The sequence below is a fragment of the Streptomyces sp. NPDC003027 genome (assembly GCF_053591435.1).
In genome coordinates this window covers 1-223,089 of sequence record NZ_JBSFTU010000004.1, presented here as the reverse complement: position 1 = coordinate 223,089, position 223,089 = coordinate 1, and the positions used below count along the sequence as shown (strand labels likewise).

At 71.9% G+C, this 223,089-nt stretch carries 193 protein-coding genes and 6 pseudogenes; 106 read left to right on the top strand and 93 right to left on the bottom strand.

Annotation, left to right across the window (positions count from 1 at the left end; all coding sequences use genetic code 11):
• The first annotated feature begins 117 nt into the window (after nt 1-117).
• On the top strand, nt 118-1,446 hold the full coding sequence (locus ACWDX6_RS05805; protein ID WP_451483689.1) for a class I SAM-dependent RNA methyltransferase: 1,329 nt from the start codon (nt 118-120) through the stop codon (nt 1,444-1,446).
• A 176-nt stretch (nt 1,447-1,622) separates the two neighbouring features.
• Nucleotides 1,623-2,748 (top strand): annotated as a pseudogene (locus ACWDX6_RS05800) (alkaline phosphatase PhoX); the annotation flags it as partial.
• 67 nt (nt 2,749-2,815) lie between these two features.
• Here the strand turns inward: ACWDX6_RS05800 and ACWDX6_RS05795 are convergent.
• From ACWDX6_RS05795 to ACWDX6_RS05760, 8 genes are read right to left on the bottom strand one after another with little or no spacing between them, the layout of a single operon-like run.
• Complete coding sequence (locus tag ACWDX6_RS05795) at nt 2,816-3,199, bottom strand: Fur family transcriptional regulator (protein ID WP_451483682.1); 384 nt, start codon at nt 3,197-3,199, stop codon at nt 2,816-2,818.
• Between the two features lie 41 nt (nt 3,200-3,240).
• Nucleotides 3,241-3,396 carry a hypothetical protein gene (locus ACWDX6_RS05790; protein ID WP_451483681.1) on the bottom strand — a complete coding sequence of 52 codons (156 nt, stop codon included), beginning with the start codon at nt 3,394-3,396 and terminating at the stop codon, nt 3,241-3,243.
• 16 nt (nt 3,397-3,412) lie between these two features.
• A complete protein-coding gene (locus ACWDX6_RS05785) occupies nt 3,413-4,192 on the bottom strand; it encodes a phytanoyl-CoA dioxygenase family protein (protein WP_451483680.1) in 780 nt (259 codons plus the stop codon).
• Between the two features lie 39 nt (nt 4,193-4,231).
• Nucleotides 4,232-4,483, bottom strand: coding sequence for a hypothetical protein (locus tag ACWDX6_RS05780; protein ID WP_451483679.1), 252 nt, complete (start codon nt 4,481-4,483; stop codon nt 4,232-4,234).
• Between the two features lie 51 nt (nt 4,484-4,534).
• A complete protein-coding gene (locus ACWDX6_RS05775) occupies nt 4,535-6,118 on the bottom strand; it encodes an ABC transporter ATP-binding protein (RefSeq protein ID WP_451483678.1) in 1,584 nt (527 codons plus the stop codon).
• On the bottom strand, nt 6,115-6,933 hold the full coding sequence (locus ACWDX6_RS05770; protein WP_451483677.1) for an ABC transporter permease: 819 nt from the start codon (nt 6,931-6,933) through the stop codon (nt 6,115-6,117). The genes ACWDX6_RS05775 and ACWDX6_RS05770 overlap by 4 nt, the downstream gene beginning before the upstream one ends.
• Complete coding sequence (locus ACWDX6_RS05765; protein WP_451483676.1) at nt 6,930-7,877, bottom strand: ABC transporter permease; 948 nt, start codon at nt 7,875-7,877, stop codon at nt 6,930-6,932. Before ACWDX6_RS05765 ends, ACWDX6_RS05770 begins: the two co-directional genes overlap by 4 nt.
• A gap of 2 nt (nt 7,878-7,879) precedes the next feature.
• Complete coding sequence (locus ACWDX6_RS05760) at nt 7,880-9,439, bottom strand: ABC transporter substrate-binding protein (RefSeq protein WP_451483675.1); 1,560 nt, start codon at nt 9,437-9,439, stop codon at nt 7,880-7,882.
• Nucleotides 9,440-9,738: 299 nt separating this feature from the next.
• On the opposite strand from ACWDX6_RS05760, the pseudogene ACWDX6_RS05755 reads away from it, so the two are divergent.
• Nucleotides 9,739-9,943, top strand: a pseudogene (locus ACWDX6_RS05755) (hypothetical protein); the annotation flags it as partial.
• 163 nt (nt 9,944-10,106) lie between these two features.
• Nucleotides 10,107-10,743: pseudogene (locus ACWDX6_RS05750) on the top strand (sigma factor).
• A 71-nt stretch (nt 10,744-10,814) separates the two neighbouring features.
• Here ACWDX6_RS05750 and ACWDX6_RS05745 read toward each other — a convergent pair.
• From ACWDX6_RS05745 to ACWDX6_RS05735, 3 genes are all read right to left on the bottom strand, one after another.
• On the bottom strand, nt 10,815-11,396 hold the full coding sequence (locus ACWDX6_RS05745) for a TerD family protein (protein ID WP_451483674.1): 582 nt from the start codon (nt 11,394-11,396) through the stop codon (nt 10,815-10,817).
• Nucleotides 11,397-11,445: 49 nt separating this feature from the next.
• Entirely contained in the window at nt 11,446-11,697 is a 252-nt protein-coding gene (gene tatA / locus ACWDX6_RS05740) for a twin-arginine translocase TatA/TatE family subunit (RefSeq protein WP_451483673.1), read from the bottom strand.
• Between the two features lie 81 nt (nt 11,698-11,778).
• Complete coding sequence (locus ACWDX6_RS05735) at nt 11,779-12,354, bottom strand: TerD family protein (protein WP_451483672.1); 576 nt, start codon at nt 12,352-12,354, stop codon at nt 11,779-11,781.
• 356 nt (nt 12,355-12,710) lie between these two features.
• On the opposite strand from ACWDX6_RS05735, the gene ACWDX6_RS05730 reads away from it, so the two are divergent.
• Nucleotides 12,711-13,115, top strand: coding sequence for a BlaI/MecI/CopY family transcriptional regulator (locus ACWDX6_RS05730; protein WP_451483671.1), 405 nt, complete (start codon nt 12,711-12,713; stop codon nt 13,113-13,115).
• A gap of 5 nt (nt 13,116-13,120) precedes the next feature.
• Complete coding sequence (locus ACWDX6_RS05725; protein ID WP_451483670.1) at nt 13,121-14,053, top strand: M56 family metallopeptidase; 933 nt, start codon at nt 13,121-13,123, stop codon at nt 14,051-14,053.
• A 335-nt stretch (nt 14,054-14,388) separates the two neighbouring features.
• On the opposite strand, the gene ACWDX6_RS05720 is transcribed toward ACWDX6_RS05725, so the two are convergent.
• Nucleotides 14,389-14,844, bottom strand: coding sequence for a tellurite resistance TerB family protein (locus ACWDX6_RS05720; protein WP_451483669.1), 456 nt, complete (start codon nt 14,842-14,844; stop codon nt 14,389-14,391).
• 106 nt (nt 14,845-14,950) lie between these two features.
• Nucleotides 14,951-15,931, bottom strand: a complete 981-nt coding sequence (locus tag ACWDX6_RS05715) for a sporulation protein (RefSeq protein WP_451483668.1) — start codon at nt 15,929-15,931, stop codon at nt 14,951-14,953.
• A 366-nt stretch (nt 15,932-16,297) separates the two neighbouring features.
• Between ACWDX6_RS05715 and ACWDX6_RS05710 the strand changes: the two genes are divergently transcribed.
• The 4 genes from ACWDX6_RS05710 to ACWDX6_RS05695 all read left to right on the top strand — a co-directional run bounded on the left by ACWDX6_RS05710 (nt 16,298) and on the right by ACWDX6_RS05695 (nt 21,126).
• The gene (locus ACWDX6_RS05710) at nt 16,298-17,647 is read left to right on the top strand and encodes a hemolysin family protein (RefSeq protein WP_451483688.1); all 1,350 of its coding nucleotides are present in this window, start codon (nt 16,298-16,300) and stop codon (nt 17,645-17,647) included.
• Nucleotides 17,644-18,681 (top strand): hemolysin family protein, encoded by a 1,038-nt coding sequence (locus ACWDX6_RS05705; protein ID WP_451483667.1) that lies wholly within the window; start codon nt 17,644-17,646, stop codon nt 18,679-18,681. Before ACWDX6_RS05710 ends, ACWDX6_RS05705 begins: the two co-directional genes overlap by 4 nt.
• 88 nt (nt 18,682-18,769) lie before the next feature.
• A complete protein-coding gene (locus ACWDX6_RS05700) occupies nt 18,770-20,107 on the top strand; it encodes a hemolysin family protein (RefSeq protein WP_451483666.1) in 1,338 nt (445 codons plus the stop codon).
• Nucleotides 20,104-21,126 carry a hemolysin family protein gene (locus ACWDX6_RS05695; protein ID WP_451483665.1) on the top strand — a complete coding sequence of 341 codons (1,023 nt, stop codon included), beginning with the start codon at nt 20,104-20,106 and terminating at the stop codon, nt 21,124-21,126. Before ACWDX6_RS05700 ends, ACWDX6_RS05695 begins: the two co-directional genes overlap by 4 nt.
• A gap of 191 nt (nt 21,127-21,317) precedes the next feature.
• On the opposite strand, the gene ACWDX6_RS05690 is transcribed toward ACWDX6_RS05695, so the two are convergent.
• The 5 genes and pseudogenes from ACWDX6_RS05690 to ACWDX6_RS05670 form a co-directional block, all read right to left on the bottom strand.
• Nucleotides 21,318-21,629: a hypothetical protein gene (locus tag ACWDX6_RS05690; protein WP_451483664.1), complete on the bottom strand. Its 312-nt coding sequence runs from the start codon at nt 21,627-21,629 to the stop codon at nt 21,318-21,320.
• Between the two features lie 10 nt (nt 21,630-21,639).
• Nucleotides 21,640-22,237 (bottom strand): annotated as a pseudogene (locus ACWDX6_RS05685) (SAM-dependent methyltransferase); the annotation flags it as partial.
• A 59-nt stretch (nt 22,238-22,296) separates the two neighbouring features.
• Nucleotides 22,297-23,994 (bottom strand): cellulase family glycosylhydrolase, encoded by a 1,698-nt coding sequence (locus ACWDX6_RS05680; RefSeq protein WP_451483663.1) that lies wholly within the window; start codon nt 23,992-23,994, stop codon nt 22,297-22,299.
• Between the two features lie 140 nt (nt 23,995-24,134).
• Nucleotides 24,135-25,610, bottom strand: coding sequence for a glycoside hydrolase family 43 protein (locus tag ACWDX6_RS05675; protein WP_451483662.1), 1,476 nt, complete (start codon nt 25,608-25,610; stop codon nt 24,135-24,137).
• Between the two features lie 746 nt (nt 25,611-26,356).
• Complete coding sequence (locus ACWDX6_RS05670) at nt 26,357-27,760, bottom strand: ABC-F family ATP-binding cassette domain-containing protein (protein ID WP_451483661.1); 1,404 nt, start codon at nt 27,758-27,760, stop codon at nt 26,357-26,359.
• Between the two features lie 524 nt (nt 27,761-28,284).
• Between ACWDX6_RS05670 and ACWDX6_RS05665 the strand changes: the two genes are divergently transcribed.
• The 3 genes from ACWDX6_RS05665 to ACWDX6_RS05655 all read left to right on the top strand — a co-directional run bounded on the left by ACWDX6_RS05665 (nt 28,285) and on the right by ACWDX6_RS05655 (nt 32,059).
• Complete coding sequence (locus ACWDX6_RS05665; RefSeq protein WP_451483660.1) at nt 28,285-28,968, top strand: helix-turn-helix transcriptional regulator; 684 nt, start codon at nt 28,285-28,287, stop codon at nt 28,966-28,968.
• A gap of 203 nt (nt 28,969-29,171) precedes the next feature.
• Nucleotides 29,172-29,915, top strand: coding sequence for a DUF4255 domain-containing protein (locus ACWDX6_RS05660; protein ID WP_451483659.1), 744 nt, complete (start codon nt 29,172-29,174; stop codon nt 29,913-29,915).
• Nucleotides 29,912-32,059, top strand: coding sequence for an ATP-binding protein (locus ACWDX6_RS05655; protein ID WP_451483658.1), 2,148 nt, complete (start codon nt 29,912-29,914; stop codon nt 32,057-32,059). The genes ACWDX6_RS05660 and ACWDX6_RS05655 overlap by 4 nt, the downstream gene beginning before the upstream one ends.
• A gap of 100 nt (nt 32,060-32,159) precedes the next feature.
• Here the strand turns inward: ACWDX6_RS05655 and ACWDX6_RS05650 are convergent, their stop codons facing one another.
• Nucleotides 32,160-33,536 (bottom strand): ricin-type beta-trefoil lectin domain protein, encoded by a 1,377-nt coding sequence (locus ACWDX6_RS05650; protein ID WP_451483657.1) that lies wholly within the window; start codon nt 33,534-33,536, stop codon nt 32,160-32,162.
• Nucleotides 33,537-33,720: 184 nt separating this feature from the next.
• A complete protein-coding gene (locus ACWDX6_RS05645) occupies nt 33,721-35,112 on the bottom strand; it encodes an eCIS core domain-containing protein (protein ID WP_451483656.1) in 1,392 nt (463 codons plus the stop codon).
• A gap of 245 nt (nt 35,113-35,357) precedes the next feature.
• Between ACWDX6_RS05645 and ACWDX6_RS05640 the strand changes: the two genes are divergently transcribed.
• From ACWDX6_RS05640 to ACWDX6_RS05565, 16 genes are all read left to right on the top strand, one after another.
• On the top strand, nt 35,358-36,953 hold the full coding sequence (locus ACWDX6_RS05640) for a phage tail sheath subtilisin-like domain-containing protein (RefSeq protein ID WP_451483655.1): 1,596 nt from the start codon (nt 35,358-35,360) through the stop codon (nt 36,951-36,953).
• A 119-nt stretch (nt 36,954-37,072) separates the two neighbouring features.
• Complete coding sequence (locus ACWDX6_RS05635) at nt 37,073-37,516, top strand: phage tail protein (RefSeq protein ID WP_403295033.1); 444 nt, start codon at nt 37,073-37,075, stop codon at nt 37,514-37,516.
• Nucleotides 37,516-38,058, top strand: coding sequence for a hypothetical protein (locus ACWDX6_RS05630; RefSeq protein WP_451483654.1), 543 nt, complete (start codon nt 37,516-37,518; stop codon nt 38,056-38,058). Before ACWDX6_RS05635 ends, ACWDX6_RS05630 begins: the two co-directional genes overlap by 1 nt.
• On the top strand, nt 38,055-38,213 hold the full coding sequence (locus ACWDX6_RS05625) for a DUF6760 family protein (RefSeq protein ID WP_403295030.1): 159 nt from the start codon (nt 38,055-38,057) through the stop codon (nt 38,211-38,213). Before ACWDX6_RS05630 ends, ACWDX6_RS05625 begins: the two co-directional genes overlap by 4 nt.
• A gap of 2,862 nt (nt 38,214-41,075) precedes the next feature.
• Nucleotides 41,076-41,435 carry a hypothetical protein gene (locus ACWDX6_RS05620; protein WP_451483653.1) on the top strand — a complete coding sequence of 120 codons (360 nt, stop codon included), beginning with the start codon at nt 41,076-41,078 and terminating at the stop codon, nt 41,433-41,435.
• 65 nt (nt 41,436-41,500) lie between these two features.
• Nucleotides 41,501-41,926, top strand: a complete 426-nt coding sequence (locus ACWDX6_RS05615) for a phage tail protein (RefSeq protein ID WP_451483652.1) — start codon at nt 41,501-41,503, stop codon at nt 41,924-41,926.
• Nucleotides 41,927-41,939: 13 nt separating this feature from the next.
• On the top strand, nt 41,940-42,680 hold the full coding sequence (locus ACWDX6_RS05610; protein ID WP_451483651.1) for a CIS tube protein: 741 nt from the start codon (nt 41,940-41,942) through the stop codon (nt 42,678-42,680).
• Nucleotides 42,680-44,584: a VgrG-related protein gene (locus ACWDX6_RS05605; protein ID WP_451483650.1), complete on the top strand. Its 1,905-nt coding sequence runs from the start codon at nt 42,680-42,682 to the stop codon at nt 44,582-44,584. Before ACWDX6_RS05610 ends, ACWDX6_RS05605 begins: the two co-directional genes overlap by 1 nt.
• Nucleotides 44,585-44,666: 82 nt before the next feature.
• The gene (locus ACWDX6_RS05600) at nt 44,667-45,107 is read left to right on the top strand and encodes a GPW/gp25 family protein (protein ID WP_315879314.1); all 441 of its coding nucleotides are present in this window, start codon (nt 44,667-44,669) and stop codon (nt 45,105-45,107) included.
• On the top strand, nt 45,107-47,065 hold the full coding sequence (locus ACWDX6_RS05595) for a putative baseplate assembly protein (RefSeq protein ID WP_451483649.1): 1,959 nt from the start codon (nt 45,107-45,109) through the stop codon (nt 47,063-47,065). The genes ACWDX6_RS05600 and ACWDX6_RS05595 overlap by 1 nt, the downstream gene beginning before the upstream one ends.
• Nucleotides 47,062-47,619: a phage tail protein gene (locus ACWDX6_RS05590; protein WP_451483648.1), complete on the top strand. Its 558-nt coding sequence runs from the start codon at nt 47,062-47,064 to the stop codon at nt 47,617-47,619. The genes ACWDX6_RS05595 and ACWDX6_RS05590 overlap by 4 nt, the downstream gene beginning before the upstream one ends.
• Nucleotides 47,616-48,830 (top strand): NADase-type glycan-binding domain-containing protein, encoded by a 1,215-nt coding sequence (locus tag ACWDX6_RS05585; RefSeq protein WP_451483647.1) that lies wholly within the window; start codon nt 47,616-47,618, stop codon nt 48,828-48,830. Before ACWDX6_RS05590 ends, ACWDX6_RS05585 begins: the two co-directional genes overlap by 4 nt.
• A gap of 232 nt (nt 48,831-49,062) precedes the next feature.
• Nucleotides 49,063-49,944 carry a helix-turn-helix domain-containing protein gene (locus ACWDX6_RS05580; RefSeq protein WP_451483646.1) on the top strand — a complete coding sequence of 294 codons (882 nt, stop codon included), beginning with the start codon at nt 49,063-49,065 and terminating at the stop codon, nt 49,942-49,944.
• A 456-nt stretch (nt 49,945-50,400) separates the two neighbouring features.
• The gene (locus ACWDX6_RS05575) at nt 50,401-51,711 is read left to right on the top strand and encodes an ice-binding family protein (RefSeq protein WP_451483645.1); all 1,311 of its coding nucleotides are present in this window, start codon (nt 50,401-50,403) and stop codon (nt 51,709-51,711) included.
• Between the two features lie 245 nt (nt 51,712-51,956).
• The gene (locus tag ACWDX6_RS05570; protein WP_451483644.1) at nt 51,957-52,568 is read left to right on the top strand and encodes a DUF5819 family protein; all 612 of its coding nucleotides are present in this window, start codon (nt 51,957-51,959) and stop codon (nt 52,566-52,568) included.
• On the top strand, nt 52,558-53,718 hold the full coding sequence (locus ACWDX6_RS05565) for an HTTM domain-containing protein (RefSeq protein ID WP_451483643.1): 1,161 nt from the start codon (nt 52,558-52,560) through the stop codon (nt 53,716-53,718). The genes ACWDX6_RS05570 and ACWDX6_RS05565 overlap by 11 nt, the downstream gene beginning before the upstream one ends.
• 121 nt (nt 53,719-53,839) lie before the next feature.
• On the opposite strand, the gene ACWDX6_RS05560 is transcribed toward ACWDX6_RS05565, so the two are convergent.
• The 4 genes from ACWDX6_RS05560 to ACWDX6_RS05545 all read right to left on the bottom strand — a co-directional run bounded on the left by ACWDX6_RS05560 (nt 53,840) and on the right by ACWDX6_RS05545 (nt 57,087).
• The gene (locus ACWDX6_RS05560) at nt 53,840-54,457 is read right to left on the bottom strand and encodes a TOPRIM nucleotidyl transferase/hydrolase domain-containing protein (protein ID WP_451483642.1); all 618 of its coding nucleotides are present in this window, start codon (nt 54,455-54,457) and stop codon (nt 53,840-53,842) included.
• 148 nt (nt 54,458-54,605) lie between these two features.
• Complete coding sequence (locus tag ACWDX6_RS05555; protein WP_451483641.1) at nt 54,606-55,391, bottom strand: ABC transporter permease; 786 nt, start codon at nt 55,389-55,391, stop codon at nt 54,606-54,608.
• Nucleotides 55,388-56,398 carry an ATP-binding cassette domain-containing protein gene (locus tag ACWDX6_RS05550; protein ID WP_451483640.1) on the bottom strand — a complete coding sequence of 337 codons (1,011 nt, stop codon included), beginning with the start codon at nt 56,396-56,398 and terminating at the stop codon, nt 55,388-55,390. Before ACWDX6_RS05550 ends, ACWDX6_RS05555 begins: the two co-directional genes overlap by 4 nt.
• A gap of 20 nt (nt 56,399-56,418) precedes the next feature.
• Nucleotides 56,419-57,087 carry a DUF4097 family beta strand repeat-containing protein gene (locus tag ACWDX6_RS05545; RefSeq protein WP_451483639.1) on the bottom strand — a complete coding sequence of 223 codons (669 nt, stop codon included), beginning with the start codon at nt 57,085-57,087 and terminating at the stop codon, nt 56,419-56,421.
• 225 nt (nt 57,088-57,312) lie between these two features.
• On the opposite strand from ACWDX6_RS05545, the gene ACWDX6_RS05540 reads away from it, so the two are divergent.
• Complete coding sequence (locus ACWDX6_RS05540; RefSeq protein ID WP_451483638.1) at nt 57,313-58,056, top strand: helix-turn-helix domain-containing protein; 744 nt, start codon at nt 57,313-57,315, stop codon at nt 58,054-58,056.
• Here the strand turns inward: ACWDX6_RS05540 and ACWDX6_RS05535 are convergent.
• Together ACWDX6_RS05535 and ACWDX6_RS05530 are read right to left on the bottom strand one after the other, a co-directional pair.
• On the bottom strand, nt 58,010-58,990 hold the full coding sequence (locus ACWDX6_RS05535) for a DMT family transporter (protein ID WP_451483637.1): 981 nt from the start codon (nt 58,988-58,990) through the stop codon (nt 58,010-58,012). The two genes, ACWDX6_RS05540 and ACWDX6_RS05535, sit on opposite strands and share 47 nt — an antisense overlap.
• A complete protein-coding gene (locus ACWDX6_RS05530; RefSeq protein WP_451483636.1) occupies nt 58,987-59,592 on the bottom strand; it encodes a TetR/AcrR family transcriptional regulator in 606 nt (201 codons plus the stop codon). The genes ACWDX6_RS05535 and ACWDX6_RS05530 overlap by 4 nt, the downstream gene beginning before the upstream one ends.
• A 243-nt stretch (nt 59,593-59,835) precedes the next feature.
• Here ACWDX6_RS05530 and ACWDX6_RS05525 point away from each other — a divergent pair, with 243 nt between their 5' ends.
• Both ACWDX6_RS05525 and ACWDX6_RS05520 read left to right on the top strand, forming a co-directional pair.
• The gene (locus ACWDX6_RS05525; RefSeq protein WP_451483635.1) at nt 59,836-60,939 is read left to right on the top strand and encodes an ABC transporter substrate-binding protein; all 1,104 of its coding nucleotides are present in this window, start codon (nt 59,836-59,838) and stop codon (nt 60,937-60,939) included.
• A gap of 130 nt (nt 60,940-61,069) precedes the next feature.
• Nucleotides 61,070-61,267, top strand: coding sequence for a hypothetical protein (locus ACWDX6_RS05520; RefSeq protein WP_451483634.1), 198 nt, complete (start codon nt 61,070-61,072; stop codon nt 61,265-61,267).
• 227 nt (nt 61,268-61,494) lie between these two features.
• Here ACWDX6_RS05520 and ACWDX6_RS05515 read toward each other — a convergent pair whose 3' ends face one another.
• Together ACWDX6_RS05515 and ACWDX6_RS05510 are read right to left on the bottom strand one after the other, a co-directional pair.
• Nucleotides 61,495-62,178 carry an esterase/lipase family protein gene (locus ACWDX6_RS05515; protein WP_451483633.1) on the bottom strand — a complete coding sequence of 228 codons (684 nt, stop codon included), beginning with the start codon at nt 62,176-62,178 and terminating at the stop codon, nt 61,495-61,497.
• Nucleotides 62,179-62,908: 730 nt separating this feature from the next.
• Nucleotides 62,909-63,577, bottom strand: a complete 669-nt coding sequence (locus ACWDX6_RS05510; RefSeq protein WP_451483632.1) for a class I SAM-dependent methyltransferase — start codon at nt 63,575-63,577, stop codon at nt 62,909-62,911.
• 215 nt (nt 63,578-63,792) lie between these two features.
• Here ACWDX6_RS05510 and ACWDX6_RS05505 point away from each other — a divergent pair, with 215 nt between their 5' ends.
• From ACWDX6_RS05505 to ACWDX6_RS05490, 4 genes are all read left to right on the top strand, one after another.
• Nucleotides 63,793-64,221, top strand: a complete 429-nt coding sequence (locus ACWDX6_RS05505; protein WP_451483631.1) for a cell division protein SepF — start codon at nt 63,793-63,795, stop codon at nt 64,219-64,221.
• A gap of 54 nt (nt 64,222-64,275) precedes the next feature.
• Nucleotides 64,276-65,652, top strand: coding sequence for an AAA family ATPase (locus ACWDX6_RS05500; protein ID WP_451483630.1), 1,377 nt, complete (start codon nt 64,276-64,278; stop codon nt 65,650-65,652).
• Nucleotides 65,649-66,029 carry a nucleotide pyrophosphohydrolase gene (locus tag ACWDX6_RS05495; protein ID WP_451483629.1) on the top strand — a complete coding sequence of 127 codons (381 nt, stop codon included), beginning with the start codon at nt 65,649-65,651 and terminating at the stop codon, nt 66,027-66,029. The genes ACWDX6_RS05500 and ACWDX6_RS05495 overlap by 4 nt, the downstream gene beginning before the upstream one ends.
• Nucleotides 66,030-66,154: 125 nt before the next feature.
• Nucleotides 66,155-66,652: a DUF6099 family protein gene (locus ACWDX6_RS05490; protein ID WP_451483628.1), complete on the top strand. Its 498-nt coding sequence runs from the start codon at nt 66,155-66,157 to the stop codon at nt 66,650-66,652.
• Between the two features lie 105 nt (nt 66,653-66,757).
• Here the strand turns inward: ACWDX6_RS05490 and ACWDX6_RS05485 are convergent, their stop codons facing one another.
• A complete protein-coding gene (locus ACWDX6_RS05485; RefSeq protein WP_451483690.1) occupies nt 66,758-67,078 on the bottom strand; it encodes a hypothetical protein in 321 nt (106 codons plus the stop codon).
• 246 nt (nt 67,079-67,324) lie between these two features.
• Between ACWDX6_RS05485 and ACWDX6_RS05480 the strand changes: the two genes are divergently transcribed.
• Together ACWDX6_RS05480 and mmuM are read left to right on the top strand one after the other, a co-directional pair.
• Entirely contained in the window at nt 67,325-68,248 is a 924-nt protein-coding gene (locus tag ACWDX6_RS05480) for an LLM class F420-dependent oxidoreductase (RefSeq protein ID WP_451483627.1), read from the top strand.
• A gap of 15 nt (nt 68,249-68,263) precedes the next feature.
• Nucleotides 68,264-69,187, top strand: coding sequence for a homocysteine S-methyltransferase (gene mmuM, locus ACWDX6_RS05475; protein ID WP_451483626.1), 924 nt, complete (start codon nt 68,264-68,266; stop codon nt 69,185-69,187).
• Between the two features lie 249 nt (nt 69,188-69,436).
• Here mmuM and ACWDX6_RS05470 read toward each other — a convergent pair whose 3' ends face one another.
• The gene (locus ACWDX6_RS05470; RefSeq protein ID WP_451483625.1) at nt 69,437-70,180 is read right to left on the bottom strand and encodes a class I SAM-dependent methyltransferase; all 744 of its coding nucleotides are present in this window, start codon (nt 70,178-70,180) and stop codon (nt 69,437-69,439) included.
• A gap of 246 nt (nt 70,181-70,426) precedes the next feature.
• On the opposite strand from ACWDX6_RS05470, the gene ACWDX6_RS05465 reads away from it, so the two are divergent.
• The 4 genes from ACWDX6_RS05465 (at nt 70,427) to argF (ending at nt 76,952) form a co-directional block, all read left to right on the top strand.
• Complete coding sequence (locus tag ACWDX6_RS05465) at nt 70,427-71,893, top strand: 3' terminal RNA ribose 2'-O-methyltransferase Hen1 (RefSeq protein ID WP_451483624.1); 1,467 nt, start codon at nt 70,427-70,429, stop codon at nt 71,891-71,893.
• Nucleotides 71,890-74,430 carry a polynucleotide kinase-phosphatase gene (locus ACWDX6_RS05460; RefSeq protein WP_451483623.1) on the top strand — a complete coding sequence of 847 codons (2,541 nt, stop codon included), beginning with the start codon at nt 71,890-71,892 and terminating at the stop codon, nt 74,428-74,430. Before ACWDX6_RS05465 ends, ACWDX6_RS05460 begins: the two co-directional genes overlap by 4 nt.
• 111 nt (nt 74,431-74,541) lie before the next feature.
• Nucleotides 74,542-75,774, top strand: coding sequence for an arginine deiminase (locus ACWDX6_RS05455; protein ID WP_451483622.1), 1,233 nt, complete (start codon nt 74,542-74,544; stop codon nt 75,772-75,774).
• A gap of 167 nt (nt 75,775-75,941) precedes the next feature.
• Complete coding sequence (gene argF, locus ACWDX6_RS05450) at nt 75,942-76,952, top strand: ornithine carbamoyltransferase (protein WP_451483621.1); 1,011 nt, start codon at nt 75,942-75,944, stop codon at nt 76,950-76,952.
• A gap of 81 nt (nt 76,953-77,033) precedes the next feature.
• Here argF and ACWDX6_RS05445 read toward each other — a convergent pair whose 3' ends face one another.
• A complete protein-coding gene (locus ACWDX6_RS05445; protein ID WP_451483620.1) occupies nt 77,034-77,546 on the bottom strand; it encodes an ATP-binding protein in 513 nt (170 codons plus the stop codon).
• Nucleotides 77,547-77,854: 308 nt separating this feature from the next.
• Here ACWDX6_RS05445 and ACWDX6_RS05440 point away from each other — a divergent pair, with 308 nt between their 5' ends.
• Both ACWDX6_RS05440 and ACWDX6_RS05435 read left to right on the top strand, forming a co-directional pair.
• A complete protein-coding gene (locus ACWDX6_RS05440) occupies nt 77,855-78,682 on the top strand; it encodes an enoyl-CoA hydratase family protein (protein WP_451483619.1) in 828 nt (275 codons plus the stop codon).
• A 2-nt stretch (nt 78,683-78,684) separates the two neighbouring features.
• Entirely contained in the window at nt 78,685-81,219 is a 2,535-nt protein-coding gene (locus ACWDX6_RS05435; RefSeq protein WP_451483618.1) for a bifunctional salicylyl-CoA 5-hydroxylase/oxidoreductase, read from the top strand.
• A gap of 150 nt (nt 81,220-81,369) precedes the next feature.
• Here ACWDX6_RS05435 and ACWDX6_RS05430 read toward each other — a convergent pair whose 3' ends face one another.
• Nucleotides 81,370-82,194, bottom strand: a complete 825-nt coding sequence (locus tag ACWDX6_RS05430) for a PaaX family transcriptional regulator (RefSeq protein WP_451483617.1) — start codon at nt 82,192-82,194, stop codon at nt 81,370-81,372.
• Nucleotides 82,195-82,378: 184 nt separating this feature from the next.
• Nucleotides 82,379-84,055, bottom strand: a complete 1,677-nt coding sequence (locus ACWDX6_RS05425; protein ID WP_451483616.1) for an AMP-binding protein — start codon at nt 84,053-84,055, stop codon at nt 82,379-82,381.
• A 297-nt stretch (nt 84,056-84,352) separates the two neighbouring features.
• Here ACWDX6_RS05425 and ACWDX6_RS05420 point away from each other — a divergent pair, with 297 nt between their 5' ends.
• The 4 genes from ACWDX6_RS05420 (at nt 84,353) to ACWDX6_RS05405 (ending at nt 88,921) form a co-directional block, all read left to right on the top strand.
• Nucleotides 84,353-85,465: an acyl-CoA dehydrogenase family protein gene (locus ACWDX6_RS05420; RefSeq protein ID WP_451483615.1), complete on the top strand. Its 1,113-nt coding sequence runs from the start codon at nt 84,353-84,355 to the stop codon at nt 85,463-85,465.
• A gap of 79 nt (nt 85,466-85,544) precedes the next feature.
• The gene (locus ACWDX6_RS05415; protein WP_451483614.1) at nt 85,545-85,946 is read left to right on the top strand and encodes a RidA family protein; all 402 of its coding nucleotides are present in this window, start codon (nt 85,545-85,547) and stop codon (nt 85,944-85,946) included.
• Between the two features lie 231 nt (nt 85,947-86,177).
• Nucleotides 86,178-87,731 (top strand): MFS transporter, encoded by a 1,554-nt coding sequence (locus ACWDX6_RS05410; RefSeq protein WP_451483613.1) that lies wholly within the window; start codon nt 86,178-86,180, stop codon nt 87,729-87,731.
• Between the two features lie 143 nt (nt 87,732-87,874).
• Nucleotides 87,875-88,921, top strand: coding sequence for a PucR family transcriptional regulator (locus ACWDX6_RS05405; RefSeq protein ID WP_451483612.1), 1,047 nt, complete (start codon nt 87,875-87,877; stop codon nt 88,919-88,921).
• A gap of 398 nt (nt 88,922-89,319) precedes the next feature.
• Here ACWDX6_RS05405 and ACWDX6_RS05400 read toward each other — a convergent pair whose 3' ends face one another.
• Complete coding sequence (locus ACWDX6_RS05400; protein WP_403294851.1) at nt 89,320-90,849, bottom strand: helix-turn-helix domain-containing protein; 1,530 nt, start codon at nt 90,847-90,849, stop codon at nt 89,320-89,322.
• Nucleotides 90,850-90,899: 50 nt separating this feature from the next.
• On the bottom strand, nt 90,900-91,256 hold the full coding sequence (locus ACWDX6_RS05395) for a VOC family protein (RefSeq protein ID WP_451483611.1): 357 nt from the start codon (nt 91,254-91,256) through the stop codon (nt 90,900-90,902).
• A 364-nt stretch (nt 91,257-91,620) separates the two neighbouring features.
• On the opposite strand from ACWDX6_RS05395, the gene ACWDX6_RS05390 reads away from it, so the two are divergent.
• Nucleotides 91,621-94,455, top strand: a complete 2,835-nt coding sequence (locus ACWDX6_RS05390) for an aconitate hydratase (protein ID WP_451483610.1) — start codon at nt 91,621-91,623, stop codon at nt 94,453-94,455.
• Nucleotides 94,456-94,520: 65 nt separating this feature from the next.
• Here the strand turns inward: ACWDX6_RS05390 and ACWDX6_RS05385 are convergent, their stop codons facing one another.
• Nucleotides 94,521-98,366, bottom strand: a complete 3,846-nt coding sequence (locus tag ACWDX6_RS05385) for a GH92 family glycosyl hydrolase (protein WP_451483609.1) — start codon at nt 98,364-98,366, stop codon at nt 94,521-94,523.
• 337 nt (nt 98,367-98,703) lie between these two features.
• Here ACWDX6_RS05385 and ngcE point away from each other — a divergent pair, with 337 nt between their 5' ends.
• The 9 genes from ngcE (at nt 98,704) to ACWDX6_RS05340 (ending at nt 110,906) form a co-directional block, all read left to right on the top strand.
• A complete protein-coding gene (gene ngcE, locus ACWDX6_RS05380) occupies nt 98,704-100,149 on the top strand; it encodes an N-acetylglucosamine/diacetylchitobiose ABC transporter substrate-binding protein (RefSeq protein ID WP_451483608.1) in 1,446 nt (481 codons plus the stop codon).
• A 115-nt stretch (nt 100,150-100,264) separates the two neighbouring features.
• Nucleotides 100,265-101,194, top strand: coding sequence for a carbohydrate ABC transporter permease (locus ACWDX6_RS05375; protein ID WP_451483607.1), 930 nt, complete (start codon nt 100,265-100,267; stop codon nt 101,192-101,194).
• Nucleotides 101,195-102,145, top strand: a complete 951-nt coding sequence (locus tag ACWDX6_RS05370; RefSeq protein ID WP_451483606.1) for a carbohydrate ABC transporter permease — start codon at nt 101,195-101,197, stop codon at nt 102,143-102,145. It abuts the gene before it with no gap.
• A 209-nt stretch (nt 102,146-102,354) separates the two neighbouring features.
• Nucleotides 102,355-103,566: an ROK family transcriptional regulator gene (locus ACWDX6_RS05365; RefSeq protein WP_451483605.1), complete on the top strand. Its 1,212-nt coding sequence runs from the start codon at nt 102,355-102,357 to the stop codon at nt 103,564-103,566.
• A gap of 122 nt (nt 103,567-103,688) precedes the next feature.
• Nucleotides 103,689-104,801 carry a substrate-binding domain-containing protein gene (locus tag ACWDX6_RS05360; RefSeq protein WP_451483604.1) on the top strand — a complete coding sequence of 371 codons (1,113 nt, stop codon included), beginning with the start codon at nt 103,689-103,691 and terminating at the stop codon, nt 104,799-104,801.
• 176 nt (nt 104,802-104,977) lie between these two features.
• Nucleotides 104,978-105,784 carry an ATP-binding cassette domain-containing protein gene (locus ACWDX6_RS05355; RefSeq protein ID WP_451483603.1) on the top strand — a complete coding sequence of 269 codons (807 nt, stop codon included), beginning with the start codon at nt 104,978-104,980 and terminating at the stop codon, nt 105,782-105,784.
• The gene (locus tag ACWDX6_RS05350; RefSeq protein ID WP_451483602.1) at nt 105,781-107,124 is read left to right on the top strand and encodes a sugar ABC transporter permease; all 1,344 of its coding nucleotides are present in this window, start codon (nt 105,781-105,783) and stop codon (nt 107,122-107,124) included. The genes ACWDX6_RS05355 and ACWDX6_RS05350 overlap by 4 nt, the downstream gene beginning before the upstream one ends.
• A 197-nt stretch (nt 107,125-107,321) precedes the next feature.
• Nucleotides 107,322-109,241, top strand: coding sequence for a 1-deoxy-D-xylulose-5-phosphate synthase (gene dxs / locus ACWDX6_RS05345; RefSeq protein ID WP_451483601.1), 1,920 nt, complete (start codon nt 107,322-107,324; stop codon nt 109,239-109,241).
• Nucleotides 109,242-109,427: 186 nt separating this feature from the next.
• Nucleotides 109,428-110,906, top strand: a complete 1,479-nt coding sequence (locus ACWDX6_RS05340) for an amino acid permease (protein WP_451483687.1) — start codon at nt 109,428-109,430, stop codon at nt 110,904-110,906.
• 165 nt (nt 110,907-111,071) lie between these two features.
• On the opposite strand, the gene ACWDX6_RS05335 is transcribed toward ACWDX6_RS05340, so the two are convergent.
• The 6 genes from ACWDX6_RS05335 to ACWDX6_RS05310 all read right to left on the bottom strand — a co-directional run bounded on the left by ACWDX6_RS05335 (nt 111,072) and on the right by ACWDX6_RS05310 (nt 118,826).
• The gene (locus tag ACWDX6_RS05335) at nt 111,072-112,142 is read right to left on the bottom strand and encodes an LCP family protein (RefSeq protein WP_451483600.1); all 1,071 of its coding nucleotides are present in this window, start codon (nt 112,140-112,142) and stop codon (nt 111,072-111,074) included.
• A 137-nt stretch (nt 112,143-112,279) separates the two neighbouring features.
• The gene (locus tag ACWDX6_RS05330; RefSeq protein WP_451483599.1) at nt 112,280-114,409 is read right to left on the bottom strand and encodes a 3-hydroxyacyl-CoA dehydrogenase NAD-binding domain-containing protein; all 2,130 of its coding nucleotides are present in this window, start codon (nt 114,407-114,409) and stop codon (nt 112,280-112,282) included.
• Nucleotides 114,406-115,620 (bottom strand): thiolase family protein, encoded by a 1,215-nt coding sequence (locus tag ACWDX6_RS05325; RefSeq protein ID WP_451483598.1) that lies wholly within the window; start codon nt 115,618-115,620, stop codon nt 114,406-114,408. Before ACWDX6_RS05325 ends, ACWDX6_RS05330 begins: the two co-directional genes overlap by 4 nt.
• A 208-nt stretch (nt 115,621-115,828) precedes the next feature.
• Nucleotides 115,829-117,112, bottom strand: coding sequence for a ribonuclease D (locus ACWDX6_RS05320; RefSeq protein ID WP_451483597.1), 1,284 nt, complete (start codon nt 117,110-117,112; stop codon nt 115,829-115,831).
• 95 nt (nt 117,113-117,207) lie between these two features.
• Nucleotides 117,208-117,873 carry a response regulator transcription factor gene (locus tag ACWDX6_RS05315; protein WP_015037008.1) on the bottom strand — a complete coding sequence of 222 codons (666 nt, stop codon included), beginning with the start codon at nt 117,871-117,873 and terminating at the stop codon, nt 117,208-117,210.
• A gap of 248 nt (nt 117,874-118,121) precedes the next feature.
• Nucleotides 118,122-118,826, bottom strand: a complete 705-nt coding sequence (locus ACWDX6_RS05310) for a DUF3000 domain-containing protein (protein ID WP_451483596.1) — start codon at nt 118,824-118,826, stop codon at nt 118,122-118,124.
• Nucleotides 118,827-118,917: 91 nt separating this feature from the next.
• Between ACWDX6_RS05310 and hemE the strand changes: the two genes are divergently transcribed.
• Entirely contained in the window at nt 118,918-119,994 is a 1,077-nt protein-coding gene (gene hemE / locus ACWDX6_RS05305; protein WP_451483595.1) for a uroporphyrinogen decarboxylase, read from the top strand.
• A 61-nt stretch (nt 119,995-120,055) separates the two neighbouring features.
• On the opposite strand, the gene ACWDX6_RS05300 is transcribed toward hemE, so the two are convergent.
• The 3 genes from ACWDX6_RS05300 to ACWDX6_RS05290 all read right to left on the bottom strand — a co-directional run bounded on the left by ACWDX6_RS05300 (nt 120,056) and on the right by ACWDX6_RS05290 (nt 123,148).
• Nucleotides 120,056-120,595: a hypothetical protein gene (locus ACWDX6_RS05300; RefSeq protein WP_451483594.1), complete on the bottom strand. Its 540-nt coding sequence runs from the start codon at nt 120,593-120,595 to the stop codon at nt 120,056-120,058.
• Nucleotides 120,596-120,748: 153 nt separating this feature from the next.
• Entirely contained in the window at nt 120,749-122,131 is a 1,383-nt protein-coding gene (locus tag ACWDX6_RS05295) for an FAD-dependent oxidoreductase (protein WP_451483593.1), read from the bottom strand.
• 27 nt (nt 122,132-122,158) lie between these two features.
• The gene (locus ACWDX6_RS05290; protein ID WP_451483592.1) at nt 122,159-123,148 is read right to left on the bottom strand and encodes a DUF4349 domain-containing protein; all 990 of its coding nucleotides are present in this window, start codon (nt 123,146-123,148) and stop codon (nt 122,159-122,161) included.
• 138 nt (nt 123,149-123,286) lie between these two features.
• Between ACWDX6_RS05290 and hemG the strand changes: the two genes are divergently transcribed.
• Both hemG and hemQ read left to right on the top strand, forming a co-directional pair.
• Nucleotides 123,287-124,894: a protoporphyrinogen oxidase gene (hemG, locus tag ACWDX6_RS05285; protein WP_451483591.1), complete on the top strand. Its 1,608-nt coding sequence runs from the start codon at nt 123,287-123,289 to the stop codon at nt 124,892-124,894.
• A 17-nt stretch (nt 124,895-124,911) separates the two neighbouring features.
• Nucleotides 124,912-125,625, top strand: a complete 714-nt coding sequence (gene hemQ / locus ACWDX6_RS05280; protein WP_403294826.1) for a hydrogen peroxide-dependent heme synthase — start codon at nt 124,912-124,914, stop codon at nt 125,623-125,625.
• 35 nt (nt 125,626-125,660) lie between these two features.
• Here the strand turns inward: hemQ and ACWDX6_RS05275 are convergent, their stop codons facing one another.
• The 5 genes from ACWDX6_RS05275 to ACWDX6_RS05255 all read right to left on the bottom strand — a co-directional run bounded on the left by ACWDX6_RS05275 (nt 125,661) and on the right by ACWDX6_RS05255 (nt 131,416).
• On the bottom strand, nt 125,661-127,343 hold the full coding sequence (locus ACWDX6_RS05275; RefSeq protein ID WP_451483590.1) for an alpha/beta hydrolase: 1,683 nt from the start codon (nt 127,341-127,343) through the stop codon (nt 125,661-125,663).
• Between the two features lie 141 nt (nt 127,344-127,484).
• A complete protein-coding gene (locus ACWDX6_RS05270) occupies nt 127,485-128,522 on the bottom strand; it encodes a TIGR04222 domain-containing membrane protein (protein ID WP_451483589.1) in 1,038 nt (345 codons plus the stop codon).
• Between the two features lie 7 nt (nt 128,523-128,529).
• Nucleotides 128,530-130,032, bottom strand: coding sequence for a DUF692 domain-containing protein (locus ACWDX6_RS05265; protein ID WP_451483588.1), 1,503 nt, complete (start codon nt 130,030-130,032; stop codon nt 128,530-128,532).
• Nucleotides 130,033-130,135: 103 nt separating this feature from the next.
• On the bottom strand, nt 130,136-130,885 hold the full coding sequence (locus tag ACWDX6_RS05260; protein ID WP_451483587.1) for a DUF4142 domain-containing protein: 750 nt from the start codon (nt 130,883-130,885) through the stop codon (nt 130,136-130,138).
• 159 nt (nt 130,886-131,044) lie between these two features.
• Entirely contained in the window at nt 131,045-131,416 is a 372-nt protein-coding gene (locus tag ACWDX6_RS05255) for a MerR family transcriptional regulator (RefSeq protein WP_451483586.1), read from the bottom strand.
• A 160-nt stretch (nt 131,417-131,576) separates the two neighbouring features.
• Here ACWDX6_RS05255 and ACWDX6_RS05250 point away from each other — a divergent pair, with 160 nt between their 5' ends.
• A complete protein-coding gene (locus ACWDX6_RS05250; RefSeq protein ID WP_451483585.1) occupies nt 131,577-132,377 on the top strand; it encodes an aminotransferase class IV family protein in 801 nt (266 codons plus the stop codon).
• Here the strand turns inward: ACWDX6_RS05250 and ACWDX6_RS05245 are convergent.
• Nucleotides 132,347-133,141 (bottom strand): peptidyl-tRNA hydrolase, encoded by a 795-nt coding sequence (locus ACWDX6_RS05245; protein ID WP_451483686.1) that lies wholly within the window; start codon nt 133,139-133,141, stop codon nt 132,347-132,349. The genes ACWDX6_RS05250 and ACWDX6_RS05245 overlap by 31 nt on opposite strands.
• 39 nt (nt 133,142-133,180) lie before the next feature.
• Between ACWDX6_RS05245 and ACWDX6_RS05240 the strand changes: the two genes are divergently transcribed.
• From ACWDX6_RS05240 to ACWDX6_RS05225, 4 genes are read left to right on the top strand one after another with little or no spacing between them, the layout of a single operon-like run.
• Complete coding sequence (locus ACWDX6_RS05240) at nt 133,181-133,858, top strand: AIM24 family protein (protein WP_451483584.1); 678 nt, start codon at nt 133,181-133,183, stop codon at nt 133,856-133,858.
• A gap of 29 nt (nt 133,859-133,887) precedes the next feature.
• Entirely contained in the window at nt 133,888-134,847 is a 960-nt protein-coding gene (locus tag ACWDX6_RS05235) for an ATP-binding cassette domain-containing protein (RefSeq protein ID WP_451483583.1), read from the top strand.
• On the top strand, nt 134,844-135,494 hold the full coding sequence (locus ACWDX6_RS05230) for an ABC transporter (protein ID WP_451483582.1): 651 nt from the start codon (nt 134,844-134,846) through the stop codon (nt 135,492-135,494). Before ACWDX6_RS05235 ends, ACWDX6_RS05230 begins: the two co-directional genes overlap by 4 nt.
• A gap of 14 nt (nt 135,495-135,508) precedes the next feature.
• The gene (locus ACWDX6_RS05225) at nt 135,509-135,721 is read left to right on the top strand and encodes a hypothetical protein (RefSeq protein WP_451483581.1); all 213 of its coding nucleotides are present in this window, start codon (nt 135,509-135,511) and stop codon (nt 135,719-135,721) included.
• A 116-nt stretch (nt 135,722-135,837) separates the two neighbouring features.
• Here ACWDX6_RS05225 and ACWDX6_RS05220 read toward each other — a convergent pair whose 3' ends face one another.
• The 5 genes from ACWDX6_RS05220 to zapE all read right to left on the bottom strand — a co-directional run bounded on the left by ACWDX6_RS05220 (nt 135,838) and on the right by zapE (nt 140,646).
• Nucleotides 135,838-136,299 carry a GNAT family N-acetyltransferase gene (locus ACWDX6_RS05220; RefSeq protein WP_451483685.1) on the bottom strand — a complete coding sequence of 154 codons (462 nt, stop codon included), beginning with the start codon at nt 136,297-136,299 and terminating at the stop codon, nt 135,838-135,840.
• A 167-nt stretch (nt 136,300-136,466) separates the two neighbouring features.
• Nucleotides 136,467-137,312, bottom strand: coding sequence for a polysaccharide deacetylase family protein (locus tag ACWDX6_RS05215; protein WP_451483684.1), 846 nt, complete (start codon nt 137,310-137,312; stop codon nt 136,467-136,469).
• Between the two features lie 146 nt (nt 137,313-137,458).
• Nucleotides 137,459-138,844 carry an alkaline phosphatase PhoX gene (locus ACWDX6_RS05210; RefSeq protein WP_451483580.1) on the bottom strand — a complete coding sequence of 462 codons (1,386 nt, stop codon included), beginning with the start codon at nt 138,842-138,844 and terminating at the stop codon, nt 137,459-137,461.
• A 235-nt stretch (nt 138,845-139,079) separates the two neighbouring features.
• Nucleotides 139,080-139,508: an OsmC family protein gene (locus tag ACWDX6_RS05205; RefSeq protein ID WP_451483579.1), complete on the bottom strand. Its 429-nt coding sequence runs from the start codon at nt 139,506-139,508 to the stop codon at nt 139,080-139,082.
• A 34-nt stretch (nt 139,509-139,542) separates the two neighbouring features.
• A complete protein-coding gene (zapE, locus tag ACWDX6_RS05200) occupies nt 139,543-140,646 on the bottom strand; it encodes a cell division protein ZapE (RefSeq protein ID WP_451483578.1) in 1,104 nt (367 codons plus the stop codon).
• A gap of 36 nt (nt 140,647-140,682) precedes the next feature.
• On the opposite strand from zapE, the gene ACWDX6_RS05195 reads away from it, so the two are divergent.
• The 4 genes from ACWDX6_RS05195 (at nt 140,683) to msrB (ending at nt 144,122) form a co-directional block, all read left to right on the top strand.
• Complete coding sequence (locus tag ACWDX6_RS05195) at nt 140,683-141,456, top strand: pyrimidine reductase family protein (RefSeq protein WP_451483577.1); 774 nt, start codon at nt 140,683-140,685, stop codon at nt 141,454-141,456.
• Between the two features lie 106 nt (nt 141,457-141,562).
• Complete coding sequence (locus tag ACWDX6_RS05190; protein WP_451483576.1) at nt 141,563-142,048, top strand: indole-3-glycerol phosphate synthase; 486 nt, start codon at nt 141,563-141,565, stop codon at nt 142,046-142,048.
• A 249-nt stretch (nt 142,049-142,297) separates the two neighbouring features.
• Nucleotides 142,298-143,704, top strand: a complete 1,407-nt coding sequence (gene murC, locus ACWDX6_RS05185; RefSeq protein ID WP_451483575.1) for a UDP-N-acetylmuramate--L-alanine ligase — start codon at nt 142,298-142,300, stop codon at nt 143,702-143,704.
• Between the two features lie 10 nt (nt 143,705-143,714).
• A complete protein-coding gene (msrB, locus tag ACWDX6_RS05180; RefSeq protein WP_451483574.1) occupies nt 143,715-144,122 on the top strand; it encodes a peptide-methionine (R)-S-oxide reductase MsrB in 408 nt (135 codons plus the stop codon).
• On the opposite strand, the gene ACWDX6_RS05175 is transcribed toward msrB, so the two are convergent.
• The 4 genes from ACWDX6_RS05175 to ACWDX6_RS05160 form a co-directional block, all read right to left on the bottom strand.
• Nucleotides 144,082-144,474 (bottom strand): hypothetical protein, encoded by a 393-nt coding sequence (locus tag ACWDX6_RS05175; protein ID WP_451483573.1) that lies wholly within the window; start codon nt 144,472-144,474, stop codon nt 144,082-144,084. The two genes, msrB and ACWDX6_RS05175, sit on opposite strands and share 41 nt — an antisense overlap.
• A 6-nt stretch (nt 144,475-144,480) precedes the next feature.
• Nucleotides 144,481-144,936: a hypothetical protein gene (locus ACWDX6_RS05170; protein WP_451483572.1), complete on the bottom strand. Its 456-nt coding sequence runs from the start codon at nt 144,934-144,936 to the stop codon at nt 144,481-144,483.
• Nucleotides 144,937-145,061: 125 nt separating this feature from the next.
• Nucleotides 145,062-145,307 (bottom strand): DUF397 domain-containing protein, encoded by a 246-nt coding sequence (locus ACWDX6_RS05165; protein WP_451483571.1) that lies wholly within the window; start codon nt 145,305-145,307, stop codon nt 145,062-145,064.
• Nucleotides 145,304-146,137 carry a helix-turn-helix domain-containing protein gene (locus tag ACWDX6_RS05160; RefSeq protein ID WP_451483570.1) on the bottom strand — a complete coding sequence of 278 codons (834 nt, stop codon included), beginning with the start codon at nt 146,135-146,137 and terminating at the stop codon, nt 145,304-145,306. The genes ACWDX6_RS05165 and ACWDX6_RS05160 overlap by 4 nt, the downstream gene beginning before the upstream one ends.
• Before the next feature lie 145 nt (nt 146,138-146,282).
• On the opposite strand from ACWDX6_RS05160, the gene ACWDX6_RS05155 reads away from it, so the two are divergent.
• Nucleotides 146,283-146,744, top strand: a complete 462-nt coding sequence (locus tag ACWDX6_RS05155) for an ATP-binding protein (protein WP_451483569.1) — start codon at nt 146,283-146,285, stop codon at nt 146,742-146,744.
• A gap of 43 nt (nt 146,745-146,787) precedes the next feature.
• Nucleotides 146,788-147,422: pseudogene (locus tag ACWDX6_RS05150) on the top strand (nucleoside/nucleotide kinase family protein).
• On the opposite strand, the gene ACWDX6_RS05145 reads toward ACWDX6_RS05150, so the two are convergent.
• Nucleotides 147,419-148,177, bottom strand: a complete 759-nt coding sequence (locus ACWDX6_RS05145) for a CTP synthase C-terminal region-related (seleno)protein (RefSeq protein ID WP_451483568.1) — start codon at nt 148,175-148,177, stop codon at nt 147,419-147,421. The pseudogene ACWDX6_RS05150 and the gene ACWDX6_RS05145 sit on opposite strands and share 4 nt — an antisense overlap.
• Nucleotides 148,178-148,254: 77 nt before the next feature.
• On the opposite strand from ACWDX6_RS05145, the gene ACWDX6_RS05140 reads away from it, so the two are divergent.
• From ACWDX6_RS05140 to ACWDX6_RS05130, 3 genes are all read left to right on the top strand, one after another.
• Complete coding sequence (locus ACWDX6_RS05140) at nt 148,255-149,127, top strand: LysR family transcriptional regulator (RefSeq protein ID WP_451483567.1); 873 nt, start codon at nt 148,255-148,257, stop codon at nt 149,125-149,127.
• Nucleotides 149,128-149,204: 77 nt separating this feature from the next.
• On the top strand, nt 149,205-150,176 hold the full coding sequence (locus ACWDX6_RS05135; protein WP_451483566.1) for a hypothetical protein: 972 nt from the start codon (nt 149,205-149,207) through the stop codon (nt 150,174-150,176).
• Between the two features lie 56 nt (nt 150,177-150,232).
• Nucleotides 150,233-151,366: a M24 family metallopeptidase gene (locus ACWDX6_RS05130; RefSeq protein ID WP_451483565.1), complete on the top strand. Its 1,134-nt coding sequence runs from the start codon at nt 150,233-150,235 to the stop codon at nt 151,364-151,366.
• A gap of 55 nt (nt 151,367-151,421) precedes the next feature.
• Here ACWDX6_RS05130 and treZ read toward each other — a convergent pair whose 3' ends face one another.
• Both treZ and ACWDX6_RS05120 read right to left on the bottom strand, forming a co-directional pair.
• Nucleotides 151,422-153,173 carry a malto-oligosyltrehalose trehalohydrolase gene (gene treZ / locus ACWDX6_RS05125; RefSeq protein ID WP_451483564.1) on the bottom strand — a complete coding sequence of 584 codons (1,752 nt, stop codon included), beginning with the start codon at nt 153,171-153,173 and terminating at the stop codon, nt 151,422-151,424.
• A 51-nt stretch (nt 153,174-153,224) separates the two neighbouring features.
• Nucleotides 153,225-154,181 carry a GNAT family N-acetyltransferase gene (locus ACWDX6_RS05120; RefSeq protein WP_451483563.1) on the bottom strand — a complete coding sequence of 319 codons (957 nt, stop codon included), beginning with the start codon at nt 154,179-154,181 and terminating at the stop codon, nt 153,225-153,227.
• A gap of 188 nt (nt 154,182-154,369) precedes the next feature.
• On the opposite strand from ACWDX6_RS05120, the gene ACWDX6_RS05115 reads away from it, so the two are divergent.
• Complete coding sequence (locus ACWDX6_RS05115) at nt 154,370-154,918, top strand: FHA domain-containing protein (RefSeq protein ID WP_451483562.1); 549 nt, start codon at nt 154,370-154,372, stop codon at nt 154,916-154,918.
• A gap of 250 nt (nt 154,919-155,168) precedes the next feature.
• Here the strand turns inward: ACWDX6_RS05115 and ACWDX6_RS05110 are convergent, their stop codons facing one another.
• The gene (locus ACWDX6_RS05110) at nt 155,169-157,979 is read right to left on the bottom strand and encodes an FG-GAP-like repeat-containing protein (protein ID WP_451483561.1); all 2,811 of its coding nucleotides are present in this window, start codon (nt 157,977-157,979) and stop codon (nt 155,169-155,171) included.
• 237 nt (nt 157,980-158,216) lie between these two features.
• On the opposite strand from ACWDX6_RS05110, the gene ACWDX6_RS05105 reads away from it, so the two are divergent.
• Complete coding sequence (locus ACWDX6_RS05105) at nt 158,217-159,269, top strand: cytochrome P450 (RefSeq protein WP_451483560.1); 1,053 nt, start codon at nt 158,217-158,219, stop codon at nt 159,267-159,269.
• A gap of 74 nt (nt 159,270-159,343) precedes the next feature.
• Here the strand turns inward: ACWDX6_RS05105 and treY are convergent, their stop codons facing one another.
• A complete protein-coding gene (treY, locus tag ACWDX6_RS05100; protein ID WP_451483559.1) occupies nt 159,344-161,677 on the bottom strand; it encodes a malto-oligosyltrehalose synthase in 2,334 nt (777 codons plus the stop codon).
• 81 nt (nt 161,678-161,758) lie between these two features.
• On the opposite strand from treY, the gene ACWDX6_RS05095 reads away from it, so the two are divergent.
• Nucleotides 161,759-163,123 (top strand): MFS transporter, encoded by a 1,365-nt coding sequence (locus ACWDX6_RS05095; protein ID WP_451483558.1) that lies wholly within the window; start codon nt 161,759-161,761, stop codon nt 163,121-163,123.
• Here ACWDX6_RS05095 and glgX read toward each other — a convergent pair.
• The gene (gene glgX / locus ACWDX6_RS05090; protein ID WP_451483557.1) at nt 163,120-165,240 is read right to left on the bottom strand and encodes a glycogen debranching protein GlgX; all 2,121 of its coding nucleotides are present in this window, start codon (nt 165,238-165,240) and stop codon (nt 163,120-163,122) included. The two genes, ACWDX6_RS05095 and glgX, sit on opposite strands and share 4 nt — an antisense overlap.
• Before the next feature lie 147 nt (nt 165,241-165,387).
• On the opposite strand from glgX, the gene ACWDX6_RS05085 reads away from it, so the two are divergent.
• The 4 genes from ACWDX6_RS05085 (at nt 165,388) to ACWDX6_RS05070 (ending at nt 169,836) form a co-directional block, all read left to right on the top strand.
• Nucleotides 165,388-166,233, top strand: coding sequence for a Tat pathway signal sequence domain protein (locus ACWDX6_RS05085; protein ID WP_451483556.1), 846 nt, complete (start codon nt 165,388-165,390; stop codon nt 166,231-166,233).
• A gap of 126 nt (nt 166,234-166,359) precedes the next feature.
• The gene (locus ACWDX6_RS05080; RefSeq protein WP_451483555.1) at nt 166,360-167,667 is read left to right on the top strand and encodes a copper amine oxidase; all 1,308 of its coding nucleotides are present in this window, start codon (nt 166,360-166,362) and stop codon (nt 167,665-167,667) included.
• Nucleotides 167,668-167,775: 108 nt separating this feature from the next.
• Nucleotides 167,776-169,035 (top strand): SAV2148 family HEPN domain-containing protein, encoded by a 1,260-nt coding sequence (locus ACWDX6_RS05075; RefSeq protein WP_451483554.1) that lies wholly within the window; start codon nt 167,776-167,778, stop codon nt 169,033-169,035.
• A 78-nt stretch (nt 169,036-169,113) separates the two neighbouring features.
• Nucleotides 169,114-169,836, top strand: a complete 723-nt coding sequence (locus ACWDX6_RS05070; protein WP_451483553.1) for an exonuclease domain-containing protein — start codon at nt 169,114-169,116, stop codon at nt 169,834-169,836.
• 69 nt (nt 169,837-169,905) lie between these two features.
• Here the strand turns inward: ACWDX6_RS05070 and ACWDX6_RS05065 are convergent, their stop codons facing one another.
• A complete protein-coding gene (locus ACWDX6_RS05065; RefSeq protein ID WP_451483552.1) occupies nt 169,906-170,769 on the bottom strand; it encodes a phosphotransferase enzyme family protein in 864 nt (287 codons plus the stop codon).
• 199 nt (nt 170,770-170,968) lie between these two features.
• Between ACWDX6_RS05065 and ACWDX6_RS05060 the strand changes: the two genes are divergently transcribed.
• The 6 genes from ACWDX6_RS05060 (at nt 170,969) to ACWDX6_RS05035 (ending at nt 177,332) form a co-directional block, all read left to right on the top strand.
• Nucleotides 170,969-171,898: a carbohydrate ABC transporter permease gene (locus ACWDX6_RS05060; RefSeq protein ID WP_451483551.1), complete on the top strand. Its 930-nt coding sequence runs from the start codon at nt 170,969-170,971 to the stop codon at nt 171,896-171,898.
• Entirely contained in the window at nt 171,895-172,737 is an 843-nt protein-coding gene (locus ACWDX6_RS05055) for a carbohydrate ABC transporter permease (RefSeq protein ID WP_451483550.1), read from the top strand. Before ACWDX6_RS05060 ends, ACWDX6_RS05055 begins: the two co-directional genes overlap by 4 nt.
• Nucleotides 172,737-174,035 (top strand): ABC transporter substrate-binding protein, encoded by a 1,299-nt coding sequence (locus tag ACWDX6_RS05050; RefSeq protein WP_451483549.1) that lies wholly within the window; start codon nt 172,737-172,739, stop codon nt 174,033-174,035. The genes ACWDX6_RS05055 and ACWDX6_RS05050 overlap by 1 nt, the downstream gene beginning before the upstream one ends.
• A gap of 52 nt (nt 174,036-174,087) precedes the next feature.
• A complete protein-coding gene (mgt, locus tag ACWDX6_RS05045) occupies nt 174,088-175,281 on the top strand; it encodes a macrolide-inactivating glycosyltransferase (protein WP_451483548.1) in 1,194 nt (397 codons plus the stop codon).
• Between the two features lie 221 nt (nt 175,282-175,502).
• Complete coding sequence (locus ACWDX6_RS05040) at nt 175,503-176,705, top strand: S8 family peptidase (protein WP_451483547.1); 1,203 nt, start codon at nt 175,503-175,505, stop codon at nt 176,703-176,705.
• 72 nt (nt 176,706-176,777) lie between these two features.
• Complete coding sequence (locus ACWDX6_RS05035; RefSeq protein WP_451483546.1) at nt 176,778-177,332, top strand: DUF1697 domain-containing protein; 555 nt, start codon at nt 176,778-176,780, stop codon at nt 177,330-177,332.
• A 21-nt stretch (nt 177,333-177,353) separates the two neighbouring features.
• On the opposite strand, the gene ACWDX6_RS05030 is transcribed toward ACWDX6_RS05035, so the two are convergent.
• From ACWDX6_RS05030 to ACWDX6_RS04955, 16 genes and pseudogenes are all read right to left on the bottom strand, one after another.
• Nucleotides 177,354-178,091: a sirohydrochlorin chelatase gene (locus ACWDX6_RS05030; protein ID WP_451483545.1), complete on the bottom strand. Its 738-nt coding sequence runs from the start codon at nt 178,089-178,091 to the stop codon at nt 177,354-177,356.
• A gap of 8 nt (nt 178,092-178,099) precedes the next feature.
• Nucleotides 178,100-178,978 carry an ABC transporter permease gene (locus ACWDX6_RS05025; protein ID WP_451483544.1) on the bottom strand — a complete coding sequence of 293 codons (879 nt, stop codon included), beginning with the start codon at nt 178,976-178,978 and terminating at the stop codon, nt 178,100-178,102.
• The gene (locus ACWDX6_RS05020) at nt 178,965-179,759 is read right to left on the bottom strand and encodes an ABC transporter ATP-binding protein (RefSeq protein WP_451483543.1); all 795 of its coding nucleotides are present in this window, start codon (nt 179,757-179,759) and stop codon (nt 178,965-178,967) included. The genes ACWDX6_RS05025 and ACWDX6_RS05020 overlap by 14 nt, the downstream gene beginning before the upstream one ends.
• Nucleotides 179,760-179,793: 34 nt before the next feature.
• Nucleotides 179,794-180,897: an aliphatic sulfonate ABC transporter substrate-binding protein gene (locus ACWDX6_RS05015; protein WP_451483542.1), complete on the bottom strand. Its 1,104-nt coding sequence runs from the start codon at nt 180,895-180,897 to the stop codon at nt 179,794-179,796.
• Nucleotides 180,898-181,097: 200 nt separating this feature from the next.
• The gene (locus ACWDX6_RS05010; protein WP_451483541.1) at nt 181,098-182,450 is read right to left on the bottom strand and encodes a sulfate adenylyltransferase subunit 1; all 1,353 of its coding nucleotides are present in this window, start codon (nt 182,448-182,450) and stop codon (nt 181,098-181,100) included.
• Nucleotides 182,451-182,452: 2 nt separating this feature from the next.
• On the bottom strand, nt 182,453-183,388 hold the full coding sequence (gene cysD, locus ACWDX6_RS05005) for a sulfate adenylyltransferase subunit CysD (protein ID WP_451483540.1): 936 nt from the start codon (nt 183,386-183,388) through the stop codon (nt 182,453-182,455).
• Nucleotides 183,385-183,951 carry an adenylyl-sulfate kinase gene (gene cysC / locus ACWDX6_RS05000; protein WP_403294773.1) on the bottom strand — a complete coding sequence of 189 codons (567 nt, stop codon included), beginning with the start codon at nt 183,949-183,951 and terminating at the stop codon, nt 183,385-183,387. Before cysC ends, cysD begins: the two co-directional genes overlap by 4 nt.
• On the bottom strand, nt 183,951-184,661 hold the full coding sequence (locus ACWDX6_RS04995; protein ID WP_451483539.1) for a phosphoadenylyl-sulfate reductase: 711 nt from the start codon (nt 184,659-184,661) through the stop codon (nt 183,951-183,953). Before ACWDX6_RS04995 ends, cysC begins: the two co-directional genes overlap by 1 nt.
• Nucleotides 184,658-184,837, bottom strand: coding sequence for a hypothetical protein (locus ACWDX6_RS04990; RefSeq protein WP_451483538.1), 180 nt, complete (start codon nt 184,835-184,837; stop codon nt 184,658-184,660). The genes ACWDX6_RS04995 and ACWDX6_RS04990 overlap by 4 nt, the downstream gene beginning before the upstream one ends.
• A 28-nt stretch (nt 184,838-184,865) precedes the next feature.
• Entirely contained in the window at nt 184,866-186,563 is a 1,698-nt protein-coding gene (locus ACWDX6_RS04985; protein WP_451483537.1) for a nitrite/sulfite reductase, read from the bottom strand.
• 125 nt (nt 186,564-186,688) lie between these two features.
• Entirely contained in the window at nt 186,689-186,772 is an 84-nt protein-coding gene (locus ACWDX6_RS04980) for a putative leader peptide (protein ID WP_317453974.1), read from the bottom strand.
• 136 nt (nt 186,773-186,908) lie between these two features.
• Nucleotides 186,909-187,478 carry a GNAT family N-acetyltransferase gene (locus tag ACWDX6_RS04975; protein ID WP_451483536.1) on the bottom strand — a complete coding sequence of 190 codons (570 nt, stop codon included), beginning with the start codon at nt 187,476-187,478 and terminating at the stop codon, nt 186,909-186,911.
• On the bottom strand, nt 187,475-187,795 hold the full coding sequence (locus ACWDX6_RS04970) for a hypothetical protein (RefSeq protein ID WP_451483535.1): 321 nt from the start codon (nt 187,793-187,795) through the stop codon (nt 187,475-187,477). The genes ACWDX6_RS04975 and ACWDX6_RS04970 overlap by 4 nt, the downstream gene beginning before the upstream one ends.
• Nucleotides 187,796-187,895: 100 nt before the next feature.
• A pseudogene (locus tag ACWDX6_RS04965) lies at nt 187,896-188,147 on the bottom strand (substrate-binding domain-containing protein); the annotation flags it as partial.
• 210 nt (nt 188,148-188,357) lie between these two features.
• The gene (locus ACWDX6_RS04960) at nt 188,358-189,650 is read right to left on the bottom strand and encodes a GAF domain-containing protein (RefSeq protein WP_451483534.1); all 1,293 of its coding nucleotides are present in this window, start codon (nt 189,648-189,650) and stop codon (nt 188,358-188,360) included.
• Between the two features lie 232 nt (nt 189,651-189,882).
• Nucleotides 189,883-191,520, bottom strand: coding sequence for an acyl-CoA dehydrogenase family protein (locus tag ACWDX6_RS04955; protein WP_451483533.1), 1,638 nt, complete (start codon nt 191,518-191,520; stop codon nt 189,883-189,885).
• 17 nt (nt 191,521-191,537) lie between these two features.
• On the opposite strand from ACWDX6_RS04955, the gene ACWDX6_RS04950 reads away from it, so the two are divergent.
• From ACWDX6_RS04950 to ACWDX6_RS04940, 3 genes are all read left to right on the top strand, one after another.
• Nucleotides 191,538-192,659, top strand: coding sequence for a YihY/virulence factor BrkB family protein (locus tag ACWDX6_RS04950; protein ID WP_451483532.1), 1,122 nt, complete (start codon nt 191,538-191,540; stop codon nt 192,657-192,659).
• A 272-nt stretch (nt 192,660-192,931) separates the two neighbouring features.
• Complete coding sequence (rsgA, locus tag ACWDX6_RS04945) at nt 192,932-194,050, top strand: ribosome small subunit-dependent GTPase A (protein WP_451483531.1); 1,119 nt, start codon at nt 192,932-192,934, stop codon at nt 194,048-194,050.
• A gap of 136 nt (nt 194,051-194,186) precedes the next feature.
• Nucleotides 194,187-195,575, top strand: coding sequence for a bifunctional transcriptional activator/DNA repair enzyme AdaA (locus tag ACWDX6_RS04940; protein WP_451483683.1), 1,389 nt, complete (start codon nt 194,187-194,189; stop codon nt 195,573-195,575).
• A 31-nt stretch (nt 195,576-195,606) separates the two neighbouring features.
• Here the strand turns inward: ACWDX6_RS04940 and ACWDX6_RS04935 are convergent, their stop codons facing one another.
• A complete protein-coding gene (locus tag ACWDX6_RS04935; RefSeq protein ID WP_451483530.1) occupies nt 195,607-196,089 on the bottom strand; it encodes a DUF456 domain-containing protein in 483 nt (160 codons plus the stop codon).
• 140 nt (nt 196,090-196,229) lie between these two features.
• Entirely contained in the window at nt 196,230-197,213 is a 984-nt protein-coding gene (locus tag ACWDX6_RS04930; RefSeq protein ID WP_451483529.1) for a helix-turn-helix domain-containing protein, read from the bottom strand.
• Nucleotides 197,214-197,675: 462 nt separating this feature from the next.
• Here ACWDX6_RS04930 and ACWDX6_RS04925 point away from each other — a divergent pair, with 462 nt between their 5' ends.
• The 4 genes from ACWDX6_RS04925 (at nt 197,676) to ACWDX6_RS04910 (ending at nt 201,836) form a co-directional block, all read left to right on the top strand.
• Entirely contained in the window at nt 197,676-198,047 is a 372-nt protein-coding gene (locus ACWDX6_RS04925; protein ID WP_451483528.1) for a hypothetical protein, read from the top strand.
• 118 nt (nt 198,048-198,165) lie between these two features.
• Nucleotides 198,166-199,593, top strand: a complete 1,428-nt coding sequence (locus tag ACWDX6_RS04920; protein WP_451483527.1) for a protein phosphatase 2C domain-containing protein — start codon at nt 198,166-198,168, stop codon at nt 199,591-199,593.
• Between the two features lie 27 nt (nt 199,594-199,620).
• Nucleotides 199,621-201,363, top strand: coding sequence for a pyruvate dehydrogenase (locus tag ACWDX6_RS04915; RefSeq protein ID WP_451483526.1), 1,743 nt, complete (start codon nt 199,621-199,623; stop codon nt 201,361-201,363).
• A gap of 65 nt (nt 201,364-201,428) precedes the next feature.
• Nucleotides 201,429-201,836: an ATP-binding protein gene (locus tag ACWDX6_RS04910; RefSeq protein ID WP_451483525.1), complete on the top strand. Its 408-nt coding sequence runs from the start codon at nt 201,429-201,431 to the stop codon at nt 201,834-201,836.
• A gap of 35 nt (nt 201,837-201,871) precedes the next feature.
• On the opposite strand, the gene ACWDX6_RS04905 is transcribed toward ACWDX6_RS04910, so the two are convergent.
• Complete coding sequence (locus tag ACWDX6_RS04905; RefSeq protein ID WP_451483524.1) at nt 201,872-202,930, bottom strand: DUF2637 domain-containing protein; 1,059 nt, start codon at nt 202,928-202,930, stop codon at nt 201,872-201,874.
• Between the two features lie 205 nt (nt 202,931-203,135).
• Entirely contained in the window at nt 203,136-203,993 is an 858-nt protein-coding gene (locus ACWDX6_RS04900; RefSeq protein ID WP_451483523.1) for a (2Fe-2S)-binding protein, read from the bottom strand.
• 184 nt (nt 203,994-204,177) lie between these two features.
• Between ACWDX6_RS04900 and ACWDX6_RS04895 the strand changes: the two genes are divergently transcribed.
• On the top strand, nt 204,178-204,924 hold the full coding sequence (locus ACWDX6_RS04895; protein WP_451483522.1) for a GntR family transcriptional regulator: 747 nt from the start codon (nt 204,178-204,180) through the stop codon (nt 204,922-204,924).
• Between the two features lie 117 nt (nt 204,925-205,041).
• Nucleotides 205,042-206,784: a WD40 repeat domain-containing protein gene (locus ACWDX6_RS04890; RefSeq protein ID WP_451483521.1), complete on the top strand. Its 1,743-nt coding sequence runs from the start codon at nt 205,042-205,044 to the stop codon at nt 206,782-206,784.
• A gap of 41 nt (nt 206,785-206,825) precedes the next feature.
• On the opposite strand, the gene ACWDX6_RS04885 is transcribed toward ACWDX6_RS04890, so the two are convergent.
• Nucleotides 206,826-207,614 (bottom strand): hypothetical protein, encoded by a 789-nt coding sequence (locus tag ACWDX6_RS04885; protein ID WP_451483520.1) that lies wholly within the window; start codon nt 207,612-207,614, stop codon nt 206,826-206,828.
• 335 nt (nt 207,615-207,949) lie between these two features.
• Complete coding sequence (locus ACWDX6_RS04880; RefSeq protein WP_451483519.1) at nt 207,950-209,647, bottom strand: PucR family transcriptional regulator; 1,698 nt, start codon at nt 209,645-209,647, stop codon at nt 207,950-207,952.
• A 325-nt stretch (nt 209,648-209,972) separates the two neighbouring features.
• Between ACWDX6_RS04880 and ACWDX6_RS04875 the strand changes: the two genes are divergently transcribed.
• The 5 genes from ACWDX6_RS04875 to ACWDX6_RS04855 all read left to right on the top strand — a co-directional run bounded on the left by ACWDX6_RS04875 (nt 209,973) and on the right by ACWDX6_RS04855 (nt 216,737).
• On the top strand, nt 209,973-210,866 hold the full coding sequence (locus tag ACWDX6_RS04875; RefSeq protein ID WP_451483518.1) for an FAD binding domain-containing protein: 894 nt from the start codon (nt 209,973-209,975) through the stop codon (nt 210,864-210,866).
• Between the two features lie 2 nt (nt 210,867-210,868).
• A complete protein-coding gene (locus ACWDX6_RS04870; RefSeq protein ID WP_451483517.1) occupies nt 210,869-211,465 on the top strand; it encodes a (2Fe-2S)-binding protein in 597 nt (198 codons plus the stop codon).
• A 1-nt stretch (nt 211,466) separates the two neighbouring features.
• A complete protein-coding gene (pucD, locus tag ACWDX6_RS04865) occupies nt 211,467-213,872 on the top strand; it encodes a xanthine dehydrogenase subunit D (protein WP_403294737.1) in 2,406 nt (801 codons plus the stop codon).
• Nucleotides 213,873-214,083: 211 nt separating this feature from the next.
• Complete coding sequence (locus tag ACWDX6_RS04860; RefSeq protein WP_451483516.1) at nt 214,084-215,559, top strand: NCS2 family permease; 1,476 nt, start codon at nt 214,084-214,086, stop codon at nt 215,557-215,559.
• A gap of 41 nt (nt 215,560-215,600) precedes the next feature.
• Complete coding sequence (locus ACWDX6_RS04855) at nt 215,601-216,737, top strand: XdhC family protein (RefSeq protein ID WP_451483515.1); 1,137 nt, start codon at nt 215,601-215,603, stop codon at nt 216,735-216,737.
• 293 nt (nt 216,738-217,030) lie between these two features.
• On the opposite strand, the gene ACWDX6_RS04850 is transcribed toward ACWDX6_RS04855, so the two are convergent.
• Entirely contained in the window at nt 217,031-217,633 is a 603-nt protein-coding gene (locus ACWDX6_RS04850) for a TetR/AcrR family transcriptional regulator (protein WP_451483514.1), read from the bottom strand.
• A 113-nt stretch (nt 217,634-217,746) separates the two neighbouring features.
• On the opposite strand from ACWDX6_RS04850, the gene ACWDX6_RS04845 reads away from it, so the two are divergent.
• The 4 genes from ACWDX6_RS04845 to ACWDX6_RS04830 all read left to right on the top strand — a co-directional run bounded on the left by ACWDX6_RS04845 (nt 217,747) and on the right by ACWDX6_RS04830 (nt 221,111).
• Nucleotides 217,747-218,892: an acyl-CoA dehydrogenase family protein gene (locus ACWDX6_RS04845; protein ID WP_451483513.1), complete on the top strand. Its 1,146-nt coding sequence runs from the start codon at nt 217,747-217,749 to the stop codon at nt 218,890-218,892.
• 56 nt (nt 218,893-218,948) lie between these two features.
• Nucleotides 218,949-219,710, top strand: a complete 762-nt coding sequence (locus ACWDX6_RS04840; protein WP_451483512.1) for an SDR family NAD(P)-dependent oxidoreductase — start codon at nt 218,949-218,951, stop codon at nt 219,708-219,710.
• 99 nt (nt 219,711-219,809) lie between these two features.
• Nucleotides 219,810-220,532 carry a TetR/AcrR family transcriptional regulator gene (locus ACWDX6_RS04835; RefSeq protein ID WP_451483511.1) on the top strand — a complete coding sequence of 241 codons (723 nt, stop codon included), beginning with the start codon at nt 219,810-219,812 and terminating at the stop codon, nt 220,530-220,532.
• Between the two features lie 195 nt (nt 220,533-220,727).
• The gene (locus tag ACWDX6_RS04830) at nt 220,728-221,111 is read left to right on the top strand and encodes a Zn-ribbon domain-containing OB-fold protein (protein WP_451483510.1); all 384 of its coding nucleotides are present in this window, start codon (nt 220,728-220,730) and stop codon (nt 221,109-221,111) included.
• A 79-nt stretch (nt 221,112-221,190) separates the two neighbouring features.
• Here ACWDX6_RS04830 and ACWDX6_RS04825 read toward each other — a convergent pair whose 3' ends face one another.
• The 3 genes from ACWDX6_RS04825 to ACWDX6_RS04815 all read right to left on the bottom strand — a co-directional run.
• Entirely contained in the window at nt 221,191-222,147 is a 957-nt protein-coding gene (locus ACWDX6_RS04825) for an electron transfer flavoprotein subunit alpha/FixB family protein (protein ID WP_451483509.1), read from the bottom strand.
• 33 nt (nt 222,148-222,180) lie between these two features.
• Nucleotides 222,181-222,966, bottom strand: a complete 786-nt coding sequence (locus ACWDX6_RS04820; protein WP_451483508.1) for an electron transfer flavoprotein subunit beta/FixA family protein — start codon at nt 222,964-222,966, stop codon at nt 222,181-222,183.
• Nucleotides 222,967-222,994: 28 nt separating this feature from the next.
• A partial coding sequence (locus ACWDX6_RS04815) for an acyl-CoA dehydrogenase family protein (RefSeq protein WP_132919430.1) occupies nt 222,995-223,089 on the bottom strand: 95 nt, incomplete at its 5' end.

Here is a 223,089-nt window from a genome sequence, read left to right as displayed (position 1 = left end):
ACCGCCACGCTCCTGCCCTGGTGGCAGCCGAGCACGCCTCCGACCGCCAAGTCCCCCGTCACGGACGAGCTGCCGCTACGGCAGCCCACCTCTCTCTTTCTCTGGAGTCACCCCGTCATGCAGAACGCACCTGTTTCTTCGTTGGTCGGGGAAGAGTACGAGGTCGAGGTCGGCCCCGTGGCACACGGCGGCCACTGCATCGCGCGGACGGAGGCGGGCCGGGTCCTCTTCGTCCGGCACGCGCTGCCCGGCGAGCGGGTCGTCGCCCGGGTCACCGAGGGCGAGGAGACCTCCCGCTTCCTGCGCGCCGACGCCGTCACGATCGTGGAGGCGTCCAAGGACCGGGTGGAGGCCCCGTGTCCCTTCGCGGGCCCCGGCAAGTGCGGCGGCTGCGACTGGCAGCACGCCAAGCCGGGCGCCCAGCGCCGCCTGAAGGGCGAGGTGATCGCCGAGCAGCTGAAGCGGCTGGCCGGGCTCACCCCCGAGGAGGCCGGCTGGGACGGCACCGTCATGCCGGCCGAGGGCGACAAGCTCCCGGCGGGCGAGGTCCCGCAGTGGCGCACCCGCGTCCAGTACGCCGTCGACGCCGAGGGCCACGCGGGTCTGCGCCGCCACCGCTCGCACGAGGTCGAGGTGATCGACCACTGCATGATCGCGGCCGAGGGCGTCTCGGAGCTGGGCATCGAGAAGCGCACCTGGGAGGGGATGGCCTCGATCGAGGCGATCGCCGCCTCGGGTTCGGGCGACCGCCAGGTGGTCCTCACCCCGCGACCGGGCGCCCGCCTGCCGATCGTCGAGCTCGACAAGCCGGTCTCCGTCCTGCGCGTCGACGAGAAGGACGGCGGGGTGCACCGGGTCCACGGCCGCCCCTTCGTCCGTGAGCGCGCCGACGACCGCACGTACCGCGTCGGCAACGGCGGTTTCTGGCAGGTCCACCCGAAGGCCGCGCAGACGCTCGTCCTCGCCGTCATGCAGGGCCTGATGCCCCGCAAGGGCGACACCGCCCTCGACCTCTACTGCGGCGTCGGCCTCTTCGCCGGCGCGATCGCCGACCGGGTCGGCGACCAGGGCGCGGTCCTCGGCATCGAGTCCGGCAAGCGCGCCGTCGAGGACGCCCGCCACAACCTCCAGGACTACGACCGCGTCCGCATCGAACAGGGCAAGGTCGAGAGCGTCCTGCCGCGCACCCGCATCACCGAGGTCGACCTGATCGTCCTGGACCCGCCCCGCGCGGGCGCCGGCAAGCAGACGGTCAAGCACCTGTCGGGCCTGGGCGCCCGCCGCATCGCTTACGTGGCATGCGACCCGGCGGCCCTGGCACGGGACATCGCGTACTTCCGCGAGGGCGGCTACCGGGTACGGACACTGCGGGCGTTCGACCTGTTTCCGATGACGCACCATGTGGAGTGCGTGGCGATCCTGGAGCCGGTGAAGAAGGACGCCTGACCTGCGGTTTTGTCAGTGCGCATTATGTGCGGTGTGGGCGTTACGGCGATATCTTGACGCTGAGATGACGCTCATTTGACGCTCGTTCTGATGGGTTGTCAGGCGCGCTGAAGTGCTGCTCAGCGGCAGGTCGGGCCGCGTATCCGTCGTTGGTGGAAGCCTGTTGACCGGCTACTCGTGCCGCCGCCCTCGGCGTCGGCGCGGCAGCCTTCTCCGGTTCTCTCCGGCGGCAGGCCGCCGCCTGCCCCGCCCTCCCCGGCACCACCTCGTACGGCGCCCTCCAGTCGGCCGACGCCAACGGGATCATGCTCCCGGCAGGCTTCACCAGCCGGGTCATCGCCCGCTCCACCCAGACCGTGTCCGGGACCGGCTACACCTGGCACAAGGCCCCCGACGGCGGCGCCTGTTTCGCCGACGGTTCGGGCTGGATCTACGTCTCCAACGCCGAGGTCGGCAGTGCCGGCGGCGGTGCGAGCGCGGTGAAGTTCAACAGCAGCGGCACCGTCACCGGCGCGTACAGCATCCTGTCCGGCACCAACGGCAACTGCGCGGGCGGCGCGACCCCGTGGAACACCTGGCTGTCGTGCGAGGAGGTCGACACGGGTTAACGTCCACGAGACCGACCCCTGGGGCACGAACCCGGCCGTGCGCCGCGCCGCGATGGGCCGTTTCAACCACGAGGCCGCCGCCGACCCCGTACGCAAGGTCATCCATCTGACCGAGGACAAGAGCGACGGGTGCCTCTACCGCTTCGTGCCCACCACGTGGGGCGTCCTCTCCAGCGGCGCCTTCCAGGTGCTCAAGGAGGAGTCCGGCGTCCTGTCTTGGGCCAACGTGCCCGACCCCGACGGCTCGCCCACCGCCACTCGCTACCAGGTCTCCGGTGCCAAGGTCTTCAACGGCGGCGAGGGCTGCCACTACCGCGCCGACATCTGCTACTTCACCACCAAGGGCGACAACCGCGTCTGGGCGTACGACGCCTCCGCCAACACCCTCGCGGTCGTGTACGACGACAACGTCTCCGGCGCCCCGCTCACCGGCGTGGACAACGTGACCGCCGCAAGCGTCGGCGACCTGTACGTCGCCGAGGACGGCGGCAACATGGAGATCTGCATCATCACGCCCGATGACATCGTCGCCTCGTTCCTTCGCATCACCGGCCAGTCCTCCTCCGAGATCTGCGGCCCCGCCTTCAACTCCTCGGGCAACCGCCTGTACTTCTCCTCCCAGCGCGGCACATCCGGCTCCAGCAGCGGCGGCATCACCTACGAGGTGACCGGCCCCTTCCGTACCACCTTGTGAGGGCGGTCGGCCCGTGAACGCGTCGGTCCCCAAGAACCGAGCGGGATCTTGGGGACCGACCGCGCGCCTAGCCGGCGGTGGAGCGGCAGCGGGCGCACACCCCCGTGAGCTCCAGGGTGTGCTCGACCTCGGCGAACCCGGTCGACTGGGTCACCTGGGCGACCCAGTGCTCGACCGCGTCAGTGTCGAGTTGCTGGCCACGGCGACAGCAGCGGCAGATCAGGTAGTGGCGGTGCTCGACGGCCGGCCGGTGCCGGTAGAGGCGTTCGCCGACCTCGTCGCGTACGACGTCGGCGCCGCCGGCCCGCTCCAGGCCCTGCAAGGTGCGGTGGACGGTGGTGAGTCCGACCCGGACGCCCGCCTCGGCCATCGACGCGTGCAACTGCTGGGCGGACACGAAGTCGGCGCGTTCGGTGAGCGCCTGGACGACAGCGGCACGCTGACGTGTCATGCGTTCGCCCACTTTCGCCACTCCCGTCACGACGGACTCCCTCATGCCTCCGCTGCGGGGGTGGAGCGCGCGGCCACGCGGGCGAAGACGAGCGCCACGAGGGTCAGACCGCCCAGCGCCGCGGCCGTGCCCGGGTATCCGCCGAGGGCGAGACCGACGCCGCCGAGGCCCGCCCCCAGGAACACGCCGAAACTCATCCCGGCCGCGTTGAGGCTAGGGAAGGTCGGCCAGGAGCTCTGACCGGTACGGCAGCTCCGCGAGCGTCGGGCGCCCGGCGGGCTGGAAGCACAGCAGCAGGGAGCGCCGGTCACGGGAGGACGTGTTGGGCCCCGAGCGGTGCACGATGAGGCCGGGGAACATCAGGACGGAGCCGGCCGGAGCCTCGATGGTCACCGCCCCGCTGACATCGGTGCGCGCGGCGTCGACCAGCAGCCCGGTCGGCTCGGCCCGGTCGCGCGGGGCGGGGCCCGCCAGGTGGCTTCCCGGGACGATGGTCAAGGCGCCGTTGTCGGCCGTCACATCGTCGAGGTAGATCATCGCGGTGGCGATGTCCCGGGCGGCCGGGCCCGCGCAGCAGTACCAGTACGGGTAGTCCTGGTGCCAGTGGTACGCGGAACCGACGCCCGCCCTCTTGAAGTTGAGCTTCGAGGTGAACGGCCCCAGCCGGTCGGCGTCCAGCAGCCGGCGCATGGGCCCGGTGAGCCGTTCGTCGGCCCACAGGGCGTCCAAGGCGGGGTCCAGGTGCGTGACCGGTGAGAGGCTGCGCACCGCGGGCGGGCGGGCGTCCGGCTCCCAGTGGACGGTCGTGCCGTCCACCGTTTCCAGCCGGTGCCCGTCCGGCCACACGGTGACCTCGGTCTTCCCCTCCAGGGCGTGCCTGGTCACCCGGCCGAGAGCGGACTCCGCGGCCTGGCTCAGAGCCGCTGTCTCGGCTGGGGTGAACAGCCGCGGAAGCAGTACGTAACCGCGGGTGAGCTCGTCGTCGGGGACCATGGCACGGCACCTTTCGGGTGGGGACGGGGGCGCGGAGGGTCAGGCCGCGCCGGGGACCAGGAGGGGTTCGTCGCGCAGCAGTGCGCTGTTGTGGGGCGGCCAGTCCAAGACGCCGGGCGGCAACTGGAACGTCCAGCCGTTGTACGTGTACGTGCGCTGAGTGTGGATGTCGGACTTGGAGCTGTTGATGGCGAGGATCTCGTCCCGGGGCAGCGTGTCGGGCAGCGATTCGAGCAGGACCCAGGCGTCGTGCTGTGACGTGGCGGCGCCGGCTGCGGTCGGGTCGCTCATGTGTCCTCCGTGGTCAGGTATTGATGGGTGAAGTCGTGGGGAGTCGGGGCGTCAGGCACTGGACGCGGACGGGGCGGTAGCCCGGTCGGTGGCTGCCAGGGCCGTACCGAGGTCCATGGCGCGCACCAACTGGCGGGTGATGGTGGCCCGGGGAGCGTCGAGAATCTGTTCGGGCGCGCCGGTCTCGACGACGTGGCCGCCGTCGATGACGACGATGTGGTGGGCGACCGCGGCGAGCAGCTCCAGATCGTGACTCACCCAGAGCAGCGCCGTGCCGTGTTGCTCGCGGAGCCGGGCGAGTTCGGCGAGGACCGCTTCGGTGGCGTCGGCGTCCAGGGCGGTGGTGATCTCGTCGCAGACCAGTACGTCCGGGGCGGCGAGTGCGGCGCGGGCGAGTGCGGCGCGTTGCAGTTCGCCGCCGGACAGGCCGCCGGGGCGCCGCTCGACGGTGGCCGCGTCCAGTCCGAGCCGGCCCAGCAGGTCCAGGGCCTCGCGCCGCGCCTCCCCCGCGTCCCGGCCCCGCAGCCGTACGGCGGTACGGGCGACCTGCTCGGCCACTGGACGCCGCTCGTCGAAGGAGCTGCGTACCTCCTGCCAGACGTACTGCACCCGCCGCTTCTGATCCGGGCTGCGGCGGCGGAGCACCGGCAGCGGGGTGCCGTCCAGGAGGACCGTGCCGCGGTGGCGTTCGTGCAGTCCGGCGACGCAGCGCGCCAGGGTGGTCTTGCCGCTGCCGGACAGGCCGGCCACGCCGACGCAGGCCCCGGCGGGCAGTTGGAGGTCGACGCCGTGCAGGACGGGGCCTCGGCCCCGGCTGTGGAGGTGGGCGGAGAGGTTTCGTACGTCCAGCACCGGTGCGCCGTCCGGCTCGGTGGGCGTGTGGCGTGCGGCGGTAACCCGGCGGCGGGCGGGCAGGGCGTCATCCGGGCTGCCCTGTGCGGTCACCCGTCCGCGCCGGAGCACGACCACGTGGTCGGCGAGGGCACGCACGAGGTCGTGGTCGTGGCTGAGCAGCAGGATGGCCAGCCCGGTGCGGGCGAGCGCGGCCAGCTCCCCGGCCAGCCGCATCCGGGTCACCGTGTCGAGCCCGGTGCTGGGCTCGTCGAGCACGAGGACCCGTGGCCGGCACACCAGGGTCTGGGCGAGCGCGACGCGCTGGCGCTGGCCGCCGGAGAACTGGTGCGGGAAGCGCCGCTCGGTGTCCCGCCCAGTGGGCAGTTGCGCGGCTTGGAGCGCGTCGGCGGCAAGGACCCGAGCCGGGTCGGCCGGGTGGTGCAGCCGGGCGAGTTCGGTGAGGACGGCGCCGGTGCGGCGGGCCGGGTTGAGGGCGCTGCCCGGATGCTGGGGCATGTACGCGACTAGGCGTCCGCGCAGGCCGGTGGCCGCCTCCTCGGTGATCCCGTCCCCGTCGACGACCGTGACGGACCCGGCCTCCACCCGCCCGCCGAGGCGCACGCCGGGGCCGCACTCGCCCAGAAGCGCCAGGGCGGCCGTGGTCTTGCCGCTGCCGGAGGGGCCGACGAGCGCGGTGACGTGACCCTCGTACAGGTCGAAGTCGACCGTGTCGAGAAGCGCGGTGCCCCCGGCTCGCGCGGTGAGCCCTCGTACCGTGACCAAGGGCGTCTTCGAGGTCATCGCACGGCCTCCTGCGTACGGCGGGAGCGGGCCAGCAGGCGGTCGGCGAGCAGGTTGAGCCCCACGGTGAACATGACGAGCATCGCGGCGGGTGCCAGCACGGCCCACGGCTGGAGCAGCAGCGCCTCGCGGCTGCGGGAGATGCTCACCGCCCAGTCGGGCGCGGTCGGGTCCAGGCCGAGGCCGAGGAAGTTCGCCGAGCCGACGAGGAAGACCGCGAGGGTGATGCGGGTGCCGATGTCGGCGGCGACGGGGGAGAGCACCGAGCGTGCCACGTGGTCGAGTTGGATACGGGCCCGGGACTCGCCCTGCACGCGCAGCGCCTCGGTGACGGGGCCGCTCGCCGCGTCCAGGGCGGCGGCCCGCACCAGGCGGGCCACGGGCGGGACGTTGACGGCCGCGACGGCGAGGGCGATGGCGGCGGGGGAGCCGCGCCAGCCCACCGCCACCACGCTGATCACCAGCAGGGTGGGCAGCGGGAGCAGCACGTCGAGGGGGCGGATCAGCAGCTCGTCGGCCCAGCGGCGGCGGGCGGAGGCCGCCAGCAGGCCCACGGCACCGCCCACCAGGTAGGCGACCGCGACCGCGCCGAGCGCCATGCCGAGCGCGCTTCGTCCGCCGTGCAGGAGCAGAGCGAGCACGTCGCGCCCCAACCCGTCCGTGCCGAAGGGGTGTTCGCCGCCACTGGCCGCATAAGGGGCGAACACTCCGGGCCGGGCCGGCTCGGCGAACCACGGGCCCAGCAGGGCGATGCCCAGCGGCAGCGCGAGCAGCGCCACGCCGACCGGCGCCGTCGGCAGTTTCACGCTCTTCACCGGAGCACCTCCATCCGTGGTACGAGTCGATGGGAGACGAGATCGGCCGCCAGGCTGAACAGCAGGGCCGCGGCGGCGACCACCAGGGCCAGGCCTTGGACCGTGGGTACGTCCCGTGCCTCGACCGCGTCGACGAGCGCGGTCGCCACGCCGGGGATCGCGAAGACCGCCTCGACGATCAGCACGCCGCCGACCAGGTTGTCGCCCACCCGGGCCAGCTCCTGGACGCCGGGCACGGCCGCGTTGGGTAGGACGTGCCGCATCAGCAGGGCCCGGCGCGGCACGCCCAGGCGCCGCGCCTGGGTGACGTAGTCGGCCTTGAGGACCGTCACCATGCCCGCCCGCACCTGCCGGGACAGCAGGCAGATCATGCGGGCCGCCACCACCCCGACCGGCAGGACCAGCAGCGCGGGCTGCCCGATCAGGTCGGCCGCGCCCACCCCTACCCAGGTCGCGGGCAGCCAGCCGAGCCGGAGGGAGAGACCGGCCACGAGCAGCAGCGCCAGGACGAAGTCGGGGACGGCGTTCAAGGCGAGCGTCACCGAGGTGACCGCCCGGTCCAGGCGGCCGCCCTCCCGCAGCCCGGAGACGATGCCGAGCAGCACCGCGAGGGGGACGACCACCGCGAGGGTCACTACGGCGAGCACCAGGGTGATGCCGGCCGACTCGGCCAGGATGTCCAGCACCGGGCCGCCGCTGACCAGCGACGTGCCCAGGTCACCGGTGAGTACACCCCCGGCCCAGTCCGTGAAGCGTTCCAGGGCCGGCCGATCCAGCTGGAGCTGCTCGCGCAGCGCCGCCACCTGCTCCGGTGTGGCGTCCTCGTTGTTGCGGACGTCGGCCGCGTCACCGGGCAGCAGCGACGTCAGCAGGAACACCAGCACTGTGAGCAGGACCAGTTGTACGGCTCCGAGGGCGAGGCGTTGCAGGGCGTACCCACGCATCGTCAGGCCAGCCACACCTTGTCGAAGCGGGCGGAGTCGAGGGTGTTGGGCGGGGCCTCCTTGACGCCGCGTACGCGCGAGGAGACCGCGTTCAGCCAGTCCGGGTGGCCCCAGATGAGCAGGCCGCCCTCATCGTGGAGGGTGCGCTGCAACTGGCTGTAGAGCTCGGTGCGTTCGCCCTCGTCGGTGGTGGACTGGGCCTTGGCGAAGGTGGCGTCGAAGTCCTTGCGGCGCCAGCCGGAGGCGTTGAACGCCGACTTCGTCAGGAGCCGGTCGTTGATGTAGGTGGGGATCGTCATGGCACCCGACCGGTGGCTGCCCATCACCCCCTTGGTCAACTGGTCCTTGAAGTACGTCTCCGAGGAACCGGTGGTGACCTTGATCCGCAGGCCCGCGTCGGCGGCCTGCTCGGCGAAGAGGGTCGCCGCCTCCACGAAGCCGTTGGCCACCGAGGAGGTGTAGATGGACAGCGTCTTGTTCAGCACGCCGGCCTTCTTCAGCAGGGCGCGTGCCTCCGCGACGTCACGCGTGCGCTGCGGGATGTCCTCGGGGTAGTACTGGTAGCCCTTGCCGAACATGTCGTTGCCGACGACGCCCTGGCCCGCCAGGACGACCTCGACCAGCTTCTCCCGGTCGGCCAGCAGCTTGAACGCCCGGGTGACATCGGGGTTGTCGAAGGGCTCCTGGTCGCACTTCATGACGATGGCGTGGGCCGTGCTGCCCTTGGCGGCGACGATCCGGACGGACTTGTCGGCGGCGGCGGTACGGGCGAAGGTCGGCGTCATCTCGTAGCCGTACTCCGCCTCGCCTCCCCGCAGGGCGTTGCCGCGCGCGTCGGCGTCGGCGGACAGGATGCGCAGCTCGTCGACGTACGCCCCGCCGTCCCAGTGGTCGTCGAACCGCTCGGCGACGAACGACCGGCCGGCCCGGAAGGACTTCAGCCGGAACGCGCCGGTGCCGACGGGCTTGGCCGGGTCGCTGTAGCGGGCACTGACGATGGCGGTGCCCAGCGTGCCCAGGAGCGCGGGCAGTTCGGCGCTCGGCCGACCGAGCGCGATCTCGACCGTGTTCTTGCCGATACCCCGGCTCTTCTTCAGATCGATGACCGACAGCAGGCCCTGCGCGAAGTGGTTGGTGGCCTTGGGGTCGAGAATGCGGCCGAAGCTGAACAGCACGTCCTCGGGCGTGAGCTTCTTCCCGTCGTGGAAGAGCGCCTCCCGGAGGGTGAAGCGCCACACGGTCGCGTCGGCGTTGGGCTCCCACTTCTCGGCGAGCCGGGGGACCGGCGCCATGTTGGCGTCCAGGTCCACGAGCCGGTCGAACAGCGCCTTGGTGCGCGCCATGTCGATGGCGAGGGCCTCGGCGTGCGGGTCGATGGTCTCCTGCTCGCCGCCGCCCGTGAACAGGGCACGGAACTGGCCGCCGCGCTTGGGCGCCGCCTTCCCGTCGGCCGCGGGACCGCTCCCGGCGCCGGATCCACAACCGGTGAGGGCCAGGGCTCCGGCCGTACCGGCGGCACCGGCCAGGGCGAGGAACTCTCGGCGGTTCCGGAATGTCGACATGCTGCTCCCAGATCACTTGGCGTAGACCGCGTGCACGGAGATCCCGGGGCAGGAGGCGCAACGGGGCCGTGGCGCCGAAAGCCTTACTGAAATGAAAATGATTGTCAATACGGACTGATGGGCAGTGGGCCAGCGGCCCGGGTCCGGTCGGCGCTCGCAGGCGGGAACCAGCGCTCTCCTCCCTCCGACTCATGTCGGAGAACGAAGGAGGTGGGATGGACGGTCTGGATGTGCAGCTGCGCGGAGTCGACTGCCGGCACGGGCGGGTGGATGCGGGTCACGCTGCCGCTGGCGGCCGCCTGTGGCTCGCGCACGGCGAGCGGGCGGCCTTCCGGATCCTCCGCGCCTGCGCCGGCTGGCTCGTCGCCCCGCTCCACCTGCCACTGCGGCTGCCCACACCGCCGCACCGTCCGCGCGTCCGGTCGCTGCCGCGAATTCCCGGTCCGCGCGCCATACCGCCTGCTCCCTGCCTGTGCCCTCACCTTCCGGGGTCCGCCCAGGGGACCGCTGTCAGCCGACAGCCGGCTCCCCGAAGCCTCGCGCTTCGGGCACCGACCGCGCACGACGCACCGCGCGGCCGTGCGACATCACCGGACCCGCCCGACCGAGACTCAGCAGGCGGGCCCGGACCGGAACTCCGAGAAGGGCACCAGGCGATGACCCCTGCCTGCTCCCGTCCACACCGCGATGTACCAGCAGAGAGCGGCACGACGACGCGTCGATAACGTCATGGGCGCTCGCCGCCCGCAGCGGCGACCCCGAGGCGGTCGACCGTTTCGTACGGGCTTTGCAGCGCGACGTACGGCGGTACGTCATCTACCTCAGCTCCGACCCGCAGGCGGCCGACGATCTGACCCAGGAGACGTTCCTGAGAGCGTTGGGCAGTCTGCACCGCTTCGAGGGCCGTTCCTCAGCTCGCACCTGGCCGCTCTCCATCGCACGGCGCACGGTGGTCGACAGCCTCCTCCGATACGCCGCCGCGCGCCCCCGGCTTGGCCCAGGGGGGCGACACCCCCGGCTTAGACGACGGCGTCGCACTCGCCGAACTGCTCGCCCTGCTTCCCGACGAACGCCGTGAAGCCTTCGTCCTCACCCAGCTGCTGGGCTTGCCGTACGCCGAAGCCGCCCTCGCCAGCGGCTGCCCGGTCGGCACGGTCCGATCCCGCGTCGCCCGCGCCCGTACGGCACTGATCGAGCTGCTGTACGACGCCGAAGACGTCGGTGTACCCCGGGAGCGACCGACTCCGCCGCCACGGCGAGCGCCGGTCCGGACCGCCCAGCCCCTGTTGAGTTCCGTCGCCTGAGCCCGAGGACGCCGGGCGCGGCGGGGACGGCGGCATGCTCAGGGGAGTCGACCGCCGTCCCGCTGCCCGGATTACAAGTGGGCGGCGATGGACGGCATGAGGTCCTGGAAGGTGCGGCCATCGGCCGGGGTGCCGATGGCCGCCATCTTCCAGCCGTTGCCGTCTCGGTGGACCTTGGCCATGATCTGGGCGGTGTGGCGGCCGCCGCCCGTGAGGGTGTAGCGCGCCATTTCCTGGCCGTTGGTCTCGTCGAGCAGACGGCAGAAGGCGTTGTCGACCTCTTCGAAGGTCTGGCCGGTGAAGGAGTTCACCGTGAAGACGATCTGGTCGACGTGTACGGGGACGCGTTGCAGGTCCACGATGATCGACTCGTCGTCGCCGCCCTGGCCCGCGCCGCCGACGCGGTTGTCGCCGGTGTGGCGGACGGAGCCGTCGTCGCTGACAAGGTGCTGGAAGAAGACGACGTCCACGGGCTGCTTGGCGGCGAAGAGCACGGCGGAGGCGTCCAGGTCGATCTCGCGGGCGGTCATCCGGGCGAGGAAGCCCTTGCGCGGCGCGGCCTTCCAGCCCAGGCCCATCCGTACGACGCTCAGCGCGCCGCCGTCGGACTTGCTGAGGCTGATCTGCTGTCCCTTGGACAGGTTCACGGACATGAGGTGCCCTCTTCGTTCGTTCGGGGTGTGAATGATCCGGTTGCGCGCGTCAGCTTCGTAGGGAGCCGTTGCCCGCTGCGCCTCCCGGAGGCGTGGCGGTGCCGTCGGCGGGCTCGGCCTTGATGACGCGCGGGGTCGGCTGTTGCCCGGGGGGCGATTCCTGGTCCTTCATCGCTTTGGCTTCGCTCTTGAGGATGCGCGCCGCCTTGCCGGCGTTGCGGGCAAGTTCGGGGAGTTTCTTGGCGCCGAAGAAGATGAGGACGACGATCAGGAGTATCGCGAGCTCGCTGAGTCCGAACACCGGTATCCGCTCTCTCGAAGTGGCCTTGGGGCAGTGGGCGGTTCGGGGCGCGGTGCGACCCGTGCCCTTGGAAGCGGTGGGTCAGACGTTGACGCCGAAGTCGGTGGCGATGCCGGCCAGCCCGCTGGCGTACCCCTGGCCGACCGCGCGGAACTTCCACTCCGTGCCGTGCCGGTACAGCTCGCCGAAGATCATCGCGGTCTCGGTCGCGGCGTCCTCGGACAGGTCGTAGCGGGCGATCTCCGTGCCGCCGGCCTGGTTGACCACGCGGATGAAGGCGTTGCGAACCTGACCGAAGCTGTGACCGCGGCTCTCGGCGTCGTGGATGGACACCGGGAAGACGATCTTCGTCACGTCGGCGGGGACGGCGGCCAGCTCGACCTTGATGACCTCGTCGTCGCCTTCGCCCTCGCCGGTGAGGTTGTCGCCGGTGTGCTCAACGGAGCCGTCCGGGCTGGTGAGGTTGTTGAAGAAGACGAAGTGCTGGTCGGAGAGCACCTTGCCCGAGTCGTTGACCAGCAGGGCGCTGGCATCCAGGTCGTAGTCGGTGCCGGTGGTCGTGCGTACGTCCCACCCCAGGCCGACCAGTACGGCGGTCAGGCCCGGGGCCTCCTTGCTGAGTGAGACGTTGCCGCCCTTGGCGAGGCTGACACCCATGTCGCATCCCTTCCCGTGTACGAGACCCGGGCCACCGTCCGCAGCCCAGGTGGAGCCCCTCAAATCTACAGCAGTGTAGAAATCTGTGGGCGCTTCGCCGGTGAGCCTGCCCGGAACCCGTCCCCCCCCACCCTGCCGGCCGCGCTCCATGGCCTGCCCGACGGTCTGTGCCGCCGGGCGCACGAACCTACAACGGGGTAGAAGATGGCTCGTGAAGGGCGGCGGCGCGGGCTGCTCGGTGCATATGGCTGCCACGCCAACCCGCACCGAACTCGGACCGACAGGCAGCCCACGACTCAGTACGATGAACCGCTCCTGCGGCAGATCCGCGGGGCCGAACGGCGGAGGGAGATGGCGTGACGGACCGGAACCAGGGCGGTGCCGCTCAGCAACCTCGCCGACGCGGCCAGGGCGAGCTCGAAGGCCAGGTGCTCGCCGCGCTGCGCGAGGCCCCGGGGCCGGTGAACGCCGGGTGGGTGCAGGAGCGGCTTGGTGGCGATCTCGCCTACACCACGGTGATCACGATCCTGACCCGTCTGCACGCCAAGGGCGCGGTCGCCCGCGAACGGGCGGGCCGCTCCTTCGAGTGGACGCCGACCGCGGACGAGGCGGGGCTGGCCGCCCTGCGCATGCGGAAGGTACTGGACGCGGAGGCGGACCGGGAGGCCGTCCTGGCGAGCTTCGTCACCGCACTGCCCCCGGGCGACGAGCAGTTGCTGCGGGACCTGCTGGCGCAGGCGGCCGACGAAGGGGAAGACTGACGGCCATGGGGGTCTTCGTCTTCCTGCCGCTCGTCCTGCCCTTGAGCGCATGGCCGATCGCCCGGCTCGCCGAACAGCACCTGCATCCTCGCGCGGCCACGTGGCTGCTGACGGCGGTCGCCGGAGTGCTCGCCGTGTGCAGCACGTTGTGCCTGGCGCTGCTCATGGTGGTCGGCACCGCGCAACTTCCTGGCAACCCGCTGCCCGACGGCTGGTCGGACCCCGAGGTGCGTGAGGCGGTGCCGTACGACGAAGTGGCGGGCAAGGTCGCCATCCCCGCGCTCATCGTCGTCCTCGCTTCGTGTACGAGGGCGGCTTGGCGCCACCACCGGGTACGCCGCCGCGCCACGCACGCCCTCGCGGCGCTGCCGGCCAGGTCGGTGGCCGTGCTGCCCGACCGTGCGCCGTACGCCTATGCCCTCCCCGGCAGGCGTGGCGGCCGTGTGGTGGCCACCACCGGAATGCTGGAGGGACTGACCGCCTCCGAGCGCCGGGCCCTGTTCGCCCACGAAAGGGCTCACCTGTCGGGTCGTCACCACCGTTTCCTGCTCGCGGTGCAGCTCGCGGCGCGGGCCAATCCGTTCCTTCGGCCGCTGCGTACCGCCGTGACCTACACCGCGGAGCGGTGGGCCGACGAGGAGGCGGCAGCGGCAGTCGGCAGTCGGCGCGTGGTGGCCCGGGCGATCGGCAAGGCGGCGCTCGTCTCGCGTGGTGCGCCGATCGCGACGCTGGCGGGATTCGCGGTGGCGGGCCCGGTGCCGCGCCGGGTGGCGGCTCTGCTGGAGCCCGCTCCGGCCGAGCGGGTCTGGCCGCCCGCCTCCACGACGGTGGGCCTCGCTGCCTGGGGTGCGGCCGCCGGGGCCACGGTGTCGGCGCTGTCGTCGGCGAACTCGGCCGTCACTCTCTTCTTCATCCTGAAGGCGGCGACCCCGCTTTGAGCCGGGTTGCCGACGGCATCGGGGATATCCGCAGACCGCCTTCCCGCCCCTCACCGGGCGGGAAGGCGGTCTGCGTCGCAGAGCTCAGATCGTTCGTGTGATGCCGCGTCCGCTGCCGCCGGCGCAGGCGGGATGGGCCGTTCGATGCCCGTGGTGTCCGTGACACCTGGGGTATGACGACGTGCCGCGGGACCCCGCCTCCACGGAAACCCGGCGGGACCAGTCGGCTGAAAAGGCCCAGGCGGCGACGATCACGATCGCGCCGACGATGCTGCTGGAAAGCTCCAAGGCCGTACCGTCCCGAGAGTGGCCGCTGAGGGACCGGCGGCTATGGGTCAGAGGTCGAACTCGTGCGGGGGTAGGTCGAGGGCGAAGCAGGCTTCGCGTACGACAGCCTGCTCGGTCTTGTCGAAGTCGCCGTCGGCGCCGCCGATGACGATGCCGATCTGGATGACGGCGCGGGCCTCGGCGGGCTTCTTCTTCGCCTTGGCGATCTCCTGCATGACGCTGACCTTGCCGAAGTCGAAGTCGGCGGCGAGCTTGTTCAGGTTGTCGTCGAAGCGCCGCTGGAGGTCTGTCGCGTCGAAGTTCTGCAGTACCTCGTTGGTGGCGATGAGCTGGGCGACGCGCTGGCGTTCGGTCGGGTCGACGGTGCCGTCGGCAGCGGCGACCAAGGCGCACATCGCCATCGACGCGTCGCGGAACGCGCCGCTCTTGAGGTCGTTCTTCTTCGCCATGAGCTGGGTCTGCATCGTCGATGCGGACTCCTTGAGGCGGTCCCACAAGGCCATGAGAACTCCATCTGGGTCGGGCGGTCCGGGCCGTACGGGGGTAGGCCGGCCCGGACCGCCGCTTTTTCTACATTGATGTAGAAGCTATCAGGTGGTCAAGAGAGCCTCAGCCCTCTTCGCCCTCCTCGTCCCCTTCGAAGAAATCCCCGACTTCGTCGACGACTTCAGCGGCGACCATGCCGCCGACCACACCGACGGCGACCCCGGCCGCGCCGGCCGCGACGACGGTGCCCATACCGGGGCCGGACCGGTGACCGTGCCCGTCACTGTGGTGGACGTCGCCGTGCCCGTGCGGCGCATGCGTGCCGTAGGAGGAGCGCTGCTCGACGAGCCGGCGTACCCAGCCGTCGACTTCGGCGTTCCAGTCGGTGCGGGTCACGCTGTCGTGGCTGACGGTGAAGCGGGTGAGGGCGTCGTGGCCGCCGGAGAAGAGACCGCCTCGCTTGTCCGCCTCCAGAACCACCTCCATGCCGCCGGGTGCGGCGAGGAAGGTCACCTCGATCTCGTTGACCGCGTGCGCGTACTGCGCAGACGGGGTGATCTCGATCTCCTGGTAGAACGGCAGCTGCTGCTCCGTGCCGCCGATGTGGCCGTACTCCAGGTCGGCGGACTTGAAGCCGAAGCCGAGCTGCCCGAACGCCTCCAGGATCGACTCCTGTACGGGCAGCGGGCCGACCGTCAGCGGGTCGAGGTCGCCCTTGTCCTTGGCGCCGGCGACGCCGAGCTCCGTGCGCACGCCCAGCGCGATGCCTAGCTCCTGGCCGTACAGCTCGGTGATCGGGGTCTCCCACGGCAGTGTCACCGCGAACGTGATGCTGCGCTCCTCGCCCTCGGCGAGGCGGAAGCCGCCGGCCACCACGTACCGCTCGAAGGCGATGGCGCCTTCGTGCTCGCCGTCCTCGGTCTCGGCCTCCACGCGGGCGACCAGTTCCAGGGTGATGTGCTCGATGTCGAAGTCCGCGTTGCCGCCCTTGAGCCGGACCTCACCGGTGAGGCTTCCGCCGGGAAGCACGGGACCGGGGCCGAGAACCGTGTCGACGGCGGGGCCGCCGACGCCGATCGAGCCGAGCAGCCGTTTGAACACCATCGTGGCGTTCACTCCTTCTTCATGCGTGGGATCTTTGTTGCCTGGCGGGTGTGCAGTGCGGCCGGAGCCGACCAGCATCTACAGGCATGTAGAAGCATAGGGTTGGTCAACCTCGGGATGAGGAAGCGTCGCGTTGCTCGGTACGACTTCCTGACACCCTCACGCCCTCTTGCGTGGATGACCGGCAGCACGGCGCCGCTTTCGTTTGCCATTCCTTTACAGTGGGTGTAGAAACACGACGCTTCTGGACCCACTGTCTTCCCCGCGTATGAGAAGGAGCTACGGACCCGCGATGGGTGAACCTCCCAGTACCAGCCGTGCCATTCCCCGCCCGCAGACCATGAGCCGGTGGACGGGGGTGACACGGTGACCGAAGTCCTGCTCCTCCTGCTTGCCCTGGCTCTGACCCTGGCATGCGCGCTGTTCGTGGCGGCGGAGTTCTCGCTGACCACCGTCGAGCGCGGCGAATTGGAGCGCGCCGCCGAGGCGGGCGAGCGCGGTGCCGACGGGGCGCTGAAGGCCGTACGGAAGCTGACCTTCCAGCTCTCCGGCGCCCAGCTGGGCATTACCGTCACGTCGCTGGTGATCGGCATGCTGGCCGAGCCGTCCTTGGCCGCGCTCTTGCGTGGGCCCCTGGAAACGATCGGGCTCGGGGCCGCCGCTTCCTCCGTCGCCACGGTGCTCGGTGTCGCCGTCTCCACCGTCGTCCTGATGGTGGTCGGTGAGCTGGTCCCGAAGAACTGGGCGATCTCGCATCCGCTGGCGGTCGCGAAGGTGGTGGCGGGGCCGCAGCGCGGCTTCACGGCTGCCTTCGGGCCCTTCATCCGGCACCTCAACAGCACCGCGAACCGGTTCGTACGCCGCTTCGGCCTGGAACCGGCCGAGGAGCTGGCGTCCGCCCGCACCCCGGAGGAGCTGGTGGCGCTCGCTGAGCACTCAGCGCGTGAGGGCGCGCTGGAGGAGGACTCGGCCGAGCTGTTCGTCCGCACCCTGCATTTGAGCGAGCTGACGGCTGAGAACGTGATGACCCCGCGCGTGGACGTCCTCGCGCTGGAGGCCAACGCGACCGCCGCCGACGCGGCCAACCTCACCCTGGCCACCGGCCTGTCCCGCTTCCCCGTCTACCGCCACAGCCTGGACCAGGTCGTCGGCACCGTCCACATCCGCGATGTGCTCGCCGTGCCCGAGCCGGACAGGGCGACGACCCCGGTCACGGCCCTCGCCACGCCGCCGCTGCTGGTGCCCGACAGCCTCCCGGCCGACCGGCTGCTGGAACGGATGCGCGCCGAGCGGACCATGGCCGTCGTCATCGACGAGTACGGCGGCACGGCGGGCATCGCGACCGTCGAGGACATCGTCGAGGAGGTCGTCGGCGAGGTGCGCGACGAGCACGACCCGCTGGAAGCCCCCGACCTGCTGCCCGCGCCCGCCACCGAGGACGGCCGCGCCTCGTGGAAGGCGGACGGCAGCGTACGGATAGACCAGCTCGCCGCGATAGGGCTGATCGCCCCGGAGGGCCCGTACGAGACGGTGGCCGGCCTGATCGCCACCCGCCTGGCCCGCATCCCCGTCCCGGGCGACATCGTGGACGTGGCCGGCTGGCGACTGGACGTCCTGGACGTCGAACACCACCGGGCCGACCGCGTGCACATCACCGCACCCGCCCCCCTTCCCCGCCAGGAGCGCGAGCAGCAGGAGCTGGAGGCGGCCCGATGACCACCGTGCAGCTCCTCATCGGAGCCCTCACCCTGCTGACCAACGCGTTCTTCGTGGCGGCCGAGTTCGCCCTGATCTCCGTACGCCGCAGCCAGATCGAACCCGCAGCCCGTGCAGGTAACACCCGGGCCAAGATCACGCTGTGGGGCCTGGAGCACATCTCCCAGATGATGGCCACCGCCCAGCTCGGCATCACCGCCTCCTCGCTGGTCCTCGGCGCGGTCGCCGAACCCGCCATCGCCCATCTGCTGGAGCCGGGCTTCGAGGCGGCCCACGTGCCGCATGGGTTCGTCCATCCCGTGGCCTTCGTGATCGCGCTCGCCGCGGCCACGTACGCGCACATGCTGATCGGCGAGATGGTCCCCAAGAACATCGCACTGGCCGCACCCGCCAAGACAGCGCTGCTGCTCGGCCCGCCGCTGGTGGCCCTCACCCGCGCCCTGCGCCCGCTGGTGTTCTCCATCAACGCCTTCGCCAACGTCCTCCTGCGGCTGATGAAGGTGGAACCGAAGGACGAGGTCGAATCCGTCTTCACCGACGACGAGCTCGCCCGCATGGTCGAGGACTCCAGCCAGGCCGGCCTTCTCTCGCCGGCCGACAGCGAGCGGCTGCGCGACGCCCTGGAACTGGGCACACGGCCGGTCGGCGAGATCGTGGTACCCGCGGGGAAGATGCGCACCGTCCCGCACACGATCACCCCGGCCGGGCTGGAGCATGTCGCAGTCGCCGCCAAGTTCTCCCGCTTCCCGGTCACCAGCCCCTCCGGAGCCGTCCTCGGCTACCTGCACATCAAGGACACCCTCGGTGTCGCAGAGCGCGACAAGCCGTTCCCGCGCAGCGCGCTGCACCCTGTCACCCGGGTCCGTATCGACACCCCGCTGGACGACACGCTCACCGCGCTGCGCGCCGCCGGCAGCCACTTGGCCGCCGTGACCGGCGAGAGAGGCGCGGTCATCGGGTACGTGACCATGGAAGACGTACTCGAAGAACTGGTCGGCCCGGCGGCACCCCACGCGTCCACGGTGTCGTCCTGATGTATCCATCCCTTAAGGAGCGTTCCTTGTCCGCCAGACCGACGGTTCCGTCGGCGAACAGCCCCCGACCGCGCCAAGGTGGTCTCCGTTGAGCGCCGTCCTCGGCCTGCTGGCCGTGCTGGTCCTGACCGCCGGCACCGGCTACTTCGTCGCCCAGGAGTTCGCCTACGTCGCCGCCGACCGCCTCGCGCTCGCCCGCGAGGCCGAAGCGGGCGACAAGCGCGCCGCCCGTGCCCTGAAGGTGCTGGAACGGCTTTCCTTCATGCTGTCGGGCGCGCAGCTGGGCATCACCGTCACCGGTCTGGTGGTCGGCTTCCTCGCCGAGCCCTCCGTCTCCGCGCTGCTCAAGCCCGTACTGAACGGCCTCGGGCTACCTGACGGCGCCGTGTCCGCGATCTCGGTCGTGCTCGCCTTCGTCCTGGCCACCGTGGTCCAGATGGTGCTCGGGGAGCTGGCCCCGAAGAACCTCGCGCTGGCCGTGCCCGAGCGTCTGGCCAAGTCCCTGGCCTCCTCGACCCTGGTCTACCTGAAGATCGTCGGCCCGGTCGTCCACGTCTTCGACGGCGCCGCCAACAAGCTGCTGCGCAAGGTCGGCATCGAACCGGTCGAGGAGCTGCACCACGGCGCCACCCTCGAAGAGCTCAGCCACCTGATCGGCGAGTCCCACGAGAAGGGACACCTGCCGACGGACACCGCCGAACTGCTCGACCACGCCCTGGAATTCTCCGAGCGCACCCTGGACGAGGTCATGGTGCCCCGCGCGGACGCCGTCTTCGTACGCAAGGATGCCACCGCCGCCGAGGCCGTCGAGTTGATCGCCAAGTACGGCCATTCGAACTACCCGGTCCTCGGCGACCACCCAGACGACGTCGCCGGAGTCCTCGGCGTACGGGACCTGATGCGGCTGCCCGCCGACCGCTTCGAGGACACCAGCGCCGGGCAGGCGGCCCGCCGCCCGCTGCTGCTCCCCGACACCCTGCCGCTGCCGGACGCGGTGGCGCAGATGCGCGAGCGCGACGACGAGTTCGCGGTCGTCCTCGACGAGCACGGTGGTGTGGCCGGGATCGTCACGTACGAGGACATCGCCGAGGAACTGGTCGGTGACATCGCCGACGAGACCGACACCGTCGTCGAACTCGCCGTTCCCGACGGCAGCGGCTGGCTCGTCGACGCCGGGCGCCGCCTGGACGAGGTCGAGGACGCGACCGGTATCGCGCTGCCCGAGGAAGAGGACTACGACACCGTGGCCGGCCTGATCATCGACCGCCTCGGCCGCTTTCCGGCGGTCGGTGACCGCCTCACCGTCGACGGGATCGACATCCGGGTCCTGAAGCTGGACCGGCACGTTCCCGAGCGCGTACGCATCGAGCAGGCCGAGCCGGTCCAGCCGCCGGCCGGCCCGACGGCCGAGGAGGCGCAGGCATGAGTTTCCCGCTGGCCGTCTTCGTCACCGTCCTGCTGCTGATCGGCAGCGGCTTCTTCGTCGCCGCCGAGTTCGCTCTGGTCGCCGCCAAGCGCCACCGCATGGAGAAGGCCGCCGCCGAGGGGCAGCGCGGTGCCAAGGCCGCACTCGCCGGCATGCGCGAGCTGTCCCTGATGCTCGCCGGCGCCCAGCTCGGCATCACCATCTGCACCCTGGGCCTGGGCTCCATCTCCAAGCCCGCCATCTCCCACCAGGTCGACCCTCTCCTGGTGAAGCTCGGCCTGCCCAGCGGCCTCAGCTACGGCATCGCCTTCGCCTTCGCCATGATCGTCGTCGTCTTCCTGCACATGGTCCTCGGTGAAATGGCACCCAAGTCCTGGGCCATCGCCCACCCCGAGCGCTCCGCGATGCTGCTCACCCCGCCCTTCCGCGCCGTGGTCAAGACCGTACGGCCGCTGATCTGGCTCCTCAACAAGGTCAGCAACGCCCTGGTACGGCTCTGCCGCGTCCACCCGCGCGACGAACTGGCCGCTGTCCACAACCGCGAACAGCTCACCCACCTGGTCGCCGAGTCCGAGCGCCTCGGCCTGATCAACAAGACCGACTTCGAGCTGATCACCCGCTCCCTCACCGAGCCGCAGACCCCGGTCGCCGAGCTCCAGACCCCGGCGGGCGACATCATCACCGTCCCCGCCGACGCGGACCTGGACGCGATCCTGACCAAGGCCACCGCAGCCGACCGGTCCCGCCTCCTGGTCCGCGACGGCGAGACGATCCTCGGCTCGCTCCACGCCCGTGACGCCCTGGTCGCCCGCACCCGCGGTCGCACTGTCACCGCACGCCGACTGGCCCGACCGGTGCCTGAGCTGAAGGGCACCGACAGCGTCTCCCACGCGGTCGAGCAACTGCGCCACCACCGGGCATCGCTCGCCCTCATCCGCGACGAGGGCGGGCGGCTCACCGGACTGATCAGCCTGGACGACCTGATCGCTCGCCTTATGGGGCTCCGGGCTGCCTCCTGATGAACGAGACGGCAGGGGCGTCTGGGCATGGCTCGGGCGCCCGGCGCCACTTTGTGGTGACTGGGAGTTCCATGGGAGCAGGCGCTGGAGCGTCCAAGTAGGTCACGAGCGTCGGCAGGTCGACCTCCTGGTGGGCGGCCCATGACACCTCGATACACCCGCTCGTGGCTGCCCACCTCCACTGCCGCGGATCAGCGGACCCGGGTCTCCTCCAGCGGGGCGGCGTAAAGACCCTGCCCGGTGTCGGGGAGGTGCGGGGTGTGGTTGACGAGGCGGGCGGAGTTGCCGACAACGGCGATGCTGCTGGTGTTGTGAAGGAGGGCGGCGACGACCGGGTTGATGGATCCGCCCGCGCCGGCGAGCAGGCCGGCGAGGTTGACGCCGATGGCCAGGCCGTAATTCTGCCGTACGACGCGCAGGGTGTGGCGGCTGAGCTCCACGACGGCGGCGACCTGGCGCAGGTCGTTGCCGGCGAGGGCGATGTCGGCGGTCTCCAGGGCCACGTGGTGAGCTCACAGAGCCGAAGTAGGCGCCCGGCCCCATGGTGACGCCGGTCGCGACCTCGTGCCGCGGTCCGCGCAACGCCCTCCAGACCCGCCGTCGGGGCTGCGGTGCCGTGCTCGAAGCGGAGCGTCAGCTCACCGTCGAGGAGGCCGGTGACCGGGATAGCGCGGGCCTGCTGCCCTTGGTCACGGACGAAGCCGCAGTACGTGAAGTGCCGGGCCTCCAGCACCTGCCCGCGCCGCTCGAAGGTGACCGCGCGGGTGTAGCCGCCGATCTCCAGCGGCAGGACCAGGCGCCCGCCCTCGGCCAGCTGCTCCCGCCAGGCCGGGGTGATGTCCCAGCAGCTGTAGGTGATCATGCTGCCGTCGAAGCCGCCGCGCGGCACGAGGTGTGCGGGTGCGCCGAGGGCCGCGTCGGCCTCGACGGCGGTGACGCGCCCGCTGCCGGCCTCCGTAAGGAACCGGCGGGTGCGGCGCACGACCCACGGGTCGATGTCGACGGTCACAACCCGCCCCTCGGGGCCGACGACGTGGGCGATCAGCTCGGCGTTGTAGCCGCCGGAGCCCGCCTCGAACACGATCGCACCCGGCGTCAGGCACAAGTTCTCTCCCGGCTGCCGGGAGCGGGACGTCGGACCCGGCGGCCGGGACGATGGCGGGCGGGGAGTCAGACGGTGGAGCCGGTCACCGACGTACCGTTCTTGACCACCTGATAAGTGATCTTGGTGCCGCTGTAGAAGTGGAACGTGAGCGTCACCGGTGCGCTGTCACGCAGCGAGGTGAGGAACTTCTCGGTGAGGGTGATGGTGTTGCCCGCGTAGTCGGGGGTGAAGGAGATGTTGAACTCCTGGAACGCCGTCCAGTCGGCGGGCCCGGCGTTGGTGCCGTCGCCGTACTTGGCCTCCATGGTGGCGAGGTGGTCCCCGCGGAACCGGGTGGGGACGGTGAGCCCGGAGGTGGTGCCCGACGCGCCGGTCTGCTGCGGAGCGTCGTACGTCGTCACATGGAGCTTCCAGGGCCGGCCCTGCGAGAACCTGGCCTGGAGCGTGGCGTTGTCGCCGTACGAGCGGTCTGCGACCAGGCGGGTCAGTGCGGCGGCCTTCAGGGTGAGCCTGTCACCGGAGACCGTGTAGTCCGAGCCCGCGACGAGACGCCGGTCACCGTGCCAGAGACCCTGGAACCCCAGGCCGTTGCGGTTCAGCGTGAGCGACTGGTCCGTGATCCGACCGGACTTGGGGACGAAGAGGCGGTCGAAGGAGGTCGAGCCCGACCGGGTGGTCCAGCCCGTCCTGATCAGGTCGAAGAGCTCCTGGTCCCGCCACTGGAGGGTGTCGCGGTTCAGGTACGAGAACGGGTCCCACAGGGCGGTGGTGATGCCGTACCTGCGGGCCGCGTAGCCCACATGCTCGTAGTACTTCAGCGCCTCGCCCCGCTCGACGCGGGAGGGGTGGAAGTGATTGGGATAGTCGAGCAGACCGTACTCGCCGACGTAGAGCGGGATGCCCCTGGCGACGAAGGTCTGGTGCATGGTGGCGAAGGTGTCGTCCAGGTGCTTCCGCGCGGTGGCGTCGTAGTGGGTGCCGCCCGCGATGTTCACGCTGAACGGGTACCAGCTGTAGAAGTGCACCTGCGCGATGAGCTGATCGTCGTTGAGCGAGGCGATCGTCGTGTACAGGTCGTCCATGAACGCCTTGTCGGGGCTGCCCGCCGGCGTGGTCAGGCTCAGCAGGCGGTTCGCGTTCGCGCCGCCGGAGGCACGGACCACGGAGTGGAACGAGGTCTGAAGCTCCCTCAGGTACCGGAACTTCTGCGCGTCCGTGGCACCGGCGAAGCTCGGCTCGTTGATGCCCTCGAAGACCAGGGTGCGCGGTGCGTCACGGAAGGTCGTGGAGATCTGGGACCAGGTGGAGACGAAGCGGGCCATCACGTTGTCGTGGTCGCTCGTGATCTTCTCGACCCACTGCCATGAGTCGTGGTGGACGTTGAGCACGACGTACAGTCCGCTGTCCAGCGCCCAGTCGACGAGCTGCTTGACGCGGGCCATGTAGGTGGCGTCGATGGTGTACGGCGCGGTGGCGGACTGGCGTGCGCTCCAGGTCACCGGGATGCGGACGCTGCGGAACCCTTCCGCGGCGATCTTCTCGAATGTCGCCTTCCTGGTCTGCCCGTTGCCCCACGAGTCCTCGTCGGGTATGGCGTCCAGGGTGTTGCCCAGGTTCCAGCTGGGCTGCATCGCGGCGACGGCGGACGTGGCGTTCGCGGGTACGCGCGGCACCAGCTGGGCGGCGTCGGCCGTCGGAGCGGTGAGCCCGGCGCCGAGCAGCAGGCCGGCGGTGGCGGCCAGGGCGAGCAGTACGTTCGCCATGCGTCTCGGGAGTCGCCTCGCGGCTTGATACGAGTGGGTCATGTCCCTCGGGTCCCTTTCGGTCGCGGGATGGGCGTGGGGGTGCCCCGCCTGCGGGACGTGCGTACAGGCGGAAGTCCAGGGGTTTCCCAGACGCCGGGTCAGGCCGTCGCCTCGTACGCGAACCAGTCGGCGTGCACGGTGCCCCGGGCCGCGTACAGGCCGATGACGCGGCCCGTGAATCCGCCGGCCACCTCGGTCGACAGATAGCGGCCGTCGAGCGTGGCGAGTACGGCGAAGGTCCCGTCCGGCTGTTCCACGCCGAGGGTGACGACGTCGGGTCCGGTGCGCGCGTCGTGCGGCTCGGGCGGCGGCGTGATCCGTACGGACAGAACGGTCGGCCCCGCAGGCACCGGCAGCGTGGCGACGACGGCGCGGACCGAACCGACCCGGGAGATGGCCCGTACCTGGGTGCCGTCCGCCTCGATGCTGTAGTGGTGCCGTTCGTCGAGGCGTACGGCGAGACCGCCGACGCCCCGCGTCGCGTCGACCGACGCGGAGGCCCGGCAGGTGACGTGCTGTTGGCGGCGGCCGACGAAGACGGCGTCCGGCTCGTCGAGGGACGTACCGCGGGCCCGCAGAGTCAGCCGGCCCGGGCGGTCCTCGGTCGTGCAGTGCTCGGGGGACCGGTCGCGTACGGAGATCCAGGACGGGTGGAGCTCGGGGAGGTCGAAGTCGTCGCGGAACGGCGCGTCGGCGGCGATGCCGGTGCCGGCGGGGGAGACGATCTCGCCGACCACCGGCCAGCCGTCGTCGGTCCAGGTGACCGGTGCGAGGAACGTCTCGCGGCCCCTCACGTGCCAGCCGGGGGTGCCGCCGTGCGGCCGGACGCCGAGGAACACCATCCACCACGAACCGTCCGCGGCCTGCACCAGATCCCCGTGACCGGTGTTCTGCACGGGGTGGTCCGTGCCGCGGTGGGTGAGGAGAGGGTTGTGCGGGCAGGGCTCGAAGGGGCCGTTCGGGCCGGGCCCGCGGGCGATGGAGACGCCGTGGCCGCGCTCGGTGCCGCCCTCCGCGATGAGCAGGTACCAGTACGCGCCGATGCGGTAGAGGTGCGGTGCCTCGGGGGCCTTGGCGCCCGGCGCCCCGGACCACAGCCTGCGCTCCGCACCGAGCGTGCGCCCTGTGTACGGGTCGATCGCGACCTGTCCCACTCCCGCGAACGTGCACCAGCAGGTGCCGTCCTCGTCCCAGGCCAGGTCCGGGTCGATGCCGGGGACGCCGGGCAGCCGCACGGGATCGGACCAGGGGCCGGCCGGGTCGGTCGTGGTGACCAGCAGATTGCCGCCGCCCTCGGAGCAGTTGGTGACGATCAGCCAGAAGCGGCCGTCGTGGTGGCGCAGCGTCGGTGCGTAGATCCCCCCGGAGGACGGCATGCCGACGGGCAGACGCAGCTGTTCCGGCCGGTCGAGGACGTTGCCGATCTGGGTCCAGTGCAGCAGGTCACGGCTGTGGAAGAGCGGGATGCCGGGGAAGTACTCGAAACTGGAGCAGGCAAGGTAGTAGTCGTCGCCCACGCGGCAGACGCTGGGATCGGGGTGGAAACCCGGGACGACGGGCTGATCGGACACCATGGGGCCCTTCATCGATGGTTCGGGGTGCGGACGGGGCTGCGGGCCAGCCCTTGACGGCGCCGGTGAGGACACCCGTGCGGACGTGCTTCCGGAGGAACGGGCAGCGATCAGCAGCGGCACCAGCGTCAGGAGGACGACGGCCGTCTGCGGCGAGTGGGCAGCACTGCGGACCACATATCCGCCACTCGCCCGCGCCGTCCAAGCGCGCCGCGTCCATCAGCTCGTTGGAGTTGCCACCGGTGTTCCGCGCGCCCCCGCCCCCGCAGTCGGCAGCAGCGGCCCCGCCGCGGCGACCGCGGCGGCCGACGCTGCCGCGCCGACGAACCTCCTGCGGTTGAACTCGTGAGTCATGGGGGTGGCCCTTTCGCCTCGGACGGCACTCGGGATCGCACACACATCGCGCTCGGTGGCGCCCTAGCTATCGAAGCGCTTCACTTAGAGCAGAAGTTAACGAGGTGTTTCGTTCGAAACAAGGGGTTCAGCACAGAGAGACTTTTCTTGGGCGGGGGGCGTGGACACTCCGTGATGAGGGGTGTCAGCGTCGATGTGTCCACCCAAAGCTCTTGCATCCATCGCTTATTGGGGTTGCCGCCCGTGAGCCTTGTTCTCCCGCTCGCTGCCGACCGGGCCCCCTCCGCGATCCCGCCCTACCGCTGTCGAAGCGCTTCGAAAACCTGGTCGGCGGCGCCGTCGCCCGGCCGGGGTGCGGAGCGAACCACGCTGTCCGGCCGGGCGAGGGCGAGGGGTCAGGCGAGGGCGGCCAGGTCCCGGTAGTCCTCGCTCCACAGGTCCTCGTCCGCGTCCGGCAGCAGCAGGACCCGGTCGGGGCGCAGGGCGTCGATGGCGTCCTCGTCGTGGGTGACCATCACGATCGCTCCCGGGTAGGAGCCGACGGCGGCCAGGACCTCGTCGCGGGAGGCGGGGTCCAGGTTGTTGGTCGGCTCGTCCAGCAGCAGCACGTTCGCGCCGGAGTGGACCAGCCCGGCCAGAGCCAGGCGGGTCTTCTCCCCGCCGGAGAGCACGTCGGCCCGCTTGTCGGCGTCGTCCCCGGAGAAGAGGAACGCGCCCAGCACGCGACGGACCTCACCGTCGCTCAGGTGCGGGGCCGCTGCGGCCAGGTTCTGGCGGACCGTGCGCTCAGGGGCCAGGGTGTCGTGCTCCTGGGCGAAGTAGCCCAGGAGCAGCCCGTGTCCGTGCACCACGCGGCCGGAGTCCGGCCGCTCCTGGCCGGCGAGGAGGCGCAGCAAGGTGGTCTTGCCGGCGCCGTTGAGGCCGAGGACGACCAGGCGGCTGCCCCGGTCCACGGCCAGGTCCACGCCCTCGGCCTGTGCGTGCAGGGCCGCGGCCTTGCGTTCCGCGCCGGCCCGCTCGCGGGCACGGCGGCGCTCATCGGCTGCCCGCTGGGCGAGGTAGCCGCTCCAGCCGGTGTTGTGCGGGTCGATCGAGGCGCGGGTGGCGTCCAGGTGGAACACCCGGTTGACCACGTCGGCCAGCAGTGCGGTGTCGTGGCTGATGACCACCAGGCCGCCGGTGTGGCCCTGGAGGAAGGTGCGCAGCCAGGCGACCGAGTCGGCGTCCAGGTGATTGGTCGGCTCGTCCAGCAGCAAGGTGTGGTCCGGTCCGGCGAACAGGATGCGGGCCAGTTCGACGCGGCGCCGCTGCCCGCCGGAGAGCGCGCCCACCGGCTCACCCAGCACCCGTTCGGGCAGTCCCAGACCGGCGGCCACCCGGGCCGCCTCGGCCGCGGCGGCGTAGCCACCACCGATCTGGAAGGCGGCCTCGGCGCGGGCGTAGGCGTTCATCGCCCGCTCCAGCGCGGCGGGCCCGTCGGCGCCGGCCATCGCGGCCTCCGCCGTACGCAGCCGGTGCAGCGCCCGGTCCAGGCCGCGGGCGGACAGGATCCGGTCGGTGACCGTGACAGCGGGGTCGGCGGCGCGGGAGTCCTGTGCCAGGAACCCGACGCCACCGGTGCGGGTGATGGTGCCGACGGCGGGCCTGACCTTCCCGGCCAGGGCGGTCATGAGGGTGGTCTTGCCGGCGCCGTTGCGGCCGACCAGGCCGATGCGGTCGCCGGGGGAGACGGTGAAGGAAATGTCGGAGAGCAGCAGGCGGGCGCCCGCGCGCAACTCCACACCGCGAACGGTAATCATGGGATGACGCTCCGAGAAAACAAGAGGACACACTTCTGGCGTGGAAGCGGGTCCTGCTGCTAGGAGACTCGGGGCGTAGACACGCGTCCACGGTAAGCGACGCCCCCTGAGCGGCGCATCCGCTTTCCCTCTGGGCCGGGTCGTCGGCCGTGTCCGGTTCGTCGACGGGGATCGACATTCGGTCGACCCGGGCTGGGAGCGCTCTCAGGGTGGGGGGTGGCTCCCGCGGCGTGGGGGTCGTCTCCGTGGTCCGGTGCGGGAAGGGCGTGCGAACCCCTCTGAGCAGCGGAAACGCTTCGGGGGAGGACCCGGCGTACACACCCTGCGCCTCTGGTGCCCGGCCGTCCGTCGGGCCGAAGGTCCGTCACCTTTCGGACACTTCGCCGCCGCCACGACGCGGAGGCGGCGTATTCGCGCGTCTGGGGGCCTCGGTCCGACCCTACGATTGTGCAGACCATTGATGGGCACACGTATCCGATTTGTGCCTGCGATTGGCGGCCCCGCCTCGGCGCGGCATTGCCGATATGGGGGGAATTCGAGTGCGTAGTTCATTACGGACCGTGGAGGACGGCGGGGCGGCCCCGGGGCGGCGGATACCGGTCGTCGTCCACACCGCGGATCCCATCTCCCGGGCGGGCGCGGTCAGTCAGCTGCGCCAGCACCCGGCGGTCGAGCTCCGGGAGGGAACGGAGGTCAGGCCGGGGACCGTGGCGGTCCTGATCGGAGAGACACCGGACGAGCCCCTGCTCGCCCAGCTGCGCAGACTGGTCCGCAGCGAAGGCGCCCGCGCCGTCCTGGTCGTGAGCGCGGTCCGCGAGGCCGAACTCCTCGACGTCATCGAGTGCGGGGTCGGCGCCGTCGTGTGGCGCCATGAAGCGACCGCGCACCGGCTGCTACAGGCCGTGCTCGCCGCCGCCCGCGGTGACGGCGACCTCCCCGCCGACCTCCTCGGCCGTCTCATGAGCCAGGTCGGTACGCTCCAGCGCTCCGCGGCGGGCCACCCCGGCACTCCCGCCTCGGGCCTCGTGGCACGTGAGGTCGATGTCCTGCGGCTGGTCGCGGAAGGCCTGGACACCGGCGAGATCGCGGGCAAGCTCTCCTACTCCGAGCGCACCGTCAAGAACGTCATGCACGGGCTGACCACCCGTCTGCATCTTCGCAACCGCGCCCACGCCGTGGCCTACGCCTTGCGGGAGGGCTACATCTGACCGCGCGGGCAGACCCGCTGGCGGACCCGCTGGCGGACCCGGGGGCAGACCGCGCGGGCAGACCCAGGGGCAGCCGCAGGGGTCCGCGCGGCCCCGTGACGCCGCCCCTTCGCCTTCCCCGGAGCGCCTGCGGTGGCGGGTGCGGAGCGGTGAAGAATCTCAGCACGGGGACTGTACGTACACGCAAGGCGGGAGCGCGTTCTGTGATCCATGAGGTGGACGACGTCCTCAAGAGGATGCTCACCGGCGGCGCCCTCGCCGGTTCCGGCATCGACGTCTCCCTGGAGGCCCCGACCCGTGACTGGGCCGCCCGGCGCAACGCCCCCGCCGTCAACGCCTACTTGTACGACATCCGCGAGGACGTCGCCCGCCGCCAGCGCGGCACGGTGCCGGTCACGGACGAACGCGGAGCGGTCCTCAAACGGCGCCAGCCGCCCCGCTGGTTCCGGCTGTCGTACCTCGTCACCGCCTGGACGAAGCAGCCCCAGGACGAGCACCGCCTCCTGTCGGCCGTGCTGGCGACCCTGCTGCCCCGCGAGATCCTGCCTCCCGAGGAACTGCCCGGCTCGCTCGGCGCGTTGGGACTGTCCGTACCCCTCACCGTCGCCGGGATCCAGAGCGAGGCCCGGTCGACGGCCGAGATATGGTCCGCGCTCGGCGGCGAACTCAAGCCGTCCCTGGACGTGGTGGTGACCGCCCCCTTCCCGGCCTTCCCCGAGTACGACGCCGGGCCGCCGGTCACCGAGGGCGCGGCGGTGCGGGTACGCGGGATCGACGGCACCCTGGAAGGATCGCCGGAGCGGCGGCACCGACCGCCGACGTCCGGTGTCGGCACCCCTGGTGCCGACACCGGTCTTCCGGACTCCGGCCGCCCGGACGCACGTCCTCCGGACGACGGCGGTCTTCCGGACTCCGGGCGTGCGAGCGGGGAGAGGCGGCGGCGATGACGACGTACGCCTCCACCCACCCCGCCGGATCGGCGCCGGACGACCCCGCCCCCGACCCGGAGCCGGACCCGACCGCCGCGCTCCTGGCCCGCCTGGCCCGGCTGCGCGAGCGGGTCGCCCGGCTGGTCGAACTCCGCGGCGCCGACGATCCCACGGCCGCGGACCCGCTGCGCGGCCTGTACCTGTCCGAGGAGGCCGTACGTCATGTACTGGCCTCCGCCGTGCGACGACACGGCCCGGGGGAGGACGCCCACGACGCCTCCGCCGACGCCTCCGCCGACGCCTCCGCCTCGGACCGGCTGGCCGGGCTCACCGCACGGCTCGGACTGGCGGAGCCGGAGACGGAGCTGCTGCTCATCGCCCTCGCGCCCGATCTCGACCGGGACTTCGAGCCGCTGTACGCCTACCTCAACGACGACGTCAGCAGGCGCCGGGCCACCACCGGGCTCGCCCTCGACCTCTGCGGCCTCCCCGCACACCTGCCCCGGGCGCGGGCCCTTCTCCACCCGGCGGCGCCGCTGTCCGCCCTCGGACTGGTCGAGGTCGAGGAGCCCGAACGGCCCTTCCTGAGCCGGTCCCTGCGCGTCCCCGACCGGGTCGTCGCCCATCTCCTCGGCGACGACACCCCGGACGCCGCGCTCGCCGGCCGCGTACGCCCGCTCGCTGCACCCCTCGGCCCGTACGACGAGGAGTTCACCCGCAGCCTCGCCCACCGGCTGGCCGCCGGTCCGCTCACCGTCCATCTGCGCGAACACCGGGAGGGCGACGGGCTCACCTGGGCCGCGGCGGCGCTGGCGGCGGCCGGTCTCGACGCCCTGCATTACACGCCGACCGCCCTCACCGCCCCGGGCCCAACCCCCGCCCCCGGCCCAACCCCCGTCCCCGGCCCAACCCCCGTCCCCGGCCCGACCCCCGTCCCCGGCTCCGACACGGAGCCCTTTGCCGCGCTGCTGCGCGAGGCCCGGCTGCGGGGCCTCGCGCTCGTCGTGTCGCCGCTGCCGGACGAGGCCGGGCCGCTGTTCAGAGCGCTGGCCACGGACGACGTACCGGTGCTGTTCACCGGCACCGGCCCGTACGACCCCGAGTGGTGCGACCGCGACCCGCTGGTCCTCGACGCGCCGAGGCTCCCGGCGGGCGCCGCGGAGGTGTGGGCGGCGGCGCTCGGCGACGCGGCGAGGGCTGCCGGGTTCGATCTGGCGGCCACGGTCGCGCCGTACCGCCTCGGTGCGGACCGGGTCACCCGGGCCGCAAGCGCCGCCCTGGACCTCGCCGCGTTCGACGGCACACCGCTGACCGCCACCCATGTCCGGCTGGCCGCCCGTCGGCAGTCCGCGTCCGGGCTCGAGCGGCACGCCCGCCGTATCCGGCCGGACGTCGGCTGGGAGGACCTCGTCCTGCCCGAGCGGCCCCGCGCCCAGCTGCGGGAACTCGCCCTGCGCGCCCGCCACCGCGACCGGGTCCTCGGAGACTGGCGGCTCAGCGCCGGAGGCGGCCGGGGGCGCGGCGTGGTGGGGCTCTTCGCCGGCGAGTCCGGCACCGGCAAGACGCTCTCCGCCGAGGTCGTCGCCGCCGAACTCGGCCTCGACCTCTACGTGGTCCAGCTGTCGTCCATCGTGGACAAGTACGTGGGCGAGACCGAGAAGAACCTGGAACGGATCTTCACGGAGGCCGACCGGACCGACGCCGTACTCCTCTTCGACGAGGCCGACTCCGTCTTCGGCAAGCGCTCCGAGGTCAAGGACGCGCACGACCGCTACGCCAACATGGAGAGCGCCTACCTCCTCCAGCGGCTGGAGTCCTTCGACGGCATCGCCGTGCTCACCACCAATCTGCGGGCCAACATCGACGAGGCGTTCACCCGGCGCCTGGACCTTGTGATCGACTTCCCGTTCCCCGACGCGGAGCAGCGGCTGGCCCTGTGGCGGCACGCCCTCGCCCGCGTGCCCTGTGCGGACGGCACCGACGCCGGGGTGTGCGCGCGCGACTTCGAGCTGGCCGGGGGGTCGATCCGCAGCGCCGTCGTCACCGCGGCGTACGCCGCGGCGGGCCGTGGCGAACCGGTCACCGCGGCCGACCTGCTGGAGGGCGCCCGCCGCGAGTACCGCAAGGCGGGGCGCCTGGTGCCGGGCGAGGGCGGCTGGTAGCCGGCCCGGCGTCCGGCCCTCACTCGGTGCCCCGGCCCTCACCCGGCGCCCGGCCCTCACTCGGCCCGGCCCCACCCGGCCCGGAGGGGCGTGTCCCGGTCTACTCCACGCGCCACTTCTGGTTCGGCGTCCCGGCGCACGTCCACAGCAGGAGCCTCGTTCCGTTGGCTGTGCCGTGGTCGTCGGCGTCCACGCACTTGTTCGCCTGCGGGTTCACGAGGTCGCCGGCGCCGCTCAGCACGAACTGCTGGGCCGGGTTGCCGCTGCACCGGGCGAGCTGGATGGCCGCCCCGTCGTCGCGGGAACCGTGCGCGACGTCCATGCACAGGCCGAGCGCCCGGACCGTACCGTCGCCCTGGAAGTCCCACTTCTGGTTGGCGCCGCCCATACAGTCCCAGAGGTGGAGCTTGGTGCCGTCGCGGCCGATGCCGTCCTGCGCGTTCGGCACGTCGACGCAGCGGTTCGAACCCTGACCGATGATCAGGGAACCGACCGCGGCCGGCTGCTCCGGGGGCGGGGGTGCGCCGCCCGAACCGCCATCGGTGCCTCCACCCGATGCCGAGCCCGATGTGTCCGGTTCCCCGCCCGCGTCCTGGCTCGGCGGCGGGGCATCCTCCTCGGCAGGCTCCGGCGGGGCGGGTTCCTCCGCCGCCGGAGAGCTCGCGGCCGGGGCCGACGGGGTGGGGCTCGGCAGCAGGGAGGCGCCGGCCTCCACCGGCTTCTCCAGCGCGGCGCTGCGTACCTCGGGCTTGTAGGCGATCCAGAGCATCACGAAGGTGATGGCGAGTGCCAGGAGGATGCCGAGGAAGGTGGCGAGCCAGCCGGGGAGGAACCCGCGTTGGACATAGGTTCCTTCGACGTCCAGGGGCGTCACTCCGGACCGCTGCACGGCCAGCGTGTACGGCCGCTGCTGTTTCGAGCCGAACCAGATGATCTCGCGGGGCTTGAGCGTCGTGTTCACGAACGCGGCGCGGCCGGGCTCGATCTGCACGTGGGAGGGGTGGATCTCGTACGAGAGGTCGTCGCCGTTGTCGCTGCCGCTGACGGACGCGGTCAGCTTCGTGTTGCCGAGGTTGTCGATGGCCAGCTTCGGCCGCCCCCGCAGCCGCCCCTTCACGGTCGGCGGCACCAACTCCGCGCGTACCTCCGTGAACGGCGTGACCGTCAGGTTGCCCTCCGGGACGGTCGTGGCCTCCGGGTGCTCGGTCGGCGTGACGCGTACGGCATACGGATGCGGTCCGGCCGCCGCGTCGGGCGTGCGCGGCGGCGAGAACGTCAGTTCCACCGTGCCCGTGGTGCCGGGGTAGAGGCGCAGGGTCCGCGGCTCCACCGCCGTCCAGAGGGCGACGTCGCCGACGGGCTCGAAGCGGTACTCGTCGACGATGTCCCCGGTGTTGCGCAACCGCAGTCGTACGGTCGTCGTGCCACCGGGGTCCACCGTGGCCGACGCGGGTTCCAGAGAAGTCCAAAGGCTCACGTTCGGACGCTAGCCGCGAGGCCGACGCCGGGGCAGAGCCGCAGGGGTACGGTCGCTGCCCGCAGGGGCAGCGCGCGATGCCCCGCCTCGGCGCACGTGCCCACTACGGGGAAGCGTGCAAGCGGCGGGAGTGGCGGGAACGGCTGGACGGTGCCGGCTGGACGGGGCCGGTGGCTGCCGGGGGCTACGGGGCGAACAGCTTGTTGAAGTACATCCTGGCGACCCGCGTCTTGATCTTCTCGCGCATCGGTGCCTTCGCCATCCCCTTGCCCTCGATCGCGTCGTACTTCTCGTCCTTGAGCTCCTCGACGATCGCGTCCAGCAGCCGCTTCTGCGCACCCTCGGGGTCGACGCCCTGCCGGCCGAGGTAGTCGTTGAGCGCCTTCCACGGGTTGCCCAGGTTGATCCCCTGCGCCGAGGCCGCCTCCCTGATCGAGGAGGCCGTGGTGTTGTCGTCGGTCATGTAGGCGGTGCGCATCTCGCCCGTGAGACGGTTCTCGTTCACCAGCACGTTGTGGTACTCGACCAGCGCCCGCCGGCCACCGGACATGTCGACGTCGAACCCCCTTTCGTGCTGCTGGAGATGGCCCATCTCGTGCCGGATGGTCTGCGCGACGGTGAAGCCGGAGGACGGATTGCTGTTCGCGGCGATGATGCCGTGTGCGGGGAAGTACCCGCCGCCGCCGGCGCCCGCGACCACCTCGGAGGCGGACTGCGCCGGATCGCCGCCGTTCAGGGCGTGGATGCTGAGCTGACCCTCCTCGGGGGTCAGGCCGACGCAGTGGCCCGGCGGGTAGTCGGCGAACGGGGTGTCCGCCCGGATGCCGTCCGGCACCTCCACGATCTTCACGGTCCCGGTGATGCCGAGCACCTCCCGGGCGCTGTCGATCACTTCCATGTCCAGGGCGCGCTGCACGGGAGCGGGCCCGCCCGCTTCCGCCGCCCTTCCGCCGCCCCCTCCGCCCTCGGCGGTGGCACGGGCGCGCTGCACGGGCGGCGCCCCGCTCATCACCCGCCGGGCCGTGTCCTCCGCCTGCCGCTCCGCCCAGTCGGACGGGTCGGAGACCTTCAGGCCCGAGCCGTTGTCGGTGCCGGGGACGGAGCCCTGGCTCTGCTGGCGGTAGTGGTCCAGCTCGTGGGCGAGGGTGTGCTTGTCCTGGCCGTCCCAGACCACGTGGGAGCCCGAGGTGTACGCCTTGGCGCCGATCTCCGTCGCGGACCGCTGGGCGACCGCGTCGGTGTGGACACGTACGCCGCTGAAGTCGTCGCCGCCGAACCGGGCCTCCATCTCGCTCCTCAGCGGCCCGTCCAGCGGTCGGCCGGGGGAGCGCAGCACCTCGTGCACGGCCGAGCGCTGGACCGCTGGGTCCCGCGCCGCGGAGTCCTGTGCCGCGGACCCGTGCCCGCAGCGCGCGTCGTGCTCGTGGCGCTCCTCGGCGACGGCCCGTGCGACGGCCGCGTTGCCCGCCGCCCGCTGGAGCGCCAGGAGCTGGAGCGCGGGTGTGGTCAACGGCGCCTTCGGGCGGGTCCCGCCCCGGTCACCGGCCTGGTCGGCCCGCTGTTCGTGTGCGCGCACGGTGCTCTCCTCGCTGGTTGGCATCCCAGCGTTACCCGTTCACGGCGGCCCGCGGGAGAGCCTTGAGGGCAGTCCCGGGGGCAGGCTCACGGGTGGTGCGGTCCGAGCGTAGGCGCCCAGGTGCGGTGAAGTGCCCCTGCGGGCAACGGCGGTGCCCCCGAGCAGGTACCGCAGGACGTTTCCGGTGGCACGCCGCGCGCGCGAGGGTGGAAGCCGTCCTGTCGCGTACCCGAGGAGAGCAGAGCATGCCGTCCTACCTGTCGCCCGGCGTGTACGTCGAGGAGGTGGCCAGTGGCTCGCGCCCCATCGAAGGGGTGGGCACCTCGGTAGCGGCCTTCGTGGGGCTCGCGCCCACCGGTCCGCTGAACGCACCGACCCTGGTGACCAACTGGACCCAGTACGTCGCGGCCTTCGGTGACTTCACCGACGGGTACTACCTCGCGCACAGCGTCTACGGCTTCTTCAACAACGGCGGCACGGCCGCCTACGTCGTACGCGTCGGCGGCGCACCCGGGGGAGCGTCCGACGGCGGCCCGGCCGCCGCGAACGGCGCCCAGGTGACCGGCTCCGCCGCGCCGGCCGCACTGCCGCCGGGGGAGCCCCGGCAGCTCGGCACCTTCACCGTCAGCGCTGTCGCACCCGGCTCGCTGAGCGTCGAGGTCGCCGACCCGGAGGGCGACGGTCCGGCCGAACGGTTCAAGCTGATCGTGAAGGACGGCGACACGGTCGCCGAGACCTTCGACGTGACGGCGAAGAAGGGCGGGCGCAGCTACGTCGTCACGCAGGTCAAGGAGCGCTCCCGGCTCATCGCCGTGCAGGAGGCGGCGCCCGCCGCGCAGCTCGCACGGCCCGACAACCAGACCGTGGCGCTGGCGGCCCCGGCCCCCGCCCCGGCCGCCCCCGCCGCCCCCTCCGGCGCGGCCGCCGCGCACCCGGGTCCCGCCGAGTACCTCGGCGACTCGTCCGACCGCACCGGTTTCGGCGGCCTGGAGGCGGTCGACGAGGTGTCGATGGTCGCCGTGCCCGACCTGATGGCCGCCTACCAGCGTGGCGCGATCGACCTGGAGGCTGTGAAGGCGGTCCAGCTGGGACTGATCGCGCACTGCGAACTGATGGGCGACCGGGTCGCCGTCATCGACCCGCCGCCCGGCCTGAACGCCCGCGAGATCCGGGTCTGGCGCCAGGAGACAGCTGGTTACGACTCCAAGTACGCCGCCCTCTACTACCCCTGGATCAAGGCCTTCGACCCGGCCACCGGCCAGACCCGGACGATCCCGCCGAGCGGCCACATCGCGGGCGTCTGGGCGCGCAACGACGCCGAGCGGGGCGTGCACAAGGCCCCCGCGAACGAGGTCGTCCGCGGCGCGGTTGACCTGGAGATCCAGATCACCCGCGGCGAGCAGGACCTGCTCAACCCCATCGGGATCAACTGCATCCGGGCCTTCCCGGGCCGCGGCATCCGCGTCTGGGGTGCGCGCACCCTCTCCTCCGACCCGGCCTGGCGCTATCTGAACGTGCGGCGGTACTTCAACTACCTGGAGGAGTCGATCCTGATCGGCACCCAGTGGGTGGTGTTCGAGCCGAACGACCACGCGCTGTGGGCCCGGATCCGCCGCAACGTCTCGGCCTTCCTGGTCAACGAGTGGCGCAACGGCGCCCTCTTCGGCGCCCGGCCGGAGGAGGCGTACTACGTCAAGTGCGACGAGGAGTCCAACCCGCCGGAGTCGGTCGACCTCGGGCGGGTCATCTGCGAGATCGGTATCGCGCCGGTCAAGCCCGCCGAGTTCGTGATCTTCCGACTGGCCCAGTTCTCCAGCGGCAGCGGCGAGCTGGAGGAGTAGTCCTCCTCCCCTCCACCCCGCCGTACGAGTCGAGCCCAAGATCGGCGGCCCAAGATCGGTCGGCCCCAGATCGGCCGGCCCCAGATCGGCCATGAGCCCTTGAGAAGGACAGAGAACAGATGAGTCTCCAGCCGGGTGACGCCCTCACCTCACATAATTTCGGCCTTCAGATCGACGGCGTGATGGTCGAGTACCTCGCCGAGGTCAGCGGCCTCAGCCTCGAACAGGACGTCATCGAGTACCAGCAGGTCTCCGCGCAGGGCAAGCCGGTCACGAAGAAGTTGCCCGGTGTGAAGAAGGCCGGCACGTGCACCGTCGTGCGCGGTATGACGCAGTCGGCGGCCTTCAACCAGTGGATCACCGAGTCGGTGAACGGCGCGATGGCCACGGCGCGGAAGAACGCCACCATCATGGTGATGGACTATCAGAACAACCCGGTCAAGCGGTACAACATGCGCAACGCCTGGTGCAGCAAGATCGACACCAGCACCGTGAAGGCCGGAGAGGCCTCCGCGCTGACCGAGACCGTGACCATCACGTTCGAAGAACTGGTCATCGAGTAATGCGGCGTACTGCTCCCAGGGCGGGTGCGGGCGCGGGCGCGGGTGTGAGTCCGGGTGCGGGTGCTGATGCGGGCGTGGGTCCGGGCGCGGCGCTCGCGGACGGCCGGCCCGGGACCGGGACGGAGCCAGAGCGGCAGAACGCTGCCCCGGCTCCCGCCCCGGCGGCCGAGCGGCTGCTCACGGAGTTCGCGTTCGAGCTGCCACGCGGCTACGTCGACGAGTCCGGCACCGTGCACCGCCACGGGGTCATGCGCCTCGCCACCGCCCGGGACGAGCTGGTGCCGCTGCGCGACATGCGCGTGCAGGAGAACCCGGCCTACCTGTCGGTGGTCCTGCTCGGCCGGGTGATCACGCGGCTCGGCACGCTGCCGCTGGTGCACGACGGGGTGGTGGAGAACATGTTCGCCTCCGACCTGGCGTTCCTGCAGGACTTCTACCGCCAGATCAACGCCGAGGGCCACACCAGGGCGGGTGTCACCTGCCCCCACTGCGAGCAGCCGTTCGAGGTCGAACTCGGCGGGAGCCGCCTGGGGGAATCGTGACGTACGCGACCGACCGTCTCCACGAGGAGATCGCGTACATCGCCTACCACTTCCACTGGAGCCAGGAGGAGATCCTGAACCTCGAACACCGCGACCGCCGCCGGTACGCCGAACAGATCGCGGGTCTCGTCACGCGCGCCTCGGCGAAGGGGTAGGGCGTGGGACTGATCAGCAGGATCAGGGACGGTGGCCGGCGGCGACGGGCGGCGGCGGAGGAAGCGAAGGAAGCTGAGGTCTCGCCGCAGTTCGGTGCGGGTATGGGTACGGGTGCCGGTGCGGACACCCGTGCCGGTGCCCGATCGGGTGTGGCCAGGACCGCCGGCTGGTCCGTGCTGCCGCCGATCCAGCGTGTGACCGGCGGCGCGTCGGCGGGGCCGGTCGCCGACGCCGGGTTCGGCGCCCGGCTCACGACCTGGCAGAGCCCGGCCTTCACCGGCCCGCTGTCGCACGCCGTGCTCGACGGGGCGCCGGGCGGGCTCGTCCACGGCGTACTCACGGCGGCGTCTCGGCCCGCTTCCGGACTCGAACTGCCGTCGCTCTCCCTGCCGGTGGCGGCACAGGAGGACGCGGACGGCACACCGTCCGTGCGGCCCTGGTCCCCGCCGGGCGTCACGGTCACCCCGCTCTCCCGCGCGGTCACGCGCCCGGCAGCCCCCGCCGTACAGCGCCGCACGCTGCCGGCCGCGTCGGGCGGGGGCCCGGTGGAGCGGACCGACTCCGGCGTCGGCTCCGGTGTCGGCTCCGGCGTGGGGTCGGGTGCTCCGGTACGGGACGGGGCGAACTCCGCGTCGGTGCGTGGAGCGGTGACGGGCCGGGGTGCCTCGGTGGCTGGGACGGGTCCGGGTGCGCCGACGGCTGTGACGGATCGGGATGCTTTGGCGTCTGGGGCGGGTCCGGGTGCCCCGGCGCCTGTGGCGAGTCCGGGCGGCCCGGTGGCTGCGACGGGTCCGGGTTCCCCGACGGCTGTGGCGGGTCCGGGTTCCCCGGCACCCGACGATGCGAGGCCCGCGTCGGCGACAGCACCGGCGAGCCGCGCGTCTCGCCCTCAGAGGGGCTCCGACGCCGGACCGGCGGCGGGAGCGGCACGTCGACGGCCTCTGCTCGGCGCGCCCCTGCCCGCCGCGCCGGCGGACGCGACGCCGCTCGCGGGCGGCCCACTGGCGGCACCGCAGGCCCAGGCCGAACCGATGCCGGCTGTCCAGCGCGCCTCCGTGGGTTCGGGCTCCGCACCTTCCCCTACGCGGCAGGTTTCCCCTCCCTCACGAGCCCTCGCCCCCGCCCGAGCGCTCACCCCCGCGCTGCCGCCCACGCCCCAGGCCCCCGCGCGACCCCCGCACTCGGCCCCGACGGCCGTACCACTGCGCCGAATCCCCCCGGCACAGGCCCGACCCGCGACGTCCGCCGCGGCTGAGTCCCCTCGCCCACCGCGTGGATCGGGGACGGCGGTGGGTCCGGTCTCGCAGTCGCCCCGTCCGGGTGCGGCCGTGCCGTCCGTGCCGGGGGCGGCGGTGGGTCCGGTGTCCCAGTCACCTCGGCCGGGTGCGGCCGTGCCGTCCGTGCCGGGGGCGGCGGTGGGTCCGGTCTCGCAGTCGCCTCGGCCGGGTGCGGCCGTGCCGTCCGTGGAACGTCGACCGGCCACATCGGGATTGCCGGTGAACTCCGGGCCGTCTCGGCCAGTTGCCGCCGTACCGTCCCTGGCGCGCGCGGTACCGGGTGCGGAGCCCCCGTCGCCTCGGCCGGGGGTGGCCGTACCGTCCGTTCAGCGCCGACCCGCAGGTGCGGGCGCGGGCGTGAGCCCCGTGTCCGAGCCGCTTCCCCCACGGCGACACGCGCCCTCCGCGCAGAGCCTCCCCGCTGTGGCGCCCGCCCCGCCCCCCGCAGGGCCGGGCGCCGGCGTGAACACATCCGAGGCGCCCGCCCTCTCGCGCCCTGGGTTCACCTCTCCCGCGCCGCCGCTCGACGCCGCGCCTGCCACACCTCCGACTGCTGGAGGCGACGGCCCCTCGGGCGCCGGTGCCGAGGCCGTACAGCGGCGTTCCGCCGGGCATCCCCGGCCGCGGCTCGGTCTCGGCGCCCCTGTGGCGCGGCGGCTCGTCGGCGATGAGTCGACGTCAACCGGCCCGAGTGCCGGGAGCGTCGGGAACGTTCCTCCGCCGCGTCGTAGGGCGACTGGTGACGCCGCCCCGGCCGCACCCGGGCGTCGTGCGTCGGACGCGCAGCGTGTCTCCGGCGTGGTGACGCACGCGGCCGACCCCGTGCCGCCGATCCAGCCCGGCCGCCCGGCCGCGCCCGGCCACGGCGACGTACTCGCACCGGCGGTGCAGCGTGCCGTGGTCAGCCCGCACGAGGCGCCGGGCCAGGCACTCGCCACCGCAGGGGACAACCCGGCCCCGCCCGCCGCAGCGCCCGCACAGGCTCCGGCACCCGGGCAATCCGCCGCCGCGCGCCCGGCTTTGGACTCCGGACCCGCCCCGGTGGTGCAGCGTGCCGCGACAGTGCCGCCCGTTCCCGCCGCCACCCCGGAGAGGGGACTGTTCCTGCCCCTCCACGAGCCGTCCGCCCAGGCGAGCACGGGCGTCGCCCCCACGCCCCCGCCGAGGCCGGGGCTCGCGCCCCCGCTGTCGTCCGGCCGCCCGGAGACGGGTGGGCCCGGGCCCGTACCGGCGGTGCGCCTCGCGCCCCCGCTCGCGTCCGGCCGACCGGTGCCGTTCGCCCCGGCCACGGCGGGCGGGAGTGTCATGGAGCCGGTTTCGGTGCAGCGCGCCTCGGCTGCCGTGCCCGGTCAGGCGAGCACGGGCGCCGCCGCATCTCCGCCGATGGCCGGGCTCGCGCCCCCGCTGCCGTCCGGCCGTCCGGCGCCGGGTAAGCCCGTGCCCGTACACGTTCCAGGGCCCACGCCCAGACCGGCGGTGCGCCTGACGCCCCCGGCCTTCGCCCCCGCACCCATACCCGGCCCCGTTCAGGCTCCATTCCCCACCCCGACCCCCGCGGCCCAGCGCGCCCCGAAAGCCGGGCCCGTGCGCGTCCACGCCCCCGACCACCCCCTGCCGCACGCCCCTCAACTCCCCATCCCGGCCCCCGCGCCCCCGTCCTTCCCGCCGACCGCCGCCGCACCTCCCTCCGTCCAGCGCACCCCCCACACGGAGCCCCCGCCTCCGTACTCCCCTCCCTCGCCGTCCACCCCCACCACCCCCATCCCCACCACCGGTGAACCCCCGCCCGCGTACACCCCCGTCGACTTCGACGCCCGCGCCCTCACCGGTGCTCAGGTCGACGAGCTGACCCATCGGCTCATCGGGCCGCTGACCCGGCTGCTGCGGACCGAGCTCCGGCTCGACCGGGAGCGGATCGGCAGGCTCCGCGACCCCCGCAACTGAGTCCCCCGACCCAGCCCCCGACCCAGCACCGACCCCCCAGCCACCGTCCCTGAAAGGCGCACCCGATGCCCAGCGATCTCGACCCGGGATCCACCATCTTCTTCACCCTCACCATCGACGGCGAAAGCCTCGGGTTCTTCAACGGGTGCGAGGGGCTCGCCTCCTCCGTGGAGATCGAGCAGCACCAAGAGGGCGGCAACAACGGGTTCGTCTGGCAGCTTCCGTCCCGGGTGACCTTCTCCACCATCCGGCTGACCCGGCCCCTCACCCCGGACACCGCCAAGGTCGCGGCCTGGATCTCCTCCGTCACCACCGGGGTCACCCGGCCGACCGCCCAGATAGCCGCCCTGCGCGCGGACGGGTCCGAGGTGGCCCGCTGGGGGCTCATCGACGTGCTGCCCGTCAACTGGCAGGGGCCGTCCCTGGACCCCGCCAACCCCGGTGTCGCCACCGAGGTCCTGGAGATCACGCACCACGGATTCACGGACTGAGGGGACGCGGCACATGGCAGGCAGGGCAGGCAAGGGCGGCAAGGGCGGCGCGGGCAAGAGTCTCGTACGGGCCACGCTGGCCATCCACGAGCCGCCGATCGGGCACAGCACCACACCCGGCGGGCTCATCAAGAACTTCAGCTTCGACTTCAACCCCTCCCAGCTCGCGCTGAGCCGTCGCGCACGGTGGAAGACGACCCCCACCGCCGCCGTGCGCGACGGCGCCCTGCCCGAGTTCATGGGGCCGGAGCCACGGGAGATGACGGTGGAGATCTTCCTCGACTCCTCGGACGACCCGAGCGGAAACTCGGTCCTCAAGAAGGTCGAGTCCCTCTTCTCCTGCTGCGAGGTGACCTCGAAGAGCATCGCCGCCAAGCAGCCGTCCACGCCCTGGGTGGTCTTCCAGTGGGGTGCGTTCTCCACCGCCCGCTTCACCGCGTACGTCTCCTCCGTGGACGCCACCTACTCCCTCTTCGGGACGACCGGCGTGCCGATCCGGGCCACCTGCCAGGTCAACCTGCACGAGATCCCCGGCAAGACCAAGGGACAGAACCCGACGTCGGGCGCGCTCACCGCCCAGCGGGTGCACCGCGTCGTGGCGGGCGACTCGCTGGAGTCGCTGGCCTGGCGGGAGTACGGCGACGCGACCGCCTGGCGGGCGATCGCCGAGGCCAACGGCATCGACGACCCGTCGCGGCTGCGGACCGGTGCGGAACTGGTGCTCCCCGCGGCCGAAGAGGTCGGTGGTCCCTGATGGTGCAGGCCTCCTTCTCCAACGTCATCCACCTCACCCTTGACGGTGCCCGGCTTCCCGACGAGTTCGCCAACGACCTCGTCGGTGCCTGGGTCGACCTCGGGGCCGGGGTGCCCGCCGCCTTCCGGCTCACCTTCCGGGACCCGCACGGGCTGCTCCTGGGCAGACTCAAGGTCCAGTTCGGTACGAAAGTGGTCCTGGCCCCCGTCTCCGCCGGGCAGGGCGCCGCCTCCCCGCTGCTGACCGGCGAGGTCACCGGCATGGAGACCGACTACGACGGCACGGGCACCTTCACCGTCGTCCGCGGCTACGACCCCGGGCACCGGCTGATGCGGCAGCGCCGGGTCGCCGCGTACCGCAACCAGACCGCCTCCGACATCGCCCGCAAGCTGGCCGGCCTGAGCGGCATTCCGGTCGGCAAGGTGCAGGCCACGAAGACGGTCTACGAGTTCATCAGCCAGGCCAACGTGACGGACTGGGACTTCCTGGCCCGGCTCGCCGACGAGAACGAGAGGGTGATGTCGCTCGACGGCAAGGGCATGTTCCAGTTCGTCCGGCCCGACCCGGCGTCCGGCGCGCCGCCGGCGAGCACCGACGGCGAGAAGAGCCCCTTCGTGCTGCACGCGGGGCAGGACGTGCTGCGCTGCCGGGCCGCGGTCACCGCCGCCGACCAGGTCGGCAAGGTCGAGTCCCGAGGCTGGGACGTCACGACGAAACGGAAGCTCACCGCCCTCGCGCCCGCCACGGCCAACGCGGCCGTCACCATCGGCACCACTCCCAAGCAGGCGGGGGCACGCTTCAAGGCGGCCACACTGGTCGAGACCGACACCCCCTACGACCGCCAATCGGAGGTCCGCTTCGCCGCCCAGGCGCTCGCCGACGACATCACCTCCTCCTTCGCGGAACTGGAGGTCACGGTGCGGGGCAACCCCAAGCTGCGCCCCGGTGTGCCGGTCACGCTCAGGGATGTGGGGGCCCCGTTCGAGGGCAAGTACACCGTCACCTCGGCACGGCACGTCTTCGGTGACGACAGCGAGTACGTGACGTGGGTGACCGTCAGCGGCCGGCAGTGGCGCTCCCTCTTCGGCCTCACCTCCGGCGGCGCGGCGGCCACCGCGCCCCGGCTGCCGAGCGTGGCGAACGCCCTGGTCACCGACGTACAGGACCCTCTCAAGCAGGGCCGGGTGAAGCTCCAGTTCCCGTGGCTGGACGACACGTACGTCAGCGACTGGACGCGCACCGTCCAGCTGGGCGGCAAGGGAGGCGGCGGGCTCTTCCCGCTGGACGTCGGCGACGAGGTGCTCGTCGCCTTCGACCGTGGCGCCCTGGATCATCCGTTCGTCGTCGGCGGCCTCTACAACGGCCGCGACCAGCCGACCGTCGTCAAGGACGTGCCGCTGCACGACGGGCTGAAGAAGCAGGCGATCCGGCACACCCTGTCCGACCGGCAGGGCAACCGTGTCGACCTGCTGAGCCAGCAGACGGGCGCTCGTAAGCAAGGCGTACGGATCGCGACCGGCAATGACCGGCTCACCATCCACCTCGACCGCACCAGGACCGAGATCACCGTCGACAGCAAGGGGTCCGTCAGCATCACCGGCTCCCGCTCGGTGTCGATCGAGGCCGGTACCGACCTCACCCTGAGCGCCCGCCGGGCCCTGACCATCAAGAGCGGCGGACCCCTCACCATCGAGGGCCGCGGCCTGGTCAACCTCAAGTCGCTCGGCGGCGCGGTCAACGTGGACGCGATGGGCGCGCTCAGCCTCAAGGCGGTCGGCGCCGCGACGGTCAGCGCGGGCGGGACCGTCCAGGTCAACTCCGTCGCCAACGTGGGCATCCGGGCCGCGACCCTGCTGCTTCAGGGCGTGGTTCTGGTCAACAACAAGCCGTATCCGCTGCCGTGACGGCCCGGAAGTCGTCCGGGAAGACACCCGGAGGGCCACCCCGCGAACCCCGAAAGCCACCCGGAAGGAGAGTGGTCCGCTGATGGCCGAGCAGTTCGTCGGATCCGGCTGGGCGTTCCCGCTGCGGATCGGCCCCACCGGAGCCATCGCCCTCGTCAGCGGGGAGCGGGAGATCGAGGAGGCGATCCGGCTCGTGCTGGCCACCGCGCCGGGCGAGCGGCCCATGCGCCCCGAATTCGGCTGCGCCATCCACGACCTGGTCTTCGCCCCGGTCAACGAGGCCACCGCGGGCCGTATCCAGCACGAGGTGTACGCGAGCCTCGACCGCTGGGAGCCCCGGATCGAGGTGAACGACGTCGAGGTGACGGCCGGCGCCGAGCAGGGCGTCCTCTACATCGACGTGCGCTACTCGATCCGCGGCACCAACAACCCGCGCAGCCTCGTCTTCCCCTTCTACGTCATCCCCTCCCACGGTGAGCCCGGCCCGGGCGATCCGGGCACCCTTCCGGAAAGCGACCACTGATGGCCCTGCCCTCCCCGAACCTCGACGACCGCCGGTTCCAGCAGTTCGTCGACGACGCCAAGCGCTACATCCAGCAGCGCGCCCCCGAGTGGACCGACCACAACGTGTCCGACCCCGGCGTCACCCTCGTGGAAACCCTCGCCCACATGGCCGACCAGATCGTCTACCGGCTCAACCGCGTACCCGAGAAGAACCACCTCGCCTTCCTGGATCTCGTCGGCATCTCGCTCTTCCCGCCCTCGGCCGCCCGCGCCGATGTCACCTTCTGGCTCTCCGCCCCCCAGGAGGAGACGGTCGTCCTGCCGGCCGGCACCGAGACCGCCACACTGCGCACCGAGAGCGAGGAGGCCGTCGTCTTCGCCACGGAGCGGCAACTCGACATCGCCTGCTGTGAGTTGACTCATGTGGTGGTGCAGAACAGCGGTGCCGCCGTCGAGGAGCGGACCACGGACCTGACCGAGGGCAAGGACATCCGGTGCTTCGCCGAGGCCCCGCGGGCCGGTGACTGCCTGCTGCTCGGACTCAGCGCCGCGGTGCCGCACTGCGCGGTGGCGCTGGAACTCGACAGCCGGGTCGACGGCGTCGGCGTCGACCCGCGGCAGCCGCCGCTGGTGTGGGAGGCGTGGACCGAGGACGGCTGGGCGGAGTGCGAGGTCGACCGGGACGGCACCGGCGGCCTCAACCGGCCGGGCGAGGTCGTGCTCCACGTCCCCGGCGGTCACGCGCTCTCCCGTACCGGCGGCCGCCAGGCCGGCTGGCTGCGCTGCCGGGTCACCGAACCACTGCCCGGCCAGCCGTTCTACACCACGTCACCGACCGTACGCTCCGCCGAGACCTTCACCGTCGGGGGCACCACCCGCGCCGTACACGCCGAGACGGTCCACGACGAGGCGCTCGGCGAGTCCACCGGCCTGCCGGGCCAGCGGCTGCGCCTCGCCCACGCGCCCGTCGTCGGCGACGACCCGCCGCTGCGCCTCCAGACCGCCGAGCACGACGGCTGGGCCGACTGGACGGTCGTGCCGCACTTCGCCGCCTCCGGACCGGAGGACCGCCACATCACCCTGGACGCCGCCACCGGGGAGATCGCCTTCGGACCCGCCGTACGGGAACCCGACGGCACCCTGCGGCAGTTCGGCGCGGCGCCCCCCAAGGGCGCCGTCGTCCGGGCACGCCGCTACCGCACCGGCGGAGGGCGGGCCGGGAACGTCGCCCGCGGCGCCGTGCGCGTGCTGCGCAGCTCCGTCCCGTACGTGTCCGAGGTCGTCAACCGGGAGGCGGCGCGCGGCGGGGTCGACGGCGAGACGGTCGATGAGGCCAAGGTCCGCGCCCCCATCACCCTGCGGGCGCAGGAACGCGCCGTGACACTGCGCGACTACGAGGAACTGGCCCGCCGGGCCGCTCCGGAGACGGCCCGCATCACCTGCCTGGAGGGTGACGAGGGCGAGTACGGCGCCTATGCCGTACGGGTCCTGGTGGTGCCGCAGGCCGTGCCGGACCCGGGCGGGCGGCTGCGCTTCGAGCAACTCGTGCCCGGCAAGGACCTGTTGAACCGGATCACCCGGCATCTCGACGAACGACGCCTCATCGGGACCCGGCTGGCCGTCGGCCCGCCCTTCTACCAGGGCGTCACGGTCGTCGCCACCGTGCACGCCTTCCGCGGGGTCGACACGGACCGCGTACGCCGCCAGGTCCACGACGCGCTCTACCGCCACCTCGACCCGCTCACCGGGGGCGCCGACGGCAAGGGGTGGCCCTTCGGCCGCCCGGTCCAGTCCGGCGAGGTCTTCGCCGTGCTCCAGCGGGTCCCCGGGGTCGAACTCGTCGACGAGGTCCGGCTCCATGCCGCCGACCCGCTGACCGGGAAGCGCGGCGAGGCGACGGACCGTATCGACCTCGAAGCGCCGTCGCTGGTCTTCTCCTTCGACCACCGGGTCCGCGTGATCGGGGACGGCGCGTGAGAGGCTCCGTCGACGGACTGGCGTCCTCCGCGCCGATCGGCGCGATGCTGCCCGCCGTCTTCGCCGACGACGACCTGGCCCAGCGCTTCGTCGCCGGACTCGACGAGGTCATCGCGCCGATCCTCGGCGTCCTCGACTGCCTGGACGCCTACTTCACCCCGGCCCTCGCCCCGGTCGACTTCACCCAGTGGCTGGGTGGCTGGGTCGGCGCCGAGACCGACGGTACGGAGCCGGAGGCGCGGCTGCGCGCGGCCGTCGCCGCCGCCGCGTACCTGCACCGCGTACGAGGCACCCGCCGCGGCCTTTCCGAGGCGATCCGGCTCGCCTTCGGGGTGGAACCCGAGATCAGCGAGAGCGGGGCCGCCGACTGGCACGCCCGCCCCCTCGGCCCCGTCCCCGGCGAACGCCGCCCACGGCTCCACGTCACCCTGCGGCTGCCCGATCCGACCCCGGCGGACGAGCACCGGCTCGACGCCCTGGTGGCGGCCGCCCGCCCCGCCCACATGCCCTACACGGTCCAGGTGACCGTCTCCGAAAGGAACCCCGAGAGATGACCAGGCGAACCACCGGGGCCGCGAACTGCGCCGAGTGCGGGACCCGGGCGGAACCCGGCCAGTCCTTCTGCGACTCCTGCGGCGCGGTGCTGGGCTGGACGTCCGAAGAGCCGGAACGGCCCGCCCCCGCCGGTGTGGAACAGGAATCGCAGGGCCCGGAACCGCGGGACCCGGAACGAACGGAAGCACCGCGGGCGTCCACCGCGCCCCGGCCCGCGGAGGCGTCGACCGGCGAGCGGACCGCCCCCGTACCGGCCCAGGCGGACGACACCGCCCCCACCCGGCCGCTTCCCGAGACCGCGCCCGACGACACCGTCGCCCGGGCCAGGTCCCTGCTCGTACCGGTCGCCGAGCCCGGACCCCGGCCCGCCGCGGGGCCGTCCGTCGAACCCGTACTGCCGGGCCGCCCGGTCGCGAACCGCCCGCAGGTACGGGCCCCCGGCCAGGAGGGGGGCATCGAGAGCGGCGTGCCCTGCCCCTGGTGCGCCACCCCCAACCGGCCCGACCGGCACTTCTGCGGCCGCTGCGCCATGCCGATGTCTCCTGCCACCGAGGCGCCGGGCCGGTCCCACCGGCCGTGGTGGCGGCGGCTGTTCGGCCCCGGCACGGGAGAGGCGCCCTGGGCCGGTGACCGGCCACGGCTGCGGCGCGGCTTCGGGCGCGTGATGAACGTGGTGGTGGGCGTGCTGGTGCTGGCCCTGCTGATCACCGCAGGAGTGAACACGGAACGGACCGTGCACGCGGTCCGGGACCACTTCGCCAAGCGTGCCCCGGTCGGACCGGACGGCTTCAAGGCCTCGCGGTCCTTCCCCGGCCACGCGCCGCAGCTCGCCTTCGACAAGCTGAACAACACCTGGTGGGGGCCGGGAGTGACCCAGTCCGGAGACGGCGAATGGATCGAAGCCCGCTTCGACCGCCCCACGCGCCTCCTGGACCTCGTGATCACCCCGGGTGTCTCCATCCGCCCCGACCAGCTCTCGGGCTCGGCCCTGCCGCACCGCGTCGACGCCGTGGTCACCACCGCCGACGGCAGGACCGTCACCCGTGTCCTCACCCTCGACCAAGGCGCCGGTGGCCAGCGCCGCGCGTTCCGGGTGGGCGAGGTCACGGCCGTACGGTTCGTCCTGCGCTCGGCCCATGGAGCCGCCGCCGACAAACAGGTCGCCATCGCCGAGGTCGAGTTCTTCGGCCCGTCGAACAACCGGTCGTAGGCGCGGACACCAACCTTTCCCGTCGTCCGGCCCGCCACGGCGTGACACGAGCCGACCGCGACCGCTCGCCGCGTGCGCCCTGGTCCGCGAAGACATCGCCGCACGGCAAATTACGTCGTCACAATCCGTTTTCCCGACGCGCCACAACGTCGGCACGGCGAGTGATCATCAGCGGCTGCCCGTGCCAATCTGCACACGAACGTAGTGGCTTGGAGCAGGAGGTACACCGCCCGTGGCGGCGAACAACAACCCCACCGTCACGGGACGACGACTGGGGGCGGAGCTGCGCCGGCTCCGCAAGGACAGCGGCCTGACCGGCACACAGGTGGCGGCGCGACTGCTGATCTCCCAGGCCAAGGTCAGCCACATGGAGACCGGCCGCCGTGCCGTCAGCCCCCGCGACGTCCGCGACCTGTGCAAGCTCTACGGTGTCACCGACCAGCAGGTCGTCGACTCCTTGACGGAACTGGCCAGGGAGTCGAGCCGGCAGGGCTGGTGGCACGCCTACGGCGCCATCCCCCACAGCGTCTACGTCGACTTGGAGGCGGACGCCGCCTCCATCCATACCTACGACCCCATGGTGATCCCCGGCCTGCTGCAGACTCCCGCCTACGCGGCCGCGGTCATCGAGGAAACGATCCCCCTGGTCACGATCGACCAGGCCGCCGCGCGGCTGAAGGTGCGGCTGCGCCGTCAGCACCGGATCTACGACCCCGCCCGCAGTCTCCGCCTGTGGGCCGTCCTGGACGAATCAGCCCTGCGGCGCGTCGTCGGAAGCCGGGAGATCATGCGCGAGCAGCTGGAACACCTGCACGCGTTGAGCACCGAGCCACACATCACCGTGCAGGTCCTCCCGCTCGCGGCCGGCGCCCATCCGGGACTGACAGGACAGTTCTCCCTCCTGCGGCTCCCCGACCGCCTCGAAGCAGTGGTGTACCTGGAGAGGTTCACCAGCGGCCACTGCCTGGAGAAGCCGTCCGACGTACGGCAGTACAGCGTCGCGCACGCCCACCTGCAGGCCCAGGCCCTCGCCCCGGACCACAGCCGGCGCCTCATCGCCGAGGTCATCAAGGCCTACTCGTCATGCGCGCCGGGGCGATGCACCGGGGCGTGACCCACCCTCGGAACGGCGCTCCCCGGTGGGCGTGATGGGGTTCCGGTCCTGCGGTCCCTCGGCGGCGAGCCGTTCATCGCCCCCACTTCCCGGACGCGTCCGCGGTCGCCGACGGAGCGGGCGCCACGCCCATCTTGCCGCACTTCCTGATTTCACCCGCCCGGTCGTACAGCCGCATTCACATCGGGGGCTGGATTACGGGACAGGTGTGCGGTCCTGTTTCGTGTGAGCTAATCGGAATCCGCTGTCCGGGGATTTTCCGGAGATCCGCGACATAAGGCTGCATATTTTCATTGCGCTCGACGCCGATGAATCCGTTTATATTAATCCCCCCTTGCCGGCCCCCATGAACATTGGCGTGAAAATTTTCCTGCGTAATATGCGGCGACAGCTACCAGGCTTCCGGGTGATCGGTAGGGCCCGGTATGCCACGGCCCCCACAGAAATGACCTCTTGATGAAGCTGAAAAAGATTCAAGCGGCTCAGCGCCGCATTCTGTCCGGCGGGGTGGCCTCAGCCATCGCCGCAACGGTCGCCGCCGCGATGGTCGCCGTCATGCCGACGCAGGCGATGGCCATCGCGACTCCCGTACCTCTGGGCACGGCCGCCAGTTACTCCGTTCTGGCAGGTCAGGGAGTCACCAACACCGGCCCCACCGTGCTCGACCACAACCTGGGGACGCACCCGAACCCGGCCATCACCGGATTCCCCCCGGGGCAGGTGGGCGGCGCGGTGCACGCCGCGGATGCCGCGGCCGCCCAGGCCAAGAGCGATCTGGTCGTGGCGTACAACAACGCGGCCGGCCAATTGGAGGGCCAGGCGCCGGACTTCCCGCTCGCGGCAGGGATCGGCGGGGGGCAGGAGCTGCTTCCCGGCGTCCACCGGGCCACGTCCAGTGTCGGGCTCACGGGCGACCTGATCCTGAACGCCGGGGGAGACCCCAACGCGGTCTGGGTGTTCCAGATCCCCGCGGCTCTGACGACGGCATCCGGCAGCCGGATCCTCCTCACGAACGGCGCTTCGCCGTGCAACGTGTACTGGCAGATCGGTAGTTCGGCGACCCTCGGCACCACTTCCACCTTTGTGGGCACGATCATGGCTCTGACCTCGATCTTCGTGAATCAGGGGGCGAACATCGAGGGCCGGGCGCTGGCCCGTAACGGCGAGGTGACGCTCGACAACAACCGCATCTTCCTCGGTGGGTGCTCCACTGGCGGTACGACTGCCGGTACGACGGCCGGCACGACCGCCGGCACGACCGCCGGTACGACCACCGGAGCGACCGCGGGAACCACCACGGGTGCGACCGCCGGAGCGACGACGGGCACGACCGTGGGTCTCATCGGTGGCGGTCTCCTCGGCGGGCCGACCGTCGGCCTCGTGACAGGCGGCACTTCGGGGAACGTCACCACGGGCAACACCGCCGGCAACACCGCGGGCAACACCGCCGGGAACAGCGCGGGCAACACCGCCGGGAACACCACCGGCGGGGACACGTCGGGCATCACCGCCGGGAACACCGCCGGCGCGATCGGCGGCAAGCCCGGCGGTCCGGACCACGGCGGGAAGCCGGACCACGGCGGCAAGCCCGGCGGTCCGGACCACGGCGGCAAGCCGGACCACGGCGGCAAGCCCGGCGGTCCGGGCGATGGGCACGACGGGGGTCCTGCTAAGCCTGGCTACGGCGACCACGAGCAGTCCGGCGGGCACTTCGGCTACGCCGACAAGCCCGCGGGCCAGGAGGGTCCGGAGGGCCACGAGGGCTAGACGGCACGTTGCTCGTAGCCCGTTCACCGGCTGACGGCGCACGGCGGAATCCTCAGCGGATCCGCCGTGCGCCGGCGGTGAGGGGCGCGGAGCCCTCAGACGCGAGTTGAACACGTACGAGAAAGACAGGGTGGGCGGTGTCGAGCGGAAACGAATCCATGGCCGTGAAGGAAGGTCGGCACTCCGAAGCGGATCCGGCCGCCCCGCCGCGTCATGACGGAGCGGTCGCACCCGGCAGGGGTCCCGTGGGCGCCCGGGCCCTGAAAGGGGGGCTGTACGCCGCCGTCGTCCTGTGTCTGACGACGACCCTGGTCCATGTCGTCATGGTCTTCCTTCACGTGGCCCCCTCCAACCCGGTGTCGCAGCGGTACGGCCCCCAGGTCAACGGATGGGTGTACCCCCTCTTCGAACAGAATTGGCGACTCTTCGCCCCGGATCCGGACGCCTTCAATCGGAAAGTCCTGGCGAGAACATCACATACCCGGGCCGACGGATCGGTGCAGGTGAGCCCATGGTTCGACCTGGCTGCCGTGGACAATTCCGCCGTGGAGCACAACGTATTTCCGAGCCACACGGCTCAGAACCTTTTGCGTCGTGCCTGGAGCACCTATGTCGATACGCACGGAGGAAGCGACACGGCGGGCTCGGAACGGGCCGTGATGGTGCAGAAGTACCTGAGCAACATCGCCGCGGAACGCGTCGCCGCCCTCAACGGCGGTGGCCCATTCGACTTCATTCAGCTTCGGGTCGTCACACTGCCCATCGCCGTGCCCGGCACCGCCGACGCGAACCACCCGCCGGTGCCCACCGAGAACCGGCTCCTGCCCTGGTGGAAGGTGACCCCCCATGGGAAATGAACAGATCCCCCGGCTCCCCTCCCCGGCAGCCGCTTCCGACCGGGCCGAGGGCCGGGAGACATCACTCGCCGGTACCGCCCGCCGACGGCTCCTCGACCGGATCAGCGCTCTGGGGGTACTTGTCACCGACCGGCCGGTGTCCCTGTACGCCGCCTCGGTTCTGCGTATCGGCTACGGGATGCTCTACCTGGTCTTCCTGTTGCGCGAGTTCCCGCACCGTGACGAGATCTGGGGCCCCGGCTCCCCCTGGACACCCGCGCTGGCACAGCAGCTCTTCGACCAGACCGGCTGGACCAGCGTCCTGATCCTGTCCGACAACCGTGTCTACTTCGAGCTCTGCTACGCGCTGGCCCTCGTCACCTCCGCACTGTTCATGCTGGGCTGGCGGACCCGCGTCATGTCCGTCCTCTTCGCCGTCGTGGTGACCTCGTTCCACGCGAGGGCGATCTTCATGACGGACGGGGGCGACAACCTGGTCCTGCTGATGTCCCTCTACCTCGTCCTCACCGCGTGCGGTCGCCGCTGGTCCCTGGACGCACGTCGAGAGCGGCTCAAGAAGGCTCGTGCGGGCACCGCGCCGGAACCGGTGAGGAGCGTCTACGCACAACAACTCCGGGACGCGCGTGTCACCTTGGCCACGGTGATGCACAACTGCGGCATCTTCGTCATCGCGGCACAAGTCTGCTTCCTCTACGGGTCAGCCGGCCTCTACAAGATCCAGGGCCCTACCTGGGGCGGGGGTACCGCTCTCCACTACGCGCTGAACCTCGAACTCTTCCAGCCCTGGCCGGCACTCTCCCACCTCGTGGACGCGTATCCGATGGTGATCGCGATCGCCGGCTACGTGACCGTGCTGGCGCAGGTCGCCTTCCCGTTCGTGCTCTTCGGCAGGCTCAAGTATCCCGTTCTGGCCGTGCTGCTCGGCATGCACATCGGTATCGCCGTCCTCATGGGGCTGCCGCTCTTCTCCGGCGCGATGATCATCGCGGACGCGGTGTTCCTCCCCGACCGCTTCTACACCTTCCTGTCTCACCTGTGGCGACGCGCAACACACCGCACCGGGACGCGGCAGCCGGCACCCGTCCCAGCGTCGGGATCACGATCCGTACCCGCGCAGGTCAGGCCAGAGGTACACGAGACGCGACGGTGAAGGACGCGGGCCGTGGGGCCCGGCCTGCTCGTACCGGACCGCGCCCAGCCCGAGCGGCCGGCGCGGTCCGACGCCTCTCTGCTCGGCGCCGGTGTCGGGGCCGTGGAGCCGGGGCCGTCGGTCACACGCTCAGGAGGAGAGCGTCGAGCGGTTCCGGTACCTGTTCCGGGTCCAGCGCCTCGACGAGGAGGTGGCCGTAGCGGATCTTGCGTCCCTTCTTCGTACCGAGGAAGCGTCTCAACTGCTGGTGCCGGGGCCGTCCGTGCTGCGCGGGCTGGTGCAGGAAGGTCTGCCAGGCGCGGAGGTCGCCTTCGGCCTGGACGATCTCCTCGACCTTCGCCGTGCCCAGCGCGCGGATGAGTTCGTCCTCCAGGTCCGCCACGCACACGAAGAAGTCCCGGTGCTGCGCCCTTGCCCGCTTCAGGCCGCGGTCGTAGAAGCGCTGTTCGCGCTCGTCGCACAGTCCCGCCAGGCGCAGGCCGAGGCCGGGCGGCCCGAGGATGCCGGCGTAGCGGCCGATGCTCATCGCGCCGCCCATCGACACGGCGCACACCCCCTCGGCGGCGAGGTCCCGGCCGCGGCGGGCGGCCAGCGTCTCCACGGCCGCGAGGTCACTCGGCCCTTCCAGGAGCACCGCCGTCCGCACCCCCAGTCGCAGAGCCAGATCGCTCGCCGGCCCGCCGGGACCGCCGTTCGCCCAGCCACTGACCGCGTCGCGGAACGCCCGTAGGTCTGCCATGGGGCGAGTCTGCCTCCTCGCTCTTCGCACGGCGCGGGATTTTCCGGCGGCCCGGCCGCACGGACGGGCGGCGTACGCCGACGGGTGTCGGTGTACGCCGCCCCGGGGTGGGACGCGTCGCGGGCGCTGACCCGCGTTGTCATGGCGGTTACTTCGGGTCGCCGTTGAACTTCGAGGTCGACCAGAGGTAGCCGAGGACGGCGAGACCCAGGCACCAGGCGACGGCGAGCCAACCGGTGTGGCCGATCCCGGTGCCGAGCAGCAGGCCGCGCAGCGTCTCGATGGCGGGCGTGAACGGCTGGTACTCGGCGATCGGCTGGAACCAGCCCGGCATCGCGTCGACCGGGACGAAGGCGCTGGAGATCAGCGGCAGGAAGATCAGGGGCATCGCGTTGTTGCTGGCGGCCTCGGCGTTCGGGCTGATCAGGCCCATGCCGACGGCGATCCAGGTGAGCGCCATGGCGAAGAGTACGAGCAGTCCGAACGCCGCTACCCACTCCAGGAGGGTGGCATCGGTGGAGCGGAAGCCGATGGCCACGGCGACGGCGCCGACCAGGACCACGCTGATGACGGACTGCAGCACGCTGCCGACGACGTGGCCGACGAGCACGGAACCGCGGTGGATCGCCATGGTGCGGAAGCGGGCGATGATGCCCTCGGTCATGTCGTTGGAGACGGAGACCGCGGTCCCGATCGTGGTGCTGCCGATGGTCATCAGCAGCAGGCCCGGGACGAGATACGCGATGTAGTCGGAGCGGTCCCCGCCGCCGATCCCCGCGCTCATGGTGCCGCCGAAGATGTAGACGAAGAGCAGCAGCAGCATGATCGGCGTGAGCAGCAGGTTCAGGGTGAGGGACGGATAGCGCCGGGCGTGCAGGAGGTTGCGCCGCAGCATCGTGGAGGAGTCGCGTACGGCGAGGGCGAGGGAGCTCATCGGGCGTTCTCCTTGGGCCGGTCGGGTCGGTTCGGCTGGTCGCTCCGGCTGGGCCGGCCGGGCTTGGTGTGGTGGCGGGGGATGCCGGCGCCGCCGGTCAGGGCGAAGAAGACGTCGTCGAGGTCGGGGGTGTGCACGGTCAGCTCGTCCGCCTCGACACCGGCCGAGTCCAGCCGGTCGAGGAGGGAACGCAGCTCGCGCTGGCTGCCGTCGCTCGGGAGCCGCAGCGTGAGGGATTCCTCGTTCCGGGAGGATTCGCGCAGCATGGAGGCGGCGCTCCGGTACGCGGCCGGATCGGTGAAGCGGAGCCGGACGTGTCCGCCGGGGATGAGCCGCTTCAGTTCCTCGGCGGTGCCCTGGGCGGCGATCCTGCCGTCGTTGAGCACGGCGATGCGGTCGGCGAGTTCGTCGGCCTCCTCCAGGTACTGGGTGGTGAGGAAGACGGTGACGCCGTCGGAGACGAGTTCGCGGATGATCTGCCACATGTTGTGCCGGGAGCGCGGGTCGAGGCCGGTGGTCGGCTCGTCGAGGAAGATGATGCGCGGGTCGCCGACCAGGGTCATGGCGATGTCGAGGCGGCGCTTCATGCCGCCGGAGTAGGTGGAGACGGGCTTCTTCGCGGCCTCGGTGAGGTCGAAGCGTTCGAGCAGCCCGGCGGTGACCCGCCGCCCCTCGCGCTTGGAGAGGTGGTGCAGGTCCGCCATCAGGAGCATGTTCTCCTCGCCGGTGATCAGGCCGTCGACCGCGGAGAACTGTCCGGTGACGCCGATCGCGGCACGCACGGCCTGCGGGTCGGTGGCGAGGTCGTGGCCGCCGACGCGGATCACCCCGTCGTCGGCGCCGATCAGGGTGGAGAGGATCTTGACGGCGGTGGTCTTGCCGGCGCCGTTCGGGCCGAGCAGGGAGAAGACCGTTCCTTCGGGGACGGACAGATCGACGCCGTCGAGCACGAGCTTGTCGCCGTAGGACTTGCGCAGCCCGTTCGCCGCGATGGCCAGGTCGTCCATGGGGATGCTCCGTTTCGAGGTCAGAGGCTGCGGGCGGTGATGTCGCCGTGGGAGGTGGTCGCGCGGATGTGCAGGTCGGCGGCGCCGTCGGTGTTCCTGAGCGCGTTGTGGATCCGGCCGTAGCCGGTGCCGGCGTCCAGGGAGGCGGACACTCCATGGGCCGCGCCGATGGAGACGTCGCCCATCTGGGTGGTCAGCACGACCGTGCCGCCCGCCGCCTCGGCGATCTTGATGTCGCCCTTCTGGGTGCTGATCTCCGCGGGGCCGCCCAGCCGGCCGACCACGACGTCCCCAGCGAGCGCGGTGAGGCGGACGCTCGTGGCTTCGTCGATCTTGACGGTGCCGCTCGCGCCGTCGAAGGCGACGTCGCCGAGCCGCCCGACGCCCCGGAATTCGGCGCAGGACGAGGTCCCCTCGATGCGCGAGCCGGCCGGCAGCCGGACGGTCACCTCGATCGAACCGGAGGGGCCGAAGCACTGGTTCTTCGCCGCCGGGGCGTCGATCCGCAGGACGCCGTCGCGGTAGTCGACGGTGGCCTGCTCGGCGGCCTTGACGTCGCGGCTCCTGGCGGGGTCGGCGGGGCGGACCTCGACGGTGGCGTCGGTCCGGTCGGCGGCGATGATCTGGACGCGGCCGGCGGGGATGTCGACGAGGGCGGCGACCGGGGTGGGCGTGTCGAACTTCTGCATGGTGTTCTCCTGCGCTCGTTGGTGTTTCCGACATCGCAAAAGCTACGTTGCGTTCGAGTATGTGGCAACGCATTCATTGCAGTCGTTTCACATCAGTGCAGGTAGAAGCCGGGAAATCGTTGCAACGATCCAGATTTAACGCAACACTCAGAGGACAGAGCGTTGCATTGGTTGGAGAGTGAAAGCTACAGTGGGGGCATCAGGGAAGCGTGAAGGGAGATCACGGTGCCGGGAGGCAGACTCACCCAGCAGGAACGTCAGCAGATCGCGCTGGGGCTGGCCGACGGGCTCGCGTACGCGGAGATCGCCAGACGCCTCGACCGCCCGACCTCGACCATCACACGCGAGGTCATGCGCAACGGCGGCCCCCTCGCCTACCGCGCCGACCTGGCCCACCGCGCCACCGAACGCCGCGCCCACCGGCGCAGGCAGGCCGCGCCCCGAGGGCGGCAGGCCCCGGCGCAGGCCCACGGACGCGACGCCGAAGCCGTACGCGAGTACGAGGAGACGTTCACCACCCTGTTCATGCAACAGGGCCTGCCCAAGATGACGGCCCGGGTGCTGACCTGCCTCTTCACCACCGACGCGGGCAGCCTCACCGCGGCCGAACTCGTCCAGCGCCTCCAGGTGAGCCCGGCGTCCGTATCCAAGGCGATCGCGTTCCTCGAAAGCCAGGGTCTCGTCCGCCGGGAACGCGACGAACGCCGCCGCGATCGCTACGTCGTCGACAACGACGTCTGGTATCAGTCGACGATGGCCGCCGCCCGGTCCAGCGCCCAGCTCGCCGAGACCGCACGGCAAGGCGTCGGCATCCTCGGCCCCGACACCCCGGCCGCCGTCCGCCTCGAGAACATCGCCCGCTTCACCGAATTCATTGGCGAGAGCATCGCCCGCGCCGCCGAGCAGGCGCGCGACGTTCTCTTCACGAAGCCGGGGACGACCTCGGACGGCGCCAGAGAACCGAGTTGAGGGCGCTCGGAGCGGTGAGGACGGCGAGGCAGGCGATGACGAGCGCGATGCCTGTCCAGCCGGCGGCGGGGAGACGTTCGCCGACGATCAGGACGGCGAGTACGGCGGCGACGGCCGGTTCGAGCAGGGACAGCGTGGTCGCGGTGCTGGCGGGTACGCGTGCGAGTCCCCAGCCGAACAGGACGTAACCGGCGAACATGGGGACCAGCGCCATGTAGCTGCCGACCGCAGCGTTGGGCCAGGAGTCGAGGAGCGGGGCGCCCGTGGCCAGCAGAACGGGCAGCAGGAGCAGTCCGCCCAGCCCGAAGGCCGCGCCCATCGCCGCGCGCGAGGGGATCCGCCGGGTCATGAGCCGGTGCGCGGCCCAGGAGTACAGGGCGTAGGTCACGGCGGCGACGAGGCCGAGCCCCACGCCCAGGAGCGTCGTGGCCACGGACGCCGATCCCGTGCCGTCGGCGGCGCGGGAGGCTTCGGCGGCGTGGGCGGCTTCGGCCACGCACAGCAGGACGGTGCCGAGCAGGCCGAGTGCGGCCGCGAGCGTCCAGCGGCGCGTGAGCCGACGGCCGTCCACGACGCGTTCGATCAGGGCCGAGGCCAGCGGAGCGGTACCGATCGACACGACGGTGCCCACGGCCACGCCGGCCAGGTGCATGGAGCTGTAGAACGCCAGGGGATAGACCGCCACCGACCCTGCGCCGAGCAGCACCGTGCCGCGCTGGTCGCGCAGTCGAGGCGCGTGGCGGACGATCTGCGGGGCGGCGACGAGGGCCTGGAGCAGACCGCCCAGCCCCATGGCGACCGCACCGATGGCGAGCGGACCGACATCCGGGGCGAACGTGGCGGCCGTGCCGGTCGTGCCCCACAGAACGGAGGCCGCCAGCACGCACAGCGCCCCTGCCGTCGCGGACCGGGGGTGTCCGGCGGGCCGCCTCACAACCGGTCCAGCAGGGCCGCCGCCAGGGAGCGGGCGTGCTGGAGCCGGTCGCCGTCGCCTTCCAGGCCTGCCCGGGCCATCGCGCCCTCCAGAAGGAAGGCGAGGTGCTCGGCCATGGCGTCCGCCTCGCCGGGACGCCCGGGCAGCAGCTGCTCCAGATGACCGGCGATCAGCCGCTCGACCTCCTCCTTGTGGACGCGGACCACGGCCCTGCCTTCGTCCCCGGCCGGAAGCTCGGCGGCGGCGTTGAGGAGGCCGCAGCCGCGGAAGCCGTGCTCGTACGCGAACGCGGCATGGTCGGCGTACGCGTCGAACACCGCCAGGACCCCGTCGCGCGGGCCCCGCGCCTGCTCCAGCCGTGCCCGGTACAGCCCCAGCCACTCCTCGTGCCGGGCGTCGAGGTAGGCCCGGACCAGATCGGCCTTGGAGGAGAAGTTGTTGTAGAGGCTCATCTTCGCCACACCGGCCTCGGAGGTGATCGTGTCGATGCCGGTCGCCGCCACCCCGTCGGCATAGAAGCGGCGAGCCGCCGCCGCCAGCAGCCGCTCACGGGCGGGGCGCCGCCGCCCGCTGCCCGTCGTACGCCCGTCACTCACGCTCATCACGCCCAAACTAGGTAGGTAGGTCTACCTATAGTACGGGAGAGGCAAGACGCGAGGGCGGTAGCGAGCGCACGCATAATCGGTTGCCGGTGGGCGACGGTGCCGGATGCAATGTCCGGCATGCTCAGCGAGGCGCGGTCGGCATGCTCAGCCACGCGCGGTCCGTCCGGCGCGGTCGGCCAGGCACGGCCCGCCACGGTGAGATGACAGGAACGCGAATCACCACAGAGGAGACGCCGACGCATGAGTACGCCACCCGCGGTGGAGCGGTCCGACGGAGCATCCGTCCGGATCGGCGCCCTCGTTCCGCTCACTCGGCCCGGGTGGGTCGAGGCGGGCCGACACCTGCTCGCCGGACTCGAGTCGGCCGTTCGCGACGTCAATGACGCCGGCGGGATCGGCGGACGGCCGGTCGAACTGGTGGTCCGCGACACCGCGGCTGATCCACGGAGGGCCGCGGCGGCCGTGGACGAATTGGCCCGCCTCGGCGTGGCTGCCCTGGCGGGGGAGTACCACAGCGTCGTCGCCCGCGCCGCCGCCATGAGGGCCGACGCGCTCGGACTGCCGTACCTCTGCTCGTCCGCGGTTCTCGACGCGCTCACCGAGGAGCCGACGGAATGGGTCGCGCGCCTTCCCCCGGCGCAGTCGCACGGCTGGCGGCTCTACGCGGACTTCCTCCTCGGCGCGGGCCACAGCCGCATCGCCGTGGCGACCGAGCCGAGCGTCTACTGGGCGTCAGGGACCCGCATCCTCCGGGACCACCTCGCTCCCCGCGGCGGCACCGTCGTCGAACTCGACGCGCGCGCCCTCGACCCCACGGCCGTCTGCGACGCACTGGTCGGCAACCGGGCGACAGCCCTCCTTCTCCTGGTCGGCTTCCCGGAACCGGCCGTGCCGATCGTCAGGTCCGTCCGCCGCGACCCGCGCCTCGCCGAGATCCTGATCGGTGCTCCGGCCGGACAGCCGGAGTTCGCCGACTGGGCGACGTCGCTGGGCGACGACGGTGTCGCGGTCCCGTTCCTGCGCTATCTTCCCGAGCGCCTGAGTCCCGTGGGCGTACGGGTGGAGGCGGCCCTCCGTGACCGGCTGGCCGAGGCGCCCTCCTTCGTCGCGTTCGAGGGCTACGACACGGTCGCGGTCCTCGCCGACATGCTGCGTTCTCACGGGGCGCACCGGGCGCGCATCGCCGCATCCTGGCCGCGCGTGGCGGTGGAAGGAACGCGCGGGCGGATCCAGTTCTCCCGCACGCCGGGCATCAGCGTGTGGCAAGGGGCCCGGACCCCGATCCAAGTCGTCGACCGGGACCCGGCGGCACCCGATCGGTTTCGGATACTTCACACCGGCTGAGAACACGCCGGAGCTCCGGCGCGTCGCTCCGTCCCGCGCGGGGTCGCGTGCGGGTCGGGGGCGGTGATGTCGTACCCCGGAGGGATTCCGCCGCCGGGACCGGCTCGACGAGGCGGCCTCGCTCGTCGCCATGTGCCGGGCCGAGGCAGGCGCGTACCAGGACCCGGAGCAGGCGGCCGAACTGGACCGTATCGACGCGCTCATCGCGCTCGGCCAGGGAGAGGAAGCGGCCTGCGCCGAGCTGTTCAGGTCCGCCCTCGCGGGATACACCGGCATCCGAGCCGTCTACGAGATCGCCGCGACCTGCCGCCTCTTCGGCACGCCCTGATGGCCTGGGGCCGGGTGCAGGAAGCCGCCGAGGTCTACCGGCAGGGCCTCACGGCGCTCGAACATCCCTGACCGGCGAAACGGCTCGCGGGGACGGTCCTCGGGAGCCGGTGAGGAAGCGGTCGTCGCGAACGGCCCCGCAGCGCCGGCCGCTTACCGGCCGGTGCCGCGAGGGCCGTCGTCGTCCCGCTCACGTTCAGTCGACTGCGGAGCGCCTGGGGAGGCCGGTCAGTCGACGAACGACTTGACCTGGCCGTAGACGGTGGGGTCGGTCCGCAGTTCGCTGTGGCTGAGGCACGCGGTCTGGGTGTTGGTCGCTCCGGAGAGGGGGACGCTGCTGTCCGGGTTGATGACGCTGTCGCAGGGCGACCACCAGGTGGCGTACCGGGAGGCGCCCGGCGTCTCGTCACCGGAGTTCAGGGCGGTCAGGAAGCTGGACCCGGGGCGCATCTCCGTACAGGAGGCGCCGCCGCAGAAGTAGGCCATGTCGGTGCCGTGGTTGGGACCGCCGAGGGAGATCCAGGCGTCGACCTTGGCGGCGCCGCCGAGGTTCTTCGTGTAGTAGCGGGACGAGAGTCCGCCCATGGAGTGGGTGACGACGTCGACCTTGTGGGCCCCGGTCGCCGCCAGTACGCGGTCGATCTCCGCGGCGAGCTGGGAGGCGGTGGTGGCGTTGGACTGGCCGGTGTTGTACGTCCACTGGTCGAGGTGGCCGGCCGGCCAGCCGTCGGCCTTGAAGCGGCCGGCCATGGTGTCCCAGGTGGAGCCGCTGGAGTTCCAGCCGTGGACGAAGACGATGGGGTCGGGTGCCGCTGCGGCCGGTTCGGCCCCGGAGGCGGGGGCCTGGAGCGCCAGGGCGCCGAGAAGGCCGGTGGCGAGTGAGGAGACCAGAAGGGGGCGAAGAGTGCGCATGGTGTCCTTCCGTGGGGAGTCGGGGACCGGTGTGGCCCCTGGTGTGGCGTGTCCCGGTCGTGGAGCAGGGCGGCCGACCGGGCGGGGATCGTCAGGAGGCGGAGCGGTACGGGACGTGCTCGCCGCCGGAGCGGTGCGCGCGGTCCGAGTTCTTGATCAACCGTGGGACGGCGGTCGCGGTTACGGCTGATGGCGTGTTCGAGCACCTCGCCGACCGGGTGACGGTGGCGGCTGGACGTATGTGAGGGGTACGGCTCGAAGGTGCGGCCGGCGGCCGGGGACGCGATGTCGGTGAGGGAGCGGCGAACCGCGCTGCCCCGCCCTGAGCACTACTGCCGGGGTGAGGGACGCGGACGGCGTGTGGGGGGTCGCATCGGCGGGGCACCAGACCTTTCGTAGACCGGCTCGCGGTGCGTACGGACCGTGCGGCCGAGGCCTCTCCTCGGGTGGGGAGGCAGGCATGGCCGCACGCTGTGCGGTGGGTCGGGTGGTGCGCGGGGCTGCCCGGGAGCGACGCCCGGCGGTGGAGCCGCTCCCGCGTGGCACCTTCAGCAACAACGGTTTCGGAAGGTGTTACCCCGCTTCGCCGAGTGTCCTGGCCCTCCGAGCGGACCGTCAAGTGAGCTGTCTGCGAAGGGTTATGGAGCTGGGGTGAGGATTCGTGGGCAGCCTCCCCACGGGGGGCCGGGCCTCAGTCGGCCGGGCCCGGTGCCGCTTCGGACACCTGGTCTCAGCCGGGACGCTTCGCCATGACGACCACACCCGGACCGGTGTGCTCGTCCGCGGGGAGCCGGAGTTCGGCGACCGGGTGCAGTCCGGCCTGCTCGATCAGCGCCACGAGTTGTTCCGGCCGCCATTTGTGGGTCGTCCAGCGAACGGGTACACCGCCGTAGGCCTCGGTGCGTACCGCGTCCTCGTCTCCGACGTGTGTCGCGGTGATGAAGTGCCCGCCCGGCTTCAACGCCCGCGCGAACAGGGCGAGAACCTGAGGGAGCACGTCACGGGGGAGGTTGAACAGCGACCACCACCCGAGCACACCGCCGAGGGACGCCTCGCCGAGGTCGAGGTCGGTGGCGGAAGCGACACTGAAGCGACAACGCGGATGGAGGCGGCGCGCGTTCTCGATCATCCGGGGCGAGAGGTCCACTCCGGACACGTCGAGCCCGCGCTCGGCGAGGTACGCGGTCACCGTTCCGGGCCCACAGCCGACGTCGAGGACGGGCCCCAGGCCGGTCACGGTGTCGGCGAAGGCGTCGATCGACGCCTTGAGCCATGGATGGCGGCGAATGTCGCCGATTCCCGTCGTCACCACCATATGGGCATAGTTGTCGGCCACCCGGTCATACGACTCACGTACCACGTCGAGATCGGCCGGGCGGTCGAGAGGGTGTGCGCGCATCGGCCAACGATAGGACAGCTGGTCGGAGTTGGGACCGGTGGGGTGGGGGTCGATGGACTCGGGACCGGGGAGTCGGGACCGGTGTGCCGGTGGACGCCGAGCCCTTGACCGTGGCCCGGTCGTACCCGAAAAGGTGGGGACGGGGTTCTCGTACGTGGCCGACTCGTGACGTGTCGCTGTTGGGCCGAACGAGTGAGGGAGGCGAGGATGGGTGCATGAGTAGGTACGAGAGGTACGACGTCACCGACGAGCAGTGGGAGGGCCTCGCGCAGGTCGTGCCCCTGCGGGGACGGGACGAGTGGCCGTCGAGGGTCGATCACCGGACGCTTCCCGAGCAGTACGAGGCCGCCGAGCAGCGGCGCATGATCGTGTTGCGGGTGCAGGTCTTCGCCGACGCCCGCGAGGTGGCCGAATACCTCATCGCCCAGATTCCCGTCCTGCTGGACCTGACCGGGGCCGACGCCGATGTCGCCAAGCGGATCCTCGACTTCAGCAGCGGTGTCGTCTTCGGCCTCGGCAGCGGGATGCACCGGGTCGACCGCAACGTCTTCCTGCTGGCGCCCGCCGGTACCGAGGTCGAGGGCGCGGCCGACGCGACATCGGAGGACGAGGAGGGGGTCGGCGCCGCCGTCCCCCGATCGTAGGAAGGTCGGACGGCGTAACGGTTCGTCATACGACCGGCTGCGTACGGTCCGATCATGGACTTCACCGGCGGCCTTACGCCCGATTCCGCTGCTCACGCCCCAGCCACCGCCCCGACGACCGACCCGTCCACCGCCCGTACGGCGGCCACTCCCAGGGGCGCTTCCCGCGCCACTTCCACCAGCGTTGACGCCGGCACCGACGCCGGTCCCACCGGCGTTCCCGGGGCCGCGCCTGACACGCCTCGGCACGTCATCGCCGGCTCCGGGCGGAGGCCCGCCCGCCCCGTCGTCACCGAACTCCGCCTCTCCGCCTTCGCCTCCCACCGCGCAGCCGTCTACCCCCTGGGGCCCGTGACGCTGTTCACGGGGGCGAGCGGAAGCGGCAAGTCCAGTGCCCTGCGCGCCTACGAGGCGCTGGCCAGGCTGGGGGCGGGCGACGACCTCGGCTCCGTGTTCCCCGACGCGGCCGACTGCGTGCCCGAACGCGCCAGGCCGGACGCGGAGGGGCGCCGGGGGTTCCGGATCGGCTGCACCGTCGACGGTCCGGCCGGCCCCGTGGAACTCGACGTCGCCGTCCAGGCCGAGCCCCGGCTCCGCCTCGTCGGCGAACGGCTGACCTGCCGCGGCCGCACGCTGCTCACCTCGGCGCTCCGCGACCCCGGTCGCAGCAGCGTGCAGGCCGAATGGCACACGGCCGGGGCTACCCCCGTCACCCGCGCGCCGTTCCCGGACGATCTCCTGGGCACCGCCCTGCTGCCGCTGCGGGTGGCCGGCAAGACGAAGGGGCAGCTCGAAGTCCTGGCCGCCGCCGAACAGGTGGTGGTCGCGCTGCGGTCCGTCTTCCCCTGCGACCCTCAGCCGCATCGGATGCGGGCCCCGGTGCCGGTCGGGGAGGGGCGACTGCGGCGCGGCTGCGAGAACCTCGCCGAGGTCCTGCACCGTACGCGTACCGGCTGCCCGCGCCGCCATGCCCGGCTGGCCGCGGTCGCGGGCGCCGGGTGCGTCGGCCCGGTCACGGGGCTCGGTGTCGAGGAGTTGCCCGACGCCATGGTGAGGGCGGTACTGGAGAGGGCGGCGCGAGCCGCGGGGCCGGAGGGCCCCGGGGGAGCCCGGGTGCCCGCCGCCACTCCGCTGGGCAGGCTCGGCGACGGCGAACTGCGCTATCTGGCGCTGGCCCTCGTCCTGCTCACCGGCCCCGGTGTGCTCGCCATGGACCAACTCGCCGAAGTGCCGGACGCGATGAAGACGCTGACCGTTGTCGCGGACGGTCTCGACCGGGGGCTCGACCGGCGTCAGCTCCGCGAACTGCTCGGCCTCGCCGCCGCGATCTGCGCGGACGGCCACATCCGGGTCGTCGGCGCGATGGGGGAGGCGGCCGCGGCGACCGCACGGGAGACGCCCGGGGTGTCAGTGGTAGACCTTGAGCCGTGAGTGAACTGGACGTAGCGGGATTGCAGCGGAGGCTGGCCGAGTTCGCCGCCTCCCGGGAGTGGCAGCCGTACCACACGCCGAAGAACCTGGCGGCGGCGCTCAGCGTCGAGGCGGCCGAACTGCTGGAGATCTTCCAGTGGTTGACGCCCCAGGAGGCGGACCGGGTGATGGAGGACCCGGACACGGCCCACCGGGTCGCCGACGAGGTCGCCGACGTACTGGCGTATCTGCTCCAGTTCTGCGGGGTCCTCGGCATCGACCCCCTCGTGGCGTTGTCGGCGAAGATCGACCGGAACGAACTGCGCTTCCCGGTCGGCAGACCGCCGGGCCGGGCCGCGCGCACCCCCGAGAACAAGGATCGTCACTCTTCGGAGTGATCCGCTTCGCCTCGTCGAGCTTCCTGTCCACAGATTTCCGAATTCCTCTGGCGTTTTGGCTCAGCCGCCTTCACTCTGGGTAATGAAGGAGTGAGCAGTAAGTCATACGAACGGGGGCGGCGTCTATGGAAGCGGAGCGACTCATCGCGGCCGGCAGGCACGCACTGGCGCAGAGTGGAACGGCGTTGGACATCGTGGCGGAGGCCTGGCAGGCGCAGGCCCTCGCCCAGGCGATAGGGAGTCATCTCGCGCTCTGCGGGCCGCTGGAGCTGCGGAGCGAGGCGAACGGGCTGAGCGAGATCGGCGCGGCGCGCGGAGGGGTCGACCATCCCGTGCTGCGGACGGGTGGCCCGAGGGCGGCTCAGCTGACGGAAGTCGGGGACCCGCGTGCGGCGTTGACCTCGTTGGGGTCTCTCCTCGGGGAAGTGGGAATCGCCCTGGTCGGGGTGGCCTGCGCCACGGATGAGGAGGGTCTGTACTGGCAGTGCATCGAGGCGATCGACGCGGCCGACGAAGCGAACGACCGGGTCCGGGGGATGCTGCGCCGACTGGCGGTACGGGAGCGGGACCGGCCGCCCGATGCCGCCTGGGGCCGAGCGGGCCCGGTGGCGGGCCCGCCGTGAACGTGTCGGTGCGCGTCGTGAACGCGTCGGTCCACGTTCTGACGGCGAGCGTCGGGCGCACGGGCATCGCGCGCGTGCGCCGAGTGTGAGCGGCCCGGGGCGCCGTCAGGCGGAGAGACCCCCGAGCCCCCCCCGCACCCCACCGGGGTCGTCCGCAGGGTGGTCGGAGCCGCGAGACGCCTGGGTCTCCTGCGCCTTCTGCACCTTCTGCGTCTGCTGGGTCTTCTGGGCCTGCTCGGTCTCCTGGCAGCCCGGTGAGGACTGGAGGTCGGCGTCGAGCCGCGAGAGATCGGCGGTCAGCGCCGCCATCAGCTCCTCCATCTGCTGGAGCAGACCTTTCGGGGCGCCGACGCCCTTCTGTCCGGGCACGGACTGCTGCACCGGCTGGTCGTGCGTCGCCCGTTCCGGCGCGGCTTCCTGGGACATGGCGGCCTCCTCGGCCCAGGCCCCTCCGACAGCGAGAGGCCACTCGTGAGAACGACGCACCGGCAGCGGCCGCCGGCACATGGGCCGGGCGGTCCGGCTCCGCCCGAGCAACGACCGGGCCGGACCACGGTCACTGGCTCGGGGGGACGCGGCCCGCCGGAGAGGCGGATATTCACTCGACAGGGACGGTGCGGCCCGGGTGCTGACGAAAGGGTTGACAGCTGCCCGGCAGTGCAGGATGGAGGCATGGATCTTCGCATCTTCACCGAGCCCCAGCAGGGGGCCGACTACGACACCCTTCTCAAGGTCGCCAAGGCCACCGAGGACCTGGGCTTCGACGCCTTCTTCCGCTCGGACCACTACGTCAGCATGGGCTCAGGGGACGGCCTGCCCGGGCCGACGGACGCGTGGATCACCCTGGCGGGACTGGCCCGCGAGACCCGCCGGATCCGCCTCGGCACCCTGATGACCGCCGGCACCTTCCGTCTCCCGGGTGTCCTCGCCATTCAGGTCGCCCAGGTCGACCAGATGTCCGGCGGGCGTGTCGAACTGGGCCTCGGGGCCGGCTGGTTCGAGGAGGAGCACCGGGCGTACGGAATCCCGTTCCCCAAGGAGAAGTTCGCCCGGCTCGAGGAGCAGCTGGCGATCGTCAACGGGCTGTGGGGCACCGAGATCGGCAAGACGTTCACCTTCGAGGGGGAGTTCTACCAGCTCACCGACTCACCCGCGCTGCCCAAGCCGGCCCAGGCCAAGGTGCCGGTGCTCATCGGCGGGCACGGCGCGTCCCGTACCCCGCGCCTGGCCGCGCGGTACGCCGACGAGTTCAACATCCCCTTCGCCTCGCTCGAGGACAGTGAGCGGCAGTTCGGCCGCGTCCGGGCGGCCGCCGAGGCCGTCGGCCGCCGCGCCGACGACCTGGTGTACTCCAACGCCCTGGTGGTCTGTGTCGGCAAGGGCGACGCCGAAGTGGCGCGCCGGGCGGCGGCCATCGGCCGGGAGGTGGACGAACTGAAGGCGAACGGCCTGGCCGGTTCGCCTGCCGAGGTCGTCGACAAGATCGGCCGGTACGGAGCGATCGGGGCGTCCCGGATCTATCTCCAGGTCCTCGACCTGGACGACCTGGACCACCTGGAGCTGATCGCGGCCCAGGTGCAGTCGCAGCTGGGCTGAGAGCGAGGACACGCCATGACATCCACACCGTCCCCCACCCGTTCCTTGGCCGAGGCGCTCGGCGAGGAGGTGCTCGTCCTCGACGGAGGGCTCTCCAACCAGCTCCAGGCGCAGGGCTGCGACCTCTCCGACGAGCTGTGGTCGGCCCGGCTGCTCGTCGACGGCCCCGAGCAGATCGAGGCCGCGCACGCGGCGTACGCGCGGGCGGGTGCCCGGGTGCTGATCACCTCCAGCTATCAGGCCGCCTTCGAGGGCTTCGCCCGCCGGGGCCTGGACCGTGCGGAGGCGGAGCGGCTGTTCGCGCGGAGCGTGGAGCTGGCGCGGGCGGCGGCGCAGGGGGCCGCGCGGCAGGTGTGGGTCGCCGGTTCCGTGGGACCGTACGGGGCGGTGCTCGCCGACGGCAGCGAGTACCGGGGCCGGTACGGACTCACGGTGCGGGAGCTCGAACGGTTCCACCGGCCCCGGATCGAGGCGATCGTGGCGGCGGGACCGGACGTGCTGGCACTGGAGACGGTGCCCGACGCCGAGGAGGCGGAAGCGCTGCTGCGGGCCGTCGAGGGATGCGGGGTGCCGGTGTGGCTCTCGTACACGATCGCGGGTGACCGGACGCGCGCAGGGCAGGGGCTGGAGGAGGCGTTCTCGCTCGCGGTCGGCAACGACCAGGTGATCGCGGTCGGTGTCAACTGCTGCGAGCCGGGTGACGCCGCCGGGGCCGTGGAGGTCGCCGCCGGGACGACCGGGAAGCCGGTGGTCGTCTATCCCAACAGCGGCGAGGAGTGGGACGCGCGGGCGCGGGCCTGGCGCGGGGCCGTCAGTTTCGACCCCGGCAGGGTGCGGGACTGGCGGACGGCCGGGGCCCGGCTCATCGGCGGCTGCTGCCGTGTCGGCCCCGACGGGATCGCCGCCCTCGCGGAGGCGCTCGCGCCCCCGAACGGTTAGGAAGCGTCCGGAAACGCATCGCCGTCCGCCCGGCAGGCGTCGCAGACCACGCGAGACTTTCCGGGCGCGCACCCGGCGCGAACCCGGGCGCGCACCCGGACGGGACCCGGGCGCGAACCCGGGGCCCGTCCGGCGGATCAGGGCCGGACAGGCCCTCGGGAGTGCGGGAGATGCGGTCACGTCGCCTGCCGGATCATGGCTGGTGAGCGTGGTCCGGCGGTCGGGCCACCCGGGTGTTCCGGGAGGGCGTCAGGCGCGGCAGCGCAGCATCTCCAGCGGCGGGTGGTCGAGGAGGTCCGCCCAGAAGTCCGCGCCGAACTCGCGGATGCCGGCGTCGGACACCGTCAGCGGCACCCAGGTCAGCTCACTGAACCCGGTGGACCGCAGACACTCCTCGTAGACCTCGCGGCGCGGGGCCCCGCCGACGATGCTGATCGGCTCGGGGTCGAGGAGGGCCGTGACCCGCACGCGCGGGCCCGTCTCGACCTCCTCGCCCGTCGGCTCGCAGCGGAACCCGTACTTGTCCAGGGACAGGCAGTCGAATGCGTAGTCGGGCTTCTGGCAGAACACGAAGAACTCTCCGCCGGGGATCAGACTCCGGTGGATGTTGCGGCACATCCGCTTCATCGTCGCGATGTCCTCGGCGTAGTTGAGGCACTGCACTGCCAACGCGAGGTCGAAGCGCCGGTCGAGGGGCCGCAGCTCGGCCACGTCACCGACCTCGTACTGCACGCCCAGCGGGTCACGCTTCTCGATCTCCCGCGCGGCGGCGATCATCTCGACGGAGATGTCGATACCGAGGACGTCGGCGGCGCCGCGCCGCTTGAACTCCCTGCTGTAGAAGCCGGTGCCGCACGCCAGGTCGAGAATGTCCTTGCCGCTCACGTCCCCGACCATTCCCAGGAAGCTCGGCACCTCTCCGTAACGGATCAACGGCAGGGACTTGAACCCCTCGAACGCCTCACCGATCTTGTCGTACTGCTGCACGCTCACGTGCTTTCCTCCCCGAAGTCCAGCTGATCGTGGTCCGTGCGAGGAGTACACAGCCCACGAGTGGAGTCGGCTAAGGGATGGAAGACCCGAAATTATTCGCCGCCCGAGACCACAACTCCATAGAAACCTACAAGGGTTGACTCGTTTCGATCCTGGTGGATGGTCCAGCCTGCTCGCCGATCGGGCAGTGCTCGGTCGCCGGAAAATCCCTGGTCGTGGAGGGGTGGGAGGAGAATACTCGGTCAGGTGTTCCTGACGATCAGTACCACCGGCACCCCCGAACGTCCCGCGACCGATCTGGGCTTCCTGCTGCACAAGCATCCCGACAACGCGCAGACGTTCTCCACCTCGCACGGCACGGCGCACGTCCTCTACCCCGAGGCGTCCGTCGAGCGGTGCACCGCCGCGCTCCTCCTCGAGGTGGACCCCGTGGCGCTGGTGAGGCGCGGCAAGGGCAAGGGCCGGGGCGGCGCTCCCGACTCCGCGCTCGCGCAGTATGTGAACGACCGGCCCTACGCCGCGTCGTCGCTGCTCGCCGTCGCGCTCGCCACGGTCTTCAAGAGCGCGCTGCGCGGGACGTGCAAGGCGATGCCCGAACGGGCCGCCGAGCCGCTGCCGCTGCGCATCGAGGTTCCGGCGCTCCCGGCCCGTGGCGGTGCCCAGCTGGTCCGCGACCTCTTCGGGCCGCTCGGCTGGGACACGGTGGACGCCGAGCCGGTCGCGCTCGACAGCGTCTTCCCCGAGTGGGGCGACTCGCGCTATGTGCGGCTCACCCTCGAAGGGGAGCTGCGACTCGCCGAGGCCCTCAACCAGCTCTACGTCCTGCTGCCGGTGCTCGACGACGCCAAGCACTACTGGGTCGCGCCCGACGAGGTCGACAAGCTGCTGCGCGCCGGTGACGGCTGGCTCGCCGAACACCCCGAGCAGAAGCTGATCACCAGCCGTTATCTGTCCCGCCGCTGGGGCCTGACCCGGGAGGCGATGGAACGCCTGGAGCTGGTGCGGCTCGCCGAGAGCGACGGCCTGGACGTGGAAGACGTCGACAACGCCGTCGACGAGACCAGCGACACCGAGGAGCGGCCCGTGCCGCTCGCCGAGCAGCGGCGCGAGGCGATCCTCGCCGCGCTGCGGGCCGCCGACGCGACCCGCGTCCTCGACCTCGGCTGCGGCCAGGGCCAGTTGGTGCAGGCGCTCCTCAAGGACGTGCGCTTCACCGACATCGTGGGCGTCGACGTGTCCGTACGCGCGCTGACCGTCGCCGGACGGCGGCTCAGGCTGGAGCGGCTCGGTGAGCGGCAGGCCGGCCGGGTGAAGCTGATCCAGGGCTCCCTCGCGTACACCGACAAGCGGCTGACCGGCTACGACGCCGCGGTGCTCAGCGAGGTCATCGAGCATCTCGATCTGCCGCGGCTGCCCGCGCTCGAGTACGCGGTGTTCGGCTCGGCCCGCCCCCGCACGGTCCTCGTCACCACGCCCAACGTCGAGTACAACGTCCGCTGGGACTCCCTCCCGGCCGGGCATGTCCGGCACGGCGACCACCGTTTCGAGTGGACCCGTGAGGAGTTCCGGCGGTGGGCGGCGCGCGTCGCCGAACAGTACGGATACGGCGTCGGGTTCACCCCGATCGGCCCCGACGACCCCGAGGTCGGCCCGCCCACCCAGATGGCCGTCTTCACCCAGAACACCCCGACCGCGAAGGAGGGCACGGCATGACCGACACGGCCCGCAAGCTGCCCGTCACCGACCTGTCCCTCGTCGTCCTGATCGGTGCGAGCGGTTCCGGCAAGTCCACCTTCGCCCACCGCCACTTCAAGCCGACCGAGGTCATCTCCTCCGACTTCTGCCGCGGGCTCGTCGCGGACGACGAGAACGACCAGAGCGCCAGCCGGGACGCCTTCGACGTGCTGCACTACATCGCCGGCAAGCGCCTGGAGGCCGGCCGGCTGACCGTCGTCGACGCCACCAACGTGCAGCAGGAGGCTCGGCGCCAGCTGGTCCGGCTCGCCCGCGAGTACGACGTCCTGCCCATCGCGATCGTCCTCGACCTGCCGGAGCAGGTGTGCCAGGAACGCAACGCCGCCCGCCCCGACCGGGCGCACCTGCCCCGGCACGTCGTCCAGCGCCACCGCCGCGAACTGCGCCGCTCGCTGCGCGGCCTGGAGCGCGAGGGCTTCCGCAAGGTGCATGTGCTGCGCGGCGTCGAGGAGGTGGAGGCGGCCGAGGTCGTCCGGGAGAAGCGGTTCAACGACCTGCGGCACCTCACCGGACCCTTCGACATCATCGGTGACATCCACGGCTGCCGCTCCGAGCTGGAGACCCTCCTCGCCAAGCTGGGCTACGTCGACGGCCACCACCCCGAGGGCCGTACGGCGGTCTTCGTCGGCGACCTCGTCGACCGGGGCCCCGACAGCCCGGGCGTCCTGCGCCGCGTGATGGGCATGGTGGAGGCCGGCGACGCGCTCTGCGTGCCGGGGAACCACGAGAACAAGCTCGGCCGCTGGCTCAAGGGGCGCAAGGTCCAGGAGACCCACGGCCTTGCCGAGACCATCGAGCAGCTGGGGCACGAGAGCGAGGAGTTCCGCGCGGAGGTGAGCCGGTTCATCGACGGGCTCGTCAGCCACTACGTCCTCGACGAGGGCAGGCTGGTGGTCTGCCACGCCGGTCTGCCGGAGAAGTACCACGGCCGGACCTCCGGCCGGGTGCGTTCCCACGCGCTGTACGGCGACACCACCGGCGAGACCGACGAGTTCGGGCTGCCGGTGCGCTACCCGTGGGCGGAGGAGTACCGGGGCCGGGCGACCGTGGTCTACGGCCACACGCCCGTACCGAACACCACCTGGATCAACAACACCATCTGCCTCGACACCGGAGCCGTCTTCGGCGGGAAGATGACCGCGCTGCGCTGGCCGGAGCGCGAACTCGTCGACGTACCGGCGGAGAAGGTCTGGTACGAGCCGGCCCGGCCGCTGGCGACCGAAGCGCCCGGCGGGCACCAGGGACGGCCGCTGGACCTCGCCGACGTGCACGGGCGCCGGGTCGTGGAGACCCGTCGGATGGGCAATGTCGGGGTGCGGGAGGAGAACGCGGCGGCGGCCCTGGAGGTCATGAGCCGGTTCGCGATCGACCCGCGCCTGCTCGTCCATCTGCCGCCGACGATGGCGCCGACGGCGACCTCGAAGGCCGAAGGCTATCTGGAGCACCCGGCCGAGGCGTTCCAGCAGTACGCGTCCGACGGCGTCGAGCGGGTCGTGTGCGAGGAGAAGCACATGGGCTCGCGGGCGGTGGCCCTCGTCTGCCGTGACGCGCACGCGGCGCGGGAGCGGTTCGGCGCGGAGGGCGCGACGGGTTCGCTGCACACCCGTACGGGACGGCCGTTCTTCGACGATCCCGACGTCACCGAGCAGGTACTGAAGCGGTTGCGGACGGCGATCACGGCCGCCGGGCTGTGGGAGGAGCTGGACACCGACTGGGTGCTGCTCGACGGCGAGCTGATGCCGTGGTCGCTGAAGTCCGCCGGGCTGCTGCGCTCGCAGTACGCGGCGGTCGGCGCCGCCTCCGGGGCCGTCTTCCCCGACGCGCTCGGCGCGCTGGAGCGGGCGGCGGCGCGGGGCGTGGGCGGCGGTGTCGACGCGCTCCTCGCCAGGCAGCGGGAACGGGCGGCGGACGCGGCCGCGTTCACGGAGGCCTACCGGCGCTACTGCTGGCCGACGGAGGGGCTGGAGGGTGTGCGGTTCGCGCCGTTCCAGGTCCTCGCGGCCCGGGGCCGTTCACTGGCGGCCGTGCCGCACGACGAGCAGCTCGCATGGCTGGACCGGCTGGTCGAACACGATCCGACGAAGCTGCTTCAGGCCACCCGCCGGCTGGTCGTCGACACGGGCGACGAGGCGTCGGTGCGGGCCGGTGTCGACTGGTGGCTGGAGCTGACGGCGGCCGGCGGCGAGGGCATGGTCGTCAAGCCGCTGGCGGCGCTCGTCAAGGGCGCCGACGGCCGGCTCGTCCAGCCCGGCGTGAAGGTCCGCGGCCGCGAGTACCTGCGGATCATCTACGGTCCGGAGTACACGCGCCCGGAGAACCTGGAGCGCCTGCGGGGCCGCTTCCTCGGCCACAAGCGCTCACTGGCCCTGCGGGAGTACGCCCTCGGCCTGGAGGCGCTGGACCGGCTGGCGGAGGGGGAGCCGCTGTGGCGGGTGCACGAGGCGGTCTTCGCCGTGCTCGCCCTGGAGTCGGAGCCGGTGGACCCACGGTTGTGAGAGGACCGGGGGCCGGGGGCGGTGCCCCCGGCCCCGGCCCCATCCCCGGTGAGGGGTGTCATCTCGTCGCGGAGGACGGCGCTCGGCGCTCCGCTCCGTCAGGATGGTCGCATGGGATTCCATGTCGACTCCGAGACCGGGCGGCTGCGCCGCGTCATACTTCACCGGCCCGATCTGGAACTGAAGCGGCTCACACCCACCAACAAGGACGCTCTGCTCTTCGACGACGTCCTCTGGGTACGCCGGGCGCGGCAGGAGCACGACGGTTTCGCGGACGTGCTGCGGGACCGCGGCGTCGCGGTCCATCTCTTCGGCGACCTGCTGCGCGAGTCCCTGGAGCTGCCCGCCGCCCGCGCGCTGGTCCTCGACCGGGTCTTCCACGAGAAGGAGTACGGGCCGCTCGCCGCCGACCACCTGCGGGCCGCCTTCGACTCCCTCGACGCCGCCGCGCTCGCCGAGGCGCTGGTCGGCGGGATGACCAAGCGGGAGTTCCTGGCCTCGCACCGGGAGCCGACCTCCGTGCGGTTCCATGTGATGGATCTGGACGACTTCGTCCTCAGGCCGCTGCCGAACCATCTCTTCACCCGGGACACCTCCGCCTGGATCTACGACGGCGTCTCCATCAACGCCATGCGGTGGCCCGCCCGCCAGCGCGAGACGGTCCACTTCGAGGCGATCTACAAGCACCACCCGCTCTTCACGGGCTCGGAAGCCGGGCCCTTCCACCACTGGTCGGAAGGGCAGTCGGACTATCCGTCGACGATCGAGGGCGGGGACGTCCTCGTCATCGGCAACGGTGCCGTCCTGATCGGGATGAGCGAGCGGACCACCCCGCAGGCGGTGGAGATGCTGGCACGCGGCCTCTTCTCGGCCGGGTCGGCGCGGACGATCATCGCGCTCGACATGCCGAAGCGACGCGCGTTCATGCACCTCGACACGGTGATGACGATGGTCGACCACGACACCTTCACGCAGTACGCGGGGCTCGGCATGCTCCGTTCGTACACGATCGAGCCGGGCGACGCCGGACAGTCGCTCCGGGTGACCGACCACCCGCCGGAGCACATGCACAGCGCGATCGCGGCGGCGCTCGGGCTCCAGGACATCCGCGTCCTGACGGCGACCCAGGACGTCCACGCGGCGGAGCGCGAGCAGTGGGACGACGGCTGCAACGTCCTCGCCGTGGAGCCCGGAGTGGTGGTGGCGTACGAGCGGAACGTCACCACCAACACGCATCTGCGCAAGCAGGGCATCGAAGTGATCGAGATCCCGGGCAGCGAGCTGGGCCGGGGCAGGGGCGGTCCACGCTGCATGAGCTGCCCGGTGGAGCGCGACGCGGTCTGACGGTCCCCTACGCCTCTTCGTGCGTCCGACAGCGGGGTCGAAGCCACCGCACGACGGGGCTTCAGTGGCCCGCATCACCGTATAGGAATACTGATCTGCGTATAGACTTCCATGGTTATCTGTTCGTTGTCCGTCGCCTCTCACCCCCGCGAATACAGGAGCGCCCCATGGCCACTGACCTCATCGGCCGCCACTTCCTCAAGGAGCTGGACTTCACCGCCGAGGAGTTCCGCGGTCTGATCGACCTGGCCGCCGAGCTCAAGGCGGCCAAGAAGGCCGGTACCGAGGTCCAGCGGCTGCGCGGCAAGAACATCGCGCTCATCTTCGAGAAGACCTCGACGAGGACCCGCTGCGCCTTCGAGGTCGCCGCCGCCGACCAGGGCGCCTCCACCACCTACCTCGACCCGGCCGGTTCGCAGATCGGGCACAAGGAGTCGGTCAAGGACACCGCCCGCGTGCTCGGCCGGATGTTCGACGGCATCGAGTACCGGGGCGACAGTCAGGCGAGCGTGGAGGAGCTCGCCGCCTTCGCCGGGGTCCCCGTCTTCAACGGTCTGACGGACGACTGGCACCCGACCCAGATGCTCGCCGACGTGCTCACCATGACCGAGCACACGGACAAGCCCCTGGAGGAGCTGGCCTTCGCCTACCTCGGTGACGCCCGCTTCAACATGGGCAACTCGTACCTCATCACGGGCGCCCTGCTCGGGATGGACGTCCGGATCGTGGCGCCCGAGTCCTACTGGCCGGCCAAGGAGATCGTCGCCCGCGCCCGCGAGCTCGCCGAGACGAGCGGCGCCGTGATCACCCTCACCGACGACGTCGCCGAGGGCGTGCGCGGCGCGGACTTCGTCGCCACCGACGTCTGGGTCTCCATGGGGGAGCCCAAGGAGGTCTGGGACGAGCGGATCGCGGCCCTCTCCCCGTACTCCGTCACCATGGACGTGCTGCGCGCCACCGCCAATCCGGACGTGAAGTTCCTGCACTGCCTGCCCGCCTTCCACGATCTGGGTACGGCCGTCGGACGGGACATCCACGCCCGCCACGGCCTGACCGAGCTCGAGGTCTCCGACGAGGTCTTCGAGTCCGCCCACTCCGTCGTCTTCGACGAGGCCGAGAACCGGATGCACACCATCAAGGCCGTCCTCGTCGCCACGATGGCGGGATCCGCCGCGTAGGACCTTCCGGGCGGCAAGCTATTTCGGGCGGCGGGTGTTTCGGGGCGGAGGGGCGTGCGGTCGGGGGCGGGGGCGTGCGGCTTACGCCTCGCGGGGGCGGCGCTGCCGCGGCACCGCGGGAAGCGTGAACCAGACCGCCTTGCCCCGCGCGGTCGGGCGGTGGCCGTAGTCGCTGCTGAGGGCGCGGATCAGCAGCAGCCCGCGGCCGTGCTCCTGCCAGGGGTCCGGTTCCTCGCCGGGGCCCGGACAGACCAGCTCTCCGGGGCTCGGCGGACGACGGTCGTGCACCTCGACCTGGCAGCCGCCCGGCCCCGTCTCCACGACCAGGTCGATGGGGTCACCGCCGTCGGTGTGCTCGACGGCGTTGGCGACGAGTTCCGCTGTCAGGAGCTCCGCGGTGTCGCTGTCGGCGGGTGTGTCGAGCTTCGCCAGCGCGGTACGGATCAGCGCGCGGGCGATCGGCACGGCCGCGGTGGTGTGCGGCAGCCGGGCGCGCCAGGAGGCGGGGCCGGGGCCAGGGACTTCGAACACGGGAGGTCCGTTCGGGCTCGGATGCGGCGAGAGCAGAGCGGCAGCGGCGGGGCGGGGCCGCATAGGGCATGGATCCTACAACGTCCTATTTTCAACCTTACGAAGTGGTACAAGGGCGAACAGGGCCGGAGGGCTGCGGCTCGGGCGGACCTGTGTCGGTCCGCCCGGGACCTTTGCCGGTGCCGGTGCCGGTGCCGGTGTCGGGCCGGGTGCCGGGTGCCGGGTGGCTTCGCGGAAGCGGGCGGTGGGGGCGGTGGGGGGGGCGGGCTCGACGCGAGGCTTATCGCGCTCTCGTGACGACGGTCACGTACCGGTGATAAGCTGCCCTCAGGTGATGCCGTGTACACGCACGCTGAGGGAGGCCGTCCCGCATGAGCCCCTTTACCGGCTCCGCGCCCCGCACCGAGCAATGGCGGCATCTGCGCCTGGATGTCGACGACGGTGTCGCCACCGTCACCCTCGCCCGCCCCGAGAAACTCAACGCGCTCACTTTCGGCGCCTACGCCGATCTGCGCGATCTCCTCGCCGAACTCTCCCGGGAACGTGCCGTACGGGCGCTCGTCCTCGGCGGGGAAGGGCGAGGTTTCTGCTCGGGTGGCGATGTGGACGAGATCATCGGAGCGACGCTCTCCATGGACACGGCCCAGCTCCTCGACTTCAACCGGATGACGGGCCAGGTCGTCCGCGCGATCCGCGAATGCCCCTTCCCGGTGATCGCGGCCGTCCACGGCGTCGCGGCGGGCGCGGGCGCTGTCCTCGCCCTCGCCGCCGACTTCCGGATCGCCGACCCCAGCGCCCGCTTCTCCTTCCTCTTCACCCGCGTCGGGCTCTCCGGCGGCGACATGGGCGCGGCGTACCTGCTGCCCCGGGTCGTGGGCCTCGGCCACGCGACCCGGCTGCTCATGCTCGGCGATCCCGTCCGCGCGCCCGAGGCCGAACGGATCGGCCTGCTCAGCGAGGTCACGGAGGAGGGCGGCGCCGATTCCCGGGCCGCCGAACTCGCCCGTCGCCTCGCCGACGGGCCGGCCCTGGCCCACGCCCAGACGAAGGCCCTGCTCACGGCCGAGCTGGACATGCCCCTCGCCGCCTCCGTCGAACTCGACGCGGCCACCCAGGCGCTGCTCATGAACGGTGAGGACTACGCCGAGTTCCACGCGGCCTTCACCGAGAAGCGCCCGCCGAAGTGGCAAGGACGCTGACCATGTCAGCCCCCACCCCGCCGCCGACCCCCCGGCCCACGCCCGCCCCCACCCCGCCGCCGACCCCCCGGCCCACGCCCGCCCCCACCCCGGCGCCGCCCCCTCGGCCCACGCCCGCCCCCGCGCGACACGACACCGGCCCGCCCCCCACCTCTGCGGCCGCAGGCCCCGGCGGCCCCGCGCCCGGCGGCCCGGACCGCCCGCTCCGTATCGCCGTCATCGGTGGCGGGCCCGGCGGGCTCTACGCCGCCGCGCTCCTCAAGCGGCTCGACCCTGCCCGTGAGATCACCGTCTGGGAGCGCAACGCCCCCGACGACACCTTCGGCTTCGGCGTCGTCCTCTCCGACGAGACCCTCGGCGGCATCGAACACGCCGACCCCGCCGTCTACCGGGCCCTGCAGGACGAGTTCGTCCGGTGGGACGACATCGACATCGCCCACCGCGGGCACCTCCTCACCTCCTCCGGCCACGGCTTCGCCGCGCTCGGCCGCCGCCGGCTCCTGGAGATCCTGCACGCGCGCTGCGCCGAACTCGGCGTACGCCTCCGGTTCCGCACCCAGGCCCCTCCCGCCGCCGAGCTCGCCGCCGACCACGACCTGGTCATCGCCGCCGACGGCGTCCACAGCGCGACCCGCGACGCCCACGCGGACGTCTTCCGGCCCCGGCTCACCACCCATCGCTGCCGCTACATCTGGCTCGCCGCCGACTTCGCCTTCGACGCCTTCCGCTTCGAGATCGCCGAAACCGAGTACGGCGTGATGCAGCTCCACGGCTACCCGTACTCCCGCCCCGCGCCCGACCACCACCCGGCGACGATCTCCCCCGGACCTCCGCAAGCCTCCTCCGGCGCTTCCACCGTCATCGTCGAGATGCGCGAGGAGGTCTGGCGGGCCGCCGGGTTCGACGAGCTCGACGAGGCGGAGTCCGTCGCCCGCTGCGCCAAGATCTTCGCCGAGACGCTCGGCGGCCGGGCCCTGCGCTCCAACAACTCCTCGTGGACCGCCTTCCGAACCGTCGTCAACGCGCGCTGGGCCCACGGCAACACCGTCCTGCTCGGCGACGCCGCCCACACCGCGCACTTCTCCATCGGCTCAGGCACCAAACTCGCCGTCGAGGACGCCCTCGCGCTCGCCGCCTGCGTCGAGGAACAGCCCACCCTGACGGAGGCGCTCGCCGCATACGAGAGCGAGCGCCGGCCGGTCGTGGAGTCCACCCAGCGCGCGGCCGCGGCCAGCCTGCGCTGGTTCGAGGAGGTGGACCGGTACCTCGACCAGCCGCCCCGCCGATTCGCCTTCAACCTGCTCACCCGCAGCCGCCGCGTCACCCACGACAACCTGCGACTGCGCGACCCCGGATTCACCGACTCCGTCGAGCGCGAGTTCGGCTGCCCGCCCGGCACCCCGCCGATGTTCACGCCTCTCCGGCTGCGCGGACTGACCCTGCGCAACCGCGTCGTCGTCTCACCCATGGATCTCTACGTCGCCGAGGACGGCGTCCCCGGCGACTTCCACCTCGTCCACCTCGGAGCCAGGGCCCTCGGCGGTGCCGGGCTCGTCATGACCGAGATGGTCTGCGTCAGCGCGCCGGGCCGTATCACTCCCGCCTGCACCGGCCTCTGGACCGACGAGCAGGCCGACGCCTGGCGCCGGATCACCGACTTCGTGCACACGGCGTCGCCGGGCACCGCGCTCGGCGTCCAGCTCGGCCACTCCGGCCGCAAGGGCTCCACCCGCCGGATGTGGGAGGGCATCGACCAGCCGCTCCCCGAGGGCAACTGGCCTCTGACGGCCGCGTCCCCGCTCCCGTACCGCCCCGGGGTCAACCAGATCCCGCACGCGCTGGACCGGGCCGGGATGAGAGCCGTACGGGAGGAGTTCACGGCGGCCGCCCGGCGGGCGGCACGGTGCGACTTCGACCTGCTCGAACTCCACTGCGGCCACGGCTATCTGCTCTCCGGCTTCCTCTCCCCGCTGACCAACATCCGGGACGACGCCTACGGAGGCCCGCTCGCGAACCGGCTGCGCTTCCCTCTCGAAGTCTTCGACGCCGTACGGGAGGTGTGGCCGCAGGAGCGTCCGATGACGGTCCGGATCTCCGCCACCGACTGGGCGGACGGCGGCACGACCGACGAGGACGCGGTCGGCATCGCCCGGGCCTTCGCCGACCACGGAGCCGACGCGATCGACGTCTCGACCGGCCAGGTCGTCCCCGACCAGCGGCCCGAGTACGGGCGTTCCTACCAGACCCCGTACGCCGACCGGATCCGCAGCGCCGTCGGGGTCCCGGTCATCGCCGTCGGCGCGATCTCCTCCTGGGACGACGTCAACTCCCTGCTCCTGGCCGGCCGCGCCGACCTGTGCGCGCTCGCCCGCCCGCACCTGTACGACCCGCACTGGACCCTGCACGCGGCCGTCGAACAGGACTACCAGGGCCCGGCGGCACCCTGGCCGGACCCGTACCGCGCGGGCAGCCGCAAACCCCCGACCGGACGCACCGACGCTCCGAAACCCCGGCTCAGCCTGCTCCCTCGCCCCTGACACGGGCGTCGCCCTCGGTCACCGGGACGGCGACAGACGGCGAGACGGCGAGACGCGCGCCGGTCAGCCGGGGGACCGGCCAGCGTCCTTCCGGCTGCCGTCCTTCCGGCCGCCGTCCTGCCTCATCCGGCGGCTTTCATCCGGCCGCTTTCATCCGGCCGCGCTCTTGGCCACGAACTCCGCCCCCAGATCCCGCAGCAGCTCGTGCAGCGCCGCGAACACCTCCGCCGAGCGGCCCCCCGGCCAGTCCTCCGGCAGCAGCTCGGGCGGAAGGCCGGGGTCGGCGTACGGGAGGCGGCGCCAGGAGTCGAGCGCGAGGAGGTAGTCCCGGTAGGCGTCCTCCGGGGTCCCCGGGGAGGCTTTCCAGGCCCGCAGGACCGGCTCGTGGGCGGCCAGGAACTCCTCGTGCAGCCGGGCGATCGACGCCAGGTCCCACCAGCGGGCCACCGCCTCCGCCGTCGCCGTGTACCCCAGGTGCTCGCCGCGGAAGAGGTCCACGTACGGCGAGAGCTCCAGCCGCTCCAGGGTGTGCCGGGTCTCCTCGTGCAGCCGGGCCGGGGCGATCCAGACGCCCGGCGCCGCCGTGCCGAAACCCAGCCGGGCCAGCCGGGAGCGGAGCAGATGGCGCTTGTGGCGCTCGGCCTCGGGGACCGAGAAGACGGCGAGGACCCAGCCCTCGGACAGCTCGGGCTCCGTACGGGAGTAGATCCGGCGGTCACCGTCGTCCAGGAGCTGGCGCGCGTCGTCCGACAGGGCGTATCCGGCCGCGCCGTCCGCCGTCCGCCGCGGCAGCAGCAGCCCGCGACGCTTCAGACGTGACACGGACGACCGCACCGACGGCGCGTCCACCCCCAGCACCGCGAGGAGCCGGATGAGCTCGGCCACCGGGATCGGCGCCCCGTCGCGGGCGGGGCCGCGGGCGTACGCGCCGTACAGCGAGACGATCAGGGACCGGGGAGTGTGCTGCTCGACCACGTGATCACTCTAGGTCGTGTCCGGAAAGTCTCGCCTGGTGCGCGGCGCCCCGCACGCACGCTCGCCGCGTTGTCGTCGGTCGCCATGGCTCCGCCATTGTCTCCCTCCTCCGCCTTGCGATCGCACGCACCGGACACCGCGCACCCCGCCCTGCGGGCGGACGACGATACTTTCCGGACGCTCCCTAGGGGGTGGCCGCGGGGTCCTGATCGCGTGCGTCCGCGCCCGGCCCGGTCGCCGTCTCCTCGGCGCGTAGCCGGAAGCGCTGGAGTTTCCCCGTCGCCGTCCGCGGCAGGGCGTCCAGGAAGACGATCTTCCGAGGGCATTTGTACGGCACGAGGCGGGCTTGGACGAAGGCGCGCAGCGCGGCCGCCGTCTCCGCGTCGCGCGGTACACCGCCGCGTACCACCGTGTACGCGACCACGATCTGGCCGCGCAGCTCGTCCGGATGGCCGACCACCGCCGCCTCCACCACGTCCGGGTGGGCGAGGAGCGCCTCCTCGACCTGGGGGCCGGCGATGTTGTAGCCGGCCGAGATGATCATGTCGTCTGCGCGGGCCACGTACCGGAAGTAGCCGTCCGCGTCGCGTACGTAGGTGTCACCGGTGACGTTCCACCCGTCGAGGACGTACTCGCCCTGGCGGGGATCGGCAAGATACCGGCAGCCCACCGGGCCGCGCACCGCGAGCAGGCCCTCCTCGCCGTCCGGCACCTCGGCGCCCGTGCGATCCACCACTCGCGCCTGCCAGCCAGGAACCGGCCGTCCGGTCGTGCCCGGCCGGATGTCGCCGTCCGCCGCGGAGATGAAGATGTGGAGCAGCTCGGTCGCGCCGATGCCGTTGATCAGCTTCAGGCCGGTGCGCGCGTGCCAGGCCTCCCAGGTGGCGGCCGGCAGATTCTCGCCGGCGGACACGCACCGGCGCAGCGAGGCGGTGGTTTCGCGGGCCTGCCCGTCCAGCTCGTCGAGCATCAGCCGGTACGCGGTCGGTGCCGTGAACAGCACCGACACCCGGTGTTCGGCGACGGCCGCGAGGAGCTGGGCGGGGCCGGCCTGTTCCAGGAGGAGGGCGCTCGCCCCGGCCCGCAGCGGGAAGACGACGAGGCCGCCGAGGCCGAAGGTGAAGCCGAGCGGCGGGGAGCCGGCGAAGACGTCGTCCGGTTCCGGGCGCAGGAGGTGGGTGGAGAAGGTGTCGGCGACGGCCAGCACGTCGCGGTGGAAGTGCATGCACCCCTTGGGCCGTCCGGTGGTGCCGGACGTGAAGGCGATCAGGGCCACGTCGTCGGCGGCCGTGTCCACGGCCTCGTAGACGGCCGGCTTGCCGAGGGCGAGCGAGAGCAGGTCGTCGGGGGAGTCCCCGCCGTACGCGGTGATCCGCAGGCCGGGGACTTCCGCCTTGACCAGGTCGTCGACCGACCGGATGTCGCAGAGCGCGTGGGTGCACCTGGCCATCTCGCACATCACGGCGAGTTCCCGGGCCCGTTGTTGGGCCAGGACGGTGACGGCGATCGCGCCCGCCTTCATCACGGCGAGCCAGCACGCGGCCAGCCAGGGGGTCGTGGGGCCGCGCAGGAGCACCCGGTGGCCGGGCCGTACTCCCATGTCGGATGTCAGGACATGAGCGATGCGGTTCACCCGCTCGTGAAGTTGTCCATATGTCCAGACATGACCCTCGCCGTCCCGGAACGCCGGTCGTCCCGCGCCGAATCGTTCCACCGTACGGTCGAGCAGTTCCGCCCCGCAGTTGAGCCGCTCCGGGTAGCGCAGGCCGGGCAGATCGAAGAGCAACTGCGGCCACTGGTCGGCGGGCGGCAGATGGTCGCGCGCGAAGGTGTCGTGGTGGGCCGAGGGGGTCAGCTCCATGAGTTCGTCCCCTTGTCGTGGTGGGGTCGCTCATCGAGCGTATCGTGATGGTGACGACAGTCAACGGTGCGCGATAGAACGGTGAGCGGTCACGCGGCGCGGCATCCAGCCGCGCACGGTGACGGACGGCGTCCGACGGCGATGAGCACGAGGGTACGAAGGTCACGAAGGTTACGAAGGCCATCAAGGCCACGAACGGCGACGACCACGACCGGCACGAACGGCGAGGCCCACGAACGGCGAACGGCCACGAAGAGCGAACGGCCCGAACGGCGACGACGGAGGCAGGGAGTCCGAATGTCCGCATTCTCGCTCGATCCCGCGCAGACCGCCCGGTGTGCGGAGCTCCGCGCCCTCGCGGCCGAACACCTGCGGCCCCTCGCCGACAAGGGCGAACCCGGCCGCGTCAACCGCCCCCTCGTCGCGGCGCTCGGTGAACTCGGCCTCCTCGCCCGGCTCTTCCGGGCGGGAGCCCTCGACCTCTGCCTGATGCGCGAGTCCCTCGCGCACTCCTGCACCGAGGCCGAGACCGCGCTCGCCCTCCAAGGGCTCGGTGCCTACCCCGTCGCCGCCGCCGGCACCCCCGAGCAGCGCGACCGCTGGCTCCCGGAGGTGATGGCCGGACGGGCCGTCGCCGCCTTCGCGCTGAGCGAGCCGGACGCCGGATCCGACGCCGCCGCCCTCGCCCTCGAAGCCCGCCCCGACGGCTCCGGAGGCTGGCTGCTGCACGGCGAGAAACGGTGGATCTCCAACGCCCCCGAGGCCGACTTCGCGACCGTCTTCGCCCGGACCACCCCGGACGCCGGCGCTCGCGGCGTCACGGCCTTCCTCGTCCCCGCCGACCGGCCCGGTCTGACCGGAAGCCCCCTGGACATGCTCTCCCCGCACGCCATCGGCACCCTCGTCTTCGACGGGGTCCCCGTCGGCCGGGCCGATGTCCTCGGCGAGGTCGACCGCGGCTTCCGGGTCGCCATGAACACCCTCAACCTCTTCCGCCCCAGCGTCGGCGCCTTCGCCGTCGGCATGGCCCAGGCGGCCCTGGACGCCACCCTGGCGCACACCGCCGCCCGCCCCGCCTTCGGCGGGGTCCTGCGCGACCTCCAGGCCGTCGCCCACCAGGTCGCCGAGATGGCCACCCGTACCGAGGCCGCCCGGCTGCTCGTCTACGCGGCGGCGGCGGCGTACGACGCGGGGGCGGAGGATGTGCCCAAACGCGCGGCCATGGCGAAACTGCTCGCCACCGAGACCGCGCAGTACGTCGTCGACGCCGCCGTCCAGCTCCACGGCGCGCGGGCCCTGCAACGCGGCCATCTGCTCGAACACCTGTACCGCGAGGTGCGTGCGCCGCGCATCTACGAAGGAGCCACGGAGGTCCAGCGCACGATCATCGCGAAGGAGCTGTACGGATGACGCAGGAACGGGCGGCGAAGGAACGGACCCTGACCGCAACACGGACCGCGACCGCGCGAATGGCGAAGGAGCTCTACGGATGACGCCTCTGCACCGGCACAACCCGGCCGAACTCTCCCCGCCCACCGGCTTCTCCCACGCCGTCACCGCCACCGGCACCCGCCTCGTCTTCCTCGCCGGTCAGACCAGCCTCGACCGCGACGGCAAGGTGGTCGGCGAGACCCTGCCCGAGCAGTTCGAGACCGCGCTCACCAACCTCCTCGCCGCCCTCCGCCACGCCGGCGGCTCGCCCGCCGACCTGGCGCGCGTCACCGTGTACGCCACCGACGTCTCCGACTACCGCCGCCACGCCCATGAACTCGGGCGGATCTGGCGGCGGCTGGCCGGCCGCGACTATCCGGCGATGGCCGTGATCGGCGTCGTACGGCTGTGGGACGAACAGGCGCGGGTGGAGCTGGACGGTTTCGCCGTACTGGAATGACCTGACCTGACCTGACCTGACCTGACCTGACCGGGACGGAACCGCCTCGTGCGACGCGGCGGACGCCGCCAAGCGGCCGAGTGGCCACGGGAGTTCGGCGTCGCAAGCCCGTCGGACGCCGGTACTCCCAGGACCGCTTGATCGATTGGTCTCCCGCCGAAGGCGGGCTTAGGGTCGAAAGGTGGACTGACCGGCCCACGGCTCCCTCACCACGCGAGGGCGCGATGCGCCATGAGTAACCCCGAGCCGACGACGCCAGCACCAACCGCCGCCCCCAAGCGCCGGGGCGACGGCAACGGGATCGCTCTCCTGGTCATCGCCTCCTGCCAGCTGATGGTCGTCCTCGACATCACGATCGTGAACATCGCGCTGCCGCAGATCCAGCGCTCCCTGGAGTTCTCCACGACCACCCTGTCCTGGGTGGTCAACGCCTACACCCTGACCTTCGGCGGTCTGCTGCTGCTCGGCGGGCGGGCCGGTGACATCCTGGGCCGCCGCCGAGTCTTCGTCTTCGGCGTGCTGCTCTTCGGACTCGCCTCCCTGCTCGGCGGCCTGGCCCAGAACTCGGGGCAGCTCCTGGCCGCCCGCGCCCTGCAGGGTGTCGGCGGCGCCATCGCCTCCCCGACCTCGCTCGCCCTGATCTCCACGACCTTCACCGAAGGCCCGGCACGCAACCGTGCGTTCGGCGTGTTCGCGGCCGTCTCGGCAGGCGGCGGCGCGATCGGTCTGCTCGCCGGCGGTGTGCTGGTCGAATGGCTCGACTGGCGGTGGGTCCTCTTCGTCAACGTCCCGATCGCCGTGCTCATCGCGTTCGCCGCGCCCCGCCACATCAAGGAGTCCGAGCGGCACGCGGGCCACTTCGACCTCGCCGGAGCACTCACCGCCACCCTCGGCATGGTGGCGCTGGTGTACGGGTTCATCCGCGCCGCCCAGGAGGGCTGGCGCGACCCGCTCACCCTCGCCTCCTTCGGGGCCGCGATCGTGCTGCTGGGCGTGTTCATCCTGGTGGAACGGCGATCCCGGCAGCCGATCACGCCGCTGCGCATGTTCGCCGACCGCAACCGGGCGGGCACGTACGCCATCATGCTCTGCCTGGCCGCCGCCATGTTCGGCATGTTCTTCTTCCTGACCCTCTTCGTGCAGAACGTCCTGGACTTCAGCCCCCTGGAGGCCGGGCTGGCCTTCCTGCCGGTCAGCGCCGTGATCGCGGTCGGTGCGGGGCTCGCCTCGCAGCTTCTGCCGAGGTTCGGACCGAAACCCTTCATGGTGCTCGGTTCGCTGCTCGCCGCGGCCGGCCTGTCCTGGCTGACCCTCACCGATGTCCACTCGACCTATCTGGGCAGCATCCTGGGACCGATGCTGGTCTTCAGCCTCGGCATGGGCATGATGTTCATCTCGCTGACCCTGATGGCGCTCTCCAACGTGGAGGCGGCGGAGACGGGCGCCGCGTCCGGCCTGCTCAACGTCACCCAGCAGGTGGGAGGCTCGCTGGGCCTGTCGATCCTCGTCACGGCCTTCGGCACGGCCAGCCGCAACGAGGCGGAGAAGCAGGTGCCCGCCTTCCTCTCCCGGGCGAACCCCCTGGAGAAGGCCGAGTTCGCCCGCACGGGCCGGCTGCCACCGCCCTGGGGACACGAGGTGCTGGCCTCGGGTGTCTCCCTCGCGTTCATCCTCGCGGCGGCCTTCACCGTCGTCGCCGCCCTCATCGCGCTCTTCGCCATCCAGGTACGCCCCTCGGACATCGAACGCCTCAAAGGCGGGGTAGGGCCCCCGGGCGCGGGCTGACCCGGCCGCACGGCTCTGCCCCGGACCCCGCCGCACGACGCCGGCCTGCGGCGATGTGTCAGCCTTGACCCCGGCACGCCACGGAACGACACCGTGGCGCCGGCAACGGGCGGGACGGGGGAGGGGCCGTGACGGAGCGGGAGATGTCCGAGGGGTACCTGGAGGGGTACGCCGAGATCCTGACGGGCGCCTGCGCCACGGGCAGAAGACTGACGCGCGACGAGCTCGACGCGCTGCGGGGCCGGGGCGAACGGGCCGCCGAGGACGGCTTCGGCCTGCGCGCCCTGGTACGGGCGCACCTCTCCGCCGCCCAGGAGCTTCAGCGCGCGCTGCCGCGCTCCGCAGCCGACCGCCTCCTCGCCACGGTCACCCAGGCCGTCGACGCCTTCGCGGAAGGCCACGAGCGCGCTCAGCGCCTGGCCGTCCGTCAGGAGGAGGCGGCCAGACGCGAGTTCATCGACGACCTGCTGTACGGTCGCAGCGACCTGGGCCGCCTCGCCGAGCGTGCCGAACGCTTCGGCCTGCTGCTCTCCCACGCGCACGCGGTGGCCGTTGCGCAGGGCCCGGAGCCGTACGGCGACGGATACGCGGTCACCCGCGGTGTCGAGTCCGCCCTCGTGGCGCGCTTCGGGCACCGCCGCATCCTGCTCACGACGAAGGACGGCCGGCTGATCTGCGTGGCGCCCGCGGACGAGCCCGATGTGCTCACCTTCTTCGCGAAGCAGGCGTACGCGGCGACCGACGGCGGCCAGGTCGCCGTAGGCCGCCCGCACTCGGGGCCCGGAGGGGTCGTCCACTCGTACGAGGAGGCCCTCAACGCCCTCGACCTGGCCAGCCGCATCGACCTGCCCGGCCCGGTCCTGTACGCCGCCGACCTCCTCGTCTACCCCGTTCTCACCCGTGACCGCCAGGCCATGGCCGATCTGGTCCTCAGCGTCCTCGGCCCGCTCCAGCAGGCCCGCGGCGGCGCCCAGCCGCTCATCGACACGCTCACCGCGTACTTCGACACCGGCTGCGTCGCCGCCGAGGCGGCCCGGCGACTGCGTCTGAGCGTCCGGGCGATGACGTACCGCCTGGACCGCATCCACCGCCTGACGGGCGCGGACCCCGGCGACCCGGTCCACCGCTACACCCTCCAGACGGCAGTCATCGGCGCCCGCCTCCTGGGCTGGCCGGACCAGGACCTCTGACCGGCGCACCGCGATCCGGGCAGGTAACCAACCCAGCCCGGGTACCGCCCGACTCGGCTGGCGGCCGTCACGGCGTGCCGACGTGAGCACCTCCGGACGGCAGCAGTCCCACCGAGCACTGCCACCTGTACGTCCGCGACGGCAACCTCGTGGTGGAGGTGGCCCTGGGCGGCGACGAACACCCGGCGTCGAGCTGCGAGTCGGAGGCCGCGGAGATCGCCCGCGCCGCGATCACGGCCATGCCGCGCTGACCCGCAGCAGACACCGCCGGGTACGTGAAAGGGGCGACCTTCAGCCGACGGTCACCACATCTGCTGCCGAAGCCCGGGCGACCAGGCCGCATCCGGCTGCGGGGGACAGCAGCCGGGCTTGCGCGCAAGCCCGGCGAGATCCTTCCGTCAGATGTCCCGGAAGATCTCGATCTGCGCCCCCACCGAGTTCAGGCGCTCCGCCAGGTCCTCGTACCCCCGGTTGATCACGTACACGTTCCGCAGGACCGACGTCCCCTCCGCCGCCATCATCGCCAGCAGCACCACCACTGCCGGGCGCAGGGCCGGCGGGCACATCATCTCCGCCGCGCGCCAGCGGGTCGGGCCCTCGACCAGGACGCGGTGGGGGTCGAGGAGCTGGAGGCGGCCGCCGAGGCGGTTGAGGTCCGTGAGGTAGATCGCGCGGTTGTCGTAGACCCAGTCGTGGATCAGGGTCTTGCCCTGCGCGGTCGCCGCGATCGCCGCGAAGAACGGGACGTTGTCGATGTTCAGGCCCGGGAACGGCATGGGGTGGATCTTGTCGATCGGCGCCTCCAGCTTGGAGGGCCGGACCGTCAGGTCGACCAGGCGGGTGCGGCCGTTGTCGGCCGGGTACTCCGCCGAGCGGTCGTGGTCGAGGCCCATCTCCTCCAGGACCGCGAGCTCGATCTCCATGAACTCGATCGGCACCCGACGGATCGTCAGCTCCGACTCGGTGACGACGGCCGCGGCCAGCAGGCTCATCGCCTCGACCGGGTCCTCCGAGGGGGAGTAGTCGACGTCCACGTCGATCTGGGGCACCCCGTGCACGGTCAGCGTGGTCGTGCCGATGCCCTCCACCCGTACGCCCAGGGCTTCCAGGAAGAAGCACAGGTCCTGGACCATGTAGTTGGAGGAGGCGTTGCGGATGACGGTGACGCCGTCGTGGCGGGCGGCGGCCAGGAGCGCGTTCTCGGTCACCGTGTCACCGCGCTCGGTCAGCACGATCGGGCGGTCAGGGACCACCGACGGCTCGACCTGGGCGTGGTAGAGCCCCTCCGTCGCGGTGATGTCCAGACCGAAGCGGCGCAGCGCGATCATGTGCGGCTCGATGGTGCGCGTACCGAGGTCGCAGCCGCCCGCGTACGGCAGCTTGAAGCGGTCGAGGCGGTGCAGCAGCGGGCCGAGGAACATGATGATCGAGCGGGTGCGGATCGCGGCCTCGGCGTCGATCGCCTCCATGTCGAGCTCGGCCGGCGGGACGATCTCCAGGTCGACGCCTTCGTTGATCCAACGGGTGCGTACGCCGATGGAGTTGAGGACCTCCAGGAGCCGGAAGACCTCCTCGATCCGGGCGACGCGGCGCAGGACCGTGCGGCCCTTGTTGAGGAGCGAGGCGCAGAGCAGCGCGACACACGCGTTCTTGCTCGTCTTGACGTCGATGGCGCCGGAGAGCCGGCGGCGGCCGACGACCCGCAGATGCATGGGGCCGGCGTAACCCAGGGACACGATCTCGCTGTCGAGCGCTTCGCCGATGCGGGCGATCATCTCAAGGCTGATGTTCTGGTTGCCGCGTTCGATGCGGTTGACGGCGCTCTGGCTGGTGGCCAGGGCTTCGGCGAGCTGGGTCTGCGTCCAGCCGCGGTGCTGGCGGGCGTCACGGATGAGCTTGCCGATGCGTACGAGGTAGTCGTCTGCCATGCCGTCACGTTATCTCAGATATGAGATGAGACTGGTGTGGGGGTGAGCCATCAGGGTGACGGGGTGTGCGCAACGGGGTGACGCGGTTCATAGAGGGGCAGTTCGGCGCCGCTCGGCAGCCGGATGGCGGCGAGCAGGCCCCAGCCCTGGTCGGTGATGGGCCGTGAGATCTCGGTCCCGCGGTCCTCGAGCGTGGTCAGCGTGCCGGTGATGTCGTCGCACATCAGATAGAACTCGTGCTTCGGCTCGGCGGGGGAGGGGTGGACGGCGACCTCGGCCGGCGGGAGCCTGAAGATGAGCCAGCCCTCGCCCGCGTCGACGTGGTCGAACTCGAGCACGTCCCTGAGGAACGCGCGATCCGCGTCCGCGTCGGAGGTGTAGAGGATCACATGCGCGCCGCTGAACATGGACCGATCCTCGCCCCCGGCTCCGCGCGCGGCAATCGCTCCGCGGCCGTACGGGGGTCCTCCGTCCGGCGCCCGCCCCCCCGACGACCCGGGAGCCCGCCACCCCTCCGTGACCCGGGAGCCCGCCGCCCCGGCCCGAGCCGGTCCGTCCCGCCCATGCTTCGCGCGCCCGAGGGCACGCCGAGCATGACCCCGCGGCGGTCATGTACTAGAGTTATCTCGACATCGAGATATCTGCCGAAAGACGCACCGCAGCCGCGCCAGCCGGTAAGGGTTACCTAACTAAGTCTTACCTTAGCGGACCGGCGAGGAGCCATCGCGGCAGGATGCGGTCAGAACGCGCACATTGATGAAGGAGACTGTCGTGTCGGCGAACAGCTTCGACGCCCGCAGCACGCTGCGCGTGGGCGACGAGTCGTACGAGATCTTCAAGCTGGACAAGGTCGAGGGCTCTGCGCGCCTCCCCTACAGCCTGAAGGTGCTCCTGGAGAACCTGCTCCGCACCGAGGACGGCGCGAACATCACCGCCGACCACATCCGTGCGCTCGGCAACTGGGACTCGCAGGCGCAGCCCAGCCAGGAGATCCAGTTCACGCCGGCCCGCGTGATCATGCAGGACTTCACCGGTGTGCCCTGCGTCGTCGACCTCGCCACCATGCGTGAGGCCGTCAAGGAGCTCGGCGGCGACCCGGCGAAGATCAACCCGCTCGCCCCGGCCGAGCTGGTCATCGACCACTCCGTCATCGCCGACAAGTTCGGCACGAAGGAAGCCTTCGGCCAGAACGTCGAGCTGGAGTACGGCCGCAACAAGGAGCGCTACCAGTTCCTGCGCTGGGGCCAGACCGCCTTCGACGAGTTCAAGGTCGTCCCGCCCGGCACCGGCATCGTCCACCAGGTCAACATCGAGCACCTGGCCCGTACCGTCATGGTCCGGGGCGGCCAGGCGTACCCCGACACCCTCGTCGGCACCGACTCCCACACCACCATGGTCAACGGCCTCGGTGTGCTCGGCTGGGGCGTCGGCGGCATCGAGGCCGAGGCCGCGATGCTCGGCCAGCCGGTCTCCATGCTCATCCCGCGCGTCGTCGGCTTCAAGCTGACCGGCGAGCTCCCGGCCGGCACCACCGCCACCGACCTCGTGCTCACGATCACCGAGATGCTGCGCAAGCACGGCGTCGTCGGCAAGTTCGTCGAGTTCTACGGCGAGGGTGTGGCGGCGACGAGCCTCGCCAACCGCGCCACCATCGGCAACATGTCGCCCGAGTTCGGCTCCACCGCCGCGATCTTCCCGATCGACGGCGAGACCCTGAACTACCTCAAGCTCACCGGCCGCTCCGAGCAGCAGGTCGCGCTCGTCGAGGCGTACGCCAAGGAGCAGGGCCTCTGGCTGGACCCGTCCGCCGAGCCCGACTTCTCCGAGAAGCTGGAGCTCGACCTCTCCACGGTCGTCCCCTCCATCGCCGGCCCCAAGCGCCCGCAGGACCGCATCGTCCTCGCCAACGCCGCCGAGCAGTTCAAGCGCGACGTCCTCAACTACGTCGAGGCGGGTGTGACCGGCGGCGACGACCGCAAGCCGGGCGTCCCGCAGCAGGAGAAGCCGCACGGCGTGGCCTCCCCGGTCGACGAGGCGAGCGCCGAGTCGTTCCCCGCCAGTGACGCCCCCGCCTACGGCCACGACGACAACGGCGCCGGCGCCCCGCAGCACGACGAGGCCACGGGCGAGACCGTGCCGTCCAACCCGGTCACCGTCACGGCCCCCGACGGCTCGACGTACGAGATCGACCATGGCGCCGTCACCGTCGCCGCGATCACCTCCTGCACCAACACCTCGAACCCGTACGTCATGGTCGCCGCCGCGCTCGTCGCGAAGAAGGCCGTGGAGAAGGGCCTGACCCGCAAGCCGTGGGTGAAGACGACCCTGGCGCCGGGTTCAAAGGTTGTCACCGACTACTTCGACAAGGCGGGCCTGACCCCGTACCTCGACAAGGTCGGCTTCAACCTCGTCGGTTACGGCTGCACCACCTGCATCGGCAACTCCGGCCCGCTGCCGGAGGAGGTCTCCAAGGCCGTCAACGAGCACGACCTGGCGGTCACGTCGGTGCTCTCCGGCAACCGCAACTTCGAGGGCCGGATCAACCCCGACGTCAAGATGAACTACCTGGCCTCCCCGCCGCTGGTCGTCGCGTACGCCCTGGCGGGATCCATGAAGGTGGACATCACCAAGGACGCGCTCGGCATCGACACCGAGGGCAAGCCGGTCTACCTGGCCGACATCTGGCCCTCGGAGGCCGAGGTCAACGACGTCGTCGCCAACGCCATCGGCGAGGACATGTTCAACAAGTCCTACCAGGACGTCTTCGCGGGCGACGCCCAGTGGCAGGCGCTGCCGATCCCGACCGGCAACACCTTCGAGTGGGACCCGCAGTCCACCTACGTCCGCAAGCCCCCGTACTTCGAGGGCATGACGATGGAGACCACCCCGGTCACCGACATCACCGGCGCGCGCGTCCTGGCCAAGCTGGGTGACTCGGTCACCACCGACCACATCTCCCCGGCCGGTGCCATCAAGGCCGACACCCCGGCCGGCAAGTACCTCACCGAGCACGGTGTGGAGCGTCGTGACTTCAACTCCTACGGCTCGCGCCGAGGCAACCACGAGGTCATGATCCGCGGCACGTTCGCCAACATCCGCCTGCGCAACCAGATCGCGCCGGGCACCGAGGGCGGCTACACCCGCGACTTCACGAAGGACGGCGCCCCGGTGTCGTTCATCTACGACGCCTCGCGCAACTACATCGAGCAGGGCATCCCGCTCGTCGTGCTCGCCGGCAAGGAGTACGGCTCCGGCTCGTCCCGCGACTGGGCCGCCAAGGGCACCGCGCTCCTCGGCGTCAAGGCCGTCATCGCCGAGTCGTACGAGCGCATCCACCGCTCGAACCTCATCGGCATGGGCGTCCTGCCGCTCCAGTTCCCGGAGGGCGCCTCGGCGGCCTCCCTCGGCCTGACCGGCGAGGAGACCTTCTCCTTCACCGGCGTCACCGAGCTGAACGAGGGCCGCACCCCGCGCACGGTCAAGGTCACCACCGACACCGGTGTCGAGTTCGACGCGGTCGTCCGCATCGACACCCCCGGCGAGGCGGACTACTACCGCAACGGCGGCATCATGCAGTACGTGCTGCGGAACCTCATCCGCGGCTAGGAGCAGAGCAGAGGAAGGGCCCGCACCCCGGAGCTCCGGGGTGCGGGCCCTTCCGCGTGCGCGCACTACCCCAGCAGCTCCACCTCCGCCAGCTCCGCGCCCGCGCCGGCCGCCACCAGGCGGTACTTCGCGTACGTGCCCGGTGCGGCGACCGTGAAGGCCCGCGTCTGACGGTCCCAGGTGAAGGACTCGCCCGTCCGCCGGTCCAGATCCGTCCAGGCGGCACCGTCCGCCGAGCCCTGGAGGACCCAGCCCGCCGGCGCCTCGTCCCGTACGGACGAGGTCAGCGTGTACTGGACCGCGCGGACCGGCTTCGCCACCGGCAGCTCCACGGAGGCGGCGGGGCCCGCCGTGGCCGAGGTGTCGTCGAAGAGCGCCCCGGTCCCGCTGATCGCGTCCGTGCGCGGCGCGGGCACCTTGTCGTCCCGGGTGATCGAGACCGGTCCCGCGCCGGCGCCCGTGCCCCACGCCGACGGCCTCGGGCCCATCTCGAACTTCAGTGTGCCGCCCCGGGCGAGGAGGCTGTGCGGCAGCGCCGTGGAGTTCCAGCGCTCACCGTCGACCTTCACCCCCTGGACGTAGATGTTCCGCGCGCTGTTCCGGGGCGCCTCGACGACCAGCGTGCGTCCGTTGTCCAGGCGCAGGGTCACCTTCTTGAACAGGGGCGAGCCGATCGCGTACTCCCCGCTGCCCATCACCAGCGGATAGAAGCCGAGCGCGGAGAAGAGGTACCAGGCGGACTGCTCGCCGTTGTCCTCGTCGCCGTGGTAGCCCTGGCCGATCTCACTGCCGGTGTAGAGCCGGGAGAGCACCTCGCGGACCTTCTCCTGCGTCTTCCAGGGCTGCCCGGCCGCGTTGTACATGTACGGCACGTGGTGGGCGACCTGGTTGGAGTGGCCGTACATGCCCATCCGGACGTCCCGTGCCTCGGTCATCTCGTGGATGACGCTGCCGTAGGAGCCGACGAACTCCGGGCTCGCCGTCTCCGGGGTGGAGAAGTACGCGTCCAGCTTCCCGGCGAGGCCGGAGCGGCCGCCGTAGAGGTTCGCCAGGCCGCGCGAGTCCTGCGGGGCCGTGAAGGCATAGCCCCAGCCGTTGGTCTCGGTGTAGTCGTGGCCCCAGATCCTCGGGTCGTACCGGTCGGAGGGCACCCGCCACGCGCCCTTGAGGTCGCGGCCCTGGAAGAAGCCGGCCTTCGCGTCGAAGAGGGAGACGTACTTCTGCGCCCGGGAGAGGAAGTAGGCGGCCTCCTCCTGGTACCGCTTCTTCCCGGTCTTCTTGTGCAGCGCCTCGGCCATCTTCGCGATGCCGTAGTCGTTGAGACAGCCCTCCAGGGACCAGGACAGCCCCTCGTGGGTCTCGGTCGAGGCGTATCCGAGGAAGGGGGAGGTCTCCATGCCCTTGCGGCCGACGCCACGGCTCGGCGGGACGACGGTCGCGTTCTTCAGCGCGGCCTCGTACGCCGCCTCGGCGTCGAAGTCCACGCCCTTGACGTAGGCGTCGGCGAACGCCACGTCGGAGGAGGTGCCGGTCATCAGGTCGGCGTAGCCGGGGGAGGACCAGCGGGAGATCCAGCCGCCGTCCTTGTACTGCTGCACGAAGCCGTCGACCAGCTCACCGGCCTTGTCCGGGGTGAGGAACGCGTAGGCGGGCCAGGTCGTGCGATAGGTGTCCCAGAAGCCGTTGTTGACGTACACCTTGCCGTCGACGATCTTCGCGCCGGTACGGGTCGGGGTGTCGGGGCCGGCCATGGGGGAGAAGGGGCTGGCGTACTGGTGCTTGGAACCCACCTTCTCGAAACCGGAGTTGGGGTAGAGGTAGAGCCGGTACAGGCTGGAGTAGAGGGTGACGAGCTGGTCGTGGGTGGCCCCCTCGACCTCCACCCGGCCGAGGATCGCGTCCCAGGCGTCCTGCGCCCGCTCCCTCACCGTCTCGAAGCCGGTGCCGGCCGGGATCTCGTCCGCGAGGTTCGCCTTCGCCTGGTCGACGGAGATCAGCGAGGTGGCGAGGCGCAGGGTCACGGTACGGTCCGCGCCAGGGTCGAAGCGGAGATGGCCCTTCACGCCCTGCGCGGCGGAGGCGGTGACCGGCGCGTCGAAGACGCCGTAGACGAACATCCGGGTCGCACCGGTCGACAGGCCGCTCTTCACGTCGGAGTACCCGGTGAAGGAGCCGGTCGCCGCGTCGAGCGTCAGCCCGCCCTCCTCGGTGACGTTGTCGAAGACGACGCTCGCGTCCTGGCCCGGGTAGGTGAAGCGCATCATCGCCGCGTGGTCGGTCGGGGCCATCTCGGCCTTCAGGCCGTTCTCGAAGGTGACGCCGTAATAGTGCGGCCTGGCCGTCTCCTTCTCGTGGCGGAAGGCCAGAGCCCGCTTGGCCCGGTCGATCTCCGGCGGGCCGGCGGCGGCGGACGGCATCACCTGGAAGGTCTGGCGGTCGCCCATCCAGGGGCTCGGCTCATGGCTCGCGGCGAACGCCTGCACCGTGGGCAGATTGTCGGCGTTGTTGCCGCGCGCGTACTCGTACAGCCAACTCTTGGAGGCGGAATTGGTCACCGGCGTCCAGAAGTTGAAGCCATGGGGGACAGCGGTGGCGGGGAAGGTGTTGCCGCGCGAGAAGGAGCCGCTGGAGTTGGTGCCACGGGTCGTGGAGGCGTAGTCGGAGAGCCGGTCGAGCTGCTGCTCCGGAGCCTTCGGCCGCAGTCGGACGTCGTCGATCCAGCCCTGGAACTTCGCGGGCCCCTGGGGGGAGTCGTACGCCAGCAGGATCCGGTCCACGGTCTTGCCGGCCGCGACCGCGCCGATCCGCGCGCTCACCTGGTTCCACTGGTTGACGTAGAGCCGCTTGGCAGCGCCCTGGCCCTGCGGTGTGAGGAGTCCGCCGTGGGAGTCGGTGGCCCGCAGCTGACTCAGATAGGTGCCGTCGGTGAAGGCCAGATCCACGGAGACGTGCGTGGCCGGGTAGTTCAGGTCCGTCTCCGGGAGGGAGGGGAAGACCCGGTAGGACAGCTCGGTGTTCCGGACGACGGCCGTGTGCACGTCGAAGACCTTGTTGTACGAGTAGGCCCGGCCGTCCGCCTTGTGCGTACCGGCGTACCGCAGCGCCCGCTTGCCGGTGAACCCGGCGTTCGCCTTGGCGGTGGGGGAGCCGCCGGGTCCCCGGTCGACATGGCTGCGCATCTCCGGCGGGACGGGGGTGGAGGTGTCCCCGTTCGAGAACTGAACGTCGGCGAGCTGGGTGAGACCGGCGCCGGCGTTCTTGGTGATCTCGAGCCGGTAGTGGGCGTAGGCCGTGTCACCGGTGAAGTCGTACGTCTTCGTCTCGAAGCGCTTGGCGAAGCTCTGGCCGGCCCGGGTGTCGAGGACCTTCCACTCCTTGCCGTCCGCCGAGCCCTTCAGGGTCCAGTCGCGCGGGTCGCGTTCGGCGGCGTCGTTGGCCGACGTCATGGCGTAGGTGACGACCTTGACCGGCTCGGCCAGGTCGAACTCGATCCAGGCGGTCGGCTCGAAGACCAGCCACTTGGTTCCCGGCTGGAGGTCGACCAGGTTCTCCTTGGTCTCGCCCGCGCTCGCGTGCTCGCCGCTGGCGCGCAGCTCCACCACCTTGTCGGTGACATTGCCGGGGATGCCACTGGCGAAGCCGCCGTCCACCCCCGAGGTCCTCTTCGAGCCGTCAGGGCCGACGTCGACGGTGTCGCGCCAGGTCGGCTGGGTCTCGTCCGGCTCGAAGGAGGTCGTGAACTCCCGCGCCGGCGCTTCGGGTCGAGCCGGGAGGGCGAAGGAGGCGGAGGGCGCAGCCGTCACGATCAGCGCGGCGGCCGCGAGAAGGGCGGCCGCCCGGGTGTGCGGATACACGCGCCTGCCGCTGTGCGTGGGTCGAGGTCTCGGTCCGGGGCGAAGTCGGGCCTGCATTCGGTGTCGTCACTCCCGCCGCTCGTTAGACAACGTTGTCAATAGAAACGCGCAGGCTCCAGTAGGGGTCCAAGTGGTGCCAGGTGTCAAGGGTGTTAACGGAAACCCGCGGGATGAAACGGTGCAGATGCGGCGCGGCTATCCCCGAGGTCTCAACTCGGGAAAGACTGCCGCTCAAACCCGCTTTCGATCTTGCTCAGCGGAAGGAAAGTGGACTATACCTGTCGGCGCACGACCCAAGCTGCATTCGAATGCGGTGGCGGGGCCCTTCGCCTGCGGCGAGAGTACGGGCGACCGGTACACCGCCTGAGTCCTGAATGAAGGCGAGGACTTGAGCATGGGATCCACCTCCGCGCACAACAACGAGGGCCTCGGCCGCCGCGACCTGATCAAGCGCTCCGCCGCTCTCGGTCTGATCTCGGTGCCGACGATGAGTTTCCTGTCGGCCTGCGCCTCCGGTGGCGGCGGCAGCAACGACAAGGTCGAGAAGGGGACCACGTCGGCGAAGAACCCGCTCGGCGTGAACGAGTCGGCTCCCCTGGACTTCGTGCTCTTCGACGGCGGCTTCGGCCAGCAGTACGCCAAGGACGCGGTGAAGGTCTACGAGACCAACTACCCCGAGGCGAAGGTCAAGTTCACCGCCACCCAGAAGATCACCACCGAGCTCCAGCCGCGCTTCAACGGCGGCAACCCGCCCGACCTGATCGACAACTCGGGTGCCGAGCAGATGGACATGGGCGTGCTCGTCGGCAAGAAGCAGCTGGCCGACCTCACCCCGCTGCTCGACGCCGCCTCCCTCGACGACCCGGACAAGAAGGTCCGCGACACCCTGCGCCCGGGCATCGTGGAGATGGGCCAGTTCGACGGCGACCCGGTCTGGGTCCTCTACTACGCCTACACGGTCTACGGCGTCTGGTACTCGCAGAAGCTGCTCGACTCGCTCGACGCGAAGTACCCCGAGACCTGGGACGAGATGCTCGCCGTCTGCGAGAAGGCCAAGAAGAAGGGCATCGCGGGCTGGACGTACGCGGGCAAACACCCGTACTACATCCCCTTCTCGCTCTACCCGATGATCGGCAAGGTCGGCGGCCGCGAGGTCCTTGACGCGATCGACAACCTGGAGCCCAAGGCCTGGGAGCACCCCGCCGTCAAGACGTGCTTCGAGGCGTACTACGAGCTCTACAAGAAGGGCTACATCCTCCAGGGCACCCCCGGGCTCGACCACATCCAGTCGCAGACCGCCTGGACCGAGGGCAAGGCGCTCTTCATCCCCAACGGTTCATGGGTGGAGAACGAGGCCGCGAAGACCATGCCCGCGGACTTCGATCTCGCCGTCTCCGCGCCGACGGGTATCGACGCCTCCGACAAGATGCCCTTCGGCACGATGTGGGCCTCCGGCGGTGAGCCCTTCATCGTCCCGGCCAAGGCGAAGAACGTCGAGGGCGGCATGGAGCAGCTGCGCATCATGCTCAGCGAAGCCTCCTCCAGGAACTTCACCAAGTCCGTGAAGTCGCTCACCGCGTACAACGGCGGTACCGACGGCATCGAGCTGACCCCGGGTCTGAAGTCGGGTGTCGCGGCGCTCGAGAAGGCCGGTCAGAACGTCGTCAACCCGCGCCTCCAGGACTGGTACGTGGCGCTGCAGAAGGAGAAGATCGGCGTCGCCGGCCTCGGCGAGATGATGGCGGGCCGCGCGACCCCCGCCGAGACGATCAAGAAGATCCAGAAGTACGCCGACGAGGCGGCCAAGGACACCTCCATCAAGCACTACAAGCACCAGTGAGCTGTGCCGGGGCCCCTTCCCGCCGACCGGGAGCGGGCCCCGGCTCCCTGCGTACGGCACTCGGGCCACGCACGGCACCAGCGGCTTCTCCGCGGGAAGATCGGGGTCGGTAGGAATGCAACACGGCAAGTACCGTTTCATCGTGGGGTTTCTGGCGGCCCCCCTGGCCATGTACGCGCTGTTCGTCATATGGCCCTTCATCCAGTCCATCTATTACTCGTTCACGGACTGGAGCGGCCTCAGCCCCGATTTCCAGATGGTCGGGTTCGACAACTACAGCAGAATGCTGGACGACGACATCTTCTGGAAATCGCTGCAGCACAGTCTGACCTTCGCGGTCGTGCTGCCGCTGGTGACGGTCGGGCTGGCGCTCTTCTTCGCGTTCATGCTGAATGTCGGCGGTCGGCGTCGCAAGGGAGCGGCCATCGCCGGTGTGCGCGGTTCCTCCTTCTACAAGATCGTCTATTTCTTCCCGCAGGTGCTGTCCATCGCGATCGTCGCGCTGCTCTTCCAGTTCGCCTACAACCCCAACAGCGGCGCCATCAACTCCGTACTCAAGGGAGTGGGGCTCGGCGGCGTCCAGCCGAACTGGCTCGGCGACCCCGACCTCGCCCTCATCTGCGTGATGGTCGTCCTGGTCTGGTCCACCGTCGGCTTCTTCGTCGTCCTCTTCTCGGCGGGCATGGCCTCCATCCCCAAGGACTTCTACGAGGCGGCGCTGCTCGACGGCGCGAACCGGATCACCACCTTCTTCAAGATCACCCTGCCGCTGCTCTGGGACACCGTGCAGTCCGGCTGGATCTACATGGGCATCCTGGCGCTCGGCGCGGAGTCCTTCGCCGTCGTGCAGATCATGACGGTGGGCCCCAACGGCGGTGGCCCCGACTACTCCACCATCGTCATGCCGCTGTACGTCTACCAGAAGGCCTTCCGGGACGGCCAGGCCGCCTACGCCACCACGATCGGCGTCGCGCTGCTCGTCGTCACGCTGGCCTTCGCGGCGGTCGTGATGCGGTTCGGCCGGCGCGAGCGGCTGGAGTACTAGATGAAGACCACCGACACCCCGTCCACCGGCACCGGCGACCTTCCCGGGCCGCGGGAGGCCGCCGGCGCGTCGCCGCGGAAGACCGCGGGCCCGGCGAACCCCGAGCCCCGCAAGGAGGGCAAGGGCGAAGGCACGACCCTCAACGTCTTCTCCCACGGCATCCTGATCCTCTGGGCGGTCATGGTGGTCATGCCGCTGCTGTGGGCGGTCATGACCTCCTTCAAGACCGACCGGGCGATCTTCACCTCCCCGTGGGCCCTCCCCGACAAGCTGCACTTCGAGAACTGGGCACGAGCCTGGACCGAGGCGCACATGAGCGACTACTTCCTCAACACCGTCCTCGTCGTGGGAGGTTCGCTCATCGGCACGCTGCTCTTCGGGTCGATGGCCGCCTATGTGCTCGCCCGCTTCGAGTTCCCCGGCAACCGCTTCATCTACTTCCTCTTCATCGGCGGGATGAGCTTCCCGATCATCCTCGCCCTGGTGCCGCTCTTCTACGTGCTGCAGAACATGGCCCTGCTCAACACGCTGCACGGCCTGATCCTGGTCTACATCGCGTACTCGCTGCCGTTCACCGTCTTCTTCCTGACGGCCTTCTTCCGCACCCTGCCGACCTCGGTGGCGGAGGCGGCCTTCATGGACGGCGCCTCGCACACCCGGACCTTCTTCCAGGTGATGCTGCCGATGGCCAAGCCCGGCCTGATCAGCGTCGGCATCTTCAACTTCCTGGGCCAGTGGAACCAGTACCTGCTGCCCACCGTGCTCAACACCGACCCCGAGAAGAAGGTGCTCTCCCAGGGCCTGGTGCAGCTCGCGGTCAGCCAGGGCTACAAGGGCGACTGGTCGGGGCTCTTCGCCGGACTGGTCATGGCCATGCTCCCGGTGCTCGCCGCGTACATCATCTTCCAGCGGCAGGTGGTGGCCGGTCTCACAGCCGGCGCGGTCAAGTAGGAACCGCTCGTCACAGGCCCCGGCGGGCGCTCCCGCCGGGGCCTCGCGCATGCCCGGAGGAGGGCTCCGGCCACTCGGCTCATCCGAGCCCCGCCCCGCTCAAGGTCTTGACGGGGAACACCCCGAACAGCTCATCTTAGAGTTCACAAGTTGGAGAAGGAGCCGGGGTCTCATTGGCGCGGCCCCGGCAGGCGGGAGTGGATGAGTCGATGGAGACTCCGGGGTCGCAGACATCTCTGCACAGGGCCAACCTCGAACGGGTCGTGCGCGCGGTGCGCATGGCCGGCTCGCTCACCCAGGCGGAGATCGCCCGTGCGACCGGCCTGTCGGCCGCCACGGTGTCCAACATCGTGCGGGAGTTGAAGGACGGCGGAACCGTCGAGGTCACCCCCACCTCCGCGGGCGGCCGGCGGGCCCGCAGCGTCTCGCTCTCCGGTGACGCGGGGATCGTCATCGGCGTCGACTTCGGCCACACCCACCTCCGGGTCGCCGTCGGCAACCTCGCCCACCAGGTCCTCGCCGAGGAGGCCGAGCCGCTCGACGTGGACGCCTCCTCCGCCGAGGGCTTCGACCGGGCGGAGACGCTGGTCAAGCGGCTGATCGCGGCCACCGGCATCGGTCAGGACAAGGTCGTCGGCGTCGGCCTCGGCGTGCCCGGGCCGATCGACGTCTCCTCGGGCACCCTCGGCTCCACCTCGATCCTCCCGGGCTGGACCGGCATCAACCCCGCCGACGAGCTCTCCGGCCGCCTCGGCGTGCCCGTGTACGTGGACAACGACGCCAACCTCGGCGCGCTCGGCGAGCTCGTCTGGGGCAGCGGCCGGGGGGTCAAGGACCTGGCCTACATCAAGGTCGCCAGCGGTGTCGGCGCCGGCCTGGTCATCGACGGGCGGGTGTACCGCGGCCCCGGCGGCACCGCCGGCGAGATCGGGCACATCACGCTCGACGAGTCGGGCCCGGTCTGCCGCTGCGGCAACCGCGGCTGCCTGGAGACCTTCACCGCCGCCCGCTACGTCCTGCCGCTGCTCCAGCCCGGCCACGGGCCCGATCTGACCATGGAGCGGGTCGTCCAGCTGGCCCGCGAGGGCGATCCCGGCTGCCGCCGGGTGGTCGCCGACGTCGGCCGCCACATCGGCAGCGGCATCGCCAACCTGTGCAACCTGCTCAACCCCAGCAGGGTGGTCCTCGGCGGCGACCTCGCGGAGGCCGGCGAGCTGGTCATCGGCCCGATCCGCGACTCGGTCTCGCGGTACGCCATCCCCAGCGCCGCCCGACAGCTCTCCCTCGCCCCCGGAGCCCTCGGCGGCCGCGCCGAGGTGCTCGGCGCGCTCGCTCTCGTACTGAGCGAAATGGGCGATTCGACCCTGTTGGAGAGTGCCCTTCCCTCAGCCGCTCCGGTCTCCACTCCTGCCTTCACTTAGAAAACGGATGGCACCGTTGTCATCTCGTTAAGGATTTACTCCTTGACGTCGACGTTGCGGCCGAGTTGACTTCCAGCCACCTCGGCCGCAACGTCGCGGCCTCGTCAGGGAGGCAACCCCACATGAACGCAATGATGCGTCGCGTCGTCATAGGCACGGCCGCGGTATCCATGGCCCTCTCCGTCGCCGCCTGTGGCAAGGCGGGCGACACCGGCTCGGGTTCGGGCGGCACCAGCGGGAACGGCGGAGACGGCAAGACCATCGGTCTGCTGCTGCCGGAGAACAAGACCACGCGTTACGAGACCTTCGACCGCCCGATCATCGAGGCGAAGATCAAGGCCCTCTGCTCGGACTGCGAGGTCAAGTACAACAACGCCGCGCAGGACACCGAGACGCAGAAGAAGCAGTTCGACGCGCTCGTCACGCAGGGCGTGAAGGTCATCATCCTGGACTCGGTCGACTACAAGGCCACCAAGTCCTGGGTCCAGCACGCCAAGGAGCAGGGCGTCTCCGTCGTCGCGTACGACCGCCTGGCCGAGGGCCCCATCTCCGCCTACGTTTCGTACGACAACGAGAAGATCGGCCGCCTGCAGGGCGAGGCCCTGATCGAGGCCCTCGGCGACAAGGCCAAGGACGCCAACGTCGTCATGATCAACGGCTCGCCGACCGACCCGAACGCCCCGCTGTTCAAGAAGGGCGCCCACAGCGTCCTCGACACCGGCGTCAAGAAGGTCGTCTACGAGCAGGACATCCCCGACTGGTCCCCGGACGAGGCCAACAAGAAGATGGGCGCCGCCATCGACTCCCTGGGCAAGAACGGCTTCCAGGGCGTCTACTCCGCCAACGACGGCATGGCCGGCGGCATCATCACCGCCCTGTCCAAGCAGGGCATCAAGGTCCCGGTCGGCGGCCAGGACGCCGAGCTCGCCGGTCTCCAGCGCATCCTGAAGGGCGACCAGGCCTTCACGATCTACAAGCAGATCAAGCCCGAGGCCGAGACCACCGCCGAGATCGCCGTCCGCCTGCTCAAGGGCGAGAAGATCGACGACCTGGTTCCCGCCAAGGTCACCAGCCTGACCGGTGAGTTCAAGGACATCCCGGCGAAGCTGTACGACGCGCAGGTCGTGACCAAGGAGAACATCGGCTCCACGATCATCGCCGACGGCGTCTACGAGGCCGGGGCCCTCTGCGTCGGCGAGTACAAGGCGGCCTGCGAGGCGGCGGGCATCAAGTAACCCCACCGCCGGCACGCCCCCCGGAGGCCCGCACAGCGCCTCCGGAGGGACCCGGTCCGGTCCGGCGCACCCCGCCCCGTTCAACGCCCCGCAAGCGGGGGCGGGGCGCCGGACTCCCTCGCACCCCTCATGTGCTCCCCTGCACCACCATCCCCGCCGGTCAGGCGGCGAAGGAGATGATTCACGTGTCCGCTACGCCCGTGCTGGCGTTGCGCGGGGTCTCCAAGCGGTTCGGCGCCGTCCAGGTGCTCACCGATGTCGAACTGGAGATCCATGCCGGAGAGGTCGTCGCCCTCGTGGGCGACAACGGCGCCGGCAAGTCGACCCTCGTCAAGACGATCTCGGGTGTCCACCCGATCGACGAGGGCACCATCGAGTGGAACGGCCGGCCCGTCCACATCACCAGGCCGAACGACGCCCAGGCCCTCGGTGTCGCCACCGTCTACCAGGACCTGGCGCTCTGCGACAACCTCGACGTCGTCGCCAACCTCTTCCTCGGCAGCGAGCTGCGCTCCGCGTCCGTCCTCGACGAGATCGCGATGGAGAAGCGCGCCAAGGAGCTTCTGGACACCCTGTCCATCCGCATCCCCTCGGTCCGCATCCCCGTCGCGGCGCTCTCCGGCGGTCAGCGCCAGGTCGTCGCCATCGCCCGCGCCCTCATCGGCGACCCCAAGATCGTGATCCTGGACGAGCCGACCGCCGCCCTCGGCGTCGAGCAGACGGCACAGGTGCTCGACCTGGTGGAGCGGCTGCGCGAGCGCGGCCACGGCGTCATCCTCATCAGCCACAACATGGCCGATGTGCGCGCCGTCGCGGACCGGGTCGCGGTCCTGCGCCTGGGCCGCAACAACGGCGACTTCAAGGTCGCCGACACCAGCCACGAGACGATCATCGCCGCCATCACCGGAGCCACGGACAACGCCGTGACCCGTCGGCAGGCCCGTACGGCCTCGGCCACGGCCACGAAGGAGGACGCGAAGTGAGCGACCTCGCCAAGACCCCCGAGCCCACGACGGCCGACGAGGCCACCACGGCCCCGGAGGCCACCACGGCCCCGGAGGCCACCGCGGCCCCGGCCGCCTCCGCCGCCCCCATCCCCGCCGTCGACCCGCGCCTGCTGGTCCGAGAGGAGGGCCTCAAGGGCTACTGGACCGAGTTCAGCCGCAAGATCCGCGGCGGCGAACTCGGCTCCCTGCCCGTCGTCCTGGGCCTGATCGTCATCGCGATCGTCTTCCAGGTCCAGAACGGCAACTTCCTCTCCGCGAGCTCCGTCGCCAACATCGCGGTCTACTCCTCCGGCCTCGGCATCATGGCCGTCGGCATCGTCTTCGTCCTCATCCTGGGCGAGATCGACCTGTCGATGGGGTCCGTCGCCGGCGTCGGCGCGGCCGTCTGGGCCGTGCTCAACGTCACCAACGGCGTGAACGACCTGCTGTCGGTCGTCCTCGCCGTGGCCTCCGGCCTCCTCATCGGCCTGCTGCACGGCTTCTTCTTCGCCAAGATCGGCGTCCCGGCCTTCGTGGTCACCCTCGCCGGCTTCCTCGGCTGGAGCGGTCTGCAGATCTGGCTGATGGGCCAGGAGGGCTCGATCAACGCCCCCTCCGGCTCCATCGTGGAGAACCTCACCGCGTACTACTTCGAGGACAAGGCCGCCGCGTACGGCCTCGCCCTCGTGGCGGTCCTCGCCTACGCCGGCTCGCTGCTCCTGGACGCCAAGCGCCGCAAGGCCGCCGCCCTGCCGTCCCGCCCCGTCAGCGAGATCGTGCTGCGCACGGCCGTCGTCGCGATCCTCTGTTTCGTCGTCGCCTACGTCCTGAACGAGCCCCAGGGCGCCCGCGGCCTGCCGCTGGCCCTGGTCCTCTTCGTGGCCGTCCTGGTGATCGCCGACTTCGTCGCCCGCCGCACCCTGTTCGGCCGCAAGGTCTTCGCGGTCGGCGGCAACGCCGAGGCCGCCCGCCGCGCCGGCATCGACGTCGACCGGATCCGGATCGTCGTCTTCGGCGTCTCCGGCATGCTCGCCGCCTTCGGAGGCCTCTTCGTGGCGAGCCTCTCCGGCGGCGCGACCAAGAGCCTCGGCAGCGGCAACACGCTGATGCTGGTCATCGCGGCCGCCGTCATCGGCGGCACCAGCCTCTTCGGCGGCCGCGGCAAGGTCTGGTCGGCGCTCCTGGGCATGATCGTCATCCAGTCGATCCAGCAGGGCCTGAACATGATCGGCATGGCCAACGAGATCCAGTACATGATCACCGGCGCGGTGCTCCTCGCCGCCGTCGTGATCGACTCGGTCTCCCGCCGTACGCAGAAGACCGCGGGCCGAGCGTAACCCTCACCACAGTGCCCGGCGCCGGAGAACCGGCGCCGGGCACTGCTGCGTCTGGCCCTGTACAACGCCCGTACGCCCACCGGTGTGTCCGCCGCACGAGTGACGCGGAACCAGCCGCCCGATGACGACGGCCACCGGCGGAACATTAGACTCGACAAATCGGCAAGCTCGACCAGCTCAATGGCAAGGAGGCACGGGTGGCATTGCTGACCCGTATCAGGGGACCGCGCGATCTGGACCGGCTCTCCCCGGAGCAGCTGGAGCAGCTGGCGGAGGAGATCCGGACGTTTCTCGTGGACGCCGTCTCCAAGACCGGCGGTCACCTGGGGCCCAACCTCGGCGTGGTCGAGCTGACCATCGCCCTGCACCGCGTCTTCGACTCCCCGAAGGACAAGGTCCTCTTCGACACCGGCCACCAGAGCTACGTCCACAAGCTGCTCACCGGCCGCCAGGACTTCTCCCGGCTCAAGATGAAGGGCGGCCTGTCCGGCTACCCCTCGCAGGCCGAGTCCGAGCACGACGTCATCGAGAACTCGCACGCCTCCACCGTCCTCGGCTGGGCCGACGGCCTGGCCAAGGCCAACGAGGTCCTCAAGAAGGACGACCACGTCGTCGCCGTCATCGGCGACGGTGCCCTCACGGGCGGCATGGCCTGGGAGGCGCTGAACAACATCGCCGCCGCCAAGGACCGCCCGCTCGTCATCGTCGTCAACGACAACGAACGGTCCTACGCGCCGACGATCGGCGGGCTCGCCAACCACCTGGCCACCCTGCGGACGACCGACGGCTACGAGCGCTTCCTCGCCCGCGGCAAGGACATCCTGGAGCGCACCCCGGTCGTCGGCAGGCCGCTCTACGAGACGCTGCACGGCGCCAAGAAGGGCCTGAAGGACTTCATCGCCCCGCAGGGCATGTTCGAGGACCTCGGCCTGAAGTACGTCGGCCCCATCGACGGCCACGACATCGAGGCCCTGGAGTCCGCCCTCACGCGCGCCAAGCGCTTCGGCGGCCCGGTCATCGTCCACTGCCTCACCGAGAAGGGCCGCGGCTACCAGCCCGCCCTGGCGGACGAGGCCGACCGCTTCCACGCCGTCGGCAAGATCCACCCCGACACCGGCCTGCCGATCGCCTCCTCCGGCGCCGACTGGACCTCGGTCTTCGGCGAGGAGATGGTCAAGCTCGGCAAGGAGCGCGAGGACATCGTCGCGATCACCGCGGCCATGCTCCAGCCCGTCGGCCTCGACAAGTTCGCCAAGGCCTTCCCCGAGCGGGTGTACGACGTCGGCATCGCCGAGCAGCACGCCGCCGTCTCGGCCGCCGGCCTCGCCACCGGCGGACTCCACCCGGTCTTCGCCGTCTACGCCACCTTCCTCAACCGCGCCTTCGACCAGGTCCTGATGGACGTGGCCCTGCACAAGTGCGGCGTCACCTTCGTCCTGGACCGCGCGGGTGTCACCGGCACCGACGGCGCCTCCCACAACGGCATGTGGGACATGTCGATCCTCCAGGTCGTCCCCGGCCTGCGGCTCGCCGCCCCGCGCGACGCCGACCAGGTCCGGGCCCAGCTGCGCGAGGCCGTCGAGGTCACCGACGCCCCGACCGTCGTCCGCTTCTCCAAGGGCGCCGTCGGCCCCGCCGTACCGGCCCTGCGCCGCATCGGCGGCATGGACGTGCTCCGCGAGCCCGGCAGCGACCGTCCGGACGTCCTCCTCGTCTCCGTCGGCGCGCTGGCGCCGATGTGCCTGGAGATCGCCGGCCTGCTCGACGCGCAGGGCATCTCCACCACCGTCGTCGACCCGCGCTGGGTCAAGCCGGTCGACGAGGCGATGGCCCCGCTCGCTGAGCAGCACCGGGTCGTCGTCACGGTCGAGGACAACAGCCGGGTCGGCGGTGTCGGCTCCGCCGTCGCCCAGGCGCTGCGCGACGCGGGCGTGGACGTACCGCTGCGCGACTTCGGCATTCCGCCGCGCTTCCTCGACCACGCCTCCCGCAAGGAGGTCATGGCCGAGATCGGGCTCACCGCCCCGGACATCGCCCGCCAGGTCACGGGACTCGTCTCGCGCCTGGACGGACGCTACGAGCACAGCGCGGAGGCGGTCGAGCCCGCCCGCGACTGACCCGCCACGGAGCATCGCATTGGGCCGGTCGGACCACCTCAGGGGTGGCCGGCCGGTCCTTTCGTGTGAAAGCCGCTCTCCTGGACGCGCGCCGCCACCCCCGCCTCTCGATCATGGGGCTGTGACCGACGGCACGGAGGTACGACGGTGAGCACGGACCAGCAGCCGCCACAGGCGCGCTCCGGCATGTTCCGGACCAAGACGGTCGAGCAGTCGATCCGCGACACGGAAGAGCCCGAGCACGCGCTCAAGAAATCACTCTCGGCCTGGGACCTGACCGTCTTCGGCGTCGGAGTCATCATCGGCACCGGCATCTTCGTGCTCACCGGCAAGGTGGCCAAGGAGAACGCGGGCCCCGCCACCGCGCTCGCCTTCGTCGCCGCCGGCATCGTCTGCGCGCTCGCCGCCCTGTGCTACGCCGAGTTCGCCTCGACGGTCCCCGTCGCCGGATCGGCGTACACCTTCGCGTACGCCTCCATGGGCGAACTGCCCGCCTGGATCATCGGCTGGGACCTCGTCCTGGAGTTCGCGCTCGGCACGGCGGTGGTCGCGGTCGGCTGGTCCGGGTACGTCCGGTCCCTGATGGACAACATCGGCTGGCATCTACCCGCGGCCCTCGAAGGGCCGGACGCCGCCGGCGGCACCTTCGACATCCTGGCCTTCCTGCTGGTCCTCGTGCTGACCGTGATCCTGGTCCTCGGGATGAAGCTCTCGGCCCGGATCACCGCGCTCGTCGTGGCCATCAAGGTCACGGTCGTCATGATCGTGATCATCGCGGGTCTCTTCTTCATCGTGGGCGACAACTACGACCCGTTCATCCCCCCGGCCGTGAGCCCGGCCGACGGCGCGTCCGGCTGGGACTCCCCGCTGGTCGAGCTGATCTTCGGCTACGAGCCCACCAACTTCGGGGTGATGGGCATCTTCACCGCCGCCTCCGTCGTCTTCTTCGCCTTCATCGGCTTCGACGTGGTCGCCACCGCCGCCGAGGAGACCAAGCTCCCGCAGCGCGACATGCCCCGCGGCATCCTCGGCTCGCTGTTCATCTGCACCGTGCTTTACGTCGCCGTCGCGCTGGTCGTGACCGGTATGCAGCACTACACCCAGCTGTCGGTGAGCGCCCCGCTCGCGGACGCGTTCAAGGCCACCGGGCACCCCTTCTACGCCGGCGTGATCAGCTTCGGCGCGGCCGTCGGTCTCACCACCGTCTGCCTCATCCTGCTGCTCGGCCAGACGCGCGTGTTCTTCGCGATGAGCCGTGACGGACTGCTGCCGCGGTTCTTCTCCGTTACCCACCACCGCTTCAGGACCCCGTACCGCCCCACCATCCTGCTCGGCGTGATCATCGCGATCGTCGCGGGCTTCACCAGCATCAACGAGCTGGCGACCCTGGTGAACATCGGCACCCTCTTCGCCTTCGTGATCGTGGCCGCCGGTGTGATCGTGCTGCGCCGCAGCCGCCCCGACCTGCCCCGCGCGTTCCGCGCCCCGTGGGTGCCGGTGCTCCCGATCGTCTCCATCGCCGCGTCGTTCTGGCTGATGCTCAACCTGCCCGGCGAGACCTGGTTCCGCTTCGCCGTCTGGATGGCGATCGGCATCGTCGTCTACTTCCTGTACGGACGCGGCCACAGCCGCCTCGGCAAGGCCGGCCCGAACGCGACGTACTAGCCCGGTACCGACCCTCCGGGTGGGCGCGTGGGCCCACGCGGCGGGCCCCCTGCTCACCCACCGCCGCCGCACTTCCCGGTCGGCCGTGACCACCGGGCACGGCCGGCCGGCCGCGTCACCGGCCGGTTCGACGATCAGAAGAGGCGGATCCGTCCGTCCAGGATGTCAGCCACCGGTGGCCGGGGACTTCTTCGCCGACTCCGGGATGGGCAGGTCCGCGCGGATCGCCTGCCACAGCCGGGAGGCGTTCGGCTCCGCGGCGACGACCCGGTTCGGGTCCTGCTTGTCGTACGCCACCGGCAGCATGATCGTCTCCATGGCAGCCGGGTCGACACCGTTCATCGAGCGGGCGAACTCGCTCAGCGCGGTCAGCGAAGCCAGTTCCGAGTCGGTGGTGAGCGCCTTGGTGGCGGAGTCGGCGATCTTGTAGGTCTTGGCCGGGCTGCTGAGCAGGTCCTGCTTCTTCACCTCGGTGAGCAGGGCCATCAGGAACTTCTGCTGGTTCCCGATGCGGCCGAGGTCGCTGCCGTCCTTGACGCCGTACCGGGTCCGTACGTACGCGAGGGACTGCGTGCCGTTCAGCCGCTGCGGACCGGCCGCGAGGTCCAGCCCGCCCGGGCCGTTCTCGATGGGCTCGTCGAGGTGGACGGTGACCCCGCCGATCGCGTCGACGAGGTCCTTGAAGCCGGCGAAGTCGATCTCCATGTAGTGGTCGAGCCGGACGCCCGACATCGTCTCGACCGTCTTCACGACACACGCCGGACCGTACTGCGCGTACACCGAGTTGAACATCACCCGCTGCGCGGACGGGGCCGTACCGCCGTCGGACTTCCGGCACACGGGCCGGGTGACGAGCGTGTCGCGCGGGATGCTGATCGCGGTGGCCCGGGTCCGGCCCTCGGGTATGTGCACCACCAGCGCGGTGTCCGAGCGGGCCCCGGCCACCGTGCCGCCGTCCAGCGCCCCGTTGGCGCCCGCCCGCGAGTCCGAGCCGAGCACCAGCAGGTTCTGCCCGGTGGTCGGCCGTCGCGGCGGACGGTCGTCACCGAGCGCCTTGTCCAGGTCGACGCCCCTGATGTTGCCGTCGATGCGGGAGTAGCTCCAGTACCCGGTGGAGCCCGCGCCCACCACGGCGATCAGCAGGGTCCACAGCAGAGCACGCCGGACGCGCTGCCCGCGCGTGCGGGCTCCGCGCCGGGAGGCGCGCCCACGGGGCGAGGTCGATATCTCCGTCATGGGTTCGCACTATAGACAGGCTTTCGACTCCCGTCGGGAGAAGGCGAATTCGGGCCGCCCGGGATGCCCGGGACGGACGGCGGCCCCGGCACCGTGAACAGGTGCCGGGGCCGCCGGATCCGCGTGCCGTGCCGGGGTTACGCCGGGACGCTCGCCACGCCCTGGGCGAGGAAGCGCTTGCCGTTCACCCGCTCGGAGACGCCCTCACGGTCCAGGTACGGCGTGATGCCGCCCAGGTGGAAGGGCCAGCCCGCGCCCGTGATCAGGCAGAGGTCGATGTCCTGCGCCTCGGCGACGACACCCTCCTCCAGCATCAGGCCGATCTCCTGCGCCACCGCGTCCAGGACGCGGTCGCGGACCTGCTCCTCCGTCAGGACGACGTCGCCCTGCTTGAGGAGCGCGGCGACCTCGGGGTCCAGCTCCGGCTTGCCGGAGTCGTAGACGTAGAAGCCGCGCTTGCCCGCCTTGACGACGGCGGCGAGGTTCGGGGAGACCTTGAAGCGGTCCGGGAACGCCTTGTTGAGCGTCTCCGAGACGTGCAGACCGATGGCCGGGCCGACGAGCTCCAGGAGGACCAGCGGCGACATCGGCAGGCCGAGCGGCTCGATGGCCTTTTCGGCCGTCTCGACCGGGGTGCCCTCGTCGATGACGTTCTGGATCTCGCCCATGAAGCGGGTCAGGATGCGGTTCACGACGAACGCCGGGGCGTCCTTGGTGAGGACCGCGGTCTTCTTCAGCTTCTTCGCCACGCCGAAGGCGGTGGCGAGCGAGGCGTCGTCCGTCTTCTCGCCGCGCACGATCTCCAGGAGCGGGAGGATCGCGACCGGGTTGAAGAAGTGGAAGCCGACCACGCGCTCCGGGTGCTGGAGCTTGGAGGCCATCTCCGAGACGGAGAGCGAGGAGGTGTTGGTGGCGAGGATCGCGTGCGCCGGGGCGACCGCCTCGACCTCCGCGAACACCTTCTGCTTGACGCTCATCTCCTCGAACACGGCCTCGATGATGAAGTCCGCGTCCGCGAAGCCCTCGGCCTTGTCCAGGACACCGGAGACCAGGCCCTTGAGACGGTTGGCCTTGTCCTGGTTGATCCGGCCCTTGCCGAGCAGCTTCTCGATCTCGGCGTGGACGTAGCCCACACCCTTGTCGACGCGCTCCTGGTCGATGTCGGTCAGCACGACCGGCACCTCGAGGCGGCGCAGGAAGAGCAGGGCCAGCTGCGAGGCCATCAGACCGGCGCCGACGACGCCGACCTTGGTGACCGGGCGGGCCAGGGACTTGTCCGGGGCACCGGCCGGGCGCTTGGCCCGCTTCTGCACCAGGTTGAAGGCGTAGATGCCGGAGCGCAGCTCGCCGCCCATGATCAGGTCCGCGAGGGCCTGGTCCTCGGCGTCGAAGCCCTTCTGCAGGTCGCCGTCCTTGGCCGCCGCGATGATGTCCAGGGCGCGGTACGCCGCCGGGGCGGCGCCGTGCACCTTGGAGTCGGCGATGAACCGGCCCTTGGCGACGGCCGCGTCCCAGCCCTCGCCGCGGTCGATCTCGGGACGCTCGACCGTGACGGTCCCGTTGAGGACGGAGGCCGTCCAGATCAGCGACTGCTCCAGGAAGTCGGCGCCCTCGAAGATCGCGTCGGCGATGCCGAGCTCGAAGACCTGCGCGCCCTTGAGCTGGCGGTTCTGGTTCAGCGAGTTCTCGATGATGACCGAGACGGCCTTGTCGGCACCGATCAGGTTCGGCAGGATCGCGCAGCCGCCCCAGCCCGGGACCAGACCGAGGAAGACCTCGGGCAGCGAGAAGGCCGGCAGGGCCTTGGAGACGGTGCGGTAGGTGCAGTGCAGACCGACCTCGACACCGCCGCCCATCGCCGCGCCGTTGTAGTACGCGAAGGTCGGCACGGCGAGCGACGACAGACGCTTGAAGACGTCGTGGCCGCCCTTGCCGATGGCGAGCGCGTCCTCGTGCCGCTTCAGCAGTTCGACGCCCTTGAGGTCGGCGCCGACGGCGAAGATGAACGGCTTGCCGGTGAGGCCGACGCCGACGATCTCACCGTTCGCGGCCTCGGCCTCGACCTGGTCGATGGCGGTGTTGAGGTTCGCCAGCGACTGCGGGCCGAAGGTGGTCGGCTTGGTGTGGTCGAAGCCGTTGTCCAGCGTGATCAGCGCGAACCGGCCCGCGCCCGCGGGCAGTTCGAAGTGCCGTACGTGGGCACTGGTGACGACCTCGTCCGGGAACAGCTCGGCCGCACCCTTCAAAAGCTCTGCGGTGGTGCTCACTTGCCCTCCCAGTGGGGGTTCTCCCAGATGACGGTGGCGCCCATGCCGAAGCCGACGCACATCGTGGTGAGGCCGTAACGGACCTGCGGGTTCTCCTCGAACTGGCGAGCCAGCTGCGTCATGAGACGGACGCCGGAGGAGGCGAGCGGGTGACCGTAGGCGATCGCGCCGCCGTACTGGTTGACGCGGGCGTCGTCGTCGGCGATGCCGTAGTGCTCCAGGAAGGCGAGGACCTGGACCGCGAAGGCCTCGTTGATCTCGAAGAGGTTGATGTCCTCGATCGAGAGGCCGGCCTTGGCGAGGGCCTTCTCGGTCGCCGGGATCGGGCCGTAGCCCATGACCTCCGGCTCGACGCCGGCGAAGGCGTACGAGACGAGGCGCATCTTGACCGGGAGGCCGTTCTCGCGGGCGAAGTCCTCGGAGGCGATGATCGAGGCGGTGGCGCCGTCGTTGAGACCGGCCGCGTTACCGGCGGTGACGTTGCCGTGGACGCGGAACGGCGTCTTGAGGTTTGCCAGCGACTCCAGGGTGGTGCCCGGGCGCATCGGCTCGTCGGCGGTGACCAGACCCCAGCCGGTCTCGCCGGCCTCCGGGCTGGTGCGGCGCACCGAGACGGGCACCAGGTCCTGCTGGATCTTGCCGTCGGCGTACGCCTTGGCGGCCTTCTCCTGCGAGCGCACGGCGTACTCGTCGGCGCGCCGCTTGGTGATGCTCGGGTAGCGGTCGTGCAGGTTCTCGGCGGTCATGCCCATGAACAGGGCGGACTCGTCGACCAGCTTCTCGCTCACGAAGCGCGGGTTCGGGTCGACGCCCTCGCCCATCGGGTGACGGCCCATGTGCTCGACGCCACCGGCGATGACGGCGTCGTACGCGCCGAAGGCGATCGAACCGGCGACGCTGGTCACGGCGGTCAGCGCGCCGGCGCACATGCGGTCGATGGAGTAGCCCGGGACGGACTGCGGCAGGCCGGCGAGGATGCCGGCGGTGCGGCCGAGGGTCAGACCCTGGTCACCGATCTGCGTGGTCGCCGCGATGGCGACCTCGTCGATCTTCGCGGGGTCGAGGCCGGGGTTGCGGCGCAGCAGCTCCCGGATGGCCTTCACGACGAGGTCGTCGGCGCGGGTCTCGTGGTAGATGCCCTTCGGGCCCGCCTTGCCGAACGGGGTGCGGACGCCGTCGACGAAGACGACGTCCCTGACGGTACGAGGCACGATGGCTCTCCTCCAGGTGCGGGATGGCACTGCACTGCTGCCGCGCACGCCTAAGCGCGCGCTTGCTCCCCCATGCTACTTGCGGGTAACCATGCTGCCCAGCCCCTGGGGGTGGAGCGGCGAAGGTCACACCGGAACGGGGGTACGCGAAAGCCCCCGGCAGGGGGCACCAGGGGCTTCTCTCCGCGGGCGGAACACCGGGGCCTTCCTACGCCGTCGCCGACAGCGCCGTCAGCAGGAGCGGGGTCACCAGCTCCACCTGCCAGGGGCGGGCGCCGTAGCCGGTGAGGGCGGCGGCGACCGTGTCGGGGGTGGCCGGGGCCGGCGGTTCCCAGCAGAGGCGGCGGACCGTGTCCGGGGCGATCAGGTTCTCCTGCGGAAGGTTCAGCTCCTCCGCCAGGGCCGAGACCGACGCACGGGCCGCCGACAGACGCGCCGCGGCCGCCGGGTCCTTGTCCGCCCAGGCGCGCGGCGGCGGCGGGCCGGCGACCTGCTGGCCGGGCTGCGGAAGCTCGTGGTCCGGGAGTGCCTTCGCCCGCTCCACGGCGGCCTGCCACTGCTCCAGCTGGCGGCGGCCCATGCGGTGGCCGAAGCCCGGCAGCGCGGCGAGGGCCGCGACGTTCGGCGGCACCGACAGGGCGGCCTCCACGATCGCGGCGTCGCTCAGCACCTTGCCGGGGGAGACGTCCCGCCGCTGGGCGATCCGGTCCCGGGCCGTCCACAGCTCGCGCACCACCGCCATCTGGCGACGGCGCCGCACCTTGTGCATGCCGGACGTGCGCCGCCAGGGGTCGACGCGCGGCGGGGCGGGCGGCGCCGAGGCGATCGCGTCGAACTCCTGCCGGGCCCAGTCCAGCTTGCCCTGCCGGTCGAGCTCCTTCTCCAGCGCGTCCCGCAGGTCGACGAGCAGCTCGACGTCCAGCGCGGCGTACCGGAGCCAGGGCTCGGGCAGCGGGCGGGTGGACCAGTCCACCGCGGAGTGGCCCTTCTCCAGGGCGTAGCCGAGGACGGACTCGACCATCGCACCGAGTCCGACCCGGGGGAAGCCCGCGAGCCGGCCGGCCAGCTCGGTGTCGAAGAGACGCGTGGGCACCATGCCTATGTCACGCAGGCAGGGCAGGTCCTGGGTGGCGGCGTGCAGGATCCACTCGGTCCCGGCGAGCGCCTCGCCGAGACCGGAGAGGTCGGGGCAGCCCACCGGGTCGATGAGCGCGCTGCCCGCGCCCTCGCGGCGCAGCTGGACGAGGTAGGCGCGCTGGCCGTAGCGGTAGCCGGAGGCGCGCTCGGCGTCGACGGCGACCGGGCCGCGGCCGGCGGCGAAGGCGGCGATCACGTCGGCCAGGGCCTCGTCGGTCGCCACCACGGGCGGGATGCCCTCGCGGGGCTCCAGCAAGGGGATCGGCAGCCCGTTCGCAGGGACGTCGTCGTCCGGAGGGGCGCCCCCGGTGGTTCGCAGTGCTGTGTCTGCTGCGGTCTCTTGGGCGTCGGTCACCTGTCAAGGGTATCTGCGAACGGCAAGCGCCTGTCGACGGAACGTTCCGTCGACAGGCGCTGATCTTGCCTCGACCGCTCGGGGAGCGGTTCCGTTCAGTGGATGATGCCGGTGCGCAGGGCCACCGCGACCATGCCGGCGCGGTCGCCGGTGCCCAGCTTGCGGGCGATCCGGGCGAGGTGGCTCTTCACGGTCAGCGCGGACAGGCCCATCGAGACGCCGATGGCCTTGTTCGACTGGCCCTCGGCGACCAGCCGGAGCACCTCGACCTCGCGGCCGGAGAGCTCGCGGTAGCCACCCGGGTGGCTCGGGGCACCCGGGGGGCGGCGGTGGCCGAGGCGGGCGGCCGCGGCGCCGATGGGGGCGGCGCCGGGGCGGGTGGGATGCCCGATGTTCGTACGCGTACCGGTGACGACATAGCCCTTGACGCCGCCGGCCAGGGCGTTGCGTACGGCGCCGATGTCGTCGGCCGCGGAGAGGGCGAGGCCGTTGGGCCAGCCCGCGGCGCGGGTCTCGGACAGGAGCGTGAGGCCGCTGCCGTCGGGGAGGTGGACGTCGGCCACACAGATGTCGCGGGGGTTGCCCACGCGGGGGCGGGCCTCGGCGATGGACGACGCCTCGATGACGTCTCGTACTCCAAGGGCCCACAGGTGGCGGGTGACGGTGGAGCGGACGCGCGGGTCGGCCACGACGACCATGGCGGTCGGCTTGTTGGGTCGGTAGGCGACCAGGCTTGCGGGCTGCTCGAGGAGAACGGACACACGGCCTCCTGGGGAGATGCGGGACGGAGCCGGCTCGGGGAAGAAGCCGGGGGCGACCCGGGCGGTGAAGGGGTCATTGACCTCTTCGGCAGCTGGGGCGCCCGCCTTTAGGGAAAGATCACGATTTGCTGAGTAACAATTCGGGCAATTCGGACGAGTGATCGATCATCTTACGAGTAAGCCTCCGTCCGGGGGACCTGCGGCAAACCCGTTCTAAGGGCCGGCTCGGCGCGCCGGGGCGCACGGACCTAGAGCTGCTGCGGCCCCCGGCGCTGGGGCAGTGAGACGACCCCCGCGCCCGACGTGGTGCCCGCCCCCGGATCGGGTGACGAGGGGGGCAGTCCCGCGATCTGGCAGAGCAGATCGCACCACGCCGCCAGATGCCCCCCGGTGTCCGGGACCCCGGCGAGACCCTCTCTCGGCGTCCACGACGCCCGGATCTCGATCTGGGTCGCCGGACGGCGGTCGGCGAGACCGCCGAAGTAGTGGGAGCCCGCCATGGTGACGGTGCCGCTCGCCTCCCCGTACGGCAGGCCGCGCGCCTCCAGCGCGCCGGTCAGCCAGGACCAGCAGACCTCCGGAAGAAGAGGGTCCGCGGCCATCTCCGGCTCCAGCTCCGCCCGTACCAGCGTCACCAGCCGGAACACGCCCTTCCAGGCGTCGTGCCCGGCCGGGTCGTGCAGCAGGACGAGCCGGCCGTCGGCCAGGTCCTCCTCGCCCTCGACGACGGCCGCCTCCAGCGCGTACGCGTACGGGGCGAGCCGCTGCGGCGGCCTGGTCGGATCGATTTCGATCTCCGGCCGCGGCCGGGCCGAGCGCAGTGCCTCGACCGCCCGCCGGAACGCGGGCGGCACCGGGTTCGCCTCCGTATCGTTCGAGGCGGTACCCGCCGTCTCGCCCGCCCCTTCGTCGCCGTCGGAATGATCGGAAAAATGTCCCTGAGCCGCAGCCATGCGGGGAAGAGTAGGCGGAACGGGGTCCTCGCGCAGGGAGGGACACCCGGCCCGGGCGGGCGGCTTCCGCGCACATGCGAAGATTCTGGGCGTGAGTGCCAACGACGCCCCCTCGGGCCACCAGACGAAGCAGCAGCCGCAGACGTACGACTCCCCGTTCCTGAGGGCGTGCCGGCGCGAGCCCGTGCCCCACACGCCCGTCTGGTTCATGCGGCAGGCCGGGCGCTCGCTGCCCGAGTACCTGAAGGTCCGCGAGGGCATCCCGATGCTCGAGTCCTGCATGCGGCCCGAGCTGGTCACCGAGATCACGCTGCAGCCCGTGCGCCGCCACAAGGTGGACGCGGCGATCTTCTTCAGCGACATCGTCGTCCCGCTCAAGGCCATCGGCGTCGACCTCGACATCAAGCCCGGCGTCGGCCCGGTCGTCGCCGAACCGATCCGTACCCGCGCCGACCTGGCCCGGCTGCGCGACCTGACGCCCGAGGACGTCTCGTACGTCACCGAGGCCATCGGCATGCTCACCGGCGAGCTGGGCTCCACCCCGCTCATCGGCTTCGCGGGCGCGCCTTTCACCCTCGCGAGCTACCTCGTGGAGGGCGGTCCGTCCCGCAACCACGAGCACACCAAGGCGCTGATGTACGGCGACCCCGAGCTCTGGGCCGAGCTGCTCGACCGTCTCGCCGACATCACCTCGGCCTTCCTCAAGGTCCAGATCGAGGCGGGCGCGTCCGCGGTCCAGCTCTTCGACTCCTGGGTGGGCGCGCTCGCCCCGGCCGACTACCGCCGCTCGGTGATGCCGGCCTCCACCAAGGTCTTCGACTCCGTCGCGTCCTACGGCGTGCCGCGCATCCACTTCGGGGTGGGTACGGGCGAGCTCCTCGGCCTCATGGGCGAGGCGGGCGCGGACGTCGTCGGCGCCGACTGGCGGGTCCCGCTGGACGAGGCCGCCCGCCGGGTCGGCCCGGGCAAGGCCCTCCAGGGCAACCTCGACCCCGCCGTGCTGTTCTCCTCGCGGGAGGCCGTGGAGGCCAAGACCGACGAGGTCCTGGCCGCCGCGAAGGGCCTGGAGGGGCATGTCTTCAACCTGGGCCACGGCGTGCTGCCGACGACCGACCCGGACGCGCTGACGCGTCTCGTGGAGTACGTCCACACCCGCACCGCCCGCTGATCCGGGAACCGGCGCGCCGTCGCCCCCGCCCGGTCACCGGGCGGGGGCGACGGCGCGGTGGCTAGAGCTCGCAGTTGGACGGCGTGTCGCCGACGACCCGGCAGAGGTCGAAACCGGTGCCCGCGTCGACGACGCCTCCCTTCGCGAGGACGCGCGAACTGTCGGTGCCGGCCTGAACGACGCCGAAGTTCGTGAGGATGCGCAGATAGTCGTTGCCCGCGTCGCCGTGGACCTTCGCGCCGGACGCGACGCCGCCCTCCACCTCGACGTAGTCGCCGCCGGGACCGGCGCCGACGGTGCCGCTGACCGTGCCGTCCTCCGTGACGTGGACATAGTCCGCGCCGTCGCCGGCGGAGACCGTGCCGCCGACGGGGCCGGTCAGGACGATCATGTCGGCGCCGCCGAGGCCGTTGACCGTGTCACCGGAGTCCACCGAGGCGCACTCGATGTAGTCGTTGCCGGCCGTCCCGGTCACGTTTCCGTCAGGGCTCGAAAGACCGTTGACCGTGCACACGGTCGCGGCGTGGGCGGGCGTGCTCAGGGCGAGCGGGGCGAGGACGAGGGAGGCGGCGCACAGTGCGCGCACGGTGTGTCTGATCATGTGATCGAGTTACCCATGGTGATCGAAGTGCCGCAACCCGTCACCATGGGTCACTACGCCGCTCGGGCCACCGCCGCTCGTACCCCTCCGCCACGCGGGTGAGCGCCAGTCGAGCGGCTTTCAGTGGCCGACAAGGCCGTACAACGCTCGTGATCAACCCACCTGACCCGCCGCGCGAACGGCGGCCAGCGCCTTCCGCGCCGCGACCAGGACCGGGTCCCACACCGGTGAGAAGGGCGGGGCGTAGCCGAGGTCCAGAGCCGTCATCCGCTCCACCGTCATCCCGGCCGTCAGCGCCACGGCCGCGATGTCCACCCGCTTCCCGGCGCCCTCCCGGCCCACGATCTGCACCCCGAGCAACCGGCCCGTACGGCGCTCGGCGAGCATCTTCACCGTCATCGGGGCCGCGCCCGGGTAGTAGCCCGCCCGGCTGGTCGACTCGACCGTCACCGTGACGTACGCCAGCCCGACCTCGCGGGCGTCCTTCTCCCGCAGGCCCGTCCGGGCGATCTCCAGCTCGCACACCTTCGACACGGCCGTGCCGACCACGCCCGGGAAGGTGGCGTAGTCGCCGCCCACGTTCGAGCCGATGACCTGACCGTGCTTGTTGGCGTGCGTCCCCAGGGCGATGTGGCGCTCGCGGCCCGACACCAGGTCGAAGACCTCGACGCAGTCGCCGCCCGCCCAGATGTTCTCGTGGCCCCGCACCCGCATCGCGAGATCGGTGCGCAGCCCGCCGTACGACCCCAGCGGCAGCCCGGCCGCCCGGGCGAGATCCGTCTCCGGCTCCACGCCCATGCCGAGGACCACCACGTCCGCCGGATACTCGGCGTCCTCCGTCGCCACCGCGCGGACCCGGCCGTCCCCACCCGTGAGGATCCCGGTGACGGCCGACGAGCCGACCGTCGTGATGCCCAGGCCGTCCAGCGCCTTGTGCACCAGCCGGCCCATGTCCGGATCCAGGGTCGACATCGGCTGCTCGCCCCGGTTCAGGACGGTCACCTCGTAACCCCTCTTCAGCAGCGCCTCGGCCATCTCCACGCCGATGTAGCCCGCCCCCACGACCACCGCCCGCCGGCCCTTCGCGAGCTCCAGCGAGTCGAGCAGCGCCTGCCCGTCGTCCAGGGTCTGCACCCCGTGCACGCCCGGAGCGTCGATACCCGGCAGAGGCGGCCGCACGGGACGGGCCCCGGTCGCGATCACCAGCTTGTCGAAGCCCGTCCACGCCTGGGCGCCCGACTCCAGGTCCCGGGTCCGCACGCGCTGCCCGGGCACGTCCACTTCCGTCACCTCGGTCCGCATCCGCAGATCGATGTCCCGTGCCCGGTGCTCCTCGGGGGTGCGCGCGATCAGCTCGTCGCGCTCGTCGACGTCACCGCCGACCCAGTACGGGATGCCGCAGGCCGAGAAGGAGGCGAAACGGCCGCGCTCGAAAGCGACGATCTCCAGCTCCCCGGGACCCCGCAGCCTGCGTGCCTGCGACGCGGCGGACATGCCCGCCGCGTCTCCACCGATGACCACCAGTCGTTCGCTCATACGAACACGCTACGTCGGGGCGGTCGTTCAGTCCTCCCGCTGCGCCGAGGGAGCGTCAGATCCCGGCGCCTGGGCCGCCGGCGCCCCGGCCTGCGGGTCCTGCCGGTACGCCCGCGGCCGCCAGGGCTCCCGGCGGCCACGGCGGGGCAGCCGCGGCCTGACCAGCCACCGCCACACCGCGTACAGGGCCGCCCCCAACGCCAGCCACGGCGCCAGCGCCGCCAGCACCACGCCGACCCAGGCCAGCGCCGTCACCAACGCGCTCCAGCCACCGGCGAGCGCGTCGAGGAAGCCCGGACGGTCGTCGTCCCGCTCCGCTCGTTCCGTCTCCTTCTCGGTGAGTTCGAGGGTGATCGTCGCCAGTGTCGTACGGTCCTTCAGCGAGGCCTGCTGGGCAAGCAGCGACTCCAGATCGGCCTGACGGCGGCTCAGCTCCCCTTCCAGGGTGACCACATCGCTCAGTCCGGTCGCCCGGTCCATCAGCTTGCGCACCCGCTCCACGCTGGCCCGCTGGGTGGCGATCCGGCTCTCGACGTCGACCACCTGCTCGGTGACGTCCTTCGCGTCCGCCGTGCGGGAGAGCAGCCTTCCGGTGCCCGCCAGCTCGCGCAGGACCGACTCGTACCGCTCCTGCGGCACCCGCAGGACCACCCGTGAGGCCACGTGCGTGCCGTCGACCCGCTCGGTCGACTCGTTGGAGACATGGCCACCCGCGGCCTCGGTGACCCGCCGGGCCGTCGCCAGCGCCTCTTCCGCGTCCCCGACCTCCACGGACAGCTCGGCGGTGCGGACGATGTGCTGCCGGGGCACGGCGGCGGGCTTCTCGGCCGCCGGCCCCTGGCCCTGGTCCCGCTCCTCGCCCGACGCGGGGGCCCGGTCGGCGGCGCCCTCGGGCCCCGGCGCCGCCTTGGCGTCGCTCAGGCTCCTCTTCGAGCCGGCGTCGTCCGACGCTCCGCAGCCGGCCAGTGCCAGAGAAGCCGTCAGCAGCGCCACGGCCGCTCTTCGCGCTCCACGCATGTGGGTCCCCCCGGAGGTGGTGACGAATGTTGCCCGTTTGACGTACCGGACGGGGCGCGGGTTGCCCCCGTGCGATAGCGAAGCGGTCACGTTCCGGCCTCGGAACGGGGCACGCGGCCGGTTTGAGAGAGTGGACCCATGAACGCGGACACCACGGGCAGGTCGCTGGGGCACGTCGTCGTCGTGGGGGGCGGTATCGCCGGACTCGCCGCCGCCCACCGCCTGGTCACGGCCGGCCTGCGGGTCACCCTCCTCGAAGGCGGCGACCGGCTCGGCGGCAAGCTGCTCGCCGGGGAGATCGCCGGCGCCCCCGTCGACCTCGGCGCCGAGTCGCTGCTCGCGCGCCGCCCCGAGGCGGTCGCCCTCGCGCGGGCCGTCGGTCTCGGCGACCGGCTCCAGGCGCCGGCCACCACCACCGCGTCCGTCTGGTCCCGCGGCCGGCTGGTCCCCATGCCCAAGGGCCATGTGATGGGCGTTCCGGCGGACGGCGCGTCGGTCCGCGGACTGCTGTCCGAGGAGGGCGTGCGGCGGGTCGGACAGGACCGCGACCTGCCCGCCACCGAGATCGGCGACGACATCGCCATCGGCGCGTACGTCGCCGAACGGATGGGCCACGAGGTCGTCGACCGGCTGGTCGAGCCGCTCCTCGGCGGCGTCTACGCCGGTGACGCCTACCGCATCTCGATGCGGGCCGCCGTCCCCAAGCTCTTCGACGCCGCCCGCGCCCACCCCACGCTCACCGCCGCCGTCCGGGCCGTGCAGCGGGCGGGCGCCGCCACCCCCTCCGACGCGGCCGGCGCCGGGACGGGCCTCGGCGGCTCCGCCTTCATGGGCATCCGGGGCGGCATCGGCAGTCTGCCCGGCGCGGTGGCCGACGCGATCCGCGCCGCGGGCGGCGAGATCCTGACCCACGCCCCGGTGACGGAGCTGCGCCGCGTCCCGGCGGGGGAGGGCGGAGCGTACGACGCCTCCACCGCCGCGGGCCTGGCCGCCGCCACCGTGGCCGGCGCCGCCGTGGCCTCCGCCTCCGCCACCGCGCGGCTCGCCGCCGCCACCGACGCCCGGGGCACCCGGTGGCGGATCGTCGCGGGCGGCCGCGTCCTCCACGCCGACGGCGTCGTCCTCGCCACCCCCGCCCGGCCCACCGCCGCACTGCTCGCCGAGGAGGCGCCGGCCGCCGCCGCGGAGCTCGACACCGTCGAGTACGCCTCGATGGCCCTGGTCACCCTCGCCTTCCGGCGTTCCGACGTCCAGGGCCTGCCCGGCTCCGGATTCCTCGTGCCGCCCGTCGACGGCCACACCATCAAGGCGTCCACCTTCTCCAGCCAGAAGTGGCAGTGGGTCGCCGACGCCGCGCCCGACCTCTTCGTGCTGCGCACCTCCGTCGGCCGCTACGGCGAGGAGGAGCAGGTCCACCGAGACGACACCGACCTCGTCGCGGCGTCGGCGAAGGACCTGGCCGCCGCCACCGGTCTCGCCGCCCGGCCCGTCGCCACCACCGTCACCCGCTGGATCGGCGGCCTGCCCCAGTACCCCGTCGGTCATCTCGCCCGCGTCGCCCGCGTCCGCGAGGCCGTCACCGGCCTTCCCGGACTGCGCCTCGCCGGAGCCGCCTACGACGGCGTCGGCGTCCCCGCCTGCATCGCCTCCGCCCACCGCGCCGCCGACGAGATCGCCGCGGAGATCACCGACGAGATCATCGCCACGTCGGAAACGGCGGACCCTGGTGCGGGGCACTGCCCGTGACGGGCGAGAATAGGCGTATGAGTGCGCCCGAAAAGATCCCGAACGCCGGTAAGAAGGCGAAGGACCTCAACGAGGTCATCCGCTACACCCTGTGGTCCGTGTTCAAGCTGCGCGACGTCCTGCCCGAGAACCGCGCCGGTTACGCGGACGAGGTCCAGGAGCTCTTCGACCAGCTCGCCGCCAAGGACATCACCGTCCGCGGCACGTACGACCTCTCCGGTCTGCGCGCCGACGCCGACGTGATGATCTGGTGGCACGCCGAGACGAGCGACGAGCTCCAGGAGGCGTACAACCTCTTCCGCCGCACCAAGCTGGGCCGCGCCCTGGAGCCGGTCTGGTCGAACATGGCGCTGCACCGCCCCGCCGAGTTCAACAAGTCGCACATCCCGGCCTTCCTGGCCGACGAGACGCCCCGCGACTACGTGAGCGTCTACCCCTTCGTCCGCTCCTACGACTGGTACCTGCTGCCGGACGAGGACCGCCGCCGGATGCTCGCGGACCACGGCAAGATGGCCCGCGGCTTCCCCGACGTCCGCGCCAACACGGTCGCCTCGTTCTCGCTCGGCGACTACGAGTGGCTGCTGGCGTTCGAGGCCGACGAGCTGTACCGGATCGTCGACCTCATGCGTCACCTGCGCGGCTCCGAGGCGCGGATGCACGTCCGCGAGGAGGTCCCGTTCTACACCGGCCGGCGCAAGAGCGTCGCCGAGCTGGTGGCGGGCCTGGCCTGACGGCCCGGCCCGCCGCGGGGAGCGTCCGGCTCCGATCAGCCGGACAGCCCCTGACGACCTGGTGACATCCCGGCGCCCAGCCGGGCCGTCACCCCCCGATCCGGAAGATCAGACGGTGCGCGGAACTCCGCCCGCCGCTCCAGCGACACCGGGTCCGGCTCCGGGTGCGGCGCGCACGACGCGCGCCGCACCGGCGTCTTCCCCGGCACCGCCCCGGTGAGCAGATACCTCTCCAGATGGCCGTTCACGCAGGCGTTCGGCCCGCCGCCGATGCCGTGCGTACCGGCGTCCCGCTCGGTCACCAGCGCCGACCCCCACAGCCTGCGCTGGAGCTCCAGCGCCCCCTCGTACGGCGTGGCCGCGTCCCGCTCGGCGGCCAGGATGAGCACCGGCGGCAGCACCCCCGCCCCCGTCCGCACGTCCAGCGGCTTCTGCCGCGGCGTCTTCCAGTACGCGCAGGGCAGGTTCGTCCAGACGTTGTCCCAGGTCTCGAACGGGGCCAGCTTCGCCAGCCGGGTGTTGTCCCGGTCCCAGACGGCGAAGTCCTCCGGCCAGGGCGCGTCGTTGCACTCCACCGCCGTGTACACGGCGCTTCCGTTGCCCGGGTCCCCGCCGCCCTGCCCCGACGGCTCCTGTGCCGGGGCGGCCTGTTCGATCAGCGGCTTCGGATCGCCCTTCAGATAGCGCGAGAGCGCGGCGGCCCGCGGCGCCCAGAAGCCGTCGTCGTACCCCGTCCCGAGCATCGCCGCGTGCAGCTGTCCCGGCCCCACCTTCCCGCCCGCCGGCCGCGCCGCGAGTTCGGCGCGCGCCTTCTCGTAGTTCCGGTTCACCTCGTCCGCCGTCGTGCCCAGGCCGTACACCTTGTCGTGCTTGGCGACCCAGGTGCGGAAGTCGGCCCAGCGGCGCTCGAAGGCGAGCGACTGGTCGAGGTTGTTGACGTACCAGATCTGCCGCGGATCGGGATGGACCGGCGCGTCGAACACCATCCGCCGCACCCGCTGCGGGAAGAGCGTCGCGTACAGGGCGCCGAAGTACGTGCCGTAGGAAGCGCCCATGTACGTCAGTTTCGGCTGGCCGAGCGCCGCGCGCAGCACCTCCAGGTCGCGGGCGTTGTTGAGCGAGTGGTAGTGCCGCAGCCCCGCGCCGGTGCGGGTCGCACAGCCCAGGGCGTAGGTCTTCGCACGGGCGATCCGCTCCTGCTTGAAGACCTCGGACGGCTCGGTGGGCGCGGGGGAGGGGCCCTTGGCGCGGTCGGCCGGATCCTGGCAGGACACCGGGGCGGAGCTGCCCGTCACACCGCGCGGGGCGTAGCCGACCAGGTCGTACGCGGCGGAGATCCGTTTCCACGCGGGCAGCTTCGCGACCAGCGGGAAGAACGTCGAGGACGCCCCGGGGCCGCCGGGATTGAAGACGAGCGCGCCCTGGCGGTCGGTGGCCGGGCCCGTGGCCTCGGTCCGGCTGACCGTGAGCCCGATCCGGGTGCCGTCCGGGTCGGCGTAGTCGAGCGGGACCCGGACGGTCCCGCACCGGACCGACGGGGGCAGCTTCTCGGCCGCCGGGCACGCGCCGAAGCGGATGCCCTCGGCGGCGGCTCTGCGGGCCGCCGCCAGGGTGCCCAGGGTCTCGGCGGGCGGAGTGTCCAGGGCCCCGGCCGGCGCGACGGCCAGGGACGTGAGGACCAGCGAACCGAGGGCTCCGTACAGCGCGAGCGATCTCATCGGCCCTACCCTTCGTACGCGCGGACAAGCGGGGACGAAGGGATCGTTGGCGGGCGGGGACGGGAAGTAAAGGACCGTCGGCCGGTGTCGGGGGCACATGCCCCCGACGCGCCCCCCGCGCGGTCCGGGCGCGGGTGCCGTTCAGCCGCTGGAACTCGATCCGCCGCAGCTCGAACCACTGCTGCTCGAACAGGAGCTCCCGCCGGAGCTGGAGCCGGAGCCGCCACCACTGGAACCGCCGCAGCTGGAACCTCCCCCTTCGCCGGAGCAGGACCCACCGGAGCAGCCGCCCCCGCCTCCCCCGCCCCCGCCCGCACCGCAGCCTCCGCCGCCGCTCTCGCCGCCGGCAGCGGCCGCGCACCACACCGTGACCAGCGCCGCCGAGTCGGAGCCGTGCGCGGGGATCCCACTGCCGCTCCGCGCCCGGGGGCCGTGGATGCGTGCCGCCGTCAGCAGCTGCTCCCGCAGCATCGGGTCCGGCACGGCGCGCAGCCCGTGCAGGGCCACCAGATGACCGGCGTCGGCGAGATGACCGTACGACCGACCGTACGAGGCGACGGCGCGGCGGCCGGCCGGGGTGACCCGGGCGGAGGCGATCGAACCGCACACCACGGCCGTGATCCCCGCCGCGAGCAGAGCGGGCAGCACCATGAGGATGAACGGGACCGGGAAGTCGTGGCCCTCCACGTTCGTGAGCTGGACGAACGTCAGGATGAACGAGACGGGCAGCAGCGCGAAGCAGGTGATGCCCACGGCGGCGCTCCAGCGGACGGCGGAACGGCGCACGGCGGGCGGCACGAGCAGCCCGCGCGCCGCCAGGCCGTCGCCGATCTCCTGGACGGCGGGGTGCCGCATCGCGACCAGGCGCAGGTGGTGCAGGGCGCCGTGCGGAGCGGCCGCGTGCTCCTGGAGGACGGCGCGCTCGACGTGGTCGTGGACGGTGGGACGCAGAACGGAGACGATGCCCGGTCCGCCGATGACGATCCGGCCGTCCGTCCGGAGCGCGGTGAGGGCGGCGTCGACGACCCTGGCCGGACCTCCGTTGAGGAAGGCCGCCTCATGGCGGTCGACGACCGGGATGCCGGGGCCGGTGCGGGTGCGGGTGCGGGACGCCTTGACGATCAGGAGGACCACGGCGGCGGCAGCGGCCACGTAGAACAGTACGGCGAGTGCGTTCATGTCCCGCTCACCTCCTGACGAGCACGGCGCGGGCGGCCCTGGCCAGGCGGGTCGCCCGGCCCGGCGGGCGGGAACCGGAGCGGTCCTGCCACCAGCGGGTGAGGCGACGGCGCGCCTCCGGGTCCTCGGGGCGGCCGGCGACGAGCAGGTGCTCGACGAAGTCGAGCGCGTCGCGGCGGTAACCGCCGGTCATGGGCCGGGATCTGGCGTACGCCAGGAACACCGGGCGGTAGCCGTCACCGAGGATCTCGGGGAGCTCGGGGGCCACCTTGGCGACCACCTCGGCGCGCTTGGCCGCGAGCGCCCGGCCCTGCACGCCGAGCCGCCGGATGTCGAACCCTTCGGGCGCGGGTGTCCCGGCGACCAGTGCCGACAACAGCGCGGCCTCCGCGACCGCCACCCGCCCCCGGGCACCGTCACGCGCCGCGTGGGGGTTCTGCTCCGGTGCGGGCGGTGCGACCGTCACCGGGGCGGCCGGCGGCTTCGGCATCGGGCCGCCGGAGGCCCGCGCGCCCGCGCCGATGAGCAGCGGGCGCTCATCGCGGGGCGCCGGGTCCACGGCGGCTCCTCGGCCGGACGCCGCCGCCTCCGCAGCGGCGTCGCGACCGGGCGTTCCCGGCTCCGGCGCGGCGGCTCCGCCACCGGGCGCCGTCTCCGCGGCGGCTCCGCGACGGGCCGCTCCCCTCTCCGCCGCGGCCAGCGTCGTGCGGATCGCCGTGAGTTCCGCCGCCAGTTCCTCCTCGGGCGGGAAGTGGTCGTCGCGCTCCAGCAGGACCCCCGGCGGGGAGATCCGGGAGGCCAGGTCGGCCAGGACGGCGAGGACCGCGGGCGGGACCGGGTGGGCGTGGGTGTCGTGCCAGACGCCGTCGCGCTCCACACCGCCCGCGACATGGACGTACGCGATCGCCTCGACCGGGAGTTCGGAGAGGGCCTTCGACGGGTCCTCGCCACGGTTGACGTGGTTGGTGTGGAGGTTGGCGACGTCGATCAGGAGCCGTACCCCCGTACGCTCCACCAGCTCCGTGAGGAACTGCCCCTCCGTCAGCTCCTCGCCCGGCCAGGAGATCAGCGCCGCGATGTTCTCCAGCGCGAGCGGCACCGGCAGCGCGTCCTGGGCGATCCGGACGTTCTCGCAGAGCACGTCGAGCGCGTCCCAGGTGCGGGGCACCGGCAGCAGGTGCCCGGCCTCCAGCAGCGGGGTCGCCGTGAGCGGGCCCCCGGCCCGTACGAACGCGATGTGCTCCGTCACCAGCGGCGCCCCCAGCGCCGTCGCCTTCGCCGCCAGCTCCGCGAGCCGCCCCGCGTCCGGCCGGTCCGCGCCGCCGAGCCCCAGCGAGACCCCGTGCGGGACGACCGTGACCCCGCGCGAGCGCAGCCGCGCCAGCGAGTCCGGGAGGTGTCCGGCGCAGAGGTTCTCCGCGACGACCTCCACCCAGTCGAGGCCGGGCAGTGCCTCCACCGCCCCCGCGATCTCCGGCCGCCAGCCGATGCCGATGCCGAGTTCCGTCATGTCCCCCTCCTTCAGTCCCTCACGTGATGGCCCCGCCGGATCCGTTCGAATCCGGCCGGGGGGACGTTCAGAGGTTGATTTGAGCTTCCCGACGGACCGCCCCCTAGGAGTGCGGGGTGACGATCCCCGCCTCCGGCACCGGGCGAGAGGTGAACGACTGGTCCGTCCCCGACGGGCGGGCCGGCGAGGGGACCGCCGGGGCCGGCACGACTCCCGGGCCGGTCGGGCTCGCCGTCTTCCGGCCCGCCGCCTCGTTCGCCAGCGCGTCGAAGTCGACCATCCCGGTGGCCTCCAGCATGGTGATGTGGTCGAGCACCGTCTGGTTCGCGTCGCTCGCCAACTGCCGTATCAGGGCGTTGCGCGTGGTGTGCCGGACCTCCGCGATCAGCGCGAACACCTTGCCGTGCGCGTTGCGCAGCAGGTTCGCGAACTTCCGCTCGTACTCCTCGCCGCGCGCGGCGGTCAGCTCCCGCAGCCAGGCCTGCTGCTGCTCGGTGGGCTGGTTGGGCAGCTCCACGCCCAGCTTCGCCGCCACGTCCCGGGCCCGCCGGTCCAGATCCGTGTGACCGACGACCAGATGGTCGCCGCAGTCCACGATGGCCTGGCTGGGGGCGCGTTCGATGGCCTGCTGGCCGGCCGGGAGCTCCCACAGGCCGGCGAGCCGCACCTTGACCAGCAGGTCCCGGTCCGTGGCGGAGAGCGGCCCCCACTGGGTGGCCACGGTGGAGGCGTTGAGATTGGCCTGGCCGGTGCCGGAGCGATCGGCGTAGGACCAGACAGGGAAGGCGAGGGCGCCGACCGTCGCGACCAGCGCCGCGATGATGAGTACCGTTCCGTTGACGCGTAGCGGCAAGGTGTCTCCCGAGCGTGCGTGCGGTGTCACCGCAGACTGAACCGTCAACCAGGCGGCTCTTCAACCCGCTTGGCGATATCGGGAGATACGCGGGGCGGGACGGGCGTGTTCAGTCCGGGACGGAACCGGGCATCTGCCCGACGCCTGGCGGAGCGCTCTTCAGCGGGTGGGGGCGACGGGTGACCGCTCCACGTAGCGGGCGAGCGTGTCGCGGGTGCGTCGGAGGTCGTCGATGTGCTCGTCCATGGCCGTCATCTGCCTCTGGAGGATGGCCCGCAGGTCGGCGCACCAGTCGAACTCGGGTGCGTCCTGCGCCTCACCCCGGACGCATGGCAGCACGGAACGGATCACCTCGGTGGACAGGCCCGCGTCCAGCAAGGCGCGCACGTGCCGCACGGTGACGACCGCGTCCTCGTCGTAGTCCCGGTAGCCGTTCGACTCGCGCCCGGCTTCCAGGAGGCCCTGCGCCTCGTAGTACCGCAACAACCGCGCCTTGACCCCGGTGCGCCGGGACAACTCGCCGATCAGCATCGTGTCCCGCCGTTCGTGCCCGAGCTTCGCATCGTGACCTTCACCTCTTGACCTTCGCCTCTTGACCTTCACATCGGTGTCAAGCCCTAACGTCGTCCCACCGAACGGGCATTCCTCACGGGTGTCCGACTCATGACCGACCGATGCTGAGGTGACGCAGGTGTCCTTCGTGGTGCAACGTAACGGCCTGACGGCGACCGCCGAGGAGCTGACGCCCCTCGCCTTCGCGGGCTATGCCCACTTCACCGCCCTGCAGGTCCGGGACGGCCGGGTCCGGGGGCTCGACCTCCACCTGGAACGGCTGCGATCCGCCTCCCTGGAGATGTTCGGGCGGGCACTGCCCGACGACCGGGTCCGTTCCCACCTGCGGGCGGCGTTGCGGGCCGGTCCGCCCGACCTCTCGCTGATCGCCACGGTGTACTCCCCGGCCGGCGAGTTCACCGTGGCCGGACCCGAGGTGGAGCCCGAGCTGCTGGTCCGTACGGGGCCCGCGGCGACCGGCCCCGAGGGCCCGCTCTCCCTGGCGGCGGTCGCGTACGAACGGGAACTGCCCGCCGTGAAGCATGTCGGCGAGGTGGCCAAGACGTACCGCCTCCGCCAGGCTGTCGAACAGGGCTGGGACGACGCGGCCTTCATCGACCGGCAGGGGCGGCTGAGCGAGGCCACGATCTGGAACCTGGCCTTCTGGGACGGCGACAGCGTGGTGTGGCCCGCCGCCGAGATGCTGACGGGTACCACGATGGGGATCGTCCGTCGCCAACTGGAACGCCTCGGTGTCCCCCAGCGCACCCGGGAGATCTCCCTCGACGACCTGCCCGCGCTGGCCGGAGCGGTCGTGATGAACTCCTGGACCCCCGGTGTCCCGGTCCACCGCATCGGCTCGGTCCCCCTGCCGGACGCCCCCCTCTTCCTGGAGCAGCTGCACCGGGCCTATGCGGCGGAACCCTCCGTGCCGCTGTGACGGTCCGGGCGGGCGCGCGGCGGGCGGGGGCCCGCCCCCTCGTCAAGAGGGCGGTAGCGATCGCTGCCCTCGGCCACGACCGTTTCCCCGGGGGCGATCTCCGTGAACCCGGCGTCCCGCACCACCGGCAGTCCGCTCGTGACCAGCTCGCCCCAGCGCGCCGGGTCCGCCGTCCGGACGGCCAGCGGGAAGCCCGCCTCCCGCCACGCCTTGCGGTCGGGTTCCGTCATCGCCCACCAGAGCAGCTGCGCGCCGTGCCCGGCCTGCGCCATCGTCTTGCCCGCCGACATCTCGACCCCGGGATTGAGCCACAGCCGCGCCGCCCCCGGCGGTGCCGCGCCGGGTTCGGCGGGGTCCTCCAGGTGGGTGCCCGAGACCTGGAGCCTGGCCAGCTCCTTGGGCCAGCCGTCCAGCGGGACCGGCGGGAACACCCGTACCTCTGCGGTGTCACCGCGCACGGTGATGCCCGGCAGCGCACCCGCGCGCCGCCACTCCGCGCCGCGCGCCCGGCGCACGACCTTGCGGATCCGGGCGTCCTGCCAGTCGTTCATGGCCCGCGCCCACTCCCCGTCGCCGTTCGCGCGTTCGTCGGCGAGGATCGCGAGGACCGCGCGGGCGGCCGTCTCCAGCGCGTCGGTACGGGCGGGGGGCTCGTCCCGCTCGATCCGGACGACGAGGGGGAGGACGAACTGGGGCTTGTCGTCCCGGGGATCGGTCTCTTTGCTGCTCACCCGGCAAGTCTGCCACTGCCGACGGAAAGCGATTCTTGTAGGAATGGGAGGTTCCGGGTCAGGATGCACCCCATGAAGAGCGATCTTTTCTCCGCCGAACACCTCGCCGAGGCCGCGACGTCGCCGGGGATGACCCTGCAGAACGCCAAGTCCGTCAAGTACGCGGTCGACGGGGAGATGCACGCACGGCAGGGGGCGATGATCGCCTTCCGCGGCGACCTGCAGTTCGAGCGCAAGGGCCAGGGCATCGGCGGCATGCTGAAGCGCGCCGTCACGGGCGAGGGCCTGGCGCTGATGGCCGTCCGCGGCCAGGGCGAGGCGTGGTTCGCGCACGAGGCGCAGAACTGCTTCATCGTCGAGATCGAGCAGAACGACGCGCTCACCGTGAACGGCCGCAACGTACTCTGCTTCGACTCGACCCTCTCGTACGAGATCAAGACCGTGAAGGGCGCCGGCATGACCGGAGGCGGCCTCTTCAACAGCGTCTTCTCCGGGTACGGCAAGATCGCCCTGGTCTGCGACGGCACCCCGATCGTCATCCCGGTCAGCGCGCGGACACCGGTCTTCGTCGACACCGACGCCGTCGTCGGCTGGAGCGAACAGCTGCACACCTCACTGCACCGCTCGCAGTCCTTCGGCTCGATGATGCGCGGCGGCTCGGGCGAGGCGGTCCAGCTCAAACTGGAGGGCGAGGGCTTCGTCATCGTCCGGCCGAGCGAGCTGACCCCGCAGAAGGCGTCGGCGAGCTGAAGCCGCCGGAACCCCTGACGCTGGAGCGCGTGGGGCGCCGTTACGGCTTGCGCGGACCGTGGGTCCTGCGCGGGGTGGACCTCACGCTGCCCGCCGGCGCCCTCGTCCGGATCACCGGCACCAACGGCACCGGCAAGTCGACGCTGCTGCGCCTGATCGCGGGCATCGACGCCCCCTCGGAGGGCCGGATTCGGGGACGGCCGCCGCGCACGGCGTACGTCCCCGAACGCTTCCCGGCCGCCCTGCCGTTCACCGCGCGCGGCTATCTCGTCCACCTCGGGCGCGTCCAGGGGCTCGGCCGGGCGCAGGCGGCGGCGAGGGCGGGGGAGTGGCTGGACCGGTTCACGGCGGGAGGCTTCGCGGACACCCCGCTCGCCGAACTCTCCAAGGGCACCAGCCAGAAGGTCGCCGTCGCCCAGGCACTGCTCGCGGAGCCGGGGGTGCTCGTCCTGGACGAGGCGTGGACCGGCCTGGACGCGGGGGCCCGGCGGGAACTCGACCACGCGGTCCGCGCCCGCGTCGCGGCCGGTGGGACGGTGGTCTTCGTCGACCACGACCCGCGCCGGCTCGCGGGGGAGGCCGACGCGGTCCACGCGGTGGAGGCGGGCGCGGTACGCCGGGCCGCCCAGGACGGGGAACCGCGGCGCGGACCGGCGCGGGGTTCCGTGCCGGGGGCGGTGCCCGGTTCCACGCCGGTGCCCGGCCTCGTTCCCGCGCCCGACTCCACGTCGGTGTCCCACCCGGGGCCGGTGCCGTGCTCCGGGCCGGGAGCGGCCGACGGCGAGCCGAGCCGGGTGCGGATCGTGGCCTCCGGCGGCGGAACGCTGCCCGAGGGGCTCCCGGGGGCGCCCGCGTACGCCCCCGGGCCCGACGCCACCACCGTCCTCACCGTCGACGCGGCGCACTCCGACGCGCTGCTCCGTGAGCTGCTGACCGCCCGCCCGGCCTGGCACATCCACCAGCTCAGTACCGAAGGCGTACGGGTATGACCGCACTGCTCCGCTACCACACCGCCCTGCTTCTGCGGTCCCAGCGCTGGCTCGCGCCCTTCCTCCTCTACGCCGCGTACCTCGCTGTGGGCGTCCGCGCGGGGGAGCCCGTGCTCGGCACCCTCGGCTACGCGACCGCCGGGCTGCTCCCCGTGACCGCGTGGGTCGTACGGATCTGCCTCGGCCAGGAGCCGGCCGCGGCCCGGAGCGTGGTGGCGGCCGCAGCGGGCCGGGAGCGGGCGCATCTCGCGGCGGTGCTGGCCGGCCTGGGGTGCGCGGCGCTCGTCGGCACGGTCGCCGCCCTCGGGGTGACCGCGATCAGCGACCTGCGCCGGGTCGACCCGTTCGCCGCCGGTGCCGCCGGGCTCCTCGCGACGGCCGTCTGCGTCCTGACCGGCACGGCCGTGGGCACCCTCTCCGCCCGGCCGTTCCTGTCCGCCCGTGGCCCTTCCCTCGCGGCCCTCGTCCTCGGCTCCCTGCTCGCCCTGGTGGCCGGCGGCTCCCCGGCGAAGGCCGTCATGACGGGCCTGGTCACCGGCGACCGCACCGCGACCGTCCCGCTGCCCTGGTTCGCCCTGGCCGGTGCCCTGCTGGTGGCGGCCGGTGCCGTGGCCCTGGCGTGCCGGACCACGGCCTGGCGGGAGTGAGTACCCTCGAAGACATGGACGCAAGGGACGCTGGGGACGTGAACACCCCTCACCGCGAGCCCACGAGCCACGCGACGGCGCCGGCCGCGGACACGGCGGCCGACGAGCCGTACGCCATGTGCGTGCTGTGCGGGGAGCCGACCGAGTACCCCGAGTCGACGAAGGGCATCACCCTCTGCCCGGTCTGCGAATGGCGCGAGGCGGAACGCACCGCCTGCTCCGGCTAGGGTCGGCGCCGTCACGGGCCGGAGCGAACGAGGCTCGTGATCCACGCGCCCAGGGGCGCGCGGCGGGTCCGGCCGTGGCGGACGACGCCCTCACCAGGGTCGTCGACGGCGCCGTGTCACGAGGCCGCGGCGTAACAGTGGACGGCGACCAGCTGGGACGGGCTCCAGCGTTGCTCGACCGTGGCCAGCCGTTCCCAGCCCAGCCGCTCGTACAGGGCGGCCGCGGCGGTATCGGACGCCACGACGTCGAGCACCGGGTGCAGGCCACGCCTCCGTGCCTCCTCCACGGCGCGGCCGATCAGCAGGGCGCCGATCCCGTGCCCCCTGGCCCGCGGGGCGACGAACAGCCGGCTGACCACCGCGGTCCGCTCCTCGCCCGTCCCGTTCCGCTCGCTCCACAGGCCGGGGGCCATGTCTCCTCGGCCGCTGCGGGACAAGCCGACATGGCCGACGACAGGGCCGCCGAGTCCGGCGACCCAGGCCCCCAGCAGGGAAGCGGGGGACAGCCACCCATCAGGCTGGTCCGGCCAGTTCACCGGGTAACCGTCATGGTGGTGGACCTCCGCGAGCACCCTCACACACTCCGCGAGGTCGTCGCCGGTCCTCCGTCGGACGCAGCCGGCCGGCCGCTCCCCAGCAGCCCCGAAGCTCTCGATGTTCACTCCGGCAGGGAAGCACAGGCTCCGGAGGGTCCACCAGTCACTTTCCCCACAGGCCCCGGCCCGCGGGCTCCCGCCTCGGGGTGTCAGGGGGTGGCCATCAGCTCGGAGACCTTGACGAAGCGGTAGCCCCTGGCCCGCAGCTCGGGGACGATCCGGCGGATCGCCTGTTCCGTGACGGGCGCCGCGCTGCGGGTGCAGTGCATGACCACGAGCGAGCCGGGCTTCACCCCGTCCAGGACCTGCCGGGCGACGGCGTCGCCGTCCTTGGCGAACGCGTCGCCGCTGACCACGTCCCACTGCACCGCCGTGACCCGGGCGGGTGCCAGGGCGTGCAGCGCCTCGTCGTCGTAGCAGCCGCCGGGAAAGCGGAAGTACGGCACGACATTGCGCGCCCCGGCCTTGCGGAAGGCGTCGAAGGCCCGCCGTACGTCGGCGGCCATGTCCTTCTTCGGCACCGTCGGAAGGCCGTAGCAGGGGGAGGCGAAGGAGTAGTGGCTGTAGGAGTGGTTGGCGATCTCGAATCGGGGGTCGTTGCCGATCGAGCGCGCCTGGTCGGGGTACTCCTCCGCCCAGCGGCCCGTCATGAAGACGGTGGAGTCGACCCCGAGCCGGCGCAGCGTCTCGATCAGCGCCGGGTTGTCGAACCGCTCCCCGGCGGCCGCGCGCGCTCCCTGGTCGGCCGTCATGTCGGCGTCGAAGGTGAGCGCCACGACCTTCTCCCGGCCCGTGGTCCGGTGCGTGTACACGGGTGTGAGCCCACCGGGCCCCGGCGCCATGGTGGGCGGCGCCTTGCGCACGGTCGCCGGCCCGGGGGCGGCGGAGGCGGAGGCCGTCGCCCGTGCGGTGGTGCCGGAGGTGGGAGTCGCCGTGCCGGCCGTACCCCCGCCGCAGCCGACGAGAACGGCACCCAATAGAGCAAGCGCCGACATTCTTCGTACAGAAATGGTCACTCAGGGAAATTAACTGATTATTCGGCAAACAACCGCTTCCGGCACTCGGAGGCGTCGAAGTCGCCCGTCGGGGCGGATGGTCCCCGGGTGGGGGCCGGGGCCATCCACCCCACTCCCTCAGCGGGTCAGCGCCATGGTCCGGTCACCGCGAACGTCGTGCCGGGGGTGTAGCAGTTGAGGTACATGGTCCGCCGGTCGGGGGAGAACGTGACGCCCGCGAACTCGCCCCACTCCGGGGCCTGCGGAGTGCCGATGTTCCGCGCGTTGCGGGCCACGGCGTACACCTCGCCGCGCCGGGTCACGCCGTAGACGTGCTGGGCGCCGTCGCCGTCCTCGCAGACCATCAGCCCGCCGCTGGGCGCCAGGCAGATGTTGTCCGGGGACTCGCCGGGCAGCTGGATGTCCGTGCTCGGCCCGAAGACGACGACCAGCGTGAGCCGGCGGTGGTCCGGCTCGTACTTCCACACCTGGCCGAAGTGGGTCGCCGCCGAGCCGTCCTTGGTGCGGGCGAAGCTGGAGACGAAGTACACCGAGCGTCCGCCCCAGTAGCAGCCCTCCAGCTTCTGCGCGTGCGTGATCCCCTTGGGGCCGAAGTCCTGGAGGCGGATGGGGGTCTCGGCCGCCTGCGGGTCAGGTACGGGGACCCACTCGACGCCGTCGAAGCTCGCGCCCGTCTCCTGGATCACGGAGAGGTCCGGGACTCCGGGGACGCGCATGGCCTCCAGCGCTCCGCCGGCGCGCAGCGAGCCGGTGCCGCCCAGCGGCTTGCGGGGGAGGAAGCGGTAGAAGAGCCCGAAGGGATGCTGGAAGGCGTCCTCCGTCTCGTACACGATCCCGCTGCGCGGATCGACGGCGATCGCCTCGTGCTGGAAACGGCCCATCGCGGTGAGGGGTACGGCTCCGGTGCGGTGGGGGTTCGCGCCGTCGACCTCGAAGATGAAGCCGTGGTCCTTGGTGTAGCCGTTGGTGCCGGCCTTGTCCTCGGTCTCCTCGCAGGTGAGCCAGGTGCCCCACGGGGTCGGCCCGCCCGCGCAGTTGACCGCGGTGCCGGCGATGGCGACGTACTCGTCGCGGACGTCGTCGCGGCCGTCGAGCTCCAGCGCCGTACAGCCGCCCTTGGCCGCGGGGTCGTAGGTCAGGCCCTCGACGGTCGGGACGCCGATGCGGCCGGTGGCCCGGTTCTCGTGGTTGCGGACGAGGTACACGCGACCGCGCCGGCCGGCGAAGGCGCCCATGCCGTCGTGGTTGCTGGGGACGAGCCCCTGCTCCGAGCGGAGCCGGTCGCCCTCCCGGGACAGGACCTTGTAGCGGAAGCCCCGGGGAAGATCGAGGAGCCCGGCCGGGTCGGGGACGAGGGGGCCGTAACCGGTCGTGTCGCCGGCGGCCGTGGCGCTGCCGGCGAAGAGTTCGGAGAGGGCGCCGGCGAAGGCTATGCCGGCGACGGACGCGCCGGTGCGGGAAAGTATCTGACGTCGTGTTGCGGACAGCTCTACGGACAGCTCTGGGGACATGAGGCGACCACTGCTTCCCGTTGGCGGACAGGATGTGACGTGGCACACGTGACGTGTGACCCGCATGTGTGTATCACGCACTGTGGTGACACGTGAACCATGCGGGCCACAACGGCCTCAAGTGACGAACGGCCAGACGTTGTTCAGCGGTCGGACCGTTCCCGCCGTGAGACGAGCTCGACGGTCGGACGAGCTCGACGGTCGGACGAGCTCGGCGGTCGGACGAGTCCGACGGTCAGACGAGTTCGGCGGTCAGCGTGATCGTCGTTCCCGTGAGCGCCTGGCTGACGGGGCAGTTCTTCTTGGCCTCCTCGGCCAGGGCCTTGAACTCGTCCGCGTCCAGGCCGGAGACCTCGCCGCGCACCGTCAGGTGGATGCCGGTGATGCCCTCGCCGGGCTGGAACGTGACGTCGGCCTTGGTCTCCAGCCGGGTCGGAGCGTTGCCGGCCTTGGCCAGGCCGTTGGAGAACGCCATGTTGAAGCAGGCGGAATGCGCGGCGGCGATCAGCTCCTCGGGGCTGGTCCTGCCGTTCGCCGCCTCGTCGGTGCGAGCCGGCCAGGACACCGGGTACGAGCCGAGGCCGGAGGAGTCGAGCGTGACGACCCCGCTGCCCTTGAGGAGGTCGCCCTCCCAGACGGCGTGCGCGGAACGGGTTGCGGCCATGGTGAATCCCTTTCGATCGGGTATGGACCCCAACCTACTGCCCCACCAGACCCTTTGCGTCGCGGGCGAGCGCGGTGAGCCGGGAGATCGCCCGGAAGTACTTCTTCCGGTACCCGCCCTTCAGCATCTCTTCACTGAACAGCCGGTCGAAGGGCAGCCCGGAGGCGAGCACCGGGACCTCCCGGTCGTACAGCCGGTCGGCGAGGACCACCAGCCGCAGCGCCGTCGACTGGTCCGGGACGGGGGACACGTCGGTGAGGCAGACCGCGCTCAGGCCGTCGGTGAGGGCGCCGTACCGGCTGGGGTGGACCTTGGCCAGGTGGTCGAGGAGGTGCGGGAAGTCGTCGAGCGAGGCGCCGGGGGTCGCGTACGCCGCCTTCGCCACCTGCTCGTCGGAGAACGGGGCGGGCGCCTCGGGCAGCCCGCGGTGGCGGTAGTCCTCACCGTCGATCCGCAGCGGCCGGAAGTGGGCGGACAGGCCCTGGATCTCGCGCAGGAAGTCGGCGGCGGCGAACCGGCCCTCGCCCAGCTTGCCCGGCAGCGTGTTGGAGGTGGCGGCCAGCGCCACACCCTCCTCGACGAGCCTGCTGAGCAGGGAGGAGACGAGAACGGTGTCGCCCGGGTCGTCCAGCTCGAATTCGTCGATGCACAGCAGCCGGTGCCCGCTGAGGGTCTTCACGGTCTGCTGGAAGCCGAGCGCGCCGACCAGGTTGGTCAGCTCCACGAAGGTGCCGAAGGCCTTGAGGGCGGGCTCGGCGGGAGTGGCGTGCCAGAGGGAGGCGAGCAGGTGGGTCTTGCCGACGCCGTAGCCGCCGTCCAGATAGACACCGCGCGGCCCGGCGGGGGCGGCGTTCCTCGGCGTCCTCGAGAACCAGCGGCCGAGGACCGGACGCTTGCCGGAGCCGCTGGCGTGGGCGCCGCCGAGCCCCTCGGCGAAGGAGCTCAGGGCCTTGACGGCGTCGGTCTGGCTCGGCTGGTTCGGGTCGGGGATGTACGTGTCGAAGCGCACGGAGTCGAACCGCGGCGGCGGCACCATCTCCGCGACGAGACGGTCGGCGGGGACATGCGGCTCTCGGGAGCAGAGCGAGAGCGGGGCCGCTTCGGTGGAAGCCGCTTCGGGGAGGGCAGGGGTCGACACAGTTCCCCACTGTAAGCGCCGTGTCAGACTGCGAGGATGCGACGCCTGTTCCCTGTGACGGACATGACAGCAGCCGATGCCACGGCCGGGGACCGGGAGTGGTCCCTCGACGAGCTCGCCGACGCCTATGCGTACCCCGAGGGCGACGGCGTGTGGCTGCGGGCCAACATGGTCTCCTCCCTCGACGGCGCCGGCCAGCACGACGGCCGGTCCCAGCCCCTCTCCTCCGACAGCGACATGCGGATCTTCGGGACGCTCCGCGGACTGGCCGACGTGGTGGTCGTGGGGGCGGAGACGGTACGTCTGGAGGGGTACCGCCCCGCCCGGGCCCGGGCGGCCTTCGCCGAGCGCCGCGCCGCCGCCGGGCAGGGGCCCGCGCCGGTGATCGCCGTGGTCACCGCCTCCCTGAACCTCGACTTCTCACTGCCGCTGTTCACCGAGCCGCTGGTACCGACCCTGATCCTGACCGGGGCGGCCGCCGCGCCCGAGCGGGTGAGCGCCGCCGGGACGGCGGGCGCGGAGGTGGTGATCGCGGGCGACGGGCCCGGGGTGGACCCGGCCCGCGCCGTGGCCGCGCTCGCCGAGCGCGGCCTGCGGCGGCAGCTGACCGAAGGAGGGCCGCGGCTGCTGGGCCAGTTCGTGGCGGCGGACGTGCTCGACGAGCTGTGTCTGACGGTCTCGCCGACGATGACGGCCGGGGACGCGCAGCGGATCGCGGGAGGCCCCTCGGTGGCCGTCCCCAAGCGCTTCGCCCTGGCGTCGTTGCTGGAGGAGGCCGGGTTCCTCTTCACCCGCTACCGTCGGATCTGACACGTACCGGAATTTGCCGTTCCGGTTAGCTTCCGCTGGGCACACTTACTCTCGCAGACCCCGTGCGGGCACGGGGAAGGATGGTTTCCGCAGAAGGGCTCCTGAGGTGTTCACAAGCGTTTTGATGATCGAGAAGCCCCTGACGTCCGTCGACGTGGAATTCGTCACCACCCTGCACGGCGACGAGGGGGTGTCCTTCATCGTGCTGATGCAGCCGCGCGGTGACCAGGCCGATGTCCTGCTGCGTGCCATCGACGACGTCGCCCTGGGCGACCTGAAGGAAGCCGCCCGCGAGGCGGACGAACCGGAGGGGAAGGCGGCCAGGCCCCTCGCGGAGCGGGCGCTGGAGCACTCCCTCCAGGCGCTTCGGAACGCCGGCTGCGAGGCGGTCGGCCAAGTGGTGGAGGACCATCCGATCGACAAGATGAAGGCCGTGGTGGAGGAATCGAACGCGGACGAGGTGATCGTGCTGACGGCCCCGCACTACGTGGAGGAGTTCTTCCACCGGGACTGGGCCTCCCGGGCGCGCCACAAGGTCGGCGTACCGGTCCTCAAGCTCTTCGCGCACAGCGAGGAGCCGGAGGAGGAGTGACCGGGCCCGCGGTGGGCCGCGCCACGGTGGACGCCAGGAGTGACCGGGCCCGCGGTGAGCCGCGCCATGGTGGACGCCAGGAGTGACGGGGCTCGCGGTGGGCTGCCCCGCGCGGGGCGCCCGGGAGTGACCCTCTCCGTGCAGGCCGCCCCGGCCAGCGCGCCCGCCTAGTGCGGGGCGCCCGGGGCGGCCCACGCGAGCCACTAGGCTGGGCACCTCCTGTACGCCGCACTCCGGGGAGAGATCCGCATGGCATCCGCCATCCCTGCCGCCGCCGTCCCTGCCACCATGGAGCGGCCGCACTTCATCGGCATCGGCGGTGCCGGAATGTCGGGCATCGCGAAGATCCTCGCCCAGCGCGGCGCGAAGGTCGCCGGCAGCGACGCCAAGGAGTCCGCGACCGCCGAGGCGCTGCGCGCGCTGGGCGTCACCGTCCATATCGGGCACGCCGCCGCCCACCTCGCAGACGACGCCTCCGCCGTCGTCGTCTCCAGCGCCATCCGCGCCGACAACCCCGAACTGGTCCGCGCCGCCGAGCTCGGCATCCCCGTCGTCCACCGCTCCGACGCCCTCGCCTCCCTCATGGACGGCCTGCGCGCGATCGCGGTCGCCGGTACGCACGGCAAGACCACGACCACCTCGATGCTGGCCGTCGCCCTGACCGAGCTGGGTCTTGACCCCTCGTACGCCATCGGCGGCGACCTCGCGGGCCCCGGCACCAACGCGCGCCACGGCGCGGGCGAGGTCTTCGTCGCCGAGGCCGACGAGAGCGACCGCAGCTTCCAGAAGTACGACCCCGAGGTCGCCATCGTCCTCAACGTCGAGCTGGACCACCACGCGAACTACGCGTCGATGGACGAGATCTACGAGTCCTTCGAGGCGTTCACCGCCAAGATCCGCCCCGGCGGCACCCTGGTCGTCGGCGAGCACTCCGGCGCCCGCGAACTGGCCGCCCGGGTCGCGGGCCGCGCGGGCCTGAACGTGGTCACGGTCGGCGAAGCCGAGGGTTCCGACGCCTGGATCCGCTCGATCACCCCGCACGGCATGACCAGCGAGGTCGTCGTCGTCCTCGACGGCACCGAGCACACCTTCACCGTCTCGGTCCCCGGCCGCCACTACGCCCACAACGCCGCCGCGGCCCTCGCCGCCGGCGCCCGCGTCAGCATCGACCCCGCCGAGCTGGCGCAGGCCCTCACCGCGTACACCGGTGTCGGCCGCCGCCTCCAGCTCAAGGGCGAGGCGGCGGGCGTCCAGGTCATCGACTCGTACGCGCACCACCCCACCGAGATGACCGCCGACCTGGAGGCCATGCGTGGCGCCGCCGGGGGCCGGCGCCTGCTGGTGGTCTTCCAGCCGCACCTCTTCTCCCGCACCCAGGAGCTGGGCAAGGAGATGGGCGACGCCCTGGCCCTCGCCGACGCCTCGGTCGTCCTCGACATCTACCCGGCCCGCGAGGACCCGATCCCCGGCATCACGAGCGACCTGATCATCACAGCGGCTCGCGCGGCGGGCGCCGATGTGACGGCCGTCCACGACAAGGGAGCCGTCCCGGACGTGATCGCGGGAATGGCCAAGCCCGGCGATCTCGTTCTGACCATGGGTGCGGGAGACGTCACGGACCTGGGCCCGCGGATCCTGGACCACCTGTCGAGCTGAGGAGCGAGTGATGTCGTACGACGTCGAGAAGCCGGACGAGCAGTGGCGCGCGGAGCTGACCCCGGCGGAGTACCAGGTACTGCGCCAGGCCGGCACGGAGCCGGCCTTCCGGGGTGAGTACACCGACACCACGACCAAGGGCGTCTACTCCTGCCGGGCGTGCGGCGCGGAGCTCTTCACCTCGACGGAGAAGTTCGAGTCCCACTGCGGATGGCCGTCCTTCTACGACCCCAAGGACTCCGACGCCGTCGAACTGATCGAGGACCGGTCCCACGGCATGGTCCGCACCGAGGTCCGCTGCGCCCGCTGCGGCTCGCACCTCGGCCACGTCTTCGAGGGCGAGGGCTACCCGACCCCGACGGACCAGCGCTACTGCATCAACTCGATCTCGCTGCGCCTGACACCGACCGAGGACTGACCTCGGGCGGTGGCCGCGCCGCCGTCAGAGCGCGGGGGCGAGAAGCGTCAGGCGCAGGATCGCGGCGCAGGCCAGGGCTGCGGGGATCGCGAACCACCATCTCCGCAGCCACTCGGCTTTCACGAACCACAGCGTCAGCCTCGGAGAGGGCGTCGGCGAGGCTCTTGCTCTCGCCGAGGCGCTTGACGTAGAGATCGCGGGCCTCACTCTGCCATTCCACCTTCGCCGCCTTGCGGAAGGCGTCGTCCGTGGACTCGATCAGCGTGTGGAGGCGGCGGAACTCCATGGCGTTGCGGTCGATGAGATGAGGGTTGGCGTCTTCGAGGAACGCGACGTCGGCGCGATAGGCCATCGCCGGTCACCTGTCCTTGGCGGGGACGTAGCGTCCGTGGTCGAGCAGGGAGTTCATACGGCCCTGGATGTCCTGATCGACCTTGGTGTAGTCGTTGCCCGAGGACTTGAGCCTGGTGGACAGGCTCGCGAGCAGTGCGACCATGTCGTTGTACTGATCCTTGGCGAACCGGGCGAAGGTGTCGACGTTCGCGGCGACATCGGCGTGGGCGCGAGGCACACGGGCCTGCGTCGCGTTCTCGCCGTCCATGCGGCCCTCGTAGAGCAGCCCCGCGATCTCCATCAGCAGATGCGAACTTCCGTTGATGGAAGCGGCGTTCGCGGAGAACCCCTCCCCGTTCGCCCCCGCCCCGCCGCCCCCATGGTCGCCGCCCCCGGGTGCCTTGTTGAGCCGCATCGGTGCGGAATTCAGCTTGGCTGCGGAAGCAGCTTTGAGCTGCCCCCATTCCTCGTCGAATGACACGTGTCCGTCTCCCCCGTGAGCGGCCTGGCGTCGCTGGCGCACCGCTGTGCGCCCTCTCCACGGTGCCACAAGCCCGACCCCGCAAGGGAGTTGACTCCGTGCGGGGGTCGGAGGGAGCCGAAGGGTCAGACCCGGGAGGCGTACGTGACGAAGTCGCCCCAGGCGGTGGGGGAGAGGGCGAGCTGGGGGCCCTCGGTGCGCTTGGAGTCGCGGACGTGGACCGTGGTGGGGCAGGTGGCGACCTCGACGCAATCGCCGCTGCCGCCGCTGCTGTAGCTGGACTTGTGCCAGGAGAGGGCGACTTCGACGCAGTCGCCGCTACCGCTGCTGCTGTAGCTGCTCTTGAACCAGGCCAGTTCTGTGGTGCTCATACCGCTCCTCGCATCTGCCGCAACAGGCTCAGGGAGTCTTCCAGCGTAAGAGCCTGTGAGCGCATCCTGGCATACCGTGTCTGGAGGATGCTGACGACTTTGCTGTCGGCGATGAACTGGCCGCTCTCCTGTCCCTCGCAGTAGGCGAACCACCTGTTGTCCGGGGTCTCCAGGAGCTGCATGGGCCCGTCGAGGCCCGCGTGGTGGCCCCGCGCCTTCGGCATGATCTGGATCTCGACGTTGCGGTGGGCGTCGAGTTCGAGGATGTGGTCGAGTTGCAGCCGCATGGTCTCCGCCCCGCCCGTCGGGCGTTCCAGCACATGCTGCTCCACGATGAAGCTGTACGCCGTGTTCGGCCGCTCCGTCAGCAGCCGTTTCCGTTCGAGCCGGGCCGCCAGCTGCGCCTCGATCTGGTCGTCCCCGAGCGGTGGGCGCTGCTCCCTGAACAGTTCCCGCGCGTACGCCTCCGTCTGCAGCAGCCCCGGGACCAGCCGGTTCTCGTACGTGTAGAGGTTCAGCGCGTCCAGCTCCAGCCGCGCCCAGTGGCGGAACCAGCTCGCGATGCCCGGCTGCCGGGAGACGTGCTTCGCCGCCGCCCGGATCACCCCGAACGCGTCGAGCGCCTCCTCCGCCCGGTCCACGAAGTCCGCCGGCGGGAACCGCCGGCCCTGTTCGATCGAGGCCACCGTCGGTACCGAGTACCGCACCAGTGGCGCGAAGTCCTCCTGCGTGATGCGGGCCCGTTTGCGGAAGGTCTTGACCACCTCTCCGAACGTCTTCAAGCTGTCCGATGTCTCCGGCTCTCCGCCGCCCGGAATCCCGTCCGTCATCCCGTACACCTCCCGTGCCCCGCACCCCAACCCGCCCATGGTCACGGCCCGTTACGGATACTGTCCACCCTCCGAACCCGTACGCTCACCCAGCGTACGGGTTTCTGACCTGGCAACCCGCCCGGCCAGGCGCCACATTGGGCCCATGACGTCCCCCCTGACCCGGGAAGAACCCGTCACCGTACGTGTGTTCACCCAGCGCTTCAGCTCCACTCCGCGCGGCGCCCGACTCGCCCGGCATCTCGCGCTGCACCAGCTCGACCGCTGGGGCGTTCCCCACGGCTCGACCGCCTCCGACACCGTCGCGCTGCTCGTCGCCGAGCTCGCCGCCAACGCCGTCACGCACGGCCGCGTGCCCGGGCGCGACTTCGAGCTGACGCTCTCGTACACGCCCGGGACGCTTCTCCGGGTCGATGTCGCCGACACCCGAACAGAGTGCCGTCCGCCGGGGCCCGGCGCGCCCGTCGTGGCACGGCCCCTCGACGACTCGGGGCGCGGGCTGCTGATCGTCGAAGCGCTGGCCTCGCGCTGGGCGGTGCTCGATCGCGTACCCGTCGGGAAGACCGTGCGGGCGGAGCTGGACCTTCGGGCGCCGGTGGCCGACTGAGCGGGTCCCGGCGGTTGTCCTACAAGCGGCGACCGGTGGGAAGATGCCCCGCATGGACGCCCAGCAGCTCGCCGAGCTCACCGACCGCGCGCGGCGGCTCGCCGTGCCCGGGGGCGGCGGATCCTGGGGATCGCGGGGCCGCCCGGGGCCGGGAAGTCCACGCTGGCCGCGCGGCTCGTCGCCCGGCTCGACGGGCTCGCCGTGCTCGTTCCGATGGACGGGTTCCATCTGGCCCAGGGGGAGCTCGACCGGCTGGGCCGCGCCGAGCGGAAGGGGGCACCGGACACCTTCGACGCCGCCGGGTACGCGGCCCTCCTCGCCCGCCTGAAAGCCCCCGAGCCCGGCACGACCGTCTACGCCCCCGCCTTCGACCGGGCCCTGGAAGAGCCCGTCGCCGGGGCGGTACCGGTCGCCCCCGACGTACCCCTCGTCGTCACGGAGGGGAACTACCTGCTGCACGACGAAGGGGCGTGGGCCTCCGTCCTGCCGCTCCTCGACGAAGCCTGGTTCCTGGACCTGGACGACCGGCGGCGGGTGACCCGGCTCGTCGAGCGCCATGTCCGTTTCGGGAAGGACCGGGACCACGCCGAGCGCTGGGTCCGTGACTCCGACGAGGCCAACGCCCGGCTCGTGGCCCGGGGCCGTGACCGCGCCCACCTCGTCGTGCGGATGACCTAACGCGCCCTGACCGTCGCCCTGACCGTCGCCCTGTCCGTCACGTCGTCCGTCGCCTTGTCCGCCGCCGCCCGCGCCAGGGCCCGCACGATCGGGTGCGGGCGCGTCCCGTCCCCGGCCAGCTCCGGCTGGAAGAGCGTGGCCATGAAGAAAGGGTGCCCGGGCAGCTCGGCGATCCTGACCTGCCCGTCCTCGTCCTCGCCCGTGAACCGCAGGCCATGCTCCCGCAGCGCCTCCAGATGGCGGCCGTCCGGGCCGTAGGCGCAGTGGTACCGCTCCGTCGTCCGTTCGGCACCGAGCACCGACTCGGCCAGCGAGCCCGGCGCGACCCGCACCGCCCCTTCGTGCCCGACCAGCGAACAGGCCAGCGGGGCGATCAGCAGATCGTCCGCGTCCGCGCCCGGGTCGTTCTCCGCGTGCGCGAGGCGGCCCAGACCGCAGACGTCGCGGGCGAACTCGAGGAGCGCGTGCTGGAACCCGCCGCAGGTGCCGAGGAACGGGATCCCGTCCTCACGCGCGGTGCGGATCGCCGCCAGCGCTCCCTCCTCGCTCACGTACGGGCTCCCCGGCAGCACCCACACCGCGTCGAAACCCTTCACCGCGCCGGGCGCCGTCGCGTCCTCGGTCGGGATCCAGTACGCGTCGAGGACCAGGCCGTCACGCTCCGCCAGCGCGTCGAGCAGCGCCGGGACACGGACATGGGACATCACATGAGGGGAACGGTCGCCGACCAGGGCGACCCGAGGGGTCTTCGTCATGCCCACCATGCTGCGCGGGCCCGGTCCTTCACGTCCAACGATGATTCGCGCACTCCCCATCGTGAACACTTATGGCCATGGACCCGCACCTCCTGCGTACGTACGTCACCGTCGCCCGGCTCGCCTCCTTCTCCGAGGCCGCCCGCGCACTCGGCTACACCCAGTCCGCCGTCTCCCAGCACATCGCCGCCCTGGAGAACGACCTCGGCGTGCCGCTCCTCGGCCGCCGCCCCGTCCTCCCCACCCCGGCCGGCGAACGGCTCCTCGAACACGCCACGTCCCTCCTCCTGCGGATCGACGCCGCCCGCGCCGATCTCACGCGGTTCACCGAGGCGCCCCGCCAGGAGCTGACCCTCGCAGCCTCCCCGCTCGCCCTGCGTCCGCGTACCCTCGCCGCCCTGCCCGCCGCGGGCGTGACCCTGCGGATCCTGCCCCGGGACGCGGTCCCGGCCGCCGTCGCCACCGGCGAGGCCGATCTCGGCCTGGCCGACGGACTCGCCGCCCCCAGCGACCCGTTGCGGCTCCCGGACGTCGCCCCGCTCACCGCCGTGCGGGTGGGCGAGGAGCCGCTCGCCGTCCTCCTGCCCGACGACCACCCCTTTGCCCGACGCACCGGACTGCGCCTCGCCGACCTCGCCGACGCCCGCTGGCTCGACGCCCCCGACTCCGGGTTCCCCCTCGACCGGTTGCGCGCCGCGCACGGCGGACCCGCCGGCCAGGGCTTCCGTACCGCGCTGCGTCAGGAGGGAACCGACGTCCGCACCCTCGCCGGCCTCGCCGCCGCCGGGCACGGCCTGACCCTGCTGCCCGCCTCCGCCGCCCACGGGCACCCCGGCACCGTCGCCGTGCCCCTGACCGCTCCCCGGCTCGTCCACCGCACCGAACTCCTCCACACCCGCACCCAACCGGACGGCCCGGCCGCCGAGTTGGCCCGCCGACTGCCCGCCTGATCGACAAGACACCCCCTAGGCTTGACCGGACGGCAACCGACCGCACGGAACGGCAACGGCAACGGAAGGCGGCGCACGTGGGTTTGTTCCGGCGAGGGCCCAGGCGGGACGGCGACGACGCCCCCAGGGACCCCGAGTTCACGTACTTCTCCGAGCGCGAGGCCGCCCTCTTCCGCGGCCAGGTCCGCGAGGCGTTCGCGGAGCTCGGGCTCGAAGTCGCCGTCTACGCCGACCTGGTGAGCGACGACAGCGGACGGCAGTTCGGGCTCGGCAACCTGGCGGCCGTCTGCCACAACGACCGGCGCGGGCCGCGCGCCTGGCCGGAGATCGTCCGCCGCCACGTCAGTCTCGTCCTGCGCACCTTGGACGGCCCCTCCGCGCTCGACACCCTCCTGCCCGAGCAGATCCGCGCCCAGCTCTACCCCCGGGTGGTCAGCGGAGAGGGCATCGACCCCGCGAGCTTCGGCTACGCCAGGACCGTCGCGCCGGGACTGTACGAGGTCCTCGCCCTCGACCTGCCCGAAAGCGTCATGATGCTCACCGACCAGGCCCTGGAGCCACTGGGCGACCTCCAGCACCTGCGCGACCGGGCGATGGGCAATCTGCGCGGACTGCCCGTCGAGGCGCACGAGACGGTACGGGACGCCGACGGCATGTGCTTCGAGGTGCTCCTCGGCGACTCCTTCTACACCGCGAGCCGCGTCCTCGACCTGGACGCGGTCGTCCAGCGCGTCACCGGCCGGCCGCTGACCGAGCACGGTGCCCTGGTCGCCATGCCGTTCCGCCACCAGCTCGCCTTCCACCCGATCCGCGACACCACGATCGTCGCCGCGCTCGGCGCGATGGCCTCCTTCGCCGCCTCCGGGTACGAGGACACCCCCGGTGCCATCAGCCCGTACGTCTTCTGGTGGCGCGGCGGCACGCTCACGCAGCTCAGCGAACGGGACGGGGACGGCGGCGACCTGCGCATCGTCGTCGGCGACGACTTCCAGGAGCTCCTGGAACAGCTCATCACCCAAGGCCCCGGCCCGGGCCAGGACAGGTGCTGAACGGTCGCGTCCGCTCGGAGCGCCGGGCAGGATGCTGTACGTCGAGGAGGAGCCCCATGTCCGTCACCGCGCCACCCGCCCCCTTCACCGCCGACGACTACCGCGCCCGGATGACCCGCGCCGCCGACGCGGCGGCCGACGCCGGACTCGCCGGCATCCTCGTCGCCCCGGGCCCGGACATGGTCCATCTGACCGGCTACCGGCCGACCGCGAGCACCGAACGGCTCACCGTCCTGGTCCTGGCCGCCGGCCGGGACCCCGTGCTCGTGGTGCCGACCCTGGAAGCGCCCGACGCCGCCAAGGCCCCGGGCGCCCCGGCGCTGACGCTCCGGGACTGGACCGACGGCAAGGACCCGTACGCCGTCACCGCTCCCCTCCTCGACGCCGAAGGCCGCTTCGCGGTCAGCGACAACGCCTGGGCCATGCACCTCCTCGGTCTCCAGCAGGCGCTGCCCTCCACCTCGTACGTCGCGCTCACCGAAGCGCTGCCGATGCTGCGGGCCGTCAAGGACGCCCGCGAACTGGAGCGGATCGCGGCCGCCGGCGCCGCCGCCGACCAGGCGTACGAAGAGATCCTCACCGTCCGCTTCGCCGGGCGCCGCGAGACCGACGTCGCCGCCGACCTCGCCGCGCTCCTCCTGCGGTTCGGCCACTCCCAGGTCGACTTCACCGTCGTCGGCTCCGGGCCCAACGGTGCCGACCCGCACCACGAGGCGGGGGAGCGGGTCATCGAGCGCGGCGACATGGTGGTCCTCGACTTCGGCGGCCTCAAGCACGGCTACGGCTCCGACACCACCCGTACGGTGCACGTCGGCGAACCGACCGCCGAGGAGCGGCGCGTCCACGACCTCGTCCGCGCGGCGCAGCAGGCCGGTTTCGAGGCCGTCCGGCCGGGCGTGGCCTGCCAGGAGGTGGACCGCGCGGCGCGCAGGGTGATCGCGGACGCGGGCTACGGCGAGTACTTCATCCACCGCACCGGCCACGGCATCGGCGTCACCACCCACGAGCCGCCGTACATGATCGAGGGCGAGGAGCGGCCGATCCTCCCCGGCATGTGCTTCTCCATCGAGCCGGGCGTCTATCTCCCGGGCCGCTTCGGCGTCCGTATCGAGGACATCGTGACGGCCACGGAGGAGGGCTCGGGGCGGCGCTTCAACAACACCTCGCGCGAGATGGCGATCGTGGAGTAGCGGCCGCGAGGCCGGTGACGCGACCCGCCGACGGGCCGCGTACGCACGGCCCGGCTCAGCCGTCGCTGAGGATCACCGCGGACTCCGCCGGCAGCCGCAGCGCCCCGTCCCGCCCCGGCGCCTCGACCGGCTCCCAGGCCGCGACGACCCGGTCGCGGCCGTTCGACCCGAGCGGGATCTCCGCCGGCTCCTTGCCCAGGTTGACCGCGACGCGCAGCACCCCGCGGCGGAACGCCAGCCAGCGGGCGTCCTCGTCGAAGGCCACCCGCACCGCCGCCAGATCGGGGTCGGTGAGGTCGGGCAGGGTGCGGCGGAGCGCGATCAGCTCGCGGTGCCAGGCGAGGATCCGGTTGTGCGGGGCCCGTTCGCGTTCCGAGCGGTCCAGGACCGACCGGTCCCGGGTCGCCGGATCCTGCGGGTCGGGGATGTCCTCCTCCGCCCAGCCGTGTTCCGCGAACTCCCGCCGCCGCCCGCGGCGTACCGCCTCGGCCAGCTCCGGATCGGTGTGATCGGTGAAGTACTGCCAGGGGCTGCTCGCGCCCCACTCCTCGCCCATGAAGAGCATGGGCACCGAGGGGCCGGTGAGGACCAGAGCCGCCGCACAGGCCAGCAGGCCGGGGGAGAGCGTCGCCGAGAGCCGGTCGCCGGTCGCCCGGTTGCCGATCTGGTCATGGGTCTGGGCGTAGCCGAGGAAGCGGTGGGCGGGCGTGCGGGCCCGGTCCACCGGCCGCCCGTGGCAGCGGCCCCGGAAACTCGAGTACGTACCGTCGTGGAAGAAGACGCGGGTGAGGGTCTTGGCGAGCGCGGCCAGCGGGGCGCGCGCGAAGTCGGCGTAGTAGCCCTGGGACTCCCCGGTCAGCGCCGTGTGCAGGGCGTGGTGGAAGTCGTCGTTCCACTGGGCGTGGACGCCGATGCCGCCCATGGTGCGCGGCGTGGTGGTGCGCGGATCGGCGAGGTCCGACTCGGCGATCAGGAAGTGCTGGCGGCCCTGCTCCCGTGCCAGCTCGTCCACGGCCTCCGACAGCTCCTCCAGGAACGTCAGCGCCCGGGTGTCCGCAAGGGCGTGCACGGCGTCGAGGCGGAGGCCGTCGATCCGGTAGTCCCGCAGCCAGGCCAGCGCGCTGCCGAGGAGATACGCGCGGACCTCGTCCGAGCCCGGCGCGTCCAGGTTCACGGCGGCGCCCCACGGCGTGTGGTGGGTGTCCGTGAAGTACGGCCCGAACGACGGCAGATGGTTGCCCGACGGGCCGAGATGGTTGTGGACCACGTCCAGGACCACACCCATCCCGAGCCCGTGCGCCGTGTCGACGAAGCGCTTGAGCGCCGCCGGTCCGCCGTACGGCTCGTGCACCGCCCACGGGGAGACGCCGTCGTACCCCCATCCCCACTTCCCCGGGAAGGGACACAGCGGCATCAGCTCCACATGGGTGATGCCGAGCCCCGCCAGCTCCCCGAGCCGCTCCGCCGCCGCGTCCAGGGTTCCGTCGCGGGTGAAGGTCCCGACGTGCAGCTCGTACAGGACTCCGGCGCGCAGCCGCAGGCGCGGAGGTTCGTTGAACCAGACGAACGCGTCGTGGTCGACGACCGCGCTGAGGCCGTCCGGTCCGTCGGGCTGGCGGCGGGAGCGCGGGTCGGGCAGCACCGGCCCGCCGTCGAGGGAGTAGCCGTAGCGGTCGCCGTCGGCGGCCGGTGCCACCCCCGTCCACCAGCCGGCCCGCTCGGCATCCCGCTCCAGCGGGTGCTCGGCGCCGTTCAGCTCCAGCGTCACCCGGTCACGGGCCTGTGGAGCCCACACCTCGAACAGCACTGGCCGATCCCCTCGTCGACGGACCAACGACTACCGGGACCATCCTGGCAGTCAGGAGTCGGTGGCGCCCGGCGCGTCCCACACGAAATTGATCGCCCGCTCGAAGGTGATGTAACCCGCCCGGGCGAACGCGTTCGCCATCGGGACGTTGGCCAGGTCCGTCGCCGCCCGGATACGCGGCACGTTCTCACCGGCCAGGATGCGGGTGCCCTCGCCCAGGATGTCGTCGATGTAGCCCTTGCCGCGGTGCGCGGGGAGCACACCGATGTAGGCGATGGTGTGGTGGTAGTTGTTCCGCGCCGCGATCACGAAGCCGACCGGCTCACCGGTCTGCGGAAGCCGGGCGACCCGCCACCACCCGCGGGGCGAGGTGTAGTGCGGGAACTCCTCGTCGTAGTGCTTCTCCGCCGCCTCGCGGGCCGAGAGGCCGGACGCCAGATCGGCCTGACCGTGGGCGTCGAGCGTTCCCTCCAGCACGGGGGTCATCAGCGCCACGAGGTCCTCGCGGTCCTTCACCGGACGGAACTCCAGGCGCCCCTTCGGCTCCGGTACGGGGGTCCCGGGCCGCCACTCCAGACGCAGCCGCTCGACCAGCGGCCGGGCTCCGGCGCGCTCCAGGACGCCGAACAGCGTTTCGAGCCGGTCGCGGGTCTCGGGGACCTCGTGCCAGTCCGGCGGCAGGAACCGGCCGTACTCGGGGCGCGGCGCGCCCGCCGGCACGACGGCCGCGGTCGCCGTCTCGAGCAGCCGCAGGCCGATGTCGGAGCGTTCCTCGGCGGGCAGCTCGGGATCGAGGTCGAAGAAGTCGAGGGCGAGCGGCTCGCCGCCCTCCTTCTTCGTCCACCAGGCGATCCTGGCCAGGACCCGGTCGCCGCGCAGGGCCACCCACATCCAGCCGGGTATGCGGCGGCCGGTGGCCAGGTCGTCCTCGAGTTCGTGGTCGAGGACGTAGCTGAGACGGCAGAACAGCTCCAGCTCCTCCGGCCCGGAGAGCGGGCGCACGGTCACGCCGTCGGTGGTGCGAGAAGGCGTGTGAGGAGTGGTGTGAGAAGCGGCGTGAGAAGACGCGGTCACGTCTGGTTTCCCCCTGGGAGTCGAGTGCGGGGACCGTAGCAGCGATCTCGGTGAGGGCGGTACGGCTTTGTCGTGCGGGACCGTTCTGGACACCTCGGGGCCCTCGGCCCGACAATCACGATGTGACGTCACCTTTCGAGTTCTCCACGCACTCCGCTCGGCTCTCCGACGCCGAGCGGGACCGTGCGCTGGTGCTGCTCCGGGAGGGTGCCGCGCAGGGCCGGCTCTCGCACGACACCTTCCTGTTCCGGATGGAGCGGGCGCTCGCCGCCCGCCGGCCCGACGAACTCGCCCTGCTGACCGCCGATCTGCGGACCGAGTCCACCTGGACCCGGCGTGTGGTGGGCGCGGTCGAGAAGATGTCCGCGTTCACGGCCAAGGTCGGGCGGGCCTGGCAGGCCGAGCGGCTGCCGAAGCTGCTGCTGCCCGCGCCCGGCCCGCACCCGCTGCGGATCGGCCGCGACCCGGCGAACGGCCTGAGGCTCAGCCACGAGACGGTCTCCCGACTGCACGCCGAACTCTCCCTCCAGGGCGGCCTCTGGGTGCTGCGCGACCTCGGTTCGACCAACGGCACGACCGTCAACGGGCGCCGGGTGACCGGAGCCGTGGTGGTCCGGGCCGGCGACCTGGTCGAGTTCGGCCAGATGTCGTTCCGGCTCTCCCTGCGCTGAACCCCCGGCGCTGCTCGGGGCGTTCCCCTACGGGTGGGGGTAACCCCCCTGCGGTGCGAATCCCGGTCCTGCTCGCCCGTGCCCGCCTTCGCGGGCGCGGTCGGCCGGGCACGGGAGGTGCCCCCACGCCTGCGTTGGCCGAAAGCCCAAGTAGCTCCGCTACGAGGGCTTCCGGCCGCCTTGCGATCGCACGCACCGGACGCCGCGGACCCCGCCCTCCGGGCGGACGGCGATACTTTCCGGACACTCCCTAGGGGGTTCCCCAGCCCAGGTCGACGGCGGTGCGGGCCCCGAGGCCGCCGGTTGCCGTGCCGGGGTAGAGGTGGGCGGTGCCGTCGTTCAGGATGGCCATGAGGTCGGGTAGGCCGTCGTCGGTGAGGTCGCCGGTGCCGGTCATGGCCTGGACGCCGCCCCAGCCGGTCGAGAGCTGGGCGCGGGGGCCGAGGCCGGTGTCGGTGCCGGGGTAGAGCCACAACTGGCCGTCGCTGTCGACCGCGAGGACGTCGGGTCGGCCGTCGGTGTTCAGGTCGCCGGCCCCTGTCAGGAGGCGGATGGTGTTCCAGCCCGTGCCGATCTGCCGGCGTGTGCCGAGGCCGCCGGGCTTGCCGGGGTAGAGGTGGGCGGTGCCGTCCTTCCAGACGGCCATGAGGTCGGGCAGGCCGTCGCCGGTGAGGTCGCCGGTGCCGGTCATGGCGCGCACATCACCCCAGCCGGTCGAGAGCTGGACGCGGGGGCCGAGCCCGCCCTCGGTGCCGGGGTACAGCCACAACTGGCCGCCGCTGTCGACCGCGAGCATGTCAGGTCGGGCGTCGGCGTTCAGGTCCCCGATGGCCGACAGCAGCGGCATCGAATCCCAGCCCGTCCCGATCGACGTGCGGATGCCGAGGGCGCTCACCGCACCGGGGTAGAGCCACAACTTCCCGTTCCCGTCGACCGCGAGGACGTCGGGACGGCCGTCGGTGTTCAGGTCGCCGGCCCCTGTCAGGAGGCGCGTCGTGTTCCAGCCGGTTCCGATCTGCCGGCGTGTGCCGAGGCCGCCGGTTGCCGTGCCGGGGTAGAGGTGGGCGGTGCCGTCGTTCAGGATGGCCATGAGGTCGGGCCGGCCGTCGTCGGTGAGGTCGCCGGTGCCGGTCATGGCCTGGACGCCGCCCCAGCCGGTCGAGAGCTGGGCGCGCGCGCCGAGGCCGGTGTCGGTGCCGGGGTAGAGCCACAACTGGCCGTCGCTGTCGACCGCGAGGACGTCGGGTCGGCCGTCGGTGTTCAGGTCGCCGGCCCCTGTCAGGAGGCGGATGGTGTTCCAGCCCGTGCCGATCTGCCGGCGTGTGCCGAGGCCGCCGGGCTTGCCGGGGTAGAGGTGGGCGGTGCCGTCCTTCCAGACGGCCATGAGGTCGGGCAGGCCGTCGCCGGTGAGGTCGCCGGTGCCGGTCATGGCGCGCACATCACCCCAGCCGGTCGAGAGCTGGACGCGGGGGCCGAGCCCGCCCTCGGTGCCGGGGTACAGCCACAACTGGCCGCCGCTGTCGACCGCGAGCATGTCAGGTCGGGCGTCGGCGTTCAGGTCCCCGATGCCCGACAGCAGCGGCATCGAATCCCAGCCCGTCCCGATCGACGTACGGATGCCGAGGGTGCTCACCGCACCGGGGTACAGAACCAGGTTCCCGTTCCCCGCACCGCCGGCCGTCGAGGCGTGCGGGCGGACGGCGAGCAGGTCGGGCCGGCCGTCGCCCGTGAGGTCGCCCCAGGTGCCGCTGAGGGACCGCAGCGGCAGCTCCGGCTTGGGCCAACGGATGTGGAACACCGTACGGTCGCCCGGAAACTCGTTGATCGTCCACAGCTCGTCGGTCGCGGGCCAGTAGGAGACGTTCTCGTTGTTGATGCCCGTACGGGTCCACAGGCGCACCGGCTCCCCGGGCCACGCGTGGTAGAGGCAGCTCGGGATGTTGCTTCCGCCCGCCACGAACTCCGGGCACGGGGCCGAGACGACGACCCGGCCCCGGTTCATGGCACCGCCCTGGGCGCCGCCGATCGTGGAGCGGAAGGCGTCCACCGGGCGGACGATCCCCGTCTGCCCCTCCGTCTTCGGCAGGCCGGTGTCGCGGTCGAGCGGCCACCGCACGATCTCTCCGGCATCGCCGAACGTCTGCTGCTCGCCGTCCTCCAGCGGGTTGCCCTCCGTGGTGACGAGGGCGGGTTCGCGACCGCTGTCGTCCAGGGAGACGCCCGTGAAACACGGAGGCATCGTGTCCTCCGGCGTGCTGTTGTACGTACCGCAGTTGCTCGGGTCCGCACGCAGGTTGTGGAAGCGGTCGACCTGGGGCAGCGCGTATTTGTGCCAGGCCGCGTAGTGCTTTCCGGCGGACGTACCGACCGTGCCCCCGCTCTCGTCCATCCGCCAGATCCTGGTGAGGTCGAAGACCGCCAGGCCGGCGCCGGTGGAGACGTAGAGGTAGTTCTTGTACCAGGTCACCGAGTGGGCGTGACCCGGCAGCGCCGCGAAGCCCGACGCGGTCGGCGTCACCAGCAGGGCGTGGCGGTAGCGCACCGCCGCGGGGTTGGTCACGTCGGCGAAGGTGACCCGCATCAGTTCGTCCGTGGCGTACGTCGGGTGTGCGTGGTCGCTGTGCCAGCTGGCGACGAGGACCCGGCGGCCGCCCGTGACACCCTCGTTCGCGGGGGATTCACCGGAGCCCGTGAGCCCCTGCGGCACGAACGCCATCTTGCTGTCGTCGCCCCACGTGTCGTCCCAGCAGAACCCCTGGGCGCCCGCGGCGTTGGTCGGATGGCACAGAGGCTTCGCAGCGGCGTTCAGATCGTAGGTCAGGATGTCCGACAGGCTGGCCTTCGGCATCCCGCCGACCTCGGCGGCGGTGATGTACTGCGCGAACCGGGTCTTCTGCTCCGGCGGCACAGGCCCGGACTCGGACTCGGTCGACGCCAGCTGCCGGCTCGGGTCCTCCCCCAGCTTGGTGATCGTGGCCGGGACCACCGATCCGTTCGGCACTGTGGCCGCGACGGCCGACTGCGGCACCAAGCCGACGGCCAGCAGCGCGGAGATCAGCACCCCTGCGACACGGGTGCTCCGCCCCCACCCCCTCATGTTCTCCCCCTACCGTTCACGCGACGTTGTATGCGACACGGAGCGCACTGTATCCCCCGGCACCGACAGCCCCGGCGAGTCACCCGTTCGGCCGTACGCGGACTGCGGCGGGCGTCGCGCGGTGGTGGGGTGGTGAGACGCGCGCGCCAGGACTGTTCCGGCCGCGGCAGCCACCCACAGCGGACCCACCGAGGGGGCGCGATGAGCGACAGGTCGAACCCGGCGATACGGCAGGACGGCTGGGCGAAGGTCCCGCCCATGGATCCCGCGCCCTCCCTCCCCGTCCGCGCCGCCGGGCGCGTCAGGGGCGAGGGACCCGCCGACACCGACCGTGTCCCCGCCCGCACCGTCGCCCCCAGCCCGCTCGACCCCGGCGCCACCCGGATCCCGCACCGCGTCCACCGCGTGCTGCGGGAGGAGTTCCCGCTCACCTTCGACCCGATGCTGCGGGCCTGGGTGCTCAGCCGGTACGCCGACGTCGCCGGCGCGCTCACCGACGCCCGGTTCACCCACGGCCACCGGCCCGGCGACCCGCCCTGCGCCCGCGGCCACGTCGACGTCGACGAGGCCGCGCTGCGGGCCGTCGCCGAACGCACCGCCCACCTCCTCGCCCGCCGTATCGCCGACCGGCGCCAGACCGATCTCGTCGCCGAGTACTGCCACTGGCTGCCCGCCGGAACCGTGGCCGCCGCCATCGGGGTGCCCTACCGCGACATGATGCGGCTGGTACGCGGCCGGGCCGCGTCCGCCCCGGCGGGCCGGTGCACCGCGCAGATCGCGATCCGCGAGAAGGCCCTGGCCTCCTTCCTCACCAACGTCCTGACCGACCCGGACCTGACCCACGCACTCCGCGACGCCCCCTCGGACCTGATCGCCCGTGCCTGGACCGAGTCGCTGCGCCGCGACCCGCCCGTGCAGATCGCCGTACGCCGAACCCGCGCCGAGGTACGGGTGAGCGGCGGCACCATCCCGGCGGGGGAGCCGGTCGCCCTCCTGATCGGCTCCGCCGGGCGCGACCCGGAACGCTTCCGCGTACCCGACCGCTACGACCCGCTGCGCGACGACCCCGGCCAGCTCACCTACGGCTCCGGCGCGTGCCCCGCCGTCCTGCTGGCCGGCTTCGAGGCGGAGTACGCCCTGCGGGCCCTGTTCGACGTGATGCCCCGTCTGCGGGTCGCCGACGGCTACCGCCCCGAGTACACGGGACTGATCACCCGCGGCCCCCGCAATCTCCTCGTCCGCCCCGGCGGCTGACCGCACCGCGGCGAGGGCGCAGAGCCGTGGCCCGGGGGCCGAGCCGCGCCCCGGGCGCCCCCGCCGGTCGTCGGTCACTCGCGCAGGCGGGCCAGCAAGGCCACCGGGCGCTCGTCGAAGAGTTCCGCGAGCTTGACCTCCGTGGCCGCGCCGCCCGTGAACTCGCGTACGCCGTCGAGCAGATCGGCCCAGCGGCCGTCCGGGAGCACCAGCTCGGTGTCCTGCCAGCCGCCCGCCTCCGCGAGCCGCAGCGGCAGGCGGGTGACCGCCGTGACCACCTCGCCCGCGCGGGCGAAGGCCAGGCAGTGTGCCGCCGCCGGGCCGGACGCGGTCAGCGGGGCGTAGCTCCCCGGCTCCCCGAAGACCTCCGGGCGTTCCCGCCGGAGCCGTAGCGCCGCCCGCACCACCGCCGTCTTGTCGTCGTCCTGGCCGACTGCGAACGGCTGCCGGTTGTCCGGGTCGACCAGCGCCCGGTACTCCCGCTCCGTCCCCTGGTACAGATCCGGGACCCCCGGCATCGTCAGATGCACCAGCGCCGCGCCGAGCATGTGCGCCCGGATGTGCGGCTCCAGGGCGAACGCCGCCTCCGACGCCGAGCGCAGCGGGATACGGCCGGGACCCGCCGCCACGAAGTCGGCGACCGCCCGCTCGTAGCCCTCGTCGGGCTCGGTCCAGCTGGTGTGCAGCCCCGCCTCCCGCACGGACTTCAGCACGGCCGGGCCGAGCCGCGCCGCGTCCGGCGTGCCGAAGCCGAACGCGGTCTGCCACGCCGTCCACGCCAGATGCGGATCGGGCGCCGGGATGCCGGCGACCTGGTCCAGCAACTCCGCCCACACAGCCGGGCACTGGGCGAGGACCGCGATGCCCGCCCGGACGTCCGCGCTGCGCTTGGTGTCGTGCGTGGTCAGCACCGTGCCGGTGGCCGGCCAGTCGCGGGCGAGCCGTGCGCAGTACGCGTGGAACTCCTCCGGCGCGACCGCCGGCCTGCCGGGCTCTCCGCCCACCTCGTTGGCCGAGAGGAGCGGTGTGTAGCGGTAGAAGGCCGTGTCCTCCACGGACTTGGCGCGCAGCGCCGAGGATGTCTGGGCGAACCTGGCCCGGAACGCGCGGTGTGCGGGCCCGTCCCCGAGCCGCCCGAGCGCCAGCTCCCGCACCGTGTCGACGGCCGCGGCCTCCTCCGCCACCGCGAAGGCCGCCTTCGCCCCCCGTGCCGCCTCGGGCGTCAGGACGTCCTCGCCGCCCGTCCGGTAGGCGCGGTAGACCGGGACCCGGACGAGCAGTTCACGGATCGCGGTCAGCAGCGCCCAGGGCGCGTGGTCCCGCAGCTCCGGGTCGGCGGCGCAGATCCGCCCCGCGATCCTGGTCAGCGCGGCCGTCTCCGCGGCCAGTTCATGGGTCACGACCTTGTACGCGGCCCGGCGCGCGGTCGCCTCCCAGCAGCCGCCCCTGTCCGAGGCGCGCCCGACGAACTCGCGGTACACGTCCCGCAGTTCGTCCGCACCGACCGGGTCCACGAAGACCCCGTCGACATACCGCAGGGCGTCGTAGCCGGTGGTGCCGCCGACCGGCCAGTCCGCCGGCAGCGGCTCCGTCCCGGTGAGGATCTTCTCGACCACCGTCCAGCACCGCCCGTCCGTCACCTCCTGGAGCCGCTCCAGATAGCCCTGGGGGTCGGCGAGCCCGTCCGGGTGGTCGATCCGCAGGCCCTCGACGACCCCGTCCCGTACCAGCTCCACGATCTTGGAGTGGGTCGCGTCGAAGACCTCGGGGTCCTCGACCCGGACCCCGATCAGATCCGAGATGGTGAAGAAGCGGCGGTAGTTGAGCTCGGTCCGGGCCAGCCGCCACCAGGCGAGGCGGTACCACTGGGCGTCGAGCAGCTCGGTGAGCGGCAGCCCCTCCGTGCCGTCCCGGAGCGGGAACTCCTGCTCGTCCAGGCGCAGGACCCCGTCCGTCACACGCATCCGCTCCCGTACCTCGGGGAGTCTGGCCGGCAGCACGGGAAGCAGGATCCGCCCGTCTCCCGCCTCCCAGTCGATGTCGAACCAGCGGGCGTAGGGCGAGTCCGGGCCCTCCCGGAGCACGTCGCGCAGGGCGTGGTTGTACCGGGGGGACGCCGCCATGTGGTTGGGCACGAGGTCGACGACCAGCCCCAGACCATGGGCGCGGGCGGTCGCGGCGAGGGAGCGCAGCCCCTCCTCGCCGCCGAGTTCGGCCCGGACGGCGCGATGGTCGGTGACGTCGTACCCGTGAGTGGAACCGGGCACGGCCTCCAGGACCGGTGAGAGATGGAGATGGGAGACACCGAGGCCGGCCAGATGAGGGACGGCACGCTCGGCGGACGCGAACGGGAAGTCCGGCTGGAGCTGCAGCCGGTAGGTGGCGGTGGGCGTGGGCGAGGGCGTCATGCGAACGTACGTACCCCGCTGGGCGGCTTCTGTGTCATCGCCCGATGCGTCCGTTCGTATGTATGGCGTTATTTTCTCGTGATGCTCAGGATGTACCGCGACACGATCTCCCTCCTCGGGCCCGTCCTGCCGGTCGTCTCCTTCCTGGGCCGGCTGCCCACCGCCATGTGCCAGCTCGGCAGCCTGCTCCTGGTCGCCGAGACGAGCGGCTCCCTGACGACGGCGGGGCTGGCGGGTGGCGCCCTCGCGGCCGGCCAGACGGTCGCGGGCCCGGTGCTCGGCCGGCTCGCCGACCGGCGTGGTCAGCGGGGGGTCGTCCTCGCCGCCTCCCTGGCCGACGCGGTCTGCGTCGCCGCTCTCGTGGTCGCGGCGCTCGCCCACGCGGCGACGGGCTGGCTGATGCTGCTCGGCGCGCTCGCGGGGGCGAGCGTGCCGCAGGTCGGGCCGCTGGCCCGGACCCGCTCGGTGGCGCTGGCCCGGCGGAGCGGCGCGGACGACCGGGCGGTGGGGACGGTGCTGTCCTTCGAAGGCACCCTCGACGAGGTCTCCTTCGTACTCGGCCCGGCCCTGGTCGGCCTCGCCGCGGCGCTCGCCCACCCGGCGGCCGCCCTGCTCCTCGCCGCCGCCCTCCTGGCGACCTGCGGCACGGCGTTCGCCCTGCACCCGTCGGCCCGGGAGGCCGAGGACCGCGGCGCCGGGAAGCCGGACGCCATCACCCGTACGGGTGCCGCCGAACGGGCGCGACTGCCCGGGGCCGCGTACGCCCTCCGGGTCACGATGGTGCTGCAGGGTGCCATGTTCGGGGCCTCGCAGGCCGGGATCACCGCGCTCACCGAGAAGCTCGGGGCACAGGCCCAGGCAGGTCTCGTCTACGCCGCCATGGGAGTGATGAGCGCGGCCGTCGGACTCTCGATGGCCGCGGTGCCCGCGCGGATCGGACTGTCGACCCGCTGGCGCGCGGCCACGGTCGCGCTCGTCGTCCTCTCCCTCCCGCTGCTCCTCGTCGACTCCCTGGGGGCGCTGTACGCGGTGGTGATCGTCCTCGGCGCCGCCTACGCGCCGCACCTCATCACCGTCTTCGGCCTCACCGAGCGGACCGTCCCGGCCGGCCGGCTGGCCGAGGCGATGGCGTACCTGACCAGCGGGGTCGTCGGCGGCCAGGCACTCGCCCTCGCGCTTTCCGGCCGTCTGGCGGAGCGCCACGGGGCGCCCGCCGCGTTCGCCGTGGCGGTCGTCGCGGCCGCGCTGTGCGCGGTGCTGTCCTGGACGGTCCGGTTCCGCTCCGACACCGGACCGCACGGAGCGGCCGACCGCGAGCAGCAGCGCCTGACCCGCGGCGGCCACGGAGACAGCTCCGCCGGCGAAGCCGCGGCCCCGGCCGGGACCGCGACTCCGCCGACGGCGGCCCGGGCCGAAGGACCCGGGCCGGAAGCCCCGGCGCGCTAGGCCGGTCGGCGCAGCACCGTGAGGCTGAGCGGCGCCAGTGTCACCCGTTCGCCCGCCGCCACCTTGGGGCCCTCCTGGGGCGGGATGCCCTCCGGGTGGGAGGTGTCGACCACGACACGCCAGGTCTGGCCGTGGTTGACCGGCACCTCGAACTCCAGCTCCTGCGAGGACGCGTTGAACATCAGCAGGAAGGAGTCGTCGGCGATCCGCTCACCCTGCGGCCCCGGCTCCGAGATCGCGTTGCCGTTGAGGAAGACCGACAGCGCCTGCGCGTGCGCCGCCTGCCAGTCCCGTGCGGTCATCTCCACGCCCTCCGGCGTGAACCAGGCGATGTCGGTCAGCTCGTCGTGCGTGCCCTCCACCGGCCGCCCGTGGAAGAAGCGGCGGCGCCGGAAGACCGGATGGTCGCGGCGCAGCCGCACCATCGCCCGGGTGAACTCCAGGAGCGTGCCCTCCTCCTCGGCCCCCGGCTCCGGCCAGCGCACCCACGACACCTCGTTGTCCTGGCAGTAGGCGTTGTTGTTGCCGCCCTGCGTCCGCCCGAACTCGTCGCCGTGGCTGAGCATCGGCACGCCCTGCGAGAGCATCAGCGTCGCCAGGAAGTTGCGCATCTGGCGGGCGCGCAGCTCCCTGATGCCGATGTCGTCCGTGTCGCCCTCGGCGCCGCAGTTCCAGGACCGGTTGTGGCTCTCCCCGTCCCGGTTGCCCTCGCCGTTCGCCTCGTTGTGCTTCCCGTCGTACGAGACGAGATCGCGCAGCGTGAAGCCGTCGTGGCAGGTCACGAAGTTCACCGAGGCCAGCGGGCGCCGGCCGTCGTCCTGGTAGAGGTCGGACGAGCCGGTCAGCCGGGAGGCGAACTCGGCGAGCGTCCGGGGCTCGCCCCGCCACAGATCCCGTACGCAGTCGCGGTACTTCCCGTTCCACTCCGTCCAGAGTGGCGGGAAGTTGCCCACCTGGTAGCCGCCCTCGCCCACGTCCCAGGGTTCGGCGATCAGCTTGACCTGGCTGACCACCGGGTCCTGCTGCACCAGGTCGAAGAAGGACGACAGCCGGTCCACCTCGTGGAACTGCCGGGCGAGGGTCGCCGCCAGGTCGAAGCGGAAGCCGTCGACATGCATCTCGGTGACCCAGTACCGCAACGAGTCCATGATCAGCTGGAGCACGTGCGGGGACCGCATGAGCAGCGAGTTCCCGGTCCCGGTGGTGTCGGTGTAGTACCGGGGGTCGTTCGAGAGCCGGTAGTACGAGGGGTTGTCCAGGCCCTTCAGGGAGAGCGTCGGGCCCAGGTGGTTGCCCTCGGCGGTGTGGTTGTAGACCACGTCGAGGATGACCTCGATCCCCGCCTGGTGCAGGGCCCGGACCGCCGACTTGAACTCCAGGACCTGCTGGCCCCGGTCGCCCCAGGAGGCGTAGGCGTTGTGCGGGGCGAAGAAACCGATGGTGTTGTAGCCCCAGTAGTTCGCCAGGCCCGCGTCCACCAGACGGTGGTCGTTGACGAACTGGTGCACGGGCATCAATTCCAGCGCCGTGACACCCAGTTCCTTGAGATGGCCGATCACCGAGGGATGTGCGAGGCCCGCGTACGTGCCGCGCAGCTCCTCCGGCAGCTCCGGGTGGAGCATTGTCAGGCCCTTCACATGCGCTTCGTAGATCACCGTGCGGTGATAGTCCGTGCGCGGACGCCGGTCGTCGCCCCAGTCGAAGTACGGGTTGACCACGACCGAGGTCATCGTGTGGGGCGCGGAGTCGAGGTCGTTGCGGGAGTCCGGCCGCCCGAAGTGGTAGCCGTACACCGCCTCGCCCCAGTCGATCGAGCCCGAGACCGCACGGGCGTACGGGTCGAGGAGCAGCTTGGCGGAGTTGCAGCGAAGCCCGCGCTCCGGCGCGTACGGACCGTGGACACGGAATCCGTACCGCTGGCCCGGCATCACACCCGGCAGATAGGCGTGGCGGACGAAGGCGTCCGTCTCGCGCAGCTCCACCGCGGTCTCCGAGCCGTCGTCATGGATCAGACACAACTCGATTCTGTCGGCGGCCTCCGAGAAGACCGCGAAGTTCGTTCCGGCGCCGTCGTAGGTGGCGCCCAGGGGATACGCCTGTCCCGGCCAGACCTGCATAGATAAGACTCTTCCATTCTGATCCGGGTGTGGGGGTGCACTCCGGCCAAATCCTGCCCGAAAGTCGGGCAACCTCCTAGGACTTCGGTCCGTCCTACCGGGTGACCGCTGTGAAATCGGGGAGAACTGCAGCAGAAGGGGGGAAGTGTGCACGAAATAGTGCGCCGCCATCTGGGGAAGGTGCTGGCGGGCGCGGCCATGGCGGTGACGGGGACCGCCGTCATGGTCGGTATCACCCTGCCGGGGACCGCGGGCGCCGACGACACGCCGAGGACCGGTGTCGCGGACGGCCGTGGTGCCTCGTCCGGCCCGGGCGAGGGCCCGGGGGCCGACGCCGGCGGCACGTCCGACGGAACCGCGCCGGAGCCCGCGAAGGTGGCCGCCGCGCCGCCCGAGGGGAAGAAGGGGGTGGGCACCGACCCGCTCACCGACGACGAGCTGAAGCGGGCCGAGGAGCTGGCGCTGACCCCGCCGGCCAGGGCCGCGCAGCGCGACGTCGAAGGGACCCGGGGACCACAGCACCTGGCCACCGAACTGGCCGACCCGCGTCCGGAGGAGGCCGACGACCCCGCCGCGCCACGCCGCGCCGAGGTGCGGTTCTACGACTACGAACGCGACGAGCTGATCACGCGTACCGTCAACCTGGCCACCGGGAAGGTGGAGAGCGCGGCCGCCCAGCGCGGGGTGCAGCCCTCGGCGCACCCGGAGGAGCTGCGCGAGGCGCTGGAACTCATCCTGAGGAGCCCGCTCGGCAACGGCGTCCGGGAGGACTACAAGGACGCCACGGGCAAGGCGCTGACCTCGGCGGACCAGCTCTGGTTCAACGGGGACGTCTACCGCCCCTACCGCGAGGCCGAGGTCCCCGCGGCGCTCACCGCCTGTGGTGAGCACCGGTGTGTCCGCCTGGTCACCAAGGTCCACAACGGTTCCTGGATCGACACGCGGAATCTGATCGTCGACCTCAGCGCCCGGACCGTCACCCGCGTCGGCTGACCGGCCCGTCCGGTCGTCCGGCCGTCCGGGAACGTCCGATCGCTCAGTCGCCCGGTCTCTCGCGCGGCCCGACCACCCGCGCATCCATCCGCCTTCCGCACTTCCGTACGAGGGAGTTCGTCCATCATGTCCACCCCGTCGCTCTCGCGCGCCCGCAGGCACGGCGCCGTGCTCGCCGCGGCCGCCCTGCTCGGCACCGCCACGGCCGCCGCCGGACCCGCGACCTCCGCCACCGCGGCACCCGCCGCGCCCACACCGCCCCGCGCCGACTGCTCCGCCGCGTACCGCATCGAGCAGAAGCTCGACGGCGGCACCACCTGGCGGATGTGCTGGCGCTACGACACCGACTCCGGGCTCGTCCTGGACAAGGTCACCTACCAGCCCAAGGGCGCGAGCGCCCCGATCCGGGTGCTCACCAGCGCCAAGCTCGCCCAGATCCATGTGCCGTACGACGACGGCAACGCCGAGTACGACGATCTCACCGGCGCCGGGTTCGGCTGGGGTCTGCAGAACCTGAAGCCGGCCGAGTGCCCCGGCGGCACGATCACCTCCGTGAAGGTGCCGGAGATGGGCAAGGTCGACGGCCTGTGCACCACGACCCGGGCGCGCGGGCACGCGTACCGGATGGCCAACGACGAGGGCACCAAGGTCTGGCAGGCCCAGGGCAAGGACCTGCTCGTCTACACCGTGAACAAGGTCGCCTGGTACGAGTACATCACCGAGTGGCGCTTCTCCTCCGACGGCACGATCGCGGCCAACGTCGGTGCCACCGGCAGCCTCTCGCCCGCCGACTACAGCGCCACCGACGGCCGCGGCTGGCCCATCGGCCCCGGCGCCCGCTCCTACGCCACCAGCCACGCCCACAACGTCTTCTGGCGGCTCGACTTCGGCCTCGACGGCAGCGTCAAGGACCGGATCGAGCAGTACGACTCCAAGGTCACCGCGCCCAGCGGCAACGGCGGCCCGACCGTGAGGACCACCCGCACCCCCGTCACCAAGGAGCTCGCCGGGGACGCGAAGAACATGCGCTGGTGGCGGGTGGTCAGCGCGACCGGCAAGAACAAGGACGGCCACCCCCGTTCGTACGAGATCGTGCCCGGCCCCTCGAACACCCATGCCGGCCGCGGCTTCACCAAGCACGACATCTACTTCACGCAGAGCCGTGCCTGCGAGCAGTTCGCCAGCAACAACATCCTCGACTGTGGCCGAAACGCGCCCGACAGCGTGGACAAGTGGGTCAACGGGGAGACGCTGACCGACCCCGCCGTCTGGGTCAACATCGGGTTCCACCACATCGCCCGGGACGAGGACCAGCAGCCGATGCCCGTCCACTGGCAGGGTTTCCAGCTCGCACCCAGGGATGTAACCGCTATGAATCCGCTCACTCCGCCCGATCTCGCCAACCAGAACGGCACACCGAATCAGGGGAGTTGAGCAAGGAGCCTGGCGATCCTGCTGCACCGCCTCCCGCTCCCGGAGTACCCTTCCTTGATCTTGTCGGACTGGTCAGACGGGCGTCCAGGAGCAGAAGGCGGTGCGCGGGTGAGCTCGGGAGGTCTGGAGCTGCCCCCAGGTGACACGGGTCACGAGGGGAGCTCCCCCGAACCCGGTGAGGTGCCGCCCGGAGCGGTCTCCGTCGCCAGGCCGATGGAGATCGGGGCGGAGCTCGACTGGGGCGCCGACGCCTGGAGCGAGGTGCGCACCCGGGCCCAGCGCGCCGGGCGGGCCTACATCTGGCTGAATCTCGTCGAGCAGCGGCTGCGGGCCGTGGTGGCGGCGGTCCTGCGACCCGTCTACGAGCCGGTGCACGGCGAGGACTGGGTGGTGGCCGCGGCCGGTCCGGCCGGCCAGGAGTGGGTGCAGCGGGCCGTCGCGGTCCGGGAGGTCTCGCGGCGCAAGGGATATCTCCTCGACCCGGCCGACGACAACGTTCTCAGCTTCCTCACGCTCCCGCAGCTGCGGGAGCTGATGGTGCAGCACTGGCCGTGCTTCGAGCCGTACTTCGACGACCGGCGCGAGGTGGAACTCGCGTTGGACGAACTGGAGGTGACGCGCAATGTCGTCTCCCGCAACCGGGCCCTGTCGCTGACGGTGCTCGCCCAGTCCGAGCGGGCCTCCGCCCGGCTCCTGGAGATCCTCGGGACCGGGGCCGGGGTGCCGTCGGCCGACCGGCTGCCGGTCGACGCCGTCGAGGACCTCGTCGGCGACCGGTACGCCGACGTGGTCTCCGTCCACCCCGACCGGGTCAGGCTCCAGCGGCAGCTGCCGGCCGAGGACCTCTTCGGCGGGGCCCGGCGCCTCGACGCCACCGGCATAGGCCTGAATCTCCTGGTGCAGAACTTCTCCGGGCGGCGGCTCGTCCGGCTGGCCGAGTCAGGCTGCCGGATACGGCTCCTCTTCCTCAACCCGGCCAGCAGCGCCGTCAAGCGGCGCGAGCGGGAACTCGGCCTGAAGAAGGGGGAGCTGAGCCGCTCGGTGGAGATGAACATCCTTCATATGCGGCGGGTCCGCTCCAAGCTGCGCGACCCCGGCGCCTTCCAGATCCACGTCTTCGACGAGACCCCGCGCTTCACCGCCTACCTCGTCGACGGCGACGGGCCGGACGGCGTCGGCGTCGTCCAGTCGTATCTGCGGCGGGCGCGGGGGATGGAGGCGCCGGTCCTCGTACTGCGCGGGGGTGGGCGGAACGTGGTGCGCTCGGGCCGGCAATCCGGGGACAACGGGGTCGGCGAACACGGGCTTTTCGAGACATACAGGGAGGAGTTCGAGTCGGTGTGGCTCGACTCCCGGCCCGTCTCGTGAGGTCGTCGCGGACGGCGTTGTCAGTGGCGCGTGCGAGGGTGTTCAGCACCACGGGGGAGATCACGTAAGGAGGACCCGATGGCTTGGCATGGGGAAGAGCTGGTCGGCTTCGACCTGGAGACGACGGGCACCGAACCGCTGGAGGCCCGGATCGTGACGGCCTCGGTCGTCGGCGTCCACGACGGACGGGTGGTACGGCAGCGCGACTGGCTCGCCGACCCCGGGATCCGCATCCCGGCGCAGGCGTCCGCGATCCACGGCATCAGCAGCGAGCGGGCGGCGGCCGAGGGGCGGCCGGTGCGCGAGGTCGCCGACGAGATCGCCGAGACGCTGACCGGCTACTGGGCCCAGGGCGTGCCGGTCGTGGCGTACAACGCGGCCTTCGACCTGACCCTGCTCTCCGCCGAACTGCGCCGCCACGGCCTTCCCTCGCTGAGCGAACGACTCGGCGGCGCCGCCACGGGTCCGGTCATCGACCCGTACACCATCGACCGGGCCGTCGACCGCTACCGCCGGGGGAAGCGGACCCTGGAAGCGGTCTGCGGCGAGTACGGCGTGGTCCTCGAAGCGGCCCACCAGGCGGCCGCCGACGCCCTGGCCGCCGTGCGGGTGGCCGTCGCGATAGCCGGCCGGCACCCGTCGGTCGCCGCGCTGAGCCCGGACGAGCTGCACGCACGCCAGATCGGCTGGTACCGCGACTGGGCCGAGGACTTCCAGGACTTCCTGCGCCGCAAGGGCAGCACGGACGCGGTCGTCGACCCGTCCTGGCCGCTGCGGGAGGCCGTGGTCGTGGCGGGCTGACCCGCACCGAAGCCGCGCGGGGTCGGAGGGACGCACCCGTACCCGGCGGCGGCCAGGGCCGGAACGTGGTCAGAACGGATACCAGCGCACCCCGGGGTCGCCGTCCCGCAGCGAGGCGACCCGCCGCTCGAACTCGGCCAGGGCCTTGGGGTTCGTCGGCGCGTGCTGGGCCACCCACGCGCAGCTCGCGGTCTCCCGGGCCCCGCGCAGCACCGCGCACCCCTCCCACTCCCGGACGTCCCAGCCGTACGCCTCGGTGAACGCGTCGTACGCGGCCGGGTCGAGCCCGTACCGGTCGCGGGAGAGGGCGAGCACCACGAGGTCGTGCTCGCGCAGATCGGAGGAGAAGGTCTCCAGGTCGACCACGACCGGCCCCTCCGGGCCGACATGGACGTTGCGGGGCAGCGCGTCACCGTGGATCGGGCCGGGAGGGAGGTGAGGGGTGAGCGCGGCCGCCGCGGGCGCGAAGGCGTCGCGCCGCGCGCGCAGATACGCCGCGTCGGCCGGGTCGATGGCGTCGCCCGCCAGCCGCAGCCAGCGCTCGACCCCGCCGAGCAGTTCACGGCGGGGGAGCGTGAACGAGGCGGGCTCGCCCAGGGCGTGGATCCGGCGGAGCAGCGGGGCCAGGTCGTGCGGCTCGGCGGGACGCACGGCCTCCGGCAGCCGGTGCCAGAGGGTGACCGGGTGGCCCTCCACCAGACGCGGCTTCGGCTCCGCCGCCCGTACCGCCGGTACGCCGGCTTCGGCGAGCCAGTCGGCGAGCGCCAGCTCCCGCTCGGCGCGGGCCAGCAGCTCCGCGTCCCGGCCGATCTTGATCACGAGATCGCCCGACGCGAAGACCGCGTTCTCGCCGAGCGCGAGCAGCGATGCCTCCGGCTCCCGGGCCGGCAGCTCCGCGGCGGCCAGGACCTCCCGTGCCCGCTCCTCGTCCATACGTCTCTCCGTCTCCGACCGATGGGGTCCGCCCGATGGGCTCCGACCGATGAGGTCCGCCCGGTGCTGTGCGAATCAGCCAAAGTCTCGCATCCACGCAGGTGGCCTTGACGGACCGACGGCTCGTCAGGACCATGACGGAGGCCAGTCCAACCTTGCATAAGCCGCACAAGCGGCATAAGGGGTCGAGCCTGTGGGTGTGGTGACCGCGACGAAGCGGTCCGGCGGACCGGCGACCGCCGGCAAGGAGCCCGGTCGCGGGGGGAGCCACGGTGCCTGGTTCCTCGTGCTCCCCGCGCTGATCCCGATCCTGATCCTCAGCGTCGGCCCCCTCCTCTACGGCATCGCGCTCGCCTTCACCGACGCCCAGTCGGGCCGCACCCAGCCCACGCGGTGGGTGGGTACCCTCAACTTCCAGGACCTGCTCCACGACACCCTCTTCTGGGACTCGTTCCGGATCGGCCTGCTGTGGGCCGTCGGCGTCACCGTCCCGCAGTTCCTGCTCGCCCTCGGCCTGGCGCTGCTGCTCAACCAGAACCTCCGCTTCCGCTGGCTGGCCAGGGCGCTCGCGATCATCCCCTGGGCGATGCCCGAGGTCGTCGTCGGCATCATGTGGCGGCTGGTCTACAACCCCGACGCCGGCATCCTCAACGAGACCGTCCGCGACCTGGGCCTCGGTGACGGACGCGACTGGCTCACCGGGCTCGCGACCGCGCTGCCGGCGGTCATCGTCGTCGGCATCTGGGCGGGCATGCCGCAGACGACGGTCGCCCTCCTCGCCGGACTCCAGAACACCCCGCACGAACTCCACGAGGCGGCCGCCCTCGACGGGGCGGGCGCCTGGCGCCGCTTCCGTACCGTCACCTGGCCCGCCCTCAGGCCCGTCGCCCTCGCCATCACCGCCCTCAACTTCATCTGGAACTTCAACTCCTTCGCCCTGGTCTACGTCCTGACCAACGGCGGACCCGGCGGCCGCACCCGGCTGCCCATGCTCTTCGCCTATGAAGAGGCCTTCCGCTACGGGCAGTTCGGCTACGCCGCCGCGATGGGCTGTGTGATGGTCGCCGTCATCTCCGTGCTCCTCGCCCTCTATCTCGTCGGACGGCTGAAGGGGGAACAGGACCGGTGAGCACGCTCCGCACCCGAGGGCCCGCGCGGATCGGCCAGTACGTCGCGCTCCTCGCGTATCTGGTCTTCCTCGCCTTCCCGTTCCTCTGGCTGATCTCCACCGCCTTCAAACCCGCCCCTGAGCTGGGCTCGCTCCACCCCACCTGGATCCCGAACGACCCGACGCTCGCCAACTTCCGGCAGGCCTTCGACGAACAGCCGCTGCTCCGCGCCGCCGGGAACAGCCTGGTGGCCGCCGTCTGCGCGGCCCTGATCGCCGTCGCCATCGCCACCCCGACGGCCTATGTGATGGCCCGCCACCGCGGCAGGCTCGCGACCGCGGCCACCGGCTGGGTCGTGGTCAGCCAGGCCTTCCCCTTCGTCCTGGTGATCATTCCGCTCTTCCTCGTCCTGAAGAACCTGCACCTGATCAACAGCGTCTTCGGCCTGGTCATGGTGTACGTCGTCTGGTCGCTGCCGTTCGCGCTGTGGATGCTCACCGGGTACGTCCGGGCCGTCCCGGCCGAGCTGGAGGAGGCCGCGGCCGTCGACGGCGCAGGCAGGCTCCGTACGCTCGTCTCGGTCACCGCCCCGCTGCTCGCCCCCGGCATCGTCGCCACCGCGCTCTTCGCCTTCGTCACCGCGTGGAACGAGTTCTTCTTCGCGCTCGTCCTGCTCAAGACCCCGGAGAAGCAGACCCTGCCGGTCGTCCTCACCCACTTCCTCGGCGCCGAGGGCGTCGCCGACCTCGGCCCCCTGGCCGCGGCGGCCTTCCTCGCCACCCTGCCCTCGCTCGTCGTCTTCGCGATCATCCAGAAACGGATCACCGGCGGGATGCTGACCGGGGCGGTGAAGTCCTGATGCGGGCACGGGCGTTCACCGCCGCGGCCGCCGCGCTCGTCGTGCTGCTCACCGGCTGCGCCTCGGACGGGGACGGTCGGGATGATGGGAGGATCCGGCTCCGCTTCCAGTCGCTGGCCTGGCAGCAGGAGTCGGTCGACGCCAACAAGGAGCTGGTGGCGGAGTGGAACGCCGCCCATCCCGACATCCAGGTCGACTACGTCCAGGGCAGCTGGGACTCCGTCCACGACCAGCTCCTGACCTCCTTCGAGGGCGGGGAGGCGCCGGACATCATCCACGACGCCTCCGACGACCTGGCCGACTTCGCCTACGGCGGCTATCTCGCCGATCTCACCCACCTCCTCCCCGAACGGCTGCGCGCCGACATCCCGGCGCACAGCTGGGAGACGACGACCTTCGGGGACGGGATCTACGGCGTGCCGTTCCTCCAGGAGCCGCGCCTGATCATGGCGAACAAGAAGATCCTCGAGTCCTCCGGTGCCCGGATCCCGACCCCCGACCGGCCCTGGAGCTGGGAGGAGTTCCGTCGGGTGACCAAGGAGCTGACGGCGACGATGGGCGAGGGGAGGTACGCGATCGCCTGGCCGCTGAAGGAGCCGGTCTCCGTCAGCCTCAACCTGGGCCTCTCGGCGGGGGGACAGCTCTTCCACCGGGGCGAGGACGGCAAGGTCGCCATCCGCTTCGGCGAGGCGGACGGCGTCGTGCCCGGCACCATCCACGACCAGGTCAACACCGACCTCAGCGCCTCGCGCTCCACGCTCGGCACGGGCGGCTCCGACGCCCTGCCCGGCTTCTTCGGCGGTAAGTACGCGATGGTCCCGCTGGGCTTCTCGTACCGGCAGCAGATCGCCCAGCAGGCGCCGAAGGGCTTCGAGTGGATCGTGCTGCCCGCGCCCGCCGGGAAGGACGGTCTCGCCCAGGGCGTCAGTCCGCAGACGCTCTCCATCGCCGAGGACAGCCCGTACAAGAAGGAGGCGGCGCGCTTCCTCGACTTCTTCCTCCAGCCGCGGAACATGGTCCGCCTCGCTCGGGGCGACTGGATGCTGCCGACCGGCACGGCCGCGCTCGCCGATCCCTCCCTGCACACCACGAAGGACGGCTGGGCCACCGGAGCGGCGGTGGCGCGCCATCTGCGCTCCGCTCCGGCGCAGTCGGTGCGGGGCTACGCCGAGTGGAAGGACAAGGTGGCGACCCCGGCCTTCCAGGAGTACTACAGCGGGGCGATCGACGCCGCCGAGCTGCGCAAACGCCTGGTGGAGGACGGCAATCTCGTGCTGGCCCGATACCAGCGGGACTGAGCGGGCCGAGCATTGGGTGGACGAGACGTCTCGTCTCGTTTAGGGTGGGGTCATGACCGCCACCCCACGCGCCCATATCGCCATGTTCTCCATCGCCGCCCACGGCCATGTGAACCCGAGCCTGGAGGTGATCCGCGAGCTCGTCGCCCGCGGGCACCGCGTCAGTTACGCGATCCCCGCCTCCTTCGCCGAGAAGGTCGCCGCCACCGGGGCCACCCCTGTCGTCTACGCGTCCACGCTTCCGACGGACGACGCCCCGGAGGCGTGGGGCACCGAACTGATCGACAACATCGAGCCGTTCCTGAACGACGCGATCCAGGCGCTGCCGCAGCTCGCCGAGGCGTTCGACGCGGACCGGCCGGATCTCGTCCTGCACGACATCACGGCGTACCCCGCGCCGGTCCTCGCCCACCGGTGGGGCGTGCCCACCGTCGGACTCTGGCCGAATCTCGTTCCCTGGGAGGGGTACGAGGAGGAGGTCGCCGAGCCCATGTTCGCCGAACTCAAGGCGTCCGAACGGGGCAAGGCCTACTACGCGCGCTTCGGGTCCTGGCTCGCCGAACACGGTGTCGACACCCCTCCCGACCGGCTCATCTCGCGACCGCGCAGGGCGCTCGTGCTCATCCCCGAGGCGCTCCAGCCGCACGCCGACCGGGTCGACACCTCCGTCTTCACCTTCGTCGGCGCCTGCCAGGGCGAGCGGGCGGACCAGGGGGAGTGGCGGCGGCCCGCCGGCGCCGCAAAGGTCGTCCTGGTCTCCCTCGGCTCCGCCTTCACCAGGCAGCCGGACTTCTACCGGGCGTGCGCCGAGGCGTTCGCGGACCTTCCCGACTGGCATGTCGTGCTGCAGATCGGCACGTTCGTCGATCCCGCCGATCTCGGCGAGCTGCCGGCCAACGTGGAAGTGCACTCCTGGGTGCCGCAGTTGGCCATCCTGAGGCAGGCCGACGCGTTCATCACGCACGCCGGGGCCGGAGGCAGTCAGGAGGGACTGGCCACCGCGACGCCGATGGTCGCGGTCCCGCAGGCCGTCGACCAGTTCGGCAACGCCGACATGCTCCAGTCCCTGGGGGTGGCCCGGCACCTGCCGATGGCGGAGGCGACGGCGGACCGGCTGCGCGAGGCCGTGCTCGCCCTCCTGGAGGACCCCCAAGTAGCCCTGCGAGCCCGGGAGATACAGGCGGCCATGGCGCGCGAAGGAGGGACGCGCCGCGCGGCGGATCTGATCGAGTCCGAACTGGCGTAGCGGCAGAGCGGCGAAGGCCCCCGGCAACCCGGGGGCCTTTTTCCCGGCCCGAGTTGAGAGAGATGACCGCTTTATTATTAAGAAACCTTGCTGAATAAGTCACAGCTGTGTGAAGGCCTTGATTTGCACTCGTCAATCGGTCAGGGTTTCGAACCAGCTACCGGAGATCTTCCTTCCCGTAGCCCAACCCCCCACAAATCCTGACGAGGAGCCCCCTCTTCATGGCAACACACAAGCGTGTCCGCAGGACGAAGCTCATCACCGTCGCCACCGCGATCGCGGCTGCGACCGGCGTCACCGTCCTCACCTCCCCGTTCGCCGGCGCGGCCCCCACGCCCGCCGAGGGAACGGTCTTCGGGCTCGGCGCCGAAGGCGCGGTCGCCGGAAGCTACATCGTTCTGCTGGACGAGAAGGCCGACAAGGGCGACCTGGCCGAGGAGTACGGCGGCACCCTGCGCCGCAGCTACGACTCCGCCGTCAACGGCTTCTCGGTCAACGGCCTCTCGGAGACCGAGGCCAAGCGCCTCGCCGCCGACCCGGCCGTCGCCAAGGTCGTCCAGAACAAGAAGTTCTCCATCAACGCCACCCAGACCGACCCGCCGTCCTGGGGTCTGGACCGGGTCGACCAGGCCGACACCGCCGGGGACGCGAAGTACACCTACCCCGACAGCGCCGGCGAGGGCGTCACCGCCTACGTCATCGACACCGGAGTCCGCGTCGGCCACAAGGACTTCGGCGGCCGCGCCACCGACGGCTTCGACGCCATCGACAACGACGAGACCGCCCAGGACGGCAACGGCCACGGCACCCATGTGGCCGGCACCATCGCCGGCTCCACCTACGGCGTCGCCAAGAAGGCCAAGATCGTCGCCGTCCGCGTCCTCGACGACAACGGCTCCGGCACCACCGAACAGGTCATCGCCGGCATCGACTGGGTCACCCGGAACCACCAGGGTCCCTCCGTCGCCAACATGAGCCTCGGCGGCGGCGCCGACCCGGCGCTCGACGAGGCCGTCAAGAAGGCCATCGCCTCGGGCGTCACCTTCGGCGTCGCGGCCGGCAACGAGTCCGCCGACGCCGGCGCCGGCTCCCCGTCCCGCGTCCAGGAGGCGATCACCGTCGCCTCCTCGACCAAGGACGACGAGCAGTCCGGCTTCTCCAACTTCGGCGCCGTCGTGGACCTCTACGCCCCCGGCTCGGACATCACCTCCGCCTGGAACGACAGCGACAGCGGCACGAAGACCATCTCCGGCACCTCCATGGCCACCCCGCACGTGGTCGGCGCCGCCGCCGTCTACCTCGCCGGGCACCCCGGTGCCACCCCGGACCAGATCGCCCAGGCGCTGGTCGGCGGAGCCACCGCGGACAAGATCAGCAACCCCGCCCAGGGCACCGCCAACAAGCTGCTCAAGATCGTCGAGTAGCGGCGCCCGACCCCTGACCGCGGCCGCCGCGCCCTCCCCCACGGGGCGCGGCGGCCGTCCTATCGTGTGACCATGACGACGACGTACGCCGCCCTGCTGCGCGGGATCAATGTGAGCGGTCACCGCAAAGTGCCCATGGCACAGCTCCGTTCACTCCTCGAAGAGCTCGGCCACCGCGATGTCCGCACCTATCTGCAGAGCGGGAACGCCGTCTTCACCACCGACGCCGACGACCTGAGCGAGGAGCAGCTCACCGAGGCCGTCGAGGACGCCATCGAGAAGCGGTTCGGCTTCCGCGTCGACTGCCTCGTCCGCGGCGCGGAGTACCTCGCCGCCGTCGCCGACGCCTGCCCCTTCCCCGCCGCCGAACTCGAAGGCAGACAGCTCCACGTCACGTACTACTCCCGGCCCGTCGGACCCGAGAGGTTCGCCGCCATCGACCAGGCCGCCTTCCTGCCCGAGGAGTTCCGGCTCGGCGACCGCGTCCTCTACCTCTACGCGCCCGACGGCCTCGGCCGCTCCAAACTGGCCGAAGCGGTCTCCCGGCCCTCCCTGCTCAAGGGCGTCGTCGCCACGACGCGCAACTGGAACACCGTGGCCAAGCTGGTGGAGATGACCCGGCACTGACCGGACCGCGCGACGTGCGCCTCAGCCGGCCGCCACCAGCGCCGTGTCGATCCGCGCCTCGTCGTACCGCTCGACCACCAGGCGGGCGAGCTCCGGAGAGGGGCCGAGGACGTCCGCCAGGACATCGGCCTCGGCCGCGCCCGCCGCGATCCGGTCGGGGAGCCGGCCCGGGGCGATGACGTAGGGGGCCACCGCGACCCGGCGGACGCCGTCGGCGCGCAGGGCGCGGACGGCGTCCTCGGTCCGGGGAAGGGATGCGGAGGCGAACGCAGGTCGCACGGAGCACCAACCGGTGCGCCGCAGCTCCCGCGCTGTCTCGGCGATCGCTGCGATCGCCTCCGGGTCGGAGGAGCCGGCCGAGGCCAGGACGACCCCGGTCGCGCTCTTGTCGGCGGGGCCGAGCCCCGCCTCGTACAGCCGCCGCTCCACCGCAGACACCAGCAGCGGGGACGGGCCGAGGACCGCCGCCTGCCGGATCCGCAGCGAGGCGGGGGCCTGCCGCAGCACGGCGGGGATGTCGGCCTTCGCGTGGAAGGCCCGGGTCAGCAGCAGCGGCAGCGCCACCACGTCCCGTATCCCTTCGGCGGCCAGGCCCTCCAGGGCGCCGGTCACCGAGGGGAGGTTGAAGTCCAGGAACGCCGTCTCCACGCGCAGCCCCGGCCGCAGCGACCGGGCGCGCCGCACCAGCGCGTGCACGGTCGCCGCGTGCCGCGGATCGCGGCTGCCGTGGGCGACGACGAGAAGGACCGGGCGGTTCATGATCGCGCTCAGCCCCTCGCCAGCAGACCGCGGCCGCGCAGCACCGCGCGCTCCAGCGGGCTGAAGATCAGGAGGTCGATGGCGATGCCCACGACGAGGATGAGGATGATGGCGAGGAAGATCCCCGGCATGTCGATGTTGTTGCGGCCGTTCTCCAGCAACTGGCCGAGGCCGAGACCCAGTTCCGGGGACGACGCGATGATCTCGGCGGCCATCAGGGAGCGCCAGGAGAAAGCCCAGCCCTGCTTCAGACCGGCCAGATAGCCCGGCAGCGCCGCCGGCATCACGATGTGCCAGGCCCCCCTGAGCCCCGTCGCGCCCAGCGTGCGCCCGGCCCGAAGGAACAGCGGCGGCACCTGGTCGACACCGGCCACCAGACCGTTGGCGATCGAGGGGACCGCGCCGAGCAGGATCACCGCGTACATCATCTGGTCGTTGAGGCCGATCCAGAGCACGGCGGGAGCGACCCAGGCCACCGAGGGCAGCGACTGGAGACCCGACAGGATCGGTCCGATCGCCGCCCGGACGAACCGCACCCGCGCGACGAGCAGACCCAGCGGCGTACCGATCGCCAGCGCCATCAGAAAGCCGAGCAGAGCCCGGGACACGCTGGTCCACAGGACGCCGAAGAGCGTCCCCTCCAGCCACATGGTGGTCAGGCTGTCCCAGACGGCGGACGGCGCGGGCAGCTTGTACGCGTCCGTGACCTCGGCGGTCACCAGGAGCTGCCAGACCGCCACGACCAGCACCACGGCCGTGACCGGCGGCAGCACCTTCTTCAGCAGGACCTCGCGGACGGGCGTACGGTCCACCCGCACCGCGTCGAGCGCGTCGAGGCCCGCCTCCAGACCGGCCAGATCGTCGGTCCTCGTCTCAGTGCTGGCCATGACGGCGGATCTCCCCACGCAGTTCTTCGGTGATCTCGACGGACAGTTCCGCCACGGCCGCGTCCTCGATGCGGCGCGGCTGCGGGATGTCGATGGCCCACTCCCGGGCGATCCGGCCGGGGCGGGACGACAGCAGCACCACCCGCTCGGCCAGCCGCACGGCCTCGCGCACGTTGTGGGTGACGAAGAGGACCGACAGCCGCGTCTCGCGCCAGATCCGGGTCAGCTCGTCGTGCAGCACGTCCCGGGTGATCGCGTCGAGCGCCGCGAACGGTTCGTCCATCAGCAGCAGATCACTGTCCTGGGCGAGCGCCCTGGCCAGCGCCACCCGCTGGCGCATACCGCCGGACAGCTCGTGCACCCGCTTGCCGTACGAACCCTTCAGCCGCACCAGCTCCAGGAGCCGCTCCGCCTCCGGACGCCGCTCGGACCTGGGGACCCCGCGCAGCCGCAGCGCCAGTTCGATGTTCTTCCCGGCGGTCAGCCAGGGGAACAGGGCGTGCTCCTGGAACATCAGGGCCGGCCGGCCGCCGGGGGTCTCGATCGACCCCGCGGACGGGCGGTCGAGCCCGGCGACCAGATTGAGCAGCGTGGACTTCCCGCAGCCGGAGGCCCCCAGGAGGGTGACGAACTCGCCCGGGGCGACATCGAGCGAGATGTCGTCGAGGACGAGCTGCTGCCCGGCGGGTCCGCCGAACGACTTCGAGACATGCTCGATCCGGGCGGCATGGGTCACCGCCACACGGTCCTCGGCCTTGGCGAGCGTCGCGGTCGTGGCCATGGTCGTCACCTCCTGGGGCTCAGCTGCGGACTTGTTACTTGACGCCGAGACCGGCGTCGGCGACCGCGGGCTGTCCCGTGGTCTTGAGGACCTTGTTGAGCGGTCCCAGGTCGTAGATGCCGCTCAGGTCGGGCTGCTTCAGCAGGCCGGCCTTCACCGCGTGGTCCGCCTGCGCCTGGAGCGTGGCGGCCAGCGGGTCGTCGGTGAACCGGATCGACGGCCAGGCGGCGTCGATGACCTTGTCGCCGAGCGGCTTCCCGGACAGCTCCTTCAGCCGGCGGTTGGCCGAGGCCTTCGCCTTGTCCGGGTTGGCGTTGATCCACGCGTTGGTCTTCACGGAACCGCGCAGCACCGCTTCGACGACGTCCGGGTGCTCGGCGAGGAACTTCTGCGACACGATGATGTTCGTGATCACGAACTTCTTGTCGGGCCACAGGTCGGACTCGTCGAGCAGCACCTTCGCGCCCTCGGTGACCAGCTTCGAGGCGGTCGGCTCCGGCACCCAGGCACCGTCGATGGAACCGGACGCGTAGGCGTTCGGGGTCACCTTGTTGTCCGTACGGACCACGGAGACGTCGCCCTTGCCGCTCTGGGCGTCGACCTTCCAGCCCTTCTCCGAGATCCAGTTGAGGAAGGCCACGTCCTGCGTGTTGCCGTGCTGGGGGGTGGCGATCCTCTTGCCCTTGACGTCGTCCAGGGTCTTGATCTTCGCCGGGTTGACCACCAGCTTCACCCCGCCGGAGGCCGAACCGCCGATGATCCGCAGGTTGCTGCCCTTGGACTTGACGTAGCCGTTGATCGCGGGCGAGGGGCCGATGAAGCCGATGTCGATCGAGCCGGCGTTGAGCGCCTCGACCTCCGAGGGACCGGCGTTGAAGGTCGACACCTCCAGCCGCGTTCCGCCCAGCTCCTTCTGGATGATGCCCTGCTCGTCGCCCACCAGGGCGGTGGCGTGGGTCAGGTTCGGGAAGTATCCGAGCCGGACCTTGTCCGCCGAAAGCTTCTCGCCCTCGGCGGCCACCTTCTTCTCGTCGTTCTTGGCCTGGGAGCCGTAGCCGCAGGAGGCGAGCGCGCCGATCAGCAGCGGCAGGGCGGCGGCGGCGAGTGAACGGCGCAGGGTGGTGCGGGAGGCAGGCACGGAGGTGGTCCCCTCAGGGTCTTCGAAGTCTTCTTCGGCTATGTCGGTCGGGGTGGAGCGGGTACAGCGGGCACGCGCCGGGTACGCGGCGCATCGGCGTCAGCACGCACATCGCGCGACACCTCCCCGGCCCGCGCCGAGGGCGCCGGAACCCACCCGGCCGCCCTCCTTGGCGAAGGTGGCGTAGACGTTCTTGATCATCAGAAGTCCCAGCCCTCGTCGTCGGCGGTGTCCGCGACGGCCACGGCCTTGGCCGCGGCGAAGGCCTCGCCCGCCATGCCGGCGGCGAGCGTGGTGCCGTCCGCGGGGTCGATCAGCAGGAAGGAGCCGGTGCGGCGGGAGTCCGCGTACGCGTCGAGCGCGAGCGGCTCGGCGGTACGGACCCTCACCCGGCCGATGTCGTTGGCGACCAGCTGCCCCGGCTCCGGGTGCTGGGAGAGGTCGTCCAGCGTGAGCCGGGACGGGATCTCCTTGACGATCGCCTTGACCGTACGGGTGGTGTGCTTCAGGAGCACCCGCTGTCCGACGGTCAGCGGCTGGTCGGCCACATGGCAGACCGTCGCCTCGACATCCTGGCTGGTCGCCGGGGCGTCACCGCTCGGCGCCAGCAGATCGCCGCGCGAGATGTCGATGTCGTCGGCGAGGCGGATGGTGACCGACTGCGGGGCCCAGGCGATGTCGACCGACTCGCCCAGCGCGTCGATCGCCGTGATCGTGGAGGTCCGGCCCGACGGCAGGACGGTGACCGGCTCGCCGACCCGGAAGGCACCGGCCGCGATCTGCCCGGCGTAACCCCGGTAGTCGGGGTGCTCGGCGGTCTGCGGACGGATGACGTACTGCACCGGGAAGCGCGCGTGGCAGGCCGTCAGGTCATGGCTGACCGGCACGGTCTCCAGGTGCTCCAGGACGGTGGGGCCGCCGTACCAGTCCATGTTGGCGGACGGCTCCACGACGTTGTCACCGGCCAGCGCCGAGATCGGGATCGCGGTGATCTCCGGGACGCCGAGCTCGGAGGCGTACGTCGTGAACTCCTCGGCGATCGCGGCGAAGACGGGCTCGGCGTAGTCGACGAGGTCCATCTTGTTGACGGCGAGGACGACGTGCGGCACGCGCAGCAGCGCGGCGACGGCGGCGTGCCGGCGGGTCTGCTCGACGACGCCGTTGCGGGCGTCGACCAGGACCACGGCCAGCTCGGCGGTGGAGGCGCCGGTGACCATGTTCCGGGTGTACTGCACGTGCCCGGGGGTGTCGGCGAGGATGAACCGGCGGCGGGCGGTGGCGAAGTAGCGGTAGGCCACGTCGATGGTGATGCCCTGCTCGCGCTCGGCGCGCAGGCCGTCGGTCAGCAGCGCCAGGTCCGGCGCCTCCTGGCCCCGCTTGAGGGAGGCGGCCTCGACGGCTTCCAGCTGGTCGGTGAGGACCGACTTGGAGTCGTGGAGGAGCCGGCCCACCAGGGTGGACTTGCCGTCGTCGACGGATCCGGCGGTGGCGAAGCGCAGCAGGGTGGTCGCCGAGACGTCGGCGAACTGCTCGGTCGTGCTCGTGCTCGTCATGGCTAGAAGTACCCTTCGCGCTTGCGGTCTTCCATCGCGGCCTCGGACATCTTGTCGTCGGCGCGGGTCGCGCCCCGCTCGGTGAGGCGGGAGGCGGCGATCTCGGCGATCACGGCGTCCAGCGTGGTCGCGTCGGAGTCGACGGCGCCCGTGCAGGACATGTCACCGACGGTGCGGTAGCGGATCAGCCGCTTCTCGACCGTCTCGGTGTCCTTGGGGCCGCCCCACTCACCGGCGGTCAGCCACATGCCGTTGCGGGCGAAGACCTCGCGCTCGTGGGCGAAGTAGATCTCCGGCAGCTCGATGCCCTCGCGGGCGATGTACTGCCAGACGTCCAGCTCGGTCCAGTTGGAGAGCGGGAAGACACGGACGTGCTCACCGGGGGCGTGCCGGCCGTTGTAGAGCTGCCACAGCTCCGGGCGCTGCCGGCGCGGGTCCCACTGGGAGAACTCGTCGCGCAGCGAGAACACCCGCTCCTTGGCGCGGGCCTTCTCCTCGTCGCGGCGTCCGCCGCCGAAGACGGCGTCGAAACGGTGCTGCTGGATCGCCTCGGTCAGCGGCACCGTCTGGAGCGGGTTGCGCGTCCCGTCGGGACGCTCCCGCAACTTCCCGGCGTCGATGTACTCCTGGACGGAGGCGACGTGCAGGCGCAGACCGTGCTTCTCCACCGTGCGGTCGCGGTACTCGATGACCTCGGGGAAGTTGTGCCCGGTGTCGACGTGCAGCAGCGTGAACGGCACCGGCGCCGGCGCGAAGGCCTTGAGCGCCAGGTGCAGCATGACGATGGAGTCCTTGCCACCGGAGAAGAGGATCACCGGCCGCTCGAACTCGCCCGCCACCTCGCGGAAGATGTGGACGGCCTCGGACTCGAGCGAGTCCAGGTGCGACAGCGCGAACGGGCTGTCGGTCGCTTCGTCGATGGTGACGGCGGTCGTCATGAGAGACCCCTCTCGGTGAGCAGCGCGTGGAGCTGGGCTGCCGACTCCTGCACGGTCTGGTTCTGGGACTCGATCCGCAGATCGGGGTTCCGCGGCTCGTCGTACGGGTCGTCGACCCCGGTCAGTCCGCTGATCTCGCCCGCGGCCTGCTTGGCGTACAGCCCCTTCACATCGCGTACGGAGCACACGTCCACCGGAGTGGCGACGTGCACCTCGATGTAGGGGGTGCCCTCCGACTGGTGCCGCTTGCGGACCGCCTCGCGGCTGTCCTCGTACGGGGCGATGACCGGGACCAGGACCTTCACGCCGTTCGACGCGAGCAGTTCGGCGACGAAGCCGATCCGCTGCACGTTGGTGTGCCGGTCCTCGCGGGTGAAGCCGAGGCCCGCGGAGAGGAACTCGCGGATCTCGTCGCCGTCGAGCACCTCGACGCGGTGGCCCTCGCCGCGCAGGCGGCCGGCCAGCTCGTACGCGATGGTGGTCTTGCCGGCGCTCGGCAGGCCCGTGAGCCAGATGGTGGCACCGGTCACGTGGTTCTCCTGGGAAGTCTCGATGGTGGTCATCAGCCGTGCAGCCCGCATTCCGTCTTGGCGCGCCCCGCCCAGCGGCCGGCGCGGGCGTCCTCGCCCTCCACGACCCGGCGGGTGCAGGGGGCGCAGCCGACGGAGGCGTAACCGTCCATCAGGAGCGGGTTGGTGAGCACGCCGTGCTCGGCGACGTAGGCGTCGACGTCGTCCTGCGTCCAGCGGGCGATGGGGGAGACCTTGACCTTCCGCCGCTTCTCGTCCCAGCCGACGACCGGGGTGTTCGCCCGGGTGGGGGACTCGTCGCGGCGCAGGCCGGTCGCCCACGCGCGGTAGGCGGTCAGGCCCTCCTCCAGCGGCTTGACCTTGCGCAGCGCGCAGCACAGGTCGGGATCGCGGTCGTGCAGCCTGGGGCCGTGCTCCGCGTCCTGCTCGGCGACGGTCTGCCGCGGCGTCAGGGTGATGACGTTGACGTCCATCACCGCGTCGACCGCGTCGCGGGTGCCGATGGTCTCGGGGAAGTGGTAGCCGGTGTCGAGGAAGACGACGTCCACGCCCGGCATGGCACGCGAGGCGAGGTGGGCGACGACCGCGTCCTCCATGGACGAGGTGACGCAGAAGGCGGGGCCGAAGGTGCCGGCCGCCCACTGGAGGATCTCCAGCGCGGAGGCGTCCTCCAGGTCGCGGCCGGCCTGCTCGGCGAGCGCCTTGAGGTCGGTGGACTCGGTGATGGCCTGAGTCGTCGTCATATCGGTTCCCCTCCAGTGGAGTCGCTCGAAGTGCCCGGGGCGAGGAGCCCCAGGAACTTCAGCTGGAAGGCTCGACTGCATGCCCGGCATTCCCAGGCGCCGTGTCCCTGCTCGTGCGGGAACAGGTCCTCGTCGCCGCAGTACGGGCAGAAGAACGGCGCGGCTCGCTCGCTCATACTGTGTCCCTCGTTTCGCTCGCGGCGCTCACGAGAGGGCTTCCTCGGACGCGCGCCCCGCCCAGGTGGCGAAGCGCTCGCCGTCCTCGCGCTGCTCCTGGAAGCGCGTGAGGACCCGCTCGACGTAGTCCGGCAGCTCGGCCGCGGTGACCTTCAGGCCGCGGACCTTGCGGCCGAAGCCCGCCTCCAGGCCGAGCGCGCCGCCCAGGTGGACCTGGTAGCCCTCGACCCGGTTGCCGTCGTCGTCCAGGACCAGCTGGCCCTTGAGACCGATGTCCGCCACCTGGATACGGGCGCAGGCGTTCGGGCAGCCGTTGATGTTGATGGTGATCGGCTCGTCGAACTCCGGGATGCGGCGCTCGAGTTCGTCGATGAGCGAGGCACCGCGCGCCTTGGTCTCGACGATCGCCAGCTTGCAGAACTCGATACCGGTGCAGGCCATCGTGCCGCGCCGGAACGGCGAGGGACTGACCCGCAGATCCATCGCCTCGAGAGCGGAGACGAGGGACTCGACCCGCGCCTCCTCGATGTCGAGGACGATCATCTTCTGCTCGGCAGTGGTGCGGAGCCGGCCCGAGCCGTGCGCCTCGGCGATCTCGGCGATCTTGGTCAGCGTGGCGCCGTCGACCCGGCCGACGCGCGGCGCGAACCCGACGTAGAACCGGCCGTCCTTCTGCCGGTGCACGCCGACGTGGTCGCGCCACTGGCCGGCGGGCTGGGCCGGAGCCGGGCCGTCGGTCAGCTTGCGCTCGAGGTACTCGTCCTCCAGGACCTGGCGGAACTTCTCCGGGCCCCAGTCGGCGACCAGGAACTTCAGGCGGGCGCGGGTGCGCAGCCGGCGGTAGCCGTAGTCGCGGAAGATCGAGATGACGCCTTCGTAGACGTCCGGGACCTCGTCGAGCGAGACCCAGGTGCCCAGGCGGACGCCCAGCTTGGGGTTGGTGGACAGGCCGCCGCCGACCCAGACGTCGAAGCCGGGGCCGTGCTCCGGGTGGTTCACGCCGACGAAGGCGATGTCGTTGATCTCGTGCGCCACGTCGAGCAGGGGCGAGCCGGAGACCGCGGACTTGAACTTGCGGGGCAGGTTGGAGAAGTCCTTGTTGCCCACGATCCGGCGGTAGATCTCGTCGATGGCGGGGGTGCCGTCGATGATCTCGTCCTCGGCGATCCCGGCGACCGGCGAGCCGAGGATGACACGCGGGGTGTCGCCACAGGCCTCGGTCGTGGACAGGCCGACCGCCTCCAGGCGCTTCCAGATCTCCGGGACGTCCTCGATGCGGATCCAGTGGTACTGGACGTTCTGCCGGTCCGTGATGTCGGCGGTGCCGCGCGCGAACTCCTGCGAGATCTCGCCGATGACCCGGAGCTGCTGCGTCGTCAGCCGGCCGCCGTCGATGCGGACGCGGAGCATGAAGTACTCGTCGTCCAGCTCCTCCGGCTCCAGGACACCGGTCTTGGTGCCGTCCAGACCCTGCTTGCGCTGGGTGTAGAGGCCCCACCAGCGCATGCGTCCGCGCAGGTCGTTGGGGTCGATGGAGTCGAACCCACGCTTGGAGTAGATCGTCTCAATACGTGTCCGCACATTGAGACCGTCGTCGTCCTTCTTGAACTGCTCATTGCCGTTCAGCGGGGTGAAGTGCCCCACGGCCCACTGACCCTCGCCACGGTGGCGCCCGGCCTTGCGGCGGGCGGCGACGGGAGTGGGGTTTTCCGGGGTGGCGGCCATGGCGATTCGTCCTTCGGGACTGCGGGAGGGCGGCTCTGAACTGCACACTCGCGCTCAGATCAGAGGGTGGCGCGTCGGTGCGCAGAAGGGTCGGGCAGAAGATGTTCGCGGCGGAGCTGGTTCTCTCAGCGCGCCGGACACATGGCGCTGGACATGCGGCCGAGGTCGACGTGCCGCCGACTCACCAAGGCAATTCCAGTTCCAGACATGACGGAAGCGTGTCACGGGACTTTGGACCCAGTCCAGCAATGTCCGGTATGTGGACACCACCGTCCCGCATCGCGAGACGGTGTGCCGTGGGTCACTTCGGAGGTGCGCCGCTCGGGGCGGCGATGCCGCTCCCGTTCAGGCGTGGGCGCCGGGCCAGGGGCCGGGTGCCGACGTCTCCTGCACCTCTTCCACCTTGGTGTCGAAGAGCCGGAAGCCGCGCCGCTCGTAGTTGGCCATCGCGTGCGGGCCGTCCAGCGAGCAGGTGTGCAGCCACACCCGCCGGGTCGGCTCGCGATCCGGCCAGCGCTCGGCCAGGTCCCAGGCGCGCCGCACGCCCTCGGTGAGCAGATGGCCGCCGATCCGGCGCCCCCGGAAGGCCGGGATGAGCCCGAAGTAGACGATCTCGACGACCCCGCCGTCCTGCGGGTCCAGCTCCACGTACCCGGCCGGCGTCCCCTTCTCGTACGCCACCCAGATCTCGGCCCCCGGTCGCTCGACGAGCTCCTGCCACTCCTTGTACGACAGGTGCAGCCGGTCGTTCCAGTGGATGTCGCCGCCGACCGCCGTATAGAGGAAGCGGCTGAACTCGGCGGAGGGCACCTCGGCCCGCACGATCGTGATGCCGTCGCCCTCGGGCGGGGTGGCGGGAAGCAGATCGGAGGGTGAGGTCTGTTCGAGGGACCAGGTGGTGAGAGTGATGCTCATAGGCCCATCGCATCATGTGGAGCGGCAGATTCCCACAGGTGTCCTACGGGGCGGGACGGGGCCGGACGGTCGGCCGTCCGGTGTACTGGGGGAAGCCGCCTGCTCCCTCGCGAGCGGCTGTCCGTATGCCGGACACCCTGTCCATGCGGGGGCTGCCGTGGGTCAGGCCAGTGACCCGGGGGGCGGAGCTCTCCACTGCCGCGTTCGATCAGGGTCACCGGGACCGTGCGCGTCACCGCGCGCGAGCGGTCGCCGCCGAGGCGGGCCAGGATCTGCTCCGCCGCCGCCCGTCCGACCGCCGCCGGGTCCTGGGCCACCACCGTCAGGCCCGGCTCCAGGACCGCCGCCGCCCGTCAGGTCGTCGAAGCCGACCAGGGCGACCTCGCGCCGGCCCGCCTCGGCCAGGGCAGGCACGACCCCGAGCGAGGCGAAGTTGTTCGCGGCGAAGACGGCGGTCGGCGGGTCGGGCAGAGCCGGCAGCCGGCGGACGGCGACCCCGGCGGCGTACGGGTCGTGCGCCGTGACGACCAGTGCGGGATCGTGGCCGATCCCGGCCGTCTCCAGCGCCGAACGGTACCCGCGCTGCCGCGTCTTGCGGGTGTAGAGCCCGGCCGGCCGGTCACCGATGAACGCGATGCGCCGGTGGCCGTGCGCGATGAGATGCGCCACGCCCCGCCGGCCGCCTCGACGCGCTCGCCCCGGACACGCTCCACGAGGCGGCCGCCTTCGCCACCACGGTCGCCGCGGCCACCTGCGCGGTCCGCGGCGCGAACCCGCCGCGCGCGGAGGAACTGCCGACGGCGGCCTGACGGCACCGCGCCCCGCGGCCCCGCTCGCCCGGCTGCGGATCCCCACGCCGTGCGGCGGTCCGGCCGTCCGTCAGGCCGTCCGAGGCGCGCGGATCGCCGGGGCCGTCGAGTGGGGGAGCAGGTCGTCGGGATGGTCCGGGCGGACGACCGCAACGTCGACCTCCTCGCTGAAGCGGTACGGGCGGTGGGCGAGCACGCTCCCCAGGGTGCGGCGGACCCGGGACATCTCCGCCCGTACCGTCACCGTCCTGGTCCGGTCGCCGAACACGTCCTGAGCCAGCTGCGCCGCCGTCCGCCCGTCACGGTGCAGCGCGAGGACGTACAGCAGTTCGGCGTGGCGCGGGCTGAGCTCCTGCGACCAGCTGCCCGCCGCGCCCGACACCGCCACCGACCAGCGGCGGGGCCGGCTCACATCGAGCACCACCCGGCTCGGCGCGCCCGTGGCGGTGTCCGCCGCTGCCCGTTCCTCCTCGACCCGCAGCAGCCAGCCGCCCGGCAGCGGCTCCACCGCACACATGCCGAGCGTCGGCAGCCAGACCCGTCCCGCACGGAACGACTTGGGCAGCGCGATCCGGTCCGCCGGCGCCATCCCGGTCACCGCCGCCGTCCAGCCGTGCGTGTCCACCGCGACGGCCCGCCCGCCGACCCGGCACAGTATCGGCGCGGCCACCGAACGCAGCCGTTCGATCGAGCGCAGATGGCGCTCGCGCATCTCCGCCTCGGCGAGCCGGGCCACCGAACCGACCAGGGCCAGCGTCGACGGATGGAAACTGGACGCCGGCCCGCTCACGTCCACGATGCCCAGCAGCCGGTGGTCGCGCGGGTCGTGGACCGGCGCCGCGGCGCAGGTCCAGTTGTGCAGCGTATGGACGTAGTGCTCGGCCGAGTGGACCTGGACGGGCCGGCGCATCGTGAGCGCCGTCCCCACCGCGTTCGTACCGGTCGTGTGCTCCGCCCAGGCCGCGCCCTCCTCCAGGCAGATGGCGTTGGCCTGCCGCATCACGGCGAGGTTGCCCTCCCGCCACAGCACCCGGCCCTGTTCGTCGGTCACCACCATGATCTGCAGGGAGGCGTCCGCGATCCCGGCGAGCCCCGCGCTCAGCGTCCGCATCACCTCGCCCAGGACCGTCGTGCGCCGCCGCTCCTCCAGCTCGTCGCGCCGGAGCAGCACACTGCTGGTGCCCCGGTCGGGGTCGAGGCCGAGCCGGAACATCCGCTGCCAGGAGGCGTCGATGACCGGGCGGGGCGCGATCGGCGGCGTGCGGCCCGCCAGCCTCGCCTCGCGGACCCGGTGCAGCAGACGGGCGGCCTGGGCGGCGTCCATGGCGGCGAGCCGGCCCATGTCGAGCTGCGTGTTCTTCATCGGTCCCTCCCAGCCACCCGCGGTGCTGTATCGGTTCTTCAGTGCCCGGCGTCTGTGCCCATCGTGCCGCCCGGTGCTCCCGGATGAAGGGCGGTTCGGGTAATCCTGCAACCCTTTGCAACTCTGGCGGTCACCCGGCTCGTGCGTGAGGCTGGTGCGCAGCCGGGGGTGGTGCCGTGTCGGCGCAGCACCACCCCCGGCTTTTTCGGCGTCGGGCCCGTGAACGGTCGGATCAGATCTCCACCCGTGCCCGTTCGACGACCGTACGCAGATCCAGAGTGGTCGGCAGCGTCCCGAACGCCGACCCCCGGTCCCCGCCGAGCCGCGACGCGCAGAACGCGTCCGCCACCTCCGCGGGCGCCCACCGCACCAGCAGCGACCCCTGAAGCACCAGCGCCATCCGCTCCACGAGCCGCCGCGCCCGCCCTTCGATCCCGTCCAGATCGGCGAGTTCGGTCAGCATCCCCTTGATCGCCCCGTCCAGGCGGTGGTCCGCGCCCCGCGCCTTCCCGACCTCCGTCAGGAAGGCGTTCAGCGCCTCCGGCTCCCTTCGCAACGCCCGCAGCACATCGAGCGCCAGGACGTTGCCCGACCCCTCCCAGATCGAGTTGAGCGGCGACTCCCGCAGCAGCCGGGGCATCCCGGACTCCTCCACATAGCCGTTGCCGCCCAGGCACTCCAGCGCCTCCGCCACGACCGGCGTGCACCGCTTCGTCACCCAGTACTTCGCCACCGGCACCGCGATCCGCGCGAACGCCCGCTCCGCCTCCGTGTCGGCGTCGTAGGCGGCCGCGAGCCGCATCCCGAGGACCGTCGCCGCCTCCGACTCCAGGGCCAGATCCGCCAGCACGTTGCGCATCAGCGGCTTGTCGATCAGCAGCCCGCCGAAGGCGCGACGGTACGCCGCGTGGTGCACGGCCTGCGCCACCGCCTGGCGCATCAGCCCCGCCGACCCCACGGCGCAGTCCAGCCGGGTCGCCGTCACCATCCCGATGATCGTGCGGATCCCGCGCCCCTCGTCCCCGACCCGGCGCGCCCAGGTCGTCCCGTCGAACTCGACCTCCGCCGAGGCGTTCGACCGGTTGCCGAGCTTGTCCTTCAGGCGCTGGATCGCGAACGCGTTGCGCGAGCCGTCCTCCAGCACCCGGGGCACCAGGAAACAGGTCAGCCCCTCGGGAGCCTGGGCCAGGACCAGGAACCCGTCCGACATGGGTGCCGAACAGAACCACTTGTGCCCGGTCAGCACGTACGCGCCGTCCGCGCTCAGTGGCTGGGCGCGGGTCGTGTTCTCCCGTACGTCGCTGCCGCCCTGCTTCTCCGTCATGCCCATCCCGAGAAGCACCCCGGTCTTCTCATGAGGCGGCCGCAGCCCCTCCTCGTACACGAGGGAGGTCAGCAGCGGCTCCCAGACGGCGGCCAGCTCCGGGTCGGCGCGCAGCGCGGGCACCGCGGCGTGGGTCATCGACAGCGGGCAGCAGTGCCCCGCCTCGACCTGCGTCTGCACCAGGAACCCGGCCGCGCGGCGCACATGACCACCCGGACGGCTCCACGCCGCCGTCAGCCCCGCGTTGACGGACTTCCCGAGAAGCCGGTGCCAGGACGGATGGAAGTCGACCTCGTCGATCCGGTGCCCGTACCGGTCGTGCGTCCGCAGCCGCGGCGGGAACTCGTTGGCGAGCGCCCCCCACTCCCGCACCTGCGCCGACCCGGCCGACCGGCCCAGGGTCGTCAGTTCGTCCCGTGCGTCCGGGAACACGTCCGGCGCCAGATGGCGCTCCACGGCCTCCGCCAGAGCCCGGTCGGACAGGAAGACGTCGTACCCCACCAGGGGCGGAGGCTGATTGGTCACGGTGTGGGTGGTGGCTGCCATGCCGATACGGTAAGGAGGTGCAGGCAGCAAACGAAACACCCGAGCGGCGGCCCGGGAGCAGACTCCACCGGGCGCGCGTCCTCTACCGCAACGTGTCGAAGCGGAAGATGGTCTGGCTGCTCCTGAAGGACACCGTCAACTCGTGCATCGAGTACCGCATCCTCGGCCTCGCCGCCGAGGCCGCCTTCTTCACCCTGCTGTCCCTGCCCCCGCTGCTGCTCGGACTGATCGCGCTCCTCGGCTACGCCGACGACTGGACCAACACCAACACGGTCGCCAGCATCGAGGAGAACATCCTGCGCGCCGCCCGGACCGTCCTGTCCGAGCGGGGCGTCCGCGACATCGCCAAACCCCTCCTGGACGACGTCACCCAGGGCAAACGGCCCGACCTCATCTCGATCGGCTTCGCCATCGCCCTGTGGTCCGGCTCGCGCGCCGTGAACGTCTTCATCGACACGATCACCGTGATGTACGGGCTCGACGGACACCGCGGCATCGTGAAGACCCGGCTCCTCGCCTTTCTGCTCTACATCGTGGCGCTGCTCATCGGCGCGGTCGTCCTGCCGCTCGCGGTCGTCGGCCCGGACCGGGTGGTCGAACTGATCCCCTGGGGCACGGAGGTCGTCTCGGTGCTCTACTGGCCGGCCGTCATCCTGCTCTCGATCGCCTTCCTCACCACGCTGTACCACGTGTCCGTCCCCGTCCGCTCCCCATGGATCGAGGACATTCCCGGCGCGCTGATGGCCCTCGGCATGTGGGTGCTGGGCAGTTTCCTGCTGCGGATCTATCTGACCAGCCAGGTCGAGGGGCCCACGATCTACGGCTCCCTCGCCGCGCCGATCGCCGTGCTGCTGTGGATCGGCATCTCGGCCTTCGCGGTCCTCGTCGGCGCGGCCGTGAACGCGGCGATCGACCGCGTCTGGCCCTCGGTCGCCACCGCCGCCGCCCGCGAGGCCAACGAACGCGCCCGCGCCGCCCAGGCCGCCGACCTCGTCGCCCGGCTGCGCGCGGAGGCGGACGACGTGGACGAGGACGACCCGGACATGCCGTCGGAGTTCCCGGAACGGTGGTCGAGGTTCCTGCCCCCGGACGACGTCAAGTCACGCCTGCACTCGGGCTGGGAGAAGGACAGCCCGTAGGGGGAGCGGGGGACACCGGACCGGCGCCCGGAAAAACGCTTGGCTCGGCCGGGGGAGGCCGAGTTAAGGTCTGGTCGTTCTCGCGGACCGGCCGATGGGCTGTCCGCGTCTGTCCGCTCGGTGTGATCCAGGAGGTGTGACCGATGGCTGTTGTCGCGATGGGCACTGCCCGCTCCCAGCAGTTCTTCCACCCCACCTCCGTGGTCGCCGGCTGACCTTCCTCTCTTCGCGCCGTTCGGCGTGTGCCGGGGCCACCCTTCGAAGGGTTCCCCTTGTCTTTCTCCTCTGTTCAGGACTCGACCGCCTCGTCGTCCGCCTCGGACCCGCTGGTTCCGTACGGCTGGGACGCGGGCTGGGAGGCCGAGTTCGCCCCGTACGCCGCGCAGGGTCTGCTGCCCGGCCGGGTCGTGCGGGTCGACCGGGGCCAGTGCGATGTCGTCACCCCGGTCGGCACCGTGCGCGCCGACACCGAGTTCGTCGTTCCCCGCGACCCCCTGAAGGTCGTCTGCACGGGGGACTGGGCCGCGGTCGACCCGGACGGCGACCCGCGGTACGTACGGACGCTGCTGCCGCGCCGTACGGCCTTCGTGCGGTCGACGTCGTCCAAGCGCTCCGAGGGCCAGATCCTCGCGGCCAACGTCGACCACGCGATCATCGTCGTCTCGCTCGCCACCGAGCTGGACCTCGGCCGCGTCGAACGCTTCCTCGCCCTGGCGTGGGAGTCGGGCGCCCAGCCCCTCGTCGTGCTCAGCAAGGCCGACCTCGTGCCCGACCCGGTCGGGCTCTCCTACCTCGTCCAGGACGTGGAGACCACGGCGCCGGGTGTACGGGTGCTGCCGGTCAGCGCCTCGACGGGGGAGGGTGTGGAGGTCCTCGCCGCGGTGGTGGGGGGCGGTACGAGCGTGCTGCTCGGCGTCTCCGGAGCGGGCAAGTCGACGCTCGCCAACACCCTCCTCGGCGAGGACGTCATGAGCGTCCAGGCCGCCCGTGACGTGGACGGCAAGGGCCGCCACACCACGACCACGCGGAATCTGCTCCTGCTGCCCGAGGGCGGCGTCCTGATCGACACGCCTGGGCTGCGCGGCGTCGGCCTGTGGGACGCCGGGACCGGGGTGGGCCAGGTCTTCTCGGAGATCGAGAGCCTCGCGGAGGACTGCCGCTTCCACGACTGCGCCCACGAGGCGGAGCCGGGCTGCGCGGTCACGGCGGCCGTCGAGGACGGCACGCTGCCGGTGCGACGACTGGAGAGCTACCGCAAGCTCCTGCGCGAGAACCATCGCATCGTCGCGAAGACCGACGCCCGCGTGCGGGCCGAGATGCTGAAGGACTGGAAGCGCAAGGGCGCGGAGGGCCGTGCCGCGATGACACTGAAGCGCGGCCACGTGCGATAGCCCTCGGGCGGGCGGCCCCTCAAGCCGAGGGGCCGCCTCCCGCGAAACCGCCCCGCCACGCGCCCGGCCCCGCCCCACCCCCATGTCCGAAAACCGCCAGAAGCCTCTCTCCCGGTACCCCACACTGGAGATCGTGATGGACGAAGACACCCGGTACGAGGCGGTCAGCAGCCGGGACGCGCGGTTCGACGGGGAGTTCTTCTTCGCCGTGCGGACCACCGGGATCTACTGCCGGCCCAGCTGCCCCGCCGTCACCCCCCAGCGGAAGAACGTCACCTTCTTCCCGACCGCGGCCGCCGCCCAGGGCCACGGCTTCCGTGCCTGCCGACGGTGCCGGCCCGACGCCGTGCCCGGGTCCGCCGAGTGGAACGTGCGGGCCGACGTCGTCGGTCGCGCCATGCGGATGATCGGGGACGGTGTCGTCGACCGCGAGGGCGTGCCCGGGCTCGCCGGCCGGCTCGGCTACAGCGCCCGGCAGGTGCAGCGGCAGCTCACCGCCGAGCTCGGCGCGGGCCCCGTCGCGCTCGCCCGCGCCCAGCGGGCCCACACCGCACGGCTGCTCCTGCAGACCACCGGCCTGCCGATCACCGAGATCGCTTTCGCGTCCGGATTCGCGAGCGTGCGCCAGTTCAACGACACGATCCGCCGCATCTACGCCCGTACCCCCTCCGAACTCCGCGCCGAGTCCGGCACCGGCACGCCGCCCCGCACCACCCCCACCGCCCCCAAGGCCCGCACCGGCACGCCGCCCGCCACCGCCCACGCCGCCGGCGTGCCCCTGCGGCTCGCCCACCGCGGCCCCTACGCCGCCCGCGAGGTCTTCGACCTGCTCGCCGCCGAGGCCCTGCCCCGCGTCGAGGAGGTGGCCGGCGTCCCCGGCGCCCGCACCTACCGCCGTACGCTCCGCCTCCCGTACGGCACCGGCATCGCCTCCGTCGACGAGCGCACCGCCGGGCCCTGGCTGGAGGCCCGGATCCACCTCACCGACCTGCGCGATCTGACCACCGCCGTCCAACGGCTGCGCCGGCTCTTCGACCTGGACGCCGATCCGCACGCCGTCGCCGAGCGCCTCGGCTCCGACCCGCGGCTCGCCGCGCGCGTGGCCGCCCGCCCCGGCGTGCGCTCGCCCGGCGCGGCCGACCCCGAGGAGTTCGCCCTGCGCACCCTGCTCGGCCCGCACGAGGCGGCCCGGCTGACCGAGACCCACGGGACGGCCCTGGACACCGCGTGCGGCGGGCTCACCCACCTCTTCCCCGAACCCGCCGCGCTCACCGGCCACCCCCTCGCCGGCCCGCTCGCGGCCGCGCTCACCACCGGAGCCGTACGGCTCGACCCCGGCGCCGACCGGGACGAGGCCGAGCGGGTCCTGCGCGCCGTCCCCGGCGTCACCCCCACCGCCGCCGCCCTCATCCGTATGCGCGCCCTGGGCGACCCCGACGTGTTCCCGGAGGCCGTCGCCGACGCGGAGGCATGGCGACCCTGGAGGTCCTACGCCCTGCGCCACCTGCAAGGACGTCCGGCATGACCACCATCGACCGTGCGGCACACGGAGCGGGTCAACCCCAGACCACGGCCCCCACCCAGGCCCCGACGATCAGCAGGCACGAGAACAGCTCGACGAGCACGCTCGTGCCGGCCGCCCGCATCAGCGCGCGCGTGGACGCCTTCGCCGGGCCGTGACCGCCGAGGCGGAGGCGCTCGGAGAGGTAGATCCCGCCGACGAATCCCGGGATCGCGCCCAGTACGGGAACCAGGAAGAAGCCGAGGAACGCGCCGACCCCGGCGTACGCCACCATCCGCCGTGAGATGCCGACGCCGCGGAACCGGCGCTGGGGCAGCTGCCAGACGACCACCTGGGTGAGCAGCAGCAGCGCGGTCGAGGCGACGAGCAGGATCCAGGCGAGGCCGCTCTGCTGTTGCAGGGACCACCAGAGCACGGCGGCCCAGACGAGCCACGGCCCGGGGACGCCGGGAGCGAGCACCCCGAACAGGCCCAGCAGCATCACCATCGCCACCAGCAACAGCTGCCACACACCCATCTGTCCAGCGTGCAGGACGCACGGCGTCCGCGCAGGTCGCGGACGTACGGACGGGGGCGCGGCGGCCATGGTGTGGGCCCCGCTGTCACCGTCCCGCTCCTCCGTACGGATGGGCGGCTATGGCCGTCGCGCCCCGCCCGTCACCGCCGGGCCACCCAGCCCTTCTCGTACGCGTGCCAGCCCAGCTGGAGCCGGGTCGTCACCCCGGTCAGCTCCATCAGGCCCTTCACCCGGCGCTGGACCGTGCGCAGCCCCAGGTCCAGCTGTTTGGCCACGCTCGCGTCCGTCATCCCGGCGAGCAGGAGGGAGAGGATCTCCAGGTCCGTCGCGTCCGGACCCGGCACCTCCGTCTCCCGTACCTGCGCGCCCGCGCCGAGCCGCAGAGGGAGCGCGTCGCGCCAGACCGACTCGAAGAGACCCATGAAGGACTCCAGGAGCCCGCTCGCGTGGACCACCAGCGCCGCCGGCTCCGCGCCACGGCCCGTCAGCGGGACCATCGCCAGGGTGCGGTCCGCGACCACCAGCTTGGTGGGGACCCGGTCCACCACCCGGATCCGCTCCTCGCGGCCGAGCGCCGCCGCCAGTTCGACGAGGCCCGACGGCTGCGTCAGGACCTCCCGCTCGATCACCACCCGGTACCGCACGCCCCGCCCCGCCGCCAGCTCCTCCGCGTCGTTCTCCAGCCCGCTCACCGCGATCGGCTTGCCGGTCACCAGCGCGCAGACCTCGTCGGCCGCCCCCAGCTGGAGCTGGAGGAAACGGTGGGTGACCGCGCTCGCCCCGGTCACCACCTCCACCAGGTCGTGCACGGCCGGTTCCGCCGCCTCCGCGCGGTACTCCTCCGCCAGCAGCGCCGCCGCCAGCTCCGCCTGCTCCAGCTCATGCCGCTGCTGCGTCAGCAGCGCGCCCAGCGCGACCCCCGGCGGCGCGGCCACCCACCGCCCCGTCCCGGCCGAGGACTGCGCCGCCAGACCCTGCGACTCCAGCCGCCGCAGCGCCCGCTCGGTCTCCCCCTCCGGCAGGGCGAGCCGGTGTGCCAGATCCGTGACCTCGGCCGCGCCCAGCGCGACCAGCGCGCGGTACGCGGACTCCTGCCGCTCGTCGAGACCTATCGCTCCCAGCATCGCTGACCCACCCCTCGCCGGATCTCTCCGGACGTGCCCGGACGCCCCCGGACGACCCGGACATACCCCGGACGTTCGGCGGACGCATACGTTCCGTCGGTGCTCTGGCGGGAATCGGCCACGGCGCATTCCCGCCGCGCCCATCATCCCTGTACCACCCTCACCTCTGCCAATGTGGCGCCACCGCAGCACCAACAGCCTCCGGCGATGGGTCTTTTTGCCTGCCTGCGTGCCGGAATCAGATGGGGAGAGGGATGCGCCCGATTTCGCGTACGGCCCTGGGGGCGGCGACCGCCGCCGTCCCGGCCGTCACCGCGGTCGCGCCGTCCACGGCCGCCCCGCCGCAGGACCACCCGGCCGGCAGGCGACCTGTACGTCCACCCGGAGAACATCGGCTTCGCCAACGCCCTGTGGGGCGACAGAACCCCCTACGCCCAGGCCAATTCCTTCGCCGTCGACTCCGTGGGGGAATCCGCCTCCGAGCGGGACGAGAGCGTCTACTCTCAAGGCATCCCGATTCTCCGCCCCCGGTACGACCTGCCGGAGGACGGACCCCAGACCCTCGCCGCGACCGACGGCCAGAAGATCGCCCTCACCGCGACGGGTCACGCGGGCTACACGCCCGCCGCGCTCACACCGGCCACGCTCTCGTACTCCCACGACGGAGGCACGCCCTGGACGCGGGCGCAGGTCTCCCGGCAGGGCGGTGAGTGGACCGCGACCGTGAACCACGCGGGCGCGGCCGGCCAACCGGTCACCCTCAGGACCCAGCTGACGGACGCTCACCGCACCTCCGTCACCCAGACCGTGGTCAGCGCTGACGACGTGCGCTGACCACGACGGTCCGCCGGGCGTCCTTCCCGTGGGGGGTGGGGTCGCCCGGCGGACCCCTTTTTCGTTCCTTTTCCGGATGTCCCCTTTTCGCGCGGCCCGCGCGGTGGACAATAAGGGCATGACTCAGCAGGGGGACAACTGGTGGGACAAGCTGTACGACGACTCGGTCGGGGACACGGCGCCGGCCGCGACCGGTGACACGCTGGACGACCGCTTCGACTCCGCGTCCCGCGCCGTGCCCGCGTCGGTACGGCGGGAGACCGCCCCGCCCCGGCCGGCGAAGGCCCCGTGGGAACCCCCCGACGCGCACGCGGCCGGCCCCCGCACATTCGCCTCGGCGCCCGAAGTCCCGCCCCCGCCCCCTCCGCCACCCCCACCTCCCACCGAGGCCCCGACCGTGCGGGCCCCCGCCCCGCAGGACCCCGAGCCCGCTCCACCCCCCGAGGCGGCCGTCCGGGTCCCCGCGCCCCGCCCCCGCACCGCGCACATCGGCAGCCGCCCGCCCACCTACGAGCCCGAACCGACCGCCCTGCCCGCCGCCCACCCCGGCCAACTGGCCGATCTGGTCACCGATACCGTCCTCGACGGCGCCCGCTACGGCACCTACACCCTGCGCGCCGCCTCCGTCCGCGGCGACTCCGCCCGCTACCGCGGCGAACCCCGCCGCGACGCCCTGCTCACCGCCCGCTTCGGCCATCACGAAGCCGCCCTCGTCCTCGTCGCCGTGGCGGGCGGCGCCCGCGCCGCCGAAGGCACCCATCTCGCCGCCGTCGACGCCTGCCGCTGGATCGGCGAGGCCGTCGGCCGCAGCCACGCCCGGCTCTCCGAGGACATCCGGGCCGGCCGCCGCGGCGACCTCAAGTCCGGACTCCACCGGCTCACCGACCGGACCTACGGCAGACTCCGCGCCCGCGCCGCCGAGTTGGACGTCGAGCCGGCCGAGTACACCGCGAGCCTGCGCTGTCTGCTGCTCTCCGCCGACCCCGGCTGCCGGACCCGGGTCTTCTTCGGCATCGGCCGCGGCGGTCTCTTCCGGCTCCGGGACGGGGCCTGGCAGGACATCGAGCCGCAGGTCCCCGAACCGGCCGCGCCGACCGGCGCGCCCGTGGTCGGCTTCGGCTCCCCGCCCCGGGTGCCCCCGCCCGCGGCGCCCTCCCCGAAAGCGGCGCCGCCCTCCGCGAGCCCGGCGGCGACCCCGTCCGAGACGGAGGAGGGGGACCGGCTCACCATGAACCTCGGCATCACCACCGCCCCCGGCCCGTGCGTCGAGGACCCGCCCCCCGTCTCCCAGCGGGACCCTTCGCCCGCGCCCCCGGCCGAACCGTTCCGTTTCCGCGCCTCGGTGGCCCGCCCCGGCGACATCCTGCTCCTCGCGTCGCACGGCCTCGCCGAGCCGATGCGCGACGAGCCCGCCCTCGCACGCGAGCTGGCCGAACGCTGGGCCGCCCCCGAACCGCCCGGACTCGCCGCCTTCCTCGCCGACACCCAGCTGAGGGTGAAGGGGTACGCCGATGACCGTACGGCGGTGGGCGTCTGGGAGGCGTAACCGCCGGGCCCATGGGTTGATGGAGCCATGGCCAAACAGAACGTCGCAGAACAGTTCGTCGACCTCCTCGTCCGGGCGGGCGTCCCCCGCGTGTACGGCGTCGTGGGCGACAGCCTGAACCCCGTCGTCGACGCCATCCGCCGCACCTCCGGCATCGACTGGATCCAGGTCCGGCACGAGGAGGCCGCGGCCTTCGCGGCGGGCGCCGAGGCACAGATCACCGGCCGCCTCGCCGCCTGCGCCGGCTCCTGCGGCCCGGGCAATCTGCACCTCATCAACGGCCTGTACGACGCCCACCGGTCGATGGCCCCGGTCCTGGCCCTCGCCTCGCACATCCCGACCGCCGAGATCGGCCTCAGCTTCTTCCAGGAGACGCACCCCGACCGCCTCTTCACCGAGTGCAGCCACTACAGCGAGCTGATCTCCAGTCCGAAGCAGATGCCCCGGCTGCTCCAGACGGCCATTCAGCACGCCGTCGGACAGGGCGGCGTCAGCGTCGTCTGCCTCCCGGGCGACATCGCCGCCGAGCCCGCCCCCGAGAAGACGGTCGAGCACGCCCTCGTCACCAGCCGGCCCACCGTCCGACCGGGTGACACCGAGATCGAGGCGCTGGCACGGCTCGTCGACGACGCCGACCGGGTGACGCTGTTCTGCGGCAGCGGCACCGCCGGCGCGCACGCCGAGGTCATGCGGTTCGCCGAGCGGGTCAAGGCACCGGTCGGCCACGCCCTGCGCGGCAAGGAATGGATCCAGTACGACAATCCGTTCGACGTCGGCATGAGCGGACTGCTGGGCTACGGCGCCGCCTACGAGGCCACCCACGAGTGCGATCTGCTGCTCCTGCTCGGCACCGACTTCCCGTACAACGCCTTCCTGCCCGACGACGTCAAGATCGCCCAGGTGGACGTCCGGCCCGAGCACCTCGGGCGCCGTTCCAAGCTCGATCTCGCCGTCTGGGGCGACGTCCGCGAGACGCTGCGCTGCCTCACCCCGCGCGTGCGCGCCAAGACGGACCGCCGCTTCCTCGACAAGATGCTGAAGAAGCACGCCGACGCGCTCGAAGGGGTCGTGAAGGCGTACACCCGCAAGGTCGAGAAGCACGTCCCGATCCACCCGGAGTACGTCGCCTCCGTCCTGGACGAACTCGCCGACGACGACGCCGTCTTCACCGTCGACACCGGTATGTGCAACGTCTGGGCGGCCCGTTACATCACGCCCAACGGCCGCCGCCGGATCATCGGCTCCTTCAGCCACGGCTCGATGGCCAACGCCCTTCCGCAGGCCATCGGCGCCCAGTTCACCGACCGCCGCCGCCAGGTGATCTCGATGTCGGGCGACGGCGGATTCGCCATGCTGATGGGCGAGTTCCTCACCCTCGTCCAGCACGACCTGCCCGTGAAGATCGTCCTGTTCAACAACTCCTCGCTCGGCATGGTCGAGCTGGAGATGATGGTCGCCGGACTCCCGTCGTACGGAACGACCAACCACAACCCCGACTTCGCCGCTATCGCCCGGGCGGCCGGCGCCTACGGGGTACGGGTCGAGAAGCCGAAGCAGCTCGCGGGAGCCCTCAAGGACGCCTTCAAGCACCAGGGCCCGGCTCTCGTGGATGTCGTCACCGACCCCAACGCGCTCTCCATCCCGCCGAAGATCCGCGCCGACATGGTGACCGGATTCGCCCTCTCGGCGGGAAAGATCGTGCTCGACGGAGGCGTCGGACGCATGCTCCAGATGGCCCGCTCCAACTTGCGCAACGTTCCCCGGCCGTGAATGCGGGCCGGTGGGTGGGGCATGCATCCCCGTGAGCCTGTTCGACGACGTCTGGGTGGGGGGTTATGGCCGGCGAGGCGGGACAGCCGACTCAACTGCTGAAGAAGGTGGGATGCGCCGATCTCACCGCGGTGCCGGAGGTGCGGCACGCGTTACGCGCGATGCTGCGGAAATGGGGAAGACCGGGCGCCTCCGACGTGGCGGAGCTGCTCACGAGCGAGCTGGTGACCAACGCCCTGGTCCACACGGAGCACGGCGCGGTGGTGACCGCGACCGTCGTCCCCGAGAGCCTCAGGGTGGAGGTCCGGGACTTCGTCCCCGGCCTGACCGAGCCGCACGTACCGACCGCCGACGACGGTACGCACGGCAGGGGACTGGTCCTGGTCGAAGCGCTGGCCGACTCCTGGGGCGTCGAGGAGCAAGGGGTGGGCAAGGTGGTGTGGTTCGAACTGAACGGCGGGGCCGCCCGATGAGGGCGGCCCCGCCGTCCGGTCCACGCGTACGGTGCTCAGCCAAACTGCTGCTCAAGGTCCTTGAGCTTGCGCTCCAGGGAGTCGAGCCGCGGCAGCGCCTGGGTGTCGTCCTCGGCGGTGAGGTCCACCGTCCGCGGTTCAACGCCCTGCACGGCCTGGAGGGAGGGCCGGGGTCGAAGCGGCAGTTGTCCGGGTTCCGCTATGGCGGGCTCCGCGACGGCCGCTCCCACGGACGTCGCGGAGCCCGTGCCGGAGTTCAGCGCGGCCATCTCGACGTGGCGCCCGCCGCCGCGGCCGAGCCCGAAGGCCCGGTGCTGCCGGTTGATCGCCCTGAGCCTGGCCCGGTCGAGTCGTCCCTGCTCGCGTCTGCGCAGCCGGTTCTGCCGCTTCTCGCGCCGGTCCTCGCGGACCTCGTCGACCGCCTCGTCCAGCGTCCGTACGCCTTCGAGCAGCATCAGCGACCAGGCGGCGAAGGTCTCGCGGGGCGCCCGCAGCCACCGTACGATCCGGATCTGCGGCAGCGGACGGGGCACCAGGCCCTGTTCGCGGAGCGCCGCCCGGCGGGTCTGCTTGAGGGCCCGGTCGAAGAGGACCGCCGCCGAGAGGGACATGCCCGCGAAGAACTGCGGGGCGCCCGCATGCCCCAGGCCCCTGGGGGCGTGCACCCAGTTGAACCAGGCCGCGGCCCCCGCGAACGTCCAGACCAGGAGGCGTGAGCCGAGAGCGGCGTCGCCGTGGCTGGCCTCGCGGACCGCGAGGACCGAGCAGAACATGGCCGCGCCGTCGAGGCCGAAGGGGACGAGGTACTCCCAGCCCCCGGTGAGGTTGAGGTTCTGCCGGCCGAAGCCGACGAGCCCGTGGAAGGAGAGGGCGGCCGCGACGGCCGCGCAGCAGAAGAGCAGGACGTAGGAGGCGGTGCCGTAGATCGCTTCCTTGCGTCTGCGGCGTTCCTCGCTGCGTTCCCAGGAGTCATCGGCCGCGGCCTGGTCACCGGCGCGCTTGCCGCGCGCGAGCACCGCCACCGCCGTCAGGACTCCGGCCACCATGACGCCGCCCGGAAGCAGCCAGTCCAGCGATATGTCGGTCAGTCTCATGCGGTGTCCCTTGCATCGCAGTAGGGCGTTTCGGCGGCCATACTGGCCGACCTCGACGGGCCCTCAAGGACTTTCGCGGCAAGAGCACGCCAACGGGGCCGCATGGCATACGAATAGGTGCCATCTGCCCGAACGGCTGCGCGAGGGAAGGGGGTTGTGTTCGATGTACGCCACCCGTGGGGGTGGCGTAAGCGCCGGGGGAGCGTCAGGCGGTCGCGGCGAGCCGGCGGACCCGCTCGGCGTCGCAGGTGCGCGGACACGTCGTACAGGTGTCCTCGGGGCGCAGCGTGTAGAAGAAGCAGCACGTGGCCCGGTCCCGGGTCGCGGCGGGCGGGGTGTCGGCCGTCCCCGTCCCGGCCAGTTCGCGGAAGCCCGCGGCGCCGGCGAAGGGCTTTGCGGTGCCGGGCATCAGGAGCTCCAGCTCCTCCATCGCCCGGGCCTCCTCGCCGAGCAGGCCGGCGATGTACCAGAGCCCCTCGACGATCTCGTCCGTCGCCATGCCCCACAGCGCGCGCCGCCCGCGCCGCATCCGCGGTCCGAAGCCGGTCAGGACGTCCTCGAAGTGCTCGGCGAGCGAGGCCCTGACCTCGGCGCGCAGCGCCTCCTCGTCGGGGACGACCCGGGCGCCGGGCAGCGCGGCCGCGGGGTCGCCGGGCAGGCAGGCGAACTCCTCGACGCGGACGGTGATCCGTCCGAGCGTGCGGTGGAAGGAGACGTCACGGACGGGCACGCGGGGCACCCTGCGGTGGAGGAACCAGGGGACGGTCACCAGAAGGCAGGCGGGCCAGGCGTACCGGTGCAGCCCGAAACTCGCGATCACATCGAGGCGGGCGCGCCGGCCGTAGTCGCGCAGCACCTGCGCGTCGTCCCAGGCGAGGAAGGCGTCGAGCGCGGCGCCCCCGGCCGCGAGCTCCTCCGCGCCGACCCAGCCGCCGCCGCGCGGCAGCCGCTCGCCGGGGCCCGCCTCCGCCATGCGCAGTCCGCCGAACACGTCGCCGACGCGGGCGTAGGAAGCCGCGACGGGCGAGGTGAGGGGGGCGGGGAGCAGGGCGGGGACGGCCATGGCGGGACCACCGAATCGCGATCGTTAGCAGGTTAGCCTTACCTTACCCGAAACGATCGATGTTTGCCCTTCTCCTCCAGGGGGCAAACCCCCCGGTCTCCTCGGAGCGGGCGTGTCGCCTAGGGTGCACACGGGGCGCCGGTATCGGGAGCCGGGCCCGGCACGACCCCGCAGGAGGACCCGGGTGGAGCAGAGCGGAGCGCGCGAGCGCGCGGCGCAGGAGCCGTACCCACCGTACGGCGACGCCGTACGCCTCCCCGAGCAGGCACGCGGCGGGCCGCCCGTCCCGGCGCCGCTAGCCCCCCGCTCCGTCCAGCGGCACTCCGTACGCGGCCAGATCCTCCAGGCACTGCGTGCCGCGCTCGTCGGCGGCGACCTGATCCCCGGCGAGGTCTACTCCGCCCCCGCCCTCGGTGAACGCTTCGGCGTCTCGGCGACCCCGGTGCGCGAGGCGATGCAGCAGCTGGCGACCGAGGGCGCCGTCGAGGTCGTACCGAACCGGGGCTTCCGGGTCACCGAACGCACCCCGTGCGAGCTCGCCGAGCTCGCCGAGGTCCGCGCACTCCTCGAGGTCCCCGTCATGCTGCGCCTGGCCCGCACGGTCCCGGCCGCCCGCTGGGCCGAGCTGCGCCCCCTCGCCGAGGCCACGTCGGCCGCCGCCGCCCGCGGCGACCGAGCCCACTACGCCGAGGCCGACCGCGCCTTCCACCGTGCGGTCCTCTCCCTCGCCGGCAACGCCCAGCTCGTCGCCGTCGCCGACGATCTGCACCGCCGCTCCCAGTGGCCCCTGACGAGCGCCCCCGCCACCCGGCACGCCGACCTCGTCGCGGACGCGGCGGAACACACCGCCCTGCTCGACGCGCTCGTCGCCCAGGACCTGACCGTCGTGCGGTCCCTCGTACGGGAGCACTTCACGGGTTCCGACGGCTGACTCCTCCCCGACACCCGCACGGACTAAGGTCGGTGGCGTGAGGTGTCCCATGCCGTCCCCGGCCCTGTCCACGGCGCGACGGGGGCTCCCCTCGCCGAACGCGGGGGGTGGGCGCCCATGACCGGTCCCGTACGGGTCGAGCGCCCCGCGCCCGGCCGGGAGACCGAGGCCGCGGCTCTGCTCGGCTGGCTCACGGACCCGGACGCCCCCCGCCTGTGCCTGGTCACCGGAGGCCCGCGGCGGGGCAAGAGCGCCCTGCTCGCCTGGCTCGCGGCACACGGCACCCGTTCCGGCGGCTCCCGGCGCGGACGCGCGGGGCGCGAACTGATCGAGCTGGCCGGGCAGAGCGCGCTGGGCGCGGCCTGGACGATCGCCAACCGGCTGGGGGTGGTGGCCGGAACGCCCGGCGAGCTCGTCCACGTCCTCGCCACCACCGAGGTGCGCCGCGCGGCCCTCATCCTGTCGGACCTGGACGAGGCCGCCGAACCGGAGGCCCTCGCCGAACTGATCGCCGAGCTGGACGCGTCGGGCCGGATGCGCCTTCTCGTCGAGACCCGCACCGGAACCCCGCCCCACACGCTCCTCGCCGCCCGGCACGCCACGGTCGTCGACCTGGGATCCGACGAGTGCGACGCCGAGCGGCCGGGCGGTGACGACGCGCTCGGGCGGGGGGATGCCCAGGGCGCCGGGCGGGGCGAGCGGGCGGACGGCCGGCGGGCCGGACTCGCCGAGCGGGGTGCTCGGCGAGGGCCCGGGGGTTCAGGCAGCGGTCATCGACCCGGCGTGCCCGGCGAGCCCGCCGAGGGGTACCGGGCGTGGCGGCGCGCGGTGGACCCGGCCGACCCGGTCGCCGTCTGCGCGGCCGACCCTTCGCAGGTGACCCGCGCCTATCTGGCGGAACCCGGCGACGACCACGGCGGGCTGCGCTCCGCCTGGATACGCGCCGGTCAGTCCCTCTCCCGGGAGCAGGGCTCCGCCGACCGGGCCGTGGTCCTGCTCGCCGCCCTCGGCGACGGCGCCGACCCCCGGCTGCGCCCAGCCCTCGAGGAGCTGACCGTCCGCTCGCCCTGGCGGGTCCGCTGGACCCGGGCACGCGGTGATCTCACCCCGCCCTGGCCCGGCCCGGTCACCGCTCTCGGCGCCGTCGGTGACCAGCTGCTGGTCGCCGGTCCCACCGGCGACGTCCACCTGCTCCAGGCCGGGGACGCGCGGCCCGCCGGGCGGCTCCTTCCGGGCCCCGCGGGCCGGGTCAAGGCGCTCGCGCCCGCGGCGGACGGGACCGTGCTCCTGCTCGACGAGCGCGGCCGGCTGCACGCGGTACGGGGAGCGGCGCCCCGCCCCGCGTATCTGGAACGGCTCACCCAGGCCGTCACGGCGACCCTCACCCGGCATCCGGGCACCGCCCTCGCGGCGATCGGGGGCTCGGTGGTGGTGGGTGACCGGCTCGGGTCCGTGCACGCCTTCGGGCTGACGGGCATTCACCAGGCCGCCCTGCACAGCGGCCGGGTCGCGGCGGTCACCGCCGTCGAGACCTCTACGCCCTTCGTGTGCAGCGGCGGTACCGATGGCGCTGTCCGCCTCTGGACCCCGGGGAAGGAGCCGAACCCGCACCCGGCCCCGCTCGCCGAACGCCCCGCCCCGGTCGTCACCCTCCACGCGGCGCAGACCCCTCGCGGCCCGGTCCTGGCGGTCGCCTGGGCCGACGGCCTCGTGGAACTGCGCCACCTGGATACCGGAGCCCTCCACCGCTTCCGCCCCGGCCCACCCGTCCGCGCCGTCGCGGTCACCCCGGAGGGCGACCTGATCGTGGGCATGGACGACGCACTGGTACGCCTGGAGCCCGCCGGCGGCGCTCGCTGAGTTCCACTGTCCGCCGGCCCGGCGGCCGGGCCGACGGAACGTCAGGCGGCTGTTGTGGGCGCCAGTTGGGACGCCAGCCAGGTCGGGACGCCGCCCAGGAGGCGGAAGAGGCGGGCTGCCTCCGCGCGCAGCCGGCCGGCCTCCGGTTCGGTCTCGGTGTTCGCCAGGGCCGTCAGGGCCGGGGCCGTGCCGACGAGGAAGCCGAGCTCCTCGCGGATGCGCAGTGACTCGGCGAAGCCGTGCCGGGCCTCCGCCAACTCGCCCTCGCGCAGCGCCAGTCCGGCCAGATGGCGCCAGGTGGAGGAGAGCAGCAGTGTGTCGCCCCGGTCCGTCGCGCCCGCGTGGGCGCGGCGGTAGGCCGCGCGGGCCGCCTGGGGGGAGTCGCCGAGGTTCTGGGCGATCAGCCCGCGCCGGAAGTCGAGCAGCGGGCGCCCTTCGGCCGCGGGACCGATCAGCGCGGCCGCCCGGCCGAGCGCCGCGCGGGCCTCGTCGGCCCTGTCCCGTACGCCGAGGAGCGTCGACGCGTAGGCGAGATAACCGCGTTCGCACGCCGCGGCCCCGCGCTCCTCGTCGCTCTGGGCGACCGCCTCGGCCGCTCGCAGCGCCTCTTCCGCCTCCGCCCAGCCCTGCTCGGTGTAGAGGCAGCGCTCGATCAGCAGCGCGGCCCTTTCGAGCGCCGCCGCCGGTTCGGCCGCGCGGGGCGTGAGCAGGGCGGCCGCGTCCGTCCAGCAGCCGCGCGAGCGCAGCCGCCATATGGCGGTCTCCATGGGGGTCTCCTTGCCGTAGGCAAGGGACGGATCGTCGCCACCCGTCGTTTCGGAACCAGACATGGCGGTGTCCGCCACATTGCCCTCCCCGAGCGCGCCATTGAGCCGTTGGGTCAGGTCGCATCTCAGCACGAACCAGAGGGCCTGGCCAAGGGGTCAGGTGAATTATTTCACAAGAGCCTGACGGACTCCGGTATACGGACACCTTCGGGGCGCGGTTTCGGGTGGCTCGGGGCGACGGGCTCACGCTCCCTCGAAAAGGTGAACCCCGCCGCGACCCCCCAACTGACGGCACGGACGTGCCCCTCGTCCGGCGCCGACCGGGCACGCCTCCTCGGCTACGGCGCTCCCGCACGCACCAAGCGCCCCCGGAGGCGAACCGAGCCCCCCCGAAAAACTCAGCTCATCCGGAGGGCGAGGAAGAAGTCGAGCTTGTCCTCCAGGCGCGACAGGTCTCTGCCGGTCAGTTGCTCGATCCTGCCCACTCGGTAGCGCAGGGTGTTGACATGCAGGTGGAGGCGGGTCGCGCAGCGGGTCCAGGAGCCGTCGCAGTCGAGGAAGGCTTCGAGGGTGGGGATGAGTTCGGCGCGGTGGCGGCGGTCGTAGTCGCGCAGGGGGTCGAGGAGGCGGGCGGTGAAGGCGCGGCGGACGTCGTCGGGGACGAAGGGGAGCAGGAGGACGTGGGAGGCGAGTTCGTGGTGGCCGGCGGCGCAGACGCGGCCGGGGCGGGCGGCGGCGACGCGGCGGGCGTGGCGGGCTTCTTCGAGGGCGCCGCGCAGTCCTTCGGCGGAGTGGACGGCGGCGCTGACGCCGAGGGTGAGGCGGCCGTCGTCGGCGAGGCCGGAGGAGAGGGGGTCGCGTACGGCGGCGAGGAGGGCGTCGGCGTGGAGGCCGATGCCGGGCGTCTGGCTCTCGTCCTCGCTGTCGGGGAGGGGGCCGGCGGGGAGGGGGACGAGAGCGATGGCCTCGTCCCCGTGGTGGGCGACGGCGATCCGGTCGGCGGAGTCGGCGCCGACGGTGGCGGGGTCGACGAGGATCTCTTCCAGGAGCGCCTGGGCGACGGGCCCGGTGTCGACGGGGGTGCCGGTGGCGCCTTCCTGGTCCCATTCGACGCGTGCGACGACGACCTGCCAGTGCGGCGCGGTGCCGAGGCCGGGGAGCAGGACGGGGGCGGCGACGCGCAGGCGGGCGGCGATCTCGGCGGGTGCGGCGCCCGTCTGGACGAGTTCGAGGACTTCCTGGGCGAGTCGGCGCCGTACGGTGCGGGCGGCGTCGCGCCGGTCGCGTTCGACGGCGATGAGCTGGGTGACGCCTTGGAGGAGGTCGAGCCGGGCGGCGGGCCAGTCGCCGGCGTCGGCTTCGACGGCGAGCAGCCAGTCGGACAGCACGGTTTCGCGCACGTCTCGGGAGGCGGACGGTGCGCCGCGTCCGGTGTTGCGGATCGGGAAGAGGGAGTAGGTGGTTCCGCCGAGGGGGAGCCGGTGGGGGCCGCGCCGTCCGGTGCGGGTGGCGGCGAGGTGTTCTCCGGCGAGTGCGGCGGCGAGTCCGGCTTCGAGGGGGTCGCCGGCGCCGGCGATCTGGCGGCCGGTGGGGGAGAGGACCCAGGCGTGAAGGTCCAGGTCGGAGCCGAGGAGGTCGAGGACGACCTCGGGTCCGCCGCCGGCGGGGCCGGAGGTCATCAGGCGTCGGTGGCGGTCGACGACGGCGGCGAGGTCGCCCGCGCGCTCGCCGGAGACCTGTCGAACAACATGCTCGGTGATCGTTGCGAACGCAACGGACTCGTTCACCGCGAACAGCGGCAGCCGATGGCGCAAACATGCCTGTACGAGGTCGTCCGGGATGTCGCCGAGCTCGGCTTCGCCGGCCGCCAGTGCCGCCACTCCGGCGGAGGCGAGGATCCGGACGAAGGGTTCGGCGTCCTCGGGCTCCCTCAGCCAGGCGAGGCCGGTGAGGACCAGCTCGCCACCGGACAGATACCTGCTGGGGTCCTTGAGGTCCGTCGTCATCACGCCACGGACCGTGCGGTCCAGCTCTTCCTCGCCACCGAGGAGGCGCAGCCCCAGCGCGTCGGTTTCCAGCAGTGCGCGCAGCCGCATCTCGTCTCCGCCGTTCCTTTTCGTCCGTCGCGCTCGTGCGTCGCGAAAACTGTCCCGTTGTCGTCGGTGGCGTGGTGCCGCCGTTTCCAGGGGAAAACGGCGAGGTTACCGAGCCCCGCCTTTCGTTCGAATCTACAAGACGAGGAAGGTCACCAGCCAACTCCTTCATGTTTTCGGTGACTGCACCCTGGCCTGCCGGGCTTGTGTACTAGGCCACACATCGCGTGAACAGCACATGAACAAGCAATCGAAGTCGAGGGCCGGCCGTCCCCCCGGGCCCGTGCGACGGACCCCTGATCATCAGAATCACTAGAAGAGAGCCACCATGGACTTCCTTCGCCCCGCCAGCTGGGAGGAGGCGCTCGCCGCCAAGGCCGAGCACCCCACGGCCGTGCCCATCGCCGGTGGTACGGACATCATGGTCGAGATCAACTTCGACCACCGGCGTCCCGAGTACCTCCTGGACCTGAACCGTATCGAGCTGCTGCGCGAGTGGGAGGTCGGCGAGGAGAACGTCCGCCTCGGTGCCTCCGTTCCGTACACCCAGATCATGGAGCACCTGCGGGCCGAGCTCCCCGGTCTGGCGCTCGCCTCGCACACGGTCGCCTCGCCGCAGATCCGCAACCGCGGTGGTGTCGGCGGCAACCTGGGCACCGCGTCGCCGGCCGGTGACGCGCACCCCGCGCTGCTCGCGGCGGGTGCCGAGGTCGAGGTCGAGTCGCAGGCCCGCGGCAGCCGCCTGATCCCGATCGACGAGTTCTACACGGGCGTGAAGCGCAACGCGCTGGAGCCCGACGAGCTGATCAAGACCGTCCACATCAAGAAGGCGGACGGGCCCCAGCAGTACTCCAAGGTCGGTACGCGCAACGCGATGGTCATCGCGGTCTGCGCCTTCGGCCTGGCGCTGCACCCGGAGACCCGGACGGTGCGCACCGGCATCGGTTCGGCCGCGCCGACCCCGATCCGCGCCAAGGAGGCCGAGGCCTTCCTGAACGCGGCTCTGGAGGAAGGCGGCTTCTGGGACAGCGGCAAGATCATCACGCCGTCGGTGGCCAAGCAGTTCGCCGACCTGTGCTCGGGTGCCGCCAACCCGATCGACGACGTCCGAGGCACCGCCAAGTACCGCCGTCACGCCGTAGGCATCATGGCTCGCCGCCAGCTCGGCTGGACCTGGGAGCAGTACCGCGGCACCGGCCGCACGCTTGAGGGAGCTGCATAACCATGCGCGTCAATTTCACGGTCAACGGTCGTCCGCAGGAAGCCGACGACGTCTGGGAGGGGGAGTCCCTCCTCTACGTCCTGCGTGAGCGGATGGGCCTGCCCGGCTCCAAGAACGCCTGCGAGCAGGGCGAGTGCGGTTCCTGCACGGTCCGCCTGGACGGTGTGCCGGTCTGTTCGTGTCTGGTCGCCGCCGGGCAGGCCGAGGGCCGTGACGTCGTCACGGTCGAGGGTCTGGCCGACTTCGCCAAGCAGCGCGAGGAGCACGGCGGCTGCGCGAGCGGCGCCTGCGGCACCACGCTCGACGAGGCCAAGCGGTGGGAGGCCAAGCCCGGTCAGGACTCGCAGACCGGTGAGGGTGTCGCACTCTCCCCGATCCAGCAGGCGTTCATCGACGCCGGCGCCGTCCAGTGCGGCTTCTGCACCCCGGGTCTGCTGATCGCCGCGGACGAGCTCCTGGAGCGCCAGAGCGACCCGTCCGACCAGGACATCCGCGAGGCCCTCTCCGGCAACCTCTGCCGCTGCACGGGCTACGAGAAGATCCTCGACGCGGTCCGCCTGGCGGCGGCCCGCCAGGAACGCCAGGGAGAGGCGGTCTGACATGGCTCAGAACACCCGCACCGTTCCGGCCGGTACGCCGACGAACGTCACGCAGAACCACACCAAGGGCGGCATCGGCGAGTCCACGCTCCGCCCGGACGGCACCCTGAAGGTCACGGGCGAGTTCGCTTACTCCTCGGACATGTGGCACGAGGACATGCTGTGGGGCCAGACCCTGCGCTCCACCGTGGCCCACGCCGAGATCGTCTCCATCGACGTCTCCGAGGCGCTCGCGATGGGCGGCGTGTACGCCGTCCTGACCTACGACGACCTGCCGGCCGAGATGAAGAACTACGGTCTGGAGATCCAGGACACCCCGGTCCTCGCCCACGGCCGGGTACGGCACCACGGCGAGCCGGTGGCCCTGGTCGCCGCCGACCACCCCGAGACCGCCCGCCGCGCGGCCGCCAAGATCAAGATCGAGTACCGGGAGCTGCCCCTCGTCACCGACGAGGCCTCCGCGCTCGCCCCCGACGCGCCGCTGATCCACGAGGGCCGCGACGACCACCACGCCGGCCACGTCCCGCACCCGAACATCGTGCACCGCCAGCCGATCATCCGCGGCAACGTGGAGGAGGCGCGGAAGAGGGCCGATGTGATCGTCGAGGGCGAGTACACCTTCGGCATGCAGGACCAGGCGTTCCTCGGCCCGGAGTCCGGTCTCGCCGTGCCCGCCGAGGACGGCGGTGTCGACCTCTACGTCGCCACCCAGTGGCTGCACTCGGACCTCAAGCAGATCGCTCCCGTCCTCGGTCTCCCCGAGGAGAAGGTCCGTATGACGCTCTCCGGCGTCGGCGGTGCCTTCGGCGGCCGCGAGGACATCTCGATGCAGATCCACGCCTGCCTCCTGGCGCTGCGCACCGGCAAGCCGGTCAAGATCGTCTACAACCGGTTCGAGTCCTTCTTCGGGCACGTGCACCGCCACCCGGCGAAGCTCTGGTACGAGCACGGCGCCACCAAGGACGGCAAGATCACGCACATGAAGTGCCGGATCGTGCTCGACGGCGGTGCCTACGCCTCGGCCTCCCCGGCCGTCGTCGGCAACGCCTCGTCCCTCTCGGTCGGCCCGTACGTCGTCGACGACGTCGACATCGAGGCGATCGCCCTCTACACCAACAACCCGCCCTGCGGCGCGATGCGCGGTTTCGGCGCCGTCCAGGCGTGCTTCGCGTACGAGGCGCAGATGGACAAGCTCGCGGCGAAGCTGGGCATGGACCCGGTGGAGTTCCGCCAGCTCAACGCCATGGAGCAGGGCACGATCATGCCGACCGGCCAGGTCGTGGACTCGCCGGCCCCGGTCGCCGAGCTGCTGCGCCGGGTCAAGGCCCGTCCCATGCCGCCGGAGCGCCAGTGGGAGTCCGCGGGCGAGGGCGCGGACGTCCGCGCGCTGCCCGGTGGTCTGTCCAACACCACGCACGGCGAGGGTGTCGTCCGCGGTGTCGGCTACGCCGTCGGCATCAAGAACGTCGGCTTCTCCGAGGGCTTCGACGACTACTCCACCGCCCGCGTGGTCCTGCAGCTCATCAACGGCGAGCCCGTCGCGATGGTCCACACGGCCATGGCGGAGGTCGGCCAGGGCGGCGTCACCGTGCACGCCCAGATCGCCCGCACGGAGCTGGGCGTCACCCAGGTGACCATCCACCCGGCCGACACGCAGGTCGGCTCCGCCGGTTCGACGTCCGCCTCCCGGCAGACGTACATGACCGGTGGCGCGGTGAAGAACACCTGTGAGGCCGTCCGCGAGAAGGTCCTGGAGATCGGCCGGCGCAAGAACGGCTCGTACCACCCCGCCTGGGCGACCGCCGAGCTGCTCCTGGAGAGCGGCAAGGTCGTCACCGACGGCGGCGAGGTCCTCGCGGACATCGCCGACATCCTGGAGGGCGAGGAGCCGATCGACATCGAGCTCGAGTTCCGCCACCGTCCCACCCAGGCGTTCGACCTCAAGACGGGCCAGGGCGACGGTCACGTCCAGTACACCTTCGCCGCGCACCGCGCGGTGGTGGAGGTGGACACCGAGCTCGGCCTGGTGAAGGTCATCGAGCTCGCGACCGCCCAGGACGTCGGCAAGGCGCTCAACATGCTCTCCGTCGTCGGCCAGATCCAGGGTGGTACCACCCAGGGCCTGGGCGTCGCGGTGATGGAAGAGATCATCGTGGACCCGAAGACCGCGAAGGTGAAGAACCCCTCCTTCACGGACTACCTGATCCCGACGATCCTCGACACGCCGACCATCCCGGTCGACGTACTCGAACTGGCCGACCCCAACGCGCCGTACGGCCTGCGGGGACTCGGCGAGGCCCCGACCCTGTCGTCGACTCCGGCCGTCCTCGCGGCGATCCGGAACGCGACGGGTCTGGAGCTGAACAAGACGCCGGTCCGCCCCGAGGCGCTCACCGGCACCCTGTAGGACCCTCCGGGCGGTGTGTGCCTCCCAGGAACGTCACACTTCCCCGCCCCCACCGCCCGGAGCCCCCCGCAGTGCAGCAGTACTGATCCACCCGTTCGTCTCGGGCCGTCCCCCGGGTCGTGCAGCCCACGCAGCATCCCAAATCCCGCAGCTTCTCTGACCTTCGGAAAGTCTTATGCGGGTGCCCCTTTGAACCTTGGGAGTAGGCCCCATGACCCAGTCGTCTGTGGAGCCCAAGACCGCTTCGGAGGACGCGGGCTCCGGCTCGAACGTCCCCGCCGGCAGATCTTGGCTCGACCGGTACTTTCACATCTCGGAGAGAGGATCCACCGTCGCGACGGAGATCCGCGGCGGCGTCACCACCTTCATGGCGATGGCGTACATTCTCCTGCTCAACCCTCTGATCCTCGGCGGCAAGGATGTGGACGGCAACGTCCTCAGCCAGCCCGCCCTCATCACGGCGACCGCTCTGGCCGCCGCTGCGACCACTCTCCTGATGGGCTTCTGGGGCAAGGTCCCGCTCGCCCTGGCGGCCGGCCTCAGCGTCTCCGGCGTGCTGTCCTCGCAGGTCGTCTCCGTCATGACCTGGCCGCAGGCGATGGCCATGTGTGTGGCCTACGGCGTGATCATCTGTCTCCTGGTCGTCACCGGCCTCCGCGAGATGATCATGAACGCGATCCCGTTGGCGATCAAGCACGCGATCACCATCGGCATCGGCCTCTTCATCGCGATCATCGGCTTCGTCAAGGCCGGCTTCGTCCACGAGAACCCCTCTCCCGGCGGTGGCCCGGTCACCCTCGGCCCCCTCGGTGAACTCCAGGGCTGGCCCGTCCTGATCTTCGCGGTCACCCTGCTGCTGATCTTCGCCCTCCAGGCGCGCCACATCCCCGGCGCCATCCTGATCGGCATCGTCGTCGGCACGGTCGTCGCCATGATCGTCAACGCGATCGCCGACATCCCCGCCAAGGGCGCGGGCGCCTGGTTCGCCGGCGCGCCGGAGCTCAACGGCAGCGCCGTCTCCGCACCGGACTTCTCGCTCATCGGCGAAGTGTCCTTCAGCGGCTGGGGCGACGTCGGCTACATCACGATCACCATGATCGTCTTCACTCTGGTGCTCGCGGGCTTCTTCGACGCCATGGCGACCATCATCGGTGTCGGCTCCGAGGCCAACCTCGCCGACGACAAGGGCCGGATGCCCGGCCTGTCCAAGGCCCTGTTCATCGACGGCGCCGGCGGTGTCATCGGCGGCGGCGTCGGCGGCTCCGGCCAGACCGTCTTCGTGGAGTCCGCCACGGGCGTCGGCGAGGGAGCCCGTACGGGCCTGTCCTCCGTCGTCACCGGCGTGTTCTTCGCCGCCTGTCTCTTCTTCACCCCGCTCACCGCGATCGTGCCCGCCGAGGTCGCCTCCGCGGCCCTGGTCGTCATCGGCGCGATGATGATGCAGAACGCCAAGCACGTCGACTGGAGCGACCGCTCCGTCGCGATCCCGGTGTTCCTCACCGTGGTCCTGATGCCGTTCACGTACACCATCACCACGGGTGTCGCGGCCGGTGTCATCTCCTACGCCGTCATCAAGGTGGCGCAGGGCAGGGCACGCGAAGTGGGGGCCTTCATGTGGGGCCTGACCGCGATCTTCGTCGTGTACTTCGCGATCCATCCGATCGAGAGCTGGCTGGGCGTCAGCTGACGCCCGTACCGCCGCCCTCCACACATATCGAGGAGTTCGAGATGCTGGACATCGCCGAAGAGCTGCACCGGTGGGTCGAGCAGGGACGCGAGTTCGCCGTCGCCACCGTGGTGGCGGTCGGCGGCAGCGCACCCCGGCAGCCCGGCGCCGCACTCGCCGTCGACAGCGACGGCACGGCGATCGGCTCGGTGTCCGGCGGATGTGTGGAGGGCGCGGTCTACGACCTGTGCCAACAGGCACTCGAAGACGGCAGGACCGTCGTCGAGCGCTTCGGATACAGCGACGAGGACGCCTTCGCCGTGGGCCTGACCTGCGGCGGAGTCATCGACATCCTCGTCACGCCGGTACGCGGCGGGGTCTTCCCCGCCGCACTCCAGGCCGCCGCCTCCGCCGAGGCGGCGGCCCTGGCCCGGATCGTCGACGGCCCCGCCGACCTGATGGGCCGGGCGCTCCTCGTCCGCCCCGACGGCTCGTACGAAGGCGGCCTCGGCGGCCACCCGGAGCTGGACCGCACCGCCGCGGGAGAGGCCCGCGCGATGCTGGACGCCGGCCGGACCGGCACCGTCGGGATCGGTGCGGACGGCAGCCGCTGCGGGCAGCCGCTCACCCTCCTGGTCGAGTCGTCCGTCCCCGCCCCCCGCATGATCGTCTTCGGCGCCATCGACTTCGCCTCCGCGCTGGTGAAGGTGGGCAAGTTCCTCGGCTACCACGTCACCGTCTGCGACGCGCGCCCCGTCTTCGCCACCCCCGCCCGCTTCCCCGAGGCCGACGAGATCGTCGTCGAGTGGCCCCACCGCTACCTGGCGTCGACCGAGGTCGACGGCCGTACGGCGCTGTGCGTCCTCACGCACGACGCCAAGTTCGACGTTCCCCTGCTGGAAGCGGCCCTGCGGCTCCCGGTCGCCTACATCGGCGCGATGGGCTCCCGCCGCACCCACGAGGACCGCAACAAGCGCCTGCGCGAGGTCGGTGTCAGCGAGCTCGAACTCGCCCGGCTGAGGTCCCCGATCGGCCTCGACCTCGGCGCCCGGACCCCGGAGGAGACGGCCCTCTCCATCGCGGCGGAGATCGTCGCCAACCGCCGAGGCGGCAGCGGCGCCTCCCTCACCGGCGCGCACACGCCCATCCACCACGACGGCCCGCGCGAAGCCGACGGACGGATAGGTTCCGTCGCGTAACCCGGCGATCCGCGCCGCCGCTGGAGGCCGGCGCGTACCGGGCGGCCGACTACCTGCCGACCGACACCTCGCAGTCGCCGGTCGTGCGGTGGGTGTCCATCGCGCCCGAGCAGGGCACGTACACCTGCCGGCTGCCGGTCACCGGCTACTCCAGCCCTGACGACCCTCGGTGACACGGTCATACCGGCCCGCACGCACGGGCCGGCCTTCACGTACGAAGAGAGCGGACCGGCGGGCGCGCGTGGACCCGGTCGGCGGACAGGGCATCGATGACGGAGTGAGCGGCGCGCCGCTCACTCCGTCAGTCCGTTCAGCAGGAGTTCCGCGAGCTGTTCGTACGCCTCCGCGTCCGCGAGCCCCGTCGCCGCCGCCACCTGGCGCTGCTGGATGCGGACCATCACGGAGGCGATGACATCGGCGGCGAAGGTCACATGGACCTCGCGGAAGACGCCCGCGCGCACGCCCTCCTCGATCAGCTGCTGCACCCGCCCCGCCGCCGCGCGCGTGTTGCGTTCGTACACCTCCGCGGCCGGCTCGAAGGCGGCCACGTCGTCGAAGAACTGCGGGGAGACCGGGGCGAGTTCGGCCGCGACGGCCCGCAGGTAGGCGGCCAGCCGCTCGGCCGGATCGGTCTCGGCGGCCAGCACCGACTCCACCCTGGTCGTCGCGCGCCGGAAGAAGTGGACCACCGCCGCCCGGACGAGCTGTTCCTTGCTGCCCGCCAGGCCGTAGAGGGTGCGCTTCGAACAGCGCAGCCGCGCGGCGAGATCGTCCAGCGTCAGCTGGGCGAAGCCCTCACCGACCAGGAGGGCCACCAGCTCCTCGAACAGGGCGGACCGGCGGGCCGCACCGCGGCCCGTCAGCTTGGGTGCGTCGGCGGCTGAGGTCTCGATCACCCCAACAGTATGCCGGGCGACCCGTTCGGGGGGTTACGGGGAAACCCTTCTGCGCTACGCTAACCGGTACTGCCGTACCGGCCGCAGTACCGCTTCTGTTCACTGGAGTCGCCATGGATGTCGACCGCCTGCTTCCCACCCCCGAGGCAGCGGACCTCATCGCCCTCACCCGGGAGATCGCCGACAAGGAACTCTCTCCCCGCGTGGACGAGCACGAGGCCGCCGAGACGTACCCGGAGGGCCTGTTCGCCACCCTCGGCGAGGCCGGACTGCTCGGCCTCGCGTATCCCGAGGAGTTCGGCGGCGGAGGCCAGCCGTACGAGGTGTACCTCCAGGTCCTGGAGGAGCTGGCGGCCCGCTGGGCGGCCGTCGCCGTCGCCACCAGCGTCCACACCCTCGCCTGCCACCCGCTGCACTCCTTCGGCACCCCGGAGCAGAAGGAGCGCTGGCTCCCCGCGATGCTCGCGGGCGAGCTCGTCGGCGGCTACAGCCTCTCCGAGCCCCAGGCCGGCTCCGACGCCGCCGCCCTCGCCTGCAAGGCGGAGCGCACGGAGACGGGGGACGCCTACCGGATCACCGGCAACAAGGCGTGGATCACCCACGGCGGCAAGGCCGGCTTCTACGCCCTCTTCGCCCGTACCGCCCCCGGCGGCCACGGCATCACCTGCTTCCTCGCCCCGGGCGCCGCCGAGGGCCTCACCTTCGGCAAGCCGGAACGCAAGATGGGCCTCCAGGCCGTGCCCACCACCTCCGCCCACTGGGACGGCGCCCTCATCGACGCCGACCGGCGCATCGGGGAGGAGGGGCAGGGCCTCCAGATCGCCTTCAGCGCGCTGGACTGCGGCCGCCTCGGCATCGCCGCCTGCGCCACCGGCCTCGCCCAGGCCGCCCTCGACGCCGCCGTCGCGTACGCCAACGAGCGCACCACCTTCGGCCGGAAGATCGTCGACCACCAGGGGCTCGGCTTCCTCCTGGCGGACATGGCCGCCGCCGTCGACTCCGCCCGCGCGACCTATCTGGACGCCGCCCGCCGCCGCGACCTCGGCCGCCCGTTCAGCCGCCAGGCCAGCGTGGCCAAGCTGACCGCCACCGACGCCGCCATGAAGGTGACGACCGACGCCGTGCAGGTGCTCGGCGGGTACGGATACACCCGCGACTTCCCGGTCGAGCGCTATATGCGCGAGGCCAAGATCATGCAGATCTTCGAAGGCACGAACCAGATCCAGCGGCTCGTGATCAGCCGCTCCCTCGCCCGCTGACCACCTCCGCACGCCGCCGCCGTCTGCCGACGGACCTCTTCCCGCAAGGAGCATCCATGGACATCGCCGGATCCGCCGCGCTCGTCACCGGCGCGGCCTCTGGCCTCGGCGCCGCCACCGCCGCCGCACTCGCCGCGCGCGGTGCGACCGTCTACGGCCTCGACCTGGACAAGGCCGTCGCGGGGGCCGAGGACCGGCCCGACGGCGTCACCCTGCTCGCTGCCGACGTCACCGAGGAGGGCCCGGTCCGCGAGGCCCTCGCCCGGATCGAGGCCGACGGCTTCGAGCTGCGGCTCGCCGTCAACTGCGCGGGCATCGCCCCCTCGGCCCGCATCCTGGGCCGCAAGGGACCGCACGACCTCGACCTGTTCCGTACGGTCCTCCACGTCAACCTGCTGGGCACGTTCAACGTGATGCGCCTCGCCGCCGAGGTCATCGCCCGGCAGGAGGCCGACGAGCACGGCCAGCGCGGGCTGGTCGTCAACACCGCCTCCATCGCCGCCTTCGAGGGCCAGGTCGGGCAGATCGCCTACGCCGCCTCCAAGGCGGGCGTCGCCGGCATGACCGTCACCGCCGCCCGCGACCTCGCGCAGTTCGGCATCCGGGTGGTCACCATCGCGCCCGGCATCGTCGACACGCCGATGATGGCCGGGTTCGGCGACGAGGTCCGGGCCGGACTCGCCGCGAGCGTCACCTTCCCGCAGCGGCTCGCCCGGCCCGAGGAGTACGCCCGGCTCGTCACCATGATCACCGAGCACGACTACCTCAACGGCGAGACGATCCGGATGGACGGCGCCCTGCGCATGGCCGCCCGCTGAACCGCGTCCGATCGTCCCCTCTCCTCTCGTAGCACTTGGTGCCGCCTCGCGGTGGCACCAAGTGCCGCCCTCGCCTTCCCGGGGTGTTAGGTTCGGGCCATGGGAACGGGAACAGCGCCGACGAACTCCGCGAAGCCCGGCATGCGGGACTCCCTCATCGCCGCGGCCTTCCAGCTCTTCCTGGAGCGGGGGTACGAACAGACCACCGTCGACGACATCGTCCGGACAGCCGGGGTCGGCCGCCGGTCCTTCTTCCGCTACTTCCCCTCCAAGGAGGACGTGGTCTTCCCCGACCACGAGCAGTGCCTCGCCGACATGACCGCGTTCCTCGCCGCGAGCGGGGACGGCGACGACCCGCTGGTCCGGGTCTGCGACGCCGCCCGGCTCGTCATGCGGATGTACGCCGAGAACCCCACCTTCTCCGTGCAGCGCTACCGCCTCACCCGCGAGGTGACCGGCCTGCGCACCTACGAACTCTCCGTCGTCTGGCGGTACGAGAAGACCCTCGGCGACTATCTGCGCACCCGCTTCGCCGACCGGCGCGACGGCACCCTGCGCGCCAATGTGATCGCGGCCGCCGTGGTCGCCGCGCACAACCACGCCCTGCGGCACTGGCTTCGCTCGGGCGGCGAGGGCGATCCGCTGGCCGAGGTCGACCGGGCCCTGGAGTTCGTCCGCGACACCTGGAGCCCGCAGGGCGCCCCCGGCGGCCCGGGCGTTCCCGCGGAGGAGGCCGATGACGTCGTGGTCGTGATCACCAAGCGTTCCACGCCGATGTGGCGGGTGGTGCGCGAAGTGGAGTCGAGCATCGGAGAGAGCTAGGGCCTCTCGTTCGGATCATGCCGGGCGGCTCCCTGATCCGGCCTGGTCCAAACGACAGACCCCAGGACACTCCCTGGGGCTCGCAGGGTTCTCAGTATCTCGAATTAAGGGAACTCAGGTCTTTATTCTCTGGCACTCAGTGCCATATCTTTGCACCATGCACGGTCGAGCCGCCGAGTGCGAGGAGAAGGCATCGTGTTCCACACGGGACTGAGGAGCGGGAGCGCCGTCCGGACCGAGGAATCGGACGCCGGCGCCGAGCTCTACTTCCAGCGCTGCCGCTGGTGCCACACCACCACCTTCCAGCGCCTGCTCTGTCCGACCTGCGGGTCGACCGACCTGGCGCCCGAGCGCAGCGAGGGCGAAGGGGTGATCACCGTGCGCCGCGGGTTCACCGCCGCCCACGCCGACCTCTGGCCGGTCCACATGGCTGAGGGCTTCGTCGTCCGCTGCCGGGTCGACGGCCCGCCGCACGCGGTGCGCCCCGGCGTGCGGGTCAAGATCTCCTCCGCCGGGACGGCGCCGGGCCAGCCGGTCGTCCGGCTCTGCGAAGAGGTGCCTCTCGACGGCTGGCTCTGAGCTCAGCGGGGACGGCGAAGGGCCGGTCTGTGGCACTGAGTGCCACAGACCGGCCCTTTCGTTCACCGGGACCGCTGTCTCAGCGTGCGCCGATCTCGTCCGTCAGCTGCGGCAGTACGGCGAACAGGTCGCCGACCACGCCGTAGTCGACCAGGTCGAAGATCGGGGCCTCCGGGTCCTTGTTGACGGCCACGATGGTCTTCGAGGTCTGCATGCCGGCCCGGTGCTGGATCGCCCCGGAGATGCCCGCCGCGATGTACAGCTGCGGCGAGACCTGCTTGCCGGTCTGGCCGACCTGGTTGGCGTGCGGGTACCAGCCCGCGTCGACCGCGGCGCGCGAGGCACCGACCGCCGCGCCGAGCGAGTCGGCGAGCTTCTCGACGACCCCGAAGCCCTCGGCCGCGCCGACACCGCGGCCGCCGGAGACCACGATCGCGGACTCGGTCAGCTCGGGGCGGCCGGTGGAGACGCGCGGGGTGCGCGAGACGACCGTGGCGGCGTTGCCGGTGAAGGCGACGGACACGTTCTCGACGGTACCGGCGGCCGGGGCGGCCTCGGGAGCGGCGGAGTTGGGCTTGACGGTGATGACCGGGACACCGTGCGAGACGGTCGACCTCACCTGGTACGAGGCGGCGAAGACGGACTGGGTCGCGACCGGGCCGTTCTCGCCGGCTTCCAGCTCCACGGCGTCGGTGATGAGCCCCGAGCCGAGACGCAGGGCGACGCGCGCGGCGACCTCCTTGCCCTCGCCGGACGAGGTCACCAGGACGGCGGCGACACCCTTGTCCTGGGCGATCTGGGTGAGCGCGTCGACCTTCGGCACGACGAGCTGCTCGGCGAACTCGGCGCCGTCCGCGACGTAGACGGTGGCCGCGCCGTATTCGCCGGCGGTGGCGGCGATCGACGCCGCGGCGTCACCGGCGCCCAGCACGACCGCCGAGGGCTCGCCGATCCGGCGGGCCAGGGTGAGCAGTTCGAGGGCCGGCTTGCGGACCGCACCGTCGGCGTGGTCCACGAGAACCAGGATCTCAGCCATGATTCCTTGCTCCTGATGGATAGTGACGGCGGGTCAGATGAACTTCTGGGCGGACAGGAACGCGGCGAGCTGCTTGCCGCCGTCGCCCTCGTCCGTGACGACCGTGCCCGCGGTACGGGCCGGGCGCGCGGCGACCGACTCGACCAGGGTCCAGGACCCGGCCAGACCGACCTCGTCGGCGTCGATGCCGAGGTCGTCCAGGTCCAGCTCCTCGACCGGCTTCTTCTTGGCGGCCATGATCCCCTTGAAGGAGGGGTAGCGGGCCTCGCCGGACTGGTCGGTGACCGAGACGACGGCCGGCAGCGGGGCCTCCAGAAGCTCGGTGGCGGCGTCGCCGTCCCGGCGGCCCTTGACCCGCCCGTCCTCGACCGAGACCTCGGAGAGCAGGGTGATCTGCGGCAGGCTCAGCCGCTCGGCGAGTAGCGCGGGCAGCACGCCCATGGTGCCGTCCGTCGAAGCCATACCGCAGACGACCAGGTCGAACCCGGTCTTCTCCAGGGCCTTGGCGACGATCGCGGAGGTGCCGATGACATCGGTGCCGTGGATGTCGTCGTCATTGACGTGGACGGCCTTGTCGGCGCCCATGGACAGCGCCTTGCGCAGGGCGTCCTTGGCGTCGTCGGGGCCGACCGTGACCACGGTGACCTCGGCGTCGTCCGCCTCTTCGGCGATCCGCAGCGCCTGCTCGACCGCGTACTCGTCGAGCTCCGACAGCAGGCCGTCGACCTCGTCGCGGTCCACGGTCAGGTCGTCCGCGAAGCCGCGGTCGCCGCTCGCGTCGGGTACGTACTTCACACAGACAGCGATCCTCAGGGTCACGGCCTGGCTCCTTTCAAGTGACAGACGATTACGGGAGGTTGCGGGCCATGACGATGCGCTGGACCTGGTTGGTGCCTTCGTAGATCTGGGTGATCTTGGCGTCGCGCATCATGCGCTCGACGG

Excerpts from the sequence above, each read along its gene's own strand:
- ACWDX6_RS05705 (WP_451483667.1), top strand. The coding sequence starts at position 17,644 with ATGACCACCGTGCAGCTCCTCATCGGAGCCCTCACCCTGCTGACCAAC.
- ACWDX6_RS05310 (WP_451483596.1), bottom strand. The coding sequence starts at position 118,826 with ATGGCTGCGGCTCAGGGACATTTTTCCGATCATTCCGACGGCGACGAA.
- ACWDX6_RS04985 (WP_451483537.1), bottom strand. The coding sequence starts at position 186,563 with ATGGCCGCCACCCCGGAAAACCCCACTCCCGTCGCCGCCCGCCGCAAG.
- ACWDX6_RS05095 (WP_451483558.1), top strand. The coding sequence starts at position 161,759 with ATGCTCAGGATGTACCGCGACACGATCTCCCTCCTCGGGCCCGTCCTG.
- ACWDX6_RS05040 (WP_451483547.1), top strand. The coding sequence starts at position 175,503 with ATGGCAACACACAAGCGTGTCCGCAGGACGAAGCTCATCACCGTCGCC.
- ACWDX6_RS05440 (WP_451483619.1), top strand. The coding sequence starts at position 77,855 with ATGAGCCCCTTTACCGGCTCCGCGCCCCGCACCGAGCAATGGCGGCAT.
- ACWDX6_RS05370 (WP_451483606.1), top strand. The coding sequence starts at position 101,195 with ATGAAGACCACCGACACCCCGTCCACCGGCACCGGCGACCTTCCCGGG.
- ACWDX6_RS05425 (WP_451483616.1), bottom strand. The coding sequence starts at position 84,055 with ATGGAGCTGACCCCCTCGGCCCACCACGACACCTTCGCGCGCGACCAT.
- treY (WP_451483559.1), bottom strand. The coding sequence starts at position 161,677 with ATGACGCCCTCGCCCACGCCCACCGCCACCTACCGGCTGCAGCTCCAG.
- ACWDX6_RS05335 (WP_451483600.1), bottom strand. The coding sequence starts at position 112,142 with ATGACGGAGATATCGACCTCGCCCCGTGGGCGCGCCTCCCGGCGCGGA.
- ACWDX6_RS05445 (WP_451483620.1), bottom strand. The coding sequence starts at position 77,546 with ATGCGGCCCCGCCCCGCCGCTGCCGCTCTGCTCTCGCCGCATCCGAGC.
- ACWDX6_RS04935 (WP_451483530.1), bottom strand. The coding sequence starts at position 196,089 with ATGGGTGTGTGGCAGCTGTTGCTGGTGGCGATGGTGATGCTGCTGGGC.
- ACWDX6_RS05595 (WP_451483649.1), top strand. The coding sequence starts at position 45,107 with ATGGCCCTGCCCTCCCCGAACCTCGACGACCGCCGGTTCCAGCAGTTC.
- hemQ (WP_403294826.1), top strand. The coding sequence starts at position 124,912 with ATGAGTGCGCCCGAAAAGATCCCGAACGCCGGTAAGAAGGCGAAGGAC.
- ACWDX6_RS05215 (WP_451483684.1), bottom strand. The coding sequence starts at position 137,312 with ATGTCGGCGCTTGCTCTATTGGGTGCCGTTCTCGTCGGCTGCGGCGGG.
- ACWDX6_RS04975 (WP_451483536.1), bottom strand. The coding sequence starts at position 187,478 with ATGAGCATCACTCTCACCACCTGGTCCCTCGAACAGACCTCACCCTCC.
- cysD (WP_451483540.1), bottom strand. The coding sequence starts at position 183,388 with ATGACGACCGCCGTCACCATCGACGAAGCGACCGACAGCCCGTTCGCG.
- ACWDX6_RS04915 (WP_451483526.1), top strand. The coding sequence starts at position 199,621 with ATGGCCAAACAGAACGTCGCAGAACAGTTCGTCGACCTCCTCGTCCGG.
- ACWDX6_RS05355 (WP_451483603.1), top strand. The coding sequence starts at position 104,978 with ATGATTCACGTGTCCGCTACGCCCGTGCTGGCGTTGCGCGGGGTCTCC.
- ACWDX6_RS04900 (WP_451483523.1), bottom strand. The coding sequence starts at position 203,993 with ATGGCCGTCCCCGCCCTGCTCCCCGCCCCCCTCACCTCGCCCGTCGCG.
- ACWDX6_RS04995 (WP_451483539.1), bottom strand. The coding sequence starts at position 184,661 with ATGACGACGACTCAGGCCATCACCGAGTCCACCGACCTCAAGGCGCTC.
- ACWDX6_RS05505 (WP_451483631.1), top strand. The coding sequence starts at position 63,793 with ATGAGTAGGTACGAGAGGTACGACGTCACCGACGAGCAGTGGGAGGGC.
- ACWDX6_RS04870 (WP_451483517.1), top strand. The coding sequence starts at position 210,869 with ATGCGCGTCAATTTCACGGTCAACGGTCGTCCGCAGGAAGCCGACGAC.
- ACWDX6_RS05500 (WP_451483630.1), top strand. The coding sequence starts at position 64,276 with ATGGACTTCACCGGCGGCCTTACGCCCGATTCCGCTGCTCACGCCCCA.
- ACWDX6_RS04890 (WP_451483521.1), top strand. The coding sequence starts at position 205,042 with ATGACCGGTCCCGTACGGGTCGAGCGCCCCGCGCCCGGCCGGGAGACC.
- ACWDX6_RS05585 (WP_451483647.1), top strand. The coding sequence starts at position 47,616 with ATGACCAGGCGAACCACCGGGGCCGCGAACTGCGCCGAGTGCGGGACC.
- ACWDX6_RS05195 (WP_451483577.1), top strand. The coding sequence starts at position 140,683 with ATGCGACGCCTGTTCCCTGTGACGGACATGACAGCAGCCGATGCCACG.
- ACWDX6_RS05565 (WP_451483643.1), top strand. The coding sequence starts at position 52,558 with ATGGGAAATGAACAGATCCCCCGGCTCCCCTCCCCGGCAGCCGCTTCC.
- ACWDX6_RS05140 (WP_451483567.1), top strand. The coding sequence starts at position 148,255 with ATGGACCCGCACCTCCTGCGTACGTACGTCACCGTCGCCCGGCTCGCC.
- ACWDX6_RS05485 (WP_451483690.1), bottom strand. The coding sequence starts at position 67,078 with ATGTCCCAGGAAGCCGCGCCGGAACGGGCGACGCACGACCAGCCGGTG.
- ACWDX6_RS05635 (WP_403295033.1), top strand. The coding sequence starts at position 37,073 with ATGAGTCTCCAGCCGGGTGACGCCCTCACCTCACATAATTTCGGCCTT.
- ngcE (WP_451483608.1), top strand. The coding sequence starts at position 98,704 with ATGGGATCCACCTCCGCGCACAACAACGAGGGCCTCGGCCGCCGCGAC.
- ACWDX6_RS05155 (WP_451483569.1), top strand. The coding sequence starts at position 146,283 with ATGACGTCCCCCCTGACCCGGGAAGAACCCGTCACCGTACGTGTGTTC.
- ACWDX6_RS05550 (WP_451483640.1), bottom strand. The coding sequence starts at position 56,398 with ATGGACGACCTGGCCATCGCGGCGAACGGGCTGCGCAAGTCCTACGGC.
- ACWDX6_RS05675 (WP_451483662.1), bottom strand. The coding sequence starts at position 25,610 with ATGGTGTCCGATCAGCCCGTCGTCCCGGGTTTCCACCCCGATCCCAGC.
- ACWDX6_RS05630 (WP_451483654.1), top strand. The coding sequence starts at position 37,516 with ATGCGGCGTACTGCTCCCAGGGCGGGTGCGGGCGCGGGCGCGGGTGTG.
- ACWDX6_RS05515 (WP_451483633.1), bottom strand. The coding sequence starts at position 62,178 with ATGCGCACTCTTCGCCCCCTTCTGGTCTCCTCACTCGCCACCGGCCTT.
- mmuM (WP_451483626.1), top strand. The coding sequence starts at position 68,264 with ATGACATCCACACCGTCCCCCACCCGTTCCTTGGCCGAGGCGCTCGGC.
- ACWDX6_RS05760 (WP_451483675.1), bottom strand. The coding sequence starts at position 9,439 with ATGTCGACATTCCGGAACCGCCGAGAGTTCCTCGCCCTGGCCGGTGCC.
- ACWDX6_RS05070 (WP_451483553.1), top strand. The coding sequence starts at position 169,114 with ATGGCTTGGCATGGGGAAGAGCTGGTCGGCTTCGACCTGGAGACGACG.
- ACWDX6_RS04960 (WP_451483534.1), bottom strand. The coding sequence starts at position 189,650 with ATGAAGAACACGCAGCTCGACATGGGCCGGCTCGCCGCCATGGACGCC.
- ACWDX6_RS05105 (WP_451483560.1), top strand. The coding sequence starts at position 158,217 with ATGAGCGACAGGTCGAACCCGGCGATACGGCAGGACGGCTGGGCGAAG.
- ACWDX6_RS05490 (WP_451483628.1), top strand. The coding sequence starts at position 66,155 with ATGGAAGCGGAGCGACTCATCGCGGCCGGCAGGCACGCACTGGCGCAG.
- ACWDX6_RS04885 (WP_451483520.1), bottom strand. The coding sequence starts at position 207,614 with ATGTCTGGTTCCGAAACGACGGGTGGCGACGATCCGTCCCTTGCCTAC.
- ACWDX6_RS05640 (WP_451483655.1), top strand. The coding sequence starts at position 35,358 with ATGCCGTCCTACCTGTCGCCCGGCGTGTACGTCGAGGAGGTGGCCAGT.
- ACWDX6_RS05405 (WP_451483612.1), top strand. The coding sequence starts at position 87,875 with ATGTCCGAGGGGTACCTGGAGGGGTACGCCGAGATCCTGACGGGCGCC.
- ACWDX6_RS05145 (WP_451483568.1), bottom strand. The coding sequence starts at position 148,177 with ATGACGAAGACCCCTCGGGTCGCCCTGGTCGGCGACCGTTCCCCTCAT.
- ACWDX6_RS05435 (WP_451483618.1), top strand. The coding sequence starts at position 78,685 with ATGTCAGCCCCCACCCCGCCGCCGACCCCCCGGCCCACGCCCGCCCCC.
- ACWDX6_RS05175 (WP_451483573.1), bottom strand. The coding sequence starts at position 144,474 with ATGGCCTATCGCGCCGACGTCGCGTTCCTCGAAGACGCCAACCCTCAT.
- hemG (WP_451483591.1), top strand. The coding sequence starts at position 123,287 with ATGAACGCGGACACCACGGGCAGGTCGCTGGGGCACGTCGTCGTCGTG.
- ACWDX6_RS05160 (WP_451483570.1), bottom strand. The coding sequence starts at position 146,137 with ATGACGGACGGGATTCCGGGCGGCGGAGAGCCGGAGACATCGGACAGC.
- ACWDX6_RS05415 (WP_451483614.1), top strand. The coding sequence starts at position 85,545 with ATGACGCCTCTGCACCGGCACAACCCGGCCGAACTCTCCCCGCCCACC.
- ACWDX6_RS04990 (WP_451483538.1), bottom strand. The coding sequence starts at position 184,837 with ATGAGCGAGCGAGCCGCGCCGTTCTTCTGCCCGTACTGCGGCGACGAG.
- ACWDX6_RS05255 (WP_451483586.1), bottom strand. The coding sequence starts at position 131,416 with ATGCTGATCGGCGAGTTGTCCCGGCGCACCGGGGTCAAGGCGCGGTTG.
- ACWDX6_RS04980 (WP_317453974.1), bottom strand. The coding sequence starts at position 186,772 with ATGTCTGGAACTGGAATTGCCTTGGTGAGTCGGCGGCACGTCGACCTC.
- ACWDX6_RS05385 (WP_451483609.1), bottom strand. The coding sequence starts at position 98,366 with ATGCAGGCCCGACTTCGCCCCGGACCGAGACCTCGACCCACGCACAGC.
- ACWDX6_RS05510 (WP_451483632.1), bottom strand. The coding sequence starts at position 63,577 with ATGCGCGCACACCCTCTCGACCGCCCGGCCGATCTCGACGTGGTACGT.
- ACWDX6_RS05050 (WP_451483549.1), top strand. The coding sequence starts at position 172,737 with ATGCGGGCACGGGCGTTCACCGCCGCGGCCGCCGCGCTCGTCGTGCTG.
- ACWDX6_RS05555 (WP_451483641.1), bottom strand. The coding sequence starts at position 55,391 with ATGAGCTCCCTCGCCCTCGCCGTACGCGACTCCTCCACGATGCTGCGG.
- pucD (WP_403294737.1), top strand. The coding sequence starts at position 211,467 with ATGGCTCAGAACACCCGCACCGTTCCGGCCGGTACGCCGACGAACGTC.
- ACWDX6_RS05065 (WP_451483552.1), bottom strand. The coding sequence starts at position 170,769 with ATGGACGAGGAGCGGGCACGGGAGGTCCTGGCCGCCGCGGAGCTGCCG.
- ACWDX6_RS04920 (WP_451483527.1), top strand. The coding sequence starts at position 198,166 with ATGACTCAGCAGGGGGACAACTGGTGGGACAAGCTGTACGACGACTCG.
- ACWDX6_RS05275 (WP_451483590.1), bottom strand. The coding sequence starts at position 127,343 with ATGAGATCGCTCGCGCTGTACGGAGCCCTCGGTTCGCTGGTCCTCACG.
- ACWDX6_RS05210 (WP_451483580.1), bottom strand. The coding sequence starts at position 138,844 with ATGTCCCCAGAGCTGTCCGTAGAGCTGTCCGCAACACGACGTCAGATA.
- ACWDX6_RS05765 (WP_451483676.1), bottom strand. The coding sequence starts at position 7,877 with ATGCGTGGGTACGCCCTGCAACGCCTCGCCCTCGGAGCCGTACAACTG.
- ACWDX6_RS05300 (WP_451483594.1), bottom strand. The coding sequence starts at position 120,595 with ATGATCAGACACACCGTGCGCGCACTGTGCGCCGCCTCCCTCGTCCTC.
- ACWDX6_RS05695 (WP_451483665.1), top strand. The coding sequence starts at position 20,104 with ATGAGTTTCCCGCTGGCCGTCTTCGTCACCGTCCTGCTGCTGATCGGC.
- ACWDX6_RS05665 (WP_451483660.1), top strand. The coding sequence starts at position 28,285 with ATGGGGGGAATTCGAGTGCGTAGTTCATTACGGACCGTGGAGGACGGC.
- ACWDX6_RS05365 (WP_451483605.1), top strand. The coding sequence starts at position 102,355 with ATGGAGACTCCGGGGTCGCAGACATCTCTGCACAGGGCCAACCTCGAA.
- ACWDX6_RS05560 (WP_451483642.1), bottom strand. The coding sequence starts at position 54,457 with ATGGCAGACCTACGGGCGTTCCGCGACGCGGTCAGTGGCTGGGCGAAC.
- ACWDX6_RS04930 (WP_451483529.1), bottom strand. The coding sequence starts at position 197,213 with ATGCTGGGAGCGATAGGTCTCGACGAGCGGCAGGAGTCCGCGTACCGC.
- ACWDX6_RS05715 (WP_451483668.1), bottom strand. The coding sequence starts at position 15,931 with ATGGTGTTCAAACGGCTGCTCGGCTCGATCGGCGTCGGCGGCCCCGCC.
- ACWDX6_RS04845 (WP_451483513.1), top strand. The coding sequence starts at position 217,747 with ATGGATGTCGACCGCCTGCTTCCCACCCCCGAGGCAGCGGACCTCATC.
- ACWDX6_RS05795 (WP_451483682.1), bottom strand. The coding sequence starts at position 3,199 with ATGACACGTCAGCGTGCCGCTGTCGTCCAGGCGCTCACCGAACGCGCC.
- ACWDX6_RS05230 (WP_451483582.1), top strand. The coding sequence starts at position 134,844 with ATGACCGCACTGCTCCGCTACCACACCGCCCTGCTTCTGCGGTCCCAG.
- argF (WP_451483621.1), top strand. The coding sequence starts at position 75,942 with ATGGCCACTGACCTCATCGGCCGCCACTTCCTCAAGGAGCTGGACTTC.
- ACWDX6_RS05340 (WP_451483687.1), top strand. The coding sequence starts at position 109,428 with ATGTTCCGGACCAAGACGGTCGAGCAGTCGATCCGCGACACGGAAGAG.
- ACWDX6_RS05265 (WP_451483588.1), bottom strand. The coding sequence starts at position 130,032 with ATGACGGAACTCGGCATCGGCATCGGCTGGCGGCCGGAGATCGCGGGG.
- ACWDX6_RS04880 (WP_451483519.1), bottom strand. The coding sequence starts at position 209,647 with ATGCGGCTGCGCGCACTGCTGGAAACCGACGCGCTGGGGCTGCGCCTC.
- ACWDX6_RS05670 (WP_451483661.1), bottom strand. The coding sequence starts at position 27,760 with ATGATTACCGTTCGCGGTGTGGAGTTGCGCGCGGGCGCCCGCCTGCTG.
- ACWDX6_RS05575 (WP_451483645.1), top strand. The coding sequence starts at position 50,401 with ATGAAGCTGAAAAAGATTCAAGCGGCTCAGCGCCGCATTCTGTCCGGC.
- ACWDX6_RS05225 (WP_451483581.1), top strand. The coding sequence starts at position 135,509 with ATGGACGCAAGGGACGCTGGGGACGTGAACACCCCTCACCGCGAGCCC.
- ACWDX6_RS05520 (WP_451483634.1), top strand. The coding sequence starts at position 61,070 with ATGTGCCGGGCCGAGGCAGGCGCGTACCAGGACCCGGAGCAGGCGGCC.
- ACWDX6_RS05545 (WP_451483639.1), bottom strand. The coding sequence starts at position 57,087 with ATGCAGAAGTTCGACACGCCCACCCCGGTCGCCGCCCTCGTCGACATC.
- ACWDX6_RS05020 (WP_451483543.1), bottom strand. The coding sequence starts at position 179,759 with ATGGCCACGACCGCGACGCTCGCCAAGGCCGAGGACCGTGTGGCGGTG.
- ACWDX6_RS05360 (WP_451483604.1), top strand. The coding sequence starts at position 103,689 with ATGAACGCAATGATGCGTCGCGTCGTCATAGGCACGGCCGCGGTATCC.
- ACWDX6_RS04910 (WP_451483525.1), top strand. The coding sequence starts at position 201,429 with ATGGCCGGCGAGGCGGGACAGCCGACTCAACTGCTGAAGAAGGTGGGA.
- ACWDX6_RS05455 (WP_451483622.1), top strand. The coding sequence starts at position 74,542 with ATGGGATTCCATGTCGACTCCGAGACCGGGCGGCTGCGCCGCGTCATA.
- ACWDX6_RS05735 (WP_451483672.1), bottom strand. The coding sequence starts at position 12,354 with ATGGGTGTCAGCCTCGCCAAGGGCGGCAACGTCTCACTCAGCAAGGAG.
- ACWDX6_RS05030 (WP_451483545.1), bottom strand. The coding sequence starts at position 178,091 with ATGAACCGCCCGGTCCTTCTCGTCGTCGCCCACGGCAGCCGCGATCCG.
- ACWDX6_RS05605 (WP_451483650.1), top strand. The coding sequence starts at position 42,680 with ATGGTGCAGGCCTCCTTCTCCAACGTCATCCACCTCACCCTTGACGGT.
- ACWDX6_RS05610 (WP_451483651.1), top strand. The coding sequence starts at position 41,940 with ATGGCAGGCAGGGCAGGCAAGGGCGGCAAGGGCGGCGCGGGCAAGAGT.
- ACWDX6_RS05460 (WP_451483623.1), top strand. The coding sequence starts at position 71,890 with ATGACCGACACGGCCCGCAAGCTGCCCGTCACCGACCTGTCCCTCGTC.
- ACWDX6_RS05035 (WP_451483546.1), top strand. The coding sequence starts at position 176,778 with ATGACGACGACGTACGCCGCCCTGCTGCGCGGGATCAATGTGAGCGGT.
- ACWDX6_RS05600 (WP_315879314.1), top strand. The coding sequence starts at position 44,667 with ATGGCCGAGCAGTTCGTCGGATCCGGCTGGGCGTTCCCGCTGCGGATC.
- ACWDX6_RS05080 (WP_451483555.1), top strand. The coding sequence starts at position 166,360 with ATGTCCACCCCGTCGCTCTCGCGCGCCCGCAGGCACGGCGCCGTGCTC.
- ACWDX6_RS05205 (WP_451483579.1), bottom strand. The coding sequence starts at position 139,508 with ATGGCCGCAACCCGTTCCGCGCACGCCGTCTGGGAGGGCGACCTCCTC.
- cysC (WP_403294773.1), bottom strand. The coding sequence starts at position 183,951 with ATGACCACCATCGAGACTTCCCAGGAGAACCACGTGACCGGTGCCACC.
- ACWDX6_RS04875 (WP_451483518.1), top strand. The coding sequence starts at position 209,973 with ATGGACTTCCTTCGCCCCGCCAGCTGGGAGGAGGCGCTCGCCGCCAAG.
- ACWDX6_RS05725 (WP_451483670.1), top strand. The coding sequence starts at position 13,121 with ATGGGGGTCTTCGTCTTCCTGCCGCTCGTCCTGCCCTTGAGCGCATGG.
- ACWDX6_RS05270 (WP_451483589.1), bottom strand. The coding sequence starts at position 128,522 with ATGAACGCACTCGCCGTACTGTTCTACGTGGCCGCTGCCGCCGCCGTG.
- ACWDX6_RS04855 (WP_451483515.1), top strand. The coding sequence starts at position 215,601 with ATGCTGGACATCGCCGAAGAGCTGCACCGGTGGGTCGAGCAGGGACGC.
- murC (WP_451483575.1), top strand. The coding sequence starts at position 142,298 with ATGGCATCCGCCATCCCTGCCGCCGCCGTCCCTGCCACCATGGAGCGG.
- ACWDX6_RS05525 (WP_451483635.1), top strand. The coding sequence starts at position 59,836 with ATGAGTACGCCACCCGCGGTGGAGCGGTCCGACGGAGCATCCGTCCGG.
- ACWDX6_RS05290 (WP_451483592.1), bottom strand. The coding sequence starts at position 123,148 with ATGCGTGGAGCGCGAAGAGCGGCCGTGGCGCTGCTGACGGCTTCTCTG.
- ACWDX6_RS04825 (WP_451483509.1), bottom strand. The coding sequence starts at position 222,147 with ATGGCTGAGATCCTGGTTCTCGTGGACCACGCCGACGGTGCGGTCCGC.
- ACWDX6_RS05780 (WP_451483679.1), bottom strand. The coding sequence starts at position 4,483 with ATGAGCGACCCGACCGCAGCCGGCGCCGCCACGTCACAGCACGACGCC.
- ACWDX6_RS05720 (WP_451483669.1), bottom strand. The coding sequence starts at position 14,844 with ATGGCCTTGTGGGACCGCCTCAAGGAGTCCGCATCGACGATGCAGACC.
- glgX (WP_451483557.1), bottom strand. The coding sequence starts at position 165,240 with ATGCAGGTCTGGCCGGGACAGGCGTATCCCCTGGGCGCCACCTACGAC.
- ACWDX6_RS05400 (WP_403294851.1), bottom strand. The coding sequence starts at position 90,849 with ATGGCAGACGACTACCTCGTACGCATCGGCAAGCTCATCCGTGACGCC.
- ACWDX6_RS05480 (WP_451483627.1), top strand. The coding sequence starts at position 67,325 with ATGGATCTTCGCATCTTCACCGAGCCCCAGCAGGGGGCCGACTACGAC.
- ACWDX6_RS05745 (WP_451483674.1), bottom strand. The coding sequence starts at position 11,396 with ATGTCCGTGAACCTGTCCAAGGGACAGCAGATCAGCCTCAGCAAGTCC.
- ACWDX6_RS05615 (WP_451483652.1), top strand. The coding sequence starts at position 41,501 with ATGCCCAGCGATCTCGACCCGGGATCCACCATCTTCTTCACCCTCACC.
- ACWDX6_RS05790 (WP_451483681.1), bottom strand. The coding sequence starts at position 3,396 with ATGAGTTTCGGCGTGTTCCTGGGGGCGGGCCTCGGCGGCGTCGGTCTC.
- ACWDX6_RS05025 (WP_451483544.1), bottom strand. The coding sequence starts at position 178,978 with ATGGCCAGCACTGAGACGAGGACCGACGATCTGGCCGGTCTGGAGGCG.
- ACWDX6_RS04940 (WP_451483683.1), top strand. The coding sequence starts at position 194,187 with ATGGACGAAGACACCCGGTACGAGGCGGTCAGCAGCCGGGACGCGCGG.
- ACWDX6_RS04860 (WP_451483516.1), top strand. The coding sequence starts at position 214,084 with ATGACCCAGTCGTCTGTGGAGCCCAAGACCGCTTCGGAGGACGCGGGC.
- ACWDX6_RS05165 (WP_451483571.1), bottom strand. The coding sequence starts at position 145,307 with ATGAGCACCACAGAACTGGCCTGGTTCAAGAGCAGCTACAGCAGCAGC.
- ACWDX6_RS05375 (WP_451483607.1), top strand. The coding sequence starts at position 100,265 with ATGCAACACGGCAAGTACCGTTTCATCGTGGGGTTTCTGGCGGCCCCC.
- ACWDX6_RS05805 (WP_451483689.1), top strand. The coding sequence starts at position 118 with ATGCAGAACGCACCTGTTTCTTCGTTGGTCGGGGAAGAGTACGAGGTC.
- ACWDX6_RS05395 (WP_451483611.1), bottom strand. The coding sequence starts at position 91,256 with ATGTTCAGCGGCGCGCATGTGATCCTCTACACCTCCGACGCGGACGCG.
- ACWDX6_RS05410 (WP_451483613.1), top strand. The coding sequence starts at position 86,178 with ATGAGTAACCCCGAGCCGACGACGCCAGCACCAACCGCCGCCCCCAAG.
- ACWDX6_RS05295 (WP_451483593.1), bottom strand. The coding sequence starts at position 122,131 with ATGAGCGAACGACTGGTGGTCATCGGTGGAGACGCGGCGGGCATGTCC.
- ACWDX6_RS05530 (WP_451483636.1), bottom strand. The coding sequence starts at position 59,592 with ATGAGCGTGAGTGACGGGCGTACGACGGGCAGCGGGCGGCGGCGCCCC.
- msrB (WP_451483574.1), top strand. The coding sequence starts at position 143,715 with ATGTCGTACGACGTCGAGAAGCCGGACGAGCAGTGGCGCGCGGAGCTG.
- ACWDX6_RS04955 (WP_451483533.1), bottom strand. The coding sequence starts at position 191,520 with ATGGCAGCCACCACCCACACCGTGACCAATCAGCCTCCGCCCCTGGTG.
- ACWDX6_RS05775 (WP_451483678.1), bottom strand. The coding sequence starts at position 6,118 with ATGACCTCGAAGACGCCCTTGGTCACGGTACGAGGGCTCACCGCGCGA.
- ACWDX6_RS05680 (WP_451483663.1), bottom strand. The coding sequence starts at position 23,994 with ATGGCGAACGTACTGCTCGCCCTGGCCGCCACCGCCGGCCTGCTGCTC.
- mgt (WP_451483548.1), top strand. The coding sequence starts at position 174,088 with ATGACCGCCACCCCACGCGCCCATATCGCCATGTTCTCCATCGCCGCC.
- ACWDX6_RS05240 (WP_451483584.1), top strand. The coding sequence starts at position 133,181 with ATGAAGAGCGATCTTTTCTCCGCCGAACACCTCGCCGAGGCCGCGACG.
- ACWDX6_RS05785 (WP_451483680.1), bottom strand. The coding sequence starts at position 4,192 with ATGGTCCCCGACGACGAGCTCACCCGCGGTTACGTACTGCTTCCGCGG.
- ACWDX6_RS05655 (WP_451483658.1), top strand. The coding sequence starts at position 29,912 with ATGACGACGTACGCCTCCACCCACCCCGCCGGATCGGCGCCGGACGAC.
- ACWDX6_RS04840 (WP_451483512.1), top strand. The coding sequence starts at position 218,949 with ATGGACATCGCCGGATCCGCCGCGCTCGTCACCGGCGCGGCCTCTGGC.
- ACWDX6_RS04905 (WP_451483524.1), bottom strand. The coding sequence starts at position 202,930 with ATGAGACTGACCGACATATCGCTGGACTGGCTGCTTCCGGGCGGCGTC.
- ACWDX6_RS05010 (WP_451483541.1), bottom strand. The coding sequence starts at position 182,450 with ATGACGAGCACGAGCACGACCGAGCAGTTCGCCGACGTCTCGGCGACC.
- ACWDX6_RS05420 (WP_451483615.1), top strand. The coding sequence starts at position 84,353 with ATGTCCGCATTCTCGCTCGATCCCGCGCAGACCGCCCGGTGTGCGGAG.
- ACWDX6_RS04835 (WP_451483511.1), top strand. The coding sequence starts at position 219,810 with ATGGGAACGGGAACAGCGCCGACGAACTCCGCGAAGCCCGGCATGCGG.
- ACWDX6_RS05130 (WP_451483565.1), top strand. The coding sequence starts at position 150,233 with ATGTCCGTCACCGCGCCACCCGCCCCCTTCACCGCCGACGACTACCGC.